Here is a 230,686-nt window from a genome sequence, read left to right as displayed (position 1 = left end):
CAAGTGCTTCTAAACGAGCTATATCAAATATTACTGGCTCTGCACGCTCTTCTTTATAACTTTCTTCAATATCGCCGGGCATTTCAGAATGATTATTTAATAAAATTGTTTCAATAAACGGTGTCCCTACATGATCATAAATCGCTTGCACATGGTCAGCTGCTGTATAATGCGACGTTTCCCCATCTTGTGTCATGAGATTACAAATATACACTTTTCGGCCACTTGCCGCAATCACTGCATCGCGAATTTCTTTTACGAGAAAGTTCGGAATAATGCTCGTATATAAGCTACCAGGGCCAACGATAATCAAATCTGCCTCTTCAATCGCTTCAATCGCATCTGGTAAGGGACGCAAATTTTCTTGCTTTAAAAATACTTGTTTAATTTTCTTATGCTGCTTTGGAATAACAGATTCTCCTTCAATAATGGAGCCATCTGTAAATTCAGCTAACAATGTCATACTTTCATTGACGACAGGAATCACGCGCCCATGCACATTTAAAACACGGCTCAGTTCACGAATAGCATGCGAAAAATCACCGGTAATTTCTGTTAATGCTGTGAGCATCAAATTACCAAGTGAGTGTCCTTTTAAAGCTTCTTTCCCTTGAAAACGATATTGGAACATTTCTTCAACAAGTGGCTCTACCTCTGACATCGCAGCAATGACATTACGGACATCGCCCGGTGGAGGGATGTCATAGTCATCTCGAAGACGTCCAGAGCTTCCTCCATCATCAGCTACAGTGACAATCGCTGTCAATTCAAGCGGGTACTGCTTTAATCCACGAATTAATGTAGACAAACCTGTTCCTCCACCAATAATAACAGCACGCTTCTTAGTTTCCATCAGCATTAGCCCTTTCTTTTCTCGACATCTCGGTGAGTAATAACTGTCGGTGTTTCTTCTCCAAGAATTCTTCCAAAATATTCAGCTAATGTCACGGAACGGTGTTGACCACCTGTACAACCAAACGCGATTACTAGCTGACTCTTACCTTCTTCTTGATAGCGCGGCAGCATAAACTCAAATAGATCTGTTAGCTTATTAATTAACGTTTGCGTGTCATCCATTTTTAATACATATGACGATACTTCTTCGTCTAAGCCGGTCATTGGGCGTAACGCCTCAATATAATATGGATTCGGTAAAAAACGCACATCAAATACGAGATCCGCATCGATTGGCATCCCATGCTTAAAGCCAAATGACATTACATTGACATTAAAACTTTTTGACGTCTGCGCAGAGAATTCTGTAATAATACGTTCACGCAGTTGCTTTGGTTTCATACTTGATGTGTTATAAATGTATTGAGAACGCTCTTTTACTTCTGTTAATAGCTCGCGCTCGTGACGAATTCCTTCCAATGGTCGGCCTGTTGCTGCCAATGGATGTGAACGGCGTGTTTCTTTAAAGCGGCGTACGAGCACCTCATCATCTGCATCTAGGAATAAAATCTTCGTTTCAACGATATCCTCATTTGCGATTTGATCAATCGCATCAATTAATGACGAGAAGAAATCACCTCCACGTAAATCCATGACCGCAACCATTCGAGTAATATCTTTTGTTGATTCTTTCATGAGATTGACAAAAGTAGGGAGTAATGCCGGCGGTAAGTTGTCAATGCAATAAAAACCTAAGTCTTCAAAGCTGCGTACGGCTACTGACTTTCCTGCACCTGACATTCCTGTAATAATAATTAACTCGTTCGATTGTGGGGTTGCCATGTTAATTTCCATTCCTTTCGACAGACATCTGAACTGTACTATTTAATAATTCATATTCTTCCGTATATGTGAATGTACCGTATTGAATTCCTGGTTCATTTACGGCAAATAATAAATCGATTCGGTCGCCTTCATTCATCGGCAATGTTTTTAAATCTTCGGCGTCGCGCCATTCTAAAACGCCTTCACGTGTTTCTCCGTATGGCGTGCCTTCTAAGTCATACGCTAAAAATGTGTAAAGCATCCACTCGTTGATTACTTTATCACCGCGCTTAATAACCATCGTGAAAACACCTTTGAGATGCACATCAAGTGCTGTTGTGCCGGTCTCTTCATGGTATTCTCGTGTGGCAGCCTCAAAAATCGACTCACCATCTTCCATTTTGCCTCCTGGTGCTACATACCAGCCGCGTCGTGGTTTTTTTAATAGAAGAACTTTTCCATCCTTCTTTACTAATAAGTTTGCAATACGTTGCACAACACGACACCTCATTTCTCTATTGTTCTATCCTACATTATACAATGGATGTGTAAAAACGTATATCTTTCGGATTGCTGTAGTGGCATAATTTGTCGCAAAAAGATGGCTAAACGCAAAAAAAGACCCCTTCTCGCGTGCGGTCGAGAAGGGGCTTTACCAATATTCTAAAACTCAAAGGGGTTATTACAGTTACTACTATAACCGATGCTTGTAACAACGCTGTTACGCACATATTTGAATTTTATTGCAACTATTTCATTTTTGTTGCAAAAGTCTATTTTACTGCTAATTCTTCGATAAGGTTTTCAATGTATGCTTGTGCTGCTTGTGCTGCAATACTACCATCGCCTGTTGCTGTAACAATTTGACGAAGCGTTTTTTCACGTACGTCACCTGCAGCATAAATACCTGGCACAGATGTTTCCATTTGCGTATTCGTTGGAATATAGCCAATTTCATTCGTGATGCCTAATTCGGCGAATGGTTTTGTTAATGGGTTCATACCGATGTAGATGAATACACCATTTGCGTCTACAGTTGATTCTGCACCGTCAACTGTATTTGTTAATGTTACGCTACCTACTTTACCATCTTTTTCGTTGATTTCTTTTACTGTATTATTCCAAATGAAATCAATTTTATCGTTTGCAAATGCACGGTCTTGAATGATTTTTTGTGCACGTAATTTATCGCGACGATGAACGATTGTTACTTTATCAGCGAAGCGTGTTAAGTAAATACCTTCTTCTACTGCAGAGTCACCGCCACCAACAACGATTAAGTTTTTATTACGGAAGAATGCACCATCACATACAGCACAGTAACTTACGCCGCGGCCGCCAAGTTCTGATTCACCTGGCACACCCATTTTTTTGTATTCAGCACCTGTTGCGATGATAATTGTGCGTGTTTTATATTCTTTTTGACCAGCAACGATTGTTTTATATTCTTTGCCATCTGTGATTGAAGTAACGTCACCGTACGCATATTCAGCACCAAACTTTTTCGCATGGTCGAACATTTTTGTTGAAAGGTCAGGACCTAAGATTGTTTCAAATCCTGGGTAGTTTTCAACCTCTTCTGTATTCGCCATTTGACCGCCTGGAATCCCACGCTCGATCATTAATGTTGAAAGGTTTGCACGTGATGTATAAACAGCAGCTGTCATACCTGCAGGACCTGCACCGATAATGACAACATCATAAATTTTTTCTTCTGACATTTCAAATTCCTCCTAATATATATATCTTCTATACCCTAGATAGTATAGTATCTGTTCTATTTTCACAACAAATCTGCCTAGTCATAAATCGGCAAGAATTGCATCAGTTCATCTACATATTTCGTTAATGTTTTCGTTGTTGTACCGTACCATTCAGCAATTTCCTTTTTAGTCACCTTTTCGCGTACAGCATAAAACATATATTCTGTAGCTGCAGCTAATGCAGTTGGATTTTTAAAATCATATTCTGCATGTAAGCCTTTTTCAAATAATACGAGCCACAACTGCAATAAAAATGTCGTATCAATTGTTATTGGCTCATGCTGCACATAAAGTTTTTCAAGCACTTCCATAGCACGATAAAAACTAGCTAATGCTACATCTTCGCTAAAATCATGATTCATCGCATACGCTAACATCAACTTCTCAATCGTTGAATAACTATCGATATCAATTAATGTTGGATGTGCAAGTAATTCTTGCTTAAATGGCGATTTATTAAGTAAAAACAATCCTAATAAACGTTCCTGCAAGATTTCGTGCTCTAAGCGACCTATTAAGTACTCACGGTCACTTAAAATATCATCGCTATCTGGCACCTTAACAACATTGGCCCATGGCTCTAAACCTTCTTTGGACGGGTCAATTAGCATCAATTCGTCCCACACTGTACGTGATTCTTGGTCATGTCCTGCAAAATACGCTGAGTGAGATAACCAGAAGTAATAGCCTGCATCGCCAATATAACCGCGTTTTTTCAAACTATGCAGCCATTTATACGCCTGCTCATATTGGCCGATTAACGCAAGCGTTGCGCCCAATTTATAGCGGTGTTCCACAAAATACGGCTGTAATTTTAACAATGTATCCGTTAACAATTTTAATTCATCAGCATCATCTTGTTCATAGTAAGACATAACGGTTAAGTTGCAGAGCGCATGAATATTACCGTAGTTACCAATGAGCACTTCATGTAGCAACGCACGCGCCTGTTCGTGCTCCCCCTTATAAAAATAAGCGAGCGCTAAATTGTTATATGCCGCCCAAAAATCTGGGTATTCCGCAATTAAATTTTCTAAAATTTCAATTGCAGATTCGAAATCACCGGTCTCCATTAAATGGCGTGCGCGCTCCTGCTCATAATTTTTTTCAGCTGAGCCTTGGTGATCTTCAAGTGGAGCTTCTTTCAAAATATCCGTCACAATATCGATAATTTCCTCAGCCTCTTCGCGATATTCACCTGCTGGCTCAATTTCTAAATAATGTGTCGCAAAATTGATGGCATCTTCTGCGAGACCCATATTCGCTGAAACTTCTGCTAAAAACAGCACCGTTTCAGGATCATTCGGCTCAATATTATTCGCATGGCGCAACAGTTCAAGCGCCTCTAAAAAAGATTCTTCTTCCATTTTCAAATAAGCCGTCTGCACAAGAATCTTTGTATCATCAGGACTCAATTCTAGCGCGCGTTTTAAATATTTTTTTGCTTGGTCAAAATGGTTATATTCCAGTGCCTTCATCGCCTTATGATAATAAAAATCACCTGTTGGGATGAACGACACAACATTATTCACAATAGATTCCATCGTTGTATGATTTTTCTCCAAGAAATTTTCCTCCGAAAAGCATAAAGGAACGCCGTCACGCTCCCGCATTTTAATTCTTTTAATTATAGCATACCTACGATTATAGCAATGTTTACTGCAGAAAAAAAGAAGCTTAGCTTATGCCAAACTTCTTCGAGTCGTTATTCATGTGATTCGTGACGTTTTTCAAGAACGCCTAGCACATCATATAAATCGACATTTTGCTCTTTAAGTAACACGAGCAAGTGGTAAATTAAATCCGCCACTTCCCATTTTAATTCTTCTGCATCGCGATTTTTCGCCGCAATAACAGACTCCGTCGCCTCTTCGCCGACCTTTTTACAAATTTTATCGACACCTTCATTAAATAAATATGTCGTATATGCCCCCTCCGGCATTTCAACAGCACGTGTTTCAATCACACGCTTTAGCGTATCTAAAATGTCGAGTGACCCGATTTCAGTTGGCTTTTCAACAATTGTATTATGGAAGCACGACTCAGCTCCCGTATGACACGCAGGTCCTGCTGGCAATACTTCTACTACAAGTGCATCTTGGTCGCAATCTGCACGCATTGCTACGACCTTTTGTGTATGGCCACTCGTTGCCCCTTTATGCCATAGTTCTTGGCGTGAACGTGAGTAAAACCATGTCTCGCCCGTTTCAAGCGTTTTCTGATAAGATTGTTCGTTCATATACGCAACAGTCAATATTTCCTTCGTTTGCGCATGTTGCACAACAGCCGTAATTAACCCTTTATCATCAAATTTTAATTTCATCGCACCGCAACCCCTTTGTTACGCAAATAATTTTTCACTTCAGCAACAGACGTTTCTTTGTAATGGAAAATAGATGCAGCAAGTGCTGCGTCTGCATCCGCTTCTGTTAATGTTTCATAGAAGTGCTCTGCATTTCCCGCGCCACCACTCGCTATCACCGGCACATTAACTGCTGCACGAATTTCTTTTAATAAAGCATTATCAAAACCTGATTTTTCGCCATCTTTGTCCATACTTGTCACAAGTAATTCGCCGGCACCTAGCGCAACTGCTTCTTTTGCCCAAGCAATTGCTTCTTTTTGGAGTTTATTACGACCACCATGTGTATAAATCATCCATGTGCCGTCTTCTTCACTCCACTTCGCATCAATTGCTACAACAATACATTGTGCCCCAAAATAGTCAGACCCTTCTTTAATAAGCTGTGGATTTTGTAATGCCGCTGAGTTCACGGAAACTTTATCAGCACCAGCACGAAGCATACGTTTCATATCTTCAAGCGTGCGAATACCGCCGCCAACAGTAAAGGGAATCGATAAAGCTGACGCTGTTTCACGCACAACATCGACCATCGTTTCGCGCCCTTCATGTGTAGCTGAAATATCTAAAAACACTAATTCATCTGCACCTTGTTCATTGTAAAATTTCGCAAGTTCAACCGGATCTCCAGCATCTCGTAATGAGACGAATTGCACGCCTTTTACGACGCGCCCTTCCTTGACATCAAGGCATGGAATAATACGTTTTGTTAGCATTACTTGGCCTCCTCAAGTGCCTCTTCTAGCGTAAAGCGCCCCGTGTAAAGTGCTTTCCCGATAATGACGCCGCCAATTGTCGAATCTTTCGCTGCTGCTTTTACCGCTTCAATATCAACAAGTGAGCTCATACCACCGCTGACAATAATTTCAGCACCTGTAGCAGCTGACAGTTCTTTGTTTGCAACGATATTTGGCCCCTGCAACGTACCATCTGTCGCAATATCAGTGAAAATAAAATGCTTCGCACCGCGTTCAACAAAATATTTTGCTACATCTGTTGCTTTTTGATCCGATGTTTCAATCCAACCATGCGTTGCAACCATGCCATCTTTCGCATCTAATCCGATGACGATGCGCTCTGCACCAAACTCTTCAATAAATGTTGCCACAAGCTCTGGCTCACGAATAGCTAGTGAACCGATAATGACACGGTCTACGCCACTTTCTAAATAAAAGCGCACATCTTCAACAGAACGAATACCGCCGCCAATTTGCACTTTCACTGGAAGCTCTTGCGCTACGCGAATAACATCATTAGCATGTACGCGCTCGCCGTCCTTCGCACCATCTAAGTCAACCATATGCACATATGTAGCTCCTGCATCACTAAATTGCTTAGCCATGTCGAATGGAGAGTCTGCATAGACTGTTTCTTGCGCATAATCCCCTTTATATAAACGCACGCATTTACCGCCTCGCATGTCGATTGCTGGATAAATTTGAATACCTGTCATCTGTTAGACCTCTCCCTTTTCAATACCTTGTAACCATGATGTTAATAACGTAACCCCACAACTACCTGATTTTTCTGGGTGGAACTGCATCCCTGTAATCGAACCTTTTTGAACGATTCCCGGTACGATTTCACCACCATAATCTGCATACGCAACTAAATCAAGTTCTTCTACATCTGTGGCATAAAACGAATGTACAAAATAAACATAATCATTATCTAACGCTTCTTTTGAAAGCCACGTTGGATAACGTTTGAATTGTAGATTATTCCAGCCCATATGTGGCACACGATATGTCTTACCTTCTGCATCTTCTCCACTAAACTCTGCAATGCTCCCTTTGAATAAACCAAGACCTTTATTATCGCCTTTTTCAATACTTTCTTCAAAAAGTAGCTGCATCCCTAAGCAAATGCCTAACAGTGGTTTTTTTGTCGCTACCACATCATCAAATAACGATACAAGATTTGTTTCTTCTAAACGAGCCATCGCATCTGGAAATGCGCCTACACCTGGCAAAATTAATGCATCAGCTGTTAACAATTCTTCTTTATCTGCTGAGATTAGTACTTCTGCGCCAAGACGTTTTACTGCTTGCTCTACGCTAAATAAATTGCCCATACCATAATCGATAATACCAATTTTCATGTTGTTTCCCCCTAGCCCAACAAGCCTTTTGTTGACGGTACACCTTTCACACGTGGATCGATTTGTACTGCGTCGTCTAGTGCGCGTGCTGTTGCTTTAAACATTGCTTCGATAATGTGGTGTGTATTGTGACCATAAGGAACGATAATGTGTAAATTAATACGTGCTTCAAGCGCGAACTTCCAGAAAAACTCATGTACTAATTCTGTATCAAATGTCCCCACCTTTTCTTGTGGTAACTCCGCACGGAACTCTAAATGCGGACGATCCGAGCAATCAACAAACACTTGAGCAAGGGCGTCATCCATCGGCACAAACGCATGGCCGTAGCGACGGATTCCTTTTTTATCACCAAGTGCTTCGCGTATAACCTGCCCTAACACAATGCCTAAATCTTCTGTTGTATGATGATCATCGATATGTGTATCACCATTCGCTTTAATGACCCCATCGTATAAGCCATGCTTCAAAAATAAATCAAGCATATGGTCCATAAATGGTACGCCGGTATCAACGGTCGCTTTGCCTTCACCATCTAAATTTAATTCAATTTCGATTTGTGTTTCATTTGTTTTACGAGCAATTTTTGCTGAACGTACCATCATTAGTCCTCCTTATTCCAGCCGCGAGATTCTACTGCGCGTGCATGTGCTTCTAAACCTTCAAGTCGTGCAAGTCGCGCAATTTTTGGCGCATTGTCTTGCCATGTTTGTTCTGAATAATAAACAACGCTTGTGCGTTTAATAAAATCATCGACATTTAAACCCGATGCAAAACATGCTGTTGAATTCGTTGGTAAGACGTGATTTGTACCCGCAAAATAATCTCCAACAGGTTCTGAGCTATAGCGTCCTAAGAAGATAGCACCAGCATTTTTCACTTGCTCCATCACCGCTTCTGGATTTTTCGTCACGATTTCTAAGTGTTCTGGTGCTAATGTATTAATCGCAGCAACTACTTGTGTCATTGATTCACCAACATAAATTGCACCGTAATTTTCAATTGCTTTACGCGCAATCGCTTCACGTGGTAATGTTTGAAGTTGCTTTTCTACTTCATCTGACACTTGTTTTGCTACTGCTTCACTTGTCGTCACAAGAACTGCGCATGCCATCGGATCATGTTCTGCTTGCGATAATAAATCAGCTGCCACTTCATCTGCATGAGCTGTTTCATCTGCAATTACCGCAATTTCACTTGGACCAGCAATCATATCAATCGCCACTTCACCAAATACTTCACGTTTTGCGAGTGCAACGAAAATATTTCCCGGACCGGTAATTTTATCGACTCCAGTGATTGTTTCCGTACCATATGCAAGTGCCGCAATTGCCTGTGCACCACCCATTTTATAAATTTCTGTTATGCCTAAAATAGAAGCTGCCGTTAACACTGCTGCTGGAAGTTTACCTTCTTTATCACATGGTGTTGCGATGACAATACGTTCCACGCCCGCTACTTGTGCAGGAATTACATTCATCAATACAGATGACGGATAGGCTGCTGAACCACCCGGTACATAAAGCCCCACAGATGCAATTGCCGTAATACGCTGCGCCAACCACGAGCCATCTTCTAGTGGTAGCTTATAACCATCACGTTTTTGTTGTTCATGGTAATAACGAATATTCGCCGCCGCTTCTGTTAAATCTGCAACGATTTGAGGTTCCATTGATGCAACAGCTTGTTGAATTTCTTCGGTTGACACACGCAAGTTATCAAGTAGCACCCCGTCCCATTTAGCACTATATTCTTTTACAGCCGTATCACCGTTCACTTTAACATTTGCTAATACTTCACGTACAGTGCGAAGTTGCTGCTCATTGCCACCTTCTAATTGACGTTTTAATGAAATGTCTGCTGTTAGTTGTTGAATTTTCATCATTTTATCCTTCTCTCACACATTTTTTCAGCCGTTTCACAAGGTCTTGAATACGAGCATTTTTCATACGATAACTTGCTTGGTTTGCAATAAGGCGAGATGAGACATCGACAACAAATTCATATTCAACTAAACCATTTTCTTTTAATGTTTGGCCTGTTGATACGATATCGACAATGCGATCTGCTAAGCCAATCATTGGTGCTAATTCGATAGAACCGTTTAAGCCAATAATTTCGACTTGCTCGCCTTTTTCACGATAGTAGTCTGAAGCAATATTTGGATACTTTGTCGCAATACGTGGTGCAATTTCATTTAATCCTGTATTAGGTAAACCAGCTGATGCGACATGACATTTTGAAATATTTAAATCAAGTAACTCATGCACATTACGACGCTCTTCTAATAAAACATCCTTGCCAGCAATTCCGATGTCAGCTACACCATGTTCGACATATGTTGGCACATCCATTGGTTTCGCTAAAATAAAACGAATATTTTCTTCAGGAATTTCAATCATTAATTTACGTGACATTTCAACGTTTTCAGGTAAATTGAATCCTGCCTCAATCAACATATCATATGCTTCTTCAAAAATACGACCTTTTGGCATGGCGATTGTTAATGCTGTATTACTCATAATGAAATTCCTCCTTGACCAATGCGTACGACATCACTAAACTGCGCCTCAAATGTCGCCACATCCTCTAACCCTTCGATAGCTTGTAGTGTCGTGCGTTTCCCTTGTGCACGTAATGTTTCTGCTGTTTTTAATGCTTCTTGTAATTGCATTGATACAAATAATACGAGCACATCATCTTTTGGTACTTCTTGCTGTGGCATCACTTCGACTAAATAATCGATACGCATACCAAATCCGATAGCACCCACATCTTTCCCAAAGTCGCTTAATAAGCCATCATAGCGGCCGCCATTTCCTAATGAGAAACCTGAACCAGCTGCAAATACTTCAAACAACATTCCTGTGTAATAGTTCATGTGACTTGCTAATGTAAAATCAAATGCGATGTATTTTGCAACATCGGCAATTTCTAAAATCGATGCTAACTGCTCCATATAAAGCAATGCTTGTTTTCCTGATAAATATTTTGAAATTTGACGGATGCTTGTAAGCTCTGTCGCTTCCTCTAAGAAATTCAGTAATGTTTCTTCTTCAGTGCGAGGCAGGCGGAAACGAGCAACAGCTTCTTCAAAACCTACAAGATTTTTCTGAACAAGTAGCTGATGTAATTCCGCAAATTGCTCATCCGTTTCAACATTTTTACGAATGATCGCATCTAAAATACCTGCGTTCCCAATCGTAATTTTGAAATCTTCAACACCGAGTTGGTTTAAAAAATCGATTGCTGTTAAAATTACTTCTGCATCAGCATAAACAGAAGAATCTCCGATAATTTCAATGCCCATTTGGCTAAACTCCGCTGGGCGACCACCTTCATGCTCTTGCGCGCGGAATACATTCGCAAAATAAGCAAGGCGTAATGGAATCTTCTCTTTTAATAATTTCGATGATGCTACACGCGCAATTGGCGTCGTCATATCTGGGCGTAATACTAATGTATTTCCTTGTGTATCAACCAATTTAAATAACGATGACTCTACGATAGCCGATGCTTTACCGACCGTATCATAATATTCTAATGTAGGTGTTTTTAAAAACTCATACCCACGTAACTGTAAAAATTCGCGCCCTTTACTGCGAATGGCTTCTTGCTTTTCAAAGATTTTTGGGAATGTATCTCGCATTCCTAATGGTTTTTCAAACTTACGAATTGATGACATGTTGACACTTCCTTATCCGAATACTTTAATACACTAGAGTATTAGAGAACTAATATGTTGAAGCTATTTTAACGCAATCATGTTAAATCGTCAACCTTATTTCAGATTTGATTGAATAAACAGATTATTTAACAGGGAAGCGAGGTTATTTCCCTCTCGCTTCGCGTTCCTCTTTCGTATAAATAATGCGCATGGGGTTGCCTCCAGCCATCGCTCCAGCAGGCACATCTTTATTGACAAGCGTCATCGCTGACACAACAGCGCCGTCCCCGATTGTCACACCTGGTAGAATCGTTGAATTAGCACCAATCATCACGCTACTACCAATCTTGACATCGCCAAGTCGATACTCATCAACTAAATACTCATGCGCTAATATTGTTGTATTAAAACCGATAATGGTATCATCGCCAACTGAAATACGTTCGGGGAACATCGTATCCGGTGTTACTTTTAACGCGAAAGCCGTTCGTTTTCCAACATCCATCCGTAACAATGTTCGGTACATCCAGTTTTTCCATGATAAGAATGGCGTAATACGCGCAATTTCAATCACAATAAAACATTTCGCTACTTTCCAAAATGAGACCGTTTTGTAAATCTGCCATAGCGATGTTGAGCCTTCTACCGGATAGCGCTCTGTTTTACGCATGACTTTTAATTCCTACGATATCATATAAATCGGCCATATCATGTAACATATAGTCTGGATTAAACTGTTTCAAATAGTCTATTCCTTTGTATGACCATGCTACACCTGCTGCTTGCACACCTGCATTATGCCCTCCTAAAATATCATGTGAATTATCACCAATCATTAGCGCTTTAGACTTTTCAACACCAAGTAATATAACTGCCTTTTCAACAGGCTCTGGATGCGGTTTCGTATGCACTACATCATCTTGTGAAATCAGCACGTCAAATAACGCTGTAATACCCATCAAATCTAAACCCTTGCGCAATGTATCTCCACGTTTTGTTGAAACAACAGCTAAGCGTACACCAGCTTCATGTAAATTAAATAATACTTCTTTCACATTTGGAAACTCCGTCACAAGTTCATCATGATGCTGTTGATTCCATACACGATACTCTGCAACTAACGCTTCTGCATTCAATGCATCCACTTCTGTAAAAGATTCTAACAAGGTTGGTCCGATAAATTTCAAATAATCGCTGCGTTGATAGCGACCCGGAAATTTTGGATCCACCACATGAGCAAATGTTTCAATAATTAAATCATTCGTGTTTAATAATGTTCCATCAAAATCAAATAACAATGCCTCAAAATTCATACCACTGCACCTCTCTCTTCTTTCTTCTATTATAACGAAAAAAAGAGTGCTGCGTTATCTGCAACACTCTTCTAACTTAATCTTTATAACGTACTGGCTTCATTTTGATGCGGCGGTAAATAAAAATAATGACCGCAATGACTAAGGCAGCTAACGATACAAGCTGCGCTGTACGGAAGCCCATGATTAATAAACTATCTGTACGAAGTCCTTCAATGAAGAAGCGACCGAATGAATACCAAATAACATAAGTTAAGAAAATTTCACCGCGGCGAAGATTGACTTTGCGCAGTAATAACAGCACAATTAGGCCAACTACATTCCATAATGATTCATATAAGAATGTTGGATGATAATAAATGCCATCAATATTCATTTGGTTAATAATCCAATCTGGAATCATTAAATTTTCTAAAAACGATTGCGTTACTGGACCACCATGTGCTTCTTGATTAATAAAGTTACCCCATCGACCTAAAATTTGACCGATTAAAATGGATGGTGCCATAATATCAGCTACTTGCCAGAAGTTAACACCACGTTTCTTACAAAATACATAAACAGTAATCCCACCACCAATTAATGCTCCGTGGATGGCAATACCACCGTTCCAAATTTGAATGATGTCACCAGGATGTTGACTGTAGTACGACCATTCAAAAATAACATAGTAAATACGTGCGCAAATAATTGCGATTGGCACAGTCCAAATTAATAAGTCTGTTAAGAAATCTTCACCAAATCCACGCTTTTTCATTTCATGTTGTGCAACGAAATATCCCAGTAAAATCCCACTGGCAATAATAACTCCATACCAGCGAACTTCAAGTGCCCCAATTGAAAAGGCTACCGGATCAATCGCCATTAAAGCTAAATCCATTATTTTCTCCTTTCACAACGCTACATATCTGATTTTTCTTGAATGACACTTTCAAGACGTTGTGTAAATTCTTCAGCCGAATTGATACCTAGATTTTTCAAACGATAGTTCATCGCTGCTACTTCGATAATAACGGCTAAGTTTCGACCAGGACGTACGGGAATCGTTAGTTTCGTTAATTCAGTATCAAGGACTTTCATCGTTTGCGATTCTAAGCCAAGACGGTCATATGTTTTTTCAGCATCCCATAATTCTAAATCAATGACAAGTGAAATGCGCTTATTACGGCGCACAGCACTCGCACCAAACATCGTCATAATATTAATTAATCCAATTCCACGAATTTCTAACATATGGTCAATTAATTTAGGTGCATTTCCGACAAGCATATTTTCTGATTCTTGACGAATTTCAACGCAGTCATCAGCTACTAAACGGTGACCTTTTTTTACAAGTTCCAGTGCGGTTTCACTTTTCCCTACGCCACTTTTACCAGTTAATAGAACACCGATACCATAAATATCGACTAATACACCATGCACAGCAGTCATTGGTGCTAAACGACTTTCTAAATAATTGGTTAACATACTAGAAAATCGTGTCGTTTTTAATTTTGTCATTAACACAGGTACATGGTTTGTTTCAGATGCTTCGATAAGCTCTTGTGGTACTTCCATATTATGCGAAATAATAATAGCTGGTGTATTTGCAGCACATAGTTTATTCATACGGTTGCGTTTTTCTTCAACTGATAACGTATTAAAAAATGATAGCTCTGATTTTCCTAATAATTGCACACGTTCGGCTGGATAATGATTGAAATAACCTGCCATCTCTAGTCCCGGACGTGAAATATCACTCGTTAAAATGTGACGTCCAATACCTTCTTCGCCACTTTCTAGCTTCAGGTCAAACATTTCAATGACATCTTTTGTACTAACTTGATCCACTTCATGCACACTCCTCTCATACCTTCTTATTTTAGCAACCTAAGGCATAAAAAGAAACTGTTCCAAACGCGTACTTTAGCGTAAGAAACAGTTTCATCGACATTATTTTTTTTCAGCTAACCATTTAGCTAACTGCTCTGCTTCATCATCTTTAACGAGACCTGCTGGCATACCACCTTTTGTCCCTTCTTTAATAATCGTCGCAATCTCTTCTTCAGTTTTATCAGCGCCAATTTTATCAAGAGCTGGTGCTGAGCCACCCTCTAAATTTTTACCGTGACAGCCCATGCATTTTTGCTCTGCTAATTGCGCTGCATCTGGTTCTGCAGTTGTACCACTATTTTTCCCTGCCTCATCGCTACCACCACATGCTGCTAACAACATAGTTGCTCCCAGAACGACGCCAAAAAATACTTTTTTCAACGTTTATCTCCTCCTCACTTATTAACCCTTGCACTCTTTATCAGTATAGCATGGAAATGCTTTACTGAACTTGACCGGCCCATTCATTTGCTTCGTAATGCATGCGTAAAAGAGTTGTTGCAGGAACTTCGATTTGACGCGCCAATTGACGAACATGCTCCACTTCCATATTTTCAAGTGAAATGGCGAGTTGTAAATATGGTTGCAGCGATGTATTATCGCCTGAAATTGTCGTTACAACATCTTCAGATAATGGGAGCTGTTGTAAAATTTGATAGAGTGGGCGACCTAAAATAACATCCACAAGCGAAAACATACCGACTAAAAAATATTCTGAAGGAGATTTCTCACCATTATAGCGCGCCAATGACTCACACATTTTTGCACGCACGAGCGATGCTTTCATAACTTCTTGTAGACGCTCAGAGACTTTCGTAGCACGCATTTCACGATACGTTAAAATATGAAGCCACTGTTGTAAATCCCGTAATCCTAAAGATAGAATAGCCTCTTTAATTGAACGTACTTTGTTAAGGCGTCGTTTTGGCGAACCATTAATAAGCTTTAAAAGTTTATATGACAGTGACATATCGCGTTCAATTGTTTCCGCCAAATGATTAATATTTGGAGCAGATTCACGTAGCAATGCAATGACACGATAGTATTGTAAAATATTCGCTGGAATGTCTTTTGTTACGATAATTTGGGGACGTTTAAAAAAATAACCTTGAAACAATTTATATCCATGCAAGCGAGCCCATTTGTATTCTTCAAGTGTTTCTACTTTTTCTGCTAACAATGTAATATGCGGATAATACTTGCTTACTAAGTACTCAATCTTTAAGCGCTCATCCTCTGAAGCCAATAAAAAATCGACTTTGATAATATCCACATACTTAAAAATTTTTGAAGTTAATAAATCGTCTGCTAATAAAAAATCATCGAGAGCAATACGGTAACCTAATTTTTTTAATTCTTGAACCCGTTCAATAATATCTTCTGTAATTATAATATCTTCTAACAATTCAACAACTACAAACTGTGCAGATAGTTGTTCAAAAATCGAACTCATTAAAAGATTTTCTGTAAAGTTAATAAAACAAGGTCGTCCTTGCGACAACTCATCTACGCCAAAAGATACAAAAGTTTTGGCGATGACATCGTATGTCGCAACATCTGCATCTGGCATTTCAAAATAGTTTTTTTCATTGTTACGATACAATAGTTCGTAAGCATACACTTGCTCTAGCTCATCAAATATAGGTTGCCTTCCAATATAAGTTTCCAAAAACAGCCCTCTCCCTTCTATATTACTCTACATCAAACTTTTTATATTATCTCACACAAAAAAAGCTGTAGTGAACGTATTCCCTACAGCCTTTAAAAATATGCTTATTTCATTGAAAATTTCGCCTTTAGCGCAGCAATAATCGCCGGTAATACCGAAATGAAAATAATTGCTAATACAACGATTGAGAAATTGTCTTTTACAAAGGAAATATTCCCAAAGAAATAACCAGCTAACACACAAACAGCTGTCCATAATGCCCCACCAATAATATTGTATAGAAGGAAATAACCATATTGCATTCGACTTGCCCCTGCTACAAATGGAATAAAGGTACGAATAAACGGCATGAAGCGTGCAATGACAACTGTTTTACCGCCATGTTTGTTAAAAAACACTTGTGCCTTATCTACATTTTCTTGGCTAATAAAACGTCCTAAAAAACTCCCTGGTCGAATTGTTGTTCCAACTCGTTTCCCGATTTCAAAATTCAAACTATCGCCAAGCACTGCAGCAATAAAGAACGTTGCTAGTACAAGGGGTAACTTTAAACCACCTATTGCCGCGAGCGCACCACTTGCAAATAATAATGAATCTCCTGGTAAAAACGGAAAAATGACAACTCCTGTTTCAACAAACACGATCAAGAACATAAATCCATATGTCCAACCGCCAAAATCCTTTGTTAATTCTACTAGATGCTCATCAATATGCATAATAAAGTCGAATAAAAATTTAATAATATCCATTTTTGTCACTCACAATCTTTCAAAATACGTAATGTATCATACGCCTATTGCTACCTACAAGCAACGTTTTACGCAATTCAAAGTTGCGTATTTACAAAAACTTTACAAATACTCTGCAAACCAATCAGCTAGCTGACGTAAGCGTTCTTGGCGTAAATTAGGTAACCCTGTACGTGATAAATCGTGATTTGCACGTGGGAAGCGGACAAATTTCGTATCTTTGCCCATTGATTTTAGCGTAATATATAACTGCTCAGCTTGCTCAATTGGACAACGATAATCTTGTTCGCTATGTAAAATTAGTAGCGGTGTCTCAACTTTTTCAGCATATTTTAACGGTGAATGTTCCCAAAGCTTTGCAACATTTGTCATATCGCCACCAATTTGCCATTCAGTAAAATAATAACCAATATCTGACACGCCGTAAAAGCTCATCCAATTCGAAATCGAACGCTGTGTTGCCGCTACCTTAAAACGATTTGTATGACCAACAATCCAATTTGTCATGAATCCACCATAACTGCCACCTGTTACCGCTAAACGCTCTTGATCAATCCAAGAATTTTCATCTATGACAGCATCCACAGCCTGCATTAAATCTTGATAGTCTCCGCGGCCATAATCATTACGACAACCATTAACAAACGTTTGGCTATAACCATGACTACCTCGAGGATTCACATAAACTACACCATAACCTTTCGCTGCAAACAATTGCATTTCATGGATAAATGTATTGCCATACATCATATGTGGACCACCGTGAATATTTAATACTAATGGATATTTTTGGCCCTCTTCGTACATTGCAGGTTTCATAATCCAACCAAATACTAGCTCGCCAGCATCGTTTGTAAAATTAAACGCTTCTGGTTCAACTATCGTCACTTGATTTTCAAATTGTTGATTAAAACGTGTCAGTTGTTCCCGCTCACCCGTTGAAATATTAAGTGCAAACAGTTCCCCGACATGTGTTGGGTCACTAATGGTGGCAATTGCATGAATGGCATCGCGATTAATATCATAGCCATACACATGCTCATTTTCTGGTGTCGCTGGATAAATAGCGCCATTTAGCGTTGCATAATATAAACGTGTATCCCCCATTGATGACATTTGGAAGTAAAGTGCATTATCATCGCACCATACGACACCCGGCGCAACTGCACCTTGCTGAACATCCGCTGTTTGATAATCCCCTACTGGTAAATCCATTGCTGCAGTTAAGCTAAAATAAGTTTGTTCTTCAATATCATAAATATAGAGCTCTGTATGTGCTGCATTTTTAAATGGCTCTAGTGCAGAACCAACAAATGCGACATAACGATTATCGAGTGAAAAATAAGCTTCGCCAAAATAGCCTTGCATATCAGTAATAAGCGTTTCTTCTTTTGTTTCTATATCTGCAATATAAAGTGGTGAGCTAAAATCGTAATCGCGTATAGATTCCGCTGCACGATTAACCGCATAAACAATTTTTTTCCCATCATGTGATAACGCTGTAAAATGATAATCAAATGCATCATCTGTAAAACGTGTTACACGTTGTGTTAGGATATCTAATAAACCAATCTGACTATGTCGATCTTTTGCAAGTAACCCCATGCCATTCAACTTGTAACGCATACCGCTAACTTCATACGCATCAGGGCGCTTCGGATTAATTTTCGTCGCCATATCCGTAAAATCTTTTCCTTCTTCAACATTGGCACTAAACCAAATAGATGTGGCATCTGGTGACCACGCATAATTTGTTAGACCGTACATAAAGTTCGTTAAGCATTGTGCTTCCCCGCCACGAGTTGGCAAGATATACAGTTGATTCTTTTTAGAACGAGTCGCTAAAAAGCTAACATAACGCGCATCTGGTGACCATTTAATATTTAAAATACGCTCTTTTAAATGCGTCCATTGTGTAATTTCTTTCGTTTCTAAATTAATGTGATATAAGTAGCCGTAATACGTGTTGTCTCGATCATTCATTTCCGTACGCACAAAAATAGCTTCTTTACCATTTGGCGATAATATTGGACTTGTAATGGAGTGTAACTGGTATAAATCTTTTTCTTCTATCAAACGTGTCATTTCAAACTCTCCCTCGAAATTCATCGTATAAAACATCTTACCATACGAATAAAATTATCTAAGTTTTCTACTATGTTCAGAAAATTTATGTAAAAGCTCTTGTTTTTGTCATGTATTTGTCACTGTTTTATGATACCATTGATAGTGCAATTTTATAGCATCGGAGGCGTTTTTATGGCAAAACAGCAACCCGAACTTCAGCGAGGGCTGGAGGCGAGACACATTACGTTAATGTCTCTTGGTGCCGCTATAGGGGTCGGTCTATTTTTAGGATCTGCAGGAGCAATTAAGTTGGCAGGACCTGCCGTCTTACTAACTTACGCACTTGGCGGTATTTTCATTTTCTTCATGATGCGCGCACTTGGCGAAATCGCAACAGACCATCCTGTTGCGGGTTCATTTAGCCGATACGCACAAGAACTACTAGGTCCACTTGCCGGTTTCTTAACTGGTTGGAACTATTGGTTCTTATGGATTGTCACATGTATGGCCGAAATTACAGCTGCAGGAATTTATATGCAACTGTGGTTCCCAGATTCTCCAAAATGGATGTGGGCATTGTTTGCGCTTATCTTGATGACGGCTATTAACTTAATCGCTGCCAAAGCATTTGGTGAAATGGAATTTTGGTTTGCGATGATTAAAATTGTGGCTATTATCTTTATGATTGTTCTTGGTCTTGCATTGATTTTATTTGGCTTTGGTAATGATGGCGTAGCACTTGGCTTTAGCAATTTATGGTCACATGGTGGCTTTATGCCAAATGGTTTTAGTGGCGTCATTGCAGCTTTACCAATTGTTATGTTCGCCTATTTAGGTGTTGAAATGATTGGTGTTACAGCCGGTGAGGCAAAAAACCCTAAAAAGGTAATTCCTCGCGCTATCAATACGGTGTTAATCCGTATTTTAATTTTCTACATAGGCGCTTTAACTGTCATCATGGCCATTTATCCATGGAATCAAATTACAGATGGCAATAGCCCATTTGTGATGATGTTTGAAAATGTCGGCATTCGCTATGCAACTGGTATTATTAACTTCGTTGTATTAACAGCTGCACTTTCAAGCTGTAACTCTGGTATTTTTAGTACAGGTCGTATGTTATTTAATTTAAGCCACCAAAAACAAGCACCTAAAATTTTCGGAAAAGTTGGGAAAACAGGTGTACCAACAAATGCCATCTATATGTCAGCAATCGTTTTATTAATCGGTGTAGCACTCAACTACTTTGTTGACGAAAAAGTATTTACATATATCACAAGCGTTTCAACATTTGGTGCTGTTTTTACGTGGATTATGATTTTGGTGACACAAATTAAATATCGTCAAACATTATCAACAGAACAAGTCAACAAACTATCATTTAAGATGTTCTTGTATCCATATATATCATACATCTCAATTGTATTCTTCTTATTTGTAGTCATTCTGATGGCATTCAACGAAGGAACTCGCATCGCATTAATCGTTGGCCCAATCTGGATGATTTTCCTATTAGTTCTGTACTTCGGTTATTACAAAAATAAAATGATTCAATAATCATTCATACAACCACAGCGCATAATGGACAAAACATCATGCGCTGTGGTTTATTTTTTATGGGAGGGAATTTTTATGCAAGATACATTTACATTATTTGAACCAGTATTCTACTTTATTTTAGCGATGTCACTCATTATGCTAGTGCTCGCGATTATACCAAAATATCGTTCACGTTTTTATCAACTATTATTTAGTATTAGCAACCTTATTCTCATCGTGCTGCTATTCTTTACAGAAGGAATCATCGTTGAAGAGTTTGAGTTAAAAGGTGATGAAGTTACATTTTCATTAGGCATCATTGCCGTAACACTTAATATTTTGACAGTCTACTTTGCATTACGCAAAAAAGCCGCATAAAAAGAAGTGCTTCCTAACTAGGCAGCACTTCTTTTTTATAATTCATATTTTAAAATTTTCCCCGTACTATTTTTCGGTAACATCGGAATTTGTCGAATATGAGCTGGACATTTATACCGGACTAAGCGCTCCTTGCAATAAGCTTTTAACGCCTCTTCATCTAATGCTTCATCGCTCACAACAAATGCGACAACTTCTTCATCTAGCTGCGCACTACGCTTTCCAACGACTGCTACTTCTTTTATTTTTTCATGACTGTAAAGCACTTCTTCGACTTCTTTTGGATAAACATTATAACCTCCAACCAAAATCAAATCTTTTTTACGATCAATAATCGTAACATAACCTTCATGATCGACAAAAGCTAGATCTCCGGTGCGTAAATAATCATTTGCGAACGCTTTCGCCGTTTCCTCTTGATTTTTGTAATAACCAACCATCACATTAGGACCACGTACTGCTAACTCTCCAATATGTCCTTTAGCTACTTCCGTAAACCCTTCATCAATAATTTTAATATCAACATGTGGAATTGCTGTTCCGACTGTTCCAATTTTAGCGCGTCCTATTGGATTAAAACACGTCACTGGCGATGCTTCTGACAATCCGTATCCCTCTGCAATCGATACGTGAAACGCTTCAGCAAATTTTTCATGAATAGCACGTGGTAATGGCGAGCCACCAGAAATTGCAAGGCGTAAACTACTCAAATCATGTGTGCTAGCAGTCTGTACCATATAATTGTACATCAATGGTACACCCGCAAAGAGTGTTGCTTGCTCGCGTGCAATCGTTTCAAGTACAACTACAGGGCTAAAGCGTGGTAAAATGATTAATTTTGCGCCAACAAATAACGGTGCATTCAATACAACTGTTAACGCAAAAACATGAAATAACGGTAACGTCACGATCACTGTATCTGTATTTTCATAGTGAAAAAACTGAGCTACATCGCGCGCATTGCTATACAAATTATGATGTGTCAGCATCGTACCTTTAGGCTTTCCTGTTGTACCTGATGTATATAAAATAAGCGCTAGATTTTCATCGACGACATGCCAATTGCCCGGTGTACAACTTTTTACGCGTGATAACTCTTCGATTGTTGTATGTGCGAGCGTACCTATTTTTTCAGATGACTCAACAATCGCATACGTTACATCGCCGTCATTTAAAATATACGTTAGTTCAGTAGCAGTATAATCTGGATTCAACGGCACCGCTACTGCTCCCAACGTCCAAATAGCATATAAACTTTCAACAAATGCTGAGTGATTATGCATCAACAGAGCAACATGTTGTCCTTCTACCACACCTTGTGCACGTAAATGTGTGGCAATCCCTTCTATACGTTCACATAACGCACGATAATCAAGCGTTTGTTGTTCGAATACCAATGCTACTTTCTCACATGGTTGACTTGCTAACTGCTGTAGTAGATTCAACATACATCACCTCTTTATATTTCATTATACAAAAAAGGAATCGCACCTGAAACAGGACGATTCCCCAAGCTTATTTTAGATGTGCTAAGTAACGCCATCGAATCAAATAAAAGTACAATAGTTGTAAACTCGTCATGACACCAACAACCGTAATAAGCGTCTTAGCAATTGATAAATCAGCGATTCCTTCCCAAAATACTTGGAGGCCAATAAATGCAAAGCTACTATTAACAACAGCTACACCCCAAGGTAAGAAAAATTGTGGTATAAGCTGTCGGTTAACGAGTTTACGAATTTCTCGGTCCGTTACACCCATACGTCGCAATGTCGTATACTGCATTTGGTCACGATCTAAATTCGCGTACAATTTAAAGTAAATAAAACTGCCAGCTGCAAGGAAAAATACCGCTGATGCCAAAATACCGATAAAGAGAATGAGCGCAAAGGTCGAGCGCAAAATCTCATAATCAATTCCATTATTTTTATAATAAAACGGTGTGGTTCCTTCACTGTTCGTTATAGTGGCTTCAGTCATAATATTATCAAGCGCATGTCCAACAAATTGTGTGGCAGTCCAATCCTCTACCGTAAACGCAAAAATCTTATCAATACGGCTGCCTGTATGATAACCTTCTTTCAAATTATAAAGCCGTGCATAATCATTTTTATCAACAATAATTGCATTGACTCCTAATTGATCTTTTGAAAAGAAGCTAATCGGATACGAACCTTGAATTCGTACACCGACATTATTTTCAACGAGTGTGGTTTTCACATCAACTGTATTCAACGTTTTATAAGCTTCCTCCGAATATGGAATAAACATCGCATGACCACGTTTCAAATCAACAGTTGGTTCATCAAGTACTTTTGCAAGTTGATTGAATTGTTCCTCATTGACGACTTGTATAGCCTTTCCGGTCTCAGATGATGTTTGTGGTTTCACTTCAAGTATCGATAACTGATACGCTAAATTTCGTGCGTTTAACTCATCTTCTAAACTAACTAGATGTTGATATTCATACGGATTATCTAGCTTACTTATATAGAGCATGCTGATCGGATTAAGTTGATGATATTGATGTGTAAATGCAGACATCGAACTCAATGTACCAATCGCTAAAAACGATAACGTTGATACGATTGATGAAATGAAAAACATACGCGAATTTACTTTTAGCATCTTTGCATACTCTGACCATGCAAGTAATCGATACTTTCGCCAGTACAGCCTTTTGAACTTACGCAAAATATCGATGATTAACAACGTAGAATCACTAAAAAAAAAGTACGTACCAATCATCATAATAGGTGGTACAACAAGTGCTAAAAACAACAAATTACTTTTATCAACATTTAACATAATATAGTACGTTAAACCGAGTAATAAAAACCCTGTAATTGCACCCATTTTTGAATAATGTTGTGCTTGGATATCCTTTTCAGTGCCTCGTAATAAATAGATAAGCTCCTGATCTTTAATCGTTAGCACACTCAAATGTGATACAACAATAAAGAGTGTCGTAAATGTCATAATCGTTAACATAAATGGCTTCCACGAAAAATAGATTGGTAGCGCTGAAATTTGTAAAATCTCGCGAATGACCATAAAGAAAAATTTCGAGAATGCAAAACCAAATATAATCCCGACAACAATCGAAGCAAAACCAATGAGCATCGTTTCAAGCGTCACAAGTTTATTGAGTTGTTGTTTTTCCATCCCAAGCTGCATAAGAATACCAAATTCTTTCGAGCGTGCTTCTAAAAAGGCACGCATGGAATAAAACAGGAAAAATAACATAAACAGCACTAAAATAATTTGTGCAAGATACATACCTCGAAAGGCAATGTCGATCATAAATTCATTTTCTACTTTTGGATGATACATAAGCATTGAGTAAATAAAGAATACTATTACCGACGACACACTAGCTAAGAAAAAGGCGGCATAAATACGGTGGTTTCGTACAACGTTACGATAAGCGAACTGACGAAAAGTCACCGACATGACCTCCTAATAGGCTCAACACATTTAAAATGCGTTGGAAGAACGTTTGGCGATGGTCTTCACGATAAATTTCGTTAAAATACTCACCATCTTTAATAAAGAGCACGCGGTCACAATAACTCGCTGCAATTGGATCATGTGTCACCATAACAATCGTTGTATGATCGCGTTTGTTAATTTTCCCAAGTAATTCCAGTACATCCTTTGATGAATTAGAATCTAAATTCCCCGTTGGTTCATCCGCCAAAATAAGCGTTGGTTTATGAATAAGTGCGCGACCAATCGCTGTTTTTTGTGCCTGACCACCTGAAATTTCATTAGGCAAACGATGCAAAATATCTTCCATACCTAAATGTTGTGCAAGCTCTGCAACACGCACTTCCATTTCATTCACATTCATATTATCGAGCGTCAATGGTAACACCATATTTTCTTCAACATTTAACGTTTGCAACAGATTAAAATCTTGAAAAATAAAGCCTAGTTCGCGACGGCGGAAAAAGGCTAGCTCATTTTTCTTCAATGTATGTGGGTTTACTCCATTGACTAAAATTTCTCCGGCTGTTGGGCGATCAACTGTTGAAATCATATTCAGTAGTGTCGTTTTCCCACTACCTGATGGTCCCATAACAGCAATGAACTCACCCTTCTCTACTTCAAAACTCAGTTGGTTAATCGCACGATGCGTCACCTTACCTTCATATACTTTTGTCACATCATTAATTGTTAAAATCGTCATTGAAAGTCCTCCCACTTATGACAAATTGAACGTCACAGTTACGGTCGTGCCTACATTAACTGTTGAATCAATTGTTAGTGTATGTCCGAGCTTCCGACAAATTTCATCTGCTAAATACAAGCCCATTCCTGTCGATTCACCTGACTTACGACCATTTTCACCGGTAAAGAATGCTTTTGTAACACGTTTCAAATCCGTTGATGGAATCCCGATTCCCTCATCGCGCACGCTTAGCTTCAATTCATTTGTCGTTGCTTCCGTTGTAATATAAACTTTTTTACCATCCTTAAATGTATACTTCACAGCATTTGTAATAAATTGTCCAATAATAAATTTCATCCATTTCGAATCGGTCATCACAAAAATATCTCCTTCAATTTCGACACTCGGAAAAACACGATTCGTAATAAATAAACGTTTGTTTTGATTGACGACTTCCATAACAAGATGTTTCAAATCAACTTTCTCAATATGCATATCTTCTTCAAATGTATCCAATCGCGCATTCATTAAAACCATTTCAAGTCCATGCTTTAGGCGTTCTACTTCTTCCTGCACACCTTTTTTATCAAGCGCATCAGGATCTTGTAGCATAAGCTCTAAAACGGCAAGTGGTGTTTTCATTTGATGCACCCATTGATTCATAAATTGTAGATGACGATTTTGCGTTGCATAAAGCTCTTGTACCTCTAGCTGGTAAATACGATAAAGCTCGTGCAAATACTCTTCACTCTGTACTTGTTCAGCTGTTTTCCCAGTAGATTGCAAGGCATCTTCCATCGTTTTAGGTACTTGTAAAATTTTTTCATAATAACGCTTACGAATAATGTAACGTGCTGCTAAAAAAGTGCCTGTCAGCATCAACGTAATTAAAATCGAATAAATCGCTGTATTCATATCGCGGAAGCCATCTAACCAATACAACACTAAAATAAAGCCGACAAGAAAAACTTCGAATACAATAATCGACACATGCTCACGCAAGAATAACCACATCAGTTGCATGACTACACTTCCTGACTATTCAATACAAAACGATATCCTGCACCACGCACAGTTTCAATAGTCGACAATATATTGTAATCTGCTAATTTTTTACGCACACGCGTCATATTAACATTCAATGTATTTTCATCAACAAATGCTTGATCATCCCATAATTCTTCAAGTAAACGTTCACGTGATACTACTTTTGGTGATTCACCCATTAACAATTCTAAAATGACACTTTCTTTTTTTTGCAATGCAATTTGATCCATTTTTGTATGCAATTCCATACGTTCTAAATAAAGCGTCAATTGCCCTAATTTAATTGTGCGCTCTTCTTGTTTTGTCGCATATTCACCATATGTACGACGTAACTGACTTTTAATTTTCGCTAATACAATCTCATAATGGAATGGTTTTGTAATAAAATCATCGCCACCATTTTCAAGCGCAAAAATTTGATCCATCTCACCTGAACGAGCCGAGATATAAATAATTGGTACCGTCGTAAACTGACGTAATTGACGGCACCAATAAAATCCATCATAGGATGGTAAATTTATATCAAGCAATACGAGATGGGGGGCGAACGCTTTAAATTCTTCTATAATTTGATCGAACATTTCCACTGTTTTCACTTCGTAGTGGTACTTGCGAAGCGTATCCGCAAGCATATTTGCGATTTTCATATCGTCTTCTACGATTAAAATCCGGTGGGTAGTCATCAATTTCCCCTCCATTTCTAATAATTAATACATTAACTCCACAAAATCTTCTAATGAAGTTCCACCAAAATAGCGTGGCACATCAATATCTTTTAACGCTTCAATAATCGCTTCTTTTTCATAGCGTTTTCCAACTAATGCTTCTTCAAGGTCATTCATATCCCCGATGCCAAAAAAGTCACCAAAGATATGGACGTTTTGCATGATCCCTTTGTTCACGGTTAAGCGCAAATCAATAAAACCGGATGCAAATTTTTTCGAACGTTGAATGTTGAATTTTGGCGATTTGCCATAGTTCCATTCCCATTTTTGGTAGCGTTCTTCTGAAATTTTATGAATTGCAGCCCAATCGTCGTCTGTTAAATCATAATATTTCACGTTATCTAGCCCATCAAAAATAGATTTTAAAATTTCTAAACGGAAATCTTCAACTACCATCGATTGATCTTCTAATAACTCTTTCACATTTGTTACACGTGAACGTACAGATTTAATCCCTTTTGATTCGATTTTTTCTTTTTTCGGGCGTAGCGCATTTACAACTTCATTAATATCCGCATCAAACATCAATGTTCCATGACTAAACATACGACCATTTTTTGAAAACATCGCATTTCCTGAAATTTTACGACCATTCGCTAAAATATCATTACGGCCTGATAACTCTGAATCAATGCCCATATTTTTTAGTGCATCTACTACCGGCTGTGTGAATTTTTTAAAGTTTTGGAAGTTGTCACCGTCATCAACTGTTAAAAAGCTGAAATTTAAATTTCCTAAGTCGTGGTACACAGCGCCACCACCTGATAAACGACGTACAACGATAATACCTTTTTCATCAACATAGTCTGTATTAATTTCTTCAACCGTATTTTGATTACGGCCAATGATAATAGATGGTTGATTAATATAGAAAAGTAACAAGCCTTCATCAACATTTAAATTGTTTAATGCATACTCCTCAATGGCTAAATTAATGCGTGGGTCATGAATGCCCTTATTATCAATAAATAACATGGAATAAATCCTCCCTTTTTCGTTCTATAAATATTTTAACTTAAATTTGATTTTTTGTATTGACTTTTAATCTTCTGTTATAATACAATTAGTTACAACAAATCAGTAATATAACAGATTGAAGGAGGAGAAGTAACATGTTAGAAAACGTAGTAGAATTTTTCAAGAACTTACCAGCAAAGAATTGTGCAGAATGTGGTGAAAAAATTGAGGAACAAAGTGAGTGCTACTCTAACACTTGCGAAAAATGCAATTCTCTATAAACCTTAAAAACTGAGTATTACTGGATTAATGGCTACCCCAATAGCTATTAATACTTTCATTCATAAATCTGTCGTTTTAAACTTTATGAATCTATAATTAAATCGCTTAATCAAAAGAGGACACGCCCCCAACGTGTCCTCTTTTTTCGTCATACAAAAAAGAGCTGCTTAACACAGCTCTTTACTCTTCTTCAAATTCATATAATGGTAAGCATAACGTCACAATCGTTCCTGTACCAACAGTACTTTCAATCGTCCATGAGCCATTGTGTGCCTTCATCAACTGATTAACAATAGATAAACCAAGCCCACTACCACCATCACTTCGACTTCGCGCCTTATTTACCCGGTAAAAACGTTCTGCTACATGTGGCAAATCTTCAACTGGAATACCCATACCATGGTCCTCAATTTCTATCTTTGCCATCGCACCAACTTTACATGCACGCACCGTAACATTAGTACCTGGTTCTGAATAGCGGATAGCGTTTTCAATTAAGTTAACGACAATTTGTTTGAGTTTTTCATCATCCGCTTCGACAATAAGTGTTTCATCTGCTTCTAACGTCAACGTCATCTCTTTTGCATGTGCTCGTTGGTCCGCAAGTATAAGCGCTTCGCGTAATGATTCCGCTAACGCAAGTGGCATTAATTCTAACTTTTCAACACGTTCAGCTCGCGACAACTGCAACAATTCTGTCGTTAATTTTTCCATACGTTCAGCTTCTCGCGCAATAAGTTGTAGCTTTGCTTCACATTCATTTTGTGGAATCAATCCTTTTGCAAGTGCTTCACTATAACCTTTTACATAGCTAATTGGTGTTCGCAATTCATGTGATACATTGGCTAAAAATTCTTTTTGTTGTTCATCACTTTGCTGAATTGCCGCAGCCATTTCATTAAATGTCTCGGATAGTTGACCAATCTCATCTTTCGACGTCACATCAACTCTCGTCGTATAGTCCCCGTGCGCCATATCATGCGCTGCAACCTGTAATCGTTTTAATGGCTTCATAATAAAGCCAATTCCCTTCATGGTCATAAACGTCATAAATGCTAAAAAAATAAATGCTGCAACGGCAATCAATGTGATATCTTTCGATGCTAATTCAGTAATTTTTTCGAGTGGGAAATATAAATATAAAATCCCTTCTAATCGTTCGCCATCGACAAGTGGTACGACAACAGAGATCAACTGCCGGTCAAAGCGCTTTTCATACCCTTGCTTGATAATGAACTCGCCTTTTACGAGTTGTTTACGTTCTTCAGGACCGATAAGTGTATCATAATCGATATCAAACGGTACGCAGGCGCTTAACTCACGCGGATTACGTACCGCAAAGACATTCATATTAGAATATATATTATAGCGATCGATGTCTGCCACAAATTCATCGTTCACCTTGCCGCCTTCATACATATTTGCAAGTTTCGTACCGACTTCAATCATCGCATCTTCCGTATCTTGCACATATAAACGCTCATATAAAAAGTTTGTCAATGCATACATAAACAGTACAGTAAATGCTAAAAAAGCGACGACTAATAACCAAATCTTCGTCGATAGCTTTTTCATTATTGATCACACCCAAAGCGATACCCGATGCCCCACACGGTTTGAATGTAATGGCTAGCTTCTTTTCCAAGCTTTAGACGTAACGTTTTAATGTGTGTATCTACCGTGCGAGTCCCGCCTTCATAATCATGTGACCATACTTGTGTCAGCAATTGTTCGCGCGTATATACAATATTAGGATGTTTCATAAATAAATGTAGTAAATCAAATTCTTTCATCGTTAACGGGACACGTTTATTATTAAACGTCACTTTGCGTGCTACCTCATCAAGGAATAATCTTTCATAATGTAAAATATTTACCGATACCGGTTGTGTCGCCCCCGTACGTCGCAACACAGCTTCAATACGCGCTAATAATTCATCGCCGCTAAATGGTTTCACAATGTAATCATCGCCACCTAGGCGTAAGCCATATACCTTATCTTCATCCGCATCTTTCGCTGTTAAAAAAATAACCGGCACATTAGATGTTTCGCGAATTTCAGCACACACATCAAAGCCATCTTTACCTGGCATCATGACATCGAGTAGCACAAGATCAATATCAAGTTGCGCTAATAAATCGAGTGCCTCCTGTCCATTTGAAGCCTCATATGTTTTAATTTGATCTTGCTGCAACATAATGCGCACTAGTTCGCGCATTTGTTGCTCGTCATCTACAATTAAAATCGTCGTCATCTATTTCTCCCTCACTAACAATTGGAATGGGCCAGCGCCTACTGTTTGACTACGCTCTACACTCGTCCCATCCGTCCAATAAATTTTATGATCGTCATAGCCCGCAACAACAATATGTCCTGCAAAACTTGCAAGTGCAAATGGATTTGCTCCTACTTCTTCGCTCGAAATTTCCTTACCATGTACATCTAATTTATGTAGAATATTTTCACCATGGCTCAGTACATAAATCTCATCATGTTGTTCTAAAAATGCAATTGGCATCATTGGTAATTTGAATTTTTCTAACATTTTTCCACTATGAATATCAAGTCGTACGACCGCATCATTTGGCGTACTCCCTGAGCCATGCCCACCAATCCACAATTCATCACGTACAGCTAACAATCCATTCGAAGAAGCTGGAATTTTCCAATCTGCACGTTTTTGTAATGTTTTCGCATCGAGTACACTTAATGTTGTGTCTTTGAAATTCACAACAAATAATTGCTGTTCATATCGTAGCATCGACATTGGATATTTTCCTGTTTTTTGCTTTGCATGCTCATTGCCATCTATGTCATAAGCTGTTATAGTATTCGTCCAACTATTCGCTAAATACACTAATTTTGTATCAGCATCATAGAGGGCGTTTGTCGTACCTTCACCCGTATTAATTTCTGCTATGCGTTCTCCTGTACTTAGTTGAATAAGATCGGCATGGTCAAGCTCATGTCCATACAATAAAATTCGATCATCGTCAATTAACGTCGCACCACTATATGCTTCTGAAAGTGGCCATATTGCAAGTTGCTTACCATTTTTATCTATAAAATCAAGCGATGGTTCTTGAATGTTGACTGACGCAATAAAGTCTGTTTGTTGTTCAATCTCTGGGTATGTTGAATGATTGCACGCCGCAAGTAAACTTGCAAGAAGCATCATCCCAAGTAATTTTAATCGCACAATCATTCCTCCTTCATTAGTGTAATTGTACCGAATCGTTGTGAAATGTTTGTGAACTATTTAAGTCAAAACAAAAGAGGCTTGCTACATGCATGCCCCTTCATCTAGTCTATTTGAATAGCTCTTTTAATAATTCTTCTGCGTTGTTCATCCCTTGTTCAATACACTTCGGTAAAGAAATTCCTTCATACGAATTACCAGCAAGACGCACTGTTGGAAACGTCTCATACAACTTCTCTTTAGCACACTTAATACGGTCAACATGACCAATTGTATATTGAGGCATTGAATCTTTCCAACGAGAGACAACGGTTTTAAAAGGCTGTTCTGTAATACCTGATAATTGCTGTAAATCTTCAATAACTGTTTTTTCAATTTCACTATCTGATAACTCAACGATTGCTGCATCGCCAGTACGCCCAATATAACAATTCAATAAGGCATAACCTTCTGGTGCAATATGTGGCCATTTTTTCGTTTCATTCGTTACAGATGTTAATGAATAATCGCTATTGCGCGACATATAAATATCCGTTCCATCAAATGAAGCTAGCGTCTTTTCATCAAAAATCATTGATACTGATGCAACCGTATTAGATGGAATCGATTTTAAATCTTGTAATAGCTCTTGCTTTTCAAAAAGCTTTTGCGCAGCCTGATGTGGTGTCGCAATAATGACGCCATCAACTGTTAACATTGATTTATTGTTAAGCTCTAAACACAGTTGCTCATTCGACTGCATAATTGATTGAACGCGCACACCTTTCATCAATTGACCATCAAATGCGTCAGCGAGTGAATCAACCAATGTATCCATACCGTCCGCAAACGTTTGCACCGAAAAAGCGTTATGCTCTTCTGTAAACGTCCGTGGATCCATCGATGTCAGTTCGCGACGCATACCACGCATGACACTTCCCGCCTCTTGCTCATACTGTAAAAGTATTGGTAACGTTGCTTGAAGGCTAAGCTCATCAATGTCGCCGGAAAACACGCCCGATAGAAAAGGCTCAATTAAGTTTTGTACAAATTCTTCTCCGAAACGGCGACGCATAAATTTACCGAGAGATTGATCCCCATCAATCCGACTCGGTGGCAGCATCAAATCTGCTGTAGCTCGTACTTTTCCGCTCCACGACACCAAGCTTGATGCCATAAATGGTTTGATTTGTGTTGGAATCCCTAAAATAGTGTTCTTTGGGACTGGCTGTAATTCTTTGTTGTTTACTGCGATATATGTTTTTGCTTTTTTCGTCTTCACTAAATCATGATCAATACCTAGTTTCGTCGCTAAATCTAAAACAATATGATTGCGATCAACAAAAGAATCTGGCCCGCGTTCAATTATAAAACCATCCTTGCGCAACGTTTGAAGTTTTCCACCTAAGCGATGAGAACCTTCTAATAATACGATTTCTAATGGATAGTGATGTAATTTCGCCTGTTCCTGCAAATAGAACGCTGCCGATAAACCGGTGATTCCCCCACCGATTATGGCGACCCTTCGCTTATTGTCAGTCACATGTATCATCACTTTCTCTATTATTTCACGTTGACCTTTTGAACGGCATCTGCCATCGCATCGATGAATAGTGCATCATCATTAGGCATTGCTGGTCGATGATAGTTAGCACCTAATTCTTCACATACTGTTTTACATTCGTAGTCATTATCATACAGTACTTCTAAATGTTCTGCGACGAATCCAACCGGTATATAAGTAAATGAGCGATACCCTTTATTATTGTATAAATCACGTGTTAAATCTTGTACATCTGGTCCTAACCAAGGATCTTTTGTTTGACCTGCTGATTGCCAGCCAAACGCTACATTTTTCACACCTGTACGTTGTTGTAATAAATCTTTTGTTTCAAATAATTGTTCAGCATATGGATCGCCCATCGCAATAATTTTCTCCGGCAGCGAATGCGCACAAACGACTAAACATGCTGTTTCGCGTTCTTCTTCTGACATTCCAGCAAATTCTACATTAATCTTTTCAGTCCAGTATTGGAGGAATTTTTCTTCCTTATACCAGCTATCAATCCCTGTGAACTTAAAGTCTGTATCGATTGTTTGTGCTTTTTCAAATGCGCGTGTATGATACGCTTTCGTTGAGAACGAAGAGAAATGGGGTGCTAATACAATCCCTACCGCTTCTTTAATACCATCTTGAATCATTTGCTCAACGGCATCCTCAATAAATGGTGAAATATGTTTTAAGCCAATATACACTTTATATTCAACAGCATCTTGGATTGCATTTAAACGTGCACCTAATGCATATGCTTGTTTTTCAGTTGTTGCTGCTAGTGGTGAAATACCACCAATTGCTTGATAACGGCTACGCAAGTCTTCAATTTGTTCATCTGTTGGACGATGCCCACGACGAATATGTGTGTAATACGGAATTAAATCTTCATCTTTTTGTGGTGTGCCATATGCCATCACTAATAAACCAATTTGCTTTTTCATTATTGTTGTCACCTCAAAAATTATTTCTTTGCGATTTGTTCGCGGCTATATTCATGAATTAGTGTCGTTAAACGTTTTAAGACATCTGGGTCAACTGACGGGAATACGCCATGACCTAAGTTGAAAATATGGCCTGGCATTTCTAGTCCTTGGTCGATAATAGCCTTTGTACGTGCTTCAAGAACGTCCCAATCTGCTAATAAAAGTGTTGGGTCTAAGTTTCCTTGAACAGGTTTTTTAAGACCCATTTGACGGGCTTGTTTAATTGGCAAACGCCAATCAAGGCCCACGACATCAAGCGGAAGCTCCTGCCAATCAAGCACAAGATGGCTTGTGCCAACACCGAACATAATCATTGGCACACTTTCATCTTTTAATTCATTGAAGATACGTGTCATCACCGGTTTAATGAAAATCACATAATCTTCGTGACTTAACGCGCCAGCCCATGAATCAAAAATTTGGAAAGCTTTTGCACCAGCTTTGATTTGCGCTTTTAAATCGATAACAATCATGTCTCCAAGCTTATCCATTAATTTGAACCAAGCTTGAGGTTCAGATACCATAAATGACTTTGTTTTTGCATAGTTCTTCGATGGACCGCCCTCAATCATATAACTTGCTAATGTAAACGGTGCTCCTGCAAAACCGATTAGTGGAACAGTCAATTGTTCTTCTGTTAAAAGCTTAATCGTATCTAATACAAAAGGTACGTGTTCCTCTGGATTGAACTCGCGTAAATTATCGATATCCTTTTCAGAACGAATTGGATTTGAAATAACGGGACCTACACCCGCTTGGATTTTCACGTCTACGCCCATTCCGGGAAGTGGCGTTACGATATCCTTGTATAAAATAGCGGCATCAACATTATAGTTTTGTACAGGCAAATGCGTGACATACGCACATAACTCTGGTTGATGTGTAATTTCCTCTAATGAATATTTTTCTTTAATTTTACGGTATTCAGGTTGTGAGCGACCTGCTTGGCGCATATACCAAACTGGTGTATGTTCTGTGCGCTCACCGCGAGCTGCACGTAATAAAGTATCATTAAAAGCTGTCATGTTTCTGTTTCTTCCCTTCTCTCATTTCTAATTTTACATATAAAATCCGACATTTGTATCCAATCTTCACTATAATCTTTCACTGCTGCGATGTATAGTTTCCAGCTCAATTTGTCATACAAAATTCTTAAAACGTGACAGAATTTTGTCGGTTTCGTTTCGCCTATTGTCTAAAAGGTAATATAATAACTACATCACTAATTAAAGGGGTATTGCTATGACAAATTTATATATTGCAATCGGTACAGCCGACTTCATGCAAACACTTCAAGGAAAATACAAAAAGGAACAAATGATTTTAGCGCATAACGATGTCAATTCGATTTTGCTCCATGAAACAGACAAAAAAACGAAATTTGCAGCGCCAAAAAAATACAACATTGTAGCATCAGAAGGCCAACTAGAACAACATGGTTATTTTGCGCTTATCTATGTATCACTTATGCAAGAGCAACATCAAGTATTTGAGGATCGTTTCAAGCAACGCCAACATGGCATCAGCCAAGAACCAGGATTCGTGGCATTTCGCTTATTACGCCCTTTAAATGATACCGATTATGTTGTCTTAACAGAATGGACAGGCGCTGGCTCATTTGAAGCGTGGAAATTAACAAATGACTATCAAGAAGCAATTGCAAGCTACCAAGAAGTTGGGACGCTTAATATGAACAGTCAATCATTTGAACCAATATTGTTCACGAAAACATATACAACAAACCTTGATGATGTCGACTTCCCTGATGAAGAAGACGAGCGCCGCTAACTAATACGCTGGCCAATGCCATCAACTTTTTCAATATACAAAAAGAAAGTGGGGATTCTGTGGAGTTTTATCGAGAAATTTCAAATGCTTTCGAAGAAATGCGCCAAACGCGACGTTTTTTACATATGTACCCTGAATTGTCATTTCAAGAATCCAAAACCGCTGCGTTTATTGCTGCTCAATATGACGCGATGGGCATATCCTATGAGCCAAATTTTGGTGGTGGTTATGGTCTTGTTGCTCGCATAAAAGGGGCAAAACCCGGGAAAACGATTGCGCTGCGTGCCGATTTTGATGCATTGCCCATTCAAGATCAAAAAGAAGTACCATATCGCTCACAAACACCAAATGTTAGCCATGCTTGTGGGCATGATGGACATACGGCGATGCTCTTAACTGTCGCGCGCGTTCTCAAGAAACATGAACACGAACTAACCGGGAATTATGTCTTCATTCATCAGCCAGCTGAAGAACACCCACCTGGTGGCGCGAAAGATATGATTAATGCGGGTTGTTTAAACGGTGTCGATGCCATTTTCGGGACTCATTTATGGTCGCTATTTGACAGTGGTCATGTGTATACAGCACAAGGTCCGCTTATGGCTGCTGCATCAAATTTTAAAATTACGTTAATTGGGAAAGGCGGGCATGGTGGTGCGCCGCAAACATCCGTCGATGCCATTGCTCTAACGGCTACCGTTATTCAACAATTGCAGCAAATTATTTCGCGCCGACTTAATCCACTATCTCCAGCAGTGCTGTCAATTGGCGCTTTAGAAGCTGGTGAAACATTTAATATTATCGCCGAAAAAGCAATTTTAAAAGGCACTGTACGCGTCTTTGACATTGCTACCCGCACAGAAATTTATGATGAGATGTCGCGTATTTTAAAAGGTTTATGTTTAAGTGCGGGTGCTTCGTACGAACTTGATATTATCGAAGGATACCCTCCTGTTATTAACGATGATCGCTGCGCACAATTTTTACATGATTTTGCTTACTCAGTACCAGCCGTTGTTGACAGCCACTTTATTGAACCATTAATGATTGGTGAAGATTTCGCCTACTATTTAGAGCAAGTACCTGGTGCGTTTTTCTTCACTGGAGCAAAGCCAAAAAGCGGTATTGCCTACCCACACCATCATGGTAAATTTGATTTTGATGAAGAAGCGATGATTGCTGGCGCACAAACTATGCTTGGTACCGTATTAAAATATCAAGAAACCTAATAAAAGGAGGCTTCGCGGCGTTGCGAAGCCTCCTTTTATTATTTCGATAAACGCAATGTCACTTCACCTACGACAAGGACGATAATGGCATATAAATAAAAATATGGTTGCGTAATACTTGCTACTAATACAACTAACGCCTGCGCAACAATGAAGTGACGCACAATTTTCACAGCTGCTTTTTGGCGTGAACCTTGCGGCAATGGATAAAGCATACTCATTGTAAACTCATGTGTTGACGCAATTGCCTGCTTCAATTGTATTGAAACTGCAAATGCAAGCGCTGCTGAAATAATTGCACCCGCAATCGTAATATCAACAAAAGCTACTACTAGTGCATTAATGACAACTAATCGTAACCATAAATAAAAATGATCATCTGTACGAATCACACTGCGGAACAAATAGTACTCAAATGTTGTTGCATGCTTTTTCGGCACCATATTATATAGGAAGTCAAAATATGGACGGCGTTTAATACTGCCATGAACTTGTGGGACATCGGTAAAATAATTTGCAAAGCGATAAATTCCCATCATACGATTTTCTTCTAATGACACAAAATGCTCGTACGGGAATGGTTGCTTCATAATATTCTTTTTATCAGCAAACCACAACGCAATAAACAACACAAGCGCTACAGTTAATACTAAATAAAGGCCCGTCAAAATCCCCCAAAGCGCTGCTGCATTGAGTACATAACGTATAATTCGATTCAACCATACGCGCTCTCCGACTTTATTCCAGCGATACGCAAATTCAGCTTGTATGTTAAGCCACTTCAAAACAATCGTTACAATTAAGCCCGCGACGATTTGAGACACTTCTAGTTCGGTCACTTGACGCAGCATCGGCCACACGACAATATACACAAGCGCTACAATAACTGCCTGCGTTGTAAACGTGAAGTTTAAAGCACGTTTAAAATATGAGCCAAGCTTCGTTTCTAGTGGCAGTAAATACACTTCATCAGGTTTTTTCAGCAATGTTACTGGTCGGCTCAACATTAAGAAAAATGCTACGATGATTGTAGCAATCTCAAGCGATGGTGTAGCGGTATTCCCATGGTTCGCATCAAGCCAGTGACTGTATTGATAACCGCCCGCTCCCATTAAAAAGACAATGACAATTGCCATATGCCCTGTAAAAATATAGCGCATATATTTTTGAAGTTCTCCAGTATAATGCGCCGAACGTTTACGCCAAACGTCTTCTAAATTACGCATCGTTTTGTTCCTTTGTCATTTGAATATACAAGTCATCGAGTGATGCATCAGGCATATGGAATGATTGGCGCAAATCATTCATCGTCCCAAACGCGCGCACACGACCTTCATGAATTAATAAAATCTTATCGCAATGCTGTTCAGCTGTTGCAAGAACATGTGTTGACATTAAAATTGCTGCCCCATCTTTTTTCTTTTCATCCATTTGTTCAAGCAATAGGCTAATAGCAAGTGGATCTAGACCAAGAAATGGTTCGTCAATAATGTACAATGATGGATTAACTAAAAAGGCACACATAATCATTACCTTTTGGCGCATCCCTTTTGAGAAATGCGACGGGAACCAATTAAGTCGTTTTTCCATACGAAATTCTTTCAATAATGGCGCTACCCGTTCCTCCATGACGTTTAACGGAATATTGTAGGCCATTGCCGTCATTTCTAAATGCTCACGCAATGTTAATTCATCATAGAGCACTGGTGTTTCTGGAATATATGAAAATGATGTTCGATAAATATCCATATTTTCTTGCATCGTTTTTCCATTGATGCGAATTTCACCTTTTTGTGGTTGCATCATTCCAATGATATGTTTGATTGTCGTACTTTTACCAGCTCCATTTAAACCAATCAGGCCTACGAGCTCTCCAGGTTCTAACGCAAAATACAAATTATGAATAACTGGCTTACGCGTATAACCTCCTGTTAAATCTTTTACTTCTAAAACTGTCATTCCTGTCACTCCATTCGAGTCATGCTTTGCAAGCTACTGCCATTAGTTTAGCAAAAATCGTCCTATCACGCAGTTGTCATATGGTAGAATAGAAACAAATAATTGAAAGGTGTGGATTTACATGTCAGATTGCCTATTTTGTAAAATCATTGCTGGAGACATTCCAAGCACAAAAATTTACGAGGATGAGCATGTATTTGCATTTATGGATATTGGTCCATTAACAAAAGGTCATACATTACTTATTCCAAAAGAACATGCAGCAAATGTTTTTGAAATGTCAGAGGAAGTAGCGAGTCACTTATTTTCAGTAGCACCAAAAATTGCGAATGCTATCAACGAAACATTCAAGCCCGTTGGCATGAACTTATTAAATAACAACGGCGAAGCTGCAGGTCAAAGTGTATTCCACTTCCACTTACACTTCATCCCACGATACGATGAAACAGATGGCTTCAAAGCTACATGGAATACAAAGCAAGATGAATTTACACCAGCCATTTTAGCTGAGCTATCAGAAAAAATTAAAGCTAATCTATAATGTAGTACGTAACCTCGCCTCTTGCGGGGTTTTTATTTTGACGTAGCATTTTTCAAAATGTTCACGCTTTTAGCAGTTACCCATCTTGCTTTTAAAGAATTCAGAATGTAGAATCATAGTAAGTTTCGCTAATGCTCACAGGAGACATTAGGAGACAAACAAAAGCATAGCTTAGGAGAGATGAGATTATGAAAACGAAAAATTTAGTGTTAATGGCACTGTTGGTTGGGGTTGGATGCGCATTGTATCTAGTAATCCCTGGCATTATGGGCGGAATGAAACCGGACTTTATGTTAACGATGATGTTCGTGGGTATTCTATTATTCCCAAATACGCGTGATGTCTTTTTACTAGCGTTAACAACGGGTATTCTATCTGGTCTATTTTCTACATTCCCTGCAGGTTTTGTACCAAATATTATCGATAAGTTCGTCACAGCTTTTATTTTCTTCGCATTAATTGTCGTACTGAAAAAAGTATCACAAAAAATTGCGGTGTCTGCTGTTCTTGTCGGTATTGGTACAGCTATCTCAGGCAGTGTCTTTTTAGGATCAGCTATTTTAGTCGTTGGTGCAGACATTCCATTCACAGCATTACTTGTTTCTGTTGTGTTGCCAGCAATCGTTATTAACATCATAGCTTTTGTGATTATTTATCCGATTATCACAGGCTTAGTCAAACGTTCAAACTTTGACACTGCTGCTTCACACGCGTAAGTGCAGTAAGGAACCTTTATTTTTAAACATAAAGGTTCTTTTTTTATGCTCAAATAATGAAAGCTCCCTTTTTCAAATCTTTTTTTTGCGTTGAAATAGCGCTGTAACGCTCATTTCAAGGCAAACCATAGCTTTATATTGTAATAATATGTTTTAATAGAGTAAATCAAGGCAATAATATGTTTGAAAGGGGTCGTAACATATGAATATCAAATCATCACTTTTAGGTCTAGCAGTCGGAATCGTTGGAGGAGCTACAGCTATGCTACTATCAACGCCCCAATCAGGTAAAGACGTCCGCCAATCGCTTAAATCGACAAAAGATGCTAGCCAAGAAGTTGGTAATGAACTACAACAACGTTTTTCTAGTATAAAGGATGCTGTGAATATGATTAAGTCAGAAATACAAACGACAGTACCTACTGTGATTTCTGATGTAAAAACTTCTGTACAAATATTCCAACAAGACACAGCACCAATTCAAAATCGTTTAAAAGGTAATATTGAAGCCGTAAGCCAATCTGCAAATGAATTAGGTCAAGCAGCGAGCGAAATGTCGACAGAAGTAGAAAAATTAGTAAATCGATTAACATTTAAAAAACAGCCAAAAGCATAATATAAGCACTTCATGACGTAGCCATACTAACCTATCTATGTCATGAACCATAAATTTTTAGAATTATTCGTATTTTTATTGAAAGCAACTTGTATACTTTTGGGAAATAATGTTATAATATAAAGAAAATTGCGAAAGTGGTGATAGCTATGTCTGAAGAAGTAAACGCGGCACAGGAAGCCATGTTGTATACTCAACGCATCGCTCATCTTTCAAAGGCGCTATGGAAAGCGGTCGAAAAAGATTGGCAAGCGTGGATTAAACCATTCGATTTGAATATTAACGAGCATCATGTCCTAAGCATCGCAGCAAACTTACAAGGGGCTTCGATTTCGGATATTGCAAAGTTTGGCGTAATGCATGTTTCGACGGCGTTCAATTTTTCTAAAAATTTAGAGGAACGCGGATTGCTATCATTTTCAAAACGTGATGATGATAAACGAAATACATATGTGGAGATTACAGAGAAGGGTCAAGCTTTATTGAAAGAAATCGATGATAGCTTCAATTCTACTAACCACGCTGTATTAGAAGGTTCGCTTCCTTTAAAGGAAATGTACGGTAAATTCCCGCAGTATTTAGAACTATTGGCTGTAATTCGTAATATTTACGGCGATGATTTCATGGATATTTTTGAAAAATCATTTAAAGACACAGACAACAGCTAAAATAAGCTTCTTTTAACATAACCCTACTAGATGTATTTAGTGGGGTTATTTCTTAATTTTAGGCATTAAAAAGCTTGCTTTTCGCTATGAAAAAGATTAAGGTTATGTATCGAGAATTTTAAATGAATGGAGATGCCTAACTTGCATTGCTGGAAAACCATTAATGTACAAAAACTGTATGGACATGATCGCATTTTATTAATGTCTATCATGAGTATGCTCGCTGTGTTTTCTGTTTTTTATATCGCATTGAATGTCTTTCGTCGCGGACCGGTTTCAGACCAATTGTTTCCTTTGTTCGTCGTCGTCTTATTGATGATTTATCCGGTGCACAAGCTACTACATTTCTTGCCACTAATTAAAGTTAAAAAACATGTTCGTTTTCATATAAAGTATTATTTTAAAATCGTACCAACATTAAAATTATATGTCACAGAGCCCGTTTTTAAATCGCGCTATATCGCGTCGCTATTAATTCCTTTTATCGTACTTAACGTTAGTTTAATTATTGGCGCATTGATACTCCCTTCATTCCGCCATTATTTTACGTTGTTACTCGCTTTTCATAGTGGTTTATGTTTAATTGACCTGTTATACGTGAAACATTTACTAAAGGCCCCTAAAAAATCATTAGTTGAAGAAAATGACAAAGGATTTCAAATCTTAATCCTATTGCATTAATGTTGTGCTGTTACCCTGTCATTTGATATGCTTAGTAAATAGTACGAGAGAGGGGGAATGGACATGATCGTATTATTCGTTATTTTATTTTCTGTCTTTTATTTATTCCAAATTAATAAGATGACAGCGACTTTATGTGCACGCCGCGAAATACCTGAAGAAAAACAGCCTAAAGTCTACAAAACGATTAATATTTTAATCACGATCCTGCTCGTTTCTTTCTATATTGAAGTGACGATGGCTGTATAAACTAAAAAGAAGAAAATATGTATATATACATATTTTCTTCTTTTTTTATGGCTTTTCATACAGACTTTTATCATAGTTAAATTAGATTACAATCATAATATAGGCAACCTTTTCCTTTTTTAAAACGTTTATGTTATAGTTACAAAAGTAGATATATTCTGAAGCAAAAGTTGGGAGAGAAAACGATTATTATGAACATCAAAAAAGGTATTTTAGCAGCAACATTAGCTACATCTGTACTTACTCTTGCAGCATGTGGTAATGGCGGCATGGATGAGAAAGTAGTAACTTCTAAGGTTGGCGACGTTACTGTTGAACAACTGTATCAAGAAATGAAAACTACAGCGGGTAGCCAAGCACTTCAATTAATCATGCTTGAAAAAGTATTAGAAGATAAATATAAAGTGACAGATAAAGAAGTTACAGCAAAAGTAGATGAGCAAAAGAAACAAGTTGAAGCTCAAGGTACTGATTTCAAAACATACTTACAATCACAAGGTATGACAGAAGATACATTCAAACGTTATGCAAAACTTTCTTTATTACAAGAAGCTGCTCAACGCGATGGTATCAAGGTTTCTGATGAAGAAATCAAAACATACTACGATCGTTTAGGTAAAGAAGTAAAAGCAAGCCATATTTTAGTAGCTGATGAAAAAACAGCGAAAAAATTGAAAAAACAATTAGACGATGGTGCTGACTTTGCTAAATTAGCGAAGAAAAATTCAACAGATACAGGCACTGGCGCTAATGGTGGGGAACTAGGTTGGTTTGGTCCTGATCAAATGGTTGGTGCATTCACAGATGCTGCTTACTCAATGAAAAAAGGTGAAATTTCTGACCCTGTAAAATCTGATTATGGCTACCACATCATCAAACTTGAAGATACTAAAGAGAAAAAAGTTGATGGTACTTTAGAAGAGAAAAAAGATGAAATCAAAGCAAAACTTCAATTAGCGAAAGCAAAAGAAGAAGATCCTAATAACACAAAACTTCAAGAAAAAATTTCGAAACTAATGAAAGATGCTGATGTTAAAATCGAAGATGAAGATTTAAAAGACGCATTAGCTAGTTTCCTAGGTTCATCAACTTCAAGCAAATAATACAATAAAGAAAAGGCTAGATTCTATTGGAATCTAGCCTTTTTTGTATATAGCAACGATTAATCAATTGTTGGTTTGTAGAACGAACGGTTGTCTAACGCAAATAAACGTTCTGTAAACTCGCCCGGTTCTGTTTTGCTAAGCGCACGTTTTAACATATTCATTTTCGCATCGATATTATCGATATAGAACAGCATTTCCGCTTCTTGTAGCATTGGTTTTTTCGGACTACCATATTCTTCCTTACCATGATGAGATAACACCATATGCTCAAGTAACATAACTTCTTCGCTATCGATTTCAAGCTCCGCTGCTGCTTTTTCGATTTCAGATACCATGATGTTAATATGACCAAGCAAATTCCCTTTTGCTGTATACATCGTTGAAATTGGACCTGATAGCTCAATAACTTTACCAATATCATGTAAAATAACGCCAGCGTACAGTAAGTCGCGATTTAGCGTTGGATATAAATCACAAATAGACTTTGCTAAGCGTAACATCGATGTTTCATGTTCTAATAATCCTGAAGCATATTCATGATGATTTTTTGTTGCTGCTGGGAACGTCATCAATTGTTCTTGGAATTTACGCACAACATGGCGCGTAATACGTGAAATATTTGGATTTTTAATTTCAAAGAAATATTGACTAAATTCTTCATACAATTGTTCTTTTGGCGTTTCTGATGATTGAATTAAATCTTCAACACCAATCGCCTCGTCGGGATGTAATGGACGAATTTGTTTAATGCGCAGTTGCAATTTACCACGATAATCTTGAATTTCGCCGCCGATATGAACGACAACACCGGCTGGATACAAACGTACTTGTTCATCACCAGCATCCCAAAGTTTCGCTTCAACGCTACCGCTTTTATCTTGTAAAATAAGTGTCATAAATGGTTTCCCCATTGTTGTAACACCTTTTGTTGATTGTTTAATCAATAAATATTGATCGACTGAATCTCCTACTTTTAACGTTGCAATACCGTTCATGTGGAGTCCGTCCCCCTTCATTTTCAGCTTGCCAAATAGTTCGGCTTCACTTCATTTATTTACATTGTTCATTGTACCATTTTGCCCGTTTGAGTAACATTAAAATACTGAAACCGATTGTTTTTTGATGAATTATTTTCCATTTTTTTGTACAATGAATATAGATTCATTTACAATTTTAAACAATTAGGGGTGGGGAAAATGACAACATACCGTTTTACAGCATTTGAAAGCTCAGGTGAGTCACTATTTGATGAAGACTGGGAGTTCGAAACAGATGCTATCGCTAAAGAACAAGGGGCACAAAAAATTGAAGAACTAGGCCTTGCTGAAAAAACGCATCGCTTAGTAAATAACAAAGGAAAACTAATTGTTTTTCACGTGTAATTAAAAGAGGACGCTTATAATGAGCGTCCTCTTTTCTATTCCCCGTTAAATACCGGCTGACGTTTTTCTACAAATGCTTCAATACCTTCTAAATGGTCTTTTGTAGCGCGCATACGTGGTTGCATTTCTGCTTCTTGCGCTAAGTATCGATCTAGTTTATCAGCTTGTGAGCCGTTTAATAATAGCTTTGTTTCTATTTTCGCTAATAGCGGTGTTTGAAGCTGCCCTTCAACAAATTGCTTTGCAACTTCTTTTACCATACCATTTTCAACAACGATATCTGCTAAATCCCATTCAACAGCTTCATCACCATCCATGACACGCCCTTCCCAAATGATTTGCTTCGCTTTCACAGCGCCAACGCGTTCTTTCATAAAGAAATGGCCTCCTCCATCTGGAATCAGTCCAATGCCAATGAAATTCATAGCAAGTTTTGCATCATGCTCAACAATCACGTAATCACATGCTAATGCTAAGCTTAGTCCAAAACCAGCAGCTGCTCCGTGTACAGCTGCTACAGTGACAGCTGGTAGCATATACAACGCTTTAATCGCACGTGTTAGATACGTCATTATTTGCTTTGTATCCGCACCTCTTGCTGAACCTTTCAGCATTTCTTTAATATCGCCACCTGCTGAAAACACTTTTTCGGCCCCTTGTAGCACAACAACCTGAACATTTTGCTCATATAACGCTTCAAAACATTCTGCTAAATCAATCGCCATTTGTTCATTTAATGTATTCATGGCTTGTGGGCGATTTAATGTTACCGTTGCTACGCGCTCATTCATTTCACATAAGATTGTTTCGTAATTCATGCTAACACTCCTTTATGAATAGTCATTCACTTCTTCTACTATATTCGCTACATAAGCGAGAAATTCCTTTAATGTCTGTTTAATTTTTCGACTCTTCAATCTTTTTAATCAATTTAAAAATAACCGTTATCTATTGTACAAGATTTTTAAGTTGTCTAGTACGATTGTTTTTATTTTTAAGAAAAAAGTTTAATTTATGTCCTTTCTGAAAGGACGAACATTGATTACTATTTTACTTTATTTTGTTCGTTTTTTAGCTTTTCCACTAGCCTGTTTCTAGTTGATTTAAAAAAAAATTTGAAATAAATATTGACATTACTTAATAATCGCTTTAATATTGTGTTAAATTCAAATCACGCAAAAATACGTTGAAAGAGACATGCTTATACTTATGAAAGCCTCACAGCGAGCTGGTGGTCGGTGCAAATCAGCGGTTTCAATTATAAGTTCCACTCTCGAGTAGATCTCCCGAAAATTCCAAAGTAAGGAGATTCGTCGCATGCACGTTACGCATACAGCAAAGCCTAGTTCTTATTTTTGAACGGGAAAATTAGGGTGGTACCGCGTTACTAAATTGTTAATTTAGCCTTTCGCCCCTACAGTCATAGACACTCGTCTGCGATTGTATGGGATGAAAGGCTTTTATTTTTAACTTTGAGAGGAGCTTTTGTTTATGTTACAAGATTATCAAGTGTTACGTATTCCAGGTCCAACTCCAGTTCCACCACGTGTGAACCGCGCAATGACACAGTCGATGTCTGGTCACCATGCGCCGCAAACCTATCAAATTATTCAAAATATTAAGCCTAGACTGAAAAAGTATTTCGGTACAGCGCAAGATGTTTTAATGATTGCAGGTAGTGGCACATCCAGTCTTGAAGCTGCAGTCGTCAATGTAACGACGAAGGGCGATAAAGTGCTTGTACTTTCTACAGGTGTATTTGGCCATCGTTTTACAGAGATTTGCGAAAGCTATGAATTAGACGTACATGAGTTCACAAGTCCGTGGGGACACGCTTTCCCACTCGATGAAGTCATCGCTCACGTCAAACAACATCCTGATATTAAAGCAGTGTTCTCAACATTTTGCGAAACATCAACAGGTGTGCTGAACCCTGTTGGTGAGCTTGCTCAAGCAGTCCACGCTATCAATGATGACATCATCGTCATTGCAGACGGCGTTTCAGCCATCGCTTGTGCTGAAACAAAGATGGACGAATGGGGCCTCGACATTGTCGTAACAGGCTCTCAAAAAGGCTTTATGCTTCCAACTGGTCTGGCATTTATCGCCGTAAGCGACCGTGCTTGGAAAGTAATAGAACAAAATGATACGAAGGGCTACTACTTAGACTTAACAAAACATCGCGATGCCCTCGACAAAGGTAACACCCCTTTTACACCTGCACTTGGCCTATTCCATGGACTTGATGCAGTACTCGATCAATTAGAAGACGAAGGCGTTGAAGAAGTATACGCTCGTCACACGCTAATGCGTGATATGACACGTGCAGCACTAAAGGCACTCGACGTGAACTTACTCGTTGAAGATGCTTATGCATCCCCTTCTGTGACGGCGGTTGCCCCAACAGACTTTGATGCACAAGCCTTCCGCAAAGTGCTGAAAGAAGATTTCAATATCGATGTCGCAAGCGGGCTTGATAAAATGACCGATACCATTTTCCGTATCGGTCACATGGGCTACTGCTCACCTGCTGATGTACTTCAATATATTAGTGCATTTGAAATTGCCTTAACGAAAGTTGGAAAAACAATCGAGCTTGGCGCCGGTACTCGCGCCGCTCAAAAAATTTACTTACAAAAAACTACAACAACTGTGACACAATAAGGAGAGAATTAACGATGGCTATTAACATTTTAATCAGTGACCCACTAAGCGAAGATGGTATTTACCCACTACGTCAAGAGAAAGAATTAGATTTAAACATTGACATTAAAACTGGCCTTCAACCAGAAGAATTAAAAGCAATTATTGCTAACTACGATGTATTATTAGTACGTTCTCAAACAAAAGTAACGCGTGATATTATCGAAGCTGCTGACAACTTAAAACTTATCGGACGCGCTGGTGTTGGTGTAGATAACATTGACCTTGAAGCTGCAACTGAAAAAGGGATTATCGTTGTCAACGCACCGGATGGTAATACAAACTCTGCTGCTGAGCATACAACAGCGATGATTTTCGCACTTGCTCGCCACATTCCACAAGCGTTCGTTTCTTTAAAAGAAGGTCGCTGGGATCGTAAAAAATTCGTCGGTGTTGAGCTTAAAAACAAAACACTTGGCGTTATCGGCTTTGGTCGTATCGGTCAAGAAGTGGCACACCGTGCAAAAGGTAACCGCATGAACGTTATCGCATACGACCCATTCTTAACTGCTGAAAAAGCTGAAAAAGCAGGCGTAGATTACGGTTCAGTAGAAGACGTTGCAAAAGTTGCAGACTTTATTACTGTCCACACACCATTACTTGACTCTACTCGTCATATGATTAACGAAGATATTTTCAACGTAATGAAAGACGGCGTACGCATCGCTAACTGTGCACGTGGTGGTATCATCGATGAGGAAGCACTATACAATGCAATCGAATCTGGTAAAGTAGCGGGCGCTGCATTAGATGTTATGGAAGAAGAACCATTCGTAGGCAATCGCCTATTAGACCTTCCACAAGTTATCGCAACACCTCACCTAGGTGCATCTACAGTGGAAGCACAAGAATCTGTAGCCGTAGACGTAAGTAACGATATCCTTTCTTACTTCAATGTTGGTACAGTTCAAAACCCTGTAAACATGCCATCAGTTCCTAAAGATGTTGTTGCAAAAGTTGAACCATTCTTCGAACTAGGTGAAAAAATCGGTGCATTCGCTATGAACTTAACAGACGAAGCTGTTACTGAAATCAACATCTACTACTCTGGCGATGTTGCAAACTACGATGTGCGTCCATTAACAAACAACACAGTAAAAGGTGTACTTACTCGCAACTTAGGCAACCACGTAAATAACGTAAATGCTCGCTACCTTGCTGATCGTAACGGCATCAAAATTAGCGAACAAAAATCTACGCAAGCACGTGCATTCTTAAGCTCAATTACAGTAGAAGTTGTCACTGAAAATGAAAAACACTCTGTAAAAGGTACATTACTAAACGGTCTTGGCGCTCGTATCGTACAAGTTGACCAATATGTAGTAGACGTTGTTCCTGAAGGTAACTTACTATTCATCAAACACACAGATAAACCAGGTGTAATTGGTCGCGTAGGTACTTCATTAGCTGAGCAAAACGTCAACATTGCAACAATGCAAGTTGGTCGTGCTGATGAAGGCGGCGATGCAATCATGATGTTAGCAATCGACAACAGTGTTGAAAGCTTAGACTTCGTTATCGCAACAGAAGGCGTATTCGACGCAAAAGAAATTAATTTATAAGATTTCAAAAGAGGCTAGGAAATGATTCCTAGCCTCTTTTTTGTGTCTTAAATTATAAAAGAGCGCATTTGTAAAATGCGCTCACTCGAAACTAACTATAGAATAATCGATAAACTACAATCGCGATTGTTAACAACATAGCAATAATAGCAGTAGATGCTTTTTTGTTTTTCTTGTTAGGCATCGCTCCCACTCCTTTTCTATTCGTTTAGAACGTTCAAAGTAGGCACTAGGTTCATTATAGTGATTCGATTAGTGGTTTTAATTTTGTTAAAGTATCAATTTCATATGTTGGTGCTACAACATCGCTTGGTGCTTTATCTTCACGATTAATCCATACGTTGCGCATGTTGACACGAGATGACCCTAAAATATCAGTCATTAAGTTATCGCCGACCATGATACATTCTTCTTCATTACCATCTGCAAATGTTAACACATGTTCAAAGATTGAAGCGTCTGGTTTCCCAATTCCAAAATCACCAGAAATAATGATTTTATCAAAATATGGAACTAACTCAGGTGTAATTTCTAATTTTTTATTTTGCAAACTTGGCGCACCATTTGTTAAAAGAATTAATTGATAGCGTTCTTTTAAATCATCTAATACTTGATATGTTTCGTCATATAAGCACGGGCTTGCAATACGATTTTCCACAAATTTTTCACCTAGCTCTTGACCGAAAGCAGCATCATCAATGCCATATTCTTTTAGGCCTGCTGTCCATGAGTCTGCGCGATACGTTGGTACGATTGCCTTCATTTTTTGGAAATCCTCTGTTGGATCATCAAAATGTCCCCATAAACCTTCAAATGGGTTGATACCAATTTGCACCGTATAATCATATGTTTCATAGCCTTCATAAAGTGCGCGTGCTGCGTTACGAACATACTCTTCTAATGTTGCCGATTCAATCTGAGGATATTTTTGTGCTGCTTGTGCACACGTTTTCGCAAAGGCATCTGCGATACTTTTTTTATCCCATAAAAGCGTGTCGTCTAAGTCAAAAATTACGGTTTTAATTGCCATTAAAGCCAGCTCCTTTAAGCATTATGTATATCTTTATCGTACCACAATTCCACATGTAGAAGTCTGAAATTTCAAAGAATGCTAAAATTCTGTACATAAAAAAGAGCATGCTGTTATAGCATGCTCGGTTGTGTTTATTTCTCTACTGAAACCCATTTTAAATCGATGAAGCCCATTAAATTAGGATCCATATTTTTCACATAGTCTTTTTTCACATACGTTGTTGTGTAGTAGTATACAGGGATAACTGGGAATTGTTTCATCGCAATATCCTCCGCTTGTTGTAAATATGCTAAGCGTTTTTCCGTATCTGTTTCTTTGACGATTTTACCCATTAATTTTTTGTATTCCGGGTCTTCCCAACCTGTATCATTATTGCCATTATCAGCTGATGTAAACATCTCTAAGAATGTGTACGGATCATTGAAATCGGCAATCCAACCTTGACGACCAAGGTCATATTCTTTTGCACTTAGTTTGTCTAAGTACACTTGCCATTCAGAGTTATCGATAGCTACTTCGATACCTAAGTTTTTGTGCCAGCCTTCTTGAATGTATTGAGCAATTGCAGCATGCGCTTCAGACGTATTGATTGAGATACCAATTTTAATGTCTTTTGCATCTTTAATGCCTAATTCTTTCATACCTTCAGCTAATGCTTTTTTCGCGCCTTCAATATCGTTATCTTTAAAGTATGCTTTTTCGTCATAATTTTGAATCGCTGGTGGCACCATACCTAATGCTGGTTTTTGGTCTGCCTTTAACACGTTATCAATTAGGCCTTGACGGTTGATCGATAGCGCTAATGCTTTACGAATATTGGCATTATCAACATATTTTGCTGTCGTATTTACTTTGTACCAATATTCTGCTGCAAAGTCTTTTACTTGTAATGACTTATCCTTTTTGTAACCTTCGATTGCATCAAGTGGAATCGCTTGGAAGTCGCCACCGATGAAATCGATGTCTCCGTTTGTAAACATACGATTTGCTGTTGCTTGTGATTCAATCATTTGAATATTGACATTGTCTAAAGAAACATTGTCTTTATCCCAATAGCTATCACTTTTCGCTAAAACGATTTTGTCGTTATGTTTCCACTCAGAAAGTTCAAACGCACCGTTTGTTACAAAATCAGCACTTGCATCCGCAAACCATTTATCGTTTTTCTCAACGACTTTATGATTTACCGGCATATATGTGTAGAATGCTGTTAATTCTAAGAAGTAAGGTGTTGGGTTTGTTAATGTTACTTTTAACGTTTTATCGTCAACAACTTCGATTCCGACATCTTCCACTTTCCCTTTACCTTCGTTGAAATCTTGCGCCCCTCTAATTGCATATAAAATAGATGAATACTCTGAGGCATTTTTTGGATCCAATGCCCATTTCCATGCATATGCGAAATCTTCTGCAACGACTGCATCACCATTTGACCATTTCGCATCGCGTAATTTGAATGTATATGTAAGTTTATCATCACTTACTTGTACATCTTCTGCTGCCGCATTTTCTGGTTTACCGTCTTTCCCAACACGTGTTAAACCTTCAAATACGTTTTTAATGACTGTTCCTGATGTTGCATCTGTCGCCATTTGTGGATTTAATGTTGGTGGCTCAGACATGATTGATACGTTTAGTTCTTGTGCTTTTTCTCCACTTTCCTTTTTACTAGAATCTTCTTTTGAATCTCCACCAAAATTACAAGCAGCTAAGACACTCATAATAAGGACTAGCAATAATAAAGGTAATAAGCGTTTCTTCATGTTGTCATCCCCTTTGTTTTTAGAAAATAGTTAATTTTCTAAAAAATTATAACCCTAAAAGTATTTTACCATAAATATCTAGTTCTGCAATATACTGATTTTCGATTCATTTATTCATCTAATAACAGGGGCCCATATACTTATTTCTATTCAAAAAAATCAACCTATGCAAAATGCACAGGTTGATGTCCCTTTAAAGTTATTGTAATTTAACTTTTTTACCGGTGTACCAACGACTAATCTGTTCATCTGTGCCATAAACAAAGTGTCCTTCAAACACTTCATGAACAGTTGGCTCACCACCTACTTCTTCATCTTTATACGGAATACGTTGGCGCGTTGCTTCTGATAATGGATCCGGTAATGGAATGGCTGATAATAATGACTTCGTATATGGATGTACCGGATAATTGTAAATATCCTCCGAAGTACCAATTTCAACAAGCTTTCCATGATGCATCACCGCAATACGATCTGAAATGTATTTCACCATCGACAAATCATGCGCGATAAATAAATACGTTAAATTACGTTCCTTTTGTAGCTGCTTTAATAAATTAACGACCTGTGCTTGAATCGATACATCTAGCGCCGAAATCGGTTCATCGGCAATAATAAACGATGGTTCTAAACTTAGCGCACGTGCAATGCCAATCCGCTGACGTTGCCCACCTGAAAACTCATGCGCATAGCGGTTCGCATGTTCGCGATTTAGCCCAACCGCTTCTAGTAGCATACCGACACGCTCACGACGCTCTTTTTTATTTTTATACATGCCATGAATTTCAAAGCCTTCAGAAATAATCTCGCCAGCTGTCATACGTGGATTGAGCGATGCATAGGGATCTTGGAAAATCATTTGCATTTCCTTATTAAAGCTACGCAGTTCTTTGGCAGACATTTTATCTTGGACATTGCGACCATTAAATGTAATCTCCCCACCTGTAATATTATACAAACGAATAATCGAACGCCCTGTTGTTGATTTACCTGAACCAGATTCTCCAACAAGACCCAATGTTTCTCCTTTGTAAACATCAAAGCTAATACCATCAACTGCCTTAATCGAACCGAAGTGTTGCTTCAAATCTTTCACTTCTAAAATCTTTTCCGCCATACTAGTCGCCACCCTTTCCAAGTTCGCTGCCTACTTCATCATTTTTCTCTAAATAGCCTTCGATTCGCTTGCGCACTGCCTCTGGTATTGGTACATGCGGTGCATCAGGATGCAATAACCACGTTTTTGCAAAATGCGTTTCACTCACTTGAAACATTGGTGGCTCCTGCTCATAATCAATTGCGAGTGCAAATTCATTGCGCGCCGCAAACGCATCCCCTTTTGGTGGATGAATTAAATCCGGCGGTGAGCCTGGAATCGTACGCAACAATTCATCGGCCTCGTTATCGAGATCTGGCATCGAACCTAATAGCCCCCATGTATAAGGGTGTTTAGGATTGTAGAAAATTTCATTGGCGGTGCCATATTCAACAATTTGTCCTGCATACATAACCGCTACGGTATCAGCCACATTTGCTACAACGCCCAAATCATGCGTAATAAAAATAATCGACGTCTCACTCGTGCGCTGAATTTGCTTCATCAACTCTAAAATCTGTGCTTGAATCGTGACATCAAGTGCTGTTGTCGGCTCATCGGCGATTAAAATTTTAGGCTCTGCTGCAAGCGCAATCGCAATTACAACACGCTGGCGCATCCCACCTGAAAATTCATGTGGATGTTGCTTAAAACGCTGTTCGGGAAATGGAATTCCTACTTCAGTAAGTAATTCAATTGCGCGTTTTTTTGCCTCTGCCTTTGAAGCTTTTTTATTATGCTTTAAAATAACTTCCATAATTTGCTTCCCAACACGCATCGTCGGATTAAGCGCCGTCATCGGATCTTGGAAAATCATCGCGATATCATTACCACGAATTTTCGTCATTTCCTTTTCCGTTGCTGTGACTAAATTTTTACCATTAAATAAGATTTCACCTTCTGCATAAATGGCTGGCGGCTGCGGTATCAATTTCATAATGGCATTACTTGTTACCGACTTTCCCGAACCTGATTCACCTACGATTGCAAGCGTTTTTCCTTTTTCAAGCGAAAAATTAACCCCGCGTACGGCTTGGACAAGGCCCGCATACGTTTTAAAGTTTATTTTTAAATTATTGACTTCTAAAATCGTTTCACCCATTGTCGTCACCTCTATTTTCGTAGTTTTGGATCGAGCGCATCACGAAGGCCATCGCCGACTGCATTAAATGCAAAAATTGTTATGGAAATCAAAACTGCCGGGAAAATCAAACGCCACGGCGCTGTATCAATCGCATTGTTACCATCTGATGCCATTGTACCCCAAGAAGCCATTGGTTGTGGCACCCCTAAACCTAAGAAGCTTAAAAAGGCTTCGGTAAAAATAGCGCTTGGAATCGTTAATGTCATCGTTACTAAAATAGCACCTAATGCATTCGGAATTAAATGCTTCGAAATGATATGAGCTGTCGAAGCTCCAAGTGTACGTGCTGCTAAGACATATTCTTGATTTTTGATTGATAATACTTCACCACGTACAATACGCGCCATGTTGACCCAACCGGTAATCGATAATGCGATAATGATGGGCACTAAACCTGGTTTTAACACAACTAGCAAAATAATAACTACTAAAAGATATGGCACAGCTGTTAACACATCGGCAATACGCATCATAATATCATCAACACGACCACCAACAAGCCCTGAAACCGAACCCCATAATACACCGATAATTAAATCAATGACAGCTGCTGTAATACCAATAAATAGAGAAATTCTAGCGCCATACCATACGCGTGTAAAAACATCTCGACCGAGGTCATCTGTACCAAACCAGTTTTTTGCAGATGGCGGACCGTTGTAAACACCCAGTTGTTGACTATACGTGTACGGTGAAAATATCGGCACAAAAATTGCCATTATTGCAACAATAATTAAAATAATAATGCCTACGATAGCAAGCTTATTGTGACCAAAGCGTAGCCACACTTCCTTCCAAAATGATACGGATTTTGCAGCGAGCTGATCAGTTGCCGCATGATTTCCGCCAACAATATTAAACTTCTCTTTTGGGATTTGTTGTGTCATGCTTTTTTGCCTCCTCTGAGCTTGATGCGTGGATCAATAAATCCGTATAAAATATCAACAATTAGCACCGCAAGTAGCAGAATGATTGAGTAGAATACCGTCGTACCCATAATAACGGTGTAGTCGCGGTTCGTAATACTCGTAACAAAGTACTTCCCTAGTCCGGGGATAGCAAAGATTTGCTCGACAATGAAACTCCCCGTAATAACACCGGCAAATAATGGTGCTAAATATGTGACAACCGGTAGTAAGGCATTACGCAATGAGTGTTTGAATAACACGCCCCACTTTGATAATCCTTTTGAACGTGCCATTTTGACATATTCACTATTGTTTTGTTCAAGCATTGACGAACGTACAAGTTTTGCAATAAAGCCCATATGCGTCACCGCAATAGCCGTCGCTGGCAAAATACTATATATAAAGCCATTCCATCCACTTATTGGGAATAGCTGTAATTTTAGTCCAAGGAAATATTGCAAAAGCCCAGCTAAAATAAACGATGGAACAGATATACCGAGGACTGCTATCGTCGTGACGACATAATCGACACCCCGATTGTGATACAGAGCTGCAACTGAGCCAAACAATACGCCGAGTCCGACTGCTAAAATCATCGCTTCAACGCCAAGTGTCAACGATATTGGGAAACTTTCTGCAATCATGTCATTTGTTGAGCGCCCTTTATATTTCATCGACTCACCAAAATCTAATTGAGCTGTTGATATTAAATAATCCTTATATTGTATATACCATGGATTATCGAGCCCATACTCTGCATTTAATTGTGCCTCAATTTCTGGTGGGAAGCTTTTCTCGGATGCAAATGGACTACCAGGAGCTAAACGCATGAGGAAGAATGTAATCGTAATAATGAGAAACAGTGCGATAAATATATACACAAACCGCTTCAGAATATACTTAAGCATAAAAACCCTCCATTCTATTGTACGTCAGCCATTGTCTATTCAATGACCGGTTCCCGTTGGCTAGTGCGACAACTACTTCGACAATCTATACCACAAATCTATAGATTTCATGTCCTATTTTAGAAATAATAAAAGCTGCTCATAATCAATGATTATAAACAGCTTTGTCAGTGTGATTATGTGTTACTCATAATCTTATTTTTCAATATCTACTTCTTTCAAGCTAATGTTACCAAGTTTATCTGGTGCCATGTTTTTCACGTAATCTTTTGCTACGTATTCGTTAGAATAGAAGTAAATTGGAATAACAGGCATTTCATCCATCAGGATTTTTTGACCGTCTTTTAAATATTCCATACGTTTTTCTTCATCTGTTTCTTTTACAGCTTTAGTCATTAAATCTTTGTATTCTTTGTTTTCCCAGCCAGTATCGTTGTTACCGTTTTTAGCTGTGTCATAACGCTCTAAGAATGAGTAAGCATCGTTGTAGTCAGCAATCCAACCCATACGACCAACTTGGTAATCTAGAGCCGAAACTTTATCTAAATACACTTGCCACTCAGCATTATCGATTGTTGTTTCGATACGTAAGTTTTTCTTCCACCCTTCTTGAATGAATTGCGCAATTGAAGCGTGGCCTTCATCTGTGTTGATTGAAATCGCGATTTTTAATTCAGAAGCATCTTTAAGACCTAATTCTTTAAGACCCTTTTCAAGGTATTTTTTCGCTTCTGCTGTGTTGTTACCTTCGAATAAGTTGTTATCATTTTCAAATCCTGCGATAGCTACAGGAACATCCGCCATTGCTGGTGTTTGACTACCTTTTAACACGTTTTTAATTAACGCTTCGCGGTCGATTGACATCGCTAACGCTTTACGAATGTTAACGTTTTTCGTTGGACCTTCAGTTGTGTTTAATTTGTACTCATACACAGCTGCGTATGGTTGAGATTTTAAAACACCTTGGTCTTTGTACGTGTTCATTTTATCTAAAGATATAACGTTGTACGGAGAGCCTAGATAATCTAAGTTTCCGCTATCAAACTCACGGTTTGCTGTTGCTGATGATTCAATCATTTTTACATTTACTGTTGATAACGCTACATTGTCTTTATCCCAGTAATCTTCGTTTTTCTTTAAAGTAATTGAGTCGTTATGTTTCCATTCATCTAATGTAAATGGACCGTTTGTTACATATTTATCGCCTGCTTCAGAGAACCAGTTTTTATTGTCTTTAACTACTTTTTCATTTACAGGCATGTACGTGTAGAATGCCGTTAATTCTAAGAAGTATGGTGTTGGGTTTTCAAGTGTTACTTCTAACGTTTTATCATCTACTACTTTAATGCCTAAATCTTCTACTTTACCTTTACCTTCATTGTACACTTGAGCGCCTTTGATTGGGTATAAGATTGATGCATACTCAGAGGCATTTTTTGGATCTAATGCCCATTTCCAAGCGTAAGCGAAATCGCCTGCTACTACAGGATCACCATTTGTCCATTTTGCATCACGAAGTTTGAATGTATAAGTTAATTTATCGTCGCTAACTTTTACCTCTTCTGCTGCTGCGTTTTGAATTTCCCCTTTATTGTCCACGCGTGTTAAACCTTCAAACGTATTTCGGATGATAGAACCTGAAGTACTATCTGTCGCCTTTTGCGGGTTTAATGATGGTGGTTCTGTAGCGATTGATAAATTCAACGTTTTGTCAGCTGAATTATCGCCACCTGATGATTTGTCGCCATCTGACTTGTCATCGCTGCCACCAAAACCACAAGCTGCAAGAACAAGCATTAATGATGCTAATAAAACAAGTAATGAGAACTTTTTCTTCATTGTTATCCCCCTTATCTATTTCACACATTTTTCCGTTACCACCTTAATCAGTAACTACCTATACTATACCAAAATTCTTTTCAGAAAAAAACAAATATATAAACTTTTCCGAAAATTATCTTAATTTAAACCATTTGAAGCTCTTTCATTCATTTCAACATTATTTAAGAATATTATGAATTCCGTAATATTTATACATAAAATTGTATTAAAAAAGCGTTCCAACAATTGTTAGAACGCTTTTTTTGACTATTAAATGAATACTTTATTTTCTAGTAAAAATTAATGTGTATACCATTCTTTCACTTGTGCATCCGTACCAAATACAAAATGTCCCGGGAATACTTCATGGCTTTTCGCATCATCACCGACTTCTTCATGCTCATATGGAATACGTGTGCGTGTTGCCTCTGAAATCGGATCCGGTAATGGAATCGCTGATAATAACGATTTTGTATACGGATGTACCGGATAATTGTAAATATCTTCAGCAGTACCTAGTTCAACAATTTTACCACGGCGCATTACGGCAATACGGTCTGAGATATATTTTACCATTGATAAATCATGCGCAATAAATAAGTACGTTAAACCACGTTCTTTTTGCAGTTGGCGTAATAAATTGACAACTTGCGCTTGAATCGATACATCAAGTGCCGAAATCGGCTCATCGGCAATAATAAATGATGGGTCCAAGCTTAATGCACGTGCAATTCCAATACGCTGACGTTGACCACCTGAGAATTCATGTGCATAGCGATTTGCGTGCTCACGATTTAACCCTACTGATTCCAACAACGTACCGATTTTTTCTTTACGTTCTTTTTTATTTTTATACATCCCATGAATATCAAATCCTTCTGCAATGATTTCACCAGCAGTCATACGAGGGTTTAATGACGCATATGGATCTTGGAAAATCATTTGCATCTCTTTGTTAAATTGCTTTAACTCTTTTTTTGATTTTTTTCCGTGGATATTTTTCCCTTGGAATGTAATCTCCCCATCTGTAATATCATACAGGCGAATAATTGAACGACCAGTTGTCGATTTACCACAGCCAGATTCTCCTACAAGACCGAGTGTTTCACCTTCATAAACATCGAAGCTGATACCATCTACGGCTTTGATTGAACCGAAATGCTGTTTTAAATTTTTAACTTCTAAAATCTTTTCTGCCATTCTATTCACCAACCTTTCCTAAATCGATACCTGCTTCTTTATTTTTTTGAATATATCCTTCAATACGTTTGCGTACCGCTTCTGGCACCGGCACATTTGGCGCATCAGGATGTAATAACCATGTTTTTGCGAAATGTGTCGCGCTAACTTCAAACATTGGTGGGTCTTGTTCATAATCGATTTGCATTGCGTATTCATTACGCGCCGCAAATGCGTCCCCTTTTGGCGGGTGAATTAAATCCGGCGGCGAACCTGGAATCGTGCGTAATAATTGATCTGCATCGTTATCAAGGTCTGGCATTGAGCCAAGTAAACCCCACGTATATGGATGTTTTGGATTGTAGAAAATTTCATTCGCTGTACCATACTCGACAATTTGCCCCGCATACATAACAGCTACGCGGTCTGCAATATTAGCTACAACACCAAGGTCATGCGTAATAAAAATAATCGCCGTATTACTGGTACGTTGAATTTCCTTCATTAATTCGATGATTTGCGCTTGGATTGTTACATCAAGCGCCGTTGTTGGTTCATCGGCAATTAGTAGTTTTGGTTCTGCTGCAAGTGCAATGGCAATAACGATACGTTGGCGCATACCACCTGAAAATTCATGTGGATATTGCTTGAATCGTTGCTCTGGGAATGGAATACCCACTTGGTCAATCAATTCAATCGCACGTTTTTTTGCATCTGCTTTTGAAACATTTTTATTATGCTTTAAAATAACTTCCATGATTTGTTTCCCGATGCGCATCGTTGGATTGAGTGCTGTCATTGGATCTTGGAAAATCATCGCAATTTCATTACCGCGAATTTTTGTCATTTCTTTTTCAGTCATTGGCACGAGGTCACGACCATCAAATAAAATCTGGCCTTCTTCATAGATACCAGGTGGCTGAGGAATGAGTTTCATTAACGCATTACTTGTTACAGATTTCCCTGAACCTGATTCACCTACGATACAAAGTGTTTCGCCTTGTTTCACTTCAAAGTTTACGCCACGTACGGCTTGTACGATACCAGCATATGTTTTGAAGTTGATTTTTAAGTTTTTAACTTCTAATAAATTTTCACTCATTTTCTCACCTACTTTATTGTTTATTTACGAAGTTTTGGATCTAACGCATCGCGTAAACCATCGCCTACTGCGTTAAATGCAAAGATTGTCACCGAAATTAAAATCGCTGGGAAGATTAGACGCCACGGCGCAGTATCTAAAGCGTTGTTCCCGTCTGATGCCATCGTACCCCAAGAAGCCATTGGTTGTGGTACACCTAAGCCTAAATAACTTAAGAATGACTCTGTGAAGATAGCACTTGGAATTGTTAATGTCATTGTTACTAAAATAGCACCTAATGCATTTGGAACTAAATGTTTCATAATAATATGTGTTGTATTGGCACCTAATGTACGCGCTGCTAATACATATTCTCGACTCTTAATAGAAAGAACTTCACCACGTACGATACGGGCCATATTTACCCAACCTGTAATAGAAAGCGCGATGATCATTGGTAATAAACCTGGTTGTAATACAACTAAAAGAATAATTACAACTAAAAGGTACGGAACTGCCGTTAACACGTCGGCAATACGCATCATAATATCATCAACACGACCACCTGCAAGACCAGCAATAGAGCCCCATGCAACACCGATAATTAAATCAATAACGGCTGCTGATAAACCAATAAATAATGAAATTCGAGCACCGAACCATACACGTACGAAAATATCACGACCAAGGTCATCTGTACCGAACCAGTGTGCTGCTGAAGGAGGTGCATTGTAAACACCTAGTTGTTCACGATAGCTATACGGAGATAACCATGGGACGAAAATAGCCATTAACGCCACGATGATTAAAATAAAGAACCCAACAATCGCTAATTTATTGTGCATAAAACGTAGGCGCACTTCTTTCCAAAATGATACCGATTTTTCAGCTAATTGATCTGTTTTATCATGTTTACCACCGACAATTGTAAATTTATCTTTTGAAATTTTCGGTAAATTTTCATTTGATTGAGTCATTATTTTTTTCCTCCCTTCAGATTAATTCGTGGATCGATGAAGCCATAAATAATATCGACGATTAATACTGCGAATAATAAGATAATTGAGTAGAACACTGTCGTACCCATAATAACCGTATAGTCACGGTTTGTAATACTTGTTACGAAGTACTTACCTAAACCAGGAATCGCGAAGATTTGTTCGACGATGAAACTACCTGTGATAACCCCAGCAAATAGTGGTCCTAAGTAAGTAACTACCGGTAGAAGGGCATTTCGAAGGGTATGTTTGAAGACGGTCGTCCATTTACCAAGACCTTTCGCACGTGCCATCTTCACATATTCACTACTGTTTTGTTCAAGCATTGATGAACGAACAAGTTTGGCGATGAAGCCCATATGTGTGACGGCAATAGCAAAGGCCGGCATAATACTATAGATGAAACCGTTCCACCCACTAATTGGGAGAAGCTGCCATTTCAGACCTACGAAGTATTGCAAGAGACCTGCTAAAATAAAGGAAGGGACGGATATGCCGAGTACGGCGATTGTCGTACCGAGATAATCCGGGAATTTATTATGATACAACGCTGTCACAACACCGACTAAAACGCCGAGTCCGACTGCTAAAATCATCGCTTCAATACCAAGTGTTAACGAAATCGGGAAACTCTCGGCAATCATATCGTTTGTTGAGCGACCTTTGTATTTCATTGATTCACCAAAATCAAATTGTGCTGTTGATACTAAATAGTCCTTATATTGGATATACCAAGGATTGTCTAAACCATATTCTTCTTGTAGCGCTGCTTCAATTTCTGGCGGTAAGCTTTTTTCAGAAGCAAACGGGCTACCAGGGGCAATTCTCATTAAGAAGAATGTTAGTGTTACAATGACGAATAACGCAGCAACAATGTACATTAAACGTTTTAAAATAAATTTAATCATTCTTTCAGCCTCCTTAACCTCTTAATAATAGAATAAGAGGACTGCTAGGCTTAGCCTGCAGTCCATAAGTAAATCTAATAGGCGAATTATTTCGCGATTTTTACACCTTTAAGGTTGATGTTACCTAATACATCTGGCTCCATACCTGTGATGCCATCTTTCACTACGAATAATGAAGTGTAATCATAGATTGGTGCAGCTGGATAATCAGCCATAAATACAGCTTCTGCTTCTTGTAAAAGTGCTAGACGTTTTTCAACATCTGTTTCTTTTTGAGCTTTTGCCATTAATGCTTGATATTCTTTGCTTTCCCAACCAGTTTGGTTATTACCTGTGTCAGCTGTTGTGTAAAGATCTAAGAATGAAGTAGCATCGTTGTAGTCAGCTGTCCAACCCATACGCGCTACTTGGAAATCACCGTTATCAACTTTGTCTAAGTAAACTTGCCATTCAGAGTTATCAATTGTTACATTAATACCTAAGTTTTTGTGCCAGCCTTCTTGAACATATTGTGCGATTGCTGCGTGCGCTTCATCTGTGTTGATTGATAATTTAATGTCGATGTCAGAAGCATTTTTAATGCCAAGTTCTTTCATACCTTGAGCAAGTGCTTCTTTTGCACCTTTCATGTCATTATCTTTAAAGAATGTTTGTTGTGAATCCCAACCATTGATAGCCATTGGTACGATACCGTTAGCAGGTTTTTGTTCACCTTTTGTTACATTGTCAATTAAACCTTGACGGTCGATTGCTAATGTTAATGCTTTACGAATGTTTTCATTTTTCATTACGTCATCTTTTGTATTGAATTTGTATAAGTATACAGACGCAGTATCTGTGATTTGTAATGATTTATCTTTTTTGTATGTATCAATTTTATCAAGAGATACCGTTTGGAATGGCGCACCTAAGAAATCTAGGTCTCCATTTTGGAATAAGCGGTCAGCTGTTGCTGCTGATTCAACCATTGCTACATTGATTGTGTCTACATCTACGTTGCCTTTATCCCAGTAGTTATCAGATTTTGCTAATGTTACTGAGTCATTATGTTTCCATTCTTTTAATGCGTATGGTCCGTTTGTTACGTAGTCTTCACCAGCGTCTGCGTACCATTTGTCATTTTTCTCAGCCACTTTTTTGTTAATTGGCATGTAAGAATAGAATGCAGTTAATTCTAAGAAGTACGGTGTTGGATTGTTAAGTGTTACTTCTAATGTTTTATCATCAGTCGCTTTCACACCAACATCTTCAGCTTTACCTTTACCCATGTTGTAAGCTTCTGCGCCTTTAATAGCGTAGAAAATGTAAGAGTATTGAGCTGCATTTTTAGGTTCTAAAGCCCATTTCCAAGCGTATTCAAAATCGCCTGCTGTTACTTGGTCACCGTTTGACCATTTTGCGTCGTCACGTAATGTGAACGTATAAGTAAGTTTATCATCGCTAACTTTTACATCTTCTGCCATCGCATTTTCAACATTACCTTTATCATCTACACGAGTTAAACCTTCAAATACCCCGTTTAAGATTGATCCAGATTGTGTATCCGTTGCTAATTGCGGATGTAAGCTAGGTGGTTCTGAAGCGATTGATAGGTTCAATGTTTTGCCTTCTGATTTTGAATCTTCAGACTTTTCATCTCCGCCGCCAAAGCCGCATGCACCAAGCACTAATGTAAGAGCTGCGAGGATTGCTACCCATAAAAAGTTTTTTTTCATGTTGTTCCCCTCTAATACATATAAAATTTGCGTTATATTTATAACGTATTAATACTATATCAAACAAATAAATAGAAAGAAAGAAGTATTCCGAAAATTTTTAAATCCGAAACAATTTGTTCAATTTGGAACAGTTTATTTTTCTGTTTCAATTTACACAGTAAATGTATTTTTATTAAAAATTACTTATTATACATTGTTTAAACGTTATTTTTATTAATTTTATTGCATTTTTATAGTTTTCTGAATAAACTGAATGCAATAATGATTTAGCAAACCAATTTATACCATTTTTTATATAATCACTTTTTTTATGTCTTTTGACATTTTGGAACAAAAAATGCTGTAATTTTATCTATAAATATTCTTAATTAATGCTATTATAATAATATTTTTTCTGAATTTTACGATAATTTTCTCGTTATCAGATGTCATATTTTAGTATTTCTAGCGATAATCTTCATTTTACTATATTAATATATTTAATAAGCTATTAAACATATAAAAAAGACTACGTTATACGCAGCCTTTTCGATACTTTGTACTCCCCTATTTCATTTGTAATGTTAATTTTTCTAAACAATGATTGATACTTTTCAGTAGCGAATTATGGACGTTTTTGCGGTAAACATACAAATGAAAGACATATAAAAAGCCTGTGACATTTTTATATAAGTACAATTGTTCCTCTGAACGAAGCTTGTCTTGTTGTCGTGTGATAAATTTAGGTACACGAACAAAGAAATCTTCAATCACTTTTTCATCCAAATGAATTTTTAATAAATTCATGATTGCTTTTGATAGAACCTCTTTTTCATCGCCGATATAAAGTACAGATGAACAAGCAATTTTATTTGCTAATACGCGGAAAAGATTGGCACTTTGCTCTTTCGGAAAACGTTCATCATGCATTAATTTTTCAAGCGCATCAACCGCATATGCTACAGGTTGGACAAGCCCACCTTCTTTTCCATAGCTACGCACATCTTCCTCTAACTGAATATATAGCATCACGGCGCGGTATAACTGCTCATAAGCTGCATCTTCTATAAAAGGTTCATTGTTATGAGCATCAATGAAATAACTTAATGTTTTCATGCTGTATGCACGCTTGTAGACATCTTTGCTATCGAGCATGCCTTGATTATAAAATAAATAATCATCGCTAATGAGCTCCAGCATGACGCGCTCTTTTCGTGCGAAATCGACTTGTTCGTTGTGTGCAAAACGTTCTAATAATGTTAGTAGTTGTATTCGCAACGATTGTTGTAACGTTGCTAATGTCGGTAAAATATCTTCACTCAATTCTTGATCATTCATGTGGTGTAATGTCACATTTTCATCGATTAATTGTTGTAATCGTTCCATTGTAATGGTCATTTTTTTCAACCCCGTTCTATGCTCTGTTCATTAAGCCTATTGTAGCAAACTCGAGTATGTTCACTCAAAGGCTATCCACATCAAAAAGAAAAAGACAGTCACAACGAAAATTCCGTCGTTACCGTCTTTATTCCCTTATTTTTGCACTTTTTTACCATAAAGTTCATTTAAAATTTCAATTTTCTTTTCAATGGCATCTTCATACGTCAAAATGTAGGCAGCTGGCTCTTTCGGATTGTGATGTTGTGTAATGCGCCCTGTCTTAGCATCAACAAATTTACTTGAAGCACCACAACCAATGCCGATAATTGTTTGTACTTCTTCCATAATGACAATATTATAGATACTCTCTTCACCAGCTTTTGAATAACCAACATTTTCTAAGTTACCTAAAATATTTTTTTGGCGGTATAAATAATACGGCGCATAGTCGTGTGCATCACTCCATTCGTGTGCACGGTGCATCATTGCTTCAGCCGTTTTACGATCCGCTACTTGATACTTGTCGCGGTTATGTGTCATTTCAGATGCACGTTTAAATGATAGTGTGTGCACTGTTAGTGATTCTGGCATCATTTTTTCAGACTCAGCTAATGAATGCTCGAACTCTTCAATTCCTTCGTTTGGCAAGCCAATAATTAAATCCATATTGATATTGTTCATACCTTCTTCGCGCGCAAGCCAAAACTTATCAATTGTTTCTTGTACGGTATGATGCCGGCCAATTGCTTTTAACGTTTCATCTGTATACGATTGTGGGTTGACGCTAATACGGTCAATGCCCCATTTGCGCAATACCGCTAATTTTTCTGATGTGATTGTATCTGGTCGTCCCGCTTCAACGGTTACTTCACGAATCGTTTCTGGGTGCGGGAAATGTTTGTACATCGTATCGTAGAGCGCATCCATTTCATCTGCCTCAATCGATGTTGGTGTGCCGCCACCCCAATAAACCGATGTAATTTTCATATCATTGTCCGTTAGCCATTGTCCCATACGTTCTAGTTCGATATGCAGCCCATCTAAAAATGTATTGACGCGCCCTTGCTTGCGGTTACTTTGAATCGCATATGCTGGGAATGTACAGTAAGCACATTTTGTTGGACAAAATGGAATACCGATATAAATACTTACTTCATCGCCAATCGTATCGATGTCTGGAATCGTTTTTAATTGAATTGCAACGATACGTTCGAGTAAATCAATTTTTTCATGTGATAAGCGGAACTCGGCGACAAGTTTTTCACGAATCGCTTCGCTTGAATAGCCTTCTTTGCGGAATTTATGATAAAGCTTCGTTGGACGAATGCCCGTTAAAATCCCCCATTTTTGATGCATATCCGTTAATTGTTCTAATGCTTCTAATAATACATACGATACAGCACGTTTTAATCGAATATTTTGTTCGCGATCGGTGCCTTCTGTTTCATACGATTGATTGAATGCCGTATAAAATTTTGCGCCGCTTGCAACATCTTCTAATTCACATGTTGCATGAGCTGTATAATCTTCATCTAATTGAGCGGTAAAATGAACGCTTAAATCTACTTCTTGCTCTTTTTTTACTACTTTTGAGTCTTCAAAAAATAAATTAGCGATATGTGTGATTTGGCGTATCCAATCTTGTGGATACGGCTTATTTAATGAAATGAATTTCATTTGTTTTGTTCAACTTCTTTCAAATTTAGTTTAAATAAACATTTTTTTAGGTATAAGTAAATAAAATTACTAAAAAACGGGGGTTTTTATCATGTTTTTCAATATGCGGAAAAGAACATCTTCTGTCTTATCTATTGAACATGCGTTAGAGGTGGAATTGCCTAACGTACATATCGCAGCAAATTTACGTGGCGATATTTATACGCAACTTGATATGATTCATTTAACGACGCGTGATTTAGCTATTTTGCGATTAATGCGCCCTGTTTTAAAGGATAATTTAACATCTCTTGTTGAAAATTTTTATATAAATCTTCAAAAGGAACCATCGCTCCAACAAATTATTCAACATAATAGCACGTTTGAGCGACTAAAAAAAGCATTGTCCCATCATCTTGGTGAATTATTTGACGGTGTCATTGATGAGCAATTTGTTCGTAAACGCCAGCGCATCGCCTCGGTTCACGCGCGAATTGGTTTAGCGCCAAAGTGGTATATGTGTGCTTTCCAAGATTTATTAAATGGCTTTTTTATGATTGTCGAAAATACACGTTATGAAACAGCAGAACGTTTCGAAATTTTAAAAGCCGTTTCGAAAATTTTAAATTTAGAGCAGCAAATCGTACTGGAATTGTATGCAACGGATTACGAGCAGACGCTCATGCAAAAAAATGATGCCAATTTAGCAATTGTCGCATCGGTGCGCTCAAACTCTTCTGCACTTAGCAACGTCGCTGCTGAAACGAATGATTCGATTTCATCTATTGTTAATGTGCTTGATGATTTGAAAAAAATATCTGTACTTAACAATACATTATCAGATGAAGTTGCCCATTCTGCACATGAAGAGCAGCAACGCTTATTTGCCACTGAAGAAAATAGTACCGAACTTCATGAGACGATGCAACTAGTTAAGCACGACATCGCGGAACTTCACGACTTAAATAATCAGATTACCGATATCGCGAGCCTTATTGCTGACATTGCGAGTGAAACAAATTTACTATCACTCAATGCCTCGATTGAAGCTGCACGCGCTGGTGAACACGGCAAAGGTTTTGCGATTGTTGCAAGTGAAGTACGCAAGCTATCAGAAAATACGACAAAAGCAGTTGCAACCGTTAATGATATCGTTGCCAAAAGCTTAGCAAAAACACAGCATATCGCTGAAACATCATTGTCACTTGATACGCTTGTGACAACGTCTAATCATAATATTCATGTCACAGCACTCTCGTTTTCGGCCATTTCAACGCGCATGGAAGAGTTACGCCAGAGTAGTCATACGTTAGTGCGTAATGTTGACTATTTAAATACAACGATTACTGGCATCGAGGAAAATACAAATCGCATTCATCATGCCTCGGTTGATTTAGTCGCACAATGTACGTAACGAAAAAAAGAGCACTTTCAAGGATTTGCGCCCTTTGAAAGTGCTCTTTTTTATCACTTGCATATTATTGAATGCCGTCGTACATTGCTTGAATTGGTTTTGTTAATACGCGATTGATTTCTTGTACTAACTCGCTTAATGCCATTTCAGCCATTAGCATTTTTGAAATCGCTTCATTTTGTTGAGCTAGTTGCGCTGTTTTTTGCGCGTATTGTAGCTCATCTTCACCGATTTCTTCACCCTTCATTTGCTTTTCTTGTAACGTCATTTGTAGCTCGCGGAATTTCGCAAATAACGCAACTGCTTCATCATTTTGTTTTACTTCTTCAATTGCTGTTTTTAAGGCGCTAAATTGTTCCGTTTGACGGAATGTGCCTTCTAATTTGTTTAAATCGTCATAAATATTAATCATCTGTAATTCCCCCTACATAAAATATGAAATAATTCCTTGGAATACCCCGATGAAAGCACCGAGTACAAAACCAAGTACGGTAATCATTTTTAGTTCGCGACCTGTGATGCCTAGCACTAATTTTTCAAGCACTTCTAATGGGAACGTATCGACTTGCTCGCGTACAAGCTCCTCAATATCTAGGCGACCAATCATCGCTTCTAAGTTAGCTTCTAATTTTTCAAAGCTTGTTGCGACAACTTGTGGCACGACATGATCGGCTAAGTGCTGTGCACCCGTTGGCCAATAGTGTACAAGTGGCTTGTCTAAATGTGTGGCAATAGCTAACTCTTTTTTCGCATACGTTTGAATGTTTGTCGTTACGCTTGTGAAATCAAGGTCACCTAAAATTTGTGGCACTGTTTGGACGCGTAGCTTTTCCCACTCAGTCGTTAAAATATTGTTGACCATTTGGAATGTGCCTGGTGATACAAGGAAGTTATGAATTTCCTTTTGCACTTTCAACACGATAGAATCGCTGTCACCTAAAAACATTTGTACCATGCCACCGAGCGTTCCTTTTGATTCAAGGAAATTGTCAATCAAGCCTTTAATCGTTAAATAACCTTGACTCGATGCAAAGTAATCATCCCCACGTGTCAAAATATAACTTGAAACTTCAGGGATTTTCGCATCAACTTTGGCATTCCAACTTGCTGGTAGTAGCGTTTCAATCGCATCCGTTGACAGTACGTTTTTGAAATGACTTACTTGTTGCTCAATGACCATATCGACTTTTTGCTCAATCAATTGTGGTGCATCGGCAACGCCCGCTTGCTTTAACCAATCATTTAATGTTTTGTCGTCCGCAAAAATATATTGTTGAATAAGTTCATTAGCCTTTGCTTCAACCTTTTGTTGGTTGTCAGCATTAAAGAATTTTTTGCGGAACATTTCTGGTGTTAATAAATAATTGACGACCGTTTTCCCAAGTTGCTCAGCAATGGCGCCACGTCGTTTTGGAATAATCCCCGGCGTAAATGGCAGTCGCCAGCCAAAAAGATATTTCGCCTCTAGCGGACGGAACAACATTTTAATGGCGATATGATTCGTGAATCCACCAATAACCGAACCTATTACAGCCATTATGACAATTTTCCATAATAAATCTAGCATGTAGCTGTCACCCTTCTTTACGAATATCATTGCCTGTTCACATTATAGCAGAGGCAAAAAAAATCGCATATCAAAATCCTTTGTTCGCAAAAAGTTAGAAAAATAGGTAAACTATTACAAATAGACAAAGGAGTGATATACGATGATTCAACATTTTAAATTTAAACCATTATACAACGCTCAGCTGCCGGGTTGGCAACTAAATTTTTACAACGCGCGCACATACTACGAGGTCATCTATAATGCAGATGGCTCATTAACATGCATCACGCCAACGAATGCGGTGCTTGATGAACAATTAGCTCAGGAAATTCAAGCATTGATGGCGTTCCACGTTTACGATTGAGTTTTTAATCGTTCGAAACGTTTGCCGAATGTGAAGTAAAAATACGTTGATGCTGCTAAATAAAGGACAGACGTTATAACGAACGTATATACATAGCCATAGTAACTACCAAAGGCGGTTACTAAATACGTTGCTGGAATCCCCATTGAGGCCCAGCCGACTTGGAACACCATTTGGTTGACCGAGTTGGCGAGGCCTTTATATTTGTCATGGACAATATCCATCGCAACAGCACTTTGAATTGGCGATGCGGCATTCATGAGTGCTTGTCGGAATAAAAAGCCGATTGATGCGACCCATAAGTTCGTTGTAAATGCCGTTAATAATAGGAAAGGAATCGACGCATATTGGAAAAAAATAATCGCTTTCACTTCGCCTACTTTTTTGACGACAATTGGTCCAATAAGTTGCGCGACCGCTGTCATCGCCGAACCAATCGCTAAAATAAAGCCAATGTATGAGTTTGAAGCATCAAACCGATTGGCGAAATAAAGATTTAAATATGGAATGACAAGCCCAGAGCCTGTTCCTATCACAAGTTGTGCAATGCCAAACATCACAATAATTTTCAAATTGCTTTTAAAATCTGAAGCATGATGATCTTGCGCAAGGCGTGGCGCTTTCGGTTTACCGTCATCTAATGGTGTTGCTTTTTTCATGATGAGCATTGGTAGTAAGCCGATAATAAAGAAACTTGCACCAATTAAGAGTGCGACGCGAATGCCGGCCGCTGCGCTAATATGAAATACCTCACTCGCACCATCTGCGATGACACCACCAAATAAATTCCCTGCCACACCAGCAATCGTCACAAGTGAAAAATGCACGCTAAATAACTGCATGCGCTCTTTTGGCTTCGAGTTTTCCGCTAAAAATGGCACGCTCGCCACTTGTGGAAGTGCCCACACAAGCCCGGTTAAAAAGGCACTGATTAGCATCGTTTGCTCGGTCACCGTCACACTGCGCACAACTAATGTGAGCGCAGTAAGACCAGCACCAATAATAATCATCCATTTACGTCCAACGCGGTCACTAAGCAACCCTGCTGGTACGAGTATAATAGCCGTAGCAAGCGCCGTCATCGCAATGACGTGTCCGCTTACTTCGCCAGCGAGACCTAGCTCGCGAATATATAAATTGTACATAACGCCAAAAATCCCCATACCAATTTGGATTAAGGCGTTCCCAAACATAAACAACTTCACATTGCGATTGAATGAATTCAGTTGATGCGTCCATTCTCTCCACCAATTCGTAATGCCCACCTACTTTCTTCAATTTCACGCTTTTAAATGCTACGCTCCTTCTAGCAAAATTTCAATTACTTTGTTTGCATACCTGACTGCAAACGATACATTTGATAATATTTGCCTTGTTTTGCTAGTAACGCCTCATGAGTCCCTCGTTCGACAATACGACCGGCATCTAGGACTAAAATCAAGTTGGCATTTTTAATAGTAGAAAGTCGATACGCTATAATAAATGTCGTCCGACCACGCTTTAATACATCCATTGCATACGCTAAAAACGGTAGCGGCAAAATCGCCACAAGCGTTAATTGCCAGCAGCACAATCGCTACCGCATAGCGTTTCCATTGCGCTTTAAAAAACCAATCGAGCTTTTTAAATATATCGAACATCTTGCAGCATGCTCCTTTCTTTTTTCTCCGCAAACACAAAAAGGCGCGCACTCCTAATTAGAGCGCGCGCCTAGACATAGAAGTGTACAGAAAATATCTGCACACTTAAAAATTCAACTTACGATACATGTTGTGCGGAGATATGTGTTGTCATTGAGTTGTCGTGTAAACGCAATCCGATGTTGTTCATCATACATACCTCCTTTTCATTAATTGCTTTCCATGCTACGCCGATTCCTTTAAATTATCAATATTTTTTTAATTTTCAGTATAAATAAATTATTTCAATTATATAATAACCAATTTGCTCATTTAGTTGAGAACATTTGAAAAATCAGCCTAACTGGTCTATATTATTTTTATTAACTAATTTTTTTATTATAGGAGGTGTACACTTTGTCCTTCCCCTCATTTGGGCTTTAAGGACAAAGGAAGTCTTTGGACATAGCCATACGGTTGACAGCGGTTGCTGTCTTAATCGCGATCTCCGCGTTCTTCGTAGCAACTGAGTTTGCTATCGTACGAGCGCGAGCTACTCGAGTAAATCAGCTAGTAGCTGAAGGAAATAAACGAGCGTTAAACGCTAAAAAAGTAGTCGATAATTTAGATGAATATTTATCAGCCTGCCAATTAGGTATTACGATTACATCATTAGGTATTGGTTGGTTAGGGGCAGATGCGATAGCGTCTGTTATCGCACCTATCTTCCACTTAATCGGCTTAGAAAATGGCGCGGTGTTATCATTAATCTCATTCATCATTTCATTCTCAATCGTGACTTATCTTCACGTTGTAATGGGTGAACTTGCACCGAAAACATTAGCCATTCAAAAAGCAGAAACCGTTGCACTTGCAACAGCCAAACCATTAATCATTTTCCACAATGTTATGTTTCCATTCATTAAGTTATTAAACGTTTCAGCACGTGGTGTTGCGGCGATGTTTGGCTTAAAAGGGATGGGCGAATCTGAGGGCGCGATGTCTGAGGAAGAGCTTCGCTTAACATTATCGGATAGTCTAAAGGGCGGCGAGATTAATCAATCTGAATATCGCTATGTAAATAGTATTTTCGAATTTGATGATCGTCTTGCCAAAGAAGTCATGGTACCTCGTACAGAAATCGTCGGTATTGATAAAGACCTTACATTGAAAGAGGTTTTTGAAGTAATTGGTGTAGAACAATACACACGTTATCCCGTTATCGACGGCGATAAAGACCATGTGCTCGGTCTTGTTAATATGAAATCATTATTAACAGCCTACATTAAAAATCCAGAAGTCAACGGACCAAAATCTGTTACAACGTATATGCGACCAATTATTCGCGTCTTTGAAACAACACCGATTGGCGATTTACTACTAAAAATCCAACGTGAACGTATTCATATGGCCATCTTAATGGACGAATACGGTGGTACGTCTGGTTTAGTAACAATCGAAGATATTATCGAAGAAATCGTTGGCGATATTCGCGATGAATTCGACAACGATGAAATTCCTGAAGTGCGTAAAGTAAAAGAGGGACATTATATTATCGATGCGAAAATGCTATTAGAAAGTGTTAATGACTTTCTTGGCATTGAAATTGAAGAAGATGATATCGATACAATCGGTGGCTGGGTCATGACGAAAAACTTCGACGCCGTCAAAGGTGAAAAAATTGTCGAACAAGGTTATGAATTTGTGGTGAAAGAGCTAGAAGGTCATCATATTTTATATCTTGAAGTTCGCAAACTCGCACCGGAGAAACCCGTTGATGTCGATATGGAAACAGCTAAATAGCATAAAAGAGGCTGGGACAGACGTGTAAAAACACCCTCTCAGATGAGCATAAAAAAACCGGAATCGCGCTATGGCGCGGTTCCGGTTTTTTGTGACGAACGCTAAAAAAGGAAAAGGAACTGTTTTGTCCCAACTCTTTTTTATAGCTTGCCACTTGGCTCTGTTAAATTATGTTTGACCGCATAAAGTGCGGCTTGTGTGCGGTCTTGTACTTCTAGCTTCGCAAAAATATTTGAAATATGGGTTTTCACTGTTTTTTCGGTTACGAATAAAGACGATGCAATTTCACGATTGCTTTTGCCCTTTGTAAGCTCTGCTAACACATCGCGCTCACGCGGCGTCAATGGATGCTTCACATGAGGGCTATTTTCCTCTTCTTTTTCCGCTTCTTCTAGTTGCTCGCACGCCTCTGGATGTAAAATGCTTTCGCCCGCAATAATTTTACGAATCGTTTCGACTAATTCATCTGGCTCAATATCTTTCAGCTGGTAACCTGCCGCTCCCGCTTCAATCGCTGGTACGACATGGTCGCGGTCTGAAAAACTTGTCAACATCAGCACATGGACCTTTGGAAACTGCGCCTTAATTTTTTTTGTTGCTTGAATGCCGTCCATTTCAGGCATCACTAAGTCCATCAAGACAATATCTGGATGGAGTTCAGCAGTTAATGCGACTGCTTCTTTCCCATTTGCCGCTTCGCCAACAACTTCGAAATCTTTTTGCGTTTTTAAAAAGAATAATAAGCCACGACGGACAACGTGATGGTCATCTGCTATTAATACACGAATCATGACAAATCCCTCCTCTAATATGGCATACGGATTAAAATTTCCGTACCCTTTCCAATATCACTTACCCAATCAATTGTGCCCCCGAGCGCTGTTGTACGGTCGCGCATACTTTGAAGTCCAAGTGACGGTAACTGCACGCGGTCCGGCAGTTGAAAGCCGCGCCCTTCATCTTTAATAACGAGCAAGACATCGGTTGACGTCAGCGTAATATATAGCTCTACTTCTTTGACACCTGAATGCTTGCGCACGTTATTCAGCGCCTCTTGCGCCAAACGAAATAGCGCTTCCTCAACCTTTGATGGTAATTGCACGACGCCGATAACATTTATTTTTAGCTGAATACCAAGCATATCGGCATAGCCTTTAATCGCTTCTAAAATGCCGCTCTCTAAACCTCTTGGTCGCAACTGCCAAATAAGCGCACGCATTTCTGTTAAAGCTTCTTGCGTTAAATCTTGAATTTCTTTAAACGTTTCTTTTACGAGCGGCTCATCGCTCATCTCTACACCGGCGCGCGATGTCAGTGTCACAGAGAATAATAGCTGGTTAACAGAATCATGTAGGTCGCGCGCTAAACGATTGCGTTCCTGTACAAGCGCCATTTCTTGTTCCTGCTTCGTCAACATAATACGCTTGATTGACGAACCAATTTGAAAAGCAACCGATTCTAATAAGGCTAAATCATCATCTGAAAATCGCACCGTATTTGGCGATGCGACATTGAGTAAGCCAAAGCGTTCCTGTCCAGATTGTAGTGGGACAGTCGCATGATGTGTAATACCCGCATTATCGCCGACATCGGCTTCATTAGCACTTTCAATGCGCTGACACTCAATAATGTTCGATGCCTTTTCTAACTCGTTATTGCGAAACTTTGATAAACACCAGCAACCGCCCTTGCATAAATAGCGGCAATGATCATGCTCTAATGCTTGTGGTAAATTTTCATGCGCAATCATCTCATGTTTACCGCGCCCATTAATAAAGAAAATCCAACCTGTTTCAAAGCGTGTACCTGCTAACAACTTGCGCAGTGCACCTTGTAACATCGGCTGTAACTCTGTCTCCTCATTTAATAATTCTGCAATTTCTTTTAATAAACCAATGTTTGAATGATCTGTTGGCTGCATAGTTGGCCCCCTCAATCGTTTTGCTTACTTCTATTGTACCGTTTATTGACAATGGTTTCTCCTCATACTTTTGAATGAAAAAGAGGCTGGGACAGACATGTAAAAACACCGTCTCAGATGAGCATAAGAAAACCGGAATCGCGCGGTGACGCGGTTCCGGTTTTTTGTTGCGAATGCTAAAAAAGGAACATGACATGTGTTGTCAAAGCCGCTTCCTTACTTAGTCTTCTTTTGTATAGTTCAGTGAATAAACATCATGACGACGGTCTTTTAAATGTGCCACCGTCCCATCTTGGCGTTTACGGCGCAGAATTTCTAAATCGACATCACCAATTAAAACCATTTCTAAGTTTGGACTAGTTTCGCCGACAATCCCATCGCGTGCAAACTCAAAATCAGACGGCGCAAAAATACCTGATTGCGCATACTGAATGTCCATATTTTCTGTTTGTGGTAAGTTGCCGACCGTCCCAGCGATAACCGTATAAATTTGATTTTCGATGGCGCGTGCTTGTGCACAATAACGCACGCGTAAATAGCCTTGGCGATCATCGGTACAAAACGGTGCAAAGATAATATTGGCCCCTTTATCTGTGGCGATACGAGCCATTTCTGGGAATTCAATATCGTAGCAAATTTGGATAGCAATTTTACCGCAGTCTGTATCAAAGACGCGCACTTTATCACCACTTGAAATGCCCCACCATTTACGTTCATTTGGTGTAATATGCACTTTATATTGCTTTTCAATCGTGCCATCGCGGCGGAATAAATACGCGATGTTGTAAATTTCATCGTCCTCTTCTTTGACGAAATGCGAACCACCAATAATGTTCACGTTGTAGCGGATCGCTAAATTTGTAAACAGCTCTAAATATTGCTCGGTATATTCCGTTAGACGGCGGACCGCTAAGCTTGGTGATTTTTCATTCATAAAGCTCATAAGTTGTGTTGTGAAAATTTCAGGGAACACGACGAAGTCTGAACTAGCATCACTTGCTACATCGACAAAGTATTCACATTGGTGCGCGAATTCTTCAAAGTTAGAAATTTTACGCATCATATATTGGACGGCACAAATACGCACAGGATAGCTTGTTTTGTAGTGACGCTTTGTGCGTGGTAAGTAATCGACATTGTTCCATTCCATTAATGTCGCATATTTTGCAGAAGCGACATCATCTGGTAAGTAGTTTGGATTAACGCGCATTAACGTAAAACCATTTTTAATTTGGAATGTTAACACCGGGTCATATACTTTATGACGCGATACCGCATCGACATACTCACGCGGTGTCATTTCATTGATATGTTTATGGTAGTTTGGAATGCGGCCACCAATAATAATCGATTTTAAGTTGTGCTCACGTGCCAAATCTTTACGGGCATCGTATAAGCGTTGACCAATTTTCATACGGCGGTAGGCTGGGTCGACCATGACCTCAATACCGTATAAATTGTAGCCATTTGGATTGTGGTTTGTAATATAACCATCGTCGGTCACATCGGACCATGTAGCGCGGTCATCATATTCATCGAAGTTAATAATTAAACTTGAGCAAGAGGCAATGACTTTGCCATCTAACTCTGCAACGATTTGACCTTCTGGGAAAATATCTAAGTGGCTATTTAAATGTGCCAGCTCCCACGGGTCCATTCCTGGGAATGATTTACGTTGGATTTCTAAAATTTCATCAAAGTCAGTGCGCTTCATTTTGCGAATGACTAGGTTTTTTTCAAATTGCGATACGTCTAATTGTTCTGACATGGTTAGTCCCCTTTCATAATCAAGGCGTACCCTTATTCTACTACTCTAAAACAAAACGGAAAAATTATTTTACTTATGACGCAGTTCCTACTATAATCGAGTAAGAAATAGACTAAATTTAGGAGAATTTTCATGCAACGAAAACTCGAAAATGCCTTGTTATTTATGTGGACCATTTCATTAATTGCAATGCTCGGTTCGCTATATTTCTCTGAAGTACAGCTATATGAACCTTGTAAATTTTGCTGGTTCCAACGAATTTTAATGTATCCACTTGTATTGATTTTAGGCATCGCATACATACAACGCAATGTAAAAATCGCTGTCACAAGTGCCGTCTTCGCTATTATTGGCGCTGGCATCGCACTTTATCACTATGGCATTCAAAAAATCCCGTACTTGCAAGATAATGCTGCCTCTTGCGGTCTTGTGCCTTGTACGGGGCAATACATTAACTGGTTTGGCTTCATTACGATTCCATTTCTATCGTTAACCGCATTTATGTTAATTGCGATTACAAGCTTTTATATGATGAAACAACTGAAAAAAGGAGATAATTAATTCATGGCTAAAAAAGCAGCTACCAAGAAAAAAGACAATCGCCTGACGATTTTATTAACCGTTGCGATTGTTGTCGTGCTTGGCTTCACAGCAATTTATTTTATTAATAAATCCCAAAATGAAGCGAAAATTGATAACTCAACGAGTGCTTCAGACCAAAAAACAAGTGAAAAAGCTGCAGGTAATACCGACACACATGGCTTATATGGTGACTACAAACCAAAAGCACAAGCAACAATCGATCAACTAGGTGACAAAAACTATCAAAACATTATTTTACCGGATGATTTACAGAAAAAAATTGATGCAGGTGAAGAAACCTATGCCTACTTCTTCAGTCCAACGTGCTCACACTGCGTGGCAACAACACCGATTTTAATGCCCGCAGCAGACAAGGCGGATGTGCATATTTATCAATACAATATGTTAGAGTTTGAGCAAGGCTGGGATGATTATGCGATCAATGCGACACCAACACTTATTTATTTCAAAGACGGTAAAGAAGTTGGGCGCGTGATTGGCGAGCAAACTGCTGAGGCATTCAAAGAATTTTTCAAAACGATGACAAACTCATAAGCTAATGGCGAGAGGCTAGGTCAATCCTAGTCTCTTTTTTGTTATACTAAACAAATTGGAGGGATTTGATGATTGGAACGATTTTTAACTGTATAACGATTATTGTCGGCAGCTTCATCGGTAGCTTACTGAAAAAAGGCATTAAAGACCGCTATCAAGATATTTTAATGCAGGCGATGGGTTTTGCGGCAGTCGCACTTGGGATTAACGCCATCGTGCAATCTATGCCACAAAGCGATTTTCCGGTGCTCTTTATCGTCAGCCTTGCACTAGGTGGACTTGTCGGTGAAATGATTGATATTGAGACACAATTTAATAAAGTCGTTGGGCGCTTCTCCAAAAGTGATCTTGCAAAAGGCTTATCAACAGCGATTTTATTATTTTGTATCGGTACACTATCGATTTTAGGCCCGATCAATAGCGCGCTATATCAAGATTATACATATTTATTTACAAACGCGATTTTAGATTTTGTGACGTCGATTGTGTTAGCCTCTACGTTCGGCATTGGCATTGCCTTTGCCGCCGTTGTACTTTTTGTGTGGCAAGGCTCTTTTTATTTATTAGCCATTTATTTAAACGATTTTATGTCGGCACATTTATTGACCGAGATTTCAATTATTGGCGGTATTTTAATTTTAGCGTCCGGTCTTAGTATTCTTGGCATTAAGAGCTTTAAATCGCTCAATATGTTACCGGCATTACTCGTACCACCACTTTTTTTCATCTTCAAACATTTCTTCTAACAAAAGAGGGTGTCGCAATAGCTGCGGCACCCTCTTGTTATTAACGATTATATTTAGGATCGTCGTATGGGAATAAATCTGGGTGATTGCCGGTGCGCGCATCTTTATTAAGCGCATCGATTATCGCCATATGTTCAGCTGTTAATGCAAAATCAAATACGTCCGCATTGCTACGAATACGACTCGGCGTTACCGATTTTGGAATGACAATCGTATCGTTTTGTAAATGCCAACGAATGACGATTTGTGCCGCCGTTTTGCCATAGTGCTCGGCTAATTTTAAAATCGTCGCATCGTTTAAGGCACGTCCACGGCCAAGTGGCGACCATGCTGTCACCGCAATTTGATGGGCCGTACAAAATTCCTTTAACGCTTGCTGCGATAAGTATGGATGGCATTCAATCTGATTAACCATCGGCTGCACATTCGCCGTCGATAGTAACGCTTCTAAATGATGTGGTTCGTGATTCGACACACCCGTTGCACGAATTAATTTTTCGTCATAAAGGCGCTCAATCGCTCGATACGTTTCTTTAAATGTATCGGGCTTTGGCCAATGCGTTAAATATAAATCCATATAATCCATGTTTAAGTTTTTTAACGACACTTCAAAGGCACGCAAAGTTTCATCATAGCCCTGGTCGTTATTCCACACTTTTGATGTAATAAAAATATCCTCGCGCAAAACACCTGCCTGGTGCACCGCTTCGCCGACTTCTACTTCATTATCATAAAAAGATGCCGTATCAATCGCGCGGTAGCCAGCTTGTAATGCTGTCACCATCGCCTCCACTGCCTCTTCCTTATTAGTCATTTTATAGACGCCTAAGCCAAAACGTGGCATTTCAACGCCATTAGCTAATGTTTTTGTTGAATCAATTATTAACAAATCAACCACACTCCTTTTCTTTATTATAACGAACTTTCAAGAACGATTGCTTGCTATTGCCTGAAAACTTAAATTACAATGAATGCCATTGCTTTTTATGTCATAAACGAATATTATTATACTTGTCATTTTTAATGTTCGTATTTAGAAAGGGAGTTTCCTGTGTTTCAATTAGAAAAACATAACACGACTGTTAAGCGTGAAGTGCTCGCCGGCATTACAACGTTCTTAACGATGGTATATATTATCATTTTAAACCCTGCAATTTTAGCACAAGCAGGTGTCCCGAGTGATCAAGTATTTATTGCGACAATCATTTCAACTGTTGTCGGTACATTGTGGATGGGCTTAGTAGCAAACTATCCAATCGCCATTGCACCAGGGATGGGGCTGAATGCCTTCTTTACATTCTCTGTTGTCCTGGCATCAAAAGGTGAAATTAGTTATATGACGGCATTTGCGTCGGTATTCGTCGCAGGGATTATTTTCGTCATTTTATCGTTAACACCGTTCCGTGAAAAATTAATTAGTGCGATTCCAAACAACTTAAAGTATTCCATTACAGCAGGTATTGGCTTATTTATCGCCTTCTTAGGTTTGCGTTCATCGGGCATTATCGTCGCAAGTGACGACGCAAACTTAATCACATTAGGTGACTTAACGTCTGCTAGCGCCTTGTTAACATTCTTCGGCTTAATCTTTACCGTTGTGTTAATGGTACGCCGCGTGCCCGGTGCGATTTTCATCGGTATGCTCGTGACCGGTATTATCGCGTACTTCACCGGTATGCTGGATATGCCAAAACATCTTGTTGCGGCCCCACATTTACCAGAAGGCATTTTAATGTGGAATCCGATTGATGCTTTCGCTGAAATTATTGAATATAGCTTATATGGCGTTGTATTCTCATTTATTTTAGTGACATTATTCGATACAACAGGGACGATGGTCGGCGTCGCCAAACAAGCGGGCTTATTAAAAGAAGATGGCAAGTTGCCTCGTGCGCGTAAAGCATTATTAGGTGACTCAATCGCTACAACAGTTGGTGCAATGTTTGGTACAAGCCCAAATGCTGCGTTCGTTGAATCTTCTGCTGGTGTTGCTGCTGGTGGCCGTACGGGTCTTACAGCTGTAACCGTTGCTGTTTTATTCATCGTTGCCTCACTCTTCGGACCATTAGTAGGTGCTGTTTCAGGCGTTGCTGCTATTACGTCTCCTGTATTAGTTATCGTTGGCGCATTAATGATTAGCTCAATTAAAGATGTTGATTGGTCATCAATGGACGAAACATTACCAGTATTCCTAGTAATGTTAATCATGCCTTTAACATCTAGTATTTCTACAGGTATTGCATTTGGTTTCATTGCCTACCCAATCTTAAAAATCGCAAAAGGTGAATGGAAAAAAGTTCACCCACTGCTTTACTTATTCGCTATATTATTCATTGTCCAATTAGTATTTTTATAAGATATTAAACATTTAAAGAAGGATTCCTATTACAAAAACAGGAATCCTTCTTTTTTATGGTAATATGGAAAATAAAGGAGGTGTAGTAATGAAGAAAATTATACTGCTACTAGCGGTCATTTTAATTGCGGCGATTGCCTATAGCGTGTTTATGCCAAAAACCATCTCCTTTGAAAAAGATATTTTATCAGATGTCAATTTTTCAAAAGTGAAGGTCTCTCATGTGCTAACAGATGACGATAAAATCAATACGGTATCTACAAAGCAGTCGGATACCATTCTTACGCTCTTAAAAATGGTAGAAGCAAAGAAAGTATTACGCAACCCGGATGTAACATCTGGTACATCCTTTAAACTTGGTGGCTCTGGTGGCTCTGAATTAGTTACTGTTTATAAAGAGGGCTACCTTAGTATTGGCAGTGACCCTGATACATATTATGAAATTGACCAAACGACTTGTGAGGCTTTAATCACCGCACTTAAACCATAAAAAAAGGAGGCACCCATATCCGGGCGTCTCCCTTTTTATTGTGCAGGATCTTGCTGCAAGCCTTCCTCGCGTGCTTCCTCCGCCTGCTCACTCACCTGTTCCATTTGTTTTCCTAGTTCTTCAACTTCTTCCATGTCATTCGCCATATTGCCACTTTCACGCTCTTTCATTGGACATTCCCCCTCATAACGGTTTACTATTCTATACCCAAATTCGCACAAAAAAAGCCCCGCAAATGCGAGGCTATCGTAATATTATTTAATCATATTCGGAAAATCACGTTGGCGGAGCGCCTCAAAAATAACGATGGCTGCCGTATTGGATAAGTTCATTGAACGCACATTTTCACTTTGTGGAATGCGTAAGCACATATCCGTGCGCTCGGCGATTAACTCGCGAGGAATGCCGGTCGTTTCTTTACCGAACATAAAATAAACATCTTCATCTACGTTTGAATAATCAAACTCTGAATACAATTTTGTACCAAATGTTTCGATAAAGTAATGCGTACCATTTGCTGTTTTTTCAAAAAATTGTTCGACATTATCATAATACGTAATGTCGACACTTGACCAATAATCAAGGCCAGCACGTTTTAACATTTTATCGTCGGTCGAAAAACCTAATGGACGAATCAAATGTAAACTGACATTTGTCGCTGCACATGTACGCGCAATATTGCCTGTGTTTGCAGGGATTTCTGGTTGATATAAAACGATATTTAAAGACATATTTCTAACTTCCTTCTAGTTTTTTAACAAAGTTAAGCCTTTGTCGATTTCATGTAATACATCGCTATCTTGTTCGCGTTTCTTTGCCGCTAACAACACTTCCTCCGCTTGCGAGGCAGCGATTTTCCCGATGGCCCACGCCGCTGTACCGCGAATCATTGGACGTTCATCCTGTTCTAAAAGTGCGATGAGTTGTGGCATCGCATCTATTTCTTTAAAATGCGCGAGCGCAATAATCGCGTTGCGCTGAATCGGTTTTTTACCACGCCATGAGCCAGACATATGCCCAAACTGCGTCTTAAACTCCTTATTTGTCATCGACAATAATGGCGCAAGTAGCGGCTTCACAAGCTCTGGCTCTGGCTGAAATGCTTCGTGCAGCCAGTTTTTCTTCCCTTTATTTTTCGGGCACACTGTCTGACACGTATCACACCCATAAATTCGATTGCCAATTTTCTCGCGGAATTCATCTGGTAAAAAGCCTTTCGTTTGCGTTTGGAACGCGACACAGCGATTTGAATCAAGCTGACCGCCCTGTACGATAGCACCAGTTGGACAGACGTCAATGCATAACGTACAATCGCCACACGCATCTTCAATCGCCGTATCTGCGACGAATGGAATATTCGTAATCATTTCACCAAGATAGACATACGAGCCAAACTCCGGCGTAATAATCGAACAATTTTTCGCACTCCAACCAATGCCGGCGCGCTCGGCAACAGCTCGGTCGACAAGTTCTCCGGTATCAACCATTGAACGGAATTTAACACCTGGTACCTTTTCGGCTAAAAACGTTTCAATAGCGCATAACTTTTCGCGTAATACTGTATGATAATCCGTTCCCCATGAGGCGCGGCAAAAAATCCCGCGGCGTGCGCCTTTTTTTCCTGTTGGCGCGTTTTCCATACGCGATGGATACGCGACCGCAATCGCCACAATACTCGCCGCTTCTTCTAGTAGCAATGTAGGTTCTGTACGCAACGCAATATTTTCTTCTTCAAATCCTGATTGATAGTTGAGCTCCTGTTGTTGCTTCAGCAAATGTTTTAAATCAACGAACGGAGCCGCCGTCGTAAAACCGATTTTATCGACGCCAATCGACGCCGCAAAATCGCGTAGCTCTTGCTGCAATGTAAGTACATTCATTTTCTACTGTACTCCCTCTATGTTACAATTTCATTAAATACTTCAAAAAAAGGTGATCCGATGCATATTCAATTAGATTCATCGTTAACAACACGTATCCCCGATTTTAAAATCGGCATTATACATTATACCAAAATTACCGTTGGAGAATCGCCTCAAATGATTCAAGGGCGCACACGTTTGTATCAAGAAAGCTTATATTTCGATTTGCAAGACGGCGCTGTCACAGAACGTGCTGGCATTAACGAATGGCGCGACGTCTGGAGACAGCTTGGCTCAAACCCTAGCCGCTACCGTCATTCAACAGAAGCGATGCTACGGCGCATTGCAAAAGCTGATTATTTACAACCCGTTAATTCCGCAGTTGATTTGAACAATTTTTTCTCATTGCAATATGAAATCCCTGTTGGCAGCTACGATGCCGCACATGTTGATGGTACAATCACGCTAGCACTTGGCACAAAGGAAACTAGTTACGAGGCGCTCAATGGCCGCGTTATTACACTTGATGGGATTGCTTACGCAAAAGATGCGACCGGCGCTTTTGGTAGCCCATATGTTGATTCGACGCGTACGGCTGTCACAGAACACGCTCGTGATGTACTGCAAATCTTTTATTTACGTCCATCGATGACGCGCGCCGAAGCTGATAAATTGTTAGCGGCAGCCGGCCATATGTTTACACAAATTAATGGCGGGGAATATGAAAAGACCGTTTTAGATGCGGACTATGCATCTACTACTATGTAGGAGGCAAAACACATGGCAAACATTACATTGGCAGGAGCCGTCAAATTAAAAAGCATTTTACGCAAACGTATTCAAGAGTTAGAGATGGAAATTTATCGCGTTGCTTATACGAAAGTGGAAGGCGATGCTACACCTGAAAAACCAACACGCGCTCTTGAAGTCGTCGATGCGGAGCTATTAGATGTGCGCGCAGATAGCCGCACGCTAGATCGTTTAATTTACGAAGCAAACAGCCACCATACGATCAATTTTGATGGCAAGGCGCTCAAACTTGTCGAAGCCATTGAGCTTGCGACGCAGTTCCGTGCACACGCCGACATTTATAAAAACTTATCACATGCTGAAAAACGCGAGCTTGATTATATGAATGATGAGCTACCCATTTATACAGTCGCATTATTTGATCCAGAACACTATCGCGTTGAGGCGTTAACATTTGAACGCCATGCACATAAACTTTCAAATGCCGTCAACGCGAAAAACTATCAAATCGAGCTTGATTTTGATGAGGATAAATATTTCTAACCTTCGATAAGATGAGAGTCCTTATCGAGGCATTGTCGCTGCTTTAAAAACCTTTCTAGGTATATGCAAACCAATAACTCTTTCCCAGTTACAACGTGACCAATGACCACTTACCAACCAAGGACATGGCCATGTATCCAATTTGTGTAGTCTTAAAAAAGCAGTCCAATGAAAAAAGGATGGTGCTCCGCTTTGGAGTAACCATCCTTTTTTAGTTAGAAGCGACGCACTGCGCACACTTCGTTATCTAATTTCGACCCTTCAAGCGGCAAAATCTCGACAGGTAAACCCGTTGAATGCGAATGAAGAATTTGGCCATCGCCAAAATAAAAACCGACATGACGCACCGGCTTCACGCCAGGTTCATCCGAGAAGAATATGACATCGCCAACTTGCCATGTCGAGCGGTCTAGATGATTGACTTCCTTGCCCTCGGTTGCCTGTTCATCGGCATCACGCGACATTAAAATGCCGACCGAACGCGCCATTTGATACGTGAATCCTGAACAATCGTAACCATACGAGCTCATGCCACCCCATAAATAAGGTAAATCTAAAAACGCCAGACCATGCTGTACAGCTTGTGCCATCGTGCCTGGATTACCAACAGCATTTGATGCAGTAACCGTTGCTTGCGCCTTTAAGATTTGCTGCGTCCCGTGTGGTGTTTCTACGGTGAAATGTTTATCATCCTCGACAATATACGGCAACATCGTATTAAATGATACGACAATCGTTGGCTTGCCATGCTGCCAAAGTTGCGCGCGCGGAGCTGTGACAATCACATAACGCTCGCTCGTTTGTACCGTTGCTTCTTGCAGTTGCGCTGTTGGGATATAACCTGGATAGCCACGTTCATCTTTTTTACTCTTTTGATGAACGACACATACTTTTGCCCAGCCGTCTTGCTGTTCATCGATTAGTACATATTCCCCGTATAGTACTTGCGACTGAATGCGATTGTTATCACATAAATCAAGGCGCTCAGGTTTCGGTAGTTGTTCGAGCCATTTATTCAACGTTTGTGGATTCGTTAAAGCTGCGGCATCTATATCACGTGCTTTTTCTGGTGACGTCCATAGTGTTGCGACCGGTACGTTAACAATTGCTAATGTTGACATTACTTCATTCCCCCAATTCCTAGTCCTCGTGCATCGGTAAACGTGATGCGGCTACCATCATACTGTATCCCGCCCTCAATCGTCTCTTCGTTTAGCATGAGCGGCGCATCAAAATCGTAATATAAAATATTCGATTGACTTGCAGCAAAATGCGCTGCTGCTGTGACGCCAAGCTTCGTTTCAATCATACTGCCGACCATACAAGTCATATCATAGCTTTGTGCGAGCGCATTGATTTTTAGCGCTTCGTAAATACCGCCTGCTTTCATCAGCTTAATGTTAAACATATCTGCGGCGCGCCCTTCAATAATGCGACGTGCATCATATAACGAAAAGACACTTTCATCGGCCATAATCGGTAGTAGCGTATGATTTGTGACATAGGCCAAGCCATCAATATCATGCGCTGGCACAGGTTGCTCAATAAATTCGATTCCTAAATCCAAGTCTTCCATGCGGCCAATAATACGCACCGCATCTTTCGCTGACCAGCCTTGATTGGCGTCTAAGCGCAGTACAACATCATCTGTGACAGCTTGTCGAATCGCTTGAATGCGGCGAATATCATCTTCGGGGCTACCGATACCGACTTTAATTTTTAAGACATCAAAACCGCTTTCAACGTAACGCTGTGCATCGGCGGCCATTTCTGCTGGCTCATTAACACTTACCGTAAAATCGGTTTTAAGCTCTTGACGTGCGCCACCTAAAAATTGATAGAGTGGCATATTGGCAGCTTGCGCTAATAAATCATAGAGCGCCATATCAAGCGCCGCTTTTGCACTTGTGTTACGCACCATCGCGTTATGTAAAAGATGAAAAACATGATCGCTATAACGTAAATCTTGACCAATTAATTGCGGCGCAAACACTTCTTCAATCGCAAATTGAATACTCGCCACCGAGTCTCCGGTCACGACATGTGTTGGTGGTGCTTCGCCATAGCCTTTCAAGCCATTATCAAGCGTGATTTCCACATAGATTGCTTCTGCTACCGTGACCGTACGCAACGCCGTTTTAAACGGTTTAACGAGTGGTACGGCTTTTTTTGTCGTGTTAATTTGTTGAATAATCATGCGCTCATCTCCCTACTCTTTCTTTAAGCGTATCGTAATTTTCGCAATTTTACAAATTCACTGCATAGAAAAAGACTTGCATAAGCAAGCCCTAATCACTATTCTACGCCCGGTAAAACAGCTAAATATTTTTCATCAGCATCTAAAATAACATCGACGCCTAGCGGCAATGCAACATTTAAGCGTTCGTGACCAATTTTAAAGCCACTAACGACCGGTTTATTAATATGGGCAAAATATTCATCAAACAGCGCATCAAGCGACGGTGAATCTGTATAGTCGCGTGGCTCCGCCAATGTAAAATCACCGATAACAATACCCGACGCTTGCTCTAATTTACGCGACTGCTTTAATTGATTGAGCAATTCATCAATTTGCGCTGGCTCTAAGCCGATATCTTCAATCAATAACACTTTGTTTGTCGTATCTAACTCAAATTTTGTGCCGATGCTGTTGACGATACGCGTTAAGTTACCACCAACGAGTTGTCCACGCACGCGCCCTTCATGAATCGTTGTTAGCTTCGAAATGTTTTTATCATAGTAAATCTCCGCTGGTGCGAACAACTGCTTAAACATCATTTTTGTACGTTCTGGCACATCATCATGGCCGATACTTGAAATGGTCGGTCCATGAAATGTTACTAAGTTGCTTAGTTGTCCAATCGCAGTGTGTAAAAATGTTAAATCTGAAAAACCCCAGAAAATTTTCGGATTTTCTTCTAATAGCATATAATCGATTTTATCGGCTACACGCGCTGCTCCGTAGCCGCCACTCGCACAGAAAATAGCCTTAATTTCAGGATTTTCTACCATCGCTTCAAAATCACGCGCACGGTCACGGTCTGAGCCGGCAAAATAATGCACATGCTTTTGAATGCTATCGCCCAATACATAACGCAAGCCAAGCTCTTCTAAATAACGCAAGCCGCGCGTGACATTGTCCATATTTGGCGGTGTTGATAAAGCGACGATACCGACTAAATCGCCCTGTTGTAAATGTGCTGGTCTTGTTCTCATTGATGAAAACTCCTTTTATCGTTTACTTCCTCTTTAACTGTATCAAAAAAGCGACTTGCTGACACTTTTTTTCATTGTTGAAATCAGTTATAGTTAAAAAAAGGAAATGGAGGAATGTTCATGAAACCAATTATCGGTATCACCATGCAACCTGTAAAAGGGGCACAGCAGCTTAACCAGCGCTATATCGAATCCATTTTAGCAGCAGGTGGCGTACCGCTATGCATCCCAAATACTACGCCAATCGGGGCCATTATTTCACGTCTTGATGGCCTGCTCGTTATCGGCGGCGATGATATTCACCCGAAGTTTTTTGATGAAGAGCCGCATCGCGCGCTTGGTTATGTCGATATAACGCGTGATGAAAGCGACATTGCAGCAATTAATGCAGCGCTCTCACAACAAATGCCGCTGCTAGCAATTTGCCGCGGGGCACAAGTTTTAAACGTCGCACTTGGCGGTTCCGTTTATCAAGATATTCCGAGTCAATTGCCACAAACCATCCAGCATAAACAAGCTTCTAGCCGTGCAACACACATTCATACAGTTCATGTTGTGGCACAAACAAAACTTGCTGCCATTGTTCATAGTGACTCGATCATGACAAATTCATTCCATCATCAGTCTGTTAAAGACGTCGCACCCGCGCTCATCGTCAGTGCAACAACGAGTGATGGCGTCATTGAAGCGATTGAACACCCCGACGAGCCATTTTGCGTTGGTGTACAGTGGCATCCAGAAGAATTGCACGACGAAGCATCTAGCCAATTGTTTCACGCTTTTGTTGAGGCTTGTCACCATTAAAAAAAGAGAGGAGCTCCTCTCTTTTTTTTACATCGTTTTAATTACGACTTGCCCACGATTGACTTTTGCCTCATATCAAAATAACTGAATGCCTTCTCAAGCGAACCTATTTGACTCTCTAATAGCCCCTGACAAATCGGGTACATAAAATGAAAACTTTCGACAATCATATCTTGCTGTTGCAATAGCATTAAAATCGCACGACATTCCGCATAATCTTTATTCAAATAAAATAACTCAAATGAATAAATCCAAAACATATAACGCGCCATTTGACCGACATCTGTATTTTTTTCATAAAGTGCACGTATTTGATAATGGAGGCGCAGCCCTTCGTCATATTTTTTTGTATCTACAAAATAGTACATTAAATTATTGGCAACGGCACACTTTAAATCTGTATAATTTTTTGTTGAGAGGTCCGCTAGCAACTTTTCATAAGCTTCTACTGGTTTGCCAATACGATTGTATATATTAAAAATAATTTTATTTAACTCGTGACGTTCCTTAATTTCTTCATAACCATACCGATCAATCAATGGATTCACTAAAATAATATACTGATGTAACTCTGCAATGCGACTCGTATTTACTAAAATACGTTCAAGCCACACTATCGCCGACACATACGTATCTAAGTCATTGTGCTGAAATGAACTTTCGATAACAAGACGAAAAAGTGGCTCAGCTGCATCATAATCCCCACGCTCAAAAGCTTGTTGTGCTAACTCAAACTGCTGTTGTTGCTGTGCTCGTGTAAATAATTTTTCCATGAAACGCTCCTTTACATGAAATTGCTCAACTTATTAATCTTGTACTTGGACTATACACTATGTTAGAATATTTCTTCAAATATAGCATTTTTACATAATAAGGAAAATGTTAAATTTCATAAAAAAAGACTCTAATCGCAATGGATTAGAGTCTATATAAACCTTGATACCGGTGGTCGGGATCGAACCGACACTCCTTACGGAACACGATTTTGAGTCGTGCGCGTCTGCCAATTCCGCCACACCGGCATAATATAAAAGTTAAAGTAAATAAAAAAATGGAGGCGGCAACCGGATTTGAACCGGTGGTAGAGGTGTTGCAGACCTGTGCCTTACCACTTGGCTATGCCGCCATCATTAAAAAATATAAAATTTTAAAAATTGGAGCGGAAGACGAGGTTCGAACTCGCGACCCCCACCTTGGCAAGGTGATGTTCTACCACTGAACTACTTCCGCATATGGCTGGGGTACCAGGATTCGAACCTGGGCATGACGGAATCAAAATCCGTTGCCTTACCGCTTGGCTATACCCCAATAATGGGGCGACTGATGGGGATCGAACCCACGAATGCCGGAACCACAATCCGGTGTGTTAACCACTTCACCACAATCGCCATTACATTATTATGTTTGTCTGGTGATTAAAAAGTAATCACCTGAACATTATAAGTTTAATTACATTGGCAGGGGCAGTAGGAATCGAACCCACACCAAAGGTTTTGGAGACCTCTATTCTACCGTTGAACTATGCCCCTGTAAAAATGGTGGAGGGGGGCAGATTCGAACTGCCGAACCCGAAGGAGCGGATTTACAGTCCGCCGCGTTTAGCCTCTTCGCTACCCCTCCAAAATATATGCCGGCGAAAGGAGTCGAACCCTCGACCTACTGATTACAAGTCAGTTGCTCTACCAACTGAGCTACACCGGCAAATGGTGGGTTTGGACGGAATCGAACCGCCGACACTTAGAGCTTCAATCTAATGCTCTACCAACTGAGCTACAAACCCACAATTAAATTTTTAAAAAATGGCGGTCCGGACGGGACTCGAACCCGCGACCTCCTGCGTGACAGGCAGGCATTCTAACCAGCTGAACTACCGGACCATTGGTTGCGGGGACAGGATTTGAACCTGCGACCTTCGGGTTATGAGCCCGACGAGCTACCGAACTGCTCCACCCCGCGATAATAGTATTGAATTAAATGGTGGAGGATGACGGGATCGAACCGCCGACCCCCTGCTTGTAAGGCAGGTGCTCTCCCAGCTGAGCTAATCCTCCAAAATGGTGACCCCTACGGGATTCGAACCCGTGTTACCGCCGTGAAAGGGCGGTGTCTTAACCGCTTGACCAAGGGGCCATCAGAGAAATTTTTAAAATTTCTATTTATATAAATAAGTTCTGAGTGTCGTGAAGAACAATGGCGGAGAGTAAGGGATTTGAACCCTTGAGACAGGGTTACCTGCCTACACGATTTCCAATCGTGCTCCTTCGGCCACTCGGACAACTCTCCGAGATATCAAAAAAATGGCTCCGCTGACAGGACTCGAACCTGTGACCCTCTGATTAACAGTCAGATGCTGCTACCAACTGAGCTACAGCGGAATAATAAAATAAGAATTACAGCCTAGCAACGTCCTACTCTCACAGGGGGAATCCCCCAACTACCATCGGCGCTAAAGAGCTTAACTACTGTGTTCGGCATGGGAACAGGTGTGACCTCTTTGCCATCATCACTAGACTATTTTCTTAATGACAACAATAATTATATCATCTTCTTGTAAAAAGTCAATGCTTTTTATTATGATAAAATAATTGTTCTTTCAAAACTGGATAAAATGTGACATGAAAGTATATTTGGTTAAGTCCTCGACCTATTAGTATTCGTCAACTCCGTATGTCGCCATACTTCCATCTCGAACCTATCTACCTGATCGTCTTTCAGGGGTCTTACTTACTTGCGTAATGGGAAATCTCATCTTGAGGGGGGCTTCATGCTTAGATGCTTTCAGCACTTATCCCGTCCACACATAGCTACCCAGCGATGCCTTTGGCAAGACAACTGGTACACCAGCGGTGTGTCCATCCCGGTCCTCTCGTACTAAGGACAGCTCCTCTCAAATTTCCTACGCCCACGACGGATAGGGACCGAACTGTCTCACGACGTTCTGAACCCAGCTCGCGTACCGCTTTAATGGGCGAACAGCCCAACCCTTGGGACCGACTACAGCCCCAGGATGCGATGAGCCGACATCGAGGTGCCAAACCTCCCCGTCGATGTGGACTCTTGGGGGAGATAAGCCTGTTATCCCCAGGGTAGCTTTTATCCGTTGAGCGATGGCCCTTCCATGCGGAACCACCGGATCACTAAGCCCGTCTTTCGACCCTGCTCGACTTGTAGGTCTCGCAGTCAAGCTCCCTTGTGCCTTTACACTCTGCGAATGATTTCCAACCATTCTGAGGGAACCTTTGGGCGCCTCCGTTACCTTTTAGGAGGCGACCGCCCCAGTCAAACTGTCTGCCTGACACTGTCTCCCACCCCGATAAGGGGTGCGGGTTAGAAGTTCAATACATTTAGGGTAGTATCCCAACAACGCCTCCACCGAAACTGGCGTTCCGGTCTCTCAGGCTCCTACCTATCCTGTACAAAATGTATCAAAATTCAATATCAAGCTACAGTAAAGCTCCATGGGGTCTTTCCGTCCTGTCGCGGGTAACCTGCATCTTCACAGGTACTATAATTTCACCGAGTCTCTCGTTGAGACAGTGCCCAAATCGTTACGCCTTTCGTGCGGGTCGGAACTTACCCGACAAGGAATTTCGCTACCTTAGGACCGTTATAGTTACGGCCGCCGTTTACTGGGGCTTCAATTCTCAGCTTCGCTTGCGCTAACCAATCCTCTTAACCTTCCAGCACCGGGCAGGCGTCAGCCCCTATACATCACCTTACGGTTTAGCAGAGACCTGTGTTTTTGATAAACAGTCGCTTGGGCCTATTCACTGCGGCTCTCTCGGGCTTGCACCCTACCAGAGCACCCCTTATCCCTAAGTTACGGGGTCATTTTGCCGAGTTCCTTAACGAGAGTTCTCTCGCTCACCTTAGGATTCTCTCCTCGACTACCTGTGTCGGTTTGCGGTACGGGCACCTCTCACCTCGCTAGAGGCTTTTCTTGGCAGTGTGAAATCAGGAACTTCGCTCTAAGAGCTTCGCTATCACAGCTCAATGTTAAAGAGTGCGGATTTGCCTACACTCACACCTCACTGCTTAGACGCGCATAACCAACAGCGCGCTTACCCTATCCTACTGCGTCCCCCCATTACTCAAATGGTGAGGAGGTGGTACAGGAATATCAACCTGTTATCCATCGCCTACGCCTATCGGCCTCGGCTTAGGTCCCGACTAACCCTGAGCGGACGAGCCTTCCTCAGGAAACCTTAGTCATTCGGTGGATGGGATTCTCACCCATCTTTCGCTACTCATACCGGCATTCTCACTTCTAAGCGCTCCACCAGTCCTTACGATCTGACTTCACAGCGATTAGAACGCTCTCCTACCACGGACATCTGAGATGTCCATCCACAGCTTCGGTGAATCGTTTAGCCCCGATACATTTTCGGCGCAGCGTCACTCGACCAGTGAGCTATTACGCACTCTTTAAATGATGGCTGCTTCTGAGCCAACATCCTGGTTGTCTAAGCAACGTCACATCCTTTTCCACTTAACGATTACTTGGGGACCTTAGCTGGTGGTCTGGGCTGTTTCCCTTTTGACTACGGATCTTATCACTCGCAGTCTGACTCCCGCGTATAAATCATTGGCATTCGGAGTTTGTCTGAATTCGGTAATCCGGGATGGACCCCTAGTCCAAACAGTGCTCTACCTCCAAGATTCTTAGCCGCGAGGCTAGCCCTAAAGCTATTTCGGAGAGAACCAGCTATTTCCAGGTTCGATTGGAATTTCTCCGCTACCCACACCTCATCCCCGCACTTTTCAACGTACGTGGGTTCGGGCCTCCAGTAAGTGTTACCTTACCTTCACCCTGGACATGGGTAGATCACCTGGTTTCGGGTCTACAACCACATACTCATTCGCCCTATTCAGACTCGCTTTCGCTACGGCTCCGCCTTATCAGCTTAACCTTGCATGGGATCGTAACTCGCCGGTTCATTCTACAAAAGGCACGCTATCACCCATTAACGGGCTCTAACTACTTGTAGGCACATGGTTTCAGGATCTCTTTCACTCCCCTTCCGGGGTGCTTTTCACCTTTCCCTCACGGTACTGGTTCACTATCGGTCACTAGAGAGTATTTAGCCTTGGGAGATGGTCCTCCCAGATTCCGACGGAATTTCACGTGTTCCGCCGTACTCAGGATCCACTCTGGAGGGAATGAACTTTCAACTACAGGACTGTTACCTTCTTTGGTGGGCCTTTCCATGCCGCTTCGCTTAACTCATTCCTTTGTAACTCCGTATAGAGTGTCCTACAACCCCAAGGAGCAAGCTCCTTGGTTTGGGCTCTTCCCGTTTCGCTCGCCGCTACTAAGGGAATCGAATTTTCTTTCTCTTCCTTCAGGTACTTAGATGTTTCAGTTCCCTGAGTCTGCCATCATCACGCTATGAATTCACGTGTAGATACTGTCCTATTAAAAACAGTGGGTTCCCCCATTCGGAAATCTCCGGATCAAAGCTCACTTACAGCTCCCCGAAGCATATCGGTGTTAGTGCCGTCCTTCATCGGCTTCTAGTGCCAAGGCATCCGCCATGCGCCCTTAATAACTTAACCTATATAAGTTATTAAGCCTAAAAATTAAAACTTAATAATAAAAAATCTATAATAGAAATTTGTTTGTTACTTTCAATGTCGTTTTATCCAGTTTTCAAAGAACAAGTTTTAGAAGATTCATAAACCTTCAAAACTGAACAGCAAGTGTAATCGTAGATGACCGAGTCATCTATTCCGTAATAATCCTTAGAAAGGAGGTGATCCAGCCGCACCTTCCGATACGGCTACCTTGTTACGACTTCACCCCAATCATCTATCCCACCTTAGACGGCTGGCTCCATAAATGGTTACCCCACCGGCTTCGGGTGTTACAAACTCTCGTGGTGTGACGGGCGGTGTGTACAAGGCCCGGGAACGTATTCACCGCGGCATGCTGATCCGCGATTACTAGCGATTCCGGCTTCATGTAGTCGAGTTGCAGACTACAATCCGAACTGAGAACGGTTTTATGAGATTGGCTAACCCTCGCGGGCTTGCAGCTCTCTGTACCGTCCATTGTAGCACGTGTGTAGCCCAGGTCATAAGGGGCATGATGATTTGACGTCATCCCCACCTTCCTCCGGTTTGTCACCGGCAGTCTCCTTAGAGTGCCCAACTAAATGATGGCAACTAAGAATAAGGGTTGCGCTCGTTGCGGGACTTAACCCAACATCTCACGACACGAGCTGACGACAACCATGCACCACCTGTCACCAATGTCCCCGAAGGGAAAGTCTTATCTCTAAGACGGTCATTGGGATGTCAAGACCTGGTAAGGTTCTTCGCGTTGCTTCGAATTAAACCACATGCTCCACCGCTTGTGCGGGCCCCCGTCAATTCCTTTGAGTTTCAACCTTGCGGTCGTACTCCCCAGGCGGAGTGCTTAATGCGTTAGCTGCAGCACTAAGGGGCGGAAACCCCCTAACACTTAGCACTCATCGTTTACGGCGTGGACTACCAGGGTATCTAATCCTGTTTGCTCCCCACGCTTTCGCGCCTCAGTGTCAGTTACAGACCAGACAGTCGCCTTCGCCACTGGTGTTCCTCCAAATCTCTACGCATTTCACCGCTACACTTGGAATTCCACTATCCTCTTCTGCACTCAAGTTCCCCAGTTTCCAATGACCCTCCACGGTTGAGCCGTGGGCTTTCACATCAGACTTAAGAAACCACCTGCGCGCGCTTTACGCCCAATAAATCCGGACAACGCTTGCCACCTACGTATTACCGCGGCTGCTGGCACGTAGTTAGCCGTGGCTTTCTAATAAGGTACCGTCAAGGCGCGTTCATTACCTAACGCACTTGTTCTTCCCTTACAACAGAGTTTTACGATCCGAAAACCTTCATCACTCACGCGGCGTTGCTCCATCAGACTTTCGTCCATTGTGGAAGATTCCCTACTGCTGCCTCCCGTAGGAGTTTGGGCCGTGTCTCAGTCCCAATGTGGCCGATCACCCTCTCAGGTCGGCTATGCATCGTTGCCTTGGTAGGCCGTTACCCTACCAACTAGCTAATGCACCGCGGGCCCATCCTGTAGTGACGCCGAAGCGCCTTTTAGCTTAAAGCCATGAGGCTAAAAGAGTTATCCGGTATTAGCTCCGGTTTCCCGAAGTTATCCCAGTCTACAGGGCAGGTTGCCCACGTGTTACTCACCCGTCCGCCGCTAGGTTGTTTGAAATGCAAGCATTCCAAACAACCTCGCTCGACTTGCATGTATTAGGCACGCCGCCAGCGTTCGTCCTGAGCCAGGATCAAACTCTCCATAAAAAGTGTTTGAAAGCTCATTTGCTTTGCTAGCGTTATCTTGCTTGATAACATTTTGTTTCGATTCTTAATTGAACCGAATTTATTGTGATTACATCTTGCTTGTTCAGTTTTCAAGGTTCATGTCGTTCGCCGTTATCTTAACGACTCATTTATTATATCATCATAACTTTTCAGAAGTCAACAACTTTTTAAAAAGTTTTTTTCATTCGTTTTGTTATGTTGTTAGCGCCCTGTTTTTCAAGGACAAGTAATATAATACAATAGTTATTTATAAACGTCAAGCATTTTTTATCACTTTTTTTCTACTGTGTAATAGCGATGGTAGACACCCGGACTCTTCGTCTCAATACGGTCTATCTCAATATAGCCTTTCTCCACTAGAAACTCAACGAAAAATTCTAAGTTAACCGAATAGATGTTTAGTTCCTCATGTTCATGCAGTTGTTGCACACTCCAGCGTGGTTGTTGTGCGATTACTTCTAATAGATGCTGTGCACTTTCGTCAATGCTTTCTTCTATTAAGAGTTTCACAAGCTCAAAAATATCAATTAGGCGTGCTTTAATCTCTTTATGGCTCGTAATGAACTTTTCATATAGGTTGTATACTTCCACATTGTAACCTTTCAATTGATTCCATACGGTTACTTCTGGATAACGCCCTTGTTGAATAATTGCTTGGCGTGCCAAATGATGTAATACCTCTATCATATGATTGTACGCATCAAAATAATCGCGCGCATCAAATGACACTTTACTCTCTTCATAACGACGAATCATCTTCGCAAATTCAACGCCGAGCTTTACTTGACGTCCTTCAAATGGATAATCTTTTAGGTTTTTCTTTAATGTCTCTACATATTCATTGCGATCAAATAACACTTTCCCGTAAAAAAGCCAGTCGACGATTTTTTTATTATAGCCAACAATTAACCACTTTTGAATTTGTTTTTCCGTAATAATATGCATGACGGCTTTCTTCTGTTCAAAAGCGTAATGTTTCGTAAATACTGGTTTGTCGCTATCCTTTGTAATAATAAATAGCACCGTATCGAAATTGTCGGTAATCGGGCTCACAGAATCAATTTTTTCAACGAGAATGACACCTAGTGTATTTGAATCGCTTGCACGTTCTTGATAGATTGGGCGTAAATGTAAATCCATTAAACTCTCCTCCTAAACAATTGTATCCGTTTTGATTATAACTTGAAAAATGAATTGTCGCTATCGTTCGACACATTTCACCGAAAAAAAAGAACAACAGGAGCTGCGCTTGCACGCCGTCCTGTTGTTAGCTAATTTATAATGCCGTTTTTACTTTTTCACTCTTCGCTTGACACTCTGGGCATGTACCGTAAATTTCCATACGGTGTGAATTGATTTCAAAATTCGTTACCTGTGCGGCTACATGCTCAACCTCGTCTAGTCCAGGATAATGGAAGTCAACGATTTTACCACATGATTCGCAAATAACATGATAGTGTTTCGATGTGATGAAATCAAAGCGACTAGCGTTATCACCATATGTTAACTCTTTTACGAGACCCGCTTCGCGGAATACGCGTAAATTGTTATATACAGTCGCTACACTCATATTTGGAAATTTTGATGCTAATGCTTTATAAATATCATCCGCTGTTGGATGCGTCATTGTTTCAATTAGATATTCTAAAATCGCATGACGTTGCGGAGTAATACGTACGCCCGTTGTCTTTAGCGTGTCGAGTGCATTTTTCAATTGCAGTTCAGACATCGCCATGCACCTCTTTCATACAAATTATTAATTTATAATTGTTATTAATAAGTTTAACTGTCACATGGCAATACTGTCAACTTTATTGATTAAAACGACCAATAGTCCTAGATTCAAAACGTTTGAATTTTCAATTAGCTTCCACTCATTCTCAATTAGTAGCCAAGTGTCAAGTCAACAAAGTTCTCCAATTGCGCTTGTTCGCCATTTCGCCACTTCACTAAGTTCGGTTTAAAAATCGCAAAACTGCGCTCTAAATAACGTGATGAGTGACTCGAAACATGTGGTGATACCGTCATATTCGGTAAATCCCATAGCGGTGAATCGTCCGGTAATGGCTCTGTTTCAAAAACATCACACACGGCAGCGGCGATTTGTTTCGATACAAGTGCATCAGTTAATACCGATGTTTCAACAAGTGAGCCGCGACCAAAGTTTAAGAATAACGCGCTTTCTTTCATCGCTTCAAAATGCGCTGCTGTCATTAAATGTTTTGTTGCCGCTGTGTCCGGCAATACCGATATGACAATATCCGCTTCCGGCAAGGCCGATGTTAAGTCAGCAAAACTTACCATGCGGTCCATATACGCCGCATCGCGACCTGAGCGATTGCAACCAATTGTCGTCACATGGAATCCTTTTAATAGACGCCCGATTTCGCCGCCAATCGCGCCCGGACCAAGAATAAGCGCCGTTGAGCCAAACAATTCGCGCTGTTTTAAATTACGTTTCCACTCATGTTTTGTTTCATAATGATAAATTTGTGGCAATGAATGGTAATAGGCTAAAATATGCATCAGTACAGATTCAGCCATTGGTACTTTGTGAATACCACGCACATTCGTCACCGGAATACCGCGAGCTGCAATGGCCGCGTTTGGCATTTTTTCAATACCCGCAGATGCCACCATAATCCACTGTAAGTTTTCAGCAGTCTCAATATGTGCTGCTGTTAAATCTTCACCGTATGTCACGATAATCTCGGCGCGCGCTAAATCCGCATCGTCTACCGTTCTTGAAAAAACGAATTCTTCATTCGGAAAACTTTTTACAACATCTTCTTTTAAATCCGGTCGTGGATCAAATGTGAAATAAATCATTTAGTTCGCTCCCTCGCGTAATGTTGTCAGTACCGTGTTAATATGGTCTTTCACACGAACATTGCGCCATTCACTCACGACTTGTCCATGTTCATCGATTAAAAATGTCGAGCGCACGATGCCCATATATTCTTTGCCAAAGTTTTTCTTTAGCTGCCACACACCATATGCCTCGGCCACTGCATGGTCCTCATCAGCTAACAATGAAAATGGTAGCTCATACTTGTCGATAAATTTCGTATGACGCGCTGCTGGGTCTGGGCTCACACCAACGACGACCGCATTCAAATCCGAAAAATCAGTGTGGGCATCGCGGAAATCACATGCCTCCGTTGTACAGCCTGGCGTCATATCTTTTGGATAAAAGTAAAGAATCACCTTTTTTCCTGCAAAATCGCTCAAAGAGATGCTTTCGCCTCGTTCATTTGGTAATGTAAAGCTTGGCGCTTTTTGGCCAACTAAGTTTGTCACGTTAAAAAACCCCCTTTTTTATATTGTAACAAGTTCTTTTCAGCAATGCTTGAAACATGTTAAAGTACGACTATATTGAATGAAAGAGAGGTTGCCATTTCTACAATGAAATTAGGTGCCCGTATATTAAAAACTGGCGTTGCGATTGTCTTCGCCTTTTATTTAGCTGAATGGTTGCAGTTGCCATCGCCAATTTTCGCTGGAATCGCTGCAATTTTTGCGATTCAGCCATCGATTTATCGTTCGTATAAAACGATTATCGAGCAAATCCAAGGAAATGTCATCGGAGCCCTCAGCGCCATTGTTTTTGCATCGATTTTTGGTGTCGAACCTGTCGTTGCTGGCTTTGCCGTTATTGTGACATTGCTTATTATGATGAAATTAAATTTAACGAGTAGCATTTCGCTCGCGCTCGTAACCGTTATCGTCATTATGGAAGGTCAAAACTTCGACCATTTCAATGAATTTTTATTATTTGCGGTTATCCGCTTTGCAACAGTTATGATCGGTGTGCTTGCTGCCTTTATTGTCAACTTAGTCTTTTTACCACCGAAATATGAAACGCGCCTGTTTGCCTCGATTAAGTATTTACAAGACGATATTACGCGTTGGATTCGTCTTGCAGTACGCCAAGCATCGGAACACACCTCAACGAAGCAATCGGTGCGTACACTTCGTAGCCATCAGAAAAAGCTTGAGCAAATTTATGAGCTTTATAAAGAGGAGCGCACGTATACAAAGAAGGCGCTTTTTGCAAAGCAGCGTAAACTCGTTATTTACCGTCAAATGCTGACGACAACGAATAAAAGTTTAGAAACATTAAACCGTTTATTTATTCATGAAAATGAACTGGCAAATATGCCGGAGCGTTTCCATATTATGATTCAAGAACGCCTTGATTTTTTATCGACGTATCATGAGCAGCTGTTTTTAAAATATACCGGCAAATTAAAGCTGCATCATACGACGTGGATTGGCCAAGATGAATTTTTACAGCGCAATGAAATTATGGATATTTTCGCCGATTACGTTATCGAGCAGCATGAGCGTGAAGGTGATGAAGAATTTTCGAGCTATCACTTGTTGCATATTTTGTCGCGGATTTTAGATTATGAAGAAAATTTAGAGCATCTTGATACGCTCATTTCTGCCTATCAAAATTATCACGCAAGCGAGTTACTCACCGAACGTGATGAAGACAATATTTTATAACAAAAAGAGGCTAGGACATACGTGTAAAAACACCATCTCAGATGAGCATAAGAAAAACCGGAATCGCGCTGTGGCGCGGTTCCGGTTTTTTGTGGCGAACGCTAAAAAAGGAACATGAACTGTTTTGTCCCAGCCTCTTTTTTTAATCTAATTTTTGAACCGTAAATAAATCGTGGTAAATCCCTTGCTTAGTCATCAGTTCTTTATGCGTACCACGTTCTTTTAATTCGCCGTGGTCGATGACGATAATTTGGTCGGCATGTGTAATCGTTGATAGTCGGTGTGCGACAATTAGCGTTGTACGATTATGCGCAAGGCGGTCGAGTGATTCTTGAATCAATGCTTCACTCTCTAAATCAAGTGCAGACGTTGCTTCATCTAAAATTAAAATAGGTGGATTTTTCAAGAATACGCGCGCAATCGCCACACGTTGTTTTTGACCACCTGATAATTTCACACCGCGCTCCCCGACCGGCGTATCGTAGCCTTCTGGTAAGCCCATAATAAAGTCATGCGCGTTTGCTGCTTTTGCCGCCGCAATCATGTCTTCATCGCTGGCATTCGGATTCCCCATCAAAATATTTTCACGAACCGAGTCGCTAAATAAAATATTTTCCTGTTGTACGATGCCGACTTGCCCGCGTAATGATTCAAGCGTGACATCGCGGACATCATGACCATCAATTTCAATGCTGCCTTCAAGCACATCGTAAAAGCGCGGAATCAAACTAATAATCGTTGATTTACCGCCACCACTCATGCCGACAAAGGCTGCCGTTTGTCCAGGTCGAATAGAAAAATTAATGTCCTGTAACACATTGCGCCCGTTATCATTGTAGCGGAATGACACATCATTAAAGTCTACTTGCCCCTTCACAGCTGGTAATGCTAACGCACCGTCTTTGTTTTCGATATCGTATTTTTCATCGAATAAATCAAACATACGGTCCATCGACGCCACCGATTGTGTCAGCGTTGTCGATGAATTGACAAGACGGCGCAGTGGATTGTAGAGCATATCGATATAGCCGATAAATGCCGCCATCGTCCCGATTGTAATATTCCCTTGAATAACATGATACCCTGCGTAGCCAAGTACTGCGACCGGCGCTAAACCGGTAATCGTATTGACGACCGCAAATGTATAGGCATTCCAGCGCGTTTGTGCGAGTGCTTTGTTTAAAAAGTTGCCGTTCGTTTCAGCAAAAATGCCTTGTTCATGCTTTTCAAGTGTAAAACTTTTAATAATGTTCATGCCTTGCACACGTTCATGCAAGTAGCTTTGTACACCTGCCAATGCTTTTGAGCGTTCGCGCGTTAAGCTGCGTAGTTTCGTAAAGAAATATTTCACACTAATCATATAAAATGGTAGTGCAATCAATGTAATCAGCGTCAATTTCACATCGAGCATCATCATAATGCCGATTGCGATGACAACCGTTACAAGGTCAATCCAAATATTCATTAAACCGGTCATAACGAATTCCTTCGTTTGTTCGACATCATTAATCGTACGAGAAATGACATCGCCAACGCGGTTATTTGAGTAAAACTTCAAGCCAAGTTTTTGCAGGTGTTCATATAGCTGTGTCCGAATGTCGTATAAAATCCGGTTGCTGACACGCTGCGCAAAATATTGGCGGAAAAACTCGACGGGCGGGCGGATAACAAAAAATAAAATGGCAACAATGCCAATGCACCATGCGAGTCCTTCCATTTGTTGTGCTTTCGTTAGCTCTTCGGCGCCAATAATATCATCGATGACAATTTTCATGATAAACGGCGTCGCCATCGGAATTAAAAATTTCACTACGCCGATTAAAAACGTAATGACGATATCCCATTTATATGGCCTAACAAATTGCATGTAACGCTTCATACTGCCCATGCGCTTCAGATCCTTTCGTCAAAAATGCGTTGTTCATTGTAGCATATATCCAGTCGTTTTTTTACTAAAGCGACTTAAAAAACAAAAAAGGAACGGCCCCACTGGCGTGAGACAGTTCCTTTCTTCCACCGTTATGCTAGATGGTGTCATTCATGTTGTTGATTTTTTTCATCATTTAATTGGCGTTGGAACTTATAGCGATTTGTCCAGGCTTCAATAAAATCTGGCGCAAACGGTCCACGACGCTGCTCCACCCAATGAATCAATTTTTGTAAGTTTGCTTTTAAAATACTATCGATAACTGGTGGGTAATTCATCAGTTGACGATGGTCTTCGTACTCATCCTCATCAAGAAGTGTGTACGACATATCTGGAAACACTTTTAAATCTAAATCATAATCAATATATTTTATTGCGTTGTGATCGAATACAAATGGCGAGCTCATATTACAATAATAATACACGCCATCTTCTCTTAGCATACAAATAATGTTATACCACAATTCCGAATGAAAATACGTAATTGAAGGCTCTCTCGTTAGCCACGTTCGGCCGTCCGACTCCGTAACGAGCGTGCGTTCATTTGCTCCGATGATCACTTTATTTGTGCTCTTTAGTACCATCGTTTCTTGCCATACGCGGTGAATGCGGCCATTGTGCTTATAACTATGTATTTGTACGATTTCCCCTACTGCTGGAATCGCCATTACAAGCCCCACCTTTGTAAGCACTACTAAAAAAGTGCTTTTGTAACATTATAACAATCCTATAAACAAAGGTGTAGTTAAAAACTGCGATTATCCCAAAAATCCATTGAATTTTTTACATTTTTTGACGTTCGATACGATATTGTGCTAAAAATTTCTGCATCGATACCGGCAATGGTAAATTTTCAACTTCCTCTAACGTTAGCCACGTAGCGCGCTCTCGTGGTGCTCCTACATTCGCCGCGCGTAACACGTAACCATTCATCTGCCAAACGAGATGTGAAAACACATGTTTTAGCGGCATCAAATGTTCTTTTCCGGCTAGCTCAAAATGATAATTTTCTGCGACAACGCTATCGGTCACCACATCTTTTTTCACTTCGACCATCGGGAACTGCCACATATTCGCGAGTAAGCCCGTTTCTGCGCGTTGTTCCATTAAAATACGACCCGCTTCATCCTCGACAATAAAGACATCATACGGGATTTTTTTCGTTTTTATTTTTTTCGTTTTCACCGGTAATTTCTCCGGCTCTCCGTCATGGAAAGCCGTACAATAATCACGCACTGGGCATAATAGACAGCTTGGCGATGTCGGTGTACAAACCATCGCACCTAGCTCCATCAATCCTTGGTTAAATGCCGATGGATTGTCGTAATCGATTAACTCCATGACCGCGCGCTCGAATATTTTTTTCGTTTTCGGTAACGCAATATCTTCCTCAATTAATAATACGCGGCTAAGAACTCGCATCACATTGCCATCTACGGCATGTTCCGGCACGCCATATGCAATGCTCAGTACCGCACCGGCCGTATAAGGTCCGACCCCTTTTAATGTCGAAATTTCCTCGCGCGTCTTTGGCACAACGCCGCCGTAATTTTCAACGACCTCGCGCACACCCGCCTGCAAATTACGCACGCGTGAGTAGTAGCCAAGCCCTTCCCATTGTTTTAATAAAAACTCCTCATTGGCATCTGCTAGTGCTTGTGCGGTCGGGAACTTTTCTAAGAAATTTTCGTAGTATGGAATGACCGTATCCACACGCGTTTGCTGGAGCATCACTTCCGACACCCAGATTTTATATGGGTCGGTTGTATGGCGCCACGGCAAGTCGCGTTTTTCGCGGTTGAACCATTCGACAAGTGCTTTTTGAAATTGTTTCGTATAACGATACAAATCGTTTCCTCCTTATTTATTGCTCGTAGAAACGAGTAAAATATTGTAAAATAGAACTATAACATAATGATTGAAATTGGCACTAAGGAGCTGATTTTTTGGATACAGGTACACACTTAGTTATGAGTGTCGCCATCAGTGGCCTTGCGCTTGCAGACCCTGTTGTTGCATCGCATCCGATGACATTTGCGGCCGTTGCAACGGGCATTATTCTTGGCTCGCAAGCACCCGATATCGACACGATTTTGAAATTGCGCAATAACGCCGTCTATATTCGCCATCACCGTGGCATTACGCATTCGATTCCAGCCGTTATTATTTGGCCATTGCTTATTACGCTCGTCTTGCATTTGCTGTTTCCAACCGCGGATACGTTGCACGTCTGGCTCTGGTCATTCGGTGCAGTTGGGCTCCATGTCTTTGTAGACATCTTTAATGCATACGGCACACAAGCAGTGCGGCCATTTTCAAAAAAATGGGTTGCACTCGGCATTATTAACACGTTTGACCCGATTATATTCGGCTTACATGTCGTGGCGATTTTAGCGTGGGCATTTGGTGCACCACCCGTGCCAACGATGGCGACGCTTTATGTCGTACTCATCGGTTACTATATCGTACGCATTTGGCTACATCAAGCCGTTATTACAGCCGTTAAAAATACAGTACCCGACGCCGAAGAAGTGATTTTATCCCCGACGCGCTACTTTTTACAATATCGCGTCGCGGCAAACTCCAAAACACATCACTATGTAGGGCGCGCATACGGCCGGTCCATTACAATTTATGATAAATTTGAAATTGAACCACTGCCACAAACACCGCTATTTGCGGCCGTCTTGCAAGATGAAAACTTTAAATCATTCGTGTCCTTTTCACCCATTTATCGCTGGGAAATGCGTACACTAAAAAATGATATTCAAGAAGTGCGCCTCATTGATTTGCGTTACCGCAGTAACAATCGTTATCCATTTGTGGCGGTTGCGCATGTTGATGCTAATTACAATATCGTGCAGTCCTACACCGGTTGGATTTTTAGTGAAGAAAAATTACAAAGTAAATTAGCCTAATAAGTGATGACAGCGCTCGCTCAACTTCGAACGGCATCTTCATATTATTTCATCACTCCAACGAGCCACCTCCAAGATGGCTCGTTTTTTTCATGCCTCAAAAAAAGGCTTGGTGCCAAGAATTGCTCCTTAGCGCCAGCCTCTATTATTCAACTTCATCTAATAAATGGGCATACTTCGGATTGCGCCCTGCAAACGCATGAATGTCGCGACCATAGCTTTGAATCCACTGACGGATAATACGCTCAGTCATTTCCATACCCTTATAATCATAGCCTGCTTTTGCATAAGTCGATTCAAAATCGCTCCACAATAATTCAATCCAAACACGCGCCTTCGCTTCTGACAGCTGACTTGCATCAACTAACTCAGCCGTTAGCTCCGCTATTTTTTGTTCGATTTCCTTCATGTTAGAACATCTCCCCAGCCGGCACTAGCATCGCAATCGGAATCGCCTCTGCTTCAACAGTACCACCTAAACGGTAACCCCATGCGTAAACACCTTTTAAATAATCAATTTTGAAGAACACGCCTGGGTCCCCTTCAATACGGTAAATTTCATCTTTTTTAAAATCAGCTGGATCCAATAAAAATGAGCTTGCTAAAATCGCTTTACGTTCATAAACAGCAAACTCATTAATGATGCCTAATTGCTCCGCTTTACGTGCTTTTTCTTTTAATACACCGATTTCTGAGCGTAGTTCCGCTTCGGTCATTTCGCTATATTTCTTCATGTTCTTGCTCCTTCTGTTCGATAAATTTATCTATAATATCGCCGGGAAAGCCTTTTTGATAGAGCGCTTGTTTCACTTTCATACGCAAATCATAGCCGGTAAATTTCGCCGCATATTTGCGCCACGCTTTGTCCCCTTGCCCGTCAAGCATCGCTGACCAATCTTCCTCATCGGTCGTAAAATCAAGTTTGGCAAGCGCTTGTTCAATAATCGCAAAGCTATACCCTTTACGCAAGAGGAAATCTTGAATCTTTTGCTTTTGCTGCATCGGCGTTTTACGCGCTTCTTGGCGTTGCTTCTTCTCGGCAAGTTCAGACGCTAACTGAAGTTGCTCCGCTTCATCAAAATTTCCGAGCGCTTGTTGCTGCGTTTGTTCATCAATTCCTTTGCGCTTTAATTCCTGCTGAATCGCACGCGGCCCTTTTTTCATCGTATTTTTTTTCGTTTCGACAAAGGCACGCGAATATTCGGCATCGTTTAAAAAGCCGAGGCGAATTAATTTTTGGATGGCCTCTTGAATGACCGCTTCGCCAAATTCAGCCGCTAGTAACTTTTTGCGCACTTCCTCTTCGCTGCGCATTTGATACGTTAAATAAGATAACCCTCGATTGAACGCACGCGACATTTCATCATCAAACGCAATATCACCAAGCGTCCATTCATCAAGCACCTTTCCTTTTGTGAGGCCGTACTGCACGAGAATCGATTCATCCACACTAAATGAATACTGCTCATTTAAGTAAATATTGTAGCGCTCGTCATTGCGCTTTTGTCGCGTAATCTTCGTGATGACTTTCGACATACGTAGCAACCCCTTTCTTTTGATAGTATACCTGTTTTCAGTTGAAACTTCACGGGCATACACTTAATAATAGAAGGAAGTAACTGAAACATTAAAAGGAGGAATTTTCATGAAGATTGCGATTACAGGAGGGACGGGCCTTGTCGGTTCAGCCTTAACAAAAATTTTACAAGCACACGGACATGATATTGTCATTTTAACGCGCGGCTCAAACGATTCAAAAGATGCCATTGATTATGTACAATGGCTCGTTGATGATGCACAACCAGAGCTTTATTTAGAAAATATTGATGCGATAGTCAACTTAGCTGGCGTATCCCTAAACGATGGCCGCTGGACCGATGAGCGCAAGGCAGCCATTTATAATAGCCGCGAACAAGCGACAACGGAAGTGCTACGCTTAATTCACGTCTTAGATGACACACCCAAAGTGCTCATTAACGCGAGTGCTGTCGGTATTTATCCAACCTCATTAAACGCTGAATACACTGAAACTTCTGATGAACAGGCGCATGATTTCCTCGGCAAAACCGTCAACATGTGGGAAGGTCTTGCAGATCAAGCAGTAAAAGAAGGCGTGCGTGTCGTCAAAACGCGCTTCGGTGTGATTTTTGACAAGGAAGCCGGTGCTTTCCCGCTACTCGCGGCACCGTATAAATACAATATTGGCGGCAAACTTGGCGATGGCAAGCAATGGGTTTCATGGGTGCATGTTGAAGATGTGGCACGCGCCATTGCGTTTAGCTTAATGAATGATGAGATTGAAGGCGTCGTCAACGTCACATCCCCTTATCCTATTCGCATGAAACAAATTGGCGACTTTATTGCCGAAGCATTGCATAAACCAAATTGGCTAGCTGTCCCAGAAGTAGCGTTAAAATTAGCACTCGGTGAAAAAAGTCAGCTCATTTTAGAAGGCCAAAAAGTACTTCCTACCGTGCTAAATACGCATGGATTTGAATTTAACTATCCAACGATTACAAAAGCATTGCAACAGCTACTACGTTAAAACTTCACTGTAGCGGCAGAAGCTTTTCTTTTATTCAAGACGGCGTTTCGTTATAATGGAGAAATGAATTTAGAAAAGGACGTGTCTATGTTGCAACAACAAACCATTATGTCAGTCGGCAAACGCATTCCGCTGAACATTAAAAAACTAGGGATTAACGGCGAAGGGATTGGTTACTACAAACGTAACATCGTATTCGTTCCTGGTGCTATTACAGGCGAAGAAGTGTATATCGAACTGACAAAAGTCGCGCGCGGTTATTCAGAAGGTAAAATTTTAAAAGTGCAAAAACGTTCGAAACATCGTACAGCACCACCATGCCCGGTCTATGATGAATGCGGTGGCTGCCAACTTCAACATATGAAATACGATATGCAGTTAAAAGCGAAACGCGATATTGTCGCGCAAGCTCTTGCAAAATACGTACAAGCAGATGCCAAAAAAATCGACCTACGCCCAACAATCGGCATGGACGACCCTTGGGATTATCGCAATAAGAGCGCATTCCAAGTACGACAATCTGGCAATAAAGTGTTAGCCGGTCTTTACGCTGAAAACAGTCATAAGCTACTCGACATCGAGGACTGTGCTGTACAACATCCGATGACGTCTAAAATGACGACAAAAGTAAAACGCATTATTCAAGATTTAGAAATCCCTGCGTTTAATGAAAAAACAAATCGCGGCATCGTGCGGACAATCGTTGTGCGTACAGGCGTCAACACAGGCGAAACACAAATCGTCTTTGTCACAACGACGAAAAACTTTGACCATAAGGATGAGCTTGTCGAACGCGTCAAAGCATTGGATTCAAAAATTGTGTCAATCGTACAAAACATCAAGGAAGATAGTTCGCCGCTTATTTTCGGCGACAAAACAATCGTCTTAGATGGCAAGGAAACGATTCGTGAAGAGCTTGGCGAATATGCATTTGATTTATCTGCACGCGCCTTCTTCCAATTGAATCCGACACAAACGGTTCATTTATACAATCAAATTAAAAAAGCCGCGAAACTCACTGGCAACGAATCAATCGTTGATGCGTACTGCGGCGTTGGTACCATTGGTCTATGGTTATCAAAAGGTGCGAAAGAAATTCGTGGGATGGACATTATTCCAGAATCAATCGTGGATGCGAAGAAAAACGCGAAAAAATACGGCGTCGAAAATGCGACTTATGTACAAGGTACGGCCGAGCATTGGTTAGAACAATGGCGTCTAGATGGTTATGTGCCGGATGTCGTAACCGTCGATCCACCACGTACCGGTTTAGATAATAGCTTTATTGATACGATGCTCGTTATTCGCCCAGAGCGTATCGTCTACACATCGTGTAATCCATCAACACTCGCAAAAGATTTAGCGCAGCTAATGGAGCTATACAATGTGGAATATATTCAACCAGTAGATATGTTCCCACAAACAGCTCACGTTGAGAGCGTTACATTACTCACATTAAAAAAATAGCTAGCACGCGGGAGGCCATCACTTGATGGCCTCCTCTTTTTTTAAACACTTATCAGAAATGAGCGAAAAGCCCAAGAAGCGTGTTTTCGATACGACATAGTTGAAAATAAGTGACAAAACGCGACAATAGACGGGCACTTTTTACGCCTTGTAATAGACATCGTGCAAAAGCTGTCAACAAAAATTTTTATTTACTACTTATAACAGAGATTGTTATCATTTCCGAGCACTCCAGCGGGCTTATTTTTGCCCGGAATCGTCGAAAAACAGCCCATTTTGCGACTCTAACGGGCACTTTTAACACAAAAATTGGCGCGCAACAGCCGCCACTGTCATTTATTCAACTTGAGACAAAATGCGACAATTCTTCGCTGTCGCTATGACGAGCACAACACAAAAAAGCCGATACAACAACAAAAAAGGACGAAACAGGCGCTCTAACGGGCATTTTTTGTCCCGTTTTTCACAGCCTACATTACTAGCTTTTAGTAACTATCGCCAACATGTTAGTAATTTTCATGGATAATTCCCTCAACAAGCAAATCATTATTAATATCTTAGGCTTATTCACTTAGTGCTGTCGCATAGTTAAAAATATGTTGTACCCGAAACACGCTACTCGAGCTCATGAGCGATTTCTGGCAAGCCATTTAAAAATCGCACAACAAAAAAACAGGGCACGCGCAGCAACGGCGACCCTGTTTTTCGTCATGTGTCATTGGACTTGAATGATTGCCAGTACTTAAATGCCTTGCTGTCTAGCAATGTTTTTTTTACGACCACCCATTGTAATAATCGCAAATACAGCAAACAATAATAGCGCTACTAATAATAAATAGCTCATCGTCGCATATTCAACGAAGGCGCCTCCTAAAAATGGTCCTGTTAAACTACCGATACTAAAGAAAATACTGCACATTAAATTGCCTGTTGGCAGCAGCTCTCTTGGTGTTAGGTCGGTCATAAATGAAATGCCGAGCGAAAACATCGAGCCACAACACATGCCTGCTAGTAAAAAGGCCACGAACACAAACCATTGATGCGACTCTACAAAGCTCCCGATTAAAAACATCGTACCGCCACCAACTAAGCCAAATGTGATGACCTTGTAACGCCCGATACGATCGCCAAGCGTGCCCATTGGAACTTGCGTTATGATGCCACCAATTGAAAAGGCTGATAAAATAAGTGCGACCACCGCGACATCAAATTCGCGGCGTAGCGCATAGACTGGGAAAATAGCATTAAGCGATGATTCTAAAAAACCATAAACAAGTGGTGGTAAAAAAGCAATCCACGCATAGCTAAGCGTTTTTTTATAACGATGCCACACATTTGAGTTAGCGCTCGCCACATCAATTGGCTCAGGTCGTTCATTTTTCAATGTAAATACGAGTGCCCATGAAACGAGACAAAGCAGCGTTGACACGATAAATGGTAATGCTTCAGAAATGTTCACAAGTGGCACCATCAACGGCCCTACCGCAAAACCAACACCAAATGATAGACCGTAAATGGCGATGCTTTTGCCGAGCGTTTCATGGTGTGCTGTACTCGTAATCCACGTTTGCGACGCAAAATGTAGCGCATTGTCGCCGATACCGATAAATAAACGTAAAATAAACCAAAATAACAAGCTCTTCCACAACGGAAATAGCATCAGTGAAATGAGGACGATTGCGCCGCCTGTTAAAATGACCGGTTTGTAGCCAAATTTGCGTAACGGTTTTTCGATAAATGGCGAAATAAGCAATGTGCCGATATACAAGCCTGTCGCATTTAAACCATTTAGCGCTGATGATACGCCATCGCGTTCAAAAATAATGGAAATAAGCGGGAGCAGCATGCCTTGTGAAAAGCCTGAAATCGACACGATTGCAACGAGCACCCAAAACCGTCTTTTTGCATATGTATCTTGTTGCACGACGTAGTTCCCCTTTCAAAATATGAATTCAACCTACTATAACAAAATTTAAGGCATAGAAAAAGACTCAGATACATCTACAACGTAGGAGTTCTGAGTCTTGTTAACTTTTTATCATATTCATTTGTATTAAACGTAGTCCCCGGCAAATGGATAAAAATAAATGTGTTTTTACCGACAACGGTTTAATGTACCTCCTTTATTTTACAATCTGTCAATACTGGGAGCCAGCTGAGTCATCGCGTAGTGTGCTAATTGAACGGTTATTGGATACTTGGAAGAGGTTTCCTTGTTCAGGTCTTACAATGCTACGCCATGTCACCTAGAAAAGGGCATCCATCTATCATGTTTTCTATCGTCTACACCCTCCTTCCCTTCATCGTTAACCGTATAATATCACAAGATGTTAATTTTGTAAACATTCCAAATAGTCAGTTTATTAAAATCCTTATTTTGTCCTACGTTCCTATGTTCGACATTGTATTGTCGCAACTTTTCCGTTATGCTAAAGCTAACTAACGGAGGTGCCTCATGAAACCAATCTCAGATAAAGATCAACAAGTGAAATACTTGAAGGATCGTTTGCAAATGTTCGTTGAAGTATTAGATTCAATTGACCCTGAAAACACTGAATTAGCCGATATTGATCGTTTAATTTCAATGGTCGATGATTTAGAAGAAAAAATGGATCAATTTAAATCCCGCTAGCTACTTAAAAACTACCTTATATAGGTAGTTTTTTTTAAGTCATTTTCTGTTTCTACGCACATTTTTCTGTATCGCTATTCTATCTTTCTGTTTTGTCCTATATAATGAAGGAGACTATGTCACTTTATTTTTGAGGGGGATTTTTAATGAACTTAGAAACTTTAGAACAAAGCGTCTACGATTTAATTACCGAGACGTCGACAAACTTACCAAAAGACGTACGCCGTGCCGTAAAGCGTGCAAAAGAAGCTGAAAATGCTGGCACTCGTGCAGCGATGAGTTTAGACACAATCGCAAACAATATCTTCATGGCAGACGATAATGTATCACCAATCTGCCAAGATACAGGCCTACCAACATTCAAAGTAAAAACTCCTGTTGGCGTTAACCAAATCGAAATCAAAAAAATCATTAAAGATGCGATTGCACGTACAACTGGCGATGCAAAATTACGTCCAAACGCAGTAGATTCTTTAACTGGGAAAAACTCTGGCGACAACCTTGGCGATGGTTTACCTGTTGTGAAATTTGAACAATGGGAAAAAGATTATATTGAAATGAAGCTAATTCTTAAAGGTGGCGGCTGTGAAAACAAAAACATTCAATATAGCCTACCAACCGAACTTGAAGGCTTAGGCCGCGCTGGTCGTGACTTAGATGGTATCCGTAAATGTATCCTGCACTCGGTATACCAAGCACAAGGTCAAGGCTGTTCAGCTGGTTTCATCGGTGTTGGTATCGGTGGCGACCGCGCTTCTGGTTATGATCTTGCAAAAGAACAATTATTCCGTTCATTAGATGATACAAACGCGAATGAAGACTTAGCAAAATTAGAAGACTACATCGTTGAAAAAGCGAATACATTAGGTATTGGTACGATGGGCTTCGGCGGTGAAGCGACATTACTAGGTTGTAAAATCGGCGTTATGCACCGTATTCCAGCATCATTCTACGTTTCTGTAGCATACAACTGTTGGGCATTCCGCCGCATGGCAATCGATATCAGCCCTGAAACTGGCGAAATTTTAAACTGGCACTACCAAGAAGGCGAAAAAATTGATTTCGCAGAAGCTGCTGCTGCTGCAAAATCAAATGATAAGCCGGACAACAAAATGGTTGAGCTTGTTGCACCAATCACAGAAGAAAAAATCCGTTCACTACAAGTTGGGGATGTTGTGAAAATTAGCGGCCGTATGTACACTGGTCGTGACGCTATCCACCACCACTTAATGAGCCACGATGCGCCGGTTGATTTAAACGGTCAAATCATTTACCACTGTGGTCCTGTAATGGCAAAAGACGACAACGACAACTGGACAGTAAAAGCTGCTGGTCCAACAACGTCTATTCGTGAAGAACCATACCAAGGCGACATTATGAAAAAATTCGGTATCCGCGCTGTTATCGGTAAAGGCGGTATGGGTCCGAAAACATTAAAAGCACTTGAAGAGCATGGCGGCGTTTACTTAAATGCAATCGGTGGCGCAGCACAATACTATGCTGACTGTATCAAATCAGTTGATGGCGTAGACTTAATGGAATTCGGTATTCCAGAAGCAATGTGGCATTTAGGCGTTGAAGATTTCACAGCCGTTGTTACAATGGACTCTCACGGTAATTCATTACACGCAGACGTTCAAAAATCATCTGTTGAAAAATTAGCCCAATACGCTGAAAAAGTATTCTAAGCTATTTATATAGAAAGAAGCTAGTCGAGCCTGTCTCTGCTAGCTTCTTTTTTTATGCTCGCTAATTGTAAATGATAACCAATTGCAACGTTCACAATTGCGTACATTTTTTATGAAAATTTCTGTAATAGACCTTCCATTCATAAATTCACTATGCTATACTAATTACAAGTTTAGAATAATTCTAAATAAGAAATAAAAAAAGTGAATAAACCCTTTCAAATAAAGGTTTATATACCGTAATTGATAGCGATTTTCATTATCAGGAGGGAATGTAAATGAACAATACAAACGAGAATAGTAATCATTTAATTGAGAAACTAAAAGAACATATTGAATTAGTTGCTGCCATTACAGCAGGGATTCTTATTTTCATCGCTTGGTTTATCACGCGTGAAGAAATGTCAGGTATTGGTGTTGCGCTTTACTTATTAGCATTCGTTATTGGCGGCTTTGCAAAAGCAAAAGAAGGCGTTGAAGAAACGATTGCCAATAAGGAATTGAACGTCGAATTTCTCATGATTCTTGCAGCGATTGGCTCAGCGATTATTGGCTACTGGACAGAGGGTGCCATTTTAATTTTCATCTTCGCATTAAGTGGTGCACTTGAAACGTATGCGATGAATAAATCGCATAAAGAAATTTCCGCATTAATGGATATGCAACCTGAGGAAGCTTGGCTCGTACAAGCAGATGGCTCACTCGAACGCGTCAAAGTCGATACATTGCAAGTCGGCGATGTCATCATGATCAAACCTGGTGAGCGCGTTCCGACAGACGGCGTCATTGCAGACGGTGCAACATCGATTGATGAAGCCGCGATTACCGGCGAATCGATTCCAGTATCAAAATTTGCCGGTGACGAAGTATTTGCGGGTACCGTTAACATGACTGGTGCCGTTAAAATGACGATGACAAAACCAAGTTCAGAATCGTTATTCCAAAAAATTATCGACCTTGTACAATCAGCTCAAAGTGAAAAATCACCCTCTCAACAATTTATCGAACGCTTTGAAGGCACATATGTCAAAGTCGTCTTACTTACAGTTGGCTTCATGCTATTTGTGCCCCACTTCGTTTTAGGTTGGGACTGGACGACGACGTTCTACCGCGCGATGGTGTTACTTGTTGTCGCCTCTCCTTGTGCACTTGTCGCGGCAATTATGCCAGCGACGCTCTCTGCGATTTCAAACGGTGCACGTAACGGTGTGTTATTCAAAGGTGGTTTACACATCGAGCATTTAAGTGTGTTACAAGCAGTCGCATTTGATAAAACCGGTACATTAACACAAGGGAAACCGGTCGTAACAGACTTTATCGTGCGCGATGGCCTGGACGAGCAGCATACACTTGGCATGCTTGCAGGTATTGAGCACAATTCCAATCATCCACTCGCGGTGGCGATTACAACGTATGCGAGCGAACAGCAAGCCACATTTGCACAAGCAGCAATTACAGATATTCCAGGGTACGGCCTTGAAGCGACGATTGATGGGACATTTTATAAAGTCGGCAAAATGGACTTTGTCGGTCGCGACGCAGCACTACACTTTGCTGATGGTGCCGCTCCTACCCTTGCAGAAGAAGGGAAAACCGTTATTTTCATGGCCGACGATAGTGGTATCGTTGCGATGGCGGCGATGAAAGATACGGTACGTGAGGAAGCAAAACAAGCGATTGCGCAGTTAAAAGCACTTGGCATTCATACGATTATGCTCACAGGTGATAATGAAAAAACAGCGAAAGCGATTGCTAGCGAAGCCGGCGTTGAAAGCTATATCGCCGAATGTTTACCTGAAACAAAAGTAGCGCATATTAAAGATTTACTAGCGCAATATAAATTTGTCGGTATGGTTGGCGATGGCATTAATGATGCCCCTGCCCTTGCAACAGCCACAACAGGCATTGCGATGGGTGAAGGGACAGACGTAGCACTTGAAACAGCCGATGTTGTATTAATGAAAAATGATTTATCAAAAATTTCGTATGCGGTAAAAGTCGCGCGTAAAATGCAACGTATCGTGAAACAAAATATCATTTTTGCCATTAGTGTTATCGTGTTATTAATCGCGTCAAACTTCTTGCAAATCGTGGATCTACCACTTGGTGTGATTGGACACGAAGGAAGTACCATTCTCGTTATTTTAAACGGGTTGCGTATGCTACGCTTATAATTATAAAAAAGAGCTGAAGGCTTTATGCCCTCAGCTCTTTTTTTAGTTATTGTGATGATAATCGACGCTTGCGCGTATCCACCTGTTCTTTACGTTCCTGCATAATCGCATTCACAAGACCACCGACCATTAAAACCATGCCGGTAATGTAGAGCCATAACATGAGGATAATAATCCCTCCGATACTGCCATACGTTGCAGAATAATTTGAGAAGTTGTTAATGTAAATCGAGAAGACATACGAAATCACTAACCAACAAACTGTCGCAACAGCTGCCCCTGGAATGGCGTTTCGTAAATACATTTTGACGTTTGGCCCTAGCCAATACATAAAAATAAGGCCACAGAAAATAACAAGTGGCGGTAATAAAATACGGAACTTCGCAAAAACAGCCGCAAATGGCTCACCAAGGCCGATTGTATTCGCAAGGAAATGACCAATTTGTGCGCCAAATACCGGCAACACTAATGCGACAACTACTAATAAAATAAGTACGAGTGTAAAAATAACCGACATCGAACGCGCGATAATAAATGGGCGCGTTTCCACTTTGCCATATGATTGATTGAGCGATTTAATTAATGCATTTACACCATTTGAAGCTGACCATAATGTCGCTAAAATACCGATTGATAATAAGCCACCATTACGGTTTTGTAGCACATCTTTTAATGTATCGCCAACGAGTGAATACACTTGCTCTGGTAAAATATCTTGCAGCATCGCATACACTTGTTCTTGCGGTAAATTCAAAAATGGTACGAGCGTCATGACGAAAATTAATAATGGAAAGAGCGATAATAGGAAAAAGTATGCAAGCTGTGCACCCATACCTGACAGATCAGCTTGCGTTACTTTTTGCATAAAGCCTTTTCCAAAGCCTTTCCATGTGTCTAAATCATATTGCGGTTTGTGCACATCGTTTATATGCTTCTTTTCAATCTGCAGCATCTTTACTTTATCAAATACTTCAGATGAAGGCCCATTACGCTTTTTTGGTTTCTTATTCTCCCCCACCAGCACTCCTCCTTTGTTCAGAATGACAGGTGAATCGCATTATCCGCTACATTATTTCGCTGTATCGTCTGAAGTTGTGTGCGCTTCCTCTTCAGCAAAGGCTTCCTTCGTGTCCGAAACGAACGCCTTTACTTGCGGTGTTAGTGCTTTCACTTCTTCAAGTTTTTCTAAGTAATAGTCTTTATCTTCAGCGATGCGGTTGTAAGCTGTTTGAATCGCTTCGACCTTCGCTAAAAGATTGTCTTTCAGTTCATCACGATTTGCAGCGTAATATTGAACATTTGCTGAAGCGCTTTTCAGCTTCTGTGTAGTTTCTTGTCTTGTTTGACGGTCCAGTAAGCTGATTACTGCTCCTGCTACTGCCCCTAATGCAATTCCTGCTACGAGTTTATTCGCCATAATTGCTTCCTCCAAACTTTTCCAAAATATTCTACTATGTAGTAGTTTACCCTTCTACTTTACCAATAAAACGCCTGCTCTGTCCCCTGAAAGTCATATTTCCTAGAAGAAAGATTTGTCTTAAGACGTTGACATTCTTTTTCGAGCGTGAAATGATACGTATAGTTAAAATGAAAGGATGAGATTCGAGTGAATTTAAACGAACCATCAGTGGAAAATATCCATCATATTATTGAAGCATTAAAAGACAAATTACGCATGGTTAACGCCGATGCAATGCGTGCTGAAAGCTTTGATGCCTCAAACTATGAAGATTTATTAGATTTATACAACTTAGTAATGAAACGTGAATCATTTAGCTTAAGCGAAATGCACGCCATCGTTTCAGAACTAGGCTCATTACGCAAATAATTATTGACGATATGCATGTAAAAAGAGGCATCTAGAAATTAGGGGGGCCTCTTTTTGTTATCGTTAATTTTTGCATCGCAACGCCGGAGCGCATACTATAATAGTAAGACAAATTTTAGGAGGTTTAAATGATGAAGAAGATTTTGAACAATCCAAGTGATGTCGTAACGGAAATGTTAGCGGGTTTCGTGCAGCTCCATGAACATGTACAACTCTTGCCAGAAACACAAGTCATCGCGCGCAGTACGCCTCAAAACGGTAAGGTAGCGATTATTTCCGGTGGTGGTAGCGGTCATGAACCTGCCCATGCCGGCTTTGTCGGAGAAGGTATGCTCGATGCGGCGGTTTGTGGCCAAGTATTTACATCGCCAACGCCTGACCAGATTTTAGCAGCCATTAAAGCCGTCCATACAGGTGCCGGTGTATTTCTTGTCATTAAAAACTATAGCGGCGACTGTATGAACTTTGAAATGGCAAAGGATTTAGCTGACATGGAAGGCATCGATGTCGACTTTGTCATCGTCAATGATGATGTTGCGGTCTTTGATAGTAGCTTTACAGAAGGGCGTCGTGGTGTTGCCGGTACGCTCTTTATGCATAAAGTACTTGGTGCGGCCGCGGCACAACACGCTTCACTTGCCGACATTAAAGCGCTCGCTGACAACGTGGTGACACATCTAGCCTCCGTTGGGTTTGCGATTTCTCCTGCTACGGTACCGGAAGTTGGCAAGCCTGGATTTGAACTTAGTGCGACGGAAATGGAATTTGGTATTGGCATTCACGGTGAGCCCGGTTATCGCCGCGAAGAGCTAAAATCATCGCGTGACATTGCGCGCGAGCTCGTTGATAAATTGGAAGAAGAAACGGCGTGGGCATCTAAAAAAGTCGCGGTACTCTTTAATGGCATGGGCGCGACACCACTCATGGAACAATATGTTTTTGCCAATGATGTGTTGGCCATTTTACAACAGCGCGGCTATGAAGTCTTGTATAAAAAGCTCGGCAACTATATGACGGCCATTGATATGGCTGGTATGTCGCTTACATTATTTGAATTAGCAGATGCACAGTGGCTCGATTATTTACAAGCAGACACCGATGCCCCTGCATGGTAAGGAGGTTTTTTTATGTTAACAGTAAACAATACGATTAATTGGCTAAACAATTTTTGCGAGGCACTCATTCGTGACAAGGCGGCATTAAGTGAATATGACCGCATTATCGGCGATGGTGACCATGGCAACAATATGGCGCGTGGTGCGGTGCAGTTGAAACAAGCGTTAGAAGACGCACCGCCAGCAACGATTGGTGAAGCATTTAAAACGGCGGCTATGACATGGATTAGTAAGGTTGGTGGCGCATCCGGTCCTCTCTATGGTACGGCCTTTATGGAAATGGCAAAAGTTGCCGATACAAAGACGGAGCTAGACGAAGCGGCCGTAACCGCATTACTTAACGCCGGCATTGCGGGCATTCAAAAACGTGGTAAAGCCGTTGCCGGTGAAAAAACGATGCTTGATGTGTGGATTCCGGTAGCTGCACAACTCGATGCACGACAACTTAAACAAGCAGATGAGGCGACGACAGCGATGCGTGCAACAAAGGGCCGCGCGTCATTTGTTGGCGACCGTTCTATCGGTGAAGTTGACCCCGGAGCCGCTTCCTCTGCCTTATTCTTTGACGCCTTATTAAAGGAAGTGAGCGCATGATTGGTTTAGTGATCGTATCGCATAGTGCCGATATCGCACGCGGCATCCCTCAGCTCCTTGCACAAGTAGCGCCAGATGTGCCGATAACGTTCGCTGGGGGCACGTCAGACGGCATTGGCACAAGCTTTGAAGCTATTTTAGCGGCCATTGAAACAAATAGCGCAGACGAACTCCTCGCGTTTTATGATTTAGGGAGTGCCAAGATGAATTTAGATATGGCAAACGACATGAGCACAAAAGATATAACAATCGTTGATGCGCCGCTTGTTGAAGGAAGCTACGGCGCAGCGACATTGCTGCAAGTAGAAATGCCTAAAGAAGCTATTTTAGCACAGCTAGCACCCATTACCTTTAAATAATAAAAGGCAGCAAGCGCTTGATTCGCACTTGCTGCCTTTTCTGTTATTGCATTACATCTTGTTCGATATTCACGTCTTTTTTCGTGCCATCTTTTTCAACTAATGGTTGAATTAACACTTCAACGCGGCGGTTTTTCTTACGACCTGCTTCGGTGTTGTTTGAAGCAATCGGATTGTTTTCACCATAACCTTTTGCGCTAAAATATTTTGGATCTAGTTTGTCATTCGAATCGATTAACACGCTTAGGAAATTAACCGCACGCATAACACTTAGCTCCCAGTTACTATCATAAATTCCGCCCTGTGCCGGAATATTATCGGTATAGCCGGTTACCATTACTGGGCGCTGCTCATCAAATACTAAGAGCTTCGATAAATCTTTCGCTACTTTCCTATTTTTCGTGCCAATTTCAGCGGCACCTGATTCAAATAGCACGCTATCACGAATTGTAATGAGCAGCCCATCTTCGGTCATTTTCGTCGAGAATTGATTTTCAAGCTCACTGACCGCGATATAGTTTTCCACATCATCTTGAATACCACTTAACTCCGCTTGGTCTTTCATATAAGCTTGCATTTGTTGAGTCATTTCTGTACTTTTTGGTGTCATCGTTTCCGTTGGCGATGGATTATCCATCACGCCTTGCCCGCCATCGAATACTTCATTAAAGACGCTCGATAAAGCCGCCATTTTTTGGGCATCAATTGAACTCATCGCAAATAACACGATAAACAGCGCGAGTAATAATGTTAATAAGTCAGAGTACGGTAAGAGCCATGCCTCTGGAATTTCTTCTTCTTGTTTTTTCTTCTTACTCTTCTTTGCCAAGGCCACCCGCCTCGCTTTCATCCATGATTTTAGCACGCTCATCTTTCGTTAAGAATGACGCTAATTTTTGTTCGATGACGCGAGGAGCCTCCCCTTCTAACACTGACAGAATGCCTTCAATCATCATATTTTTTTGTTTTGCTTCAATTGCTGATTTACGTTTTAATTTGTTTGCGAATGGGTGCCATAACACGTAACCAGTAAAAATCCCTAGTAACGTTGCGATAAAGGCTGCTGAAATCGCATGACCTAACTTTTCAATATCAGTCATATCTTTCAGCGCGGCAACTAAACCTACTACAGCCCCAAGTACCCCTAGAGTCGGCGCATATGTACCAGCTTGCGTAAAAATGTGAGCCCCTGCGTGGTGGCGCTCTTCCATTGCTTCTACTTCTTCTGTTAATACGTCGCGAATGTAGTCCGCATTTTGACCATCGATGGCTAATGTTAAGCCATTTTTCAAAAATGGGTCGTCAATTTCATTCGTTTTACCTTCAAGTGCTAGTAGACCTTCGCGACGCGCTAAGTCTGCCCAGCTAGAAAACATTTTAATTAGCTCCACATCGTCTGCTAATTTATTGTTTGTGAAAATGATTTTAAATAGTTTCGGGATGCGTTTTAATTCATTCATTGGGAACGCAATAATAACCGTTGCTGCAGTACCTACTAGAATGATCAAAATCGCTGCTGGGTTTATTAAGGCATCTGGTGTTACACCTTTCAATGTCATCCCAACAAGTAAGGCAACAAAGCCAAGTATAAGCCCAACTACTGATGATATGTCCATAACCGTACCTCCAAATTCTCGTTCTTTTGTTTATTTCGGTAACTAACGTTAGATATTAAGAAAGTTTCAGCTTACACAAATGAATTTTATCATTATACCTATTTATTTTCCAATTTATTTCATAAATCGACATAAATTGCGAACATTCTTTAATTCGTTACCCGAAATTGTTACAATAAGGCTGTAACTCAATTATATATGAAGAGGATGATTTTGCATGAACGATTTTCAACAAAAACTTGAAAGTTATGCTGAATTAGGCATTAAAATCGGCGCAAATTTACAGAACAATCAATATTTATTTTTAAATATCTCTGTTGAGAACGTGCTACTTGCACACGCGCTAACAAAAAAAGCTTATGAAGCGGGTGCAAAACACGTTTTCGTTAGCTATTACGATGATGCCATCACACGTATGCGCTACGATTATGCACCGGAAGATTCATTTGATTTCTTCCCCGAATGGCAAGCGGCTGAAAAAGAATGGTTAGCTGAGCACGGTGCGGCATTTATTACCGTAAAATCGCAAAGCCCTGATTTATTACAAGGTGTGAATCCAGATTACGTGGCACGCGCGAACAAAGCAGCAGGTCAAGCGCTTAGCAAGTACCGCGAATATTCACAAGCCAATAAAATTAGCTGGACTGTTATGGCAGCTCCTACTGCGGCTTGGGCAGCAAAAGTATTTCCTGAGCTTGCGGCCGATGAACAAGTAGATGCGCTATGGGATGCGATGTTTAAAGCGACGCGTGCGGACTTAGCAGATCCGGTTGCTGCATGGAAAGCGCATGATGCGACATTGTCTGAAAAAGTAGCATTTTTAAACGACAAGCATTACAAAGCACTTCACTACACAGCGCCTGGCACCGATTTAACAATCGAGCTTCCGAAAACACATGTGTGGAGCGGTGGCGGTGCCGTGAATGAACAAGGCTTTGATTTTATGGCAAACATTCCAACAGAAGAAGTGTTCACTGCACCTCAATGGGATGGTGTCAACGGCTATGTGACGGCAAAAAAACCGCTGAACTATAGCGGTAACTTAATCGACAACTTTACGGTAACATTTGAAAAAGGTCGTATCGTTGATGTCAAAGCTGAGCAAGGAGAAGACATTCTGAAAAATTTAGTGGCGACTGATGAAGGCTCACATTATTTAGGTGAAGTTGCGCTTGTGCCACATAATTCGCCGATTTCAAACTCAGGTATTTTATTCTACAACACATTATTTGATGAAAATGCGTCAAACCATATCGCGATCGGTAGCGCATATGCGTTTTGTATCGAAGGCGGTACAACGATGACACAACAACAATTAAAAGAACATGGCTTAAACCGTAGCCTTGTGCACGTTGACTTTATGATTGGCTGCGCAGATATGGACATTGATGGCGTGTTAGAAGATGGTACAACCGAGCCCGTATTCCGTAGCGGCAACTGGGCATTTTAAATAGAAGCAAAGACAAAGGAGCAATAGCTTTTCGGGCTGTTGCTCCTTTTTTCATGACCTTTTTTAAGTTTGTATTACATTTTAGTATCAATTAAACACTTTCAAGGTTAAAAGTATGCACAATAAGACAAATTAAGGTATTTAATACCTATTATCCGACTAGTAAAATACGTTCTATGAAGATTGACATATATAAAAATAGTCGGTTATGTTTTATACTTTAGTCTACAATGGCTTTGTATTGCCTTAGGAGGGGTTTAATCATGTTTTCCAACACAGCAATCGGCATCGATTTAGGAACAGCAAACACGCTCGTTTATACGAAAAGTAACGGCATCATTATGAATGAGCCTTCAGTTATAGCAATAGATAAATACACAAAAGAAGTTATTGCAATCGGCAAAGAAGCCCAAGCAATGATCGGCAAAACGCCACCAGCAATCATCGTGTCTCGTCCACTACGTGATGGGGTCATCGCAGACTTCGATATGACCGTGGCCATGTTAAAAACGGTGTTAGAACGTGCCATTAAAAACGGCGCGTCATTCCGTAAACCAAACGTGGTCATTTGTGCTCCATCTGGCGCGACTTCGGTAGAGCGTTTAGCAATTAAAGATGCCGCTGTACAGTGCGGTGCAAAGGACGTCTTTTTAATTGACGAGCCTGTCGCAGCAGCAATCGGGGCAGACTTACCAATTCAAGAACCAATCGCTAGTGTCATCGTTGATATCGGCGGCGGTACAACGGAAGTCGGTATTATTTCATTTGGTGGTATCGTCACATCTAACACGTTAAAAATTGGTGGCGACCGCTTCAATGAAGAAATCGTTCATTTCGTGCGTCAAAAATATAGCGTGCTAATCGGCCTACCGACTGCAGAACGCTTAAAAAAAGAAATTGGCTACGCACCAATCGAGCACACGCCAGAAGAGTTAACGGTGAGTGGTCGCGATATCGTACGCGGTTTACCACATGCGGTTACGATTTCATCAACTGAAATCCAACAATGTTTAAATGAATCGATGTTATCAATTTTAGAAATGATTCGTCGCTCATTAGAAAATTGTCCACCAGAGCTTGCGGGTGATATCGTCGAAGAAGGCGTTGTCCTAACAGGCGGTGGCTCATTATTAAAGGGCATGACCGAATGGCTACGCGATGTTTTATTAGTGCCAGTCCACCTTGCACCGTCTCCGTTAGAGTCCGTTGCCATTGGGACAGGTCGCTCAATCGACTCGCTTGATTTAGTATCAAAATCAAAAATCAAATAGCTTGGCAAAAAATCGTGCTACGGCGCGATTTTTTTGTTGCTGTTATATAGCAACCCATTGTTCAAACTTTCTGATAAAGATACAATATTTTATAGTCTGACGACAACATTGTCTAATTTGTGTCAATTCAATACATTTCCGCGTTAATTTTCGATACAATAAGTTATGTGTACTAACACAAATTCAGATTTTTTCTGACATATAAGGGGGAAATATCATAATGGCAGTTTTAGATGATATTTTAGAATTTAACGGCTCGTTCGTAGAAGAAAAGCAATATGAACCTTTCATCACAAGCAAGTATCCAGATAAGCACTATGTAATCTTAACTTGTATGGATACTCGCCTTGTCGAGCTTTTACCAAAAGCAATGAACATTCATAATGGGGATGTCAAAATGGTAAAAAGTGCTGGCGCAACAGTAAGTCACCCATTCGGTGGTATTATGCGTAGTCTACTTGTTGCCATCTACGCTCTACAAGCAGATGAAATCTTCGTTGTTGGTCACTACGATTGCGGTATGAGTGCTGTAGATCCAAAAGTTGTGATTGAAAACATGCAACAACGTGGCATCTCTGAAGAAACAATCAAAAACGTTCAATACTCTGGTGTTGACTTAAATCAATGGTTAAAAGGCTTTGGCGATGTAACGAAAAACGTTGAACATAGTGTCGACGTTATCCGTAACCACCCATTAGTATCAAAAGAAATCCCTGTTCACGGTTTAGTAATCGACCCTGAAACAGGTAAACTTGATCTTGTACACAGCGGCTACGAAGACTAATTTATAATTTTATTGAGCTAGACTCACATAAAAAGAGGTTCGGGAATCCCGAACCTCTTTCTTTTTATTGCCTTAAAAGTGCCATATAGCGTTTCCACCAGCGTCTCCAAGTGGCCTTGCCTTTTCAATAAACATCCTCTAGGAGCGCGTACATATAATGGTCTTCCCACGTACCGTTGACATACAGCAACTGTTTCAGCAAACCTTCTTGCTCAAACTTTGCTTTTTCTAGGACGCGCACCGACCCTACATTTTTTGGTGACACATAGGCTTCTAAACGGTGAATGCCAATTTCCTCAAACGCAAAGCGACAAATCAACTCTACTGCCTCGGTCGCAATACCTTTTCCAGCTTGCTGTTCGTCTAATGAATAGCCGACAAATGCGCTTGAAAACGGCAAACGTTTGATGGAATAAATGGAAATATGGCCAATCAACTGCTGCGACTCACGCAAGAAAATGCCAAAGCTATATTCCCTCCGCATTTGCATTTGACGAATCGATTCTTGAATTTTACGCAACTGAATTTTTTCAGTGTAATATTCAGAAGGATGCAGCGGCTCATAAATAGACCAGTACGCTTTATTACGGCGTACAAGCTCGGTCATTTGACGTACATCTTCCTCCTGCAACGTTCGTAAAAAACATTGTTCTCCGTTTAAAAATACCATCGCTACACCTTCTCTTTGTCTACTGCGTGTTAAGCTAAACTTCTTTTGAAACCGCTTCAGCAGGGTCTGTAATTTGCAGACCACGTCTTTCACATTCCTCTGTGACATGCTTAATGACTTGTTTCAATACTTCAATACGCGCATATTTTTTATCATTACCTTCTATTAATACCCACGGTGCATGTTTTTTATCCGTTTTTTCAAAGATTTCATTTGCCGCTTCTACATATAACGGCCATTTTTCACGGTTGCGCCAATCTTCATCTGTTAATTTCCATTGTTTGTATGGATCTTCCTTACGATTTTTGAAACGTTGTAATTGCTCTTCTTCTGAAATATGTACCCAGAATTTCACGATGATGTAGTTATCATCGGTCAACAATTTTTCAAAGTTGTTGATTTCTTCGTAAGCACGCTTCCACTCTTTTTTTGTCGCAAAACCTTCGATGCGCTCAACAAGCATACGGCCATACCACGTACGGTCAAAAATACCGATGCGACCACGCGCCGGTAAACAATTCCAAAAGCGTTGCAAATGATTGTATTTTAACTCATCTGGCGTTGGCGCGGCGATTGGATGCACGACATAACCACGTGGGTCAATGCGCTCTGTTAGCCGTTTGATGGCGCCACCTTTACCAGCTGCGTCCATGCCTTCAAACCCTAAAATAAGCCCAATATCATGCGTGAATAAAAATTGCTGGATGTTTAGCATCTCATATTGTAATTTCTTTAATTCTTTTTTGTATGACACATGCTCATCCAATTTTTTCGTTAAATCTAGCTTTTCAATTGTTTGTACCAACTTTATCTCTCCCTATCTTAAAAGATTACATATATTTTACAGCTATCTAGTACTAAAGCGCAATGTATGTGCATATTCAAATAATGTTCACAGAAATGAAAATTGTTCGAGGCTGTTCATGAGGTATACTAATACGTATATATTTATTTTTAGGAGGGGTTGTCATTGGGCAGATTTTTAATTGTCCTGTTGGCGCTACTAGCATCACTCGTTGCCAACTTATCTGCTTATGCACTGCCACTCAACAATCATACGGCACTTGAACTGGCCTACAGTTATAAAATATTAATGTTTCCAGCTCTATACGTTTATTGGCTCCTGCCAGGCGTATATGTGTTCCTCGCTTATTGGGTTTTTGCACAATGGAAAAAGCGCCATACTGCTGAAGCATTGACGCTTATGCAAGCCATTTTATTTGCTGCAAGTGCCATTGTCTTAATTGTCTGGGTCAACCTTTGGCACTACGAGCAATTCACGCTCGCGCTCGTTGCACTGATGCTTGCAACGCTCTGCTTGTTCGCACTTTATGTAACGTATCCTAAAGCTGCGAATCATCTTCATGGTCGCCTACCAATTTCAATTACGCTTGCCTCAGTCGCATTCTTAGCCTTTTTAAATCTAGGCTTCGTTTTCGTTTACAACAACTTAGCTGATTTTGGTCTTAGTCGTCAGCTATGGGCCGTTGTGTTTTTAACGTGCGCAGCAGCACTTGCCTTAGCTATGCGCTTCCATCGCTACGACCCAGCGTTTGCAGCCATTTTCATGTGGTTTTTAATCGGCGTTGCTGTAGCGAATAATTTCAACGAATTGCTCGTCACAACAGCAGCACTCTTTTTAAGCGGTGTATTGATTGTTGGCATTGTATTTATCCGTAAACGGTTGCCATCTGACACACATGAAAAAAGACTGTAGCAGAAGAACTCTTCCGCTACAGTCTTTTTTTATGGCGTTTGATTAATCGATTTTAGTCGTTAAGACAGGCCCATTTTTCGTTACGATTACGGTATGTTCTAATTGTGCTACGAATGATTTATCTGGCGTTAAAAATGCCCAACCATCGGTACCTTCAACGATGTTTTCAGCAGCTTGCGAGATGAATGGTTCTACAGCGAAAACCATGCCTTCTTTCATCATTGTTGCATCCCATGCATCGTAATAGTTTAGCACGTATTGCGGTTCTTCGTGTAATGAGTGACCTACACCATGCCCTGTTAAGTTCATAATTACTTTTAAATCATTGTCATGTGCTTCGCGTTCTACTGCTTTACCAATTTGGTTTAAGCGCGCACCTGGTTTGATTTTTGCCATCGCGCGGTCAAATGAGCTTTGAGCTACGTCACAAAGGATTTGAAGTTCTGGTTTTTCAACATCACCAACAACGAATGAGATACCTGTGTCAGCATAAAAACCGTCTACATGGCCTGATACGTCAATGTTGATCATATCGCCTTCTTGTAGTTTGCGGTTGTCTGGAATACCATGTGCTACACATTCGTTGACGCTAATACAAGTGTACCCTGGGAAATCATATTCCGCTTTAGGACCTGAAATAGCGCCTTTTTCTTCGAATAATTTACCAGCTAAGTCGTCTAATTCTTTCGTTGTTACGCCTGGTTTTGTCGCTTCTTTAAGCGCGTCACGAATTTCAGCCATTGCGCGGCCTGCTTTCATTAACGCATCAAATTCTTCTTGCGTTTTAACAATCATCGTTCAAGATCTCCTTTATATTAAATCTTCTTCTACTATATCATATTTTTTTAATGACGAAAAAGGAACCGAATGAATTCGGTTCCTCGGAAATTATCGTTTTTTTGGTTCTAATAACTTCGGCGCTTTCGCCATTAATAAACTAACAATCGCGGCCGTTAAAATAATTGCCGGAATCATATACGAACCGTTATAAACAATCGTATAAATAATTGGATTTTGGTCTCCGGCATATTCAGAGAAGAATATGTATCCCGCTAAAGCGTGAGCCACGTAGCGCAGTAAACCACCGATAATTGTACCGATTGTAATGTACAGCGCTTTTTCAGCAGCCGTTTTCGCACGTATGACGATTGGGCGCAGTAAACCTGCTAGACCTACTACTGTAAATGCAAAGAAGTAATCGATAAAACCTTGCAGTGGCGTTAAAATAAACCCGCCAAACATCGCATTCATCGTACCGATTAACAGACCTGTCACAAGCCCAGCAAGCGTGCCCCAGCGGAATGCCATAATGACGATTGGCACCATCACTAAGCTAATTGAGCCGCCTTGTGGCCATAAACTAAATGTTAGTTTATCTAAAATAATACCGATAGCCGCAAAAATCGCAATTTCGACCATCATTAACAATTTTTTATTGTTCAATCTCTTCAACCTCCAATGTTGATGTACAAATCAAACCATTTGGATTAGATGGATATGAAAAAAGCGATGCTAGGGAAAGATCCCTGACATCGCGTAGCATCAGCTGTCTATCCACATTCCTTCGCAAGCATTAACTTACAGGTTCTAAGGGTTAGAAGTCTCACTTCACTCTCAGCTATTTTAATAGCTCCCCTTGTGGTTGTTACATCTCGTTTATTGAACATCCCCTATTGTACGGAAAATCAGTAGTGCTTTCAAGCTTTTTGAAACTTTTTACCTGTTCATGCGTAAATAAAGTGAGGTGATGATTATGAACGACCAACATGTAACAGAAGAAGCGACATTCAACCGTATACTTGCAGCGCTTAGCTACTTTAGTATTTTCTTTGCTGGCTTTGTTTTCCCGTTGATTGTCTGGCTCATATCGCAAAATCCGTTCGAAAAATACCATGCAAAACGCGCATTTATCTCACATCTTATCGTCATTCCCGGCATTATTTTATTTTTTATAGGCTTACTTGTAGCCTTTAATATGACAACAACCGCTAACGCTACCCCTGAACTTCAAGGTCTGATCGTGCTAGGTGGCATGTTGTTGTTCATTGTACTGTCATTTGTGTTAATGATTTGGAACATTGTACAAGGGATTAAAGTACTGCGCGTTTAAAGAAACACCGCTACGGTAATAGTAAGAATAACTACTAAAAAGTGAGGTTATGCATAATGAATCTTAAAAAAGTAATTAGCACAGCAGTGAAATTAGCACCTGTTGTCTATCCAATCGTTAAAAAAGTATTAAATAATAAAAAAGCGGCATCGCAATCAACAAAACGCCGCTAATACAAAAAAGAAGCTTTTACAAAACAGTTCATGTTCCTTTTTTAGCGTTCGCAACAAAAAACCGGAACCGCGCCACAGCGCGATTCCGGTTTTTCTTATGCTCATCTGAGAGGGGGGTGTTACACGTATGTCCCAGCCTCTTTTTCATTACTTAAAATGCCCAAGCACCTTTGCGGAAGACAGCTTCTACCGTGCCGTCCGCGTGAATACCATCAATATCCATGTCCGCACTACCGACCATAAAGTCCTCATGCGTAATCGATGTGTTAATACCTGCTTGATCCATTTCCTCTTCAGATAGCTCACTGCCACCTTCATAGCACGTTGGGTAAGCGGCACCAATCGCAATATGATTGGATGCATTCTCATCAAATAATGTGTTGTAGTAAAGGAGACCTGAAGCTGAGATTGGTGATTCATGCGGTACAAGCGCAATTTCACCGATGTATTTAGAGCCTTCATCTGCTTTAATTAACTCGTTTAATAGCTCTTCACCTTGTGCTGCTTCAGCTTTCACAATGACACCATTTTCAAACGTTAATTTGAAGTTGTCGATAATATTGCCTTGGTAGACAAGTGGTTTTGTTGAAGATACGTAGCCATTCACATCATATTTAGATGGCAATGTGAAGACTTCTTCAGTTGGCATATTCGCGACAAATTCCGTGCCTTGTGGCGTTTTGCTAGAGCCTGTTGCCCAAATATGTTTGTCTGGTAAGCCAACGATTAAATCTGTCCCTGGCGCTTTGTAATGTAATTTTGCGAAATGTTTTTCGTTCATTAAGTCACCGCGCGCATGTAAGTTTTTCAAGTGTGCTTGCCAGTTTTCTACGGCGCTACCTTCACCGATGTGTACAGTTTTAAAAATCGCTTCCCACATTGCCGGAACTTGCTCTGCTTCTGGTAATTCAGGGAATACTTTCGCTGCCCATTTTTTCGATGGAATGGCGATAATTGACCAAGCAATTTTGTCATTCATGACCGCATCGCGATAATTTTCTAATGCTTTACCAGATGCTTTTTGATTAGCAGAAATTTTTTCAACAGGAATACCGGCCATTAAATCTGGGTCTGCTGCATCAATCCAAAGAAGTGCTCCTCCTCGTTCGATTAATTCATCGCGCTGTGCTGTAATCCAGCGTGGGAATTTTTCAAACTCTTCTACCGGTGCATTTTCAAACAATTCACGCGCCACTACGTCATCTGCATAGTTTACTGTAACGCGTGCTGCGCCAGCTTTATATGCTTCTTTGACAACTAAACGTGTAAAGTCGATTGTGTCTACCGTCGTATTAATTAATAGCGTTTGCCCTTGTTGAATGTTTGTACCCACGTTCACCGCAAGTTCAGCGAATTGAGCTAATTTTTCTTCGAATGTCATCATGTATCGACCCCTTAGCGTTTTTTATATGGGCGTTTGCTACCGTCATTCTTTTTGTATGAGCTCGTGCTATCATTGCGTTTGAATGAACGGTTGCCTTCGCCACTCTGAGATTTATCGTCATTATAACGTTTTTTGTACGGTTTATCGTCATATTTACGTTCTGAGCGATTGCCATACTGTTTATTATAGTCTTTCTTTTTCGAATTGTCAGAGTTTCCGCCTTTTTTCACAGGGCCGCTATTTGAGTAGAATCCTTTCCCTTTTACAAGACCGCCATCTTCCCAAACTTTTTCAGTTGGCTTGTCATCTAACGTGCGTGTGATTTGCTTGTATTGTTTTTCAGCAGGACCAGTTAATAACGTTAACACTTCGCCGCTTTTTCCTGCACGACCTGTACGGCCAGAACGGTGTGTATATTGCTCAAGTGACATCGGAACATCAACATGAATTACATGTGTTAAACCTTCTACATCAAGCCCACGCGCTGCGACATCGGTTGCGATTAAGACGCGTGCCTCGCCTTTACGGAATGCATCAAGCGCCGCTTTACGCTCTTCTTTTTTCATATCGGCATGCAGTGTCACAATGGGTGCTTGGCGATAATTTAATTTTGTTTCTTTCATTAATAATTGGTCTAAGTTGTTGACGAATGCGATTGCGCGTAAGCCCGATTGATTCGATAAACGGCGCAGCATATCCGTTTTGTCACGCTCTTGCATTTTCACAAATGAATGCGTAATAATACCTTGGTCTGGCATATCTTCTAAGCGTACTTTAAAACGTTTTGGCTCGTTCATTAAACGCTCCGCTACTAATTTAATTTCATCGGTAATCGTTGCCGATACAACAACGACTTGGCGGTCATGATTCGCGCCATCGATAAATTGTTTCACAATGACACGTGATTCGCGGCCTAATAATTGGTCACCTTCATCAAGTACGATGTGATGTAATTCATGCAATTTTAATTTTTTGGCACGCACTAACTCATTTAAACGACCCGGCGTTCCAATCGCAATCGTTGGCTTTTTCTTTAATTTTTCAATTTGACGTTGTGGGTTGGCGCCACCAATTAACGGCACAACGGTAATATCGGTACCGGCAATCCATTGACGCGCGACTTCGGTAATTTGCATACAAAGCTCTTGTGACGGTGCGACAATTAGCGCTTGTGTATTTTTTTTCGTGCCATCAACGCGTTCTAAAATCGGTAATAAATACGCGAGTGTCTTCCCAGTTCCCGTTGGTGATTCTGCGACAACATCATTACCTTCTAGCATTGCGGGAATCATTTGCTCCTGAATCGGCGTTGCCACGTTAAACTTCCATTTTGATTGTAAATCTTCATTTAATAAATTAATTACTGACATATTTGTCTCCTTCTATGTTCGTACTTTCTACATATCTTTCTATTATACAAAAAAAAGACGCGATGACATAATTCTTTCTATTGGTGCTTGCATTAAAAAAAGCAAGAAGCGCGCTATCACACACTTCCTGCTTTGTCATAAACTTTTATTAGACATGAACCGGTTTCAGCGCATATTGTTGATACGCTTGAACTAATTCTTGTAATGTTGCTTGATATAATTGTTTACCATTAATTTTAAAAATACCTAAATCTAATAAACGCTCGACTAAGTGATTTTTTTTAGATTCTTGATTTTGTTGTTGTAATTGTTTCATATTTAATTTCCCCTTAAAACAGTTAATGTTCCTGTTAGTTTTATTCCCATTTTCCAAATAAATTAACCACAAAACGCCTGTTTTATTTAAAAATCTTTTTCGCACTCGTCACAAACTAGGACGCAAACGCCGTTAGTAAGTTCCGTTGTCCCCTTCATTTTAGAGTGAAACGATTGGAAAAACAATACAAAAAACGGACATATTATCTATGCCCATTTTCTATAGATATGCAGTTATCTATCATTTTTTCTATTGATGTTCAAACGGTTTTTTACGCGATACAATCTCGTTTTTCAGCACATTTAAATACTGAATGACTTCATTTGAATTTTGCTCTACTTCCTTTAAATAACGTTCGGCTTGTGCTTTATCATCATTATAATACGCACGTACCGCAAGCTTCGCGACTTCATGAACACGCGTAAATGGTTTTTCAAGCGCTTTAAATGCCGCATGATTTCCTAAAATTTCACGCCCTTGTCCATAATACCACTCGCCTAAACGTGTTTCACGCGTCGATTGGATTTCAGATTCCTGTATTTTTTCAAAGCCAAGTAATAAGTTGTAAATACGCCATCTCCATAATAAATGGTCCGTAATTGCCAGCTCGATAATATCTTCCTGACTAATAATAAAGTTTTTCGAAATCGTCTGAACACGGTAATTATCAATCATCTTACTTAATTGGTAAATTGCTTCACCCGTTTGATTGACGATTTCCTTGCTCTCCTCAGTGCTACGCGCAATATTGCGATTGCTCGCTGTAATAGTTTGTGCGTCTTGCGCCTGTTGCTGCGTTGTCGAAGCAATCGTCTCAAAACTAGCACCTTGTTGCTGTAAGGTCGTATTAAGCTCGACAAGTGCTTTCGTAATACTCGACGTATCATTGACCGTTTCATGCAAATCAGTCGCTGATTTTTTCGTTAAGTCGTTAATATTTGATGTAATCGATAATAGGTGGTTTATATCGCCTTGAATTTGTTGAATCGACTGCTTCGTATTGTCCGCTAGCTTGCGCACTTCTTCTGCGACGACCGCAAAGCCTTTCCCTGCTTCACCAGCACGCGCCGCTTCAATTGACGCATTGAGCGCCAATAAATTCGTCTGCTCAGCAATATCCTCGATAAAGCGCATCAATTCATTGACCGATTCAACACGTTCGACTAATTCTCCGACGTGTTGCTGCACTGTCACTTGCTCCTGGTCTGTCGTATGTAGTGAAGACGTAATATGTTCAAGCGCTGAAATATCGGCATTTAATTTTTGCAGCGATGTTTGCGTATCCTTTGCGACATCGACAACCGATTCCGACACTTCATCAATCGACGATTCTAATTGGTCCATCGAAGCATTCGCCGCAAGTACTGCCTGCTGCTGCGTATCTTGGAACTGAATTAAATTTTTAATTTGATCGAGCTGCGTATTGTATTTAATAATGCCACCTAAGCCATTAACAATCGAGCCCGCTTGAATTTCAATATACGTTTCGACGATAATTTGCTGGTCAATTGTTACTAAACTATCGTAAGCTAGCAGTACATCGAGCATTTTTTTACGATTGCGGCTATATTTATCTGCAATTAATGGAATGATTAATTGATTCATTAATGTGTAAGCAGAAATCATCCAGTTCGGTAAGACACCAATACGCGCATGTGTATAAGCAATTTTTCGACGCTTGAAAACATACTCTAATGATAATTCCTCTTCAAAAAGGCTACGAAAATGTGCATCGAACACTTTTTTTAGATGATCGACTGTCGAATGTTCTTCAATCACCGTTCTAAAGTCATCGATCGACATTAAATGAACATAAAATTGGTCTAATAGTTCAACGTTTTTTTCCAAATAAAGCTCTAGCAATTCATGAACATACTCTCGGCGCACTTTATTAAAACCTAGAAAGTCTAACTTCCCCTGGAAACGTTCACTAACAATAATGTCTGATTCCGCTACTTCATTAAAATACTCATATTGTTCATTAGGGCTTTTGTTTTTTGTTTTAAAAAACATGACATTTCCTCCTCACATCATAATTTTTTTATAATCCATTAATGATAATGGACTTAAATAATGATAACAGACTTAAAAAATGATACTTTTTATACATAATTATTATATAATTAATAAGTTATAAAAACTATAAAAATAGAGGTGTACCCATGAAAGTTATTATACGAGCAGTATGGATAATGAGTGTTTTGTTGTTAATCAGCGCGTCTACAAGCGCGTATTTCTCTAGCGTTAGTGCTAAAGAACAACCTAAAACACTGACATTTAGCGATGGTACAAAAGTTTCAACACTGTTTTTCCCCTATCGAGATAAGGCACATGTTAAAAAGGGCACAGAACGTTCTTTACAAGGTATGACGATTGACAAAAAAGGCAACTACTATTTAATGTACGCACTCGGCGATAAAACAACGTATGGCTACATTTACAAATACAACAAAAAATTTAAACTCGTAAAAGTGAGTAAAAAATTAAAAGTCGGCCACGGCCAAGCAATGGATTATCATAAAGGTTATCTTTATCAAATCGTTGATATTGTCGGCTCTAAAAATTATGTGTTGCAGCGCATTGATGCTAACACATTAAAAGTCGTGAAAAAATGGACGATCCCAGCAGAAATCCATCCGAATGTCATCGCGATGGAAAGTGATACAACCGCGATTGTCGTTTCAAAAACGAGTGCGTCAAATCCGCTTGGCGCAGGCTATGAGTTAAATCGCCTACATATCGGTGAAGATTTTAATTATACAATCCGTAATCCGCGCGAGAAACTGCGCATTAACGGGCTCGTTGGTACGACAAAAGGTAAGGAAATTCAAGGGTTTGACCGCACGAAGGACCGCTACTACATTTTATCGAATGGTGAATATACGAGCTTTAAACACGATGGTAGCAACCAAAAAACGGTCCAGCTCGGTACAAACCGCGAACCAGAAGGTTTATTATTTAACAGCAAGGGGCAAATGCTCGTACTGTTCAACAAATTAAATGAAGTATTTATCCAAAAATAAAAAAAGAGGCTGGGACATGCGTGTAAAAACACCATCTCAGATGAGCATAAAAAAAAACCGGAATCGCGCGGTGGCGCGGTTCCGGTTTTTTGTGGCGAACGCTAAAAAAGGAACAGGAACTGTTTTGTACTAGCCTCTTTTTTAGTCGCGATATCGCACCGTTAAGCCTTTTAAAAACTTACGCGCAAATTTATCGCCACATTCTTTATAGTTACGGTGACTTGGGTTGCGTAAAATCGCCCCAAGCTCCCCCTTCGTTACATTAATGCCACCATCATAAAACACATCAAGCACATCTTCTGTTGTTAGTTGAAGCGCAATTTTCACTTTTTTAATTAACATATTATTCGCTGGTTCTTTTTGAGGTTTCGCCGGCGCTTGCCCTGGCTTCTTCTCTTGTGGCCCGCGTTTTGTCGTAATTAAGCCATTTAAAAATGCCTCAAACATATCATTTGAACACGCTTTATAATTTTCTGGGCGCGGCTCATCGTCATTCACTTTTTGAAGCATGTTTGAAACATCGAGTGCTGTAAGTGATACACCACCAAGTTTAAACATTGCAGCCACATCGCTATTTTTAATATTTAACGCATAGCGTAGGCGAATTAATAAATCATTTGCTACCATATGATGAATCTCCTTTATAAGGATTATTTTTGACATAACTAGCCCATTGTACCATATTCCCCGTATGCATTGCTGCCGAAAGAAAAACAGACATCTATTCAATGCCTGCTTGACCATATATTTAATTTTTAGGAAGATTGGGGGCAACAACGGTACCTGTAAAATCAACCGCCTTTAATGCCTCTTTTACTTGAGCATTTGAAATTTTTGAAATAGGCATAACAACCACTACTTCTTTAAATCCAAATGTTTGGTAGTAGAGGAGTGCAGGTATTAATACTGTCACAACGTCTGAGGCAAGGGCGGATTGTAGCGTTGCATCGACGATTAATGTGTAGTGTTCAACAACTACTTTATCAGCTACATCATCAAGGTCTTCAAAATACTCCGACGCTACATGCTGTCTGATAATACCATTAAGTTGTATGAGAATCTCACACTTTTCTTCATCAATCGACATTTTATATTTTGGTTTGTCTACAACAATCATACCTACTACTCCTTTTTGTTATACTCACATAAGTTTTACTTATCGTTTAATCGGTTTCTAGTATACGAAATTTGTCTTATTTTGTCGAATTGAATTTTGGCATTTCAATAGCACTGTAAACAAATAATGCTAGTTCATTAGCGATTATTCGACTACAGCTCAACTATTCCTTGTTTTATTTTAAAATAGCTATTTCACACACTATTTCAATTCATTTTACTGAAAATTCGATATTTTAAACGTGCAGAAGTAGTTAATTTTCTAATGCAAGACGAATATGCGCTAGGTGATGATTTTCATGCCAACAAAGCTTCGCCATCTTTTTTCCGACCGAAATTTCACCGTTTTCAGCATGTGTAAAGATGCGCTTTAGCTGCTCATCAGTCAATGAATTGCCGACTGCGACAATACGCGCATTGATGCCTTCTAACATGTTAATCGAGTTTTCAATCGGTAGCTCGGTGTCCGGTGCTACGGCCCATTTGTCTTGGTCAAACGGCGGCACCGTCGGATTGTCAGCAGTCAATGCGAGTTTGAGGCGTTGATACATATTGAGCTGCGAATCCGCAATATGATGCACGAGCTGGCGTACATTCCATGCGCCGTCGCGATATGTTTTCGTTAATTCCTCATCGCTCAAACCGTCCACTACCTCACGCAACCGCGTCGTATAAGTCGCAATATCACCTACCCAATTCTTTACGTCATTCGTTGTAATGTGCTCAGGAACTTGCAATTCTCCAATCGGAAACTTAACATCCATTCTGAAAACCTCTTTTCTATAAGTATTCATATTCCATACCTTGATATTGAAAGTGGTAAACATGAAAAAACCCTCAGTGCCCGCTGAGGGTTTAAAAAATCACGCTAATTCTAGCCACGCCACTGCTTCACAATGCGCCGTATGCGGGAACATATCTACCGGTTGTACTTCTTGTGTTTTGTAGCCGCCGTCCTCTAGTACACGCAAGTCACGCGCTAGTGTTGCCGGGTTACATGACACGTACACGATACGTTTTGGACGTTCGCTTAAAATCGTGTCGAGTAACGCGTTGTCGCAGCCTTTACGTGGTGGGTCGACCATTAAGACGTCCGCCTTTTTGCCTTCTTTAAACCAGCGCGGGATAACGTCCTCTGCTGGGCCTGCTTCAAAGTATGTGTTCGTAAAGCCATTTAGCTCGGCATTACGCTTCGCATCTTCAATCGCCTGTGGCACGATTTCAACACCCATAACATGCTTGGCATTTTTCGCTAAAAACAGCGAGATAGTCCCGATACCACAGTACGCATCAATGACCGTTTCCTCGCCTGTTAGCGCCGCATAATCGAGTGCTTGCTTGTACAATACTTCCGTTTGGATTGGGTTCACTTGATAGAATGAACGCGCTGAAATTTCAAAGCGTACATCGCCAATATGGTCCTCGATCGTTGACGCACCCCATAAGCAAAGCGTCTCATCGCCGAAAATCACATTCGTATTATTCGCATTGATGTTTTGCATAATTGATTTTACGTTTGGAATCAATTTACGAATCGCCTCAACGACCACCTCTTGTTGCTTGAATTTACGTTTTTTCGTTACGAGTACGACCATCACTTCGTCCGTTGCGCGCGCTTTACGCACGACGACATGACGCAGTTGCCCTTGCTTCGTGTCTTCATTATATGGCGTTAAACCAAGTGCCCAAAGTTGTGGTTTTAAGCCTTCTAATATCGCATCCGCTTCGGCTGTTTGAATCAAGCAACGATCCGTATCAACAATCGTATGTGACTTCGTGCGGTAAAATCCAGCAACCGGCACATCGCCATTCATGCCAAACGGAATTTGCGCTTTATTGCGGTAATGCCACGGCTCGCTCATGCCCTTCGTTGGGTGCACAGGCACATCGATTTTCGCAATACGCTGCATGACATTGCTGACCATTTTACGTTTCCATTCAAGTTGGCCTTCATATGATAAATGTTGAAGCTGACAGCCGCCACACATGTGAAATACCGGACAAGGTGGCTCTACACGATTGGACGACGGTGTAGTAATTTCAAGTACTTTCGCAAAGCCGTAGTTTTTCAACGTTTTCATAACATGAACGTCACATGTTTCGCCTGGTAGCGCGCCTTGGATAAATAGCGGATAGCCATCCACCTTCGCAACACCCGCCCCGTCATGTGTTAAATCTTCTATATAAACCGTTAATCGATCATTCTTTTTCGCTGGTGCAGTCATTCAATTCGTTCCTCCATTTCAATTTCTCTATTGTATCACGAATGCCATTGAAAAAGGAGGTATCCAAATCGTGCGGAATACCTCCTTACGTTTATTCTTCTATCGCAAATGTACGGTCTTGTTCGCGGATTTCATTGATTGGCACAAATAGCTCAACATGACGTTTTAAGTTTTTAAATTCCGTCGGTGCATCGCCACCATACTCACCGTCTAAATTGATTAAGACGCGATCATCCGACGACACTTTGACACGGTCAGCCTTCGTATAAATGACATGCGGATCTTTTAAATGCTCTCCGCGTACTGCTAGCGTGACAAGACGCACAAACTCAGCAATATTACATTTTTTCAAAATAAATACCGTAAATTGCCCATCATTGATACTGGCATCGGGCGCAAGCTTTTCAAAACCGCCGACTGAATTCGTTAAACCGATTAGGAACATCATCGCATCGTCGTCGAATACTTCATCATTGTATTCAATGCGCATTTTTGTAGCCTTAACAGACGGCAGCATTTCAATACCTTTTAAATAGTAAGCAAGCTGCCCAAGCATCGTTTTTAGCTTGCTTGGCACCTCATATGTCAGCTCGGTAATACGACCCCCAGCGGCGATGTTAATGAAATAACGATCATTCGCTAAACCGACATCGACCGGAATCGAATCTCCTTGAATAATAATATCTACAGCGGCATTAATGTCGCGTGGAATATGCACAGCACGTGCAAAGTCATTTGTCGTGCCCATTGGAATAAGACCAAGTTTTGGGCGCTCTTCAAATTCACTAACACCCGCCACCACTTCATTTAATGTGCCATCGCCACCGACAGCAATAATAATGTCAAAACCGCGTTCAACGGCGCTTTTTGCGGCAACTGTGGCATCTCCTTCGCAAGTTGTCGCGTGACAAGATGTTTCATAGCCTGCAACTTCAAGCTTTTCTAAAACTTCGGGCAAATGCTTTTTAAATAACTCTCGACCTGATGTTGGGTTATAAATGATGCGTGCTCTTTTCATAACTATACCTTCCTGCTTCTAAAAATTCTGTCCAAAATCACGAAAACAGGCCCCCAAATTCTTGCCTCATGCACAAAAAAGAGTCAGCCTGACCTTTTAACAATCTTTATCATTCTATACCTAAATGTTTTGTTTCTGCAAATCTACTACGTCCATTCACAATACTTTCATTAACGCAGTGCGCAAATCATCATAAACATATTGCCAAAATTGTTCATTCGACGCATACTCCTCACTGAGCGTCATAAAAAGTTCGCGTTGTCGCATTGAAAAATCATCATGCGTTTTTGGTGGTAATAGCGCCCACTTAGCCATGACAAATGCTTGTAGCTCTGGTGCGCGCGGACCCCATTTTCCGATAACCTCTCCCGCTTCATTTAAAAATAAATAGAGCGGAATCGAGCGACTACCATTCGTTAAATAGGCATCGATTAGTTCGATATGTTGGTCACGTATAACGCAGCGCACATCGATGTCGGCGGCATCTGCAATATTGCGTAAAATCCCATTGCTCATCATCGCATCGCCGCACCAATCTTCTGTGATGACTAAAATATGTATGTTTGCTCGTTTTATTGCTTCGATAAATTCAGGGTCTTGTGGTAAGTCAAATGCATTGTAAACGCGATAGCTATCATTTTTCAATGTCGACATATTGCTCATATACGTTGCAAGGTCGATGCCGTGCTCAAAATACTGTTGTTCTTTTGGCATATGAAGCCCCCCAATCATTTTATTCATTATAGCAAATTTTAACACTGCATATAACCATGCTGTATACATGACGTAATTTGTTCGGTAAAATGGTTCGTTGAAAGGGTAAGGTGACGTGCTTGAAAAAAACAACTGTCCTCTTAAAAAGCTATAACTTTTTATTTTTTGGTATGCTGGCAATGTTCATTCCATTTTTACCAGTCTACCTACAATCAACTGGCCTAAACACAAGTGAAGTCGGCTTGATTATTGCGCTTGGTGGTGTCGTAACCGTCATCGCACAACCACTGTGGGGCATGATTAGTGACAAGCTCAAAACATTGCGCAAGATCATGTTAATTCTTGTTGCCATGACCGCCATTTTTGGCTATTTTCTTTACCAAGTAGACAGTTTTTTATTGCTTGTATTACTCGCAATGTTCGTCTACTTCTTCTTAATGCCACTAGATCCATTATCAGAATCGCTAACGTTCACTACAACTGAGACGAATGGCATCAGTTATGGTTCCGTCCGCACATACGGTTCGCTCGGTTATGCAATTTTATCACTCGTCATCGGCTATTTAACCGATTGGTTTGGCATGGGCGCTATCGGTTTATCATTCGTCGTCATTGGCATTATTTGCTTTGCGATTGTGTGGAATATTCCCGATGTACCGTCATCGTCTACACCCGTAACAATCGATAGCTTGAAAAAAGTACTCGCTAACAAGGAAATGATTTTATTCCTCATTCTTATTTTTATTAGCTCTGTTCCTGCGCGTATGAATGATACATTTTTAGGTATCCACATTACGACGCTTGGTGGCGAGAATAGCTTAGTTGGAATCGCCTTCTTTATTTCAGGTGCCAGTGAAATTGTCGTTTTTGCGCTTAGTTATATGTGGCTTAAACAAGGCAAGGAATTACAGCTTATTACGCTAGCTATTTTCTTCTATGCGCTGCGCTTCTTCCTAACAGGATTCATTGATGACCCGATGATGATTGTGATGATTCAAGCGCTTCAAATGCTGACATTCCCAGTTTATTATACAGCTGCGATTCAATATTTATACCGCATTATGCCGCGTGAATGGCGCGCAACCGGCCAAACGGTACTCGCGCTCTTGTTCTTCGGTGTCTCCGGTATTATTTCATCGTATGTCGGCGGGATTATGTACAACAATTTCGGCGGCTCGGCATTTTATTATGTCATTGCGGCTATCTCATTCGTTGCCGCTCTTTACGGTGCGGTACTCGTGATGCGTCATCGTAAAGTTGCTTAAACAGAAAAAAGCCCACAACCTCTTTTGAGATTGTGGGCTTTTTAGACGCATTTTGATGGTAAAATTCCGGCCATCTGGTATTAGAGAAATCATTCCCTACATACAGTAATAAGGATAGATGGTCCTGTTGCATGTAAGTAATTTTTCAAAAAACAAGCGGGTCATTATTCGGACGACGCTTGCCGACTACTCGTCCTGAGTAGTCTACCCGGTTTCACACACTAGCACTTCGGGTCATTTCTTTCCTTCCGACGTGACTAAAAACGTCACTTGTCAGGAAATCAAAATGCCCTTCAGTGCTAAACAAGTGTGTTCAACACTTACAAGGAAGTCAAGCTACGTTCGCTGTCGTCCTGACAGCAACGCTTGCCGACTACTCATCCCGAGTAGTCTATCGTTTTTGGATTTCTTCTAATAAAATTTTATTAACCATTTGTGGGTTGGCTTTACCGCGAGTAGCTTTCATAATTTGACCAACTAAGAAGCCAATCGCACGGTCTTTACCGTTTTTGAAGTCGATGATTGATTGTTCGTTGTTATCAAGGATTTCCGTAATCATTGGTACAAGCGCGCCTGCATCAGAGATTTGTACTAAGCCTTTTTCTTCAACGATTTTCTTCGCATCGCCACCGTTTTCAATTAATTCTTTAAATACTTTTTTCGCAATTTTAGAAGAAATTGTACCATCAGAAATTAATTTAATCATGCTAGCAAGGCCAGCTGGTGTTAATGCCGTATCATGTAATTCTTGTTGTTCTGCATTTAGGTATGCACTTACTTCACCCATTAACCAGTTAGAAGCAAGTTTCGCATCTGCACCTTCAGAAACTGTGCCTTCAAAGAAGTCAGCCATTTCTTTAGAAAGTGTTAAAACGCCTGCATCGTAAGCTGGTAAGCCCATTTCTGCAACGTAACGTGCTTGACGAGCATCTGGTAATTCAGGAATCATAGCGCGTTCTTGTTCTAACCATGCATCATCGATGACGATGTCTACTAAGTCAGGTTCTGGGAAGTAACGGTAATCGTCCGTACCTTCTTTGACACGCATAAGAATTGTTTTACCTGTTTTCTCATCGAAACGACGAGTTTCTTGCTTGATTTCGCCACCAGCGTTTAATACCGCTTCTTGACGTTGTGCTTCATACTCAATTCCTTTACGAACAAAGTTGAATGAGTTTAAGTTTTTAAGTTCTGTACGTGTACCGAATTCATCTTGACCGTAAGGACGGATTGAGATGTTGGCATCACAACGTAGAGAACCCTCTTCCATACGTACGTCTGAAACGCCTGTGTATTGGATGATTGCTTTTAGTTTTTCAAGGTATGCATACGCTTCGTCCGCTGTACGGATATCTGGCTCAGATACGATTTCAACTAAAGGCGTACCTTGACGGTTGTAATCGACTAATGATGCGTTTGCACCGTGCGTTAATTTACCAGCATCTTCTTCCATGTGGATACGTGTGATACCGATACGTTTTTTCTCACCGTTTACTTCGATTTCTAACCAGCCATTTTCACCGATTGGTTTATCAAATTGTGAAATTTGGTAAGCTTTCGGATTATCAGGGTAGAAATAGTTTTTACGGTCAAATTTTGTATGTTGGTTGATGTCCATGTTAAGAGCTAGTGCTGCGCGCATTGCATAGTTTACTACTTCTTTGTTTACAACCGGTAAAACACCTGGGTAACCTAAGTCGATTACAGATGTGTTTGTATTTGGTTCAGAGCCGAATTGGTTAGGAGATGGAGAGAAAATTTTAGATTTCGTTTTTAACTCAACGTGTACTTCTAAACCAACGACTGTTTCGTAATTAGTTGATGCCATGATTATTTTACCTCCCAAGTTTGAGGTTTTGCGTTGTGGAAGTCAGTAGCTTTCTCGAACGCATCTGCTACGCGGTAAATTGTGCCTTCTTCGAAGTATTTACCGATGATTTGTAAACCTACAGGCATGTCGTTATCAAAACCACATGGGATTGAGATAGCAGGAACGCCAGCTAAGTTAATTGGAACAGTTAAGATATCGTTTGCATAGACAGTCATTGGATCGTCTAAGTTTTCGCCTAATTTGAATGCAGTTGTTGGTGTTGTTGGACCAACGATTACATCATACTCTTCGAATACTTTATCGAAATCTTGTTTGATTAACGTACGAACTTGTTGTGCTTTTTTGTAGTATGCATCATACGTACCAGCTGATAATGAATACGTACCAAGCATGATACGACGTTTTACTTCATCACCAAAGCCTTGTGCACGAGTTTGTAAGTATAAATCTTCTAAGTTATCTGCCTCAGCACGGAAACCGTAACGGATACCGTCAAAACGAGAAAGGTTAGATGATGCTTCAGAAGAAGAAATGATATAGTAAGCAGCTAATGCGTATTTAGAGTGTGGAAGTGATACCGTATCAACTGTTGCACCAAGTTCTTTTAATTTTTCAATTGCAGCAAGAACTTGCGCTTTCACGCCTTCTGATACACCTTCTGCTAAGTATTCTTGCGGTACAGCAACTTTAAGACCTTTGATGTCGCCAGTTAATTCTTCAACATAGCTAGGTACTGCTACGTTTGCTGAAGTTGAATCGTGCTCATCCACACCAGCGATTGCTTCAAGTAATAAAGCGTTGTCGCGTACGTTGCGTGTGATTGGCCCGATTTGGTCTAATGATGACGCGAACGCTACTAAACCGTAACGAGATACGCGACCGTAAGTTGGTTTCATACCGACTACACCACAAAATGCTGCTGGTTGACGGATAGAACCACCTGTATCAGAACCTAATGTGAATGGAACTTCGCCAGCTGCTACTGCTGCTGCAGAACCACCTGAAGAACCACCAGGAGCGCGGTCAAAGTCCCAAGGGTTGTGAACTTTTTTGATTGCTGAGTTTTCGTTAGCAGAACCCATCGCAAATTCATCCATGTTTACTTTACCAACTGTAACCATGCCTGCTTTACGTAATTTTTCTACAACTGTTGCGCTATAGATTGGGTTGAAGCCTTCTAAAATTTTTGAAGCACATGTTGTTTCAATGCCTTCAGTCACGATATTATCTTTCACACCGATAGGTAAACCAAATAGTGGTCCACGTTCTTCGAATGGTACTTGATCTTTTTCAGCAGCTTCTTGTTCTGCTGCTGCTTTGTTTAAAGCTAAAAATGCGCCTACTTCGCCGTCTAAAGCGTCGATGCGTGCATATGCTTCTTTTGTTAAATCAGCGATTGTAATCTCTTTGTTTAAAAGAGCTTGTTGTAATTCAGCTGATGTTTTATCAAACAATGACATCATTGTCCCTCCTTGTAAAATTATTGAGCGATGATTGGTGGTACTTTAACTAAACCATCTTGTTGTTCTTTAACGTTTTTCATCATTAAATCGCGATCAAGACCTTTAGCAGGAATGTCTTCGCGGAATACGTTGTGAACAGGTAGAACGTGCGTAGTTGGTACGACGTCTGTTGTATCTAATTCTTGTAATTCATTAGCAAAGTCAGTGATTGCGCCTAATTGCGTCGCAAACTTTTCTGCCTCTTCGTCTGTAATCGCAAGACGAGCTAATTTCGCTACGTGTTTTACTTCCTCTACTGAAAGTTTTGCCATGTTATACACCTCCAAATTCGATAACCATACCGATAATAATATCATTTCTATGATTGTTTAATCAAGGCACTGTCATTCACTAAAGCGCCGTTCAACCGTTGTAAATAAAGGCTTCAAACCTTTTTATGCCAATTACTTTAAACAGCACTCTCAAATTATACATTAGAATTGTCTGAAAAAAAGCATTGTTTTCATGTACGATTGTTGCAGTTTGATGAAAACTTGTCTAGTCGCTTTCAAAAAAAAACGAGAATCGCATTTTCGCAATTCTCGCCCTCATGTCAACAATTAATCGTTGTAAATATGCACATACGGCTCTGCTTCTCCAGCCTCTTTTATAACTAGTGCTTCTGGTTTATTAGATGATGTGATGCTAATCTCAACTTGTAAATCCTTTTTAAATTGTGATGTTACAGCGCTTGAAACGTATTGCACAAAGCCAATCATTTCGCCTGTCCCATTAAATTTAATCGGAATTTCAATAGATAAACGTTGGATTTTACCATCGCTATAAAAGCCGCGGCCAATCACGTTTGTTCCGTTTGTAAAGTACGTATCGATGTCATCTTTAAATTTTTTAAAGTTATCGTTTGTTTCGCTGTACTTATCATCGGTGCTATCCGTTGGGAAGCGTACATATTCTTCATCTATCGTCTCCCATTTTTGAAGCGTTGATGACCCTTCGCCAGCTGTCGCCGATGCGATATAAGTCCCCGGTACGATATCTTTATGGCTCAATTGTTTGTATAAACCGACCGTAATCGGTACATTGCCAAGTCCATCCATATTACGCAGACGTTTCACGACTTTTTGTGCGATTTTTTGACCATTTTCTAAAAGCTGTGCAGGTGGAATTTCTTGCTCATATGTCGCACCATACTCTTCTTTTTGATAATAATAAATTGAGTTTAGCGCAAGCCCTATCGAGATGCCACCAAGCTTCACTTTTTTGTCGCCTGTTTTTGTTAAGTAGTTTTGTTCAATAATATGTGCCACGTAAATTGGTGCTTCTTCTGCGCGCTGTACCGGTGATAAACCTTTATCGCTTGGGTTTAAGCCTAGTTTATCTTGGTTGCTACGCGCAAGCCAGCTTCTTACTGTCTTAGCGTCTAAATATTGACCTTCTTGGAAATAATATTTATCGGTTGGGAATTGATTCAATGACAAGCGCATTAAACCCGTTTCCGCTTCTTGAATATCGTAGCGCGAATAAATATTCGATACGATTAAGCCACGCGCTGCACTTTCTTTATATGGGAGTAGCGTGCGGTAATATTGGTCATCAATTTGCATGCTCGGAATGATTGTGGATTCTGAACTTTTAGAAGTTGTTTCAGTCGTCGTTACTTCGGAGTTTTTATTAAACGAAGGTAGACTACAACCTGCTAATAAGGCCGTCGCAACCATCGCCGGAATCCAGCGAAGATGTCGTTTCATATATATGCGAGCTCCTTTACTCTGATAATTCTTCGATTAGGCGCTCTTCGTCCCAAACTTCAATGCCAAGTTGTTCGGCTTTATCGAGTTTTGAACCAGCTTCAGCTCCAGCGATGACAAGATCTGTCTTTTTGCTGACGCTCCCTGTGACGTTTCCACCTAATGCTTCTATTTTCGCCTTTGCTTCTGAACGTGTCAATCGTTCAAGTTTCCCTGTTAGGACGATTGTTTTGTTATTAAAGTTGCTATCGATTGCAGTCGTATCCACTTTTTTACCTGTATACGTCATATTGACGCCAGCCTCTCGTAGTCGCGCAAGCAATGCTTGAACCTCTTCGTTCGCAAAATACGTCACAAGTGATGCGGCCATTTTCTCACCGATTTCAAACACTTCTATCAGTTGTTCTTCTGTCGCGATCATTAAGGCGTCCATCGTGTCAAAATGCTCTGCTAACAGTTTCGCAGCCTTTGAACCAACATGACGTATGCCTAAGCCAAACAATAGCTGTTCTAGTGAATTCGTTTTTGACGCCTCAACCGCATCGATTAATTTCGTTGCCGATTTTTCACCCATACGCTCAAGTTGCACAAGTTCTTCCATATTTAAATGGTATAAGTCCGAGACATCTTTCACTAAGCCTTCGCGTAATAGCTGCGCAACAACCTTTTCGCCACAGCCGTCAATATTCATCGCATTACGCGAGACAAAATGCGCAAGACCTTCTGCAATTTGCGCAAAGCATTGTGGATTGACACAACGAAGCGCGACTTCATGTTCTAAACGCACAAGCTCACTATCACACGCTGGGCAATGCGTTGGCATCGCATATGGCTCTGCATCATCTGCACGTTGGTCAAATAACACTTGCTTCACTTCTGGAATAATATCGCCGGCTTTACGTATAATAACGTGGTCGCCAATGCGAATATCTTTTTCACGAATAATATCTTCATTGTGTAGCGACGCACGCTGCACGGTCGTTCCGGCAACGAGTACCGGTTCAAGCACGGCCGTTGGTGTCACAACGCCAGTACGCCCAATCGTTAAATCGATATCGAGTACCGTCGTGACAACTTCTTCTGCTGGGAATTTGTACGCAATCGACCAGCGAGGAACTTTTACAGTGTTGCCAAGCTCTTGCTGTTGGTCATAATCATCAACCTTAATGACAATGCCATCGATTTCATACGGTAATGTCGGGCGCTTTTCTGTCCATTCATCAATGTATGCAAAAACCTCTTCTAATGACGTACAAATGCGGCGCTCATGATTAGAACGGAAACCTAATTCTTCTAAAAAATCGAGTGCATCACTATGACAAGTCAAGCCAAATTCTTCGCCATTTGTACCGAGCGCATACATAAATGTAGCAAGATTACGACTTGCAGCGATTTTTGGGTCAAGCTGGCGCAATGAACCCGCTGCCGCATTACGCGGATTTGCAAACAAATTTTCATCACGTTCTGCACGTTCTTTATTTAAATTGTTAAATGAGCGCTTTGGCATATAACACTCGCCGCGTGCCTCAATCGTCACAGGTTTTGTTAAACGTAGTGGCACCGAGCGCACCGTTTTTAAGTTTTCGGTAATATTTTCGCCGATTGTGCCGTTCCCTCGCGTCGCACCTTGCACAAACACACCATCAACATATTTAAGTGAAATCGCTAAGCCATCGATTTTTAATTCGCACACATAACGAAACTTTTCGCCAATATTTTGACGGACACGTTCATCAAAAGCACGCACATCCTCTTCGTTAAATGTATCGCCAAGACTTAGCATCGGATGATCATGTGCTACTTTTTCAAACGCCGTTAATATTTGACCGCCGACACGTTGCGTTGGAGAATCCGGGAAACGTAAATCTGGATATTGCTCTTCGATATCAATCAGTTCCTTCATTAATTGGTCATAAACCGCATCCGAAACCGTTGGCGTATCCAAATCATAGTATTCGTGACCGTATTGCGTTAACACTTTATTCAATTCAGTCGCGCGTTGCTCTAGCTGTAGTTTTTCCACAAAAAACCCTCCTTATTGCTTCGTAATTGGCGCAAATTTCGCCATTAAACGTTTGATACCTGTTGGTGCTGGAAATGCGATATCAAGCTCCATGCCATCGCCTTCTCCGCGCACAGATACGACTGTACCCACACCCCATTTACCGTGCGCCGCTTTGTCGCCGACAGTCCACGACAACTTGCTGCCACCGGTATCTTTTAATGCCGATTTCGATGCGAGCGCTTTGCCACGCGTTTGTGCAGTCGATTGACGATAGCCTGATTGGCGGCGTGGTGCGCTATAAGCACCGCTTTGTGAAGAACGCTTTGTCATCGTTTCTTCGATTAACTCCGAATCAATTTCATTTAAGAAACGCGATGGTGTATTGAAACTTGAACGACCATATAACGTACGCATTTGCGCGCAGCTTAAATACAATTGTTTTTCGGCGCGCGTAATGCCGAATGGTGATAGGTAACCCTTTGATGCTATCTCCAGGTTTTCCCCCACCCCACACCGTGCGTGCGGCTTTCACCGCACACGGCGCTCCATCTAATCATCAATAGTTAATTTCGCATTATTTTAGTACTTCATAACCACATAATTTTCTATATTTGTTCAATTGTTTTAAGTTAATATAGGCTGGTAAATCTTTCAACTTCAAGTTCACATCATGTACGAATTTATGAGACGTTTTACTCAACATTATGAGATTACTATAACTGTCCGTACCACCCTTACTCAGCGGGATTTTATGATGTATATGAATTTCTTGCGGGTCCATACATAGGTATTCTGTATCTAAAATCGGCTCTTTCTTTTGCTGGTTCAGTAGACTTGGGATATAAATTATGTTACTACTATTTTTCCCTGTTCTAGTTCGGTTTTCAAAGAAATAATTTACCCATTCAAGTGCCTTATATCTTGTTTGATTCGGCTCCCATAGTTTGTGTATTTCATACATATAGTCCGTTGTACTTTTCACACTATGTTGCCGCATCTCCCATAGGTCAAGTAATTGTCCATTGACCATAAAACTCACATGTGGGTTACGAACTATGTCGATTTTAACATCGCCTCTACGTCGACACATTTTCTTCAATAACAATATGTGTATTCTACTTATAAGCCATGTTAGATTCGTGCAGATTGTATAGTAATTGAATATACCTCTCACATATACGATAAAGTAATCTAAATTACCTTTCCAAAGACACCATTCAAGTCGACTTTTCGTTTCTTTCCAAAGTTTCTTTTGGTCTTTCACCGAAATAATGAATGAGTTTGGTTTGGTACTATTCGTTTTACGATATTTAAAGCCTAGAAATTCTAGTTCAGCGTCTCCGTGGATGGGTATTAACTTGGTTTTATCCTCGTTTATTTCTAATCCATTTTCTTTACACCAATCTTCAAACATCATGATTGCGTCGTATATATCATATTTCCCTTTGCTTATAAAAACAAAGTCATCTGCGTATCGAATTATTTTTACTACTCTACGTTCTTGTAACCAATTGAAGTAAAATTTTCGACCACGTTTATAATTCTTGCCATGGTTTTTATGAATATTAGGATTTTGGATAATTTGGCGCCCGTTATCTCGTTTGAAATCATTTATTTCATGAAGTCGAAGTTCGAAATCATGAAACATCACATTGGCGAGTATCGGACCTAAAATTGTACCTTGTCTTAATCCAATTCCTTTATATTTTTCTTTTGGTTGTATCAAGTCAATCCACATTAACCGTTTTATACATTTCAGAAATGCTAAATCATGTATATTATGGTTTAACTTTAACTTATCTAACACTTTGTCAATTTGTACCGTATCAAAGTATTCTTTCAAGTCACAGTCGTATATGTGTCCTTCATTGTTGTATTGCAGAGTAGTTGCGATATAGGACATACATTCTTGTGCATTCCGATTTTTTCTAAATCCAAAGCTTTCAGGATTAAATTGTGCTTCAAGAATTGGTTCAAGGATATTTCTTACACATTGTTGTGCTATCCTATCATATAAATTCGTTATGCCCAACGGTCGCATTTTTCCATTGCTTTTCGGTATCATTACACGTCTTGCTTTACCTTGTTTTGAACCAAATAATCGATTTTTGATTTCCTTTATAACATCCTCAATATCTAATTTCATCATGTCATTAAAGGTCATGCCATCTGGACCTGCTGTTTTCTTGCCTTTATTACTGCCTATTATTTTAATTGAACACATAATGTTTTGTTCATCAATGACATATTGCCATAAGTGGTTAAATCGTGTTTTTGTTAATGCTTTTTCAAATAATATTTGTTCGATATCATTAATACCATATCGCCAAATATCTTTTTCTTTAACTTTCATCTATATCGCCTTCGTTCCACAAGGGATAGCGATTACTATTGATGTTAGACTTGGGGCCTTCCCTCCACTTCCATTACGAAGCTTCTACGGTACTATGCCCCTACTGACTCCCCTGTTCATGCTCTTTCATGCTTACGCAATCCCCAAGCGATTACTAAACGTCAGGGGTCTCAAACGTTCCGATATTACTAGGTATATAACTGTACTTAGGTTCCACCTTTATCCCGACTATATCTATTAAGTAGAACAACCCATTAGTTCTATCCATCTAACCCCCATACGATAGGGTATTTGGAATATAGTTCATTAGACAACATTTCTATTGCCCGCTCTACGAGACGTACATTCAGTGGTTCGTCATTAGTTATCTAAATTCTAACCATATACAGCTTCCCAGCCCGCACCATGTTCACAGTTATGTTTAAACTTTTCCTCAAGCAATGCTTGTTAGGGCTACTTAGCGCGACTTTACCCAGCTTCAGACACCTTGTTACCAAGATGCATGTGGGAGTATTAGCTTCCATCTAGTCACGGAGTTTATTAGGGTACTCCGCCGTGGTGTCGTAATATCAGTTGTTGCTATCAATTATTTTGATAGCCCTACCAATCCTTCGCTATTATGCGATTTCTGGTAAACGTTTCGTACCATACGCCAAACGACGCTCTTCTTCCATCTCGTCATTATCCATCAACGAACGCGCATGAGGGAAAATATTTTCTTCCATACCGATGATAAAGACAACCGGGAATTCAAGCCCTTTCGCCGAGTGCATCGTCATCAACACAACGCCACCCGTTTTTTGCTCTTCTTCCTCTTTACCAAGCTGGTCAATATCGGCCACGAGTGCTAAATCCGTTAAGAACGCAATCAATGTTTTATCATCGCTCTGTTCTTCAAATGTTTTCGTTACCGATAGAAATTCATTAATATTTTCTAAACGACTTTCCGCTTCGATCGTTTTTTCAGCTTTCAACATCTCGCGGTAGCCTGATTTATCTAGCACTTCTTCGACAAGCTCCGTTACCGACATATAATCTTGCATTTGCGTAAAGCGTTCAATCATTGCGCGGAAACCAATTGCTGAATTTGTCGCACGCATCGATAAGCCCATAAAATCAACTTCACGTAATGAGTCAAAAATCGAACGGTCTTGTTCAAATGCAAATTGCATCATGCGCTCAAATGATGTCGCACCAATGCTTCGTTTCGGTTCATTAATAATACGAGCTAGTGCAAGGTCGTCATCGTTATTAGCAATCAAGCGCAAGTACGCTAATAAATCTTTAATTTCTTTGCGGTCATAGAACTTCGTGCCGCCAACAATCGTGTACGTCATATTTGACTTCACAAGCATTTCCTCGATGACACGCGACTGGGCGTTCGTACGATAAAGAATCGCAAAATCCTGTTCATTGTAGCCATCACGCATTAATTCTTGAATTGTTTTCACAACAAACTGCGCCTCTGCCTTTTCATCATATGAACGATTCAGCGTAATTTTAGCACCTGCATCATTATCGGTACGCAATTCTTTTGGGAAACGACTCGCATTGTTTTTAATGACGCTATTCGCTGCCGCTAAAATCGTTTTTGTCGAACGATAATTTTGCTCCAGCATAATTGTTTGAGCTGCTGGATAATCTTTTTCAAATGATAAAATATTCGTAATATCGGCCCCGCGCCAACGATAAATCGATTGATCCGAGTCGCCTACAACACAAATATTTTGGAATTTCGATGCCATCATTTTCACTAATTTATATTGTGAATGGTTTGATATGGATAGGTAAACCTTTGATATTATCTCCAGCTTTTCCCCCCATTCACACCGTACGTGAGTTTTTCAACTCATACGGCGTTCCATCATTGTTAACCTATAAAATTAATTCATTATTTTCAGCTTTTATTCTTAAATTATTAAGCGTTTAAGAGTTTTAACTGACACAGTCAATATTATTCACCAACCATATTTGATTAGTTTTCACATTTCTTTTAGTCATACGAGAACCTGTGTATATAATAAATTATGTTTTTAGTCGTTAACATTGACTAGTGGCTATCCCTCCATCACTTATTATCATGACTTCATAGGTACTGTGCCACCACTTTCACTGACCTTAAATTAAGTTATACTTCCGTTTTCCTTAATACCACTTCTTCGACTGCTACATCTCCATGTGGTCAGCTTACCACGTTCCAACAATCCTATCTTTACATTCATTACTTTTAGGTCGTTCCTCTAGCCCTGTTAGCTTGATGATGCCTGTAACATCATAAGGTATTTCATAAAGACAAATCTTACTTTACCTCACTAACCCAACTTACAGTTGTTAATGTCCTTTCGAACACCTATACCTTTAGAGCCGTACATTCAGAACTTCGTCAGATAGACCTTTTATCGTCTACCATACTGACCATTTGTAATCTTATAGAATCCCAGCCTATCTATCACGAGAGATACCTCTATCCCTTATTCCTTCATTTCTGATTAGGGTGATATTCAGCTGACTTCACCGAGCTTATAACGATTTCTTAGTAGCATAATAATCGCTATTCGGAGTATTAGATTAGGCCTTTCAAGGCGTTACCCTTTCATTCGACCTATCAGATTGTCAGTTCTCCTAGCCGAGGGCTAGTGGCTAATCTTTTCAATTAGCAACGTGTCGCACTATCTTGATACTCATCGACGTGAATATATTGGAATTTATTTTGATAAAAATCTAACACTTCTGGCACTTCTTCAAATAAACGAATCGTCGTCATAATTAAATCGTCGAAATCGAGACTTTGGTTTTTCTCAAGGCGACGTTGATACGCTTCATAAACATTCGCAACTGTTTTTTCATGCGGATTGTTGTCATTGGCTGTCTCTTTAAATTGACGTGCCGAAATGCATTCATTTTTCGATGAGCTAATCGCATTTAATAGCGCGCGTGGGTCATGCTGTTTTGAGTCGATATTTTGTTCTTTTAATACATTTTTGATAACCGTCAGTTGGTCGGTCGTATCTAAAATCGTAAAGTTTTTGCTAAAACCGATGCGATCAATATCACGGCGTAAAATACGCACGCACATCGAGTGGAATGTCGATACCCACATTTGTTGACCTGTGCCATTTCCAAGCAAGGCATCAATACGGTCGCGCATCTCACGCGCGGCTTTATTCGTAAACGTAATCGCTAAAATATTCCATGGATTAACCATTTTTTCAATAACTAAATACGCGATGCGGTGTGTCAGCACGCGCGTTTTACCAGAACCAGCACCCGCCATAATAAGCAGTGGGCCTTCCGTCGCTTGGACTGCTTTTGCCTGTTCTGGATTCATACCATTCAATAAATTTTTCGTTAGTTGATCCATTGTGCACCTTCCTTTATACAAACGTTTGTTCTTATTCTAACACATTTCCTGTACAGCCTTCACTGTTTTCAATGCGGTTTTTAAATCGTCATAAATCACGTTACCAACAACGACGATATCTGCGTACGCAGCCATCGCTGTTGCTTGTTCAACCGACGTAATCCCACCGCCGTAAATAAGCTTCGTCTTGTTCAATACGCGGCTCACTTCATACACAAGATCCGGGTCGCCATATGTGCCGCTATATTCCATATAAAAAATCGGTAAATGGAATAACTCCTCGGCCATTTGCGCGTATGCCACGACATCATCATCATCTAAATCGGTATTCGCCGCAGTTAATTCCGCCACTTTACAATCGGGATTTAATACGCAGTAACCTTCTGCAACAATTTCATCCCAATTCATCATCATGCCGTACTCTTTAATGGCCGCATGATGCAAGTCTTTTACAAACGTCGTGTTCGTACTATTTAGCACGGTCGGAATAAAATAAAAATCGTAGCCAGGTGTGATTGATTCTAAATCAGAAACCTCTAATACGACCGGCACAGAAAAACGGCGCACGCGAGCTAATAAGTCGAGTACACCATCTATTGTAATATTATCAGTGCCACCAACTAAAATGGCGTCTGTTCCTGATTCACATAACTTCTCTAATGCTTCATCGTCGATGTCCTTTGCAGGATCCAACTTAAAGACATGCTTCCAATGTTGAAATTCCATTGTTCTCCACCTTTATCAATTTTCTATCCTCTTAGTATACATTGTCTAACGTTGTACGGCGAATAGAAAAAGGCCTTATCCTACTTTCGCATTCGTGTAGGATAGGCCTTTTACGTTGGTTATTTTCGCGTTGCTTCTGCGTAGCTTTTTTCGTCTGGATAAAGACGACCCAACATTTCGTCGTACGTGTCATTTCCGTAATCGAAGCAGCGTCGTACGCGTGAAATCGTTGCAGTAGATGCACCGGTTTCATTTTTAATCGCTTCGTATGTTTTTTTCAAACGTAATAAGTGTGCTACTTCAAAACGTTGTGCTAGTGATTGAATTTCACTAATCGTACATAAGTCATCAAAGAATTGATAGCATTCTTCAATATCTTTTAACTCTAAAATTGCTTTAAATAATTGTTCAGTTTGATGACCACGAATTTTTTCGATTTGCATGGGACACCATCATCCTCCTCCCACAGTTCGGGCAAGATTTTTACTATTATTCCTCTTTATTTTAGCACGTTAAAGCATAAGAGAAAAGTAAAAATACTTTCACTCGTGAAAGTGTCGCACTTTAACGTGTGAAAGGAAAATTTTAGCGCATGACCGACGGGAATAGTACTTGTTTTTTCATGACATCAAAAATACCGCGTTGTGTAATGCGAATGTACGGTAAATGTGTCGCTTGTAAAAATAGCAGCGTGTAAATTAAATCGCCATGCTTGTAGCCACGCTTTTTCACCGCACTTACGATACGCGCCTCTTCTACAATCAAATCCTCCATTGGTTTATCAGACATAATACCATCAAGTGTTAACGCCATTTTTTCAACGATTTCTTCACCGTCAACAACGACGATACCACCTTGCATCTCACGTACTTCACGGAATGCGCGCATCATCGACTTCATGCTTTTACCAATCAAAATAATGTCGCCGGTAATGGAATAACTCGATGCAAAGCCGTCTAAATGCGTTGCGAAACCTTTTAGCATCGTATTCACACGCCATTTCCCGTGACGGTCAACAAGCACAAGGAAACATTCATCATGGTCCTTCGCAAGGTCTCCTTCATTAACATGCAGATTAATGCTGTACGGTTTTGTAATCACATCATTGACCATCTCAATTCCAAACGGCATCGAGAATTGGAAGTCATCTTCTGTTAAATCAAAGTCGAGTGTTAATGGCTTATGATAATCATGTAATGCATAGTCTAATGACTGCACTTGCTTATGGTCGCGCTTGAGCCATTGTCCTTTTGATAGCACGCTAATCGGTGTCGGATGGAACTCATCTTCTAGCACGTTAATATTAGCTACGCGACCGGTCGCAATAAATCCTTGATATTTATCAAGATTATAATAGCGCGCTGTATTGTACGATGCCATTTGATACGCTTCAATTGGCGGCACACCCGCATCGAGTGCTACACGAATACATTTATCCATTAAACCATCGACATGGAAGTGCGGCATCGAGCCATCTGTCGTCATCATTAAATGGTCATACGTATGCCAATTTTCAGCTACCATATCGCGTAACATTTCTGGTAAATCCGGGCGAATCGATGAGTAACGAAGTGTCACATCATAACCATGCAATAAACGGTTCTTCACCTCGTCTATCGTCATGGCTTCATGGTCGCCATCAATGCCAAACAATTTCATTTTCGCTAATGTTTTTGTCGAAGAGCCTGGTAAATGCCCTTCGATTTTTTTACCGTAAGCACTCGCTAATTGTAGCCAATACAACAGTTGGTCATCGCCATCTAGTAAACGTGGCCACGATGTTAACTCACCAGCCATTAAGACATCTGGACGCTTGCCCCATTCCTTTAATGCGTGCCCTGAAAATAAATTATGCTCACGGATCATTTGTGTTTGAGAATCAAGTCGTACCCACCAATAAAACGTAAACGGTAATTTCTTTAACTCATCTAGTAGGTGAAATGCCTTGTTGTTTTTCATATTTAAATAAAGCGTCAAATTATCACAGAGCATTGTCGTCGTCCCTGTCTGTGCTGCAAAATCAGCAAATGTTACGGCATTGTATAACTGAAATGGATGTACGTGCGGCTCAATATAGCCCGGCACAAGCGTCTTTCCCGCCACATCTACAATTTCAGTGCCCTCGATATTCGTTGGCATATCCGGCCCGGCATAAACGATGCGTTCGCCCTCAATCCAAATGTTGCCGTGTAGCCATTGCTTTAATGTGCTATGCAGGTAGCGTGCGTTCTTTAACAACATAGATGGACCTTTTTTGCCATCTAATACATCTGCCTGCTGGTGTAAATCTTGTAGTTTCCAAGTTGGTTCAAGCATTTCTCCCACCTCTTTCATTATTATTTTTATGCATAGGTTTCTATTCATTCATACTTTTTAAACATCATATTGATTATCGTAACATACGACCTAACAATTAAGAATGCTTACAGCGGTTAATTAACAAGGTGTTCACAAAGTAAGGGATTTAATGTAAGCGTTCTCATTAATAGGTATAATTATGCCATATGCCTATTAAAAAAAGCTATCCAATTGCTCGGATAGCTTAAATATTTACATTACTGAAATGTACGCCAGCCAATATCATGACGATAGAAGAAATGTGGCCATTTCGTTTCGTTAATCGCCGCATACACTTGTTGTTGTGCTTCTTTTAAATTATCTGCTTGTGCCGCTACTAAAAGAACACGTCCGCCGTTGCCAACAAATTGTTCGTTCTCTAGTTTTGTACCCGCATGGAATACGTGGTGGTTTGCTGATAGCGCTGTTAAATCAGGAAGCGCATTGCCCTTTTCAACTGTACCTGGGTAGCCTTCAGATGCGATAACAACACCTAACATCGCCTTATCAGACCATTGTAAATCAAATGGCTTTTTATCAAGTAATGCCATCATGAAGTCGCCAAAATCAGAAGTCATACGTGGCAACACAACTTGTGTTTCTGGGTCGCCAAAACGTGCATTGAATTCAATTACTTTCGGACCTTGTGCCGTTAAAATAAGGCCGGCATATAAAATACCTGTAAATGATTTGCCTTCTTGTTCCATTGCAGCAACTGTTGGCACAACGACTTCATCATAGGCGCGTTTTACGATTTCCTCTGAAATTTGTGGTACCGGAGAGTAAGCACCCATACCACCTGTGTTTGGACCTTTATCACCATCATAGGCACGTTTATGATCTTGTGCGATAACCATTGGATAAATTTGACCATCATGTACAAATGACATGTATGAAAATTCTTCGCCATCTAAAAATTCTTCGATGACAACGCGTGATGATGATTCACCAAAACGTTGGTTGCCGATCATGTCACGTACTGCTTCGATTGCTTCACGTTCTGTCATTGCGACAATAACACCTTTACCTGCTGCAAGGCCATCTGCTTTCACAACGATTGGCGCACCTTGTTTTTGAATGTATAGTGCCGCTTCCTCTGCGTCTGTAAATGTTGCATAAGCTGCTGTTGGAATATTATATTTCGCCATTAATTCTTTCGCGAATGATTTTGAGCCTTCGATTTGTGCCGCTGCTTGCGTTGGACCAAAGATGCGTAATCCTTCTGCTTGGAATGCATCGACGATTCCCTCTGCAAGTGGTTGTTCAGGACCGACAAATGTTAATGCAACATCGTTTGTTTTTACAAATTCAATAAGTGCTTTAAAATCATTTTGTGCGATAGCTACAAGCGTCGCATCGTTTGTCATACCATCATTACCTGGTGCTACAAATACTTCTTCTACTGATGGAGCTTCATTAAATTGTTTCGCGATGGCGTGTTCACGACCGCCGCTTCCGATTACAAGAACTTTCACGGATTCGTTCCTCCTAAAAATAAATGATGAACAAAAAGGAAACCGTGCAACTGCGCAGTTCCCTTTTTGTGTAATGCTTACATGCTGTTTAAGCTTAGTGTTTGAAGTGACGTACGCCAGTCGTTACCATTGTGATACCCGCTGCGTTTGCTACGTCGATTGAATCTTGGTCGCGCTTAGAGCCACCTGGGTGGATAATTGCTGTAATACCTGCTTTGATTGCTTCTTCTACTGTGTCAGGCATTGGGAAGAATGCGTCAGATGCTAATGCTGCACCTTTTGCTTTGTCGCCTGCTTGCTCTAAAGCGATTTTCGCAGAGCCTACGCGGTTCATTTGACCAGCACCTACACCTAATGTCATTTTGTCATCTGTTACAACGATGGCATTCGATTTTACGTGTTTTACAACTGACCAGCCAAGTTTTAAAGCATTCCATTCCGCTTCTGTTGGTTCGCGGTCTGTTACTACTTGAATGTCTGCTTCGTCAAAGCCGTTACGGTCTGGTTCTTGAACAAGTAAGCCGCCTTCAACTGATACAGTGTTGAATTTGTCTTTTGTGTTTTGTTCGAATGAAATCGTTAGTAGGCGAATGTTTTTCTTCACTGTTAATTTTTCAAGTGCTTCTTTTGAGAATGAAGGAGCAATGATAATTTCTAAGAAGATACCCGCAAGTTGTTCAGCTGTTTGTGCATCTACTTCGCGGTTAAGAGCTACGATACCACCGAATATTGATGTAGAATCTGCTTCGTATGCTTCGTTAAATGCTTCTGCAATTGTTGCACCTACACCTACGCCACATGGGTTCATATGTTTAACAGCTACTGCTGCTGGTTGTTTAAATTCTTTCACAATTTGCAGTGCTGCATTTGCATCTTGAATATTGTTGTACGAAAGTTCTTTACCATGTAATTGTTCTGCGTATGCTACTGAGAAATCAGAAGCTAAACGTTTTTGGTAGAATGCTGCTTTTTGGTGAGGGTTTTCACCGTAGCGTAATGGTTGTTTTAATTCGTATGTTAATGTTAATTGATCTGGGAACTCTTCGCCTACGTAATCTGTTAAGTAGTTCGAGATGTATGAATCGTAAGCCGCTGTGTGACGGAATACTTTTGCAGCTAAGCGACGGCGTGTTGCAAGCGTTGTTTGACCATCTGCTTTTAATTCTTCTAATACTGCCGCGTAGTCGTTAGCATCAACGATTACTGACACGTATTTTTGGTTTTTCGCTGCTGAGCGTAGCATTGTAGGACCGCCGATATCGATGTTTTCGATTGCATCAGCAAGCTCTACGTTTGGTTTTGAAATCGTTTCAACGAATGGGTAAAGGTTTACACAAACGATCTCGATTGGCGCAATGCCATGCTCTTCCATTTGTGCTTTATGTTCTGGGTCATCAAATTTCGCAAGAAGACCGCCGTGGATTAATGGATTTAACGTTTTCACGCGACCGCCAAGAATTTCTGGGAAGTTTGTTACTTCGTCTACAGCTGTTACAGCTACACCATTTTCTTGTAAATGTTTTTTCGTACCACCAGTTGATAAAATTTCATAGCCTAATGTTTCTAATTCCTTCGCAAATTCTAAAATGCCCGTTTTATCAGAAACACTGATTAATGCTCTTTTCGTCACAATAAGTTCCTCCTTAGATTATGTACAGCAAATTTAGTTGTTTGAAGTGCCTATTTATGCAGACACTTCAGTTAACTAAATTATTCATTTTTATGATTTTATCTTACACAAGTCAACTGCTAATTGAACAACTGTTTTAATACATCTGTATATAAACCATGTTCTACAGCATGAATGTTTGCTTCTGTTTCTTCGCGGTTTCCGTCTACAACATCAACTGCACGTTGCATAATGATGCTGCCGGTATCCATTCCTTCATCGACATAATGCACCGTAACACCTGTTACTTTGACACCATGCGCCATCGCTTGCCCAATCGCATCTTTCCCTGGGAATGATGGCAGTAGTGATGGATGAATATTGATGATATGACTCGGATACGCTTCGAGTAACGTCGAACCGACCAGTCGCATATAACCAGCTAGCACAAGAAATTCCACATCATTTTTACGAAGTTCTGCTAAAATTGCTTGTTCGTAAGCGTCCTTCGAGTCAAATGTTTTTGGACTAAGCGCTAATACCGGAATATTTTTCGCTGCCGCTCGCTCCGTTACATAGGCACCGGGCTTATCGGTAACAACGAGTTTAATCGTTGCATTGATGTCGCCACGCTCAATTGCTTCCTGAATTGCTTGAAAGTTTGAGCCGCTACCTGATGCAAAAACTGCGATGCTCTTCATTATGCAAGACTCCCATCATGCTCACCGTTAAAGATAACACCTTCACCAGCAACCACTTGACCAATTTTATATGCTTTTTCACCATGACGTTCTGCAACGGCAATCACTTTTTCAACATCTGCTGCAGGAACAGCTAACACGTAGCCAATCCCCATATTAAATACGTTGAATAAGTCTTTTTGTTGTAGCTCACCTTGGTCAGCTAAGAAATCAAAGATTGGTAGTACTGGCCATGAACCTAGCTCTACTTCTGTTGCAAGACCTTCTGGCATCATGCGTGGAAGGTTTTCGTAGAAGCCGCCGCCTGTAACGTGCGCCATACCATGTACATCCGCTTCTTTTAACATATCAAGAACGGGTTTAGCATAAATTTTTGTTGGTGTTAATAACGCTTCACCGATTGGGCCAAGATCTTCGTAACCTTCGACGATTTGGTCTGGCGTATAGCCTTTATCAGCGAAAACGATTTTACGTACTAATGAGTAACCATTTGAGTGCACACCGCTTGAAGCAATCCCTACTAAAACGTCACCTGCAGCAATGCGTTCACCTGTTACGATATCTTTTTTCTCACAAGCACCTACTGCAAATCCAGCTAGATCATACTCATCTTCTTCGTATAAGCCTGGCATTTCAGCCGTTTCGCCACCGATTAATGCAGCGCCAGATTGTACACAACCATCTGCTACACCTTTTACGATTTGTTCGATTTTTGCTGGAACAGCTTTCCCTACCGCTACATAGTCTAAGAAATAAAGAGGCTCTGCACCTTGTGCTACGATATCATTAACGCACATCGCAACAGCGTCAACGCCGATTGTGTCATGTTTATCGACCATAAATGCAAGTTTTAATTTTGTACCAACACCGTCAGTACCTGAAATTAATACAGGTTCTTTTAAGTTTAGCGAAGATAAATCGAACATACCTCCGAAGCCCCCAAATGTTCCCATAATGCCTTTACGTTCTGTGCGGGCTACATGTGATTTCATACGTTGTACTGCTTCATAACCAGCTTCGATATTTACGCCAGCTTGTTCATATGCTTTTGACACAATAAGTTCCTCCTTAGTTTTGTAACTCTTTTTCGTGTGGTAGTACGGTATCTGAAAAAATTTGCGTTGGATATTGTCCTGTGAAACATGCTAAGCAAAGGCCGCGATTCTCTTCATCGAATGGGCGCTCTGTTGCTTCAATCATGCCTTCAGGAGATAAGAACGTTAATGAGTCAGCGCCAATTGTATCGCGAATTTCTTCGACTGATTTTGTAGAGGCGATTAACTCTTCACTTGTCGATGTATCAATGCCATAGTAGCAAGGATTAGACATCGGTGGTGAGCTAATAACAACATGTACTTCTGCAGCGCCAGCTTCTTTTAGCATCGTTACGATACGGCGAGAAGTAGTACCACGTACGATCGAGTCATCGACCATGACAACACGTTTGCCTTTCACAACTTGAACAACTGGTGATAATTTCATTTTTACGCCACGTTCGCGTAGTTCTTGTGTTGGTTGAATAAATGTACGACCAACATAGCGGTTTTTGATTAAACCTAGTTCATATGGTAAGCCACTTTCTTCGGCAAAGCCGATTGCAGCTGAAATACTTGAATCTGGAACACCTGTCACAACATCTGCGTCGATATGCGCACATTCGCGTGCTAATTGACGCCCCATACGTTTACGAGCCATATGCACGTTAATGCCATCGATGTCTGAGTCTGGTCGTGCTAAGTACACATATTCCATCGCACACATCGCACGTTTTGTTTCGACCGCAAAGCGTTCAGATGTAACGCCGTCATCGTTAATAATTAACAATTCACCTGGCTCTACATCGCGAACATATTCTGCACCGATTAAATCGAATGCGCATGTTTCAGATGCGACAACATAACCTTCGCCTAGTTTACCTAGCGCAAGTGGACGTAAACCTTGTGGGTCACGCGCCACGATCATTTCGTCTTTTGTCATAATTAAGAAAGAGTAAGCGCCGATTAATAAATTCAGCGCGCTCTTCACTTTTTCTTTGAATGGTAATAAAGTCGAACGCTTAATTAAATGCGCGACAACTTCTGTATCTGAACTAGAGTGGAAAATGCTACCTTGACGCTCAAGATGCTTTTTCAAACGATTCGCGTTGACTAAGTTCCCATTATGAGCAATCGACAAACTACCTGTCGAAGAGTGGAATAATAACGGTTGTACATTTTCAATGCCGCCGCCACCAGCCGTTGTATAACGCACGTGTGCGATGGCCGCTGTACCTTCAACAGCACGTAACTTTTCTTCGTCAAAAACATCGTTAACTAAACCTTCACCCTTTACAGCACGTAGACGTACGCGGTCTGATACGACAATACCAGCACCCTCTTGTCCGCGATGTTGTAAAGCATGTAGCCCATAGTAACTTAATTGTGCTGGGTTTGCATTGTTCCAAATCCCAAACACGCCACATTCTTCGTTTAAGCCTCTGAGTTCAGCAAGCATGTGATAGCTCCTCTCCAAGCGTCATGGAATTCTGCTACGGCGCCCTCTACATAAGTAGTACCATCTGTTCCTTTAATAACAAGGTTAGCGTTTGGTGTAACGATACCAACTTTGTTTGCAGCAGGAACGATTTCTTCAAATTGTGCTGCATTTTCTTGCGCGACTGTTACAATAAAGCGAGATTGTGATTCAGAGAATAATGCTGTTGTTGCAGAACCTGTAAGTTCTACTTCAGCACCAAATTCTGTACCGAATACGGTTTCAGCGAATGCTACTGCAAGACCACCTTCAGAAACGTCATGTGCAGATTGAACAATGCCTGCTTTAATCGCTTGTAGTAATGATTGTTGGTGAGCATTTTCTACTTCTAAATCAATCGCTGGAGCTAAGCCGAACACTTTGCCACCGTTTGTTAATTTTTGAAGTTCAGAACCACCAAATTCAGTTGCTGTTTCACCAATTACATAAATCACGTCACCAGCTTGTTTTGCTTCTTGTGTTGTCACATGAGCAAGATCTTCTACTAAACCGACCATACCAATTGTTGGTGTTGGGTAGATAGCTTCTGAGCTGCGTTCGTTGTAAAGTGATACGTTACCACCGATAACTGGTGCGTTTAATACGCGACAAGCATCTGAAATACCATCTGCTGATTTTTCGATTTGCCAGAAGATTTCAGGTTTTTCTGGGTTACCGAAGTTTAAGCAGTCTGTAATAGCAAGTGGTTGACCACCTGAAGCGATAATATTACGCGCTGCTTCTGCAACTGCGATTTTACCGCCCACTTCTGGGTCTAAGTAGATGTAGCGAGAGTTACAGTCTGTTGTCATCGCTAAACCTTTATTCGTGCCACGTACGCGGATAACAGCTGCATCACTACCTGGTGCAACAACTGTTGACGTACGCACTTGATAATCGTATTGACCGTAAACCCACTCTTTTGAAGCGATTGTTGGTTGTTGTAATAACGCAAGTAATGTTTCTTTATGATCCGCTACTTGTGGTTCTTCGTTTTTCATTTGTTGGAACTCTTCGAAGTAAGCTGGTACAGCCGATGGTTTGTGGTAGACAGGCGCATCTTCTGCTAACGCATCAACGGGTACATCTGCTACAACTTCACCGTGGTGTAATAAGCGGAATTGTTTATCGTCTGTTACGACACCAACTGATACAGCATCTAAGCCATATTTTGCGAATAAATCAACGATTGGTTGCTCTTCGCCTTTTTTCACGACAACAAGCATACGCTCTTGAGACTCTGAAAGCATCATTTCGTAAGCTGTCATGCCTGTTTCACGTTGTGGTACTAAGTCTAAGTTCATTTCGATACCAGAACCAGCTTTTGAAGCCATTTCTGATGCTGAAGATGTAAGACCAGCCGCACCCATATCTTGAATCCCAACTAAGCTATCAAGTTTCACTAATTCTAGGCAAGCTTCTAGTAGAAGTTTTTCCATGAATGGGTCACCAACTTGTACTGCTGGGCGATTTTCATCTGATGTTTCTGTTAATTCTTCTGATGCGAATGTAGCACCGTGGATACCGTCGCGGCCTGTTTTAGCACCAACGTACATAACTGTATTACCTACGCCTGCTGCGATACCTTTTTGGATATCTTCGTGGTTGATTAAACCAACACACATTGCGTTTACTAATGGATTTCCTTCGTAGCAAGGGTCAAATTGAATTTCGCCACCTACCGTTGGAATACCGATACAGTTACCGTAGCCTGCGATACCAGCGACTACTTCTTCAAATAAATATTTCACGCGTTTTGATGCGTCTAGTTCACCAAAACGTAATGAGTTTAACATCGCTACTGGACGCGCCCCCATTGAGAATACGTCACGGATAATGCCGCCAACGCCTGTTGCAGCACCTTGGTAAGGCTCGATTGCTGATGGGTGGTTATGCGATTCCATTTTGAATACAACCGCTTGGTTATCACCGATATCAACGATCCCAGCACCTTCACCAGGGCCTTGTAATACTTGTGGACCTTCTGTTGGGAATTTGCGAAGAACAGGCTTAGAGTTTTTGTAAGAGCAGTGTTCTGACCACATTACTGAAAACAGACCAAGTTCTGTCCAGTTTGGTAAGCGTCCTAAAATACTTTCAACAAGGGCAAACTCGCTATCGCTCATACCTAAATCTGCATACATTCGTTGTTCTTTAATTTGCTCCGCTGTTGGCTCAAGCTTAGTTGACATTTGATTCCCTCCACTGTTTTACAATTGATTTGAATAAATTAAGACCATCTGCACCGCCGATAAGATCGTTTACTGCGCGCTCTGGGTGAGGCATCATGCCAAGTACATTACCGCGTTCGTTTACGATACCTGCGATGTTTTCTAAACTACCATTCGGGTTTTCGCCATTGTATGTGAAAACAATTTGATTATTGTCTTGTAATTGCTTTAATGTCGCATCGTCACAGTAGTAGTTACCTTCACCGTGTGCGATTGGAATATTGATAACTTCACCTTTATCATAGCCATTTGTGAATAATGTGTTGTTGTTTTCAACTTTTAATTCCACTGTGTTACAAATGAATTTTAAGTCGCGGTTACGAAGAAGTGCTCCTGGTAATAGGCCCGCTTCCGTTAAGATTTGGAAGCCATTACATACGCCTAATACTGGTTTGCCAGCTTCAGCTGCTTTTTTTACTTCTTTCATAACGTTTGATTGGTTTGCCATTGCGCCACAACGTAAGTAATCACCGTAAGAGAAACCACCCGGTACTAAAATACCGTCGTATGCACTTAAATCTGTTTCGTCATGCCAAACATATTCTGCTTCTTCGCCAAGTTCGTCCTTGATTGCGTGATACATGTCTAAATCACAGTTCGACCCAGGGAATACGAGTACTGCGAATTTCATGTTAGTTAGCCTCCTCGACTTCATAACGGTAGTCTTCGATGACTGTGTTCGTTAGTAATTTTTCACACATTTCTTTGACTGCAGTATCGATATCGCGCTCTGCGTCAGCTAGTTGTAATTCTAAGAATTTACCGATGCGTACGTCTTGTACTTCATCGTATCCCATGTTGTGTAGTGAGCCCATTACTGCTGAGCCTTGTGGATCTAAAACACTTTCGCGTAATGTTACGTATACTTTGACTTTTTTCATGTTATGCTTGTCCTCCTAGACGAGAAAGAATAATTTTGTAAACCTCTGTTAAATCACCTAAACCACGGCGGAATACGTCTTTATCTAAGTGCTGGTTTGTTTCTACATCCCAAAGACGGCAAGTGTCAGGTGAGATTTCATCTGCTAATAATACGTTGCCTTGTGCATCGCGACCAAATTCTAATTTGAAATCAACTAACGTTACGCCAATTTCCTTGAAGAATGGTGCCATGACATCGTTAACTTGTAGTGCTTTTTCATAAAGCGCTTGTACTTCTTCTTTTGTAGCAATTCCTAAAATGTCGATATGCTCATTATTGATGATTGGATCACCTAGATCATCATCTTTGTAGTAATACTCAACGATTGTACGTGGAAGTACTGTGCCTTCTTCCATGCCAAGACGATTTGCTAAGCTACCTGCTGCAATATTACGTACTACGACTTCAATTGGAATAATGTCGACTTTTTTAACTAATTGATCGTTATCGTTTAGTTTCTCGATAAAGTGAGACTCGATACCAGCTGCTTTTAATTTGTCGAAAATCAATGATGTAATGCTGTTGTTTAGCACACCTTTACCAGCGATTTCAGCTTTCTTTTCGCCGTTGAATGCTGTCGCGCTATCTTTGTACTCAACGTATAATACGTCCTCTGTATCTGTTGCATATAAGCGTTTTGCTTTACCTTCGTATAAAAGTTGACCTTTTTCCACTTTGAATTCCCCCGTAGGATAATTAGTTTATTGAATAATCGAAATTTTGAAAATAGAGTGCCAGCGCACTGACGGTGTGCTGGCAATTTAAAGCTATTTATTAATCGTTAAGACCAAGACGTTCAAAAATCATATCAACATTTTTTAAGTGATAGTTGTAATCGAAGCAATCTTCAATTTCTTCTGCAGAAAGTAGAGAAGAGATTTTTTCGTTGCCTTCTACTAATGGACGGAATTGGATTTGCTCATCCCAAGAACGTGCAGTAAGTGGTTGTACTGTATCGTAAGCTTCTTCACGAGAAAGACCTTTTTCGATTAGTGCAAGTAATACACGTTGAGAGTAGATTAAACCAAATGTACGCGTCATGTTGCGTTTCATGTTTTCTGGGAACACGCTTAAGTTTTTCACGATGCTACCGAAACGGTTTAAAATGTAGTTAATAGCAATCGTTGTGTCTGGAACGATTACGCGCTCTGCTGAAGAGTGAGAAATATCACGTTCGTGCCATAATGGAACGTTTTCGTAAGCAGTAAGCATGTGACCGCGTACTAGGCGAGCCATACCAACCATGTTTTCAGAACCGATTGGGTTACGTTTATGTGGCATTGCTGAAGAACCTTTTTGACCTTTAGCGAAGCCTTCTTCTACTTCACGAGTTTCTGATTTTTGTAAACCACGAACCTCAGTAGCGAATTTTTCGATTGATGTTGCGATTAAAGCTAATACTGAGAAGTATTCAGCGTGACGATCACGTTGAAGTGTTTGTGTAGAAATTGGTGCAGCTGTTAAGCCTAGTTTTTCACATACATATTTTTCAACGAATGGATCGATATTTGCGTATGTACCTACCGCACCTGAAATTTTACCCGCTTCGATTGTTTTAGCAGCTGCTTCAAAACGAGCTTGGTTACGAAGCATTTCTTCGCGCCATAGTGCAAGTTTTAAACCGAAAGTTGTTGGTTCTGCGTGAACGCCGTGTGTACGACCCATGCAAACGGTCATCTTATGTTCTTTTGCTTTTTCAGTAATGATGTCGATGAAGTTTTGGATGTCTTTGCGGATGATTTCATTCGCTTGTTTGATTTGGTAAGAAAGTGCAGTGTCTACTACGTCTGTAGAAGTTAAGCCGTAGTGTACCCATTTACGTTCGTCGCCAAGTGTTTCAGAAACGGCACGAGTGAATGCTACAACATCATGACGTGTTTCTTTTTCAATTTCTAAAATGCGGTCAATATCAAATGAAGCATTTTCGCGTAATTTTTGAACGTCCTCTTTCGGAATAACTCCTAGTTCTGACCATGCTTCACAAGCTAAGATTTCAACTTCAAGCCATGCTTGGTAACGGTTTTGTTCTGTCCAGATGGCGCCCATTTCAGGACGAGTATAACGTGCGATCATTGTATAATGTTCTCCTTTTATTCTGCCCAAATAGCAGATTGATTAATTTCTTCTAAGGTATGATTAATATCATCCGTCATTATTGTAACATGTCCCATTTTACGATTGTTCTTTGCTTCTGATTTTCCGTATAAATGAATCGACCAATCAGGATATTTGCCAATCGAATTAATCACCGGTACGACATGTTGCCCTAACACATTGACCATAATTGATGGTGTGTGCAGCTTCGGCTTACGAAGAGGCCAGCCGCATACCGCGCGAATATGTTGATGGAATTGTGAAATGTTGCAAGCTTCAATTGAATAGTGCCCTGAGTTGTGAGGACGTGGTGCTAATTCATTGATAACGATTGAGCCATCTTCTAATACAAACATCTCAACAGCAAGCGTACCAACTAAGTTTAGCGCATCAGCAATTTTGATTGCTTCCTCTTCTGCTTGTTTTAGTGTTGCTGCACCGACACGCGCCGGTACGATCGTTTCGTGTAAGATATGGTTGACGTGCACATTCTCACCCATCGGTAAGCAGTATGTTTCGCCTTGTGGGTTACGTTGTACAATAACCGATACTTCCATAACAAACGGTACAAATGCTTCTGCAACACAAGCTGAGTGTTCGAATAAGCGCTCTGCTCCAACAAGATCCGCTGCTGATTTCAATGTTAGCTGCCCTTTGCCGTCATAGCCGCCACGCGCTGTTTTTACAACACATGGGTAACCAATCTCTTGGACTTTTGCTAATAGCTCTTGATAGTCATTGGCAACGATATACGGTGCAACAGGACTACCTGCTTCTGTAATCGCTGCTTTTTCTAAAATACGATCTTGCGTCGTGCGAACAAGCTCTGCACCTTGAGGAACATAGGCAATTTCAGTTAAGCGTTTTAAGCCGTCATAATCAATGTTTTCAAATTCATATGTGATCACATCACTTACTTCTGCTAATTCTTCAAGCGCTGCCTCATCATCGTAAGGTGCGACGATGCGAATATCTGCTACTTGGCCACATGGTGAATCCATTGAAGGTTCAAGTACAGCGATTTTAAAGCCTGCTTCTTTCGCCGCTAGTGCCATCATGCGCCCTAGCTGACCTCCACCGATAATACCGATTGTTTGTCCTGGATAGATCGTTGCTGTCACTGTAAGTCACCTGTGCTTTCCATCGCTTTTGCTTTCATTTCTAAACGACGTGCTTCTAATTTATCTGTAATCGCTTTGTCTGTCGTTGATAAAATTTGTGCTGCTAGTAAACCAGCGTTTGTTGCGCCAGCTTTACCAATCGCCACTGTTGCTACTGGTACACCACCAGGCATTTGGACAATTGAAAGTAATGAATCTAAACCATTTAATGCGCGAGACTGAACCGGCACACCAATAACCGGTAATGTTGTTTTCGCAGCAACCATACCTGGTAAATGCGCTGCGCCACCTGCACCTGCAATGATTACTTCGATTCCACGTTCACGAGCTCCCTCAGCATATTCAAACATTAAATCAGGAGTACGATGTGCGGATACTACTCGTTTTTCATAAGGAATTGCTAGCTCATCTAAAATGTCGCATGCATGCTTCATCGTTTCCCAATCGCTAGAACTTCCCATAATGACACCAATTTTCGGATTCATCTTATATACGCTCCTTTGGACAAATAAAAAATCCCCAAATAACCTAAGCTCTACACACATATGTGGAAAAGCCAGTTACTCAAGGATCAACGAAAGCAGTAAGCTCACCTCTGTGAACTCAGCGCAATATTCCTAAGTGCTTGCTTTCCCGCATAGTCCAACATTTACGGTGTCGGGTAGAGACACTAGAGCCAATCCTCTAGCATATATGTGGGATATATTGTTTTCATTGCCATTCTAACAACGCTACGGAAAGAAGTCAATAAAAAACGAACAATTAAATTTTAATTTTTTTAATCGTTCGTATTTTTTATCTATTTTTAATCACTTTCAACTAAAACACCTTTGAATTTAATCAATTGGCGAACCGGAACAGGATTGCCGTCAATCATCTCAAACAATGGCTCTTCTTTACGCGCTGCTGGCATATAACCATCTTTCTGCATTCTATCCAAACATTCGCTAATTGTTTCATTTTCTTCTACTTCATACCATACGGTTTTCTTTGCCAAACTTGTACACTTCCTTATAACTCTTTGCCATTACCTTACCGTTTATTGTACCGAAAAACAACTAAAAGAGCGCCGGTTTCACATAACTGACGCTCTTTTTAACAAAACCATTTATTATTTTGCAAATACCGGAATTTTCGCTTTTGCGATACCTGTTGCATAGGCACAATGTCTAACTGCATGCGCTACTGCCTCCGTTACGTCCGTTTCAAAAACATTCGGTACAACTGTTCCAGCCGCTAATTGCTCACTCGTTACGAGATTTGCAATCGCTTCAATCGCTGCAAGTTTCATCCCCTCGGTAATCGCCGTCGCTTGAACATCTAGTGCCCCACGGAAAATACCAGGGAATGCGAGCATATTGTTAATTTGGTTTGGATAATCCGAGCGCCCCGTCGCAATCACTTTCGTTCCCCAAGCAACCGCATTTTCATATGTTACTTCAGGATCTGGGTTTGCTAGCGCAAAAACAATTGGATCGACATTCATCGTCGCAATCATTTTTTCTGTCAATACATTTGGTGCCGACACGCCGATAAAAATATCCGCATTGACTACAGCTTCTTCAAGAGAGCCTTGTAAGTTATTTGTATTACTCCACAATGCTACATATTCCTTCTCCGAATTCATCCCCTCTTTACGCCCTTCATATATAATTCCTTTTGAATCGCAAACAACAATATTAGAACCTTGATAACCTAATGACAATAACATTTTTAAAATCGCAACACCTGCCGCACCTGCGCCGTTAATAACAACTCGCACTTGCTCCTTCTGCTTGCCGACAATTTTTAATGCATTGATCAGTCCTGCACCAACAACAATCGCTGTACCATGCTGATCATCATGAAACACCGGAATACCCAGATCCTGCAGACGAGCTTCAATTTCAAAGCAACGTGGTGCCGAAATATCTTCTAAATTAATCGCTCCAAATGTAGGAGCTAATGCACGTACAATTTGGACAATTTCATCCGTGTCCTTCGTATCTAAACAAATTGGCACCGCATCAATTCCTGCAAACTGTTTTAAAAGGAGCGCTTTTCCTTCCATTACCGGCATTGCAGCTTCGGGACCAATGTCTCCTAATCCAAGCACCGCTGTACCATCTGACACAACGCCGACGAAATTGCCTTTCATCGTATACGTATACGCTTTTGTCACGTCTTGTTGGATTTCTAAACATGGCGCCGCTACTCCAGGTGAATAGACTAAACTCAACTCTTTTACACTCTCTACGGGAACACTCGCCTCTACCGTTAGTTTCCCTCTAAACTTTTCATGCAATGTTAATGCTTCTCTCTTCAACGCTTCCTTCATGTTCATCCCTCATTCCAATTTTTCATTTTCCGTTGATAGCTCCATATATTACGAGAGGATGTTTTCACTGTCAATACCACTTATTTCAATTTTCTGATATTTTAAGGTTCATGTGAAAAAACGCACATTTTCGCTATATAATAGAAGGAAGTCAAAATTTTCTAATAATAGTAGCTCATAGAAAAAAGTAAAAAATATTTTTTTAACGCACAAAAAAAGCACCGATAAAAATCGGTACTTCGTGTGCCTAGCAACGTCCTACTCTCGCAGGGGGAAACCCCCAACTACCATCGGCGCTAAAGAGCTTAACTACTGTGTTCGGCATGGGAACAGGTGTGACCTCTTTGCCATCATCACTAGACTTACGTACAAGGATGTACTGACTTACGCGTTACAACATGGACGTTGTGAACTTAGCGTAAGTTCCTTGAAAGAATTGTTCTTTCAAAACTGGATAAAATGTGACATGAAAGTATATTTGGTTAAGTCCTCGACCTATTAGTATTCGTCAACTCCGTATGTCGCCATACTTCCATCTCGAACCTATCTACCTGATCGTCTTTCAGGGGTCTTACTTACTTGCGTAATGGGAAATCTCATCTTGAGGGGGGCTTCATGCTTAGATGCTTTCAGCACTTATCCCGTCCACACATAGCTACCCAGCGATGCCTTTGGCAAGACAACTGGTACACCAGCGGTGTGTCCATCCCGGTCCTCTCGTACTAAGGACAGCTCCTCTCAAATTTCCTACGCCCACGACGGATAGGGACCGAACTGTCTCACGACGTTCTGAACCCAGCTCGCGTACCGCTTTAATGGGCGAACAGCCCAACCCTTGGGACCGACTACAGCCCCAGGATGCGATGAGCCGACATCGAGGTGCCAAACCTCCCCGTCGATGTGGACTCTTGGGGGAGATAAGCCTGTTATCCCCAGGGTAGCTTTTATCCGTTGAGCGATGGCCCTTCCATGCGGAACCACCGGATCACTAAGCCCGTCTTTCGACCCTGCTCGACTTGTAGGTCTCGCAGTCAAGCTCCCTTGTGCCTTTACACTCTGCGAATGATTTCCAACCATTCTGAGGGAACCTTTGGGCGCCTCCGTTACCTTTTAGGAGGCGACCGCCCCAGTCAAACTGTCTGCCTGACACTGTCTCCCACCCCGATAAGGGGTGCGGGTTAGAAGTTCAATACATTTAGGGTAGTATCCCAACAACGCCTCCACCGAAACTGGCGTTCCGGTCTCTCAGGCTCCTACCTATCCTGTACAAAATGTATCAAAATTCAATATCAAGCTACAGTAAAGCTCCATGGGGTCTTTCCGTCCTGTCGCGGGTAACCTGCATCTTCACAGGTACTATAATTTCACCGAGTCTCTCGTTGAGACAGTGCCCAAATCGTTACGCCTTTCGTGCGGGTCGGAACTTACCCGACAAGGAATTTCGCTACCTTAGGACCGTTATAGTTACGGCCGCCGTTTACTGGGGCTTCAATTCTCAGCTTCGCTTGCGCTAACCAATCCTCTTAACCTTCCAGCACCGGGCAGGCGTCAGCCCCTATACATCACCTTACGGTTTAGCAGAGACCTGTGTTTTTGATAAACAGTCGCTTGGGCCTATTCACTGCGGCTCTCTCGGGCTTGCACCCTACCAGAGCACCCCTTATCCCTAAGTTACGGGGTCATTTTGCCGAGTTCCTTAACGAGAGTTCTCTCGCTCACCTTAGGATTCTCTCCTCGACTACCTGTGTCGGTTTGCGGTACGGGCACCTCTCACCTCGCTAGAGGCTTTTCTTGGCAGTGTGAAATCAGGAACTTCGCTCTAAGAGCTTCGCTATCACAGCTCAATGTTAAAGAGTGCGGATTTGCCTACACTCACACCTCACTGCTTAGACGCGCATAACCAACAGCGCGCTTACCCTATCCTACTGCGTCCCCCCATTACTCAAATGGTGAGGAGGTGGTACAGGAATATCAACCTGTTATCCATCGCCTACGCCTATCGGCCTCGGCTTAGGTCCCGACTAACCCTGAGCGGACGAGCCTTCCTCAGGAAACCTTAGTCATTCGGTGGATGGGATTCTCACCCATCTTTCGCTACTCATACCGGCATTCTCACTTCTAAGCGCTCCACCAGTCCTTACGATCTGACTTCACAGCGATTAGAACGCTCTCCTACCACGGACATCTGAGATGTCCATCCACAGCTTCGGTGAATCGTTTAGCCCCGATACATTTTCGGCGCAGCGTCACTCGACCAGTGAGCTATTACGCACTCTTTAAATGATGGCTGCTTCTGAGCCAACATCCTGGTTGTCTAAGCAACGTCACATCCTTTTCCACTTAACGATTACTTGGGGACCTTAGCTGGTGGTCTGGGCTGTTTCCCTTTTGACTACGGATCTTATCACTCGCAGTCTGACTCCCGCGTATAAATCATTGGCATTCGGAGTTTGTCTGAATTCGGTAATCCGGGATGGACCCCTAGTCCAAACAGTGCTCTACCTCCAAGATTCTTAGCCGCGAGGCTAGCCCTAAAGCTATTTCGGAGAGAACCAGCTATTTCCAGGTTCGATTGGAATTTCTCCGCTACCCACACCTCATCCCCGCACTTTTCAACGTACGTGGGTTCGGGCCTCCAGTAAGTGTTACCTTACCTTCACCCTGGACATGGGTAGATCACCTGGTTTCGGGTCTACAACCACATACTCATTCGCCCTATTCAGACTCGCTTTCGCTACGGCTCCGCCTTATCAGCTTAACCTTGCATGGGATCGTAACTCGCCGGTTCATTCTACAAAAGGCACGCTATCACCCATTAACGGGCTCTAACTACTTGTAGGCACATGGTTTCAGGATCTCTTTCACTCCCCTTCCGGGGTGCTTTTCACCTTTCCCTCACGGTACTGGTTCACTATCGGTCACTAGAGAGTATTTAGCCTTGGGAGATGGTCCTCCCAGATTCCGACGGAATTTCACGTGTTCCGCCGTACTCAGGATCCACTCTGGAGGGAATGAACTTTCAACTACAGGACTGTTACCTTCTTTGGTGGGCCTTTCCATGCCGCTTCGCTTAACTCATTCCTTTGTAACTCCGTATAGAGTGTCCTACAACCCCAAGGAGCAAGCTCCTTGGTTTGGGCTCTTCCCGTTTCGCTCGCCGCTACTAAGGGAATCGAATTTTCTTTCTCTTCCTTCAGGTACTTAGATGTTTCAGTTCCCTGAGTCTGCCATCATCACGCTATGAATTCACGTGTAGATACTGTCCTATTAAAAACAGTGGGTTCCCCCATTCGGAAATCTCCGGATCAAAGCTCACTTACAGCTCCCCGAAGCATATCGGTGTTAGTGCCGTCCTTCATCGGCTTCTAGTGCCAAGGCATCCGCCATGCGCCCTTAATAACTTAACCTATATAAGTTATTAAGCCTAAAAATTAAAACTTAATAATAAAAAAATCTATAATAGAAATTTGTTTGTTACTTTCAATGTCGTTTTATCCAGTTTTCAAAGAACAAGTTTTAGAAGATTCATAAACCTTCAAAACTGAACAGCAAGTGTAATCGTAGATGACCGAGTCATCTATTCCGTAATAATCCTTAGAAAGGAGGTGATCCAGCCGCACCTTCCGATACGGCTACCTTGTTACGACTTCACCCCAATCATCTATCCCACCTTAGACGGCTGGCTCCATAAATGGTTACCCCACCGGCTTCGGGTGTTACAAACTCTCGTGGTGTGACGGGCGGTGTGTACAAGGCCCGGGAACGTATTCACCGCGGCATGCTGATCCGCGATTACTAGCGATTCCGGCTTCATGTAGTCGAGTTGCAGACTACAATCCGAACTGAGAACGGTTTTATGAGATTGGCTAACCCTCGCGGGCTTGCAGCTCTCTGTACCGTCCATTGTAGCACGTGTGTAGCCCAGGTCATAAGGGGCATGATGATTTGACGTCATCCCCACCTTCCTCCGGTTTGTCACCGGCAGTCTCCTTAGAGTGCCCAACTAAATGATGGCAACTAAGAATAAGGGTTGCGCTCGTTGCGGGACTTAACCCAACATCTCACGACACGAGCTGACGACAACCATGCACCACCTGTCACCAATGTCCCCGAAGGGAAAGTCTTATCTCTAAGACGGTCATTGGGATGTCAAGACCTGGTAAGGTTCTTCGCGTTGCTTCGAATTAAACCACATGCTCCACCGCTTGTGCGGGCCCCCGTCAATTCCTTTGAGTTTCAACCTTGCGGTCGTACTCCCCAGGCGGAGTGCTTAATGCGTTAGCTGCAGCACTAAGGGGCGGAAACCCCCTAACACTTAGCACTCATCGTTTACGGCGTGGACTACCAGGGTATCTAATCCTGTTTGCTCCCCACGCTTTCGCGCCTCAGTGTCAGTTACAGACCAGACAGTCGCCTTCGCCACTGGTGTTCCTCCAAATCTCTACGCATTTCACCGCTACACTTGGAATTCCACTATCCTCTTCTGCACTCAAGTTCCCCAGTTTCCAATGACCCTCCACGGTTGAGCCGTGGGCTTTCACATCAGACTTAAGAAACCACCTGCGCGCGCTTTACGCCCAATAAATCCGGACAACGCTTGCCACCTACGTATTACCGCGGCTGCTGGCACGTAGTTAGCCGTGGCTTTCTAATAAGGTACCGTCAAGGCGCGTTCATTACCTAACGCACTTGTTCTTCCCTTACAACAGAGTTTTACGATCCGAAAACCTTCATCACTCACGCGGCGTTGCTCCATCAGACTTTCGTCCATTGTGGAAGATTCCCTACTGCTGCCTCCCGTAGGAGTTTGGGCCGTGTCTCAGTCCCAATGTGGCCGATCACCCTCTCAGGTCGGCTATGCATCGTTGCCTTGGTAGGCCGTTACCCTACCAACTAGCTAATGCACCGCGGGCCCATCCTGTAGTGACGCCGAAGCGCCTTTTAGCTTAAAGCCATGAGGCTAAAAGAGTTATCCGGTATTAGCTCCGGTTTCCCGAAGTTATCCCAGTCTACAGGGCAGGTTGCCCACGTGTTACTCACCCGTCCGCCGCTAGGTTGTTTGAAATGCAAGCATTCCAAACAACCTCGCTCGACTTGCATGTATTAGGCACGCCGCCAGCGTTCGTCCTGAGCCAGGATCAAACTCTCCATAAAAAGTGTTTGAAAGCTCATTTGCTTTGCTAGCGTTATCTTGCTTGATAACATTTTTTTCGATTCTTATTGAACCGAATTTATTGTGATTACATCTTGCTTGTTCAGTTTTCAAGGTTCATGTCGTTCGCCGTTATCTTAACGACTCATTTATTATATCATCATAACTTTTCAGAAGTCAACAACTTTTTTAAAAAAGTTTTTTTATGATGTTTTGTTGTTTACACAAATTTTATATAATAACAATTGTTTCCAGGCTTGTCAATCATTTTTTATAACACTGCTTGCCAATCAACGTTTTCTACTATACTACCTGTTTTATAACCTGTCAACAATTTTCTTTTCCTTTTCTCTTTCTTCTATAGAATATAATGATTTGTTCACTACATCACAAACTTCATTATCTATTTCAACATTTTTTCTTCTATCAATTAAACAAAAAAATCAGGAAGCACATTTTACTGCGCTTCCTGATTTTTATTTTCCCTCTTATCGTACCCAGATAAAGTAAGCCAAGAACACAAAGAACATTGCATACATTAATGGATGAACTTCTTTACGACGACCTGCTAAAATCATTGTGATTGGGTAGAAAATGAAACCTACTGCGATACCAGTCGCAATACTGTAGCCTAGTGGCATCATAAACATTGTTAAAAATGCCGGAACAGCGATTTCAAAGTCATTCCATTCAATTAAGCGTAATGATGACACCATCAGTACACCGACCATTACTAATGCTGGTGCAGTTACTGCGCTTGTTAAAACATCTAATAACGGGAAGAAGAATAACGATAGCGCAAACAAAATAGCTACGACTACAGAAGAGAAACCTGAACGTGCACCTGCTGCTACGCCTGAAGTTGATTCAACATAAGCAGTCGTAGTTGATGTACCAAATAATGAACCGATTGTTGTACCAAGTGCATCGGCCATTAATGCACGACCTGCGCGTGGCATTGTACCATCTTTACGAATTAAGCCTGCTTTATCTGCTACAGCCATTAACGTGCCAGCTGTATCAAAGAAATCAACGAATAAGAATGTTAACACAACGATTAAAAATTGTGTGTTTAATAGTGAACCAAAATCGTTAATGATTGGATCAAGCGCTACACCAAATGTTGAAGAAACACTCGGTACAGCTGAAACGATTGCATCTGGTGTTTTAACAACACCCGTTACCATACCAACGATTGCCGTAATAACAATTGTGAAGAAAATACCGCCACTTACTTTTTTCGTTAAGAAAACAACCGCTAGAACGATACCAAAGACTGCTAATAATACGCTTCCTTCTGTAAAGTCGCCTAATGTTACTAATGTTGCCTCATCAGCAACAATAATACCGGCACCTTTTAAACCAACGAATGTAATAAACAAACCGATACCTGCTGATACCGCGTATTTTAATTGTTGTGGAATCGCATTAATAATTGTTTCACGAACACCTGTTAATGATAAAAGAATAAAAATAATACCTGAGAAGAATACGCCTGTTAAACCAGTTTGCCATGGGATACCGTATGTTAATACAACAGTATAAGCAAAGAAAGCATTTAAGCCCATACCTGGTGCAAGTGCGATTGGGAATTTCGCAAGAACCCCCATAATTAACGAACCTACGATGGCTGCAAGAGCAGTTGCTACGAATACAGCGCCTTTATCCATCCCCGCATCAGCTAAAATTAGTGGGTTAACCGCTAAAATATACGCCATTGCTAAGAATGTTGTGACACCCCCAATGATTTCTCGGCCATACGTTGTGCCAAGCTCATCAAATTGGAAATATTTTTTCATGATACTTAATTCCTCCGATGTCGTCTTTGGAAAAAAAGAAAAGAGGTATGCGACAGTTTTTGCCGTATACCTCAACGATTTCTGCAAGTGCAGAGAGAAGAAACGCGTTGTTCCTTCAATCGTAGTCAAATCATTTACGGTGATTTGGTAGAAACTTTCGAGCCTTATTCTCGATTTTATACGACGACGTTATTTGATTACAGTGCTAATATAACACGACTTTTATGTCCTTTCAATACATTTCACGAACATTTATTATTTTTTTAATATTATAGTTCGTGAATTACTAATATTTTCTAATTACCTAAACGATAAAGTGATTATCTCTTGCATTTTTTGAGCAAAATTAGTACTAATTAAAGAAAATAGTTTAGAAGGAGGAAGTTTATATGCATTACACTGCACCATCAGCAAAATATACACAAATAATTTCAGACAAGCGCATTTGGTTAAGTGATATTATCGAGCCTACACACTTTATTGAATGCGTCATTATGTGGGACGACTCAACAAACCAACTACACGATGTGCTCTTTGAAAACTGTCAGTTCCAAGAATGTGATTTTTCAAACTTTGAGGTGCTTGATGTCGTATTTAAGAAATGTGATTTATCAAATGTTTTATTTCATAGCGCGATTTTGTATCGCACTGAATTTTATCAAGCTAAGCTACTTGGTACTGAATTTTTACAAACGACGATGAAACATGTTGGCTTCTTTGATTCGATTATCAACTATGGGCAATTTTCCGACAGTAAATTTAAAGAATGTCAATTTAGCAAATGCGAATTAAAGGAAACACTGTTCCGTTATGTGACGCTAGGTGATGTGCTCTTTAACTATTGTGAGTTACATGACAGTGATTTTGCAGAAACATCGTTTAAAGGAATCGACCTTTCTACATGTGAATTTGAGCATATTCAAATTGACGCTGATGCATTGCGTGGCCTGACAATCCGTTTTGACCAAGCAGCCAGTCTTCTTCCTCCACTCGGTGTCACAATTAAATATTAAAAAAGAGGCCTCCTCATATGAAGGGGACCTCTTTTTTTATGCGCTGGCATACTGATCAACAAATGCCAGCAACATTTTATTAAATTCGACAGGATCTTCTAAATGCGGCAGATGTCCTGATGTTTCAAATATATAGAAATGCCCCGTTTGCACATACTTTGCACATTCTTCAGCATGTTGATGCGACCAATACGCACTATGCTCACAGCCAACAAATAATATCGGTACCGTAATACGCGGCAACATATCTAGCCAATTTTCAAAGAAGTGATTAAACAATAATGGCTTTGTAGCGATGTAATCGAATTGATGATCTTGCTTTTTATAATGTGCCAGCTTTTCGCGAATAACAATATCAATATCTTTGAATGTCGTTTCCGGTAAATCACGTGTTAATGTCTCGTTAAAATTATCATATGTCACATCATACATACCATACTTCCACGTTTTATCATTAATCATTTTTGGTGTTTGGTCAACAGACATGATGGCGCGCACATTTTTCACACTATGGAGCATGATATAAGCATATATAGTAGACATTCCTTGCGAATGCCCTATCAAAATAGGTTTCCTTAGCTCGAGTAACTCTAATAAATGATGTAAATCTTCCCCGTGACGCGCAATATGCTGCCCATAGCTTACATTTTGTGAGGCACCATGATTACGTCGGTCAAAACCAATGATGCGAAAACCGCCATATGCAAGTAGCGCTTCTACTTGATTAAACCAAGATTTTGCATTACCGCCGTATCCTGCAATTAACACAACCGGCTGTCCTTCGCCGATATCAAAATAAGAAAGTGTTGCGTGGTCACTCGTCACAAAATAATTCATTTGAAATTCCATGCATACTTCACCCTTTATCTAGACATTTACCTATTTAATACCCGTTGAAAATAACGATAAACGACACAAAAAAGAGGCTGGGACAAAACAGTTCATTTTCCTTTTTTAAGGTTCGCAACAAAAAACCGGAACCGCGCCACAGCACGATTCCGGTTTTTCTTATGCTCATCTGAGTTGGTATTTTTACACGTATGTCCCAGTCTCTTTAAATTACTAGACTACTTCCTAGTACCAACCGTTTTTAACCCAGAAAGATTTAGCTGCTTCCCATGAACCGTAACGTTGTTTAACGTAGTTGTTTGCAACACGTTCTTGGTTAGCTGCAGAGTAATCACCGTTTAAGTATGATTTATCTAATTGGTAACGACCGATGTATTTACCAGTTGCGCTACGTGCTGAGTATGAACCACCTGATTCTTTTCCTGCAATCCATTCTTTAGCTGAGCTAGATCCTGCTGAAGCTGTACGTTTATATGATTGAGTAGCTGGTTTTTTATAAGTTGATTTTTGTGTATAAGATTTTTGCGTATTATATGCTGGTTTTTTATAAGTTGTTTGTGTTTTAGGTGCACTGTAAGTTGTTGTGGCTTGTGAAGTCTTTGTCACAGCTTGTCCTTTTGAAGGAATTGTTAAACGCGTACCAACATAAATCATGTTAGGGTTAGAAATTCCATTTGCTGAAGCAATACTGTTTACTAGAGAGAAGTCACCAACATATTTTTGAGAAATCTTTGCTAAAGTGTCTCCTGACTGAACTGTATATGCTGTTTGTGCGCTCGCATTTGAAGCTCCTGCAAATGCTGCTAATCCTACGGCTAATGTTGTTCCGGCTACTAAAGCTTTGATTGATTTCATATTAAATAATTTTCCACCTTTTTTTAAGTTTTGTCACTTTCACGTCTTGTCTTGCACGCTTATATTTTTCTGCGCTTCGTTTGCGCTCGCTTTTTTTAAGCTGACATAAGATTACCACGCTAAACTTTGACATAGAATACGGAAATATTACAAAAAGATTAAGAGAGATGCGTTTTATTACAAATCGTAGTAATTTATATAGAAAATTCAGATTATTAATGTCGTTTTTCTACTATTTTTTATTGTTATTCAATAAAAAATGACGTTTTATGGCTATTTAAAAAAGTTTTAAAAAAAAATAAAAAAATCGAATTTCTGCTATTTTTTTATTTTTCGACTGTTTTAACTAGATTTTTCTTCTTTTAAAGGTTAAATAAGGGATTTTTTTCATAAAAGACTTTTCTTTTTTAATCTATATAGACTTAATTTTTTTTTATTTTTTATTCTTTTTTATTTTTTAATAAGTAAAATGACTTAAAAAATAAAAAAGAGTGATAATTAACGGTTCAATTCCTTTACATCACACTACTACGTGTTACTATATAGTTAGTAGTAAGTAGTACTTAATAGCTTGAAATGTGAGGTGTAATTTATGGAAAACACAACGGAGATGCTAAAAGGTGTATTGGAAGGATGCGTACTCGAAATTATTAGTCGCGGTGAAACATACGGTTACGAAATCACAGAGACACTTAGGCAGGCTGGTTTCTCTGATATTGTAGAGGGTACGGTTTATACAATTACGATGCGCCTTGAAAAAAATAATTATGTAACGATTGAAAAAAAACCTTCTACGATTGGTCCACCGAGAAAATTTTATACACTTAATGAGGCTGGTGAACAGCAACTTAAACTTTTTTGGGCAAAATGGGATTTTATTTCAACGAAAATTAATAAACTAAAATTAAATGAGGTGTAAAACATGAGCTTTTTCGAAAAAATTGTTGGAAGCTTTGATGAGAAAAAAGAATGGCGCGCAATTGAGGCACGCGCAAAAGCGTTGCCAAATGATTACGCTAATGCCTTTAAAGCTATTCAAAAGTATATGTGGTCAACAGATGGGGCGACAGATTGGCAAGATAGCAAACGTATTTACAATAGCTTACTCGATTTATTTGAAGAAGGTGCTGCTGAACAACGAAAAGTTACTGACTTAACGGGCGATGATGTCGCTACGTTCTGTGATGGGCTTATCGAAGATGTGGAAACGTGGAAAGATAAACCTCGCCAAAAATTAAACGATACGATTCGTAAAATGAAGTAGGGGTTGTATCATGAATCAACAACGAACACCGCTTTTTGATATGCTACAGCGCTATGCTTCAAATAAAACGACCTTTCATGTTCCTGGTCATAAAAACGGTACGGTCTTTCCTGAGCAGGCAGCGACTTATTTTCAACCTCTTTTGCAAATCGATGCCACTGAAATTACAGGGCTTGATGATTTGCATGCACCAGAAGAGGCGATTTTAGAAGCACAACAATTATTGCAGGCGCATTATCAATCACAAGCAAGCTATTTTTTAGTGAATGGCTCCACTGTCGGCAACTTGGCAATGATTTTAGCAACGATACAGCCACATGATGCGGTGCTCGTACAACGCAATTGTCACAAGTCGATTTTACATGGGCTTGAGCTTGCTGGCGCACAACCGATTTTTATTGCGCCTACTTATGATGCTGATTGGCAACTTGGTACGAGCTTATCAACGGAAAGTGTCGCGCAAGCTTTTGCTGATTTTCCACAGGCAAAAGCATTGCTTGTAACGTATCCAAATTACTACGGGCTCGCCCAACAAAACATTCGTGACATTATTGCTATTGCCCATGCACATGATGCAGTCGTTTTAGTAGATGAAGCGCACGGTGCTCATTTTACATTGCAGCAGTTTCCAGAAAGTGCGCTTCAACATGGTGCAGATGTCGTCATCCACTCGGCACATAAAACATTGCCGGCGATGACAATGGGCTCGTATTTGCATATCGGAAGCGCGCGCGTAGCACGTTCGCGCATTGAATATTATTTACAAATGCTCCAATCTAGTAGCCCGTCTTATCCAATTATGGGCTCGCTAGATATTGCGAGATTTTATTTAGCAAGTTATATAGAAGAAACTCCATTAATCGACTCGATTGAAACGTTTAAACATGCGCTTCATACAATTGATGGTATTCGCGTACTAGAAGCACCAGTGTATTGCGAACTCGATCCGCTTAAAGTAACAATCCAATCGACAAACCATGTTAGTGGCTATGCGCTCCAAGTTGCATTAGAAGCGGTTGGCATTTATCCAGAACTTGCGGATCCGTACAATGTCTTGCTCATACTGCCACTTGCTGTAACGGATTATACAGAGGTGCTACAAAAAATGGCATATGCTTTTTCTCAGCTCATACCCGAAACAATGCCAACTGTACACTATACACCACCGCATACAACGATGCTGGCGATGAGTTATACACAACTGCACACTGCAACAACAGAGTTTGTCCCATTAATAGAAGCAGTTGGTCGGATTAGTGCTGAAATGGTGACGCCCTATCCACCAGGGATTCCACTTATTATGTATGGTGAACGTATTGTTGATGCACACATTACTGCGATTGCTCAGTACGAGCGATTTCATGGTGGTGAGCAATTACAACAAGGACTATTGCGCGTTATCAAATAAAAAATGAGCCATGCACTTTGCATGGCTCATTTTTTATTAGTTTAAGTTACCTGGTACCGTTTTCATGATGCGACCAGAGTTTACTTTCTTCACTGGTGTCGTTGCCGGACGTAATACGCGCATAGTGTCACCTCCCTTCAAAAACATTCATTATTATGCTTGTTGTAAGCTGTTTTTCCATACGAGATTCAACACTTTTTTAATGTTCTTTTTCTCTGAAGGACATGGACGTTCGCCCGAGACAACACGGTACCACGGGCAATGATTACCTTGGCAAGATGGACGGAAGAAGCAAGACTGACAAACGGTATCTGTTTCTTCTCCTGATAATAACCATGAAGCAATTTTGTCATAATCTAAATCCATCGTACCATCGGCATTGAGATGCCCTACTTTATTCACTTCTTCATCAAGCACTGTCGTACATTTGTAGAGCTGTCCATCAGAACCAATGACCATCGCATTAGGTTTTGCGGCGTAACAGACAGCAGCTGTTGGATTTAGTGCACCCTCGACCATATTACTCATCGCAAGCCCTTTATCGATTGCTGTCTCTGTAAATTCCCAAATTTTTTTATTTGCGGTAATATGTGTGCACGTCGGAATTTCTTCGTCATTTGGACCACCCCAGCGACCAACTGGACGGAAAAATACACCAAAACGTTTATCATCTGCAAAATGTTCTTTTAAAAAGTCGATTAAATGCTCCGTCTCACGTAAATTGTCCTCATCAAAGTTGATACGGATGGTCATATTGAAGTCGCCCTCAACATCACGTAATGTTTTTAAATTATCCACAATACGCTCAAATGTACCTTGTCCACCAATCATGTGACGACGTGCATCATGGACTGCTTGTACACCATCGATTGTTACCATGTACTGCGAAACATTCCAAGACAATAATTTTTCAAATGTTTCACGGTTTAAGAAGTAGCCATTCGTTACAACGTCCGCAGAATAATGAATATTATGTTTCTCAGCGATTGTCATATATTCTTTTGATAATTCTTCGATAATCCCAAGCTCTAGTAATGGCTCGCCGCCAAACCAGCTAATGTGTAAATCATTTAATGTACCTGCACGCTCAGCTACTAACGCTTTGACGCCAGCTTTTGTGTCATCTGTCATGCGGCCTTTTGCGAATGACTCGTAGCAATAACGACAACGGAAGTTACATTGCTCCGTTGTCATTAAAATTAAATGCAGCATATCTGTGCGATGCATCGATTGGTGCAGTAAATCAGCGCGTTTCATTTCATCAATGGTATCTTTGACGATAAAGCCGCTATCAAATAGTGCCTGCTTTACTTCGGTATCAAGTGCCGGTGAACCTTGGCGTTTTAGTGCAGTCATGACTTCCTCGCGTTCATCTGCTTCGAAGTTCACGATAGCTCCTGTGTAGCTGTTGTAAACAACTATGCCGCCATCTTCTGTTTTTGTTAATGCGTTAAATTTTGATGGTATGTATGTTACCATGCTGTTTCCCCCTCATTCATTTCACTTTCGCCAATGAAATGATGTTTTTTGGCCTTCTAAACCAACTGGAGAACACAAAAAATCCACTCATATTTTCATTGCTAAATAAGAGTGGATTGCAGAAATAATCAATTGAATTTGAATGGATGGCTTTTTGCCTGAACGAGCGCGATGCGGATCAACCTAATTGACGCAAATTTTGCCAACGACAAAAAAACGTGCAACGAGCGATGATGCTGCGCTAGATTCACTTCAATTAGACTATTTCCATTCAGTTGTTGTAGGTGGCTTAGAAGTAATATCTTCTTGTACACGCATTGCTCGTTCGACTTCGCCTGAAATACGTGTCATGACAAATTCAATTTTATCGAACATAATTTTATTGATGTTATCATTTCGCATGCCTTTTCCCTCACAACTGTTTAGATTCTAATTGGTGTTACGTTTCCGTTTTTTACAAATGCGTACTGCGTTTGTAGATGAATTAAGTGTATAAATATTAGGAGCAGGTGTCAATAGCATACGAAAAAAAAGACTCTCGCATGATGCGAGAGTCTTATCTTTTTATCTTATTCCCACTCAATCGTTGCTGGTGGCTTCGATGTAATATCATACAGTACGCGGTTAACGTGGTCGACTTCGTTTACGATACGTACAGAGATTTTTTCAAGTACGTCGTAAGGAATACGAGCCCAGTCAGATGTCATACCGTCGATAGATGTTACGCCGCGGATACCGATTGCGTAGTCGTACGTACGGCCATCGCCCATAACACCAACTGAACGGATGTCTGGTAATACGCAGAAGTATTGCCAAATGTCGCGTTCAAGGCCGGCTTTTTTGATTTCGTCACGTAAGATGAAGTCAGCGTCACGTACGATTTCTAATTTATCTTCTGTTACTTCACCAAGTACACGAATACCTAGACCAGGACCTGGGAATGGTTGACGCCATACAACAGCTTCTGGAAGACCTAATTCAAGACCTAGTGCGCGCACTTCGTCTTTGAATAATGTGTTAAGTGGTTCGATTAATTCAAATTTCATGTCTTCAGGAAGACCGCCAACGTTGTGGTGAGATTTGATTGTTTGTGCAGTTGCTGTACCTGATTCGATAATATCTGTGTAAAGTGTACCTTGTGCTAAGAAGTCCATATCTTTAAGCTTCGCAGATTCTTCATCGAACACGTAAATGAATTCGTTACCGATAATTTTACGTTTTTGTTCTGGGTCAGAAACGCCTTTAAGTTTGTTCATGAAACGTTCACGTGCATCGATTTTGATTAATTTCATATCGAAGTCTTCTGTGAAAGTTTTCATAACTTGTTCTACTTCACCTTTACGGTTTAAGTTGTGGTCTACGAACATACAAGTTAATTGGTCACCAATGGCTTTGTGGATCAATACCGCTACAACAGATGAGTCAACGCCGCCTGAAAGTGCACAAAGAACTTGTTTATCGCCAACTTGTGCGCGGATTTTTTCGATTTCGATTTCGATGAAGTTCGCCATTGACCAGTCGCCTTTACAACCACAGATGTCCATTGCGAAGTGACGAAGTAAATCGTTACCGTATACAGAGTGACGTACTTCTGGGTGGAATTGTACAGCGTAGAATTTGCGTTCTGGGTTTGCCATCGCAGCAATCGGGCAAGAAGCGCTTGTTGCGATTGTCGTGAAACCTTCTGGTGTTTCTGTTACTAAGTCACCATGGCTCATCCATACAACTTGTTCTTCTGGCGTATCAGCGAATAATGCGTTTTCTGCTAACACTTTGATTTCAGCTTTACCATATTCACGGTGAGCAGCTTTTTCTACTTTACCGCCTAAAGTGTGAGACATTAATTGCATACCATAGCAAATACCTAAGATAGGTAAACCAAGTTCAAAGATTGCTTCATCGATTTTGAAAGCATTGTCGTCATAAACTGAGTTTGGACCACCTGAGAAAATGATACCTGTTGCGTTTAAGTCTTTTAATTCTTGCGCAGTAATTGTATGTGCGTGTAATTCACTGTAAACACCGAATTCACGAATACGACGTGTGATTAATTGATTGTATTGACTACCGAAATCAAGAACGATGATTTTTTCTTGATCTTTTAGTTGTGTGCTAGCTGACAACTTATTTCCACCTCTTCAATGTATTTTGTCTATAATTGATGACCCAATCTCTAAAAAAAGGACGCGCGAAAATAAACATTTTCTACACGTCCTCTCAACTGATAGGTGAATAGACGAAAATGCCTTACAGTAAGGGACTTCGTGCACTCACCTTCATAGTCAAGTCATTTACGGCAACTTGGTAGAAACATCCGATCCATATTATCGAACATATATGAGGGTAATTCAATTATAACTCTTTGAGCTAAGTGTACAATTTGACTGGCCTAAAATCAACCTCTTACTTTATTGATTAAATATTGCCAACTTTCTTTTAATTTATCCCATTGCATTGTTTCCACGCTTGGGTCGTAAATATAACGCTCATAATGCGCCACAAATTCTTTCATATGATGTTCGCCAAGCTGTGCATCAACGCGCTTCGCAAATTGTTGCAACGTTTCGCCATCTGCTTTTTTCAACCCATGCATCGCAAGAACTTTTAATAAGTCATTGTATGCTTGTTCGAGTGAGACGTCCGATTTTGTCGCGTAACGCGTTTCAATATAGCGTGGAATCCATTTTATACGTGTGCGCCATAAAATATAAGCTACCACAAGAAGCACTAGCGCTACAAGCCAAGGCCACCATGTGATGCCTTTTGTTGTTGCTGTGTCTGTTTGTGCTTGTTTTTCTTGTTCTTGCTGTTGCTGTTCTTGTTGTTGTGGCGTTGGTTTTTTCTCTTCTTCTGCCTTCGGTGCTTCTTCATCTGCAGATGCGTCTGCCGCATTGTCTGGCCGCGTATCATCTTCGACTTGGTCAAAGCCACTAAAGCCAATTGTCGGCTCAAACTGCATCCAACCAACACCAGGCATATACGCTTCTACCCATGAATGTGCATTGTTATTTGTCACTTCAAAATGTGTCGTATCACGTGTACTATCGACTACATCTCCTTCAGAAAAGCCTTTCACCCAGCGCGCTGGAATACCTTGTGTGCGCAGCATTACAACCATAGCTGTTGAGAAATTATCGCAGTAACCAACCTTCGTATCAAATAAAAATTGGTCAACATAATCTTGCCCTTCCTCTGGATAATCAACTTCATCGCGTGAGTAACGGAAGCCATTGACACTAAAATACGATTCGATTGCCGTCGTTTTATCATACACGCTCGTTTCATCTTTCGTAATCTCATGTGCTAATGCACGAACTCGTCGTGGCAATGATTGTGGAAGTTGTAAATATTTATCGAACTCGTCGCCTAAGCTTTCTAGCTCATGCATCGATGTTTTATTTAAATCGCTTAATTTATACACAGGCGTACTATAGCGCATACTATAGTTTTCGAGTGTTGTACGTTGTTCAGCATTTGTTGGACGAATCTTTTCCGTATCAAGTTCTACATAAAAACGATTATTGTCAAAATCATCTGACTCAATTTTACGCAGTCCGTATGGCTGTGCTAAAAATTGATATTGCTTATGCATTTCAATCGTCATTGTATCATTATTCGTAGTTGGTCCTGGCTTAATCGACAATGGCACACGCTCATCGTAATCAAATGAACGCACATAAATATCGCCATTTTTACGTTCCCACCCTTTGCCGGTATAAATATATTTCGTATCAACACGTAAATATTGTGGTTCTTTCGCCCAAACATCAAACACCGGTGTATCATCTAACTCAAAGCTACCACCAAGCTGCGTATCATCTTCTACATAACCAATTTTGCCGGTTGGTGTTAGCTGTTTATTAACCCAATCATTAATGGCCGCAATCGGTGCTGGAAGGTCAACTGCTGGTTCACTTTTTGGCATAACGTAAGCAAACGCACTGCTCACAACAATCATTAGTAATAGCGGTACCATAAGCTTAATGTAACGTAGCAATGTTGGCTGCATATGATGATTGACGAATACTTTCTCAATAAACAGCATACCAACTAAGAAGAAACCGACACACATTACGCGAATAAGTGGATAGGTCGCATCATATTCGGTAAATGTATCAATCGATGCTAAAAAGAAAATCGTCATAAAGAAAAATAAGAAAATCGAGTAGCGCACTGTGAGCCAATGATGGATTAAATAAATCGTCATCCATAAAAGCACAAGGAAAATAAACGTCCGCACGCTATCCGCTATATTATCAACATGAAGTGTCAGCAATGCCTTTGCACTCGACACAAATTCATCGAAGATTTTTGGAATGGCAGCCGGATCTAAATTGCCATGAATGTAAAAGACGATAAAACCAATAAAACCTATTTTCAGAACCGTATTGCACCATGCCGGCCAAATCGTAATCAAATTCGTCGCAAAACATAATATAACGAACGCCACAATTAATGGGAGATGCCCCGTTCCGGTTAACTCACTAATTGGTTCTAACCATTCATACAACATCAAAAATACGAGCGTGTACAACACAAGTAAACTCGCCCAGTGGAGGGTAGGTGATTTTTTCATTATGCCTTACCCCCTTCCAAAAATGCAGCCGCAAAGTGATTCGCTGGTACATAAACGATGCGCATTCCTCGTGTTGCAGCGCGTTTTTCAACCGCTGTTGCAACGTGGACTTCTTTTGGATTAACGAGCACAAAAATGACGCAATTTTTCGGTGTAGCCGCGGTATTTGACAGTGCTTCGACCCATTCATGTGTAAGCGTTGCTGTAATAAAATGTATAAGAGCTGCTTGTCGCAAATCTTCGTTGTACGAATAGATTTTTTGCGCATCAAATGTATTGGGCTGTACACCTGCTAAATGCACCATCAAATTTTGAAGCTGTTCATTTGTCTGTAAATTTTGAGCTACGTATGGACGTGTGCCTGCCGTCATATAGCTAAGTGACTCATGCTGTTTTTGTGCCGAAGCAAGTACCGATGCCGCAAATGCCACTTGTACTTCAAAATAATCGTTTGGCAATGTGTCGAGCACAATCCACGTACTGTCATCGCGGTACGGTTCAAATTCCTTCGTCTGTAACTTGCCGGTTTTCGCAAAGCTTTTCCAATGAATCCAACTCATGCGGTCGCCCGCTTCATAATCACGAATCCCTGCAACGACATTCGTATCTTTTAAACGACTTTGCAAGGCTTGCGCGCTACCTGGTGTTTTGTAGCGCAGTAGCTTTTTATAAACGACTGGCTGAATTTTTGGGAATACGATAACAGTCCGCTTCCCTTCAATAAACTTTGTTTTCTTTACCCAGCCAAAAAAGTCCGTCACGGTCACATAAACGCCGACAAGTTGATGCTCACCACGTGGCACATCTTGAATCGCATACGTCCACGTCACTTCTTTGCGGAAACCTACCGCAACGAGGCGGCGCGTTTCTTGTTGTTCGACTGTATCGAATACACCTTTTGGCAACACTTCTTCAACGATTACATAAAGAAGTGGTAGGCGATTGTTTCGCGTAAGCGTGACAGTCATCGTTAGCGTATCATGCTGTTCTAGTCTTCTATTTTCGGTCGAGCGCCTGACGTCAAACTGACTAATGGGCATAAACCATAGCACGATGGAATACACGAATGGCGGTACGAGCATATAAAAAATAAACCAACTCGTAAAACCACCTTGTAATAAGGCGTAGCAAAAAGCTACGATTAATAACACGATGACGAACACTAGCCTAAAGAGGGCTGATGAACTCAAACGCGTGTATTGCTTTTTCATAAGGCTTCAGACTTTCGTGTTGGTACGGCCGTATTAAGAACGATACGACCAACGATATCTTCTGCACTCACGTTGTCATAACGCGCTTCTGGTTTTAAAATCAGACGATGCGAGAACACAAACGGCGCTAAATATTGAATATCGTCTGGTGTCACAAACGTGCGTCCTTTTAATAATGTATAGGCTTGCGCGGCTTTCATTAACGCAATCGAGCCACGTGGACTTGCGCCTAAGTAAACATATGGATGCTCACGCGTCGCTTGTGCCAATGTGACGATATATTGTTTTACTAAATCATCGACGTGAATTTGCTTCACTTCTTGCTGTAAGTGAATAAGCTCTTCTAATGTCACAACTGATGCTAGCGTTTCAATTGGCTTCGTTGACTCTGCGCGGCGCAGCACTTCAATTTCATCTAAAATATCGGGATAACCCATTTTTAATTTTAATAAGAAGCGGTCAAGCTGTGCTTCTGGCAATGGGTACGTGCCTTCATATTCAATTGGGTTTTGTGTCGCCATGACGAAAAATGGTTTTGGTATTTCAATCGTTTCCCCATCAACAGTGACCGCAGCTTCCTCCATCCCTTCAAGCAATGCTGCTTGTGTTTTTGGCGAAGTACGGTTAATTTCATCGGCTAAGACAATATTCCCCATTAGCGGTCCTGGTCGAAATTCAAACTCCATATCTTTCGGATTGTAAATCGACACGCCGAGCACATCAGATGGTAGTAAATCCGGCGTAAATTGAATACGCTTAAATGTTGCACCAATCGATTTTGCGAGTGAACGTACCATCATTGTTTTACCGACACCGGGTACGTCTTCTAATAGTACGTGACCTTGTGCAAGCAATGCCACAACGCTTAATTCCGCGATATGACGTTTCCCGATCATTACTTTCTCAATATTATCAATGATTGCTTGTAGCTTTACCTGTGTATCCATACTTCATCCTCCAAGTGTTAATGATTATCAATTATACCATGTACCTACATTTTCTTTTGCTCCGAAAGTATTTGTTAAAAAGACTTAACAAAAAAAGAACCGCCTATCGGCAGCTCTTTTCTATTACTTATTTCTTATAGAACCAATTTCACGCATAAAAAGTTCCTCTAAATGTGTCGCTTGTCCTTGCTGCAAGACATCTTGTAGCGCACCAGTCATAAGCACCTGACCATCATGTAACAATAAGACATCATCTGCTAGTTCTTCAGCAAATGATAATAAATGCGTTGAAAATAAAATCGTTTTTCCCGCTTCTTTCTCCTCGCGTAAAATTTGCTTTAGTTCTGCAATCCATAATAGATCCAAACCATTTGTCGGCTCATCTAAAATAAGCAACTGCTCTTCACCAAGCAAGCTCTGCGCTAAGTTTAGACGCTGGCGCATCCCTCGTGAGTATTGACGTACACGTTGCTTTCTATGCTCCCACAAACCAACACGTTCTAGCACTTCCTGACAGCGCTCTTTCGGCAATTGTTTCATATTTGCGAGCAGTTGAATAATTTCCTGTGCGGTGAGGGCAAGCGGAAAATTGACGTCATCTGGCATATAACGAATCGATTTCTCATCAGCCCAAACAAACTCACCTGCATCAACCTCTTCTTCCTCAATCAGCAGGCGAATCAATGTCGATTTCCCCGCTCCGTTACCACCCGCAAGTGCGATAATCCGCCCTTCATTAAACGCGAAATCAATGCCATGAAGCCCTTGATTATTTGAATATTCACGTGTAATAGCTTTCCCTTCAACAATTACTGCCATTATACTTCACGTCCTTTTTTGCTTAAAATCCAGTTGGCTAACCCAAGCGGTATAATCACCCATAAGGCACTTAACATAATGAATAAGAAGTAGCCAAAGAATGATGTATAAAACTCCGTAAATTCATAAAATGCTGGTCCAAGAACAGTCGTTTGACCAGAGAACATAAAGTAACCGAAACGTAGCCACTCTGCCGGATTTAAATGAATCATAATAATCGTTAACCATTTAAGCATCGTACCAGACACGATTGTCCCAAGCGCCATTAAAATGTATGAGAACAGTAATAAACTTACCGCCCAAACAACGAGTGATAGCGATAAGGCGTGCAAGCGGTTTTTCGCAAGAACACCACAAAACACAGCAATTGCCGCGAAAATAAGCACCATAAAAATGGATAAGAAAATAAACACTGGCGGTAGTTGCATTTGTCCGGTAATACCCGACATCGTTAAGACAATACCAAACGCCAATAGTAAAATTAAAAAGAACGACAACACGATTGCGACATATTTACTCCATAGATAGCCAAAAATGCTCATCGGATACGTTTTGAGTAATGAATACCAACCCGATTCAATATCGCTCGCAACGCTCATACTACCAATCGTTAGTGTAAATAATGGTAGTAAAAACAATAGTAAGTTGAGGAAGCTCGCAATTTGGCGTGTAAAACCTTCGACCGGCATGGCCATTTGCTGAATGAGTGAAATCGCCGCAAAAATAACGACAAACAGTACGGCGACAAGTTGCATCCAGCGACTGCGTAGCATTTGCTTCCATTCTAGTTTAATGAATAAACCCATTATGCATGCCCACTCCAGTCCATCGCTTTGACATCTTCAAATGTCACGATTTTCCCTTTGCCTTCTGAATCAATAAATTTTTGTGCCTCATCTGTTGTTTTAAAGGCGATGACGCCATAGCTCATCGGTGTTGAAATCTCTTTATCGGATACATAAATTGCTTGATCGACTTCAACCCATGCTTCACCGCTAAAGTCTTTGACGAACGCTTCACCAATGTCTTTTTTATCCGTTTTATTATAGTATTCCATCAAACAGCCGATATCATCGAATGTTTCATAATCGCCATTTGCGAGCGCTACTTGACCAGCATATTTTTCAGCAGCGACACTCATATTACAAATCTTGCAAATATCGGTTGCTGGATTAATATCGCGCGCTTCGAGTTCTTTATCTCCGCAAGCACCTAATAGTAATGACGCAGCCATTGCACCTGCAAGCCACATTTTTTTCTTCATCATTGTTTAACACCCTTTCTCCAAAGGAAAATTGCGCCACCAAGCATGATAACGCCAAATAATAATGCCCATATATGGAATGACTGCTCCTTTTTAAAGTCGCTCGTTGGTTCCATCATCGGCGTGCTATCTACTAGCTGATTTTTCTCGACACGATTCGTTTGTTTGTCCATTTGATTGAGCATAACAACAGCTGGTGACTCGATAAAATATTGATACGCTGGTTCGCGTACCATCCACTGCCCAAAACTTTGTAGCGCGACATATTGCGTGTCGCCAACGCCGTTTTCGTCAATATCGTTGCCACCATAATCATCGTAATAGTTTTTATCGATGATGCTATCGCTACCATCTGAACGAATGTTTAAAATATTGCCGACAAAATCATTGCCTTCTACCGTATTATTTTTATCGGCTGCCGTAAATTCGATTGCTGTCTGATTAGATGAAAAGACATTATTACGAATTTGCGCATTTGTTAATGTTTGACTCAAAATTCCGGTACGGTTGCCCGAAAATGTATTTTGCTCCACAACAATATTTTCTGCATTGTAGAGCGTGAACCCTGATGAATTCCAATCCCACTGAATGCTAATCTTGTTATGACGCAGCTCCGCATTTTTTGCGAGCATCAACATAATACCCGTGACGTTGCGCGTTAACGTATTGCGTTCTGCCTTAATGCCGTCCGCATACATAAAATGCAGCCCATAGCGGCTATCGGTTGCGACGTTATCGGTGACCGTCACATTTTTCGTATGCTCTAAATAATACGCATCTTGTACCGATGTCACATTATTATGGGATAGTTCAATGTCATTACTTTTAAATACAGCTAAGCCATACCCTTTTGAGGCAAACTGGCCATCGATTCCTTTTAATGTTAAACCTTTAATCGTCACATCACTTGAATCATACACTTGGACTCCGCTAAACATTTGAATCATTTCTAGGCCGTCTAGTTTGACATGTGAAGAATTTTTCACAACTACGGCAGACCCCGATTGTAAAAATCGAAGTCCTTTTAGCGTAACATCTGTTGCATCCTTAATCGTAAATACCGGCTTGTCGCTATCAGACATTAACAACGTCTCATCGCCACCGGTAATCGTAATCGGTTTATTAATGACCGCCGTTTCCATGTAGTCGCGGTCAAATAGTTTTAATGTGCCGCCTTCTGGTGTTTTATCGATTTGCTGCTGCAATGTATCTGCGCTTGCAGGCAATGCGAAAAACAATAGACTGACGAAAAAGGCCATCAAAAAGCGCGGTCCTTTCACAGACTTGCCCTCCATTCGTTAGAAAAAGGCTGCTCATTTTGAACAGCCTTCATTATTATTAATGCCCTTGCGATTGTTCTGAATCAGAATGCTCGCTGTTCATTTCCATCTTCATTTTCATTTTTTCATGTGCTTTATCATCAATATCACTTACAGCTACGATTTTTGAGCCATCGTTGTCAGCAACGAATTTTTCAGCTGCTGTTTTTTGTGTGAAGTATGCAAAGCCATAGTTCATTGGCGTTTTAATATCACCAGCTACGATTGTCGCATCATCAAGTTTAACCCAATCTTTCGAATCATAGTCGCGTACAAATTTTTCAAGCGTCACTTTATGATCGCGTTCATAATTTAGCATACAACCTGCATCATCAAAAAATAAGTTTTTGCCTTTTTCATCGATTGCTTGTGCAGTAAAGGCACCCATTTTATTGTCCTTATGGTATACCTTCATATTACAAAATGCACACTTTTCATCTTTTGCAGGTTCTTTTAAGCGGTCGTCAACTGGTGTTGCTACTGCTTTGTCCCCCGCTGTCGTTGTTTCTGTTTGCGCTGGAGCCGGAGCCGCCTTTTCATCGTCCGAGCCACAGCCTGCTAACAATAGTCCCGCAACCATCATCGTTGCACCTAATTTGTATTTCACGTCAACAAAACTCCCTTCAAAATATTACCTATCTTTTATTGTAACGAGCAATTGTGAAATAAGATGGAAATCAATTTGACGGTTTCGACACAGCAAAAAAAGAGGCTAGGAAAAATCCCCAACCTCTCGTTTGCTATTTCCAAAAATCATCATACACCGTAATTGGTAAATGACGTTTATGTTTTGTTTTTAAGTAGTGACCTTCTAAAATTTTTTGGGCCGCTTCATCGATTTTTTTACCTTCTAAGTAGTCATCGATTTGTTCATATGTCACACCGAGTGCCTCTTCATCTGCAATGCCTGGACGATTTTCCTCTAAATCAGCAGTCGGCGTTTTTTCATATAAATGCACAGGGCAATCAAGCGCTTGTAACAATGCTTTCCCTTGACGTTTATTTAAGCGCCAAATCGGCGTTAAATCGGCCGCCCCGTCACCAAACTTCGTGTAGAAACCGGTAATTGCTTCAGCCGCATGATCGGTACCAATGACAACACCGCCATTTGCTGCTGCAATCGCAAACTGTACTTTCATACGTTCGCGGGCTTTTTCATTGCCCTTCACAAAATCACTTAGTTCAATACCGGCATCGTGCAATGCGCTGACACCTGCATCAACGGCTGGTTTCACATTAACGGTATACGTTTTTGTCGGTTCAATAAATGCTAGTGCATCGTCACAATCCGCTTCGTCCGCTTGAATGCCATACGGTAGACGTACTGCCCAAAATGAATAGTTTTCTTCGCCTGCTTCAGCGTTTAGTTCATTCACCGCTAGTTGCGTTAGTTTCCCTGCCAGCGTCGAATCTTGACCGCCTGAAATCCCTAATACAAAGCCTTTTACGAAGCTATGTTTTTGTGCATAACCTTTTAAGAAATCAATCGTACGACGTATTTCCTGCTGTGTGTCAATGACTGGTAGTACGCGCAGTTCTTCAATAATTTGTTGTTGCAACGTCATCTTTATGCCCCCTCGATTTCGTCAACAGTACGTTGGACCATTTCCTTTACTTCCTCGATATTGCGCATTTTATTGTCCCAGCATTTTTGACTTAAATCAACTGGGTATGCTTCTGGGTTTAATGAACGTTTATACTCATCCCATAATTGTCCGAGATTTGCAAAAGCGTATTGTTTCATGTCCTCTACAGATGGAGATGTGTAAATCACTTCACCTTTTTCGATGACTTTTTCATGTAAGTTTTTCGCTTCAAAGTTTGTCACAAATTTTGAAATAAACGTGTGAACAGGGTGGAACATTTTTAAACGTTCCTCCGTACTTGGGTCTTCATCATGCATACAAATGTAGTCGCCCTCTGCTTTGCCGTTTTCGCGGTCGATAATACGGTACACTTTTTTATGCCCTGGTGTCGTTACTTTTTCAGCATTCGCTGAAATTTTAATCGTATCTTGCATCACGCCATGTTCATCTTCAATCGACACAATTTTATAAACTGCGCCGAGTGCTGGTTGATCATATGCTGTAATGATTTTCGTGCCGATTCCCCATAAATCAACACGCGCATTTTGAGCACGCAAATTCAACATTGTATATTCATCTAAATCATTTGACACGACAATTTTTGCGTCTGAGAAGCCCGCTTCGTCTAACATACGGCGCGCTTCTTTTGATAAGAACGCAATATCGCCGCTATCTAAGCGCACACCAATAAAATTAATTTTATCGCCAAGTTCTTTCGCTACTTTAATCGCCATCGGTACACCTGATTTTAATGTATCGTATGTGTCGACTAAAAATACGCAATCTTTATGGCGGCGTGCATACGCATGGAATGCCTCATAATCGCTACGGTATGATTGTACAAGTGAATGTGCATGCGTACCCGCAACAGGTAAATCAAAGAGTTTCCCTGCACGCACGTTACTTGTCGAATCAAAGCCGCCGATAATGGCTGCACGCGTCCCCCAAATAGCAGCGTCCATTTCCTGTGCTCGGCGCGTACCAAATTCCATGACGGTTTCTTCGCCAGCGACGTGTTTAATACGACTTGCTTTTGTAGCGATTAGCGTTTGATAATTGACGATATTAAGAAGCGCAGTCTCGATTAATTGTGCTTCCACTAACGATGCTTCAATACGCACGATTGGTTCGTTGCCAAACACGAGCTCCCCTTCAATCATCGAATACATCTCACCGGTAAAGCGGATGCCACGTAAATAGTCGATAAAGTCCTCTTTGTATCCTACTTCTTGTTGTAAGTAAGCTAAGTCTGTCTCACTAAATTTAAAATTGCGTAAATACTCAAGCATACGCTCTAATCCTGCAAATACCGCATAGCCATTATCAAATGGCAGTTTTCTAAAATAAAGTTCAAAAATTGCCTTGCGATTATGAATGCCGTCCGCCCAATACGTTTCAGCCATATTGATTTGATAAAGGTCTGTATGTAACGCTAAGCTATCATCTGGATAGATTGATTTCATCATAATTAGTCCCTTCTTCCAAAAGTTAATTTAAGAACGCTTTACACTTCTTAATTACGTTCCCCAAAATACCTTTTAATATGCAAATTCGTTTCTACTTCTAAGAAACCTATGTATAAGCATGATACATCGTAACAAACTAAGCGCTTTGCGTCATCTACAACCTTCGCCTCGTTGTCTTTACATAGGTCTATTATAGCCTTTTCAGTTGAAATTAAAAGCACACTGACTTGTCAGCAGTCGCTACGATAAAAAAAGAGGCCCGCATTCATTGCTAGCCTCGTACACCTTATTCTTTATACGCTGTAATTCCTTCGATACGCAACAACATTTTCTTCATCGGCATGCCGCTACTGAATCCTGTCAGCTTACCATTTTTACCGATTACGCGATGACAAGGAATCGCGACAAGCACGGGATTACGTCCAATTGCATTTGCTACTGCACGTACCGCAGACGGTCGACCAATCGCTTCGGCAACATCTGAATACGTCCATACCTCACCATATGGAATCGTCATCAGCATTTTCCAAACGTTTTGTTGAAGCTCGGTACCAGCGACATCTAATGTCACATCAAAGCGCTGTAATTCCCCGTCAAAATAAGCAGCAAACTGCGCACGATACGCCGCCATTGCGCCATCGTTTTCCACAAGTGTTGCGCGCCGCTTCGCTGCAAAATCATAAAGCCTCTGTTCGTCATTTCCGACATAACATAAGCCTTCCGCAGTCGCTGCTAAATACAGTACGTCATGTGGTACTTTTAATGTTGTATAATTCATCGGTCGTTCCTCACTTTCAACTGATATTGTTTTGGTGTCAGCTGTTCTTGCGCCTTAAACACCGCAATAAAATAAGCACTACTATGGAAGCCAACGCGCTCAGCGATGTCATTTATCGTTAATGTTGTTTCTTCTAATAAACGTTTTGCTTCAATTAATCGCAACTGCTGCATATATTTTGCCGGCGTCACGCCCATGATTTCTTTATAAATACGATGCAGATGAAACTTGCTTCCATGAAAGCGCTCAGCTAACATATCAAGCGTTAATTCATACATATAATGTGTTTCTAAATAATCGTTAATAAGCGATACCCATTCTTCATTTGGTAATTTTAAATTTGCCGGGCGACAACGCTTACACGGTCGAAAGCCCTGTTCCATCGCCAATTCGAGCGAGCTGAAAATGCACACCTTATCGCGATGTGGGAGCCGTGACGTGCAGCTTGGCTTACAGCATATTTTTGTCGAGCGCACCGCATATACAAAACGCTCATTATACGTCACATCATTTGTAGTGATGGCTAACCATTCCTCATCCGTTGGCATCGTTCCGCATTTCATCACTAGAGGTGCACCTCCTTTTCTTTCATTATATAGCAGTTTTTTAGTGAATCGAATTTTTCGTACTATACGCGCAATAATTTAATAATTTTTAGCGAAACCTATGATACGCTAATTAGTAAGGAGGTGTTGTGCATGACTGCAGCGATAACATTCAACGATGTTTGTGTCACAATTCAAGGCACACAAATTATTCACGATGTTTCAGGTTTGTTTCCAAAAGGGAAAATCACAACATTAATCGGTCCATCAGGTGCTGGGAAAACGACCATTTTAAAATTGTGCAACGGGCTCTTGTCAGCCACGTCAGGTGCTATTATGTATAATGGCCAACCGCTGACAAGCTACGATCCGATTGCGTTGCGGCGCTGCGTTGGCATGGCCCTTCAAGGTGCTCCGATGATTAAAGGAAGCGTCTATGACAATTTGAAGTTACCGAAGCAATTGCAAGGTGACAAATTGCTTGAAGCAGATGCCATTGTCGCGCTTACACAGGTCGGTTTAGACGCAAAAATGATACATAAAAAGGCGCATGACCTCTCTGGTGGTCAGCGCCAAAAATTATCGATTGCACGCACGCTCATTAATCCAACGGACGTTTTATTATTAGATGAAATCACATCGGCTCTTGATCCATATGCGGTCAGTGAAATCGAACAACTAATTATCGACATGAAAAACCGCGGTGTGACGATTATTTGGATTACGCATAATTTGGCGCAAGCACAGCGCATTGGTGATTATATGTGGCTTATGCAACGCGGCGAATTGATTGAGAGCGGGCCAATTGAGTTACTCGAAACATCAAACAATGAGCGCGTACAACAGTTTATGCGAGGTGAACTCGTATGACGTATACAGCACTTGCTATTACACTCGCGTTTGTTTGTATTCCACTCGTCTTATCAAAAGCACTCAATTTAAAACTCGGTGCCGACGTTACGATTGCGACGATTCGAGCGATTGTTCAACTGCTCGCAATTGGCTATGTATTACAGCTTATTTTCAATCAACAAAATGTTCTGTATAGCTTTTTAATGGTGGCGATTATGATTCTTGTCGCGACGTTAAATGCACGTAAAAAAGGCGCCCAAATCGACGGTATTACGTGGAAATTGGCGCTAAGTTTATGTGCGATTGAAGGCATCGTTATGGGCGTGCTACTCGGCTTTCATATCGTCCCTGCGACAGCGCAGTATATTATTCCATTAAGCGGTATGGCAATCGGCAACTCGATGGTCATGAGTATTTTATTTCTCAACCGCTTCACAGTAGAAATTGAAGCACATGAACAAGAAGTCGAGCTTATTTTATCGCTTGGTGGTACGCCTAAACAAGCGATTCATCGACAGCTCATCGCCTCGATTAAAGCGAGTATGTTGCCAACAATTGAAAGCCAAAAAACGATTGGCCTCGTACAACTCCCCGGGATGATGAGCGGTCAAATTATTGCCGGTGCCGATCCAATGCAAGCGGTGATGTTTCAATTGCTCGTTCAGTTTATGCTACTAACGACCGCTTCCGTATCAAGCGTATTGCTTGGCTTCCTCAGCTACCGCACTTTATTTAATCAGAAACTGCAAATAATTCCAGAAAAATTTACCGGACAATAAAAATCGCCTTCCCTATTCCATGTAGGGAAGGCGACTTTTTTGTCATAATATTACTGTGTACCGTACTCAACGTTACCTATTTTATAGAAACAATTCAATAGCAAGTAACGAATCGCTTTAAAATTGGTCAGAAACGAGCCATTTACCGCATATACCATTGAAATCTATACATAAGTGAACGCATTTGGAACTTCTTGGCAAAGAAATGTACTACACATCTTGAGTATATACTCTAAAATTAGCATATTCAATTTTTCTGCCTAACGTCAATATTCGTCCAATTTGAGCCGGTCATTTTAATATTTTACGATATTGAATGGTCATTATTTATTCCAACCTTTTTCTTTATAACGCACAATTGCTTCGATGCGGTTGCTGACTTCGAGCTTGTCCAAAATTGTCGAAATATAATTGCGCACCGTTCCCGGTGATAGAAACAGCTCCTTCGCAATTTCTTTCGTTGTTTTACCTTCTGCTACAAGACCGAGCACTTCCGTTTCACGTTCGGTCAATGGGTTTTCAACCGTTTCTTCGTAAACAATATCAATTAGCTCTGGTGCATACATGCGACGCCCATCCATAATGACACGAATCGCATTCACAAGCTCTTCAATCGGGCTGTCTTTTAATAAATAGCCACGCACGCCAGCTTTCTTTGCGCGCTCAAAATAACCAGGTCTTGCAAATGTCGTTAAGATGACGACTTTAAAATCTTGACCCTTAATTTCCTCAGCTACATCAAGACCGGTTTTTTCAGGCATTTCAATATCCATAATGATGATATCTGGTTGATAGAGGCGAATTGCTTCTAACGCCTCAACGCCATTGCGTGCTGCCGCCACTACTTCCATGTCATCTTCCATATTAATTAATGCCTGCATCGCACCAAGCAACATCCCTTGGTCCTCCGCTAACACGATTTTAATCATGTGAGACTCACTTCCTTACGCCCTATTTTATATGCTTATTATAGCAAACCTCTATTAGAAGCGCTCTTTAATGCCGCATACTCTTTGAATGTAATAAAGCGTTTGTTTGAAGCATCATACAATTTGTAGCGTAATGATTCAAAGCTTGTTTTTAATGTAATCGTCGTCACCCGTTGTAGTGGTGGTGTTTTTTCATGCGCTTCTTCTAATTCATAGTTTGGAATACGTGGCGCTAAGTGATGTACGTGGTGATAACCGATGTTACCAGAAATCCATTGTAATACTTTTGGTAATTGGTAATACGAGCTTCCTTCTACGGCCGCTTTAACATAGTCCCATTCGTTCTCATTTTCGAAATAAGAATCTTCGAATGTATGCTGAATATAGAACAACCAAATGCCAAGTACTGCTGCCACATACATTGAAATACCTTGTACGAGTAACATTGCTTGCCAGCCGAATAATAGGCTCATAACGACAAGCATAACGACAAGCGCAATCGTTGTGTAATACGTGTTAAGACGTTCTTTTTTCTTCGCATTTTTAGCGTTCATGCGATTTGATACTAAAATTAAATAAAGTGGTCCAATGCCGAACATGATTAGTGGATTTCGATACGAACGGTAGCAAAAACGTTGCCATTTTGATGCTTCATTATATTCCTCTGTCGTCATCATCCAAATGTCACCAACACCGCGCTCATCTAAATTTGAGCTTGATGCGTGGTGGATTAAATGCTCACGTTTCCATTGTTCATATGGAAATGTTGTTAAAACGCCTGTGATATTACCTACTAACGCATTTAACTTTTTGTTTTTGAAAAACGAGCCATGTGTGCAATCGTGGAAAATAATAAATGTACGTACGACAAAGCCGCTCGCAATTACTGCACAGACGATTGAAATGATAGGTGATATATGAAATAAGCCGTAACCTGCTCCCCATAATAACAGTAGCGGTACGAGTGTATTGATCAATTGGCGAATACTCATGCCCATCTCAGATTTCGAAAACGGCGCAACAGCTTTTTTAAGTTCTTTAATTTTTTCGCGATCCGTCATTTTTTTGCCTCCAACTAATTTATTCTCCATAGTATAAAACAAATTAGTACTAGGTCACATAGGTGGATGTCACACATAACTTATGACATTCATCACTAGTTAAGCGACAAAAAACGTTAATTTGTCGATTAGCACCTCATTTAAAAAAAATAAAAAAGAGAAGAAGTCATACCTTCCTCTCTTTCAAATTAAACGTTGAAGTAACGTGCATCTGGATGTGAGAACATCATCGCTGAAACTGATGCCTCTGGATCCATCATAAATTCTTCCGTTAAATTCACACCGATATCTTCAGGATGAATCAAGCCAAATAATTTCTTTTGGTCTTCTAAGTTTGGACAAGCAGGGTAGCCATATGAGAAGCGCTGCCCTTGATACTTCGCCGCGAAACGGTCGCGCATCGTAAAGTCCACGCCATCTGGATAACCAGCATGGTCACGCATTTCTTGGTGCACACGCTCCGCTAAACCTTCCGCAAGCTCAAGTGCAGTTGCTTGTAGCGCATGCATTTCAAGGAATTTCCCTTGCTCTTTTAATTGCTGTGCTTTCTCGCGAATGCCTTTACCAGCTGTTACTTGTAGGAAACCAACATAGTCCATTTCGCCACTCTCTTTTGTTTTCAAGAAATCCGCTAAACATAGGAATGGCGCCTTCTCTTGACGAGGGAATGTGAAGCGCTCGATTTCAGTGACGCCGTCTTTATCGTAAATGATAACATCATCGCCGTCTGCTTGTGCTTTAAAGAATTGATACATCGCTTTTGGATGCAGTAAATCCGATTGTAAGTAGCCACGTACTAATTCATATAGCTCAACTGCACGTTTGTCGCCATCTTTAATCATATCTTCTTTGAAGCCTTTTAAGCCTAAATGATGGCCAATTAATGTACGAAGATTGACATATGGATATAAATACGCTGGTGTGTAGTCGCGCAGTACGTGACGATCCAAATCATTTGGCACATAAACCGGCACATCACTACGCACCGTTTTGGCGGGACGAGCTTTTACTGCTACAGCTGGGCGTTCTGCGCGATTCGCATCTTGTACTTTACGTTTTTCTTGTGCTTCTAAAATTTCTGTTAATAAGCCTTCGCGATCATCGCTCATCAGGCGATTGATCGTTTCAAGACCTTGCATCGCATCTTTGGCATACATGACCGGACCATCGTAGTTAGCAGCAATTTTCGTATCCGTGAAACGACGAGATAGCGCCGCACCACCAACGATAATCGGTGTATCAATGCCCGCTTCTTTAAAGTCCTGTGCGGTCACAACCATTTGCTGTGCTGATTTTACAAGTAGCCCTGAAAGACCAACGATATCTGGATTTTCTTTACGAATCGCTTCGATTAACGTTTGCGGCGTTACTTTAATACCAAGGTCAACAACAGTATAACCATTGTTACTCATAATAATATCGACTAAATTTTTACCGATATCATGCACGTCACCTTTTACGGTCGCAATGAGCATTTTCCCTTTCCCAACGTCATCGGCGCTTTTTTCCATGTATTGCTCTAAGTGTGCTACCGCTGCCTTCATGACACCAGCAGATTGTAATACTTCCGCTACGATTAATTGGTTTTCATTAAATAGCTTACCTACTGTCGCCATACCTTGCATCAGTGGTCCATTAATAATATCAAGTGGCGCATCGTATATTTCACGCGCTGCCTCTAAATCATCAATTAAGCCTTCTTTCGTACCTTCTAAAATATAGTATGCAAGACGCTCTGGCACTGTTTTTGGAATATCATCTTCAGTTTTTTCTTTCTTTTTATCGCGATAGAAATCCGTAAATACCGCTAATGTTTCATCTGTTGTATTAAATAATAAATCATTTGCGAGCTTGATTTCTTGTTCTGGAATGGATGCGTAACGCTCTAATTTTTCAGTATTGACAATCGCATAGTCAAGTCCGGCTTGTGTACAGTTATATAAATACACTGCATTTAAAATTTCACGACCAACTGGCGGTAAACCGAATGACACATTCGAAACGCCAAGGATCGTTAATGCGCGTGGTAATTTTTCTTTAATTAAACGAATTCCTTCAATTGTTTCAACCGCTGAGCCGATGTATTGCTCATCCCCTGTCCCAACCGGGAATACAAGTGGGTCAAAAATAATATCTTCCGGCGCAATATCCCATTTATTAACGAGTAAATCATATTCGCGCTCGGCAATTTCAAGTTTGCGGTGGCGGTCAACAGCCATCCCTTTTTCATCGATTGTACCGATAACAATAGAGGCACCATATTTTTTCACAAGTGGTAGTACCGCATCAAAGCGTTCCTCGCCATCTTCTAAGTTGATTGAGTTAATAATGGCCTTCCCTTGTGAATATTTCAGCGCTTCTTCAATTACTTTTTCGTCAGTCGAGTCAATGACGAATGGTACTTTTACTTTTTTCACAACTTCTTCCATATAATTGCGAATATCTTCAAGCTCATCGCGGTCGGGGTTCGCTAAACAAACATCTAGTACGTGCGCACCGTTTTTCACTTGCGCACGAGCGATTTCTGCCGCTTCCTCAAACTTTCCTTCAACGATTAAACGTTTGAATTTACGTGAACCGATAACGTTTGTACGTTCCCCAACGAATAGTGGACGCATTGAATCATCGTACATTAACGGCTCAATACCTGAGACCATATGCGGGTGGTCATGGCCAGGGCGTGGGCGCGGCGCTTTATCTTTTACCGCCTCGCGAATCGCACGAATATGTGCGGGTGTCGTACCACAGCATCCACCGATAACATTTAACCATCCTTTATCAGCAAAGCCCGCGAGCTTTTTCGATAATGATTCTGGTGTTTCGTGATAATGGCCTTCTTCATCTGGCAAACCGGCGTTTGGATAACAACTAACGTAGCTCGTTGCCACTTCTGATAATGTACGGATATGATCGGTCATAAACTCTGGTCCTGTCGCACAGTTTAGGCCGACAGATAGCGGTTTAATATGCTCAATTGAAATGTAGAATGCATCGATTGTTTGACCAGCAAGCGTTGTCCCCATTGGCTCAATCGTACCCGAAATCATGATTGGCAATTCTTTACCAAGCTCTTCAAATGCTTGCTTAATCCCTAACGTACCTGCTTTTACATTCAGCATATCTTGTGATGTTTCCATTAATAAAACATCCGCGCCGCCATCAATTAAACCTTTTGCCTGCACGTAAAAATCATGCGTTAGTGCATCAAATGTCGTACCACCTGTTACCGATAATGTTTTCGTTGTCGGCCCTAAACCACCGGCAACATAACGTGGCCATTCCGGTGTCGAAAGTTCATTGGCAGCTTCTACTGCAAGCTCAACAGCACGTTTATTAATTTCGTATGCTTTGTCTCCTAAACCATATTCATTTAATACGAGTGGTGTACCACCGAATGTATTCGTTGTAACGATATCTGCACCCGCTTCAAAATAAGCGCGGTGAATGTCGCGGACAACATCTGGACGTGTTAAATTCAGATTTTCATTACAGCCATCTAAATCTTCGCCACCAAAATCATCGGCTGTTAGATCGGCGTTTTGTAGCATCGTTCCCATCGCACCATCTAAAATTAAAATATGATCTTGAATGCGGTCCTCAATGCGTTGCTTCGACATTTGCTTGTTCCCCCTTGGTTTGTACATCTAGTTGCTTAATATAATCAATTAACTCGACCGTCATGTCATAGCGCATAAACGGTGTAATTAAATAAATTCCTTTAAATAATGGTGCTGCGACGTCGATTAATTCTTTCGCAATCGCCAGACCTTCTGCACGCGCGCGGTCTTTATCTTCTCCGCAATCTTTCATACGTGCTAAAACTTCTTCCGATAACTTAATGCCAGGTACTTCATTGTGTAAAAATTCTGAGTTGCGTAGGCTCGTTAGTGGCATAATCCCTAAGAAAATTGGTTCTTCAATATGCTTCGTCGCCTCGTACACTTCGATAATTTTTTCCTTCGTATAGACAGGCTGTGAAATAAAGTAATCGGCACCAGCGGCGATTTTCTTTTCTAAACGCGGTACTGCACGCTCAACATTACGCACGTTTGGATTGAAAGCACCCGCTACTGAGAAGTTGGCTTTTTTACGAAGCGGCTTTCCTGAGAATGAAATGCCGTCGTTTAATTTTTTAATAAGCTCTAGTAGCTCGATACTTGAAACGTCATAAACACTCGTCGCGCCTGGGAAATCGCCCACTTTTGTCGGGTCACCTGTCACTGCTAAAATATCGGTAATGCCTAGTGCATCAAGCCCCATTAAATGCGACTGTAAGCCAATTAAGTTGCGGTCGCGGCATGTGATATGTGCGAGTGCACGCACGTTTTTCTCATATTTTAAACGTGCGCCCATCGCCATATTACTAACGCGTGGTGATGCAAGCGAGTTGTCAGCCATCGTCACCGCATCAGCTCCAGCATCTTGTAAAATACGTGCGCCTTCAACGAACGCATCCGTTTCTAAATGACGTGGCGTATCTAGTTCCACGATAATCGTACGCTGTTTTTTTGCTTGTACATGCAGTGGTTCATGCACCGCAGCATCGGCATCTTTAATAATCGCTGACTTTTTCTTTTCAACGATTTTTGCTTTGATTGGTGGAAGGTCTGCTAAACGTTTTTTCACTTCAGCAATATGCGCTGGTGTCGTACCACAGCACCCACCAATTAAGCGCACACCTTCATCGCGTAATAATACCGCAGCGCGACCAAAATAATCCGCTTCTGATTCATAAACAATCTTGCCATCTTCAACATCAAGCAAGCTCGCATTTGGATAAGCTGATAAGAAAGCAGTCTCTGGAAGCTCCACGTTTTCAAACGCTTGAATCGTATGATGCGGGCCTAAGCGGCAGTTCACACCGACGATATTGGCGCCAAGTGACTCCAATGTATGCAGCGCATCATTTAGCGCTAAACCATTTTGCAATACACCTGGCTCATGCATTGACACTTGTGCGATAATCGGCAGCTCCGTGCGTGCACGCAATGCTTTTACGAGCGCTGAAATTTCTTCAAAGTCATAAAATGTTTCAAGCAGTAGGCCATCAACGTCACCTGCAATTAAAATATCTGCTTGCGCAAGTAAAGCCTCTAAAATTTCCGCTAGTGATTCATCTGCTTTACGAATGCCTCGAATACCGCCAATTGTTCCTAACACGTATTGTCCACCAGGTGCTGCAGCGCGCTTAGCAATTGCTACAGCTCCTTCATTGATGGCTTGCACTTGATCTTCAATACCGTAACGCGCTAATTTAATAGCGTTTGCTGTATATGTATTCGTTTGAATAATATCTGCGCCCGAATCGATATAACGTTTATGAATATCCTCGATAATTTCTGGCTTTGAAACGTTTAACTCTTCATAACAATAGTCAATTCCATATGAATAAAGCAGCGTGCCCATTGCACCGTCCGCCGTTAATACTTTCGTTTGTAAATCATTCAGCAATCCCATCTATGAACTTCCCTTCTATTTATCAATCTCCCCAATAAAAAACCCCTCTTAATCGTCAGAATAAGAAGGGATATGTGCATAGTCCTTCTTATCTTTTAAGGTCGCTACCTTCTGGAATTAGCACCTGACCTTTCGGCTGGTTGCTGAAGCTTCATCGGGCCAGTCCCTCCGCTTCTCTTGATAAGAAATTGATTTAATTTTTAGAATATTACATGAATGATACCGCTAACGTGAAAGAACGTCAATAGTTCTGTCTTTTTTTCATGATTTTCATGCAAAAATAGACAAACAATGTAACAAAGAACTAAATTTAACCAAAAAAAGAAATCACCTTGTGCGATGATTTCTCTGTTTTTATTTTTCTTCATGAAATGCTTCTTTTGGCGCTTCATCAATATTAATAGCACGTACAAATTTCGCATGTGTAATTTGACGTTTCGAGCCATTAAAGCTACAGGTCACAAGTGTCAGCTCTTTTTTATTCGGCTGGTCATTAATGACTTCTACTGCCGTTGCCTCGACATTATAAACTTTATCAATTTCATAAATATACACTTTTTCATAATCGGTCACATATGCTTTCATGCCCGTTTTCGCAAGTGTTAGCGGACTAAATAATGAACGTTCATTGCGTACATTGTGCCCTGCGAGCGCATAATTGCCCGTCCCCATCGGCATATCTTCTTTCATTGTACCGGCACCAATTGCTAAGTTTTTGTTTGAAATACCATATAAAATCGGTAGTTGCATATTAACATCCGGTACACTCACCATACCGATTGAATCGGGTTTTTTTGAATCCATTTGCGCCTTCAATACTTCACCGAGGCTAATGTCCTTTACTTGCTCAAAATCAAATGTTACATCACTAGACTCTTTCGCTACCGCGATACTATCATCGTAATTATTACCTGCCTTATGCTGTAATGTCGAATCGGTCATCTGATTGACAACAAAGCCCATAATCGGTTTATTGAACACGAGAATCAACCCCGCGACTAATAATAAAATACCGATTGTCGTCAGCCATTTATTACCGCCTTTTTTCGACGTCTTCTCTGCCATCGCGTTACTTCCTTTCATCTAAACTTCGTTATCATGTTATACCTTTTTTAGCATGAATTAAACCATCGTTAGTTGCGATGCAATGCGCGATGCCACCTCTTTGCCGTTCGCAATACAAAGGCCAATCCCAACGCCATAATACGAACAACCTGCTAACGTAATCGCCGGATAATAATCATGCATGTGCTGCTCTAAATTTTCCACTGCGGCTGCATGTTCCAAATTGTAAACAGGCATTTGTTGCGTCCATTTCGATACTTTAATTGTCACTGGTTCTGCTTCAATATTTAAAGACTGTGCAACATCTCGCATCGCCATCGCTGCTAATTGCTGTTCATTTAAATCGATCAGCTCCGCAAACTTCGGGTTGGTTTTCTTATAAAAGACGCGGAGAAGTAGCTTGCCATTTTTTGACGTGTTTGGCCATTTTGCACTCGTCCACGTGCAAGCGTCACACTGTACGGTATCACTATTCGCTACAATAAAACCGGTACCTTCTGCTGGGAGCACGTCATTGCCCACATCGTAACCTAAGTACACCGTAATAATCGAACTCGTTTTTAGTGCATCAAATGCTTTCGTTAAACGCGCATCATTTAATGCGTGCTGTGCGACCTTATGCGGCGTTGCGAGTACGACATGATCCGCTTCAATCGCGTCATGATTGTCGAGATGAACGATTGTTTTATCGCCAACTGTTTCAAGCGACGTTACCGCTGTATTTTTTAAGAATTCCACATTATTTAGCACTTCTTCAAAGCGGTCAAATAGCTCGCGCAAGCCATTTTCAAACGATAAAAATTTATTATGAGATAGGTTTATAAACTTCTCTTTATTCGCCGCATAGCCTTTTAAAATACTGCCATATTGATTTTTATAATCGATTAAATACGGAATGGTCGATGCGAGTGTTAATGAATATAAATCTCCTGAATAAATGCCCGATAATACCGGTGCAATTTGTTTTTTCACAAGCTCTTCACCAAAGAAATATTCGAGAAATTCACCAATTGATGATTTTTTTGTGAAGCGTTCATTTGGCAATGTTAAATCATTTAACGCAGCCTTTTTCCCTGCTTCTGAAATAAGGGTGCTTTGTTGCAATGCTTCCTCATTCATCGGAATTCCGTACATACTATTCATAGGGATAGCATGCAGCTCATTGTGGGTATAAATATAAGAGATGCCGGTGCCATTATAGACAACGCGCTGTTGTAGTCCTAACTCTTCAATTAACGGCATGACGCTTTTATGGCGCGTAACGATCGAGTCTGCACCAAGTTCCATAACAAAATCTTGCTCATAATGCGTCGCCATTTTGCCGCCAAGTTGGGCCTCTTTTTCTACTAAAATAAAGCGTACATCAGTCTGTTTTAAGTCTCGCGTCAAGTAGTGCATCGCTGATAATCCGGTAATGCCGCCGCCAACGACGACGATTGTTTTCGTAAACTGAGCCATGAGTTTTGGCCTCCTTTAAGTTCTTCGCCTTTTAGTATACTCGTTTGCGAGATGGCACCGCTAGCGGTTTTACCCAATTCCATGAATTGTCCATAATTGAATGAAAGGAGCGTCTAGTCGATTGAATTTACTTATTTTAATTATTTTATTAATGCTGTCCTTATTATTATCGAACATACTTGGGCATTATTTGCCGTTTATTCCGATGGCACTTGTCCAAGTTGGCTTTGGCATTATTTTAGCAATTTTAGTCCCAAGCTTTAATATTCAACTTGAATCTGAATGGTTTTTACTGCTATTCGTCGCGCCACTCCTTTACAATGACGGCCGTAATTTCCCGCGTGAAGAGTTGTGGAATATGCGCGGCTTTATTTTAAGCAATGCGATTGTGCTCGTTATTATTACGACGCTTCTTGGTGGCTTATTTATTCATTGGCTCATCCCATCTATTCCCTATGCAGCTGCCTTTGCGCTCGCTGCCATTTTATCGCCAACAGACCCGGTAGCTGTCAACGGTATTGCTAAGCGCGGGCAAATTCCTGAACGTATTTTAAGTGTCGTACGCGGCGAATCGTTAATTAACGATGCTTCTGGACTTGTCGCATTCAAATTTGCAGTCGCTGCTGCCGTGTCCGGTTATTTTTCATTAAAATCTGCCGTACTGGAATTTTCCTATACGTTTATTTTAGGGGCGATACTCGGACTAGCCGTTAGTATTGTGCTTAGTCAAATCCGCTTTTGGCTACGCCGTTCGGGTATTCGCGATACGGTGTTCCATACGCTATTTCAGCTTGTGTCGCCGTTTATTATTTACTTAATCGCCGAAGATTTATTTCATGCATCTGGTGTTATCGCCGTTGTTATCGGCGGCATTGTCCATTCATTAATGAACGCAAAAACAGAGCCGATGCTTGCCGAAGAACAAATGCTAACTGAAAACACCTGGTCGATTGTGCTGTTTATTTTAAATGGGCTAGTATTTTTATTACTTGGCTTAAACATTCCCGATTCCATGGTCAACTCGTTATCAGACCGTCATACGAACAATTGGATTTTGATTTTTGATGCAGTCGCAATCGGCTTTGTCATCTTAGGGGTCCGTTTTATTTGGTCATACACATTCGCTTTATTTCAATTTCGTCTGGGGCGTGGCCAAATTCACCCAACGTTGAAAACGAGCTTAATTAGTAGCCTCGTTGGCGTACGTGGTGCTGTCACAATGGCCGGTATTTTATCGTTACCGTACTTTATTCAAGATGGTACGGAACCATTTCCAGAACGTTCGCTTATCATTTTTTTAGCATCTGCAGTGATTCTTTTTACACTCATTACCGCAACTATTTTCTTACCCATTTTAACGGATAAAGATGAACGTGTTGAGCTTGCGCAAGGACAATATTCATTCAATCGTGCCAAGATGCAAGTACTTTTAAAATCTGTAAAATCATTGCGCACATCAATGAATGATGAAAATCGTCGCATCACATATGAACTTATTGATGAGTTGCAGCAAATGTTTAGGCAACTTCAACTAGAAGCGAATGCGGAGCAATCTGACAAGCAAAAACAAGAGCTTAGCAAATTGCGTGAACGTGCGATTACAATCGAACGTAAACATATCGAAGCACTGTACAACGAACAACAACTTGATGATGACTTGTACACGAACTTGTTATCAACGATTGAAGATCGCTTAAACCGGCAAGAAACGAATATGTTGATGAGCTTCTTTATTACGCTGCGGCAAGTCATGCGCATGTGGATTATGACGCGTAAAAATGATACTGATAAAACGCAATTTTATTCGTATATTCGAATGCGTCAAGACATTCGACGCCAATGTTATTTAAAGGCACTCCATTTTTTAAAAGAGGAACGCGACACCGTCGAACCACGCAAACGACCGCTATATGTTATCGTCATTTATGAGTATGAGAAAGCGTATGAGAAGCTGCGCAAAGTAGAAACCGTTGATTCGGCACGTGAAGAAGAAATTCGTGAAGAACTACATTTGCAAGTAATGGAAGTGCAGCGCGGGGAAATTCATCATATGTACGAAGAAGGAAAAATTTCGCGCGAGCAAGAAAAAGAATTACGCCGCTTCGTCAACTATATTGAAAGTGTGTCGCTCTACGAATATGTTGATTAAAAAAAGACCTTTCCCCACTAGCTTGTGGAGAAAGGTCTTTTATTATTTTTCGGTAAATTGTTTGGCAACTTCAAGTGTCACTAAACCCGCATAATATTTGCCACCTTCTACATTTGGATGAATTTTATCATCGTAGAAAATGTCTTTTTTCTTCGCGGATTTATCGTACCAATCAATTACGGCAACGTTGCGATATTTTTTATCGACATTGGCAAGCGTCTCATTCACGCTATCTTGCCAACTGCGCGGTACACGCACATTAATTAAATAAATATGACGGTCCTTACCTAAAATCTGATAAATTTCATTAAATTGTTTTTCAGTAAATGTCCCGTTGGAGCCAAGTCCTAACACAACGGTATTGGCAATGGTCTCTTTTTTATTCATCTTTTCAAGTAGCTCAATCGCATCTTTTACTTGGCGCCCAACTGTCGCATCAACGGTCATCTTCGGCATATTACTTTGAAGATTCGTTGCAGCACTCAACATAACGGAGTCTCCAATTGCGGTAATTGGCGTGTTTGCAAGTTTTGCCTTTGCTTGTTTAACATCTTTTTTAAACTTCGCGGCTTCTTTGCGCTCTTGTTCACTTTGACGTTTTGCAGCTTCTCGTGCAGCTTTTTTCTCTTCTTCACGCGCTTTGCGTTCTGCCTCTTTTTTTTCTTCAGGCGTCATTTCTTTTTGCAGATTTTGTTGTTGATCTTGCAAATGCAACTCAAGCGCCTTATTACCGCTCGCTTTTGGCGATGGTTCAATCATCAACCCTACGGTAAAAATAACAAGTAACACCGCGAGCAAACTATTCGTCACACGCGTACGCATTTTCCAGTGGCGAATATTAAATGACCAATTGCGCGGATGCATATGCTTCGCCCATATTTTCCATTCACCTTTACGAATTGGATCCTCAACGAACTTCCACGATAGCGCCGACAATACGAGTGTTAAGGCAAGCGCTAATAAAATACGCCAGATGCTTAAATCCCCGGTATCGACACCTAAACCGAGAAGGACGAGAATTGGGAAATGCCAAATATAAATACCATACGAGCGCACACCAACCCACAGCAGCGGTTTCCAACTTAAAATATCACCAACGATGCTTGCAGGGTGTACGATGACCGCAATTAATACGGCAACGACCGCTGATGCTAAATACATTCCACCATAATAAAGGAATGTGCCATCTTCTCGCATAAAAATAATAAATAACATCATAATAAAAAAGGCAACGCCACCGGTAATGTTCAGCGCACGCTTCATCTCAAGCGTAACATTCGGTTTCAGGCGGCGGCTCGGCCAGATAATCGCAAGTGCTGCACCAATTAGTAATGAAAAGGCGCGCGTATCGGTACCATAGTACACGCGGCTCGGGTCTGTTCCTGGTGTAAACATAAATGCCATTAATTCTGCTGACACAACAGATAGCAGCATGACAAGAAATGCGAGCTTCCCTGTTGATTTCGCAAATTTTAACGCGATTAACATCACAATCGGCCAAATAATATAAAATTGTTCTTCAACGGCAAGTGACCACATATGTTGTAGCGGTGATGGCGGTGCAAATTGCGTGAAATAGGAATGCTCTTGCCAAACGTAATACCAGTTGCTAATGTAGACAAACGCGGCTCCAATTTCACCGCGTAAACCAGCTAAATAATCCCGTTGGAACAATGTAATCCAGACGGTAATTAAAATTAACATCACAAACAGCGCAGGGATTAACCGTCTTAAACGACGCACCCAGAAACTTTTAAAATCGATTGTACCGGTTTTTTGGTACTCATTAATTAATAAATCGGTAATCAAATACCCGGATAAGACAAAGAATACGGTAACGCCTAGATAGCCCCCATTAATCCATGGAAAATGGAGGTGATATAAAATAACGGCTAACACGGAAATTGCGCGTAATCCATCTAACCCACTTATGTACCGATGATTTTTTTTGACAGGTTGTGGCATTGTAAATCCTCCTACTAAAAAAACTCCTCAAATCCTTAGTTCGATTTATACTTACAAAGTTTAAAAAACATTTTTCCATTAGTCAAACGCCAGCTCCAAACTTTTTACCTATGTTGTCTATTGCATCGAAATTACAAATAATACAATTTTGTCACAGATAATGAAATCAAGAGCGTTTCTTTAAAAAAACGCTTATGATAGAACAAGTTAAGGAGGAACATCATGCGAAAAACTATTTTAAAATTAATTGCAGCTCTTTCAATCTTTACAATCTCAGCTACCGCGCTTACATTCATCGCAACAACAAATGCGCATGCTGCGAGCGTAAAAATGAAAGTTACTGCACCAAACACAGACAAATTGAACATGCGTAAAGGACCGGGTGTAAAATATTCTACAATCCGTAAATTAAACTATAATACAGTCGTTACCCGCACAAAAGTATCAGGTAGTTGGTCTAAAATTACATATAAAGGCGACACAGGTTGGGTATCAACGAAATACCTTCGTAAAGTTGCTGTAAAGGGAGCAACATTCCCATTAGATAACTTTACAATCGTTGTAGACGCAGGTCATGGCGGTTCAGACGATGGTGCTTATTACTACAACACAAGCGAAAAAAGTGTCAACTTAAAAGCAGCAAAAGAATTAAAGAAACAACTAGAGTATGAAGGTGCCAACGTTATTATGACACGCTCTAGTGACAAAACATTATCACTTCCAGGTCGCGTGAATATCTCGAAAAAAACAAAACCCGATGCCTATATTAGCTTGCATCACAATGCGAGTAAAACCGGTAATAAAACCGATAAAGGTTATTTAGCATTGTATACAAAGAGTAAAGAAAAGGCATTTACCAAATCAGTTTATAGCGGTATGAAGAGCGTACTATCAACGAAAACAACGGTACCGTACGAAGGCTACCGCTACCAAAACTTACACGTACTACGTGAAAACCCATACATCGGTACACTTGTTGAATACGGCTATATGTCAACGCCAAGTGAACTGGAAAAAATCGATAAAGACAGCTACCGTAAATATGCAGCTCAAGGTATTGTTAAAGGTGTTATTAATTACTTTGACTAATCGATAAAAACAAGAAAACCGCGCGAAATGTGCGGTTTTTTTGTTTTGTTAATGCGGTGCGAGTACCGTTAAAAATTGTGGTTTGACGACAATTTCGACTGGCAATGCTGGTCCTTTATCACCGTTAACGTTCGTCACAAGCTTTTCCTGTGCGTCAACCGTTAGTTCTTGGCACGTAAACATCTCGACATGCTCCGACTCCATAATCTTACCTTTCCATAAATGAGGCGCCATTTTCAGCACTTCACTAAAGCCTAGCTCTGGCACAATCATGACATGCATCAGACCATCATCTGGTTTCGCATTTGGGAAAAAATGCTCCAAGCCAGCGATATAACTTGTTAGCCCAATCATAACAATTGCCGCTTCGCCTTGCCAACGTTTTCCATCGAGTGTTAGTTCAAAGTGATAATTTTCGTTTTTTGCGAGTGTTTGCACGCCCTTCATAAAAAACGCAAACGAGCCAAACATCGTCTTCGCATCCGATGGCACTTCATGCATCGCCTTTGGAATCGTGCCGATCGTCACACTGTTTGTAAAGTAGTGCGCACCAATATGGCCTAAATCAATTTGACGTGGTATATACGTTAAAATGTCAGCGATGACTTTCGTTGGTTCAAGTGACATACCTAGTGCGCGCGCAAATTCATTAACCGTTCCTAGAGGAATAAATGCTAAAGCTGGTCGCTTATCTAGCGGCGCAATGCCATTGACGACTTCACTCAATGTGCCATCACCACCCATCGCAACTACTAAATCTGTCGTCGCTGCACAGTTGCGCGCAAACGTTGTCGCATCGCCTTCGCGCTTCGTTTCACAAACGTCTACATCATCATATTTTTTTAATAGCTCCTGCTTTAATTGCGCTTTATAATGAACGGCCTGTTCCTTCCCTGCTGATGGATTCACAATGATCAATGCTCGCATCAAAACCCCTCCTTTTTTCATCACTTTCCCTTTTCAGTAAAAAAAATAACACGTACTGTCCGTTAATTAGCACAGAAAAGCCGAATCATTATTTTGCGATTCATTTTTTTGTATTCGATTATATAGACGTGCAACGGAAAGAAAAAGTTTTATCATTGATTTTATTTATATTTTTAGTTATAATTAACTAAAAATATAACAAATAAGAACTATTTTCTTATAACATAAAGGAGATTTTGCATGACGATTTACGAACAACTTATCGCTGCCTGTGCGCCTTTTACAGGGCAACTACTAACAGCCACGGAAATTAAACGTATAGTAAATGAACAATACGGTACATTAGAAAGTAGCATTATTCCGTCTGATTATTGCTACAACCGTATTAATAAAGGTACTTCATCACAAAAGCCTATTTTTGAGTATGTAGATAATGGATACTATCGTTATTTAGGCCTCGATTATAAATTTAGCGGCCCACTTTATCAAAAGCCAAAACATCAAGAAATGGAGCAAATTGGAGAATGGCGCGATGGTATTTTAACATTATTTAGTACTGCAAAAAAATAATTTTAAAAGGGGATTTACATGATGAAATGGATGCGTTATCTTTTAATTTTTGGACTCTTCATTGTATTATTTGCTGGACCTTCTAAAATTCAAGCAGATGCTAAATCATTTCCCAAGTCATTTGCAACTGATTTAAAAAATGGTACATTACCAGGTACAGTTGGGAAAGTTGGTACAAAATTCGGGACAATTTATAAGAAATTACCTGGTGAAGTGTATACAACAGAAAGCTTTATGGGATATAGCACGGAATATGATACGTATTATTATGAGCACCAAAAAAGTGATTTTATTTACTTTAGCCAATCGACAAAGGCAATTGAATCTAATTTCAATTCAAAATATACAAAAGCCTCGATTCGTAAACAGTTAAAGCCGCTTGCATATCAACCAGCTTATGATACATACGTTAGTAAATCAAAAACGAATTTATACAAAGCTGGGCGCTTTTATGCCTACATTGACCGCTCTAGTGATGGTACGCGTGCCATTGTAGCTACAAAATGGGGTATGAAAAACTACTTTATGATCGATAAAATTTACGAATAATGAAAAAGGAATCGCCAATGCGATTCCTTTTTTTAATAGCATGTCTACACACAAATTCGACGAGGTGCTCATTTTTTGATATATTGCTTATCCCTTCCATTTCAATCATGTTCATTGTAAGCAAGAAATTCTTAAAAAAAGAGACTGGGACAAAACAGTTCATGTTCCTTTTTTAGCGTTCGCCACAAAAAACCGGAACCGCGCCACAGCACGATTCCGGTTTTTCTTATGCTCATCTGAGAGGATGTTGTTACACGTATATCCCAGACTCTTTTGTAAATGTGTGCTAAGCGCTAGGGTAGATAAAGTCCTAACGTGGTATTACATCATACCGCCCATGCCGCCCATGTCAGGCATTGCAGGAGCAGCTGGTTCTGGAATATCGGCTACAACTGCTTCTGTTGTTAAGAATAAAGAAGCTACTGATGCAGCGTTTTGAAGTGCTGAACGTGTCACTTTTGTTGGGTCAACGATACCAGCGTCGATCATGTTTACCCATTCGCCAGTAGCAGCATTGAAACCAATGCCCGCTTCTTCGCGTTTTAGGCGGTCCACGATAACTGAACCTTCAAGACCCGCGTTGTTTGCGATTTGACGGATTGGTTCTTCTAATGCACGTAACACGATGCGTACACCTGTAGAAACGTCGCCATCATTTATGTCAGCTAGTTCTGCTACTTTTTTATAGATAGATACAAGTGCCACACCACCACCCGCTACGATACCTTCTTGTACAGCTGCGCGTGTAGAGTTTAATGCATCTTCAATGCGTAATTTACGTTCTTTTAATTCTGTTTCAGTTGCAGCACCAACTTTGATTACTGCAACACCGCCAGCAAGTTTTGCAAGGCGTTCTTGTAATTTTTCTTTATCGAATTCTGAAGTTGATTGATCGTGTAATTTACGGATGTTTTCAACGCGAGATTCGATTGCTGATTGTGAACCAGAGCCTTCAACGATTGTTGTATGGTCTTTTGTCACAACGACTTTACCAGTGTGGCCAAGCATATCGATTGTCGTTTGTTTTAAATCTAAACCGATATCTTCTGTGATGACCGTACCACCAGTTAATACGGCGATATCTTCAAGCATTGCTTTACGGCGGTCACCGAAACCAGGTGCTTTAACTGCTACAACGTTAAATGTACCACGTAATTTGTTGACAACGATTGTTGCAAGTGCTTCGCCTTCGATATCTTCAGCGATGATTAATAGTGGACGGCTTTGTTGTACGACTTGCTCAAGCACTGGTAAGATTTCTTGGATGTTTGTAATTTTTTTGTCGGTGATTAACACGTATGGATTGTCTAAAACAGCTTCCATTTTATCGTTGTCTGTCACCATGTAGTGAGAAAGGTAACCGCGGTCAAATTGCATACCTTCTACAACTTCAAGTTCCGTTGTGAAGCCGCGAGATTCTTCTAATGTAATAACGCCTTCATTCCCAACGCGTTCCATTGCTTCTGCGATTAATTCGCCCACTTCTTCGTCAGCTGCAGAGATTGCCGCAACTTGTGCAATGGCTTCTTTTGAATCAACTGTTTGAGAGATTGCTTGTAATTCTGTCACAGCTGTTGCAACGGCTTTGTCGATTCCTTTACGGATGCCGACAGGGTTTGCACCAGCAGTAACGTTTTTAAGACCTTCTGTAATCATTGCTTGTGCAAGAACCGTTGCAGTTGTTGTACCGTCACCAGCGATTTCATTCGTTTTAGAAGCGACTTCAGATACAAGTTTTGCACCCATGTTTTCGTATGGGTCTTCTAAATCGATTTCTTTAGCGATTGTCACACCATCGTTTGTAATTAGTGGTGTACCAAATGATTTTTGTAAAACGACGTTACGACCTTTTGGACCTAATGTCACTTTTACAGTATTCGCTAATTTATCAACACCTTGTAGCATTAAGCTACGTGCTTCTTCGCTGAATTTAATATCTTTTGCCATGTTTAAAAACCTCCTGAAATTTTGTAAGTTAATAAAATAAGATATGAAAGGACTATTCGATTACCGCTAAAATATCTTCTTCTGAAAGTACTAAGTAAGCAGTATCGCCGTAAGTAACTTCTGTGCCAGCGTATTTAGCGAACACTACATCGTCGCCTTCTTTCACGTCGAAAGTAACGCCTGAACCAGTAGCTAATACTTTACCTTGTTGAGGTTTCTCCTTTGCAGAGTCTGGTAGTACGATGCCGAACGCAGATTTTTCTTCTACTTCTACGACCTCAATAATAATGCGATTGCCTAATGGTTTTAACAAATGAAACAACCTCCTAATAATATATCTTAATTTATTAGCACTCTTTCCCTTTGAGTGCTAACACACTTATTATATTAATAAATTCTAAGTGAACATGCAAGTATTACGCGTAAAAATTTTGAAATTACGAGGGATTCCTCTACAATAAAGACAGACAGCTATTGAACTAGAAAGGATTGCCATTGTGAAAACTAAAAAGACAGCACTTTATATACTAATCACGTATATTGTTATGCAGCTCTGTGGCGCGTTTTTATTGCGACCGCTGTATAACTTTTATGCAGGTCAACATCCGACATGGTCAACCGAAAAATTAGCGCTTTATACGCAAGGCTGGTTTTTATTCCTCAGCATGCTCGTGGCGCTTATTGTATCGCTACTATTTATCGCGCGCGACAAACAATTTTTCGATAACTACGAACAAAAAATGCCACTCGCACAAACGATTCTTTGGGGGCTCGTTGGGTTTGTCATGGTACTTGGCGGACAAATGCTCGGTGGCATGATCGAATCCCTTCTCGGTATCGACGCTGGCTCTGACAACACGATGTCGCTACTTGGTATTGCGGCCGCTGCGCCCGTTGCCATTTTTGCGCTCGTCGTTTTTGGTCCGATTTTAGAGGAGCTCGTATTCCGCCGCGTTATTTTTGGCTCGCTTAAGCAGGTGACGAGCTTCTGGCTATCAGCGCTTGTCAGTGCACTATTTTTTGCGCTGCTGCACAATGATTTCACGCATTTATTACTGTATGCGATTACCGGCTTTGTACTCGCGTTCCTTTATCATAAAACAGGACGCCTATTAGCGCCGATGATCGCGCATATTTTACTGAATGCATTTGTCACGTTTATTCAATAATAAAAGAGGCTTTGGGAAATCCCAAGCCTCTTTTTTTAATTTCCTTTTAACATGTCATCAATCGTGTCTTTTTCCATGCCTAATTCCGTCAAGCGCTTACGCTCTGAACGCACATATTTGCGATAGCCAAGTCGCGCAATCCAAATACTAATCTCATATAAAATACATAGTGGAATCGTAATCATCAAATGCGATACGACTTCTGGCGGTGCGATAATTGCGGCGATGACGAGCAATGAAAAGTATGCATACTTTCGCACGCGTGCCATCCACATCGGCGTCACAAGCCCGATACGTGCCACAAAGTGCATAATGACCGGTAATTGGAATACAAAGCCGAATGGAATCGTAATCTTAAATAAAAATTGGAAATATTCATTAATACCAATCGTTTGCTGGACATTCATCTGTTGTGACCATTCCATCATAAACTTCATAATATATGGGAATAAAATATTGTATGAAAACAACACACCGACAACAAATAATAAAACGACATATGGAATATAACGCAGCGTCGCCTTGCGTTCATACGCATATAACCCCGGACTTACATAGGTCCAGAGCTGATACATCATGACCGGCATCGTGAGTACAAGCGCGATAATAAAATCCGCTTGGAAAAAAATTTTCAGCGGGTCCGTCACATTAAACGCGTGTAGCTGCAATGCTTTTGCATGCTCGCTATACTGTAAAAAATGAATGAGCGGCTTCGCAATAAAAAGCCCTATGATGACATTAATGACAAAGAAAACGGTTACTGTCATTAACCGTTTTCGAAGTTCATTTATATGTTGTTCAAGCGTTAGTTCATTATTTTCCATTGCAATAACTCCCTAACTATTTAGGTTCAACTTTGTCTTTTGTTTTTTCATCATCGTCATCCACTAAACCTTTAGTGGCATTCTTGAATTCGCGGAGAGTGGAGCCCATTGCTTTTCCAAGCTCAGGCAGCTTCTTCGGACCAAAAATAAGTAGAGCAACAACAGCAATGATAACAATGCTGCCAAAACTAACTCCTCCCATTACAGGCACCTCCTACATTAAGATGCCTATATTGTAACGCAATGATTCTCAATTAGCCACAAAATTCTCAATGGACTATTGAATCATTTTCCAACATTGCGCATGAAGTAGCTTAGCGTTTGTAATTCAATCGATAAATCAATTGTATGTACGCGGAATGTGTCCGGTACTTGTAGGCGTACAGGTGTAAAATTCAGCACACCTTTAACATTCATCGCAACGAGGCGGTCTGTCATTAGCTGTGCCGAGCGCGCTGGTACCGTTAAAATGGGTAGCTCCGCGTGAAATTCTTTAAATTTTTCTTCCATGACATCTGGATGAAAAACCGGTACGCCATTGACTAATTTCCCATCAAGTGGATAGTTCGTATCGAATGCAACGACGATTTTCATATTTTGATTCTTTTGGAAATTATATTTTAGTAACGCATGACCTAGGTTACCAATCCCGATAACGGCGACATTCATACGTTCATTATCATCTAAAACATCTCTAAAAAATACGAGCAAGCGCTGTACATCATAGCCATAGCCTTTACGACCAAGTGCTCCGAAATGTGAAAAGTCTCGTCGAATCGTAGCAGAATCTATTTGCATCGCCTCACTCAATTCTTTTGAAGAAATGCGTTCTAGTCCTGCTTCCGCAAAATTTTGAATAAAACGATAATAGAGAGGTAATCTTTTCGTCGTGGCTTGCGGAATTTTATAATTTTCTTTCAATGCGGTTGTCCCCTCCTGAATTAACTTTAACTTCTTTTACATTGCACCACCGCACGCATTTCGATAAACTAAAATGAGAACTGAGGTGTACTTCATGATTGTATTACAAGTCAATCAATTATATAAATCTTATATTGCAGATGAAATTTTAAGCGGCGTCAAGCTCGAAGTACAACATCGAGACCGCGTCGCACTTGTCGGCCGTAATGGTGCCGGCAAATCCACATTATTAAAAATAATCGCTGGGCAACTTTCGTATGACTCCGGCGATATTATTATGCCAAAAGATATCCGTCTTGGCTATCTTGATCAACATGCGGGTCTTGATTCGGACCTCAGCGTGTGGGACGAAATGATGACGATATTCGAGCCGCTAAAAGCGCTTGAAAAAACGATGCGCTCGCTCGAACAACAGATGGCTAACCCAGACGTCTACAACGATGCTGAACAATATGCCAAAATCATGGCTGATTATGACCAGCTCCAACATGACTTCAAAGCGCGCGGTGGCTATCAATATGAAGCCGATACGCGCGGTGTTCTTCATGGGATGCAGTTTTCTAAGGACATGTTTGACCAACCGATTAATGCGTTATCCGGCGGTCAGCGTACAAGACTTGCGCTAGCAAAATTACTCCTGAGCAAGCCAGAGCTACTCATTCTCGATGAGCCAACAAATCACTTAGACATCGAAACGCTAAGTTGGTTAGAGAGCTATTTAAAGAACTACGATGGAGCCATTCTTATCGTATCACATGACCGCTATTTCTTGGACCAAGTTGTATCAATTGTCTACGAAGTTTCTCGTCATCATGTCACAAAATTCACAGGAAACTATTCAAATTATTTAGATGAAAAAGCGAAAAACTATGAATTAGACATGAAACGCTATGAAAAAGAGCAATCTGAAAAAGCCAAACTTGAGCAATTCGTCGAAAAAAATATTGCGCGCGCCTCATCAACAAAAATGGCACAAAGCCGTCGTAAAATGTTAGAGCGCCGCGAATGGATGGACTCTCCACTTGGCGATGAAAAATCAGCGACACTGACATTTGAAATCGAGCGCCAAAGCGGTAATGACGTCTTGTCGGTCGATAACTTAGCAATTGGCTATGATGACAAGCTTATTTCTAACAATATTAATTTACGTGAATACCGCGAGGACCGCATCGCACTTGTCGGCCCAAATGGCGTTGGGAAATCGACGCTATTAAAAACGATTATTGGTGAGCAACAAAAACTCGCTGGTGACATTCGCTTCGGCACGAACGTCCAAATCGGTTACTATGACCAAGAGCTTGCGAAACTGACGAGCAATCGCACGGTCATCAAAGAAATTTGGGACGAGTGGCCACTAATGAATGAAAAAGATGTGCGCTCGGTACTCGGTCGCTTCTTATTCTCTGGTGATGACGTTGAAAAAATCGTCAGCGACTTATCCGGCGGTGAAAAAGCGCGACTAGCCCTGGCGAAACTCATGCTTGAGAAAAATAACTTCCTTGTGCTCGATGAACCGACCAACCACTTAGATTTAGATAGTAAAGAAGTGCTTGAAAATGCGTTGATTGATTATCAAGGCACGTTATTATTCGTGTCGCATGACCGCTACTTTATTAATCGTATCGCTACAAAAGTTATCGAGTTAGCAAATGATGGCACATTCGAATATTTAGGTGACTACGATTATTACGTCGAGAAAAAACTAGAGCTTGAAGAAATCGCCCTTGAAAAAGCGGCGGAACAACAAGCGAAAAAGCCTGCGCCAGTCAAAGAGAAAAAGGCAACGAACAACTCTATTGATAAGGAAGCGAAGAAAAAAGAACGTAGTATTCGCCGCAAAATCGAGGCACTTGAAACGGATATGGCAACGTTTGATACGCAAATTGCCGACTACGAGGCGCAACTTTGTGACCCAGCCGTTTATTCAGATCATGAAAAAACATTTACGATTCAATCTGAATTGGATGATGCGAAGGAGCAAAAAGATACGCTTGAAATGGAATGGCTCGAATTAAATGAAGAGCTTGAAGCGCTATAATATTACGAAAAGGCTTTTATAAAACATGTCATTTTCCTTTTTTAGCGTTCGCCACACAAAACCGGAACCGCGCCACAGCGCAATTCCGGTTTTTTTATGCTCATCTGAGAGGATGTTGTTACACGTATGTCCCAGCCTCTTTTTTCGTTATCCACATCTTTACTTAAAAAACAGCCTGACATTAAAATTGTCAGACTGTTTCAAAAAGTTATCCACATGTGTATAACTTTATTTTCCTTTTATGTTAGTCATTCCAAGAAAGTAATTCCATACCTGGGCGACCATTCAAGTCCCAACCGCTACGTTTGCCGGCTTTGAACATTTCAGTTCCTGCAGCTGCAATCATCGCTGCATTGTCGGTACACAATTTAAGTGGTGGTACGAAGAATGGGATGCCCTCTTCAGCGAAAATTTTCTCTAATTCCGCGCGCAAGCCTTTATTCGCTGAGACACCACCAGCCGCAATGACTTGTTTGACGCCAAATTCACGTGCTGCGCGCAATGTTTTCGTTGATAGCACTTCTACTACACTATCTTGGAATCCTTTTGCGATATGGTACGGATTAATATCGCCGCCGCGCTGTTTCGCATTATGCTGATAATTAATGACCGCCGATTTCAAGCCACTAAAGCTGAAATCATACGAGTCTTTTTCTAGCCATACGCGAGGAAACTCGATGGCTTCATCGCTCTCGTGCGCCATTTTATCAATGCGTGGACCACCTGGATACGGAATGTCGAGCACGCGCGCTACTTTGTCGTAAGCCTCACCTGCTGCGTCATCACGCGTTTCTCCAATCAATTCAAATGAACCATGCTCATCCATCAACACAAGCTCCGTATGACCGCCTGAGACAACTAATGCAAGCAACGGAAATTCCATTGGCTGCATTAAGTTATTCGCATAAATATGCCCTGCAATATGATGCGTCCCAACAAGCGGTAAGTTATGCGCAAATGCAAAAGCCTTTGCTGCATTAATGCCGATTAATAAGGCGCCGACAAGCCCTGGACCTTCTGTCACACAGACTGCATCTAAATTAGCTGGCTCCATATCCGCTTGCTTTAACGCTTCCTCAATGACCATTGTCACGTTTTCAACATGATGACGTGAGGCAATTTCTGGCACGACGCCACCAAAACGTTTATGACTTTCAATTTGTGATGCAACGACATTTGACACGATCTCCGTACCATTTTTGACAATCGATGCGGCCGTTTCATCACAGCTACTTTCAATACCTAATATATAAAGATCTTTTTCCATTATAAATTCACCCACATGACAAGAGCATCCTCTTGATTATCTGTATAGTATCCTTTACGAATACCACCTGCCTGAAATCCGAGCTTACGATAAAGATTTTGTGCCACGTCATTTGAAACGCGCACTTCAAGGCTCATAACAACACAGCCTCGTTCTTTAGCAATGCGCATCGCTTCACGCATTAATTGTTCGCCCATTCCCTTACCGCGACCTGCCGGCATAACGGCAACATTTGTAATCTGACTTTCATCAAAGACAATCCACATACCGCAAAATCCGATTATTTCATCGTCATCAATTGCAACGACATATGTCGCTTGTGTATTTTTCGTCATTTCCATTTCAAATGACTCTAATGTCCATGGCGTCGGGAATACAGCCTCTTCAATATGGTGAACAGCTGCCGCATCCTCAAGCGTCATTAAACGATAGGTTACCACATTGTTCACCTACTTATTTTTTTGTTCTTTCATCCAATTGGCTTCTGCTTCTGCTAAACGGCGATATTGTGGCACAAAATTATGCACGGCATCACCCGTTAACTGCGGCATTTTTTCTGCTAAATAAATCAATTGCGCAGCGTCTGGTAAATCGATTGTATAAGGCGCACGAATCGCACGGTCACCTAATGTTTCAACAATTGCTTCCCAAAAATTATCGACATCATGGCCAACGAATAATACGGGCACATTCAACGCATCTAATTTTTCAATTAAATCCGCAATGCTATAGTGATGGTCTTCGACAACATTTTCAAAGTTTGCTGCTGCATCAAAAGCACCGGCGTAGACGTTTTGGCGACGCGCATCAATCAGCGTACAAACAATGCCATTATACATGGCCGCATTTGCCGCTAACATTTTTAAGCTAGATACGCCAACAAGTGGCTTTTTAAGCGTCCATGCAAGTGTTTTGGCAAGCGTCACGCCAATTCGGATTCCTGTATAAGATCCGGGCCCTTCACTCACCGCAATCGCATCAATCTGTTGTGCTGTTAACTTTACGCGTGTTAATAAACGCTCAATCGCCAGCATCGCGCCACCAGAGTGGTTCAATTTAATATTTGTTACTTCATTCGCAAGCACTTGACCGTCTTTTACTAACGCAACGGCAAGTGGCGTATTTGCTGTATCAATACCTAACCAAATCATTTCGTTAACTCCTCACACAACTGTTCATAACGTGTTCCAGTTGGCTTTAGTAAAAATCGTCTTGCGTTGTCATTAACACGTTCAATGCGAATCGCAAGGCGTTCTGTCGGTAGGTCTGGCTCAATTAAATGCGCCCATTCTACAACCGACACTGCATCGCCGAAAAAGATTTCATCCCACCCAAGATCCTCATCGCTATCAGCTAGACGGTAAACATCTAAATGATTTAACGGCAGGCGACCTTCATATTGCTTCATAATCGTAAACGTTGGACTATTGACAGTACGTTTCACACCTAAACCTTTCGCGAGTGCTTGCGTAAATGTCGTTTTTCCTGCGCCTAAATCGCCTTCTAACGTAATCGTATCTTGTGGTTGTAATAACTCAGCGAGCTTCATGGCAAGAGCTTGTGTATCTTCTAAAGACTGTACAGTCCATTCAATCGTCATGTTTCTCGTCCTCTCCAAAAATGCATATCTATAGTGTAACGAATTCACGTTAATTGTTCAAAGTGTATGAATTCGATTTCTAGGCAAAAAAAATAACACAGCGCCATTGCTGTGTTTACATAAATAAAAAATGGCGGTCCGGACGGGACTCGAACCCGCGACCTCCTGCGTGACAGGCAGGCATTCTAACCAGCTGAACTACCGGACCAAAGAATATTCACAAAAAATATTATAACAAGCTATTTACTATATAGCAATATTTTTCATATATTTTTTTATGACTATACTAACATTTTTTATCAATGTAGAACCTTTGATAGAGTTGTCAAAATGGTTATTTAAAAATAAAAAAAGACGAACATTCCGTCCGTCTTTGTGTGCCTAGCAACGTCCTACTCTCGCAGGGGGAAACCCCC

Annotated in this window: 208 protein-coding genes, 16 tRNA genes, 6 rRNA genes, 5 pseudogenes and 5 riboswitches (1 of these 240 cut by a window edge); of the genes and pseudogenes, 57 read left to right on the top strand and 178 right to left on the bottom strand. The window is 40.7% G+C overall.

All coding sequences use genetic code 11. The features are described 5' to 3' along the window. The 21 genes from V514_RS0116255 to V514_RS0116155 form a co-directional block, all read right to left on the bottom strand. On the bottom strand, nt 1–853 hold the 5' portion of the coding sequence (locus tag V514_RS0116255; protein WP_200864040.1) for a gluconeogenesis factor YvcK family protein. 113 nt of this gene lie to the left of the window's left edge; the window shows 853 of its 966 coding nt (coding positions 1–853); the start codon lies at nt 851–853; its stop codon lies off the left edge, out of view. A gap of 5 nt (nt 854–858) precedes the next feature. Further along, the gene (rapZ, locus tag V514_RS0116250; RefSeq protein WP_152528997.1) at nt 859–1,737 is read right to left on the bottom strand and encodes an RNase adapter RapZ; all 879 of its coding nucleotides are present in this window, start codon (nt 1,735–1,737) and stop codon (nt 859–861) included. A 1-nt stretch (nt 1,738) separates the two neighbouring features. Beyond that, complete coding sequence (locus V514_RS0116245) at nt 1,739–2,215, bottom strand: NUDIX hydrolase (protein ID WP_029500917.1); 477 nt, start codon at nt 2,213–2,215, stop codon at nt 1,739–1,741. Nucleotides 2,216–2,492: 277 nt separating this feature from the next. Then, on the bottom strand, nt 2,493–3,440 hold the full coding sequence (trxB, locus tag V514_RS0116240; RefSeq protein WP_029500916.1) for a thioredoxin-disulfide reductase: 948 nt from the start codon (nt 3,438–3,440) through the stop codon (nt 2,493–2,495). Nucleotides 3,441–3,517: 77 nt separating this feature from the next. Then, on the bottom strand, nt 3,518–5,047 hold the full coding sequence (locus tag V514_RS0116235; RefSeq protein ID WP_029500915.1) for a tetratricopeptide repeat protein: 1,530 nt from the start codon (nt 5,045–5,047) through the stop codon (nt 3,518–3,520). 140 nt (nt 5,048–5,187) lie between these two features. Further along, a complete protein-coding gene (gene hisIE / locus V514_RS0116230) occupies nt 5,188–5,805 on the bottom strand; it encodes a bifunctional phosphoribosyl-AMP cyclohydrolase/phosphoribosyl-ATP diphosphatase HisIE (RefSeq protein WP_029500914.1) in 618 nt (205 codons plus the stop codon). Further along, nucleotides 5,802–6,560, bottom strand: a complete 759-nt coding sequence (hisF, locus tag V514_RS0116225) for an imidazole glycerol phosphate synthase subunit HisF (RefSeq protein WP_029500913.1) — start codon at nt 6,558–6,560, stop codon at nt 5,802–5,804. The genes hisIE and hisF overlap by 4 nt, the downstream gene beginning before the upstream one ends. Then, a complete protein-coding gene (gene hisA / locus V514_RS0116220) occupies nt 6,560–7,297 on the bottom strand; it encodes a 1-(5-phosphoribosyl)-5-[(5-phosphoribosylamino)methylideneamino]imidazole-4-carboxamide isomerase (protein ID WP_029500912.1) in 738 nt (245 codons plus the stop codon). The genes hisF and hisA overlap by 1 nt, the downstream gene beginning before the upstream one ends. A gap of 3 nt (nt 7,298–7,300) precedes the next feature. Beyond that, a complete protein-coding gene (gene hisH, locus V514_RS0116215; RefSeq protein WP_029500911.1) occupies nt 7,301–7,945 on the bottom strand; it encodes an imidazole glycerol phosphate synthase subunit HisH in 645 nt (214 codons plus the stop codon). Nucleotides 7,946–7,956: 11 nt separating this feature from the next. Then, nucleotides 7,957–8,547, bottom strand: a complete 591-nt coding sequence (gene hisB, locus V514_RS0116210) for an imidazoleglycerol-phosphate dehydratase HisB (RefSeq protein ID WP_029500910.1) — start codon at nt 8,545–8,547, stop codon at nt 7,957–7,959. 2 nt (nt 8,548–8,549) lie between these two features. Beyond that, nucleotides 8,550–9,827: a histidinol dehydrogenase gene (gene hisD, locus V514_RS0116205; protein ID WP_029500909.1), complete on the bottom strand. Its 1,278-nt coding sequence runs from the start codon at nt 9,825–9,827 to the stop codon at nt 8,550–8,552. Between the two features lie 4 nt (nt 9,828–9,831). After that, nucleotides 9,832–10,467: an ATP phosphoribosyltransferase gene (gene hisG / locus V514_RS0116200; protein ID WP_029500908.1), complete on the bottom strand. Its 636-nt coding sequence runs from the start codon at nt 10,465–10,467 to the stop codon at nt 9,832–9,834. After that, nucleotides 10,464–11,630, bottom strand: a complete 1,167-nt coding sequence (locus V514_RS0116195) for an ATP phosphoribosyltransferase regulatory subunit (protein WP_029500907.1) — start codon at nt 11,628–11,630, stop codon at nt 10,464–10,466. Before V514_RS0116195 ends, hisG begins: the two co-directional genes overlap by 4 nt. Nucleotides 11,631–11,775: 145 nt before the next feature. Then, complete coding sequence (locus V514_RS0116190; RefSeq protein ID WP_029500906.1) at nt 11,776–12,282, bottom strand: acyltransferase; 507 nt, start codon at nt 12,280–12,282, stop codon at nt 11,776–11,778. After that, nucleotides 12,275–12,925 (bottom strand): pyrophosphatase PpaX, encoded by a 651-nt coding sequence (ppaX, locus tag V514_RS0116185; protein WP_029500905.1) that lies wholly within the window; start codon nt 12,923–12,925, stop codon nt 12,275–12,277. The genes V514_RS0116190 and ppaX overlap by 8 nt, the downstream gene beginning before the upstream one ends. A 76-nt stretch (nt 12,926–13,001) precedes the next feature. Continuing rightward, a complete protein-coding gene (lgt, locus tag V514_RS0116180) occupies nt 13,002–13,805 on the bottom strand; it encodes a prolipoprotein diacylglyceryl transferase (protein ID WP_029500904.1) in 804 nt (267 codons plus the stop codon). Nucleotides 13,806–13,825: 20 nt separating this feature from the next. Next, the gene (gene hprK / locus V514_RS0116175) at nt 13,826–14,755 is read right to left on the bottom strand and encodes an HPr(Ser) kinase/phosphatase (RefSeq protein ID WP_029500903.1); all 930 of its coding nucleotides are present in this window, start codon (nt 14,753–14,755) and stop codon (nt 13,826–13,828) included. 102 nt (nt 14,756–14,857) lie between these two features. Then, on the bottom strand, nt 14,858–15,178 hold the full coding sequence (cccB, locus tag V514_RS0116170) for a cytochrome c551 (RefSeq protein ID WP_029500902.1): 321 nt from the start codon (nt 15,176–15,178) through the stop codon (nt 14,858–14,860). 61 nt (nt 15,179–15,239) lie between these two features. Further along, nucleotides 15,240–16,466: an EAL and HDOD domain-containing protein gene (locus V514_RS0116165; protein ID WP_029500901.1), complete on the bottom strand. Its 1,227-nt coding sequence runs from the start codon at nt 16,464–16,466 to the stop codon at nt 15,240–15,242. Nucleotides 16,467–16,570: 104 nt separating this feature from the next. Then, complete coding sequence (locus V514_RS0116160; RefSeq protein ID WP_029500900.1) at nt 16,571–17,215, bottom strand: VTT domain-containing protein; 645 nt, start codon at nt 17,213–17,215, stop codon at nt 16,571–16,573. 102 nt (nt 17,216–17,317) lie between these two features. Further along, on the bottom strand, nt 17,318–19,300 hold the full coding sequence (locus V514_RS0116155) for a S9 family peptidase (RefSeq protein ID WP_029500899.1): 1,983 nt from the start codon (nt 19,298–19,300) through the stop codon (nt 17,318–17,320). Between the two features lie 174 nt (nt 19,301–19,474). Between V514_RS0116155 and V514_RS0116150 the strand changes: the two genes are divergently transcribed. Then, the gene (locus tag V514_RS0116150; RefSeq protein WP_029500898.1) at nt 19,475–20,839 is read left to right on the top strand and encodes an amino acid permease; all 1,365 of its coding nucleotides are present in this window, start codon (nt 19,475–19,477) and stop codon (nt 20,837–20,839) included. Between the two features lie 24 nt (nt 20,840–20,863). Further along, nucleotides 20,864–21,199 carry a DUF4293 family protein gene (locus V514_RS0116145; protein WP_327059474.1) on the top strand — a complete coding sequence of 112 codons (336 nt, stop codon included), beginning with the start codon at nt 20,864–20,866 and terminating at the stop codon, nt 21,197–21,199. Nucleotides 21,200–21,234: 35 nt separating this feature from the next. On the opposite strand, the gene V514_RS19350 is transcribed toward V514_RS0116145, so the two are convergent. From V514_RS19350 to V514_RS0116115, 6 genes are all read right to left on the bottom strand, one after another. Then, a complete protein-coding gene (locus V514_RS19350) occupies nt 21,235–22,647 on the bottom strand; it encodes a class I adenylate-forming enzyme family protein (protein WP_235073511.1) in 1,413 nt (470 codons plus the stop codon). Nucleotides 22,648–22,714: 67 nt separating this feature from the next. After that, nucleotides 22,715–24,652, bottom strand: a complete 1,938-nt coding sequence (locus V514_RS0116135; RefSeq protein ID WP_235073503.1) for an FtsX-like permease family protein — start codon at nt 24,650–24,652, stop codon at nt 22,715–22,717. Continuing rightward, nucleotides 24,618–25,391, bottom strand: coding sequence for an ABC transporter ATP-binding protein (locus tag V514_RS0116130; RefSeq protein WP_029500895.1), 774 nt, complete (start codon nt 25,389–25,391; stop codon nt 24,618–24,620). Before V514_RS0116130 ends, V514_RS0116135 begins: the two co-directional genes overlap by 35 nt. A 15-nt stretch (nt 25,392–25,406) precedes the next feature. Beyond that, complete coding sequence (locus tag V514_RS0116125; RefSeq protein ID WP_200864039.1) at nt 25,407–26,396, bottom strand: sensor histidine kinase; 990 nt, start codon at nt 26,394–26,396, stop codon at nt 25,407–25,409. A gap of 2 nt (nt 26,397–26,398) precedes the next feature. After that, entirely contained in the window at nt 26,399–27,103 is a 705-nt protein-coding gene (locus V514_RS0116120; protein ID WP_029500893.1) for a response regulator transcription factor, read from the bottom strand. Between the two features lie 24 nt (nt 27,104–27,127). Then, nucleotides 27,128–28,120: a lipoate--protein ligase gene (locus V514_RS0116115; RefSeq protein ID WP_029500892.1), complete on the bottom strand. Its 993-nt coding sequence runs from the start codon at nt 28,118–28,120 to the stop codon at nt 27,128–27,130. 137 nt (nt 28,121–28,257) lie between these two features. On the opposite strand from V514_RS0116115, the gene yhfH reads away from it, so the two are divergent. Further along, entirely contained in the window at nt 28,258–28,383 is a 126-nt protein-coding gene (yhfH, locus tag V514_RS20080; protein ID WP_081715080.1) for a protein YhfH, read from the top strand. Between the two features lie 181 nt (nt 28,384–28,564). Here the strand turns inward: yhfH and V514_RS0116105 are convergent, their stop codons facing one another. From V514_RS0116105 to hemE, 6 genes are all read right to left on the bottom strand, one after another. Next, the gene (locus V514_RS0116105; protein ID WP_029500891.1) at nt 28,565–29,959 is read right to left on the bottom strand and encodes a sensor histidine kinase; all 1,395 of its coding nucleotides are present in this window, start codon (nt 29,957–29,959) and stop codon (nt 28,565–28,567) included. Continuing rightward, nucleotides 29,959–30,639: a response regulator transcription factor gene (locus V514_RS0116100; protein WP_029500890.1), complete on the bottom strand. Its 681-nt coding sequence runs from the start codon at nt 30,637–30,639 to the stop codon at nt 29,959–29,961. The genes V514_RS0116105 and V514_RS0116100 overlap by 1 nt, the downstream gene beginning before the upstream one ends. Beyond that, entirely contained in the window at nt 30,640–31,590 is a 951-nt protein-coding gene (locus tag V514_RS0116095; RefSeq protein ID WP_235073495.1) for a YncE family protein, read from the bottom strand. A gap of 103 nt (nt 31,591–31,693) precedes the next feature. Further along, nucleotides 31,694–33,115 carry a protoporphyrinogen oxidase gene (gene hemG / locus V514_RS0116090; protein WP_035945004.1) on the bottom strand — a complete coding sequence of 474 codons (1,422 nt, stop codon included), beginning with the start codon at nt 33,113–33,115 and terminating at the stop codon, nt 31,694–31,696. 11 nt (nt 33,116–33,126) lie between these two features. Next, entirely contained in the window at nt 33,127–34,059 is a 933-nt protein-coding gene (hemH, locus tag V514_RS0116085) for a ferrochelatase (RefSeq protein WP_029500887.1), read from the bottom strand. 20 nt (nt 34,060–34,079) lie between these two features. Further along, entirely contained in the window at nt 34,080–35,126 is a 1,047-nt protein-coding gene (gene hemE, locus V514_RS0116080) for a uroporphyrinogen decarboxylase (protein WP_029500886.1), read from the bottom strand. A 217-nt stretch (nt 35,127–35,343) separates the two neighbouring features. Between hemE and V514_RS0116075 the strand changes: the two genes are divergently transcribed. After that, on the top strand, nt 35,344–35,889 hold the full coding sequence (locus tag V514_RS0116075; RefSeq protein ID WP_029500885.1) for an antibiotic biosynthesis monooxygenase family protein: 546 nt from the start codon (nt 35,344–35,346) through the stop codon (nt 35,887–35,889). 59 nt (nt 35,890–35,948) lie between these two features. Continuing rightward, on the top strand, nt 35,949–37,118 hold the full coding sequence (locus V514_RS0116070; protein WP_029500884.1) for a M20 metallopeptidase family protein: 1,170 nt from the start codon (nt 35,949–35,951) through the stop codon (nt 37,116–37,118). A gap of 38 nt (nt 37,119–37,156) precedes the next feature. Here the strand turns inward: V514_RS0116070 and V514_RS0116065 are convergent, their stop codons facing one another. Together V514_RS0116065 and V514_RS0116060 are read right to left on the bottom strand one after the other, a co-directional pair. Beyond that, nucleotides 37,157–38,344, bottom strand: coding sequence for an ABC transporter permease (locus V514_RS0116065; RefSeq protein ID WP_029500883.1), 1,188 nt, complete (start codon nt 38,342–38,344; stop codon nt 37,157–37,159). Continuing rightward, on the bottom strand, nt 38,337–39,077 hold the full coding sequence (locus V514_RS0116060) for an ABC transporter ATP-binding protein (protein ID WP_029500882.1): 741 nt from the start codon (nt 39,075–39,077) through the stop codon (nt 38,337–38,339). The genes V514_RS0116065 and V514_RS0116060 overlap by 8 nt, the downstream gene beginning before the upstream one ends. Before the next feature lie 121 nt (nt 39,078–39,198). Between V514_RS0116060 and V514_RS0116055 the strand changes: the two genes are divergently transcribed. The 7 genes from V514_RS0116055 (at nt 39,199) to V514_RS0116025 (ending at nt 43,651) form a co-directional block, all read left to right on the top strand. Beyond that, the gene (locus V514_RS0116055; protein ID WP_029500881.1) at nt 39,199–39,618 is read left to right on the top strand and encodes an HIT family protein; all 420 of its coding nucleotides are present in this window, start codon (nt 39,199–39,201) and stop codon (nt 39,616–39,618) included. Nucleotides 39,619–39,806: 188 nt separating this feature from the next. Beyond that, nucleotides 39,807–40,334: a tryptophan transporter gene (locus V514_RS0116050; RefSeq protein WP_029500880.1), complete on the top strand. Its 528-nt coding sequence runs from the start codon at nt 39,807–39,809 to the stop codon at nt 40,332–40,334. Between the two features lie 202 nt (nt 40,335–40,536). Next, entirely contained in the window at nt 40,537–40,950 is a 414-nt protein-coding gene (locus tag V514_RS0116045) for a YtxH domain-containing protein (RefSeq protein WP_029500879.1), read from the top strand. Between the two features lie 143 nt (nt 40,951–41,093). Next, nucleotides 41,094–41,618 (top strand): HTH-type transcriptional regulator Hpr, encoded by a 525-nt coding sequence (locus V514_RS0116040; protein ID WP_035945024.1) that lies wholly within the window; start codon nt 41,094–41,096, stop codon nt 41,616–41,618. A gap of 141 nt (nt 41,619–41,759) precedes the next feature. Beyond that, on the top strand, nt 41,760–42,299 hold the full coding sequence (locus V514_RS0116035) for a DUF3267 domain-containing protein (protein WP_029500877.1): 540 nt from the start codon (nt 41,760–41,762) through the stop codon (nt 42,297–42,299). A 63-nt stretch (nt 42,300–42,362) separates the two neighbouring features. After that, nucleotides 42,363–42,548, top strand: a complete 186-nt coding sequence (locus V514_RS0116030) for a hypothetical protein (RefSeq protein ID WP_029500876.1) — start codon at nt 42,363–42,365, stop codon at nt 42,546–42,548. A 191-nt stretch (nt 42,549–42,739) separates the two neighbouring features. After that, nucleotides 42,740–43,651: a peptidylprolyl isomerase gene (locus tag V514_RS0116025; protein WP_081715079.1), complete on the top strand. Its 912-nt coding sequence runs from the start codon at nt 42,740–42,742 to the stop codon at nt 43,649–43,651. Between the two features lie 59 nt (nt 43,652–43,710). Here the strand turns inward: V514_RS0116025 and yhaM are convergent, their stop codons facing one another. Beyond that, nucleotides 43,711–44,649: a 3'-5' exoribonuclease YhaM gene (yhaM, locus tag V514_RS0116020; protein ID WP_029500874.1), complete on the bottom strand. Its 939-nt coding sequence runs from the start codon at nt 44,647–44,649 to the stop codon at nt 43,711–43,713. A 201-nt stretch (nt 44,650–44,850) separates the two neighbouring features. Between yhaM and V514_RS0116015 the strand changes: the two genes are divergently transcribed. Further along, the gene (locus V514_RS0116015; RefSeq protein ID WP_029500873.1) at nt 44,851–45,036 is read left to right on the top strand and encodes a YhzD family protein; all 186 of its coding nucleotides are present in this window, start codon (nt 44,851–44,853) and stop codon (nt 45,034–45,036) included. Between the two features lie 35 nt (nt 45,037–45,071). On the opposite strand, the gene V514_RS0116010 is transcribed toward V514_RS0116015, so the two are convergent. Then, the gene (locus V514_RS0116010; protein ID WP_029500872.1) at nt 45,072–45,854 is read right to left on the bottom strand and encodes an enoyl-CoA hydratase; all 783 of its coding nucleotides are present in this window, start codon (nt 45,852–45,854) and stop codon (nt 45,072–45,074) included. Between the two features lie 673 nt (nt 45,855–46,527). Between V514_RS0116010 and V514_RS0116005 the strand changes: the two genes are divergently transcribed. Both V514_RS0116005 and serA read left to right on the top strand, forming a co-directional pair. Next, complete coding sequence (locus V514_RS0116005; RefSeq protein ID WP_029500871.1) at nt 46,528–47,700, top strand: pyridoxal-phosphate-dependent aminotransferase family protein; 1,173 nt, start codon at nt 46,528–46,530, stop codon at nt 47,698–47,700. 14 nt (nt 47,701–47,714) lie between these two features. Further along, on the top strand, nt 47,715–49,301 hold the full coding sequence (serA, locus tag V514_RS0116000) for a phosphoglycerate dehydrogenase (protein ID WP_029500870.1): 1,587 nt from the start codon (nt 47,715–47,717) through the stop codon (nt 49,299–49,301). Between the two features lie 238 nt (nt 49,302–49,539). On the opposite strand, the gene V514_RS0115990 is transcribed toward serA, so the two are convergent. From V514_RS0115990 to V514_RS0115925, 14 genes are all read right to left on the bottom strand, one after another. Then, nucleotides 49,540–50,331: an HAD family hydrolase gene (locus V514_RS0115990; protein WP_029500869.1), complete on the bottom strand. Its 792-nt coding sequence runs from the start codon at nt 50,329–50,331 to the stop codon at nt 49,540–49,542. 134 nt (nt 50,332–50,465) lie between these two features. Beyond that, nucleotides 50,466–52,097: a peptide ABC transporter substrate-binding protein gene (locus V514_RS0115985; RefSeq protein WP_029500868.1), complete on the bottom strand. Its 1,632-nt coding sequence runs from the start codon at nt 52,095–52,097 to the stop codon at nt 50,466–50,468. Between the two features lie 199 nt (nt 52,098–52,296). Beyond that, complete coding sequence (locus V514_RS0115980) at nt 52,297–53,214, bottom strand: ABC transporter ATP-binding protein (RefSeq protein ID WP_029500867.1); 918 nt, start codon at nt 53,212–53,214, stop codon at nt 52,297–52,299. A gap of 1 nt (nt 53,215) precedes the next feature. Beyond that, the gene (locus tag V514_RS0115975; RefSeq protein WP_029500866.1) at nt 53,216–54,295 is read right to left on the bottom strand and encodes an ABC transporter ATP-binding protein; all 1,080 of its coding nucleotides are present in this window, start codon (nt 54,293–54,295) and stop codon (nt 53,216–53,218) included. Nucleotides 54,296–54,306: 11 nt separating this feature from the next. Next, complete coding sequence (locus tag V514_RS0115970) at nt 54,307–55,224, bottom strand: ABC transporter permease (protein WP_029500865.1); 918 nt, start codon at nt 55,222–55,224, stop codon at nt 54,307–54,309. Then, nucleotides 55,221–56,153 (bottom strand): ABC transporter permease, encoded by a 933-nt coding sequence (locus V514_RS0115965; RefSeq protein ID WP_029500864.1) that lies wholly within the window; start codon nt 56,151–56,153, stop codon nt 55,221–55,223. Before V514_RS0115965 ends, V514_RS0115970 begins: the two co-directional genes overlap by 4 nt. 195 nt (nt 56,154–56,348) lie before the next feature. Continuing rightward, a complete protein-coding gene (locus V514_RS0115960; RefSeq protein WP_029500863.1) occupies nt 56,349–57,992 on the bottom strand; it encodes a peptide ABC transporter substrate-binding protein in 1,644 nt (547 codons plus the stop codon). Nucleotides 57,993–58,274: 282 nt separating this feature from the next. Then, nucleotides 58,275–59,174 carry an ABC transporter ATP-binding protein gene (locus tag V514_RS0115955; protein ID WP_029500862.1) on the bottom strand — a complete coding sequence of 300 codons (900 nt, stop codon included), beginning with the start codon at nt 59,172–59,174 and terminating at the stop codon, nt 58,275–58,277. Between the two features lies 1 nt (nt 59,175). Then, a complete protein-coding gene (locus tag V514_RS0115950) occupies nt 59,176–60,255 on the bottom strand; it encodes an ABC transporter ATP-binding protein (protein ID WP_029500861.1) in 1,080 nt (359 codons plus the stop codon). Between the two features lie 20 nt (nt 60,256–60,275). Beyond that, a complete protein-coding gene (locus V514_RS0115945; protein ID WP_029500860.1) occupies nt 60,276–61,211 on the bottom strand; it encodes an ABC transporter permease in 936 nt (311 codons plus the stop codon). After that, entirely contained in the window at nt 61,211–62,140 is a 930-nt protein-coding gene (locus tag V514_RS0115940; protein ID WP_029500859.1) for an ABC transporter permease, read from the bottom strand. The genes V514_RS0115945 and V514_RS0115940 overlap by 1 nt, the downstream gene beginning before the upstream one ends. An 86-nt stretch (nt 62,141–62,226) precedes the next feature. Beyond that, on the bottom strand, nt 62,227–63,855 hold the full coding sequence (locus tag V514_RS0115935; RefSeq protein ID WP_029500858.1) for a peptide ABC transporter substrate-binding protein: 1,629 nt from the start codon (nt 63,853–63,855) through the stop codon (nt 62,227–62,229). Nucleotides 63,856–64,404: 549 nt separating this feature from the next. Further along, nucleotides 64,405–65,235: a DUF2785 domain-containing protein gene (locus V514_RS0115930; protein ID WP_029500857.1), complete on the bottom strand. Its 831-nt coding sequence runs from the start codon at nt 65,233–65,235 to the stop codon at nt 64,405–64,407. A gap of 135 nt (nt 65,236–65,370) precedes the next feature. Next, on the bottom strand, nt 65,371–66,894 hold the full coding sequence (locus V514_RS0115925; protein ID WP_029500856.1) for a coproporphyrinogen III oxidase: 1,524 nt from the start codon (nt 66,892–66,894) through the stop codon (nt 65,371–65,373). A gap of 103 nt (nt 66,895–66,997) precedes the next feature. Here V514_RS0115925 and V514_RS0115920 point away from each other — a divergent pair, with 103 nt between their 5' ends. Further along, on the top strand, nt 66,998–68,287 hold the full coding sequence (locus V514_RS0115920) for a globin-coupled sensor protein (protein ID WP_268744229.1): 1,290 nt from the start codon (nt 66,998–67,000) through the stop codon (nt 68,285–68,287). A 64-nt stretch (nt 68,288–68,351) separates the two neighbouring features. On the opposite strand, the gene V514_RS0115915 is transcribed toward V514_RS0115920, so the two are convergent. Together V514_RS0115915 and V514_RS0115910 are read right to left on the bottom strand one after the other, a co-directional pair. After that, the gene (locus tag V514_RS0115915; protein WP_029500854.1) at nt 68,352–68,699 is read right to left on the bottom strand and encodes a YlbF family regulator; all 348 of its coding nucleotides are present in this window, start codon (nt 68,697–68,699) and stop codon (nt 68,352–68,354) included. 12 nt (nt 68,700–68,711) lie between these two features. Beyond that, a complete protein-coding gene (locus V514_RS0115910; RefSeq protein WP_029500853.1) occupies nt 68,712–69,854 on the bottom strand; it encodes a DUF445 domain-containing protein in 1,143 nt (380 codons plus the stop codon). 142 nt (nt 69,855–69,996) lie between these two features. Between V514_RS0115910 and V514_RS0115905 the strand changes: the two genes are divergently transcribed. After that, nucleotides 69,997–70,200, top strand: a complete 204-nt coding sequence (locus V514_RS0115905; protein WP_029500852.1) for a DUF5342 family protein — start codon at nt 69,997–69,999, stop codon at nt 70,198–70,200. Here the strand turns inward: V514_RS0115905 and V514_RS0115900 are convergent. Together V514_RS0115900 and V514_RS0115895 are read right to left on the bottom strand one after the other, a co-directional pair. Continuing rightward, nucleotides 70,191–71,459, bottom strand: a complete 1,269-nt coding sequence (locus tag V514_RS0115900; RefSeq protein WP_029500851.1) for an MFS transporter — start codon at nt 71,457–71,459, stop codon at nt 70,191–70,193. The genes V514_RS0115905 and V514_RS0115900 overlap by 10 nt on opposite strands. Before the next feature lie 62 nt (nt 71,460–71,521). Beyond that, nucleotides 71,522–71,716 (bottom strand): annotated as a pseudogene (locus tag V514_RS0115895) (ABC transporter ATP-binding protein); the annotation flags it as partial. Nucleotides 71,717–72,296: 580 nt separating this feature from the next. Here V514_RS0115895 and V514_RS0115890 point away from each other — a divergent pair. Next, nucleotides 72,297–73,622: a hemolysin family protein gene (locus tag V514_RS0115890; protein WP_029500849.1), complete on the top strand. Its 1,326-nt coding sequence runs from the start codon at nt 72,297–72,299 to the stop codon at nt 73,620–73,622. A gap of 140 nt (nt 73,623–73,762) precedes the next feature. Here V514_RS0115890 and V514_RS0115885 read toward each other — a convergent pair whose 3' ends face one another. The 3 genes from V514_RS0115885 to V514_RS0115875 all read right to left on the bottom strand — a co-directional run bounded on the left by V514_RS0115885 (nt 73,763) and on the right by V514_RS0115875 (nt 77,311). Further along, nucleotides 73,763–74,413, bottom strand: a complete 651-nt coding sequence (locus V514_RS0115885; protein ID WP_029500848.1) for a response regulator transcription factor — start codon at nt 74,411–74,413, stop codon at nt 73,763–73,765. Between the two features lie 14 nt (nt 74,414–74,427). After that, a complete protein-coding gene (locus tag V514_RS0115880; RefSeq protein ID WP_029500847.1) occupies nt 74,428–75,543 on the bottom strand; it encodes a GAF domain-containing sensor histidine kinase in 1,116 nt (371 codons plus the stop codon). A 220-nt stretch (nt 75,544–75,763) separates the two neighbouring features. Further along, a complete protein-coding gene (locus tag V514_RS0115875) occupies nt 75,764–77,311 on the bottom strand; it encodes a bifunctional GNAT family N-acetyltransferase/carbon-nitrogen hydrolase family protein (protein WP_029500846.1) in 1,548 nt (515 codons plus the stop codon). Nucleotides 77,312–77,443: 132 nt separating this feature from the next. On the opposite strand from V514_RS0115875, the gene V514_RS0115870 reads away from it, so the two are divergent. The 3 genes from V514_RS0115870 to V514_RS0115860 all read left to right on the top strand — a co-directional run bounded on the left by V514_RS0115870 (nt 77,444) and on the right by V514_RS0115860 (nt 79,194). Further along, nucleotides 77,444–77,872 carry a disulfide oxidoreductase gene (locus tag V514_RS0115870; RefSeq protein WP_029500845.1) on the top strand — a complete coding sequence of 143 codons (429 nt, stop codon included), beginning with the start codon at nt 77,444–77,446 and terminating at the stop codon, nt 77,870–77,872. A gap of 3 nt (nt 77,873–77,875) precedes the next feature. After that, nucleotides 77,876–78,448 (top strand): thioredoxin family protein, encoded by a 573-nt coding sequence (locus tag V514_RS0115865; protein ID WP_029500844.1) that lies wholly within the window; start codon nt 77,876–77,878, stop codon nt 78,446–78,448. Between the two features lie 68 nt (nt 78,449–78,516). Then, nucleotides 78,517–79,194, top strand: coding sequence for a DUF554 domain-containing protein (locus V514_RS0115860; RefSeq protein WP_029500843.1), 678 nt, complete (start codon nt 78,517–78,519; stop codon nt 79,192–79,194). Between the two features lie 40 nt (nt 79,195–79,234). Here the strand turns inward: V514_RS0115860 and V514_RS0115855 are convergent, their stop codons facing one another. Then, nucleotides 79,235–80,038: an aldo/keto reductase gene (locus V514_RS0115855; RefSeq protein ID WP_051392494.1), complete on the bottom strand. Its 804-nt coding sequence runs from the start codon at nt 80,036–80,038 to the stop codon at nt 79,235–79,237. Between the two features lie 207 nt (nt 80,039–80,245). Between V514_RS0115855 and V514_RS0115850 the strand changes: the two genes are divergently transcribed. Continuing rightward, on the top strand, nt 80,246–81,550 hold the full coding sequence (locus tag V514_RS0115850) for an NCS2 family permease (RefSeq protein WP_029500841.1): 1,305 nt from the start codon (nt 80,246–80,248) through the stop codon (nt 81,548–81,550). Nucleotides 81,551–81,638: 88 nt separating this feature from the next. Continuing rightward, nucleotides 81,639–82,040 (top strand): hypothetical protein, encoded by a 402-nt coding sequence (locus V514_RS0115845; protein ID WP_029500840.1) that lies wholly within the window; start codon nt 81,639–81,641, stop codon nt 82,038–82,040. 35 nt (nt 82,041–82,075) lie between these two features. On the opposite strand, the gene V514_RS20800 is transcribed toward V514_RS0115845, so the two are convergent. From V514_RS20800 to queG, 3 genes are all read right to left on the bottom strand, one after another. Next, a complete protein-coding gene (locus tag V514_RS20800; protein WP_255411574.1) occupies nt 82,076–82,210 on the bottom strand; it encodes a hypothetical protein in 135 nt (44 codons plus the stop codon). A gap of 84 nt (nt 82,211–82,294) precedes the next feature. Next, nucleotides 82,295–82,771 (bottom strand): tRNA (uridine(34)/cytosine(34)/5-carboxymethylaminomethyluridine(34)-2'-O)-methyltransferase TrmL, encoded by a 477-nt coding sequence (gene trmL, locus V514_RS0115835; RefSeq protein ID WP_029500839.1) that lies wholly within the window; start codon nt 82,769–82,771, stop codon nt 82,295–82,297. Nucleotides 82,772–82,786: 15 nt separating this feature from the next. Further along, the gene (queG, locus tag V514_RS0115830; protein WP_029500838.1) at nt 82,787–83,920 is read right to left on the bottom strand and encodes a tRNA epoxyqueuosine(34) reductase QueG; all 1,134 of its coding nucleotides are present in this window, start codon (nt 83,918–83,920) and stop codon (nt 82,787–82,789) included. Between the two features lie 60 nt (nt 83,921–83,980). Here queG and V514_RS0115825 point away from each other — a divergent pair, with 60 nt between their 5' ends. Together V514_RS0115825 and V514_RS0115820 are read left to right on the top strand one after the other, a co-directional pair. Further along, nucleotides 83,981–84,670, top strand: coding sequence for a B3/B4 domain-containing protein (locus tag V514_RS0115825; RefSeq protein WP_029500837.1), 690 nt, complete (start codon nt 83,981–83,983; stop codon nt 84,668–84,670). Nucleotides 84,671–84,682: 12 nt separating this feature from the next. Next, nucleotides 84,683–85,195, top strand: coding sequence for a hypothetical protein (locus tag V514_RS0115820; protein WP_029500836.1), 513 nt, complete (start codon nt 84,683–84,685; stop codon nt 85,193–85,195). Nucleotides 85,196–85,410: 215 nt separating this feature from the next. On the opposite strand, the gene V514_RS19345 is transcribed toward V514_RS0115820, so the two are convergent. The 3 genes from V514_RS19345 to V514_RS0115805 form a co-directional block, all read right to left on the bottom strand. Beyond that, on the bottom strand, nt 85,411–86,316 hold the full coding sequence (locus tag V514_RS19345) for a C40 family peptidase (protein ID WP_035944998.1): 906 nt from the start codon (nt 86,314–86,316) through the stop codon (nt 85,411–85,413). Beyond that, the gene (locus V514_RS0115810) at nt 86,316–87,392 is read right to left on the bottom strand and encodes a dipeptide epimerase (RefSeq protein ID WP_029500835.1); all 1,077 of its coding nucleotides are present in this window, start codon (nt 87,390–87,392) and stop codon (nt 86,316–86,318) included. Before V514_RS0115810 ends, V514_RS19345 begins: the two co-directional genes overlap by 1 nt. 98 nt (nt 87,393–87,490) lie before the next feature. Further along, nucleotides 87,491–88,411 (bottom strand): S66 peptidase family protein, encoded by a 921-nt coding sequence (locus V514_RS0115805; protein WP_029500834.1) that lies wholly within the window; start codon nt 88,409–88,411, stop codon nt 87,491–87,493. Nucleotides 88,412–88,531: 120 nt separating this feature from the next. On the opposite strand from V514_RS0115805, the gene V514_RS0115800 reads away from it, so the two are divergent. After that, complete coding sequence (locus V514_RS0115800) at nt 88,532–89,215, top strand: gamma-glutamyl-gamma-aminobutyrate hydrolase family protein (protein ID WP_029500833.1); 684 nt, start codon at nt 88,532–88,534, stop codon at nt 89,213–89,215. A 41-nt stretch (nt 89,216–89,256) separates the two neighbouring features. On the opposite strand, the gene V514_RS0115795 is transcribed toward V514_RS0115800, so the two are convergent. From V514_RS0115795 to bcp, 23 genes are all read right to left on the bottom strand, one after another. Next, a complete protein-coding gene (locus tag V514_RS0115795) occupies nt 89,257–89,988 on the bottom strand; it encodes a hypothetical protein (protein ID WP_029500832.1) in 732 nt (243 codons plus the stop codon). 167 nt (nt 89,989–90,155) lie between these two features. Further along, nucleotides 90,156–90,237: transfer RNA gene (locus V514_RS0115790), tRNA-Leu, on the bottom strand. A gap of 30 nt (nt 90,238–90,267) precedes the next feature. Beyond that, nucleotides 90,268–90,341 (bottom strand) — tRNA-Cys (locus tag V514_RS0115785). Nucleotides 90,342–90,370: 29 nt separating this feature from the next. Further along, nucleotides 90,371–90,445, bottom strand: a tRNA-Gly gene (locus V514_RS0115780). A gap of 3 nt (nt 90,446–90,448) precedes the next feature. Further along, a tRNA-Gln gene (locus tag V514_RS0115775) sits at nt 90,449–90,523 on the bottom strand. 4 nt (nt 90,524–90,527) lie between these two features. Next, nucleotides 90,528–90,603, bottom strand: a tRNA-His gene (locus tag V514_RS0115770). Between the two features lie 67 nt (nt 90,604–90,670). Then, nucleotides 90,671–90,744: transfer RNA gene (locus V514_RS0115765), tRNA-Trp, on the bottom strand. A gap of 7 nt (nt 90,745–90,751) precedes the next feature. Continuing rightward, nucleotides 90,752–90,835: transfer RNA gene (locus tag V514_RS0115760), tRNA-Tyr, on the bottom strand. A gap of 8 nt (nt 90,836–90,843) precedes the next feature. Beyond that, nucleotides 90,844–90,916, bottom strand: a tRNA-Thr gene (locus tag V514_RS0115755). 3 nt (nt 90,917–90,919) lie between these two features. Beyond that, nucleotides 90,920–90,995 (bottom strand) — tRNA-Phe (locus tag V514_RS0115750). A 20-nt stretch (nt 90,996–91,015) separates the two neighbouring features. Next, nucleotides 91,016–91,092: transfer RNA gene (locus V514_RS0115745), tRNA-Asp, on the bottom strand. A gap of 2 nt (nt 91,093–91,094) precedes the next feature. After that, nucleotides 91,095–91,171: transfer RNA gene (locus tag V514_RS0115740), tRNA-Met, on the bottom strand. Nucleotides 91,172–91,190: 19 nt separating this feature from the next. Then, a tRNA-Val gene (locus tag V514_RS0115735) sits at nt 91,191–91,266 on the bottom strand. 4 nt (nt 91,267–91,270) lie between these two features. After that, nucleotides 91,271–91,345: transfer RNA gene (locus tag V514_RS0115730), tRNA-Glu, on the bottom strand. Nucleotides 91,346–91,406: 61 nt separating this feature from the next. Further along, nucleotides 91,407–91,498, bottom strand: a tRNA-Ser gene (locus V514_RS0115725). Nucleotides 91,499–91,513: 15 nt separating this feature from the next. Continuing rightward, a tRNA-Asn gene (locus V514_RS0115720) sits at nt 91,514–91,590 on the bottom strand. 20 nt (nt 91,591–91,610) lie between these two features. After that, nucleotides 91,611–91,726: ribosomal RNA gene (gene rrf, locus V514_RS0115715) — 5S ribosomal RNA — on the bottom strand. A gap of 116 nt (nt 91,727–91,842) precedes the next feature. Then, nucleotides 91,843–94,771, bottom strand: a 23S ribosomal RNA gene (locus tag V514_RS0115710). Nucleotides 94,772–94,961: 190 nt separating this feature from the next. Next, nucleotides 94,962–96,517, bottom strand: a 16S ribosomal RNA gene (locus V514_RS0115705). The 16S, 23S and 5S rRNA genes sit together here with 15 tRNA genes alongside, the layout of an rRNA operon. A gap of 291 nt (nt 96,518–96,808) precedes the next feature. After that, nucleotides 96,809–97,678 (bottom strand): nucleotidyltransferase-like protein, encoded by an 870-nt coding sequence (locus V514_RS19340; protein ID WP_035944996.1) that lies wholly within the window; start codon nt 97,676–97,678, stop codon nt 96,809–96,811. A 136-nt stretch (nt 97,679–97,814) separates the two neighbouring features. Next, nucleotides 97,815–98,267 carry a peroxide-responsive transcriptional repressor PerR gene (perR, locus tag V514_RS0115695; protein WP_029500831.1) on the bottom strand — a complete coding sequence of 151 codons (453 nt, stop codon included), beginning with the start codon at nt 98,265–98,267 and terminating at the stop codon, nt 97,815–97,817. Between the two features lie 155 nt (nt 98,268–98,422). Continuing rightward, the gene (locus V514_RS0115690) at nt 98,423–99,367 is read right to left on the bottom strand and encodes a D-2-hydroxyacid dehydrogenase (RefSeq protein WP_029500830.1); all 945 of its coding nucleotides are present in this window, start codon (nt 99,365–99,367) and stop codon (nt 98,423–98,425) included. Beyond that, on the bottom strand, nt 99,368–99,838 hold the full coding sequence (gene bcp / locus V514_RS0115685) for a thioredoxin-dependent thiol peroxidase (protein ID WP_029500829.1): 471 nt from the start codon (nt 99,836–99,838) through the stop codon (nt 99,368–99,370). It lies immediately after the preceding gene. 105 nt (nt 99,839–99,943) lie between these two features. Between bcp and V514_RS0115680 the strand changes: the two genes are divergently transcribed. Further along, nucleotides 99,944–101,050: an FUSC family protein gene (locus V514_RS0115680; RefSeq protein WP_029500828.1), complete on the top strand. Its 1,107-nt coding sequence runs from the start codon at nt 99,944–99,946 to the stop codon at nt 101,048–101,050. A 142-nt stretch (nt 101,051–101,192) separates the two neighbouring features. Here V514_RS0115680 and V514_RS0115675 read toward each other — a convergent pair whose 3' ends face one another. The 3 genes from V514_RS0115675 to mutY form a co-directional block, all read right to left on the bottom strand. Next, complete coding sequence (locus tag V514_RS0115675; RefSeq protein ID WP_029500827.1) at nt 101,193–102,938, bottom strand: ABC transporter ATP-binding protein; 1,746 nt, start codon at nt 102,936–102,938, stop codon at nt 101,193–101,195. 146 nt (nt 102,939–103,084) lie between these two features. Continuing rightward, on the bottom strand, nt 103,085–103,645 hold the full coding sequence (gene ntdP, locus V514_RS0115670) for a nucleoside tri-diphosphate phosphatase (protein WP_029500826.1): 561 nt from the start codon (nt 103,643–103,645) through the stop codon (nt 103,085–103,087). Between the two features lie 115 nt (nt 103,646–103,760). Further along, nucleotides 103,761–104,825 (bottom strand): A/G-specific adenine glycosylase, encoded by a 1,065-nt coding sequence (gene mutY, locus V514_RS0115665; RefSeq protein ID WP_029500825.1) that lies wholly within the window; start codon nt 104,823–104,825, stop codon nt 103,761–103,763. A gap of 98 nt (nt 104,826–104,923) precedes the next feature. Between mutY and V514_RS0115660 the strand changes: the two genes are divergently transcribed. Next, a complete protein-coding gene (locus tag V514_RS0115660; protein WP_029500824.1) occupies nt 104,924–105,895 on the top strand; it encodes a metal-dependent hydrolase in 972 nt (323 codons plus the stop codon). A gap of 145 nt (nt 105,896–106,040) precedes the next feature. On the opposite strand, the gene V514_RS0115655 is transcribed toward V514_RS0115660, so the two are convergent. From V514_RS0115655 to recX, 3 genes are read right to left on the bottom strand one after another with little or no spacing between them, the layout of a single operon-like run. Continuing rightward, nucleotides 106,041–106,304 (bottom strand): YfhJ family protein, encoded by a 264-nt coding sequence (locus V514_RS0115655; protein ID WP_035944994.1) that lies wholly within the window; start codon nt 106,302–106,304, stop codon nt 106,041–106,043. A gap of 1 nt (nt 106,305) precedes the next feature. Further along, on the bottom strand, nt 106,306–106,629 hold the full coding sequence (locus V514_RS0115650; RefSeq protein WP_029500822.1) for a YfhH family protein: 324 nt from the start codon (nt 106,627–106,629) through the stop codon (nt 106,306–106,308). Then, nucleotides 106,616–107,431: a recombination regulator RecX gene (gene recX / locus V514_RS0115645; protein WP_029500821.1), complete on the bottom strand. Its 816-nt coding sequence runs from the start codon at nt 107,429–107,431 to the stop codon at nt 106,616–106,618. The genes V514_RS0115650 and recX overlap by 14 nt, the downstream gene beginning before the upstream one ends. 109 nt (nt 107,432–107,540) lie before the next feature. On the opposite strand from recX, the gene V514_RS0115640 reads away from it, so the two are divergent. Then, on the top strand, nt 107,541–108,440 hold the full coding sequence (locus tag V514_RS0115640) for a TIGR01777 family oxidoreductase (RefSeq protein ID WP_029500820.1): 900 nt from the start codon (nt 107,541–107,543) through the stop codon (nt 108,438–108,440). A 90-nt stretch (nt 108,441–108,530) separates the two neighbouring features. Further along, nucleotides 108,531–109,907 carry a 23S rRNA (uracil(1939)-C(5))-methyltransferase RlmD gene (rlmD, locus tag V514_RS0115635; RefSeq protein WP_029500819.1) on the top strand — a complete coding sequence of 459 codons (1,377 nt, stop codon included), beginning with the start codon at nt 108,531–108,533 and terminating at the stop codon, nt 109,905–109,907. 742 nt (nt 109,908–110,649) lie between these two features. On the opposite strand, the gene V514_RS0115630 is transcribed toward rlmD (V514_RS0115635), so the two are convergent. Next, nucleotides 110,650–111,831 (bottom strand): MFS transporter, encoded by a 1,182-nt coding sequence (locus tag V514_RS0115630; RefSeq protein ID WP_029500818.1) that lies wholly within the window; start codon nt 111,829–111,831, stop codon nt 110,650–110,652. Between the two features lie 531 nt (nt 111,832–112,362). Between V514_RS0115630 and V514_RS20560 the strand changes: the two genes are divergently transcribed. The 3 genes from V514_RS20560 (at nt 112,363) to V514_RS0115615 (ending at nt 116,401) form a co-directional block, all read left to right on the top strand. Then, nucleotides 112,363–112,539 (top strand): SE1561 family protein, encoded by a 177-nt coding sequence (locus V514_RS20560; RefSeq protein WP_200864038.1) that lies wholly within the window; start codon nt 112,363–112,365, stop codon nt 112,537–112,539. Between the two features lie 146 nt (nt 112,540–112,685). Continuing rightward, a complete protein-coding gene (locus tag V514_RS0115620; RefSeq protein ID WP_029500817.1) occupies nt 112,686–114,227 on the top strand; it encodes a fumarate hydratase in 1,542 nt (513 codons plus the stop codon). 278 nt (nt 114,228–114,505) lie between these two features. Then, nucleotides 114,506–116,401, top strand: coding sequence for a heavy metal translocating P-type ATPase (locus tag V514_RS0115615; protein ID WP_029500816.1), 1,896 nt, complete (start codon nt 114,506–114,508; stop codon nt 116,399–116,401). Between the two features lie 46 nt (nt 116,402–116,447). Here the strand turns inward: V514_RS0115615 and V514_RS0115610 are convergent, their stop codons facing one another. Beyond that, nucleotides 116,448–117,419 (bottom strand): YihY/virulence factor BrkB family protein, encoded by a 972-nt coding sequence (locus tag V514_RS0115610; RefSeq protein ID WP_029500815.1) that lies wholly within the window; start codon nt 117,417–117,419, stop codon nt 116,448–116,450. Nucleotides 117,420–117,470: 51 nt separating this feature from the next. Beyond that, the gene (locus tag V514_RS0115605) at nt 117,471–117,818 is read right to left on the bottom strand and encodes a hypothetical protein (RefSeq protein ID WP_029500814.1); all 348 of its coding nucleotides are present in this window, start codon (nt 117,816–117,818) and stop codon (nt 117,471–117,473) included. 189 nt (nt 117,819–118,007) lie between these two features. On the opposite strand from V514_RS0115605, the gene V514_RS0115600 reads away from it, so the two are divergent. From V514_RS0115600 to dhaM, 4 genes are all read left to right on the top strand, one after another. Beyond that, a complete protein-coding gene (locus tag V514_RS0115600; RefSeq protein ID WP_029500813.1) occupies nt 118,008–118,229 on the top strand; it encodes a DUF1128 domain-containing protein in 222 nt (73 codons plus the stop codon). Between the two features lie 131 nt (nt 118,230–118,360). Further along, a complete protein-coding gene (gene dhaK / locus V514_RS0115595) occupies nt 118,361–119,344 on the top strand; it encodes a dihydroxyacetone kinase subunit DhaK (protein ID WP_029500812.1) in 984 nt (327 codons plus the stop codon). A gap of 12 nt (nt 119,345–119,356) precedes the next feature. After that, nucleotides 119,357–119,938 (top strand): dihydroxyacetone kinase subunit DhaL, encoded by a 582-nt coding sequence (gene dhaL, locus V514_RS0115590; RefSeq protein WP_029500811.1) that lies wholly within the window; start codon nt 119,357–119,359, stop codon nt 119,936–119,938. Beyond that, complete coding sequence (gene dhaM, locus V514_RS0115585) at nt 119,935–120,297, top strand: dihydroxyacetone kinase phosphoryl donor subunit DhaM (protein ID WP_029500810.1); 363 nt, start codon at nt 119,935–119,937, stop codon at nt 120,295–120,297. Before dhaL ends, dhaM begins: the two co-directional genes overlap by 4 nt. 43 nt (nt 120,298–120,340) lie before the next feature. Here the strand turns inward: dhaM and motB are convergent, their stop codons facing one another. Together motB and motA are read right to left on the bottom strand one after the other, a co-directional pair. Further along, nucleotides 120,341–121,126 (bottom strand): flagellar motor protein MotB, encoded by a 786-nt coding sequence (motB, locus tag V514_RS0115580; protein WP_029500809.1) that lies wholly within the window; start codon nt 121,124–121,126, stop codon nt 120,341–120,343. Further along, nucleotides 121,110–121,913: a flagellar motor stator protein MotA gene (gene motA, locus V514_RS0115575; protein ID WP_029500808.1), complete on the bottom strand. Its 804-nt coding sequence runs from the start codon at nt 121,911–121,913 to the stop codon at nt 121,110–121,112. The genes motB and motA overlap by 17 nt, the downstream gene beginning before the upstream one ends. 217 nt (nt 121,914–122,130) lie before the next feature. Between motA and V514_RS0115570 the strand changes: the two genes are divergently transcribed. The 3 genes from V514_RS0115570 to V514_RS0115560 all read left to right on the top strand — a co-directional run bounded on the left by V514_RS0115570 (nt 122,131) and on the right by V514_RS0115560 (nt 125,418). Continuing rightward, a complete protein-coding gene (locus V514_RS0115570) occupies nt 122,131–123,363 on the top strand; it encodes an aminopeptidase (RefSeq protein WP_029500807.1) in 1,233 nt (410 codons plus the stop codon). Nucleotides 123,364–123,626: 263 nt separating this feature from the next. After that, on the top strand, nt 123,627–124,634 hold the full coding sequence (gene mreBH, locus V514_RS0115565; protein WP_029500806.1) for a rod-share determining protein MreBH: 1,008 nt from the start codon (nt 123,627–123,629) through the stop codon (nt 124,632–124,634). Nucleotides 124,635–124,854: 220 nt separating this feature from the next. Next, nucleotides 124,855–125,418 (top strand): beta-class carbonic anhydrase, encoded by a 564-nt coding sequence (locus tag V514_RS0115560; protein ID WP_029500805.1) that lies wholly within the window; start codon nt 124,855–124,857, stop codon nt 125,416–125,418. Between the two features lie 124 nt (nt 125,419–125,542). On the opposite strand, the gene V514_RS0115550 is transcribed toward V514_RS0115560, so the two are convergent. After that, complete coding sequence (locus V514_RS0115550; RefSeq protein WP_029500804.1) at nt 125,543–126,088, bottom strand: GNAT family N-acetyltransferase; 546 nt, start codon at nt 126,086–126,088, stop codon at nt 125,543–125,545. 34 nt (nt 126,089–126,122) lie between these two features. After that, a complete protein-coding gene (locus tag V514_RS0115545; RefSeq protein ID WP_029500803.1) occupies nt 126,123–126,893 on the bottom strand; it encodes a polyphosphate kinase 2 family protein in 771 nt (256 codons plus the stop codon). Nucleotides 126,894–127,058: 165 nt separating this feature from the next. Between V514_RS0115545 and V514_RS0115540 the strand changes: the two genes are divergently transcribed. After that, on the top strand, nt 127,059–127,805 hold the full coding sequence (locus V514_RS0115540) for a hypothetical protein (RefSeq protein ID WP_029500802.1): 747 nt from the start codon (nt 127,059–127,061) through the stop codon (nt 127,803–127,805). Nucleotides 127,806–127,847: 42 nt separating this feature from the next. Here V514_RS0115540 and map read toward each other — a convergent pair whose 3' ends face one another. Further along, nucleotides 127,848–128,600, bottom strand: coding sequence for a type I methionyl aminopeptidase (gene map, locus V514_RS0115535; protein WP_029500801.1), 753 nt, complete (start codon nt 128,598–128,600; stop codon nt 127,848–127,850). Between the two features lie 93 nt (nt 128,601–128,693). After that, the gene (gene thiT / locus V514_RS0115530; RefSeq protein ID WP_029500800.1) at nt 128,694–129,248 is read right to left on the bottom strand and encodes an energy-coupled thiamine transporter ThiT; all 555 of its coding nucleotides are present in this window, start codon (nt 129,246–129,248) and stop codon (nt 128,694–128,696) included. 99 nt (nt 129,249–129,347) lie between these two features. Then, a riboswitch (TPP riboswitch) is annotated at nt 129,348–129,452 on the bottom strand. Between the two features lie 106 nt (nt 129,453–129,558). On the opposite strand from thiT, the gene V514_RS0115525 reads away from it, so the two are divergent. Beyond that, on the top strand, nt 129,559–129,915 hold the full coding sequence (locus tag V514_RS0115525; RefSeq protein ID WP_029500799.1) for a DUF4870 domain-containing protein: 357 nt from the start codon (nt 129,559–129,561) through the stop codon (nt 129,913–129,915). 56 nt (nt 129,916–129,971) lie between these two features. Next, the gene (locus V514_RS20695) at nt 129,972–130,088 is read left to right on the top strand and encodes a hypothetical protein (protein WP_235073492.1); all 117 of its coding nucleotides are present in this window, start codon (nt 129,972–129,974) and stop codon (nt 130,086–130,088) included. Between the two features lie 151 nt (nt 130,089–130,239). Here the strand turns inward: V514_RS20695 and V514_RS0115515 are convergent, their stop codons facing one another. The 4 genes and pseudogenes from V514_RS0115515 to V514_RS0115500 form a co-directional block, all read right to left on the bottom strand. Further along, a complete protein-coding gene (locus V514_RS0115515) occupies nt 130,240–131,469 on the bottom strand; it encodes an aminopeptidase (protein ID WP_029500798.1) in 1,230 nt (409 codons plus the stop codon). Nucleotides 131,470–131,729: 260 nt separating this feature from the next. Next, nucleotides 131,730–132,842, bottom strand: a pseudogene (locus V514_RS0115510) (DEAD/DEAH box helicase); the annotation flags it as partial. 148 nt (nt 132,843–132,990) lie between these two features. Further along, entirely contained in the window at nt 132,991–133,158 is a 168-nt protein-coding gene (locus tag V514_RS20075) for a Fur-regulated basic protein FbpA (RefSeq protein WP_081715078.1), read from the bottom strand. Between the two features lie 249 nt (nt 133,159–133,407). Then, the gene (locus V514_RS0115500; protein WP_029500796.1) at nt 133,408–135,171 is read right to left on the bottom strand and encodes a methyl-accepting chemotaxis protein; all 1,764 of its coding nucleotides are present in this window, start codon (nt 135,169–135,171) and stop codon (nt 133,408–133,410) included. Between the two features lie 179 nt (nt 135,172–135,350). Here V514_RS0115500 and V514_RS0115495 point away from each other — a divergent pair, with 179 nt between their 5' ends. Further along, a complete protein-coding gene (locus V514_RS0115495) occupies nt 135,351–136,181 on the top strand; it encodes a hypothetical protein (RefSeq protein WP_161630209.1) in 831 nt (276 codons plus the stop codon). Nucleotides 136,182–136,322: 141 nt separating this feature from the next. Here V514_RS0115495 and V514_RS0115485 read toward each other — a convergent pair whose 3' ends face one another. The 6 genes from V514_RS0115485 to V514_RS0115460 all read right to left on the bottom strand — a co-directional run bounded on the left by V514_RS0115485 (nt 136,323) and on the right by V514_RS0115460 (nt 141,254). Beyond that, nucleotides 136,323–136,808 carry a YehS family protein gene (locus V514_RS0115485; protein ID WP_029500794.1) on the bottom strand — a complete coding sequence of 162 codons (486 nt, stop codon included), beginning with the start codon at nt 136,806–136,808 and terminating at the stop codon, nt 136,323–136,325. 121 nt (nt 136,809–136,929) lie between these two features. Continuing rightward, a complete protein-coding gene (locus V514_RS0115480; protein ID WP_029500793.1) occupies nt 136,930–137,298 on the bottom strand; it encodes a hypothetical protein in 369 nt (122 codons plus the stop codon). A 253-nt stretch (nt 137,299–137,551) separates the two neighbouring features. Further along, nucleotides 137,552–138,061: a YfiT family bacillithiol transferase gene (locus tag V514_RS0115475; RefSeq protein ID WP_029500792.1), complete on the bottom strand. Its 510-nt coding sequence runs from the start codon at nt 138,059–138,061 to the stop codon at nt 137,552–137,554. Nucleotides 138,062–138,160: 99 nt separating this feature from the next. Continuing rightward, nucleotides 138,161–139,522 carry a 23S rRNA (uracil(1939)-C(5))-methyltransferase RlmD gene (rlmD, locus tag V514_RS0115470; protein ID WP_029500791.1) on the bottom strand — a complete coding sequence of 454 codons (1,362 nt, stop codon included), beginning with the start codon at nt 139,520–139,522 and terminating at the stop codon, nt 138,161–138,163. Nucleotides 139,523–139,613: 91 nt separating this feature from the next. Continuing rightward, the gene (locus V514_RS0115465) at nt 139,614–140,540 is read right to left on the bottom strand and encodes a diacylglycerol kinase (protein WP_029500790.1); all 927 of its coding nucleotides are present in this window, start codon (nt 140,538–140,540) and stop codon (nt 139,614–139,616) included. A gap of 156 nt (nt 140,541–140,696) precedes the next feature. Continuing rightward, nucleotides 140,697–141,254, bottom strand: a complete 558-nt coding sequence (locus V514_RS0115460) for a thioredoxin family protein (RefSeq protein WP_029500789.1) — start codon at nt 141,252–141,254, stop codon at nt 140,697–140,699. Between the two features lie 110 nt (nt 141,255–141,364). On the opposite strand from V514_RS0115460, the gene V514_RS0115455 reads away from it, so the two are divergent. Next, a complete protein-coding gene (locus V514_RS0115455) occupies nt 141,365–142,519 on the top strand; it encodes an MFS transporter (RefSeq protein ID WP_235073490.1) in 1,155 nt (384 codons plus the stop codon). 391 nt (nt 142,520–142,910) lie between these two features. Here the strand turns inward: V514_RS0115455 and gatB are convergent, their stop codons facing one another. The 30 genes and pseudogenes from gatB to V514_RS0115305 form a co-directional block, all read right to left on the bottom strand. After that, nucleotides 142,911–144,347: an Asp-tRNA(Asn)/Glu-tRNA(Gln) amidotransferase subunit GatB gene (gene gatB, locus V514_RS0115450; RefSeq protein ID WP_029500787.1), complete on the bottom strand. Its 1,437-nt coding sequence runs from the start codon at nt 144,345–144,347 to the stop codon at nt 142,911–142,913. A 2-nt stretch (nt 144,348–144,349) separates the two neighbouring features. Continuing rightward, nucleotides 144,350–145,810: an Asp-tRNA(Asn)/Glu-tRNA(Gln) amidotransferase subunit GatA gene (gatA, locus tag V514_RS0115445; RefSeq protein WP_029500786.1), complete on the bottom strand. Its 1,461-nt coding sequence runs from the start codon at nt 145,808–145,810 to the stop codon at nt 144,350–144,352. A gap of 20 nt (nt 145,811–145,830) precedes the next feature. Continuing rightward, entirely contained in the window at nt 145,831–146,124 is a 294-nt protein-coding gene (gatC, locus tag V514_RS0115440; protein WP_029500785.1) for an Asp-tRNA(Asn)/Glu-tRNA(Gln) amidotransferase subunit GatC, read from the bottom strand. A gap of 288 nt (nt 146,125–146,412) precedes the next feature. Next, nucleotides 146,413–147,561, bottom strand: coding sequence for a CamS family sex pheromone protein (locus tag V514_RS0115435; RefSeq protein WP_029500784.1), 1,149 nt, complete (start codon nt 147,559–147,561; stop codon nt 146,413–146,415). 16 nt (nt 147,562–147,577) lie between these two features. Continuing rightward, a complete protein-coding gene (ligA, locus tag V514_RS0115430) occupies nt 147,578–149,584 on the bottom strand; it encodes an NAD-dependent DNA ligase LigA (RefSeq protein ID WP_029500783.1) in 2,007 nt (668 codons plus the stop codon). Nucleotides 149,585–149,596: 12 nt separating this feature from the next. Next, nucleotides 149,597–150,028: pseudogene (locus tag V514_RS0115425) on the bottom strand (ATP-dependent DNA helicase PcrA); the annotation flags it as partial. Nucleotides 150,029–150,140: 112 nt separating this feature from the next. Then, nucleotides 150,141–151,919, bottom strand: coding sequence for a reverse transcriptase domain-containing protein (locus tag V514_RS0115420; protein ID WP_029500781.1), 1,779 nt, complete (start codon nt 151,917–151,919; stop codon nt 150,141–150,143). A 647-nt stretch (nt 151,920–152,566) separates the two neighbouring features. Next, nucleotides 152,567–153,697, bottom strand: a pseudogene (locus V514_RS19335) (3'-5' exonuclease); the annotation flags it as partial. An 890-nt stretch (nt 153,698–154,587) separates the two neighbouring features. Continuing rightward, a pseudogene (locus V514_RS0115410) lies at nt 154,588–155,280 on the bottom strand (UvrD-helicase domain-containing protein); the annotation flags it as partial. A gap of 36 nt (nt 155,281–155,316) precedes the next feature. Beyond that, nucleotides 155,317–156,006, bottom strand: coding sequence for a heptaprenylglyceryl phosphate synthase (gene pcrB / locus V514_RS0115405; protein ID WP_029500778.1), 690 nt, complete (start codon nt 156,004–156,006; stop codon nt 155,317–155,319). Between the two features lie 119 nt (nt 156,007–156,125). Continuing rightward, complete coding sequence (locus V514_RS0115400; RefSeq protein WP_029500777.1) at nt 156,126–156,449, bottom strand: YerC/YecD family TrpR-related protein; 324 nt, start codon at nt 156,447–156,449, stop codon at nt 156,126–156,128. Nucleotides 156,450–156,591: 142 nt separating this feature from the next. After that, nucleotides 156,592–158,322: an adenine deaminase C-terminal domain-containing protein gene (locus V514_RS0115395; protein WP_029500776.1), complete on the bottom strand. Its 1,731-nt coding sequence runs from the start codon at nt 158,320–158,322 to the stop codon at nt 156,592–156,594. A gap of 239 nt (nt 158,323–158,561) precedes the next feature. Continuing rightward, nucleotides 158,562–159,818: a phosphoribosylamine--glycine ligase gene (purD, locus tag V514_RS0115390; RefSeq protein WP_029500775.1), complete on the bottom strand. Its 1,257-nt coding sequence runs from the start codon at nt 159,816–159,818 to the stop codon at nt 158,562–158,564. 94 nt (nt 159,819–159,912) lie between these two features. Next, on the bottom strand, nt 159,913–161,448 hold the full coding sequence (gene purH / locus V514_RS0115385; protein WP_029500774.1) for a bifunctional phosphoribosylaminoimidazolecarboxamide formyltransferase/IMP cyclohydrolase: 1,536 nt from the start codon (nt 161,446–161,448) through the stop codon (nt 159,913–159,915). Between the two features lie 119 nt (nt 161,449–161,567). Then, a complete protein-coding gene (gene purN / locus V514_RS0115380) occupies nt 161,568–162,128 on the bottom strand; it encodes a phosphoribosylglycinamide formyltransferase (RefSeq protein WP_029500773.1) in 561 nt (186 codons plus the stop codon). Continuing rightward, complete coding sequence (gene purM, locus V514_RS0115375) at nt 162,128–163,183, bottom strand: phosphoribosylformylglycinamidine cyclo-ligase (RefSeq protein WP_029500772.1); 1,056 nt, start codon at nt 163,181–163,183, stop codon at nt 162,128–162,130. The genes purN and purM overlap by 1 nt, the downstream gene beginning before the upstream one ends. A gap of 13 nt (nt 163,184–163,196) precedes the next feature. Then, the gene (gene purF, locus V514_RS0115370) at nt 163,197–164,621 is read right to left on the bottom strand and encodes an amidophosphoribosyltransferase (protein WP_029500771.1); all 1,425 of its coding nucleotides are present in this window, start codon (nt 164,619–164,621) and stop codon (nt 163,197–163,199) included. Beyond that, a complete protein-coding gene (gene purL, locus V514_RS0115365) occupies nt 164,597–166,831 on the bottom strand; it encodes a phosphoribosylformylglycinamidine synthase subunit PurL (RefSeq protein WP_029500770.1) in 2,235 nt (744 codons plus the stop codon). The genes purF and purL overlap by 25 nt, the downstream gene beginning before the upstream one ends. Next, entirely contained in the window at nt 166,821–167,501 is a 681-nt protein-coding gene (gene purQ, locus V514_RS0115360; RefSeq protein WP_029500769.1) for a phosphoribosylformylglycinamidine synthase subunit PurQ, read from the bottom strand. The genes purL and purQ overlap by 11 nt, the downstream gene beginning before the upstream one ends. Nucleotide 167,502: 1 nt before the next feature. After that, nucleotides 167,503–167,751 (bottom strand): phosphoribosylformylglycinamidine synthase subunit PurS, encoded by a 249-nt coding sequence (purS, locus tag V514_RS0115355; RefSeq protein WP_029500768.1) that lies wholly within the window; start codon nt 167,749–167,751, stop codon nt 167,503–167,505. A gap of 1 nt (nt 167,752) precedes the next feature. After that, nucleotides 167,753–168,466: a phosphoribosylaminoimidazolesuccinocarboxamide synthase gene (gene purC / locus V514_RS0115350; protein WP_029500767.1), complete on the bottom strand. Its 714-nt coding sequence runs from the start codon at nt 168,464–168,466 to the stop codon at nt 167,753–167,755. Between the two features lie 100 nt (nt 168,467–168,566). Then, nucleotides 168,567–169,865 (bottom strand): adenylosuccinate lyase, encoded by a 1,299-nt coding sequence (gene purB / locus V514_RS0115345; RefSeq protein WP_029500766.1) that lies wholly within the window; start codon nt 169,863–169,865, stop codon nt 168,567–168,569. 17 nt (nt 169,866–169,882) lie between these two features. After that, nucleotides 169,883–171,007, bottom strand: coding sequence for a 5-(carboxyamino)imidazole ribonucleotide synthase (gene purK / locus V514_RS0115340; RefSeq protein WP_029500765.1), 1,125 nt, complete (start codon nt 171,005–171,007; stop codon nt 169,883–169,885). Further along, complete coding sequence (purE, locus tag V514_RS0115335; protein WP_029500764.1) at nt 171,004–171,492, bottom strand: 5-(carboxyamino)imidazole ribonucleotide mutase; 489 nt, start codon at nt 171,490–171,492, stop codon at nt 171,004–171,006. The genes purK and purE overlap by 4 nt, the downstream gene beginning before the upstream one ends. Nucleotides 171,493–171,625: 133 nt before the next feature. Continuing rightward, nucleotides 171,626–171,724: riboswitch (purine riboswitch) on the bottom strand. An 88-nt stretch (nt 171,725–171,812) separates the two neighbouring features. Continuing rightward, nucleotides 171,813–172,004 (bottom strand): NETI motif-containing protein, encoded by a 192-nt coding sequence (locus V514_RS0115330; RefSeq protein ID WP_029500763.1) that lies wholly within the window; start codon nt 172,002–172,004, stop codon nt 171,813–171,815. 114 nt (nt 172,005–172,118) lie between these two features. Further along, entirely contained in the window at nt 172,119–173,324 is a 1,206-nt protein-coding gene (locus V514_RS0115325; RefSeq protein WP_029500762.1) for an NAD(P)-dependent malic enzyme, read from the bottom strand. A gap of 245 nt (nt 173,325–173,569) precedes the next feature. Further along, a 5S ribosomal RNA gene (gene rrf / locus V514_RS0115320) occupies nt 173,570–173,685 on the bottom strand. 117 nt (nt 173,686–173,802) lie between these two features. Beyond that, nucleotides 173,803–176,731 (bottom strand): 23S ribosomal RNA (locus V514_RS0115315). A 191-nt stretch (nt 176,732–176,922) separates the two neighbouring features. Then, nucleotides 176,923–178,478 (bottom strand): 16S ribosomal RNA (locus tag V514_RS0115310). Nucleotides 178,479–178,964: 486 nt separating this feature from the next. Then, nucleotides 178,965–180,275 (bottom strand): NCS2 family permease, encoded by a 1,311-nt coding sequence (locus V514_RS0115305; protein ID WP_029500761.1) that lies wholly within the window; start codon nt 180,273–180,275, stop codon nt 178,965–178,967. 102 nt (nt 180,276–180,377) lie between these two features. After that, a riboswitch (purine riboswitch) is annotated at nt 180,378–180,479 on the bottom strand. Nucleotides 180,480–180,664: 185 nt separating this feature from the next. Between V514_RS0115305 and V514_RS19330 the strand changes: the two genes are divergently transcribed. Continuing rightward, nucleotides 180,665–181,288 carry a pentapeptide repeat-containing protein gene (locus V514_RS19330; protein ID WP_029500760.1) on the top strand — a complete coding sequence of 208 codons (624 nt, stop codon included), beginning with the start codon at nt 180,665–180,667 and terminating at the stop codon, nt 181,286–181,288. 36 nt (nt 181,289–181,324) lie between these two features. Here the strand turns inward: V514_RS19330 and V514_RS0115295 are convergent, their stop codons facing one another. Both V514_RS0115295 and apf read right to left on the bottom strand, forming a co-directional pair. Further along, nucleotides 181,325–182,137: an alpha/beta fold hydrolase gene (locus V514_RS0115295; protein ID WP_051392492.1), complete on the bottom strand. Its 813-nt coding sequence runs from the start codon at nt 182,135–182,137 to the stop codon at nt 181,325–181,327. A 225-nt stretch (nt 182,138–182,362) separates the two neighbouring features. Beyond that, nucleotides 182,363–182,992 carry an aggregation-promoting factor gene (gene apf / locus V514_RS0115290; protein ID WP_029500758.1) on the bottom strand — a complete coding sequence of 210 codons (630 nt, stop codon included), beginning with the start codon at nt 182,990–182,992 and terminating at the stop codon, nt 182,363–182,365. Nucleotides 182,993–183,584: 592 nt separating this feature from the next. On the opposite strand from apf, the gene V514_RS0115285 reads away from it, so the two are divergent. From V514_RS0115285 to V514_RS0115275, 3 genes are read left to right on the top strand one after another with little or no spacing between them, the layout of a single operon-like run. Beyond that, the gene (locus V514_RS0115285) at nt 183,585–183,911 is read left to right on the top strand and encodes a PadR family transcriptional regulator (RefSeq protein ID WP_029500757.1); all 327 of its coding nucleotides are present in this window, start codon (nt 183,585–183,587) and stop codon (nt 183,909–183,911) included. Nucleotides 183,912–183,914: 3 nt separating this feature from the next. Next, on the top strand, nt 183,915–184,256 hold the full coding sequence (locus tag V514_RS0115280; RefSeq protein WP_029500756.1) for a DUF1048 domain-containing protein: 342 nt from the start codon (nt 183,915–183,917) through the stop codon (nt 184,254–184,256). Nucleotides 184,257–184,266: 10 nt separating this feature from the next. Next, nucleotides 184,267–185,664: an aminotransferase class I/II-fold pyridoxal phosphate-dependent enzyme gene (locus V514_RS0115275; RefSeq protein WP_029500755.1), complete on the top strand. Its 1,398-nt coding sequence runs from the start codon at nt 184,267–184,269 to the stop codon at nt 185,662–185,664. 153 nt (nt 185,665–185,817) lie between these two features. Here V514_RS0115275 and V514_RS0115265 read toward each other — a convergent pair whose 3' ends face one another. From V514_RS0115265 to V514_RS0115195, 15 genes are all read right to left on the bottom strand, one after another. Then, nucleotides 185,818–187,143: a radical SAM/SPASM domain-containing protein gene (locus tag V514_RS0115265; RefSeq protein WP_029500754.1), complete on the bottom strand. Its 1,326-nt coding sequence runs from the start codon at nt 187,141–187,143 to the stop codon at nt 185,818–185,820. Between the two features lie 261 nt (nt 187,144–187,404). Next, nucleotides 187,405–187,545 (bottom strand): GMP synthase (glutamine-hydrolyzing), encoded by a 141-nt coding sequence (locus V514_RS20070; RefSeq protein ID WP_081715076.1) that lies wholly within the window; start codon nt 187,543–187,545, stop codon nt 187,405–187,407. Between the two features lie 167 nt (nt 187,546–187,712). After that, nucleotides 187,713–189,266: a glutamine-hydrolyzing GMP synthase gene (gene guaA, locus V514_RS0115255; protein ID WP_029500753.1), complete on the bottom strand. Its 1,554-nt coding sequence runs from the start codon at nt 189,264–189,266 to the stop codon at nt 187,713–187,715. Between the two features lie 136 nt (nt 189,267–189,402). Further along, nucleotides 189,403–189,504: riboswitch (purine riboswitch) on the bottom strand. A gap of 34 nt (nt 189,505–189,538) precedes the next feature. Beyond that, the gene (locus V514_RS0115250) at nt 189,539–191,719 is read right to left on the bottom strand and encodes a transglutaminase domain-containing protein (RefSeq protein WP_029500752.1); all 2,181 of its coding nucleotides are present in this window, start codon (nt 191,717–191,719) and stop codon (nt 189,539–189,541) included. Then, nucleotides 191,719–192,870 carry a DUF58 domain-containing protein gene (locus tag V514_RS0115245; RefSeq protein WP_235073477.1) on the bottom strand — a complete coding sequence of 384 codons (1,152 nt, stop codon included), beginning with the start codon at nt 192,868–192,870 and terminating at the stop codon, nt 191,719–191,721. The genes V514_RS0115250 and V514_RS0115245 overlap by 1 nt, the downstream gene beginning before the upstream one ends. A gap of 56 nt (nt 192,871–192,926) precedes the next feature. Beyond that, nucleotides 192,927–193,877 carry an AAA family ATPase gene (locus V514_RS0115240; protein ID WP_029500750.1) on the bottom strand — a complete coding sequence of 317 codons (951 nt, stop codon included), beginning with the start codon at nt 193,875–193,877 and terminating at the stop codon, nt 192,927–192,929. A gap of 123 nt (nt 193,878–194,000) precedes the next feature. Then, nucleotides 194,001–194,696, bottom strand: coding sequence for an ABC transporter ATP-binding protein (locus V514_RS0115235; RefSeq protein ID WP_051392491.1), 696 nt, complete (start codon nt 194,694–194,696; stop codon nt 194,001–194,003). Then, entirely contained in the window at nt 194,696–195,502 is an 807-nt protein-coding gene (locus V514_RS0115230) for an ABC transporter permease (RefSeq protein ID WP_029500748.1), read from the bottom strand. Before V514_RS0115230 ends, V514_RS0115235 begins: the two co-directional genes overlap by 1 nt. Further along, nucleotides 195,502–195,963 carry a nitrous oxide reductase accessory protein NosL gene (locus V514_RS0115225; protein WP_235073469.1) on the bottom strand — a complete coding sequence of 154 codons (462 nt, stop codon included), beginning with the start codon at nt 195,961–195,963 and terminating at the stop codon, nt 195,502–195,504. The genes V514_RS0115230 and V514_RS0115225 overlap by 1 nt, the downstream gene beginning before the upstream one ends. Continuing rightward, nucleotides 195,960–197,240 (bottom strand): right-handed parallel beta-helix repeat-containing protein, encoded by a 1,281-nt coding sequence (locus V514_RS0115220; protein WP_029500746.1) that lies wholly within the window; start codon nt 197,238–197,240, stop codon nt 195,960–195,962. Before V514_RS0115220 ends, V514_RS0115225 begins: the two co-directional genes overlap by 4 nt. Nucleotides 197,241–197,298: 58 nt before the next feature. Then, nucleotides 197,299–197,886, bottom strand: a complete 588-nt coding sequence (locus V514_RS0115215; protein WP_029500745.1) for a nitrous oxide reductase accessory protein NosL — start codon at nt 197,884–197,886, stop codon at nt 197,299–197,301. A 133-nt stretch (nt 197,887–198,019) separates the two neighbouring features. Further along, the gene (gene nadE / locus V514_RS0115210; RefSeq protein WP_029500744.1) at nt 198,020–198,844 is read right to left on the bottom strand and encodes an ammonia-dependent NAD(+) synthetase; all 825 of its coding nucleotides are present in this window, start codon (nt 198,842–198,844) and stop codon (nt 198,020–198,022) included. Nucleotides 198,845–198,846: 2 nt separating this feature from the next. Continuing rightward, the gene (locus V514_RS0115205) at nt 198,847–200,328 is read right to left on the bottom strand and encodes a nicotinate phosphoribosyltransferase (RefSeq protein WP_029500743.1); all 1,482 of its coding nucleotides are present in this window, start codon (nt 200,326–200,328) and stop codon (nt 198,847–198,849) included. Nucleotides 200,329–200,617: 289 nt separating this feature from the next. Beyond that, on the bottom strand, nt 200,618–201,109 hold the full coding sequence (locus tag V514_RS0115200; protein ID WP_029500742.1) for a methylated-DNA--[protein]-cysteine S-methyltransferase: 492 nt from the start codon (nt 201,107–201,109) through the stop codon (nt 200,618–200,620). Then, complete coding sequence (locus V514_RS0115195) at nt 201,106–201,672, bottom strand: bifunctional transcriptional activator/DNA repair enzyme AdaA (RefSeq protein ID WP_035945008.1); 567 nt, start codon at nt 201,670–201,672, stop codon at nt 201,106–201,108. Before V514_RS0115195 ends, V514_RS0115200 begins: the two co-directional genes overlap by 4 nt. Before the next feature lie 135 nt (nt 201,673–201,807). Between V514_RS0115195 and V514_RS0115190 the strand changes: the two genes are divergently transcribed. Both V514_RS0115190 and V514_RS0115185 read left to right on the top strand, forming a co-directional pair. Further along, complete coding sequence (locus V514_RS0115190; RefSeq protein ID WP_029500740.1) at nt 201,808–202,524, top strand: ABC transporter ATP-binding protein; 717 nt, start codon at nt 201,808–201,810, stop codon at nt 202,522–202,524. Beyond that, nucleotides 202,521–203,285 (top strand): ABC transporter permease, encoded by a 765-nt coding sequence (locus tag V514_RS0115185; RefSeq protein WP_029500739.1) that lies wholly within the window; start codon nt 202,521–202,523, stop codon nt 203,283–203,285. Before V514_RS0115190 ends, V514_RS0115185 begins: the two co-directional genes overlap by 4 nt. A gap of 323 nt (nt 203,286–203,608) precedes the next feature. Here the strand turns inward: V514_RS0115185 and V514_RS0115180 are convergent, their stop codons facing one another. The 6 genes from V514_RS0115180 to hemG (V514_RS0115150) all read right to left on the bottom strand — a co-directional run bounded on the left by V514_RS0115180 (nt 203,609) and on the right by hemG (V514_RS0115150) (nt 213,255). Next, nucleotides 203,609–204,214, bottom strand: coding sequence for a response regulator transcription factor (locus V514_RS0115180; protein ID WP_029500738.1), 606 nt, complete (start codon nt 204,212–204,214; stop codon nt 203,609–203,611). Between the two features lie 38 nt (nt 204,215–204,252). Further along, nucleotides 204,253–205,275 carry a fatty acid desaturase gene (locus V514_RS0115175; protein WP_029500737.1) on the bottom strand — a complete coding sequence of 341 codons (1,023 nt, stop codon included), beginning with the start codon at nt 205,273–205,275 and terminating at the stop codon, nt 204,253–204,255. Between the two features lie 188 nt (nt 205,276–205,463). Continuing rightward, the gene (metH, locus tag V514_RS0115170; RefSeq protein ID WP_029500736.1) at nt 205,464–208,892 is read right to left on the bottom strand and encodes a methionine synthase; all 3,429 of its coding nucleotides are present in this window, start codon (nt 208,890–208,892) and stop codon (nt 205,464–205,466) included. Next, on the bottom strand, nt 208,873–210,732 hold the full coding sequence (locus V514_RS0115165) for a bifunctional homocysteine S-methyltransferase/methylenetetrahydrofolate reductase (RefSeq protein WP_029500735.1): 1,860 nt from the start codon (nt 210,730–210,732) through the stop codon (nt 208,873–208,875). The genes metH and V514_RS0115165 overlap by 20 nt, the downstream gene beginning before the upstream one ends. Before the next feature lie 85 nt (nt 210,733–210,817). Beyond that, a riboswitch (SAM riboswitch) is annotated at nt 210,818–210,919 on the bottom strand. Between the two features lie 167 nt (nt 210,920–211,086). Further along, entirely contained in the window at nt 211,087–211,797 is a 711-nt protein-coding gene (locus V514_RS0115155) for a class A sortase (protein ID WP_029500734.1), read from the bottom strand. A gap of 57 nt (nt 211,798–211,854) precedes the next feature. Beyond that, nucleotides 211,855–213,255, bottom strand: a complete 1,401-nt coding sequence (gene hemG, locus V514_RS0115150) for a protoporphyrinogen oxidase (protein ID WP_029500733.1) — start codon at nt 213,253–213,255, stop codon at nt 211,855–211,857. 121 nt (nt 213,256–213,376) lie between these two features. Between hemG (V514_RS0115150) and V514_RS0115145 the strand changes: the two genes are divergently transcribed. Next, a complete protein-coding gene (locus tag V514_RS0115145) occupies nt 213,377–215,404 on the top strand; it encodes a Na+/H+ antiporter (protein ID WP_029500732.1) in 2,028 nt (675 codons plus the stop codon). Nucleotides 215,405–215,446: 42 nt separating this feature from the next. Here the strand turns inward: V514_RS0115145 and V514_RS0115140 are convergent, their stop codons facing one another. After that, the gene (locus V514_RS0115140; protein ID WP_029500731.1) at nt 215,447–217,369 is read right to left on the bottom strand and encodes an acyltransferase family protein; all 1,923 of its coding nucleotides are present in this window, start codon (nt 217,367–217,369) and stop codon (nt 215,447–215,449) included. A 222-nt stretch (nt 217,370–217,591) separates the two neighbouring features. Here V514_RS0115140 and V514_RS0115135 point away from each other — a divergent pair, with 222 nt between their 5' ends. Then, nucleotides 217,592–218,458 carry an N-acetylmuramoyl-L-alanine amidase gene (locus V514_RS0115135; RefSeq protein ID WP_029500730.1) on the top strand — a complete coding sequence of 289 codons (867 nt, stop codon included), beginning with the start codon at nt 217,592–217,594 and terminating at the stop codon, nt 218,456–218,458. 48 nt (nt 218,459–218,506) lie between these two features. Here the strand turns inward: V514_RS0115135 and V514_RS0115130 are convergent, their stop codons facing one another. Beyond that, on the bottom strand, nt 218,507–219,385 hold the full coding sequence (locus tag V514_RS0115130; RefSeq protein WP_081715075.1) for a diacylglycerol/lipid kinase family protein: 879 nt from the start codon (nt 219,383–219,385) through the stop codon (nt 218,507–218,509). A 240-nt stretch (nt 219,386–219,625) separates the two neighbouring features. On the opposite strand from V514_RS0115130, the gene V514_RS0115125 reads away from it, so the two are divergent. After that, entirely contained in the window at nt 219,626–219,955 is a 330-nt protein-coding gene (locus V514_RS0115125; RefSeq protein ID WP_029500728.1) for a DUF7225 domain-containing protein, read from the top strand. 18 nt (nt 219,956–219,973) lie between these two features. After that, nucleotides 219,974–220,504 (top strand): hypothetical protein, encoded by a 531-nt coding sequence (locus V514_RS0115120; protein ID WP_029500727.1) that lies wholly within the window; start codon nt 219,974–219,976, stop codon nt 220,502–220,504. Nucleotides 220,505–220,825: 321 nt separating this feature from the next. Here the strand turns inward: V514_RS0115120 and groL are convergent, their stop codons facing one another. Then, nucleotides 220,826–222,451: a chaperonin GroEL gene (gene groL / locus V514_RS0115115; RefSeq protein WP_029500726.1), complete on the bottom strand. Its 1,626-nt coding sequence runs from the start codon at nt 222,449–222,451 to the stop codon at nt 220,826–220,828. Between the two features lie 52 nt (nt 222,452–222,503). After that, nucleotides 222,504–222,764 (bottom strand): co-chaperone GroES, encoded by a 261-nt coding sequence (locus V514_RS0115110; RefSeq protein ID WP_029500725.1) that lies wholly within the window; start codon nt 222,762–222,764, stop codon nt 222,504–222,506. 184 nt (nt 222,765–222,948) lie between these two features. On the opposite strand from V514_RS0115110, the gene V514_RS0115105 reads away from it, so the two are divergent. Then, nucleotides 222,949–223,620 carry a CPBP family intramembrane glutamic endopeptidase gene (locus V514_RS0115105; RefSeq protein ID WP_029500724.1) on the top strand — a complete coding sequence of 224 codons (672 nt, stop codon included), beginning with the start codon at nt 222,949–222,951 and terminating at the stop codon, nt 223,618–223,620. A 35-nt stretch (nt 223,621–223,655) separates the two neighbouring features. Here the strand turns inward: V514_RS0115105 and tatC are convergent, their stop codons facing one another. The 3 genes from tatC to V514_RS0115090 form a co-directional block, all read right to left on the bottom strand. After that, nucleotides 223,656–224,444: a twin-arginine translocase subunit TatC gene (gene tatC / locus V514_RS0115100; RefSeq protein ID WP_029500723.1), complete on the bottom strand. Its 789-nt coding sequence runs from the start codon at nt 224,442–224,444 to the stop codon at nt 223,656–223,658. A 16-nt stretch (nt 224,445–224,460) separates the two neighbouring features. Then, nucleotides 224,461–224,646: a twin-arginine translocase TatA/TatE family subunit gene (locus V514_RS0115095; protein WP_029500722.1), complete on the bottom strand. Its 186-nt coding sequence runs from the start codon at nt 224,644–224,646 to the stop codon at nt 224,461–224,463. A gap of 83 nt (nt 224,647–224,729) precedes the next feature. After that, nucleotides 224,730–225,365, bottom strand: a complete 636-nt coding sequence (locus tag V514_RS0115090; RefSeq protein ID WP_029500721.1) for a redox-sensing transcriptional repressor Rex — start codon at nt 225,363–225,365, stop codon at nt 224,730–224,732. 94 nt (nt 225,366–225,459) lie between these two features. Between V514_RS0115090 and V514_RS0115085 the strand changes: the two genes are divergently transcribed. Continuing rightward, nucleotides 225,460–227,403: an ATP-binding cassette domain-containing protein gene (locus tag V514_RS0115085; RefSeq protein ID WP_029500720.1), complete on the top strand. Its 1,944-nt coding sequence runs from the start codon at nt 225,460–225,462 to the stop codon at nt 227,401–227,403. Nucleotides 227,404–227,647: 244 nt separating this feature from the next. On the opposite strand, the gene tsaD is transcribed toward V514_RS0115085, so the two are convergent. The 5 genes from tsaD to V514_RS0115060 form a co-directional block, all read right to left on the bottom strand. Continuing rightward, nucleotides 227,648–228,670, bottom strand: a complete 1,023-nt coding sequence (tsaD, locus tag V514_RS0115080) for a tRNA (adenosine(37)-N6)-threonylcarbamoyltransferase complex transferase subunit TsaD (RefSeq protein ID WP_029500719.1) — start codon at nt 228,668–228,670, stop codon at nt 227,648–227,650. Then, nucleotides 228,670–229,110 carry a ribosomal protein S18-alanine N-acetyltransferase gene (rimI, locus tag V514_RS0115075; protein WP_029500718.1) on the bottom strand — a complete coding sequence of 147 codons (441 nt, stop codon included), beginning with the start codon at nt 229,108–229,110 and terminating at the stop codon, nt 228,670–228,672. The genes tsaD and rimI overlap by 1 nt, the downstream gene beginning before the upstream one ends. Before the next feature lie 9 nt (nt 229,111–229,119). Continuing rightward, nucleotides 229,120–229,821: a tRNA (adenosine(37)-N6)-threonylcarbamoyltransferase complex dimerization subunit type 1 TsaB gene (gene tsaB / locus V514_RS0115070; protein WP_029500717.1), complete on the bottom strand. Its 702-nt coding sequence runs from the start codon at nt 229,819–229,821 to the stop codon at nt 229,120–229,122. Further along, nucleotides 229,818–230,270 (bottom strand): tRNA (adenosine(37)-N6)-threonylcarbamoyltransferase complex ATPase subunit type 1 TsaE, encoded by a 453-nt coding sequence (tsaE, locus tag V514_RS0115065; RefSeq protein ID WP_029500716.1) that lies wholly within the window; start codon nt 230,268–230,270, stop codon nt 229,818–229,820. The genes tsaB and tsaE overlap by 4 nt, the downstream gene beginning before the upstream one ends. Before the next feature lie 131 nt (nt 230,271–230,401). Beyond that, nucleotides 230,402–230,478, bottom strand: a tRNA-Asp gene (locus V514_RS0115060). Nucleotides 230,479–230,686 lie beyond the last annotated feature (208 nt).

The sequence above is a fragment of the Kurthia huakuii LAM0618 genome (assembly GCF_000505545.1).
Taxonomy (GTDB): domain Bacteria; phylum Bacillota; class Bacilli; order Bacillales_A; family Planococcaceae; genus Kurthia; species Kurthia huakuii.
The sequence above is the reverse complement of the archived record's forward strand: the minus strand, read 5'-3'. Positions and strand labels throughout refer to the sequence as shown.

Coding starts and splice junctions, on each gene's coding strand:
- V514_RS0115845 (WP_029500840.1), top strand. CDS start 81,639: ATGAAGAAAATTATACTGCTACTAGCGGTCATTTTAATTGCGGCGATT.
- trmL (WP_029500839.1), bottom strand. CDS start 82,771: ATGTCTTTAAATATCGTTTTATATCAACCAGAAATCCCTGCAAACACA.
- V514_RS0115120 (WP_029500727.1), top strand. CDS start 219,974: ATGATGAAATGGATGCGTTATCTTTTAATTTTTGGACTCTTCATTGTA.
- gatB (WP_029500787.1), bottom strand. CDS start 144,347: ATGGCATCAACTAATTACGAAACAGTCGTTGGTTTAGAAGTACACGTT.
- V514_RS0115935 (WP_029500858.1), bottom strand. CDS start 63,855: ATGAAAAAAAACTTTTTATGGGTAGCAATCCTCGCAGCTCTTACATTA.
- V514_RS0115200 (WP_029500742.1), bottom strand. CDS start 201,109: ATGAATTATACAACATTAAAAGTACCACATGACGTACTGTATTTAGCA.
- yhaM (WP_029500874.1), bottom strand. CDS start 44,649: ATGAACGGTATTGCAACGTTAAAAGTAGGAGATTCAGTCGATCAATAT.
- groL (WP_029500726.1), bottom strand. CDS start 222,451: ATGGCAAAAGATATTAAATTCAGCGAAGAAGCACGTAGCTTAATGCTA.
- V514_RS0115460 (WP_029500789.1), bottom strand. CDS start 141,254: ATGCCAAAAGAACAACAGTATTTTGAGCACGGCATCGACCTTGCAACG.
- queG (WP_029500838.1), bottom strand. CDS start 83,920: ATGAATGTACTTACATTGCAGCAAGAGCTACGCGATTTTGCGGCGTCG.
- hisA (WP_029500912.1), bottom strand. CDS start 7,297: ATGACAGGTATTCAAATTTATCCAGCAATCGACATGCGAGGCGGTAAA.
- gatC (WP_029500785.1), bottom strand. CDS start 146,124: ATGGCAAAACTTTCAGTAGAGGAAGTAAAACACGTAGCGAAATTAGCT.
- V514_RS0116195 (WP_029500907.1), bottom strand. CDS start 11,630: ATGTCATCAATTCGTAAGTTTGAAAAACCATTAGGAATGCGAGATACA.
- hisF (WP_029500913.1), bottom strand. CDS start 6,560: ATGCTAACAAAACGTATTATTCCATGCCTTGATGTCAAGGAAGGGCGC.
- purB (WP_029500766.1), bottom strand. CDS start 169,865: ATGATCGCACGTTATACTCGTCCTGAAATGGGCGCCATCTGGACAGAA.
- hemG (WP_029500733.1), bottom strand. CDS start 213,255: ATGGCTCAGTTTACGAAAACAATCGTCGTCGTTGGCGGCGGCATTACC.
- V514_RS19350 (WP_235073511.1), bottom strand. CDS start 22,647: ATGTTGAATCTACTACAGCAGTTAGCAAGTCAACCATGTGAGAAAGTA.
- V514_RS0115125 (WP_029500728.1), top strand. CDS start 219,626: ATGACGATTTACGAACAACTTATCGCTGCCTGTGCGCCTTTTACAGGG.
- V514_RS0115435 (WP_029500784.1), bottom strand. CDS start 147,561: ATGAAACGACATCTTCGCTGGATTCCGGCGATGGTTGCGACGGCCTTA.
- V514_RS0115985 (WP_029500868.1), bottom strand. CDS start 52,097: ATGAAGAAACGCTTATTACCTTTATTATTGCTAGTCCTTATTATGAGT.
- V514_RS0116045 (WP_029500879.1), top strand. CDS start 40,537: ATGAATATCAAATCATCACTTTTAGGTCTAGCAGTCGGAATCGTTGGA.
- V514_RS0115800 (WP_029500833.1), top strand. CDS start 88,532: ATGAAACCAATTATCGGTATCACCATGCAACCTGTAAAAGGGGCACAG.
- V514_RS0116125 (WP_200864039.1), bottom strand. CDS start 26,396: ATGCAACTGATGTGGTTATTCTTGCGTGAGCATGTGTCGATTATTGTA.
- V514_RS0115525 (WP_029500799.1), top strand. CDS start 129,559: ATGAACGACCAACATGTAACAGAAGAAGCGACATTCAACCGTATACTT.
- V514_RS0115870 (WP_029500845.1), top strand. CDS start 77,444: ATGCAACGAAAACTCGAAAATGCCTTGTTATTTATGTGGACCATTTCA.
- V514_RS0115825 (WP_029500837.1), top strand. CDS start 83,981: ATGCATATTCAATTAGATTCATCGTTAACAACACGTATCCCCGATTTT.
- V514_RS0115395 (WP_029500776.1), bottom strand. CDS start 158,322: ATGCTTGAACCAACTTGGAAACTACAAGATTTACACCAGCAGGCAGAT.
- V514_RS0115195 (WP_035945008.1), bottom strand. CDS start 201,672: ATGAAATGCGGAACGATGCCAACGGATGAGGAATGGTTAGCCATCACT.
- V514_RS0115275 (WP_029500755.1), top strand. CDS start 184,267: ATGAATCAACAACGAACACCGCTTTTTGATATGCTACAGCGCTATGCT.
- hisIE (WP_029500914.1), bottom strand. CDS start 5,805: ATGAAATTAAAATTTGATGATAAAGGGTTAATTACGGCTGTTGTGCAA.
- V514_RS0115475 (WP_029500792.1), bottom strand. CDS start 138,061: ATGGATGTTAAGTTTCCGATTGGAGAATTGCAAGTTCCTGAGCACATT.
- V514_RS0116120 (WP_029500893.1), bottom strand. CDS start 27,103: ATGACTACCCACCGGATTTTAATCGTAGAAGACGATATGAAAATCGCA.
- yhfH (WP_081715080.1), top strand. CDS start 28,258: ATGTTAGAAAACGTAGTAGAATTTTTCAAGAACTTACCAGCAAAGAAT.
- V514_RS0116005 (WP_029500871.1), top strand. CDS start 46,528: ATGTTACAAGATTATCAAGTGTTACGTATTCCAGGTCCAACTCCAGTT.
- pcrB (WP_029500778.1), bottom strand. CDS start 156,006: ATGGAATTTCAACATTGGAAGCATGTCTTTAAGTTGGATCCTGCAAAG.
- perR (WP_029500831.1), bottom strand. CDS start 98,267: ATGTCTGAACTGCAATTGAAAAATGCACTCGACACGCTAAAGACAACG.
- V514_RS0116155 (WP_029500899.1), bottom strand. CDS start 19,300: ATGACACGTTTGATAGAAGAAAAAGATTTATACCAGTTACACTCCATT.
- V514_RS0116010 (WP_029500872.1), bottom strand. CDS start 45,854: ATGAATTACGAAACAATCTTATGTGAAATGAATGAGCGCGTAGCAACG.
- purN (WP_029500773.1), bottom strand. CDS start 162,128: ATGAAGAGCATCGCAGTTTTTGCATCAGGTAGCGGCTCAAACTTTCAA.
- V514_RS0116060 (WP_029500882.1), bottom strand. CDS start 39,077: ATGACAGTTTTAGAAGTAAAAGATTTAACAGGAGGTTATACGCGTAAG.
- V514_RS0115940 (WP_029500859.1), bottom strand. CDS start 62,140: ATGATTAAATTTATTTTAAAACGTTTAATGTACATTGTTGCTGCGTTA.
- V514_RS0116055 (WP_029500881.1), top strand. CDS start 39,199: ATGTCAGATTGCCTATTTTGTAAAATCATTGCTGGAGACATTCCAAGC.
- V514_RS0115400 (WP_029500777.1), bottom strand. CDS start 156,449: ATGCAAATCGAAAAAATTCGTGGTCATCAAACTGAACAATTATTTAAA.
- V514_RS0115875 (WP_029500846.1), bottom strand. CDS start 77,311: ATGTCAGAACAATTAGACGTATCGCAATTTGAAAAAAACCTAGTCATT.
- ppaX (WP_029500905.1), bottom strand. CDS start 12,925: ATGAATTTTGAGGCATTGTTATTTGATTTTGATGGAACATTATTAAAC.
- V514_RS0115915 (WP_029500854.1), bottom strand. CDS start 68,699: ATGATTAATATTTATGACGATTTAAACAAATTAGAAGGCACATTCCGT.
- tsaE (WP_029500716.1), bottom strand. CDS start 230,270: ATGACGATTGAATGGACTGTACAGTCTTTAGAAGATACACAAGCTCTT.
- hemE (WP_029500886.1), bottom strand. CDS start 35,126: ATGACAGCTTTTAATGATACTTTATTACGTGCAGCTCGCGGTGAGCGC.
- V514_RS0116190 (WP_029500906.1), bottom strand. CDS start 12,282: ATGCGTAAAACAGAGCGCTATCCGGTAGAAGGCTCAACATCGCTATGG.
- V514_RS0116105 (WP_029500891.1), bottom strand. CDS start 29,959: ATGAAAAAGCTATCGACGAAGATTTGGTTATTAGTCGTCGCTTTTTTA.
- V514_RS0115570 (WP_029500807.1), top strand. CDS start 122,131: ATGAACGATTTTCAACAAAAACTTGAAAGTTATGCTGAATTAGGCATT.
- V514_RS0116065 (WP_029500883.1), bottom strand. CDS start 38,344: ATGCGTAATTTAGAAGACGTTTGGCGTAAACGTTCGGCGCATTATACT.
- V514_RS0115810 (WP_029500835.1), bottom strand. CDS start 87,392: ATGATTATTCAACAAATTAACACGACAAAAAAAGCCGTACCACTCGTT.
- tsaD (WP_029500719.1), bottom strand. CDS start 228,670: ATGGAAAAAGATCTTTATATATTAGGTATTGAAAGTAGCTGTGATGAA.
- V514_RS0115920 (WP_268744229.1), top strand. CDS start 66,998: ATGCGGAAAAGAACATCTTCTGTCTTATCTATTGAACATGCGTTAGAG.
- tsaB (WP_029500717.1), bottom strand. CDS start 229,821: ATGATTTGGTTAGGTATTGATACAGCAAATACGCCACTTGCCGTTGCG.
- V514_RS0115605 (WP_029500814.1), bottom strand. CDS start 117,818: ATGGCGAATAAACTCGTAGCAGGAATTGCATTAGGGGCAGTAGCAGGA.
- V514_RS0115970 (WP_029500865.1), bottom strand. CDS start 55,224: ATGACACAACAAATCCCAAAAGAGAAGTTTAATATTGTTGGCGGAAAT.
- V514_RS0115955 (WP_029500862.1), bottom strand. CDS start 59,174: ATGGCAGAAAAGATTTTAGAAGTTAAAAATTTAAAACAGCATTTCGGT.
- hisD (WP_029500909.1), bottom strand. CDS start 9,827: ATGAAAATTCAACAACTAACAGCAGACATTTCATTAAAACGTCAATTA.
- V514_RS0116130 (WP_029500895.1), bottom strand. CDS start 25,391: ATGACGATTTTAACAATTAATGATGTGACAAAAGTATATGAAGGTAAG.
- rapZ (WP_152528997.1), bottom strand. CDS start 1,737: ATGGCAACCCCACAATCGAACGAGTTAATTATTATTACAGGAATGTCA.
- nadE (WP_029500744.1), bottom strand. CDS start 198,844: ATGACGTTGCAACAACAAATTATTGAAGAACTGCGCGTACTACCAGTC.
- V514_RS0115965 (WP_029500864.1), bottom strand. CDS start 56,153: ATGCTTAAGTATATTCTGAAGCGGTTTGTGTATATATTTATCGCACTG.
- V514_RS0115675 (WP_029500827.1), bottom strand. CDS start 102,938: ATGGGCAGTATGAAGCGTTACATGCAATTTGTTAGGCCATATAAATGG.
- V514_RS0115240 (WP_029500750.1), bottom strand. CDS start 193,877: ATGGATACACAGGTAAAGCTACAAGCAATCATTGATAATATTGAGAAA.
- V514_RS0115550 (WP_029500804.1), bottom strand. CDS start 126,088: ATGGTATTTTTAAACGGAGAACAATGTTTTTTACGAACGTTGCAGGAG.
- map (WP_029500801.1), bottom strand. CDS start 128,600: ATGATTGTTAAAACGCAAGAAGAATTTGATGCGTTAATGAAAGCAGGC.
- recX (WP_029500821.1), bottom strand. CDS start 107,431: ATGTCGAAAGTCATCACGAAGATTACGCGACAAAAGCGCAATGACGAG.
- V514_RS0115280 (WP_029500756.1), top strand. CDS start 183,915: ATGAGCTTTTTCGAAAAAATTGTTGGAAGCTTTGATGAGAAAAAAGAA.
- V514_RS0115155 (WP_029500734.1), bottom strand. CDS start 211,797: ATGGCAGAGAAGACGTCGAAAAAAGGCGGTAATAAATGGCTGACGACA.
- V514_RS0116030 (WP_029500876.1), top strand. CDS start 42,363: ATGATCGTATTATTCGTTATTTTATTTTCTGTCTTTTATTTATTCCAA.
- V514_RS0115180 (WP_029500738.1), bottom strand. CDS start 204,214: ATGATTAAAATCGTGTTAGCGGAGGACCAAGGGATGTTGCTTGGTGCG.
- V514_RS0115190 (WP_029500740.1), top strand. CDS start 201,808: ATGACTGCAGCGATAACATTCAACGATGTTTGTGTCACAATTCAAGGC.
- V514_RS0115925 (WP_029500856.1), bottom strand. CDS start 66,894: ATGAAATTCATTTCATTAAATAAGCCGTATCCACAAGATTGGATACGC.
- V514_RS0115465 (WP_029500790.1), bottom strand. CDS start 140,540: ATGAAAAGAGCACGCATCATTTATAACCCAACATCAGGTCGAGAGTTA.
- mreBH (WP_029500806.1), top strand. CDS start 123,627: ATGTTTTCCAACACAGCAATCGGCATCGATTTAGGAACAGCAAACACG.
- V514_RS0115515 (WP_029500798.1), bottom strand. CDS start 131,469: ATGACATTCGAAGAAAAATTAGCTCAATTCGCTGAACTTGCGGTGAAC.
- purE (WP_029500764.1), bottom strand. CDS start 171,492: ATGAATCCGAAAATTGGTGTCATTATGGGAAGTTCTAGCGATTGGGAA.
- V514_RS0116095 (WP_235073495.1), bottom strand. CDS start 31,590: ATGATTGTGCGATTAAAATTACTTGGGATGATGCTTCTTGCAAGTTTA.
- V514_RS0115295 (WP_051392492.1), bottom strand. CDS start 182,137: ATGGAATTTCAAATGAATTATTTTGTGACGAGTGACCACGCAACACTT.
- V514_RS0115910 (WP_029500853.1), bottom strand. CDS start 69,854: ATGCTAGATTTATTATGGAAAATTGTCATAATGGCTGTAATAGGTTCG.
- V514_RS20695 (WP_235073492.1), top strand. CDS start 129,972: ATGAATCTTAAAAAAGTAATTAGCACAGCAGTGAAATTAGCACCTGTT.
- V514_RS0115560 (WP_029500805.1), top strand. CDS start 124,855: ATGGCAGTTTTAGATGATATTTTAGAATTTAACGGCTCGTTCGTAGAA.
- hisG (WP_029500908.1), bottom strand. CDS start 10,467: ATGAGTAATACAGCATTAACAATCGCCATGCCAAAAGGTCGTATTTTT.
- V514_RS0115185 (WP_029500739.1), top strand. CDS start 202,521: ATGACGTATACAGCACTTGCTATTACACTCGCGTTTGTTTGTATTCCA.
- V514_RS0115095 (WP_029500722.1), bottom strand. CDS start 224,646: ATGGGAGGAGTTAGTTTTGGCAGCATTGTTATCATTGCTGTTGTTGCT.
- V514_RS0115085 (WP_029500720.1), top strand. CDS start 225,460: ATGATTGTATTACAAGTCAATCAATTATATAAATCTTATATTGCAGAT.
- V514_RS0115325 (WP_029500762.1), bottom strand. CDS start 173,324: ATGAAGGAAGCGTTGAAGAGAGAAGCATTAACATTGCATGAAAAGTTT.
- V514_RS0116135 (WP_235073503.1), bottom strand. CDS start 24,652: ATGTCGGTGACTTTTCGTCAGTTCGCTTATCGTAACGTTGTACGAAAC.
- V514_RS0116025 (WP_081715079.1), top strand. CDS start 42,740: ATGAACATCAAAAAAGGTATTTTAGCAGCAACATTAGCTACATCTGTA.
- V514_RS0115980 (WP_029500867.1), bottom strand. CDS start 53,214: ATGGCGGAAAAGATTTTAGAAGTGAAAGATTTGAAGCAACACTTCGGT.
- V514_RS0115420 (WP_029500781.1), bottom strand. CDS start 151,919: ATGAAAGTTAAAGAAAAAGATATTTGGCGATATGGTATTAATGATATC.
- purS (WP_029500768.1), bottom strand. CDS start 167,751: ATGAAAAAAGTCAAAGTATACGTAACATTACGCGAAAGTGTTTTAGAT.
- V514_RS0115285 (WP_029500757.1), top strand. CDS start 183,585: ATGGAAAACACAACGGAGATGCTAAAAGGTGTATTGGAAGGATGCGTA.
- lgt (WP_029500904.1), bottom strand. CDS start 13,805: ATGGATTTAGCTTTAATGGCGATTGATCCGGTAGCCTTTTCAATTGGG.
- motA (WP_029500808.1), bottom strand. CDS start 121,913: ATGGACATATCATCAGTAGTTGGGCTTATACTTGGCTTTGTTGCCTTA.
- V514_RS0115975 (WP_029500866.1), bottom strand. CDS start 54,295: ATGGGTGAAACGATTTTAGAAGTCAATAATTTAAAAATAAACTTTAAA.
- dhaM (WP_029500810.1), top strand. CDS start 119,935: ATGATTGGTTTAGTGATCGTATCGCATAGTGCCGATATCGCACGCGGC.
- tatC (WP_029500723.1), bottom strand. CDS start 224,444: ATGGAAAATAATGAACTAACGCTTGAACAACATATAAATGAACTTCGA.
- V514_RS0115860 (WP_029500843.1), top strand. CDS start 78,517: ATGATTGGAACGATTTTTAACTGTATAACGATTATTGTCGGCAGCTTC.
- V514_RS0115655 (WP_035944994.1), bottom strand. CDS start 106,304: ATGAAGGAAATCGAACAAAAAATAGCGGAGCTAACGGCTGAGTTAGTT.
- V514_RS0116145 (WP_327059474.1), top strand. CDS start 20,864: ATGGACAAAACATCATGCGCTGTGGTTTATTTTTTATGGGAGGGAATT.
- V514_RS0115620 (WP_029500817.1), top strand. CDS start 112,686: ATGAACTTAGAAACTTTAGAACAAAGCGTCTACGATTTAATTACCGAG.
- V514_RS0115905 (WP_029500852.1), top strand. CDS start 69,997: ATGATTCAACATTTTAAATTTAAACCATTATACAACGCTCAGCTGCCG.
- dhaL (WP_029500811.1), top strand. CDS start 119,357: ATGTTAACAGTAAACAATACGATTAATTGGCTAAACAATTTTTGCGAG.
- V514_RS0115990 (WP_029500869.1), bottom strand. CDS start 50,331: ATGGCAATTAAAACCGTAATTTTTGACTTAGACGACACGCTTTTATGG.
- V514_RS0115615 (WP_029500816.1), top strand. CDS start 114,506: ATGAACAATACAAACGAGAATAGTAATCATTTAATTGAGAAACTAAAA.
- V514_RS0115950 (WP_029500861.1), bottom strand. CDS start 60,255: ATGAGTGAAAATTTATTAGAAGTTAAAAACTTAAAAATCAACTTCAAA.
- V514_RS0115265 (WP_029500754.1), bottom strand. CDS start 187,143: ATGGTAACATACATACCATCAAAATTTAACGCATTAACAAAAACAGAA.
- V514_RS19330 (WP_029500760.1), top strand. CDS start 180,665: ATGCATTACACTGCACCATCAGCAAAATATACACAAATAATTTCAGAC.
- V514_RS0115680 (WP_029500828.1), top strand. CDS start 99,944: ATGAAATTAGGTGCCCGTATATTAAAAACTGGCGTTGCGATTGTCTTC.
- V514_RS0116115 (WP_029500892.1), bottom strand. CDS start 28,120: ATGTTATTTATTGATAATAAGGGCATTCATGACCCACGCATTAATTTA.
- V514_RS0115945 (WP_029500860.1), bottom strand. CDS start 61,211: ATGACTCAATCAAATGAAAATTTACCGAAAATTTCAAAAGATAAATTT.
- V514_RS0116150 (WP_029500898.1), top strand. CDS start 19,475: ATGGCAAAACAGCAACCCGAACTTCAGCGAGGGCTGGAGGCGAGACAC.
- gatA (WP_029500786.1), bottom strand. CDS start 145,810: ATGTCATTGTTTGATAAAACATCAGCTGAATTACAACAAGCTCTTTTA.
- hisH (WP_029500911.1), bottom strand. CDS start 7,945: ATGAAAATTGGTATTATCGATTATGGTATGGGCAATTTATTTAGCGTA.
- V514_RS0115795 (WP_029500832.1), bottom strand. CDS start 89,988: ATGGAAAAATTATTTACACGAGCACAGCAACAACAGCAGTTTGAGTTA.
- V514_RS0115130 (WP_081715075.1), bottom strand. CDS start 219,385: ATGCGAGCATTGATCATTGTGAATCCATCAGCAGGGAAGGAACAGGCC.
- apf (WP_029500758.1), bottom strand. CDS start 182,992: ATGAAATCAATCAAAGCTTTAGTAGCCGGAACAACATTAGCCGTAGGA.
- purL (WP_029500770.1), bottom strand. CDS start 166,831: ATGTCAACTAAGCTTGAGCCAACAGCGGAGCAAATTAAAGAACAACGA.
- hemH (WP_029500887.1), bottom strand. CDS start 34,059: ATGAAAAAGCAAATTGGTTTATTAGTGATGGCATATGGCACACCACAA.
- V514_RS0115865 (WP_029500844.1), top strand. CDS start 77,876: ATGGCTAAAAAAGCAGCTACCAAGAAAAAAGACAATCGCCTGACGATT.
- V514_RS0115650 (WP_029500822.1), bottom strand. CDS start 106,629: ATGAAGAAATATAGCGAAATGACCGAAGCGGAACTACGCTCAGAAATC.
- hisB (WP_029500910.1), bottom strand. CDS start 8,547: ATGGTACGTTCAGCAAAAATTGCTCGTAAAACAAATGAAACACAAATC.
- purF (WP_029500771.1), bottom strand. CDS start 164,621: ATGCTTGCTGAACTCAGAGGCTTAAACGAAGAATGTGGCGTGTTTGGG.
- V514_RS20560 (WP_200864038.1), top strand. CDS start 112,363: ATGAAACCAATCTCAGATAAAGATCAACAAGTGAAATACTTGAAGGAT.
- hemG (WP_035945004.1), bottom strand. CDS start 33,115: ATGATACATGTGACTGACAATAAGCGAAGGGTCGCCATAATCGGTGGG.
- dhaK (WP_029500812.1), top strand. CDS start 118,361: ATGAAGAAGATTTTGAACAATCCAAGTGATGTCGTAACGGAAATGTTA.
- metH (WP_029500736.1), bottom strand. CDS start 208,892: ATGTCGAAGCAACGCATTGAGGACCGCATTCAAGATCATATTTTAATT.
- V514_RS0115960 (WP_029500863.1), bottom strand. CDS start 57,992: ATGAAGAAAAAGTTCTCATTACTTGTTTTATTAGCATCATTAATGCTT.
- ntdP (WP_029500826.1), bottom strand. CDS start 103,645: ATGGCGATTCCAGCAGTAGGGGAAATCGTACAAATACATAGTTATAAG.
- V514_RS0116100 (WP_029500890.1), bottom strand. CDS start 30,639: ATGACGACGATTTTAATTGTAGATGACGAGCAACAAATGCGCGAACTA.
- V514_RS0115250 (WP_029500752.1), bottom strand. CDS start 191,719: ATGAAAAAATCACCTACCCTCCACTGGGCGAGTTTACTTGTGTTGTAC.
- V514_RS0115140 (WP_029500731.1), bottom strand. CDS start 217,369: ATGCCACAACCTGTCAAAAAAAATCATCGGTACATAAGTGGGTTAGAT.
- V514_RS20075 (WP_081715078.1), bottom strand. CDS start 133,158: ATGAAACAATTACAACAACAAAATCAAGAATCTAAAAAAAATCACTTA.
- V514_RS0115855 (WP_051392494.1), bottom strand. CDS start 80,038: ATGCCACGTTTTGGCTTAGGCGTCTATAAAATGACTAATAAGGAAGAG.
- V514_RS20070 (WP_081715076.1), bottom strand. CDS start 187,545: ATGCGAAATGATAACATCAATAAAATTATGTTCGATAAAATTGAATTT.
- V514_RS0115235 (WP_051392491.1), bottom strand. CDS start 194,696: ATGGCAGTAATTGTTGAAGGGAAAGCTATTACACGTGAATATTCAAAT.
- V514_RS0115230 (WP_029500748.1), bottom strand. CDS start 195,502: ATGGGTTTATTCATTAAACTAGAATGGAAGCAAATGCTACGCAGTCGC.
- V514_RS0115930 (WP_029500857.1), bottom strand. CDS start 65,235: ATGACCATTACAATGGAACGATTACAACAATTAATCGATGAAAATGTG.
- V514_RS0115480 (WP_029500793.1), bottom strand. CDS start 137,298: ATGATTGTTGTAGACAAACCAAAATATAAAATGTCGATTGATGAAGAA.
- V514_RS0115165 (WP_029500735.1), bottom strand. CDS start 210,732: ATGGGATTGCTGAATGATTTACAAACGAAAGTATTAACGGCGGACGGT.
- serA (WP_029500870.1), top strand. CDS start 47,715: ATGGCTATTAACATTTTAATCAGTGACCCACTAAGCGAAGATGGTATT.
- V514_RS0115640 (WP_029500820.1), top strand. CDS start 107,541: ATGAAGATTGCGATTACAGGAGGGACGGGCCTTGTCGGTTCAGCCTTA.
- V514_RS0115225 (WP_235073469.1), bottom strand. CDS start 195,963: ATGATGAAGAAAAAAATGTGGCTTGCAGGTGCAATGGCTGCGTCATTA.
- V514_RS0115500 (WP_029500796.1), bottom strand. CDS start 135,171: ATGTTTTTTAAAACAAAAAACAAAAGCCCTAATGAACAATATGAGTAT.
- V514_RS0115175 (WP_029500737.1), bottom strand. CDS start 205,275: ATGACGGATCGCGAAAAAATTAAAGAACTTAAAAAAGCTGTTGCGCCG.
- V514_RS19340 (WP_035944996.1), bottom strand. CDS start 97,678: ATGGATTTACATTTACGCCCAATCTATCAAGAACGTGCAAGCGATTCA.
- V514_RS0116050 (WP_029500880.1), top strand. CDS start 39,807: ATGAAAACGAAAAATTTAGTGTTAATGGCACTGTTGGTTGGGGTTGGA.
- rlmD (WP_029500791.1), bottom strand. CDS start 139,522: ATGACTGCACCAGCGAAAAAGAATGATCGATTAACGGTTTATATAGAA.
- V514_RS0115805 (WP_029500834.1), bottom strand. CDS start 88,411: ATGAGAACAAGACCAGCACATTTACAACAGGGCGATTTAGTCGGTATC.
- V514_RS19345 (WP_035944998.1), bottom strand. CDS start 86,316: ATGTCAACATTAGCAATTGTTAACGTACCGGTCGCAACACTATGGACG.
- V514_RS0115485 (WP_029500794.1), bottom strand. CDS start 136,808: ATGGTAGCAAATGATTTATTAATTCGCCTACGCTATGCGTTAAATATT.
- V514_RS0115205 (WP_029500743.1), bottom strand. CDS start 200,328: ATGAAATCAATCTATCCAGATGATAGCTTAGCGTTACATACAGACCTT.
- V514_RS0115885 (WP_029500848.1), bottom strand. CDS start 74,413: ATGATTCGTGTATTAATAGCAGATGACCATCACGTTGTCCGTCGTGGC.
- V514_RS20800 (WP_255411574.1), bottom strand. CDS start 82,210: ATGAAAGAGCGTGAAAGTGGCAATATGGCGAATGACATGGAAGAAGTT.
- V514_RS0115880 (WP_029500847.1), bottom strand. CDS start 75,543: ATGCAGCCAACAGATCATTCAAACATTGGTTTATTAAAAGAAATTGCA.
- V514_RS0116075 (WP_029500885.1), top strand. CDS start 35,344: ATGACAAATTTATATATTGCAATCGGTACAGCCGACTTCATGCAAACA.
- V514_RS0115820 (WP_029500836.1), top strand. CDS start 84,683: ATGGCAAACATTACATTGGCAGGAGCCGTCAAATTAAAAAGCATTTTA.
- trxB (WP_029500916.1), bottom strand. CDS start 3,440: ATGTCAGAAGAAAAAATTTATGATGTTGTCATTATCGGTGCAGGTCCT.
- V514_RS0115495 (WP_161630209.1), top strand. CDS start 135,351: ATGAGTGTTTTGTTGTTAATCAGCGCGTCTACAAGCGCGTATTTCTCT.
- V514_RS0116015 (WP_029500873.1), top strand. CDS start 44,851: ATGACAACATACCGTTTTACAGCATTTGAAAGCTCAGGTGAGTCACTA.
- V514_RS0115305 (WP_029500761.1), bottom strand. CDS start 180,275: ATGAAAAAATATTTCCAATTTGATGAGCTTGGCACAACGTATGGCCGA.
- V514_RS0115690 (WP_029500830.1), bottom strand. CDS start 99,367: ATGATTTATTTCACATTTGATCCACGACCGGATTTAAAAGAAGATGTT.
- V514_RS0116160 (WP_029500900.1), bottom strand. CDS start 17,215: ATGGATATTATTAAATTTTTATTCGACTTTATTATGCATATTGATGAG.
- V514_RS0115135 (WP_029500730.1), top strand. CDS start 217,592: ATGCGAAAAACTATTTTAAAATTAATTGCAGCTCTTTCAATCTTTACA.
- purQ (WP_029500769.1), bottom strand. CDS start 167,501: ATGAAATTCGCAGTACTCGTATTCCCTGGGTCGAACTGTGATTTAGAC.